Raw genomic sequence first — 225,426 nt, 5'->3', positions numbered from 1 at the left:
TGGTCTCGTCCTCGTCCAGGGCCATGCATTCGTCGGGTATCGCCATTTCCACGCCGAATTTCTGTGCCTGGTTGAAGGCACGGCCCATCAGTGCCATGCCGGAAATGCCCGTCGGGAACCCGAGATAATTCTCGATTCGCGCCGAAGCGCCGGCCTGGCCGCCGAAGGCGCGGCAATCGAGCACCACCGTCGACAGCCCCTCCGATCCGGCATAGACCGCGGTGGCGAGCCCGGCCGGCCCCGCGCCGACCACGGCGACATCGAACAGGTGATCCGGATCGATCGGCCGGACCAGCCCGATGCAGCGGCCAAGCGCCGCTTCCGTCGGATTGCGCAACAATTTCCCGTCGGGGCAGAGCACGATCGGCAATTGCTCCTCGGTCACTTCGAATCGCTCGACCAGTGTCGCCGCGCAGCTGTCGGTCGCGGGATCGAGCGTGGAGTGGGGATGCCCATTACGCCCGAGGAAGTTGGACAGGCGCAGCACGTCCGCGCTGCCGGCCCGGCCGACGATGACCGGACCGCCGGCGCCGACTTCGATCAGCCCCATCCTTCGCAGGATCAGCGCCCGCATGATCCGCTCGCCGAGCGTCGCCTCGGCGATCAGCACGTCGCGTAGTCGCTCCGGCGGGATCGCGAGCAGCTCGACCTCGTTGACGGCATAGGCATCGACGAGAGACGCTCGGCCCGAAAGCTGGGCGAGTTCGCCGATGAAGCCGCCCGGCAAATGGGTGACGATCGGGGTGCGCACGCCGCGGTCGAACTGACTGATCTCGACCGCGCCGGAGAGCAGGACGGAGAGGCCGTGCCCGGTCTCGCCGACCTGCACGATCGCATCGCCGGCTCCGAAGTGGCGGACGCTGCCGAACCGCCGCAGCCGATCCATCTCGGCTGCGGTCAGGGTCGGGAACATCTGCGCTCCGCGGGTGTCGATCAGCGTCTGCCGGCTTGCTTGCGTCATGATATCCTCAGGCGTTGACCGGCGTCGCCAGAATGAACGGCCGGCTCTGCGCTTCGCCTTCCTCGATAAACTGAAGCAGGTCCGCATTGAAGATACCCGAATGGGTTTGCGGGAAACCATGGCCGCCGCCGGGATATTCCTTCAGCCGCGCACCCGGCACCAGCTGCACCGCGGCACGCGCCGCGGCGCCGATCGGCACGATCTGATCGTCGTCGCCGTGCAGGAACAAGGTCGGAACGTCGATCCGCTTCAGATCCTCGGTATAATCCACTTCGGAGAATTCGTGGATGCAGTCGTAGAGGCCCTTGATGCCGCCGATCATGCCCTGCAGCCAGAAGGATTGACGCACGCCTTCCGAGATTTCCGAACCCGGTCGATTGTAGCCGTAGAAGGGATCGGTGAGATCGAGGAAGAATTTGGAGCGATCGTCGCGCGTGCCCTGACGGATGCCGTCGAACACCGCGCGCGGCAGCCCGCCGGGATTGGCCTCGGTCTGCAGCATTAGCGGCGGCACCGCGCCGACCAGCACGATCCTGGCGATCCTGTCGGTGCCGTGGCGGCCGACATAATGAACCACTTCGCCGCCTCCGGTCGAGTGGCCGACCAGGATGAGGTCACGCAGGTCGAGCGCCTCGATCAGCTCGGCGAGGTCGTCGGCATAATGATCCATGTCGTTGCCGTCCCAGGTCTGCGACGAGCGGCCGTGGCTGCGACGATCATGCGCGATCACCCGAAAGCCGCGCTCGCCGAAGAACAGCATCTGATTGTCCCACGCATCGGCGCTGAGCGGCCAGCCGTGGGAGAAGAGGATCGGCTGCCCGCTGCCCCAATCCTTGTAGAAGATCTCGGCATTGTCTCGAGTGGTGATCGTCGGCATGTCACTCTCCTTCTTGGGTGGGTCAGGCAGCGAGCGGTTGCTCGGTTCGTTGTGGGCGGGCGTGCCGCAGCGCCCAGTCGAGGGCGTAATCCGCGACCGCTTCCCAGCCCTCGTCCATGCAGGTCCAGTGGGATCGGTCCGGGAAGGTCTTGAGTTCGGTCGTGGACGGCGCTCTGCGCTGTTTGCGGAAGATCGCGCGAGTCATGCTCGCATCGGCGATCAGGTCCTTGCCGCCGGCGATCAGCAGCAGCGGTGCACGCTTCGGATTGTCCCAGCGTATCTTGATCGGCTTAAAGATGCCGTCCCAATAGACCTTGCCCGGCGTCGGCACGATGTAGCGGTCGTAGAGCATGTCGACCCGATCCTTCCGCGCGGTCTGCGCGAAGCGCGTGGCGAAGAATTTGCGCGACATCGTTTTCGCCCGCTTCCAGCTGCCGAGATCGAGAAACACGGGCAGCGCCGAAACGATCGCGTGGACGCCAAGCGGCACGCCCGGCGTCGGCGCCGGATCGATCGCGACCCCGGACAATCCGAGACCGCGGTCGAGCAGATGCTGCACGATCACGCCCCCGAACGAATGTCCGATCAGGATCGGCGGTTCGGGCAGCGCCCGCACCGCCCGCTCGTAATGGTCGACGATCTCGCGCTGGCCGAGCGTCGCCAGTTCGACGCGCGGCTCCGCGCGCAGCTCGGCCGGGCTGCGATCGTCATACGGCCAGTCCGGCGTCACCACCTTGTAGCCGAGACCCTCGTAGCGGCGCCGAAATCCTTCCCAGCTCGCGCTGTTGAGCCAGGCGCCGTGAATCAGCATGATCGTGGTCGACATCGGTCCGTCTCCCTCGACGGCGGCGGCGTCCCTGTGCGCCTGCCCGCTCCGTCCGGTGCAGAATGCGTCGGACCGGAAGGAGGCGATAGTCTACATCCGGCTAGCGCCGTCATACGTTGGTATGGGGATGGCGCCTCGCGGATCGGTTGCGGCCGGCAGCGTCACGACGAAGGTCGCGCCCGGCCCATCGCTGCGCCGCACCGCATCGATCGTCCCGCCATGCGCCTCGGCGATCGAACGGCAGATGCGCAGCCCCATGCCCATACCCGAGGCCTTGGTCGTGAAGAAGCTGTCGAACAGCCGCTGCTCGGTACCCTCTGCGAAGCCCGGCCCTTGGTCCTCTATGCTGATGCGCACCGCGTCACCCGCCACGGCGGTGCGGATGCCAAGGCTTCGCCGCTCCACCGGCAGCTCCGCCATCGCCTGGACGGCATTGACGGCGAGATTGACCAGGATCTGCTGGATCTGGGTGCCGTCACCCGCGATCGACGGCAGCCTCGGAGCGAGGTCGAGCGACACGGCGATCGCCTGCGCTCTGAGGTCGTGCCGCAGGAACAGCAGCACCTCCTCGACCAGCGCATTGACGTCGAGCACCGTCCGCTCCGGCGCGCGCTGCTCGGCCATTGCCCGAACCCTGCCGATGATCTCGGCCGCGCGCCGCGCGTCGGCGATGACGCGGCCGGACAAGGCCCGCACCTCCTCGATGTCCGGTTCGGGGCGGTTCAGCCACCGCAGCCCCGCCTCGACATTGGTGGCGATCGCCGCCAGCGGCTGGTTGACCTCGTGCGCGATCGAGGCGGTGAATTCCCCGAGCATCGAAATGCGCGCCGCCCGGGCAAGATCGGCCTGCAGCCGGCCCAGCGCCTCCTCCGCCCGCTTGCGCTCGCTAATATCGATCACGCCCAGCAGGATCACGCCTTCCTTGCGACTCTCGGGCGACCAGGAAACGGTGAACAGGACGTCGATCAAGTCGCCGCCGACCGTCAGCAGCCGTGTCTCGGTGAGATAATGAGGCCGCTTTTCCGCGGAAGCGACCACCGCCTCGACGAACACCGGCTCGCTTTCCACCGGCCAGAAGCGCTCGACCGAGCCGCCGACGAGCTCCTCGCTCGATTGTGCACCGAACAAGGCAACCGCCTTCGCATTGACGTCGCGCACGCGCGATCGTGCCATCGCCTCGCGGATCAGCGCGCGATTGCCCAGCATGTGCGCGCGCAGGTCGGTGACGCCTGCGGCGAACGCCGTGCGCAGCATGTCGCCGACGCCCGTGAAGTCGATCTCCCAAAAGGCGACTGCCATGGCCTGGAACAGATTGCGGTAGCGATATTCGGTGAGCTGCGCCTCCGCCTGGGTCCGGCGGCGCTCCGCAATGTCGCGACTGGTCTCGACGATATGCAACGGCCGGCCCTCGGCGTCGCGGCCGAGTGACCAGCGCGCCTCGACGCTCACCGCCTGCCCCTCTCGGCCGCGCCGCTCCACCTCTCCCTGCCAACGACCGGTTTCAAGCAATTCCAGCTCGGCGGCCTCAAGCGACCTGGCTTCCGCGCCGTGCAGCAAGGCGCCGAACTTCCGGCCGATCGCCTCCCCGCGCGGCCAGCCGTAACAATGCTCGGCAGCGAGGTTCCACTGGATGATCCGTCCGGAAAGATCCCGGACGATTATCGCGTCGTGCACGAGATCCAGAATTTCGGAGGCATCCGCACGGTCGAGCCTGGCCATGTTCGCTCCCGGACAATCGGAAACCTCATCCTGCCGCGAGTGCACGCGCCACACAATCGAGCAATTGGTCCGCCTCGAACGGCTTGGTCAGTACGCACAGGACGCCTTGCGCCCGTGCGGCATCGGCGATGGTCGGGTCGGCACCGGCCGTGATCACGATCACCGGTCTCTGGTAGCCGAGCTTCCGCAATCGCCCGATCATGTCGAGGCCGCTCTCGCCCGGAAGCCGAACGTCGGTGATCACACAGGCGCAGGCACCGTCCTGCACCGCAAGGAATTCCTCGGCGGAGGCGAAGCCGCGCCCGGAATAGCCGGCGGCGCGCAACAAACCGATCAGCGCGGTACGCAGAGATTCGTCGTCTTCGACGATCGAGATCACGGGCTCGGCGTGCACAGCTCATCCCCTTGGGCCGCAACGGCCGGTCGTCCGGCCATTGCAGCTGGCTTCGCCACGCCCGCGTAACCTTCTCGTCTTCTTGCGGAAAAATCCGCCGGATCGAAATCATACATGGGTATGACGGCGATCTATCAGACGCCCTTTCAGCAGGCCGGCGGCTGCTCCGCCTGCAGGCCGAGCGCCTCGGCCATCCGGACGAGATCGGCGAGCGTCCGCGCACCCATCTTGCGCATCGCCGAGCCGCGATGGATCTTGATCGTGATCTCGCTGAGACCAAGCGCACCGGCAACCTGCTTGTTCATCTTGCCGGCGGTCACCGCGGCCATCACTTCGCGCTCGCGCGGAGTCAATGCGTCGTAGCGGGCGCGCAGCCCCGCCGACCGCGCCGCGCCCTCCCGCTGCGTCCGATCGCGCGCCAGCGCCTCCGCAACTGCGTCGAGCACGTCCTGATCGCGGAACGGCTTGGCGAGGAAATCGACGGCGCCCGCCTTCATCGCGCGCACCGTCATCTGGATGTCGCCATGACCCGTCATCAGGATCACCGGCAGCGTGATCGCATGCTCCGCAAGCCGGGCCTGGAAATCGAGCCCGCTCGTTCCAGGCAGGCGGACGTCGAGCAACAGGCATCCCGGCCCGGGCTGCGCCGGCGTGTCCAGAAACTCGGCGACCGATCCATAACCGTGGGTGCGCAGACCCACCGACCGGAACAGACTGTCGAGCGCCGTCCGCAACGACTCGTCGTCGTCGAGAATGTGGATCGTCGCCGCGTCGGTGTTGGGATCGGACACGCACTCGCCTCGTTCGTTCCGCAAAAGGCTGACATTGGTCCGCGCGGTCGTCAACGGGCGGATCGCTTTCCACTTCCGGCAGCGCCCCCGCGTCGACTAAGCTTGCGCCATGCACCAGCGAGAGATCCACAACGTCGTCATCCTTACCGGGGCGGGCATTTCCGCCGAAAGCGGTCTCGCCACCTTCCGCGGTCCGGACGGTCTGTGGGAGGGCCATCGCATCGAAGACGTGGCGACTCCTGAGGCGTTTGCGCGCGATCCCGACCTCGTCCAGGCCTTCTACGATGCCCGTCGCGCACGGCTGAAGGCGGTGGAGCCGAACTCGGCTCACCAGGCCCTCGCCAGGCTCGAAGCCGAGTGGCCGGGCAAGCTGCTTCTCGTCACCCAGAATGTCGACGATCTCCACGAACGCGCCGGCGCTGCGGGAGTGCTCCACATGCACGGCCAGCTCACCTCCGCCTGGTGCCTCGCCTGCGACCATCGTGTGCCGTGGACGAAGGATCTGGCGGACAATCCGCCCTGCCCCGTCTGCAACGTGTCGGGTTCCCTGCGCCCGGACATCGTCTGGTTCGGCGAGATGCCCTATCAGATGGACCGGATCGACGCCGCTCTGCGCGACGCCGATTTGTTCGTCTCGATCGGTACCTCGGGCGCCGTCTACCCGGCCGCCGGCTTCGTCCAGACCGCCCGCTACTGCGGCGCCCAGACTCTGGAAATCAATCTCGAGCCAAGCCTCGGCAGCGTCTACTTCCAAAAAAGCCGAACCGGACCGGCAAGCGCGCTCGTGCCGGCCTGGGTCGAGGAGATGCTCGCGGGAAATTGAACCGCCCTCGCCGTGCCGGGACTGGCCGGACTCACCCCGAGGAATGGGAAGGTGAGTGCGGGTCTAATCGACGGAGTTGCGCGCTCTAATCAGAAATACCGATTTCGGCCGATCTCCTCCCCGGTGTAGCGTGAGTCACCCCACAAGGAGAGGTGCAGGAACATGGACGCAAAAACCGGTGATATGGGCTGCCCGGTCGGAAAACCGACGACGGTGCGCTCGCTGCTCGGCCGCACGAACCGCGACTGGTGGCCGGAGCAGCTGCCGCTCGACATCCTTCACCAGGGCGGGCTCTCGCCCGATCCGATGGGCGCCGACTTCGATTATGCCTCGGCCTTCAAGGCGCTCGATTACGACGCGATCAAGGCGGATTTGCGCGCGCTGATGACCGACAGCAAATCCTGGTGGCCGGCCGATTACGGCCATTACGGGCCCTTGTTCATCCGCATGGCCTGGCACGCCGCCGGCACCTACCGCACCGCCGATGGACGCGGCGGCGCGAATAGCGGCCAGCAGCGCTTCGCCCCGCTCAACAGCTGGCCGGACAACGGCAACCTCGACAAGGCGCGGCGCCTGTTGTGGCCGATCAAGCAGAAATACGGGAAGAATATCAGCTGGGCCGACCTGTTCATCCTCACCGGCAACGTCGCCATCGAATCGATGGGCGGCCCGGTGTTCGGCTTCGGCGGCGGCCGCAAGGACGTGTTCGAGGCCGAGCGGGACATCTATTGGGGCTCCGAGGAGCAGTTCGTCGGCCACCCGGACAACAAGACCCGGATCATCCCCGAGGAGCAGCTGGAGCTTGAGCATCCGCTCGCTGCGATCCAGATGGGTCTCATCTACGTCAATCCCGAAGGCCCCGGCGGCGATCCCGATCCGCTCGGCTCCGCCCGCGACATCAAGATCACGTTCGAGCGGATGGCGATGAACCACGAGGAGACGGTGGCGCTGACCGCCGGCGGCCATACCTTCGGCAAGGCGCACGGTGCCGGCGATCCGAGCCTCGTCGACGCCGCGCCGGAAGCCGCCGACATCACGCTCCAAGGCCTGGGCTGGGCGAGCGCGCACGAGAGCGGCTATGGCGAACATACCATCACCAGCGGCATCGAGGGCGCCTGGGTGAACACGCCCACCGAGTGGTCCGAGAATTACTTCCGGCTGCTGCTCGACTATGAATATGAGCTGGTGCGGAGCCCGGCCGGCGCCAAGCAGTGGCAGCCGATCAACCAGAAGCCCGAGGACATGGCGCCGGCGGCGCACGATCCGTCCAAGCGCGTGCCGACGATGATGACGACGGCCGACATGGCGCTGAAGGTCGATCCGGAATTCCGCAAGATCTCGGAGAAGTTCCGCAACGACCATGAAGCGTTCAAGGACGCCTTCGCTCGCGCCTGGTTCAAGCTCACCCACCGCGACATGGGACCAAAGGTCCGCTATCTCGGGCCCGAAGTTCCGGAGGAGGATCTGATCTGGCAGGATCCGGTGCCCGCCGGCACCAAGCCGTCCGATGCCGATGTCGCGGCGTTCAAGGCGAAGATCCTCGACGCCGGTTTCAGCGTCGGCCAGCTGGTCAAGACCGCCTGGGCCTCCGCCTCGACCTATCGCCGCTCCGATCATCGCGGCGGCGCCAACGGTGCCCGCATCCGCCTTGCGCCGCAGAAGGACTGGGCGGTCAACGAGCCGGAAGAGCTTTCGCGCATCCTCGCCACGATCGACGACCTGCGCGGGTCGCTCTCCGTCGCCGACGCAATCGTGCTCGCCGGCACCGCGGCGGTCGAGAAGGCGGCGCGCGATGCCGGCTTCCAGGTCGAGGTACCGTTTACCGGCGGCCGCGGCGATGCGACCCAGGAGTGGACCGATGCCGACAGCTTCGCGGTGATGGAGCCGGTGGCCGAGGGCTTCCGCAACTACCTCAAGACCAAGCATTCGGTCCGCACCGAAGAGCTGCTGATCGACCGCGCCTCTCTGCTAGGCCTGTCGGTGCCTGAAGCGGCGGTCCTGCTCGGCGGTCTGCGCGTCCTCGGCGCCAACCACAAGGATGCGCCGGAAGGCGTGTTCACCCAGCGCAAGGGACAGCTGACCAACGACTTCTTCGTCAACCTGCTCGACAACGACACCTTCTGGCAGGTGATCGACGAGTCGGCGGACGAAGAGTTTATCGGCTACGACCGGGGCGGCCGGCAGGAGAAGTGGCGGGCCACCCGCACCGATCTCATCTTCGGCGCCAACAGCCAGCTTCGCGCCACCGCCGAAGTTTATGCCGAGCGCGGCAACGAGGAGAAGTTCGTCCGCGACTTCGTCGCCGCCTGGACCAAGGTGATGAACGCCGATCGATTCGACGTGCCCCAAAATCCGGACAGCGTCGAACCGATCGGAATCGCCGAACCGGCGGCGGTTTGATCAACCTTGCCCCGGCGTGCGCCCCTCGGGTGCGCACGCCGGAGTGCTGCTTGACCCGCGCAACGACGCGACGGGTTTGCCGCGTCTCTTGAGACTAACTTCCGCCAGCCCTACACTACCAAATATTGGTAACCTGCGGAGACGTTATGCCGAAGAACACGTCGGTAAGCCTCAGCGATCACTTTGATCGCTTCATTGCGGAACAGGTGAAGGCGGGTCACTACGGTTCAGCGAGCGAGGTCGTCCGCGACGGCCTCCGATTGTTGGAGGAGCGTCAGATCCGCATGCAGGCGCTGAGGGCTGAGCTCCAGGCCGGCTTGGACAGTGGAATCGCGGAAGAGTTCGACATCGACGAGTGGCTTGCGGAGAAGACCAGCGAGACCCCCAGACCAAGATCGCCTCAGGCTGTACCAGCCTGAGACGTAAATCTTGGTCTCAACCCTACGATAGAGCATGATCCACGTCATCGTCGGAAGCGCGACGCGCTTCCACCTCCGACGATCATGCTCTGGTGGCGCGGCGGCTTGAATTCACCCGCAAAGCCAGCGCGGACATTGAAGGAATCTGGGCATATACGAGCCGGCGATGGGGAGCCGAGCAGGCGCAACGTTACGTGAGCACGATCCGGGACCGCTGCCGTGCACTGGCAGGTGGCGAGTTCCCCGCTACGCAAGTGGACGTCGGCGGCAGGCTGTTCCTCAAGTTACGAGCGGGTTCACATGTCATCTTCGGTCTCGAGACAGAGGCCATGTTCCTCGTCGTGCGGATCCTTCACGTCCGGCAGGATCCGGACACCGGCTTCGCCTAGGGTCGGCCACCACCGCGCCACCGCCGTCACCCTCCCGAGCCTGACGACTTGCCCCCCATAAACGACCGCCAAGGTTCCCCGGAGGACGGAGTCAGGCCGCCCATCCCGGAACGGAAGAGGCATTAGAAGCCGCCTTTTCTCCCTCTCCCTTCAGGGAAGAGGGAGGGGCCCGCCGCGAAGCGGTGGGAGGGTGAGGGCCCGCCGGTGCCGCCGCGAAGCGGCGGGAGGGTGAGGGCCTCGGCGCCGGCGCGGAGCGACGCGACGGCCCGCCCTCACTCCACCCAGTCGAGCCCGATCTCGCGATAGAGGCCGCGATCCTCCTCCCACTTGGGGTGGACCTTGACGTGGAGGAAGAGGTGGACCTTGCGGCCGAGCAGCTCCGACAACTCTTTGCGGGCGGCCTCGCCGATCGCGCGGATTCGGGTGCCGCCCTTGCCGAGCACGATCGCCTTCTGGCTGTCGCGCGCGACCAGGATCTGCTGGTGGATCGCGGCCGATCCGTCCTTGCGCTCCTCGAACTTCTCGGTCTCGATCGCGCTCTCATAGGGCAGTTCGGCGTGGAGCTGCAGGTAGAGCTGCTCGCGGGTGACTTCGGCGGCGAGCATTCGGTCGGTGGCGTCGGACACCTGGTCCTCGGGGAAATGCCACGGCCCCTCCGGCATCCGTGACGCCAGCGCCGCCTTCAGGGCCGGCACGCCGTCGCCGGTGGTCGCCGAGACGAAGAAGATCTCCTCGAACGCCAGCCGCTCGTTGAGCTGTGCCGCGAGCGCCAGCAACGATTCCTTCTTGGTCACGTCGACCTTGTTCAGCACCAGGAATTTGGGCTCGCGCCGCTCCTTCAAGCGCTCGAGCATCTCTTCGAGCCGCTTGGAAAAGCCGCGCTCGGAATCGATCACCAGGGCGATCAGATCGGCATCCTGGGCGCCGTTCCAGGCGGCCGCGACCATCGCTCGGTCCAGCCGGCGCTTGGGCTCGAAGATCCCGGGCGTGTCGAGCAGCAGGATCTGGCTCTGCTCGTGGATGGCGATGCCCATCATCCTGACCCGCGTGGTCTGCGCCTTGGGGCTGACGATCGCCACCTTCTGGCCGACCAGGGCATTCACCAGGGTCGACTTGCCCGCATTGGGCGCGCCGACCACGGCGATCGCGCCGCATTTCTCGGTCACTTCAATTGCTCCATCAATTTCGCGGCGGCGGCCTTCTCCGCCTCCTGCTTGGACGTTCCTTCGGCGCTTGCGGTTCCGACGCCACGTATCTCGACCTCGACGACGAAGGTCGGCGCATGATGCGGCCCTTGGCGATCGGCGAGCTGGTAGACCGGCGGCTTGCGGTTGTTCGCCGCCGCCCATTCCTGCAGCGCCGACTTGGGATGCTTGGGCGCCTTGTCGCGGGTGCTGACCTTGTCGTCCCAGGCGCGGCGGACGAACGCCGCGGCACTTTCGTAGCCGGCCTCCAGATAGAGCGCGCCGATCAGGCTCTCGGTGATGTCGCCGAGCACGTTCTCGCTCTCGGACGCGCCGTCCTCGCGGGCCTGCTTGCCGAGGCGAAGCTGGCTGGCGACGCCGAGTTCGCGCGCCACTTCGGCGCAGCTGTCGCGGTCGACGAGGGCGTTCAGCCGCCGCGACAATTTGCCTTCCGGCTCGTTCGGAAACAGTTCGTAGAGCCAGCTCGCGATCGCCAGGCCGAGCACCCGGTCGCCGAGAAATTCGAGTCGCTCATAATGGTCCTCGCCGAGGCTCGAATGGGTCAGCGCCCGCTCGAACAAGGCCGGATCCCTGGCGTCGTGGCCGAGCACCCGTTTCACCCATTGCGCCACATTTTCCATCAGAAGGTGCCTCCGATCCGCTCCCAGCGGGCGGCGGTGAACCAGGTCCACGGCTTTGCCCACGAGGCGCTGCCGTCGGTCGAGAAGAAGACGATCAGCGCCCGGCCGATCAGATTGTCGCGCGGAAGGAAGCCGATCCCCTCGCGCGCCAGCGGGTAGCGGCTGTCGGCGCTGTCGTCGCGATTGTCGCCCATCATGAAATAATGGCCGGGCGGCACCGTATAGACGCCGGTGTCGTCGCCCTCGCCGCGCCACTGGTCGAGCACTTCGTAGGAGCGGCCGCCCGGCAGCGTCTCGCGGTAGCGCACATAGCGGCAATAGGTCCTGCCGTCCTCGGTGACGGTCGGCAGCTCCGCCTGCTGGACGACGTAGCGGCAAGGGCTGTTGGGGGTCCGCTCCATCAGATAATCGGCGATCCGCACCTTCGGCACCGCCTTGCCGTTGAGAATCACCTGGCCGGCGCGCATCTGAATGGTGTCGCCGGGCAGACCGATCAGCCTCTTCACCCAATCGTCGTCGCTGCCGGGATAGCGGAAGACGATCACGTCGCCCCTCTCGGGCTCGCCGCCGAGAAACCGCCCCTTGAGATCGGGGGCGACGAAGGGCAGCGCGTAGCGTGAGAAGCCGTACGGCCATTTCGCCACGAACAGATATTCGCCGATCATCACCCGCGGCAGCATCGATCCCGACGGGATGACGAACGGAGTCACCACGAAGGTTCGCAGCAGCAATGCGAAGAGGAACAGCAACAGGAGAAAGCGGGTGGTCTCGCCGACGCCGCCGTTTTTCCCGTTCGCTGACTTGGACTTGGTCGCCATTGCGGCGCTTTCGCTTGGGCGACCCGGCGGGTCAAGGACGCGATTGCCGCCGTCGCGGCGCGCGCGTCCCACTATCCATCGTCCTGCCTCGCTCCTAGATAGGCGCCGCGTATCCAAAAGGGAGATCGAGTTATGAGTGCGTGGACGTCCGTGGAGCAGCTCGAAGCGAAGACGCTGAAGGCGCTGTTCGCTGCCGAGGACGATCGCCTGCAGCGTTTCACGCTCGAGGAAGCCGGCATCCGCTTCGATTTCTCCAAGACCCATCTCTCCACTCAGGCGATCGCCGCCTTCGAGCGGCTCGCCGAAGCCCGGGATCTCGCCGGCGCCCGCGAAGCGCTGTTTTTCGGCGCCGAGGTCAACCCGACCGAGGGCCGCGCCGCCGAGCATAGCGCCGAGCGGGGCCAGGGCGCGCCGGAGAGCGTCGCGCGGTCGGCCTCGTTCCACGCCCGCATGCGCGCGCTGATCGATGCGATCGAGGCGGACGCGTTCGGCCCCATTCGGCACATCCTCCACATCGGCATCGGCGGCTCGGCGCTCGGGCCCGATTTCCTGATCGACGCTTTGGGCCGCGATGCCGACCGTTACGAGGCGAAGATCGTCTCCAACGTCGACGGCAGCGCGCTCGAGGAAGCGGTCGCCGGCTTCGATCCGCACGCGACCGTGATCGCCGTCGCGTCCAAGACCTTCACCACCATGGAGACCCTGCTCAACACCCGCTCGGCGCTCGCCTGGATGGAGCAAGGCGGCGTGTCCGATCCCTACGGCCGGGTGATCGCGCTCACCGCCGCCCCGGAGAAGGCGGTCGAGTTCGGCGTCGACGAGACCCGGATCCTGCCGTTTTCCGAGACGGTCGGCGGCCGCTATTCGCTCTGGTCCTCGATCGGTTTTCCGGCCGCGCTCGCGCTCGGCTGGGAAGCGTTCGAGCAATTGCTCGAAGGCGCGGCGGCGATGGACCGCCACTTCCGGCTCGCGCCGCTGCACCGCAACGCGCCCGTCCTCGCCGCCTTCCACGACCGCTATTACGCCAACGTCCGCAAGGCCCAGACCCGCGCCGTCTTCGCCTATGACGAGCGCCTTCGCCTGCTCCCCTCCTACCTCCAGCAGCTGGAAATGGAATCGAACGGCAAGTCGGTGACGCTCGACGGCGCACCCGTGGGCCGCGAGACCTCGCTGATCACCTGGGGCGGGGTCGGCACCGATGCCCAGCACGCCGTCTTCCAGCTTCTCCACCAGGGCACCCATCTCGTGCCGGTCGAGTTCGTCGCCGCGGTCGAGCCGGGCCACGCGCTCGACGACGAGCATCACCGCCAGCTGCTGATCAACTGCTTCGCGCAAGGGGCGGCTCTGATGGCCGGCAAGGGCAGCGACGATCCGCACCGCAATTATCCCGGCGACCGCCCGTCGACGACGATCCTGCTCGACCGCGTCGATCCGTTCACCGTCGGCGCCCTGCTCGCTTTCTACGAGCAGCGCACCTTCGTGAACGCGGTGCTGCTCGGCATCAATCCGTTCGACCAGTTCGGTGTCGAGCTCGGCAAGGCGATGGCCAAGGCGATCGACAATGGCGAGGATCTCGGCTTCGATCCGTCGACCAAGGCGCTGATGGCCCGCGCCTTCGACGAGTGAGCCGAAACGCATTCCCGATTCCGATCAACGCCGCCCGCGGCCGGAGCTGTATGACATGACCTACGATTATGATCTCTTCGTCATCGGCGCCGGCTCGGGCGGCGTCCGCGCCGCGCGCGTCTCCGCGGCTTATGGCGCGCGCGTCGCCGTCGCCGAGGAGCACAAGGTCGGCGGCACCTGCGTGATCCGGGGCTGCGTCCCCAAGAAGCTGCTCGTCTACGGCGCCCACTTCGCCGAGGATCTCGCCGACGCCCGCCGCTTCGGCTGGGACGTGCCCAAATGCGATTTCCATTGGCCGACCTTGCGCGACAACGTCCTCGCCGAGGTCGACCGCATCGGCGGCCTTTATGCCGAGACTCTCGAGCGCCACAAGGTCGAGATCCTGCGCCAGCGCGCCACCGTCTCCGGCCCCAACCAGGTGACGCTGGCCGACGGCCGCACGGTCACCGCCAGGACGATCCTGATCGCGGTCGGCGCCACCCCGGTGATCCCGAACTTCCCCGGCGCCGAGCACGGCATCACCTCCAACGACGCCTTTCACCTGGAGGCGTTGCCGAAACGGGTGGTGATTGCCGGCGCCGGCTACATCGCCAATGAATTCGCCGGCATCTTCCACGAATTCGGCGCCCACGTCACCCTGGTCAATCGGAGCGACGTGATCCTGCGCGGCTATGACGAGACGATCCGCGATCGCCTGCTCACCATCTCGATGATGAAGGGCATCGAATTCAAGTTCCACGCCGCCTTCGAGCAGGTCGAGAAGCAGGAGGACGGCAGCTTGCGCATCCAGATGACCAATTGCGAGCCGGTCGAAGCCGATCTCCTGATGTTCGCCGTCGGCCGCCGCCCCAACACCGACGGGCTCGGCCTGGAGAGCGCCGGGGTCAAGCTCGACGATCATGGCGCGATCGTCGTCGATGCCGACAATCGCTCGACCGTCGACAGCATCTACGCGGTCGGCGACGTCACCAACCGGGTCCAGCTCACCCCGGTCGCGATCCGCGAGGGCCAGGCCTTTGCCGACACATTGTTCGGCAACAAGCCGACCCGGGTCGATTACGAGAATATCCCCTCGGCCGTGTTCAGCCACCCGCCGATGGCCGGAGTCGGCCTGACCGAGGGGCAGGCGCGCAACAAGATCGGCTCGATCAAGACCTACACCGCCGATTTCCGCCCGATGAAGAACGTCCTCGCCGGCCGCAACGAGCGCGCGCTCTACAAGATGATCGTCGACGCCCAGACCGACGAGGTCGTCGGCCTCCACATGATCGGTCCCGACGCCCCCGAAATCCTCCAGGCCGCCGCGATCGCAGTCAAGGCGAAGCTGAAGAAGAGCCAGTTCGACGAGGTCGTCGCCCTCCACCCGACCATGGCCGAAGAACTGGTGCTGATGAAATAGGGGCGGGTGCCGACACAGCCCAGCCTTCTCCTAATTTCGTCATCCCAGCGAAAGCTGGGATCTCAGGACGGAAACGCGCCGCCGTTCATGAAAGCCTCGGCGACTTTTCTCCACGAGATCCTCGCTTCCGCGAGGATGACGGCAGGGAACCGAAACTCTAAGGTCCAGCACGCGCCCCTGACTGCCCATTTGCACGCGAAAGCCACATTGTCCCCACCCCGCGCACCCTTCGCGTCCTTCGCGTCAAGATACGGTCAGGTTGCCACACCGAGCCTTCGCGAAAGGACGTATGCTATGGCTCCCGAAAGCTAGGGCTTCGCCCGTCACGCGCTGCCCGCTATGAGCGTCCCGACGCACGTCAACGGACGGCGGCGCGAGCAGCGAGAGGATCGATGAGCAGTCACCCCGGCTACATGAGCGGCTTCGGCAACCATTTCGCCTCCGAGGCGGTGCCCGGCGCCTTGCCGGTCGGGCGCAATTCGCCGCAGAAACCCGCCTTCGGCCTCTATGCCGAGCAGCTCTCCGGCACCGCCTTTACCGCCCCGCGCGCCGAGAACCGCCGCTCCTGGCTTTATCGCCTGCGCCCGTCCGCCGAGCATCCGCCCTATCGCCGCTACGAGGGCGCAGCCCTCTTCGCCCCCGGCACCGCCGACGAACCGATCGCGCCCAACCGCCTGCGCTGGAACCCGCTCGACTGGCCCGAGCAGCCGCAGGATCTGCTCGACTCGCTGGTGACGATGGTCGCCAACAAGGATCCGGCCGATCTCTCCGGAGTCGCCGTTCACATCTACCGCGCCGCCCGCGACATGGACCGCTATTTCTTCGACGCCGACGGCGAATTGCTGTTCATCCCACAGGAAGGCCGGCTGAGCCTCCTCACCGAAATGGGGCGCCTCGACATCGCGCCCGGCGAGATCGCCTTGGTCCCCCGCGGCGTCCGTTTCCGCGCCCGCCTCCCCGACGGCCAGGCGCGCGGCTATGTCGCCGAGAACCACGGCGCCCTGTTCCGCCTGCCCGATCTCGGCCCGATCGGCTCCAACGGCCTCGCCAACCCGCGCGATTTCCTCACCCCCGTCGCCGCCTTCGAGGACCAGGATGGCGAGATCGAGCTCGTCCAGAAGCATATGGGCAGCCTGTGGACGACCACGCTCGATCACAGCCCGCTCGACGTCGTCGCCTGGCACGGCAATCTCGCGCCGTGGAAATATGATCTCTCCCGCTTCAACACGATCGGCACGGTCAGCTTCGACCATCCCGATCCGTCGATCTTCACCGTTCTCACCAGCCCGTCCGAAACACCGGGCCGCGCCAATGCCGATTTCGTCATCTTCCCGCCGCGCTGGATGGTTGCCGAGGACACGTTCCGGCCGCCCTGGTTCCACCGGAACGTGATGAGCGAATGCATGGGCCTGATCCACGGCGCCTACGATGCCAAGGCGGACGGCTTCGCGCCGGGCGCCTTGTCGCTGCACAACCTTATGGCCGGCCACGGCCCCGACGTCGCCAGCTGGCGCGGCGCGTCGGAGGCGGACCTCAAGCCGCACAAGATCGAAGGCACGATGGCGTTCATGGTCGAAAGCTGCTGGCCCTTCCGCCCCACCCGCTTCGCCCTCGACACCCCCGCCCTCCAGCGCGACTACGACCAGGCCTGGGGCGGCTTTCCAAAAGCCCAGCTTCCCCCCTCTCCCCTTTAGGGGATGCGGCACGCATCTGGGCTCAGCGCGGGGCGCTGAGCCGCGTGCCGCATGCAGGGAGAGGGGCAAACTCTGGAACGGGTGCCGCTTAGTCGAATCCTAGCCGACCTCATCTCGCTCTAGCCCTCCTCTCCCCTTCATGGGAGGCGGCACGCATCTGGGCTCAGCGCCGAGCGCTGAGCCGCGTACCCACGCGGGGAGAGGGGCAGAGCCTGCACCAGTTGAGGGGTCCGCCGACAAACCGCTTGCATTCCCGCGCTGCCCGCCCCTCCTTTTCTGCCCTCCCTAACAGGGAGGATTTGGCGGTGGGTGCGGCTGAGGTCCTTCGATGCCTGTCCTGAGCGGCGTCGAAGGCCTGTCCTGAGCGACGTCGAAGGAGGGCCGCAGCCGAGCGTCGGAGCGCTCCGCCCGCCGGGTGAACGTTCCGGCCGCGCCACCCGCCCCGTCAGCGATACACACGCGGCTCCGGCCGCACCGGCTCGGGCGCTGCGCGTACCGGGCCGCGCCCCTCGCCATAGCGGATGACCAGAGGATCGAGGCAGCCGTCGGGCGTCATTCGGTGCACCGCCAGCAATGTGTCGCCGTCGGGAAGCTCGCCCAGCCGCTGCGACGGCGGCGTTTTGAGACCGTCCGCCGGCGTCACCCGGAACGGATCACGGCAAGCCGGGCTGACCAGCCCGGGCTCGGTTCGCGCGCCGGGCGCGGGACCCGGAACCCCTGGCGGCGCTGCGGCGCTGCCGGTGGCCAGAAGGAGGGCGGTGACGACCACGATGCGCATGTCCATTCTCCCGACGCTGAGACATTCGAGTGTACCACCGCTCGGCGGCACCTGCCAACGCCTCACCGCCCCCGCAGCCCCGCCTCGGCCTCCGCCATGTAGTCGCGCGTGATCGGCAGCGCCCGCCGGTCGCCCACATATTGGATCTGGTAGTTGCAGAGTTCCCCGTGGCGGAACATCGCGATCGCGCCGGCGAGGTAGAAGGTCCACATCCGGAAGAAGCGGGTATCGTAGAGCGCCTCGATCTCGGCCCGGTGCGCCTCGGCGCGCGCCAGCCAGTGTTCGATGGTCAGCGCATAATGGAGCCGCAGCGTCTCGACGTCGCTGACCATCAGCCGCGCCGCCTCGCTCGCCCGGACGATCTCCGACAAAGCCGGCAGGTGGCCGCCGGGGAAGATGTATTTGCGAAGCCAGGCATCGGTCGGTTCCGGGCTGCCGAAGAGGCCGATCGTGTGCAGCAGCATCACCCCGTCCTCGGCCAGCAAAGTGCGGCACGTGTCGAAGAAGCGCCGGTAGCAAGGCGGCCCGACATGCTCGAACATGCCGACCGAGACGATCCGATCGAACCGCCCCTCGACCGCGCGGTAATCGAGGAGTTCGAACCGCACCCGCTCGCCCACCGCCGCCGCCGCCGCCCGCGCCCGTGCGATCGCCAGCTGGCGCTCGGAGAGAGTGATGCCGGTCACGTCGACACCGGCGACGCGGTGCAGATAGAGTGCGAGCCCGCCCCAGCCGCAGCCGATGTCGAGCACCCGCATGCCCGGCTTCAGGGCGAGCTTGGCGGCGATATGCGCCATCTTGTCCGCCTGCGCCCGTTCGAGGCGCGCTTCGGGCTCGCGGAAATAAGCGCAGCTGTAAGTGAGGTCCGGATCGAGGAAGAGTTCGTACAATCGGTCGGAGAGGTCATAATGGTGGGCGACGTTGCGCCGCGCCCGCCGCGCCCAATTGACCCGGTCGAGCCGGAGCGCCCGCCGCCGCCCGAAGCGCCGCCCCGCCTCCCACGGCGTGTTGCCGCGCACCAGGGTGAGCAGATCGAGCATCGTGCCGCGCTCCAGCATCAGCCGCCCGTCCATCCACGCCTCGCCCACGCCCATCACCGGATCGCGCAGGATCGCGCGCGCGATGCGCCCGTCGGCGAAGCGCATCGTCACCTCGGGCCACCCGTCCGCCGCCGTGCCGAAACGGTGGGTCCGTCCGCGCGCATCGACGATCGTGAGCGCGCCCTGACGGATCATGCCCCGCAGGATCCGCGCCAGCACCGGCATCGCCAAGCGTCCCGCCATCCGCACCTCCGCCAACAGCATAACATGCGTCGGCGAAATCCTTGCCCCTCTCCCAGTTTAGGGAAGGGCGGCCTGGTTCCGCCCCCCGGGCGGGACCTTGGCGGCCGCCCATGGAGTGGCCCGCCGCGAAGCGGTGGGAGGGTGAAGGCTATCCGACCGGCGCCGGCTGCCCGTCCTCGCGCGGCAGCGCCGGGTCGAAACAGGCCCAGGCCGGCGCGCTCTTCGCCCAGATCACGCCGGCGGGTGCGCCGAGCGCCGGATCGTCGAGCGTGCCGGCGCGCACCACGACGAGGTTCGGCCGCGTATCGGCCGCGCTGAACACGTGGGTGCCGCAGCTCGGGCAGAAGCGCCGCGTCATTCGGCTGCCGCTGTCGGCGACGCTGCGATAGTCGGAGAGCGCACCTTCCACCCTGAGGTCCGCGGTCGGCACGATCACGTTGATCGAGGCGCTGCCGCAGGCGAGATACTGGCAGACCCGGCACCAGCAGGCGCGCGCCGCGACGATCGGCCCGGCGGCATCGTAGCGCACCGCCCCGCACAAGCAGCCCCCGGTGATCCGCGCGTCCATCCCGTCCTCTTCACGTCTTAGGCCGTCCCATCGCACGCGCGCACGGCCGGCGGAAGCCGGATGGACAGAGGCTGCGCTTTCCCCCAATTCCGCCGGCGCGCCGACGCGGCCGCGCGGCACGGAAGGACAGACGGATGCGCGACGAAGAGTATTTCTATGACGAAGCCACCGGCGAATGGATCGCCGCGGCCCCGGCCGAGGCGGGTGCTGCGGATGACAGGGGCGCTGCCGACGCGGCGGGCGGTGTGGAGGTGCGCGACGCCGTCGGCAACCGTCTTGCCGATGGCGACAGCGTGACTCTCGTCAAGGATCTGAAGGTCAAGGGCACCAGCCAGACCTTGAAGCGCGGCACCGTGATCAAAAGCATCCGCCTCACCGGCGATCCCCAGGAAATCGACTGCCGCCACGACGCGATCAAGGGCCTCGTCCTCCGCGCCGAATTCGTCCGCAAACGCTGAATCCCCTCCCCTTTAGGGGAGGGGTTCGGGGCGGGGCAGAGTCCTCACTCGCATAGGCATCTGCGATGCTTCTCCTTCAGGGGCATGCGACCGTTCAGGCTGGACGCGGGGCGTCCAGCCTGTCGCGCGCGAAAAGCGGCGCAGGCCTCTTGAACCCATCGAGCGCCGCCCCCTCCCGTCATCCCAGCAGGGGCCCCATCGAAATGCCATTTCGATGGGACCCGATGGCTGGGTCTCAGGCCCGAAACGCACCGAATCCGCGGCGCCTCGGCTTCGCCGCCGCCGCGAAGCGCTGCGACGGCGAGCGCCCCCATTTTCCACGCTCCGCCCGCCCGCTTACCACGCCGGTTCACACGCTTGGCCTGTAGCCCCGCGCCGACAAGGAGATTCGGCGCATGAACCACCACCCCCAAGATTTCCCCTCCGCCGCAGCAGGCGTCGACGCACAAACTGCCACCGGCCACCGCGTCGACGCACCCACGGTCTCCGCCCGTCGCGCCGCCCATATCGACGCCCTCCGCGCGCTCGCCCTGCTCGGCGTGATCGTGATGAACATCGGGTCGATGGTGATGGCGGTGAACGGCCGCGCCACTTTCGCCGCGGCCGGCCCGGCCGACATCGCCGCCGCCGCATTCGATCTCATCGTCTTCCAGGGCAAGGCGCGCTCCTGCTTCGCCTTTCTGTTCGGCGCCGGCTTCGCCATCCTCATGCTGCGCAGCGAAGCACGCGGCGGCTCCTTCGCGGCTTTCTATGCCCGGCGCATGCTCGCTCTGCTCGGCTTCGGCGTCGTCAACCAGATCTTCCTGTTCTGGGGCGACATTCTCGTCACCTACGCGATCCTCGGCCTGCTGCTGATCTTCGCCCGGCACTGGACCCACGACACCCTGCTCCGCGCCGGCCTCGCCCTCGTCCTGCTGCCGCCGCTCGCCGCCTCCGCCTTCGAGCTGGTCACCGGCGCGCCGATCCCCAATCTGATCCAGAGCAGCCCGCCCACCGAGGCCGCCGCCAGCCTCGCCGCCTATACGAGCCCGTCCTACGCCGACGCGGTCGCCCGCAACATCGCCGTCGGCCTTCGCGAGCACGGCCTCGCCACCGGTCACATGCTCGTCTACGATCTCGGCGTGCTCGGCCTGTTCCTGCTCGGCGCCTATGCGGTCCGCAGCGGCCTGCTCACCGGTCCGCAGGCCCACCGCCGCACCCTCCGCCGCCTCGCCGCGACCGCGCTCCCGCTCGGCCTCGCGCTCAGCGTGGTCAACAGCCTGCCCTTCCTCGGCATCCGCAGCACCGGCGCCGCCCACGCCGCGGTGACCGCCGCCTATGTCGGCGTGCCGATCCTCGCTTTCGGCTACCTCGCCGCCTTCGCCTTGCTGTTCACCCGCCGCCCCCGCCCCGGCCGCATCCATGCCTTCCTCGCCGCAACCGGGCGGATGACCCTCACCAACTACCTCGTCTCCGGCGCGCTCGGCTGCTGGCTCTTCTACGGCTACGGCCTCGCCCAGCTCGATCGCTTCAACCTCGCCGCCCTCTCCGCTTTGTCGATCGCCCTCTTCCTCGCCCTCGCCACCCTCAGCAACCTCTGGCTCACCCGCTTCCGCCAGGGGCCCGCCGAATGGCTCTCGCGCGTCGTCTCCCCTCCCCTTCAGGGGGCGTGAGACCATTCAGGCTGAACGCGGGGCGTCCAGCCGGTCTCGCGCTCAGGGGCGGGGCAGACTCCTCATCCGCTGAAGCGTTCCCCGCTGAGTCTCCCCTTCAGGGGGCGTGAGACCATTCAGGCTGGACGCGGGGCGTCCAGCCTGTCTCGCGCGAAGGGGCGGGGCAGACTCGTCGTCCGCCAAAGCGTCTCCGGCTAAATCCCCGAGCCGCGCAAACACCCCCGAACCATCCTCCCCAAAGCCAGCCTAGCCCGTCCGCGCCTCCATTGGCCCTTCTCCCCTACCCGTCATCCTCGTGCAAACGAGGATCTCAGGCCGGAAAAAGCGCAGACGCCACTGGAGGACACGACCCGAACCCGGCCGCATCCCCACGCTGATCCTCCCCTGCGCCCCTTGATTCCCGCCCCGCCCCACGTCACCCTCGCGAGAAAATCGCCCCGCCATGTCACATCCGCTTGGGCCCGCCTCGTCATGTCACCGGAACTCACAGGAAAGGACCCGATCATGACCCCGACGCTCAATCCCTTCGCCGCCGCTCCCGCCGCGATGAAGGCGTGGATGGACGCTTCCGTCCACATCGCCGCCGGCCTTGAGCCGAGCCTCACCGAGCTGGTCAAGATCCGCAGCTCGCAGATCAACCAGTGCGCCAATTGCCTCAACATGCACACGGCGGAGGCGCGCGCCGCCGGCGAGACCGAGCAGCGCCTCCACCTCCTCGCCGCCTGGCGCGAGGCGCCGGTCTATTCGGACCGCGAGCGCGCCGCGCTCGGCTGGACGGAGGCCCTCACCCGCCTCTCCGAAGGCGCCGATCTCGCCGCCGCCCGCGCCGCGCTCGAGGCCGAGTTCACGCCCGAGGAGCAGGTCAAGCTCACCCTGATGATCAACGTCATCAACGGCTGGAACCGCCTCGCCGTCGGCTTCCACCTCTGGTACGAGACCGGCAAGGCGCCCGCCGCCGCCGCCGCCAAGGCGGGCCAGGCCCCCGCCGCGCCGGCTCCCAACCCCCAGCCGGCCCTCGCCTGATGGACGCCCCGGCCCCCATCCCCTGCGAGCTTCCGGAAGATGCGGTCTCCAGTTTCGCGCCTTTGCGCCCGAAGCTCACCCGTCTCGCCTACCGCATGCTCGGCTCGGTCGCCGATGCCGAGGATGTGGTGCAGGAAGCCTTCTTGCGCTGGATGGGGGCCGATCGTGCCGCGGTCGCGGTGCCGGAGGCGTTCCTCCGCCGCACGATCACCCGCCTCTGCCTCGATCAGCTCAAGTCCGCCCGCCACCGCCGCGAAACCTACATAGGCCCCTGGCTGCCCGAGCCGGTGGTCGCAGCCGAGCCCGAGCCTGACGACGACGTCACCCTCCCCCTGATGCTCGCGCTCGAACGACTCTCCCCGCTCGAGCGCGCCGCCTTCCTGCTCCACGACGTCTTCGGCCTCCCCTTCGACGAGGTCGCGGCGACGATCGGCCGCGACGCCGCCGCCTGCCGCCAGCTCGCCGCCCGCGCCCGCACCCACGTCCGCGCCGAACGCCCGCGCTTCAAGGTCGAGCAGCAGCGCGGCCTCGCCCTCGCCGAGGCCTTCTTCCACGCCTCCCGGAGCGGCGACATGGAGACATTGGGCGCGATGCTCGCCGAGGACGTCACCAGCCACGCCGACGGCGGCGGCAAGCGCCCCGCCGCCCCCGCCCCGATCCTCGGCCGCGACCATGTCCTGAAGATCCACAAGGCGCTCGGCATCCTGTTCCGCAAATACGGTTCGACCCTGCTGCGCACCGCCTACATCAACGGCCTCCCCGGCTTCGTCACCCGCGAAGCCGACGGGGTGATCCAGACGACGGCGCTGGAGGTGGAGGAGGGTCGGGTGACGGCGATCTACGTGGTGCGCAACCCGGACAAACTCGGGCATCTGGACGGCTGAGCCGCGGCGCCCGCGTCACCCGTCAAACCCAGCGTCGACAACGCTTCCGTCCCCCTCCCCGTCATCCCAGCTCTCCCCTCTCGTCATCCAACCGGGTCCCCATCGAAATGCCATTTCGATGGGATGGCGCAGGCTGGGATCTCAGCGAGACTTGGCTCGGCGCCCATGGAGCACTTCGCCTCCCCCTCATGCCAGCCCCTCGCCAGTCCGGCTCCTCCCCGTCATGCCAGCGAAAGCTGGCATCCCAAGGAGACTTGGCTCGGCGCCCATTGGAGCGCTTTGCCTCCCTCCTCTCACGATCAACCCTTTTCGATCTGGCGCACGCCCGGATTTCCGGCACAATGGCGCACCAGCACCACACCGAGACCCAGCGTGAACGACACTCCCTCCCAAGCCGCCGCCATTGCCAACCCGCTGCAGCGCCAGATCGCCGAAGCCCTGGACAGCGCCTACATCGACTATGCTTGCGAACCCGGTACCGGCGACGCACCCCACCTCCGCCTCGCCAATGGCGTCCGGATCGCGCTTGCGCCCGCAACCGCAGGCAGCGGCGACGAGGAATCGGCAACGCCGTCCGCCGCCACCCTCGCCGTCCACGGCGAGGCCGCGGCCACCTTCCTCGCCGGCCTCATCGCCCGCCAGGCCAAACTCGAGGAGATCATCGCCGAAGCCTACCAGGTGGTCGGCTCCCTCGCCGTCGAGGCCGGCCTCTCCGACACTGCGGATGTCGAACGCGCACTCGACATCCTCTGCATGGACGAGGAGAAGCAACATGCCTCGATGCTCCCCTTCGCGCCGGAGCTGCAGCGGGAAGGCGGGAACGCGGAGCAGAGCGGCAAGCAGCGAGATCGCGCCGAATGACGGGCGAGGAGCTCAAGGCGCAGCGCAAGGCGATGGCGATGAGCCAAGGCGGGCTCGCCGAGGCGCTCGGCCTGACCGGCACATTCATCGGCATGATGGAGCGCGGCGTAAAGCCGATCGAGCGTCGCACGATCCTCGCCGTCCGCTATCTCGCCGGCGCTGCCGGCACGGACACCGCGCCCACCCGGCCGCACGATCGCAACACGGACGTGCAGGAAGAGCAGGATGTGCTCGAAGCCCTCGCGGCAGCAAAGGACGCACTCGCCCGCATGCGCGAAGGTGGACCGCAAGGGCCGGAGCAAACGGCAAAGCTAAGGCGCCACTGCATCGCCGTGCTCGGCGAAATCACCGCGTTCCTCGCCGATCAGGAGGCCGCCGCAGGGTAGCGGACGCTCTCCTCGTCGCGCTCGCCGCCTCAGGGAGGGGCCGCCCATCTGTTGGGGTACCTCAAAGGACGTATCGCCGATCGAGAGAGGCTCTCGAAAGAGTACCCGCGCTGCCCTTTTGGCCAAATGCCACGCCCGCTGGCTTTCCCTACACTCTCCCGCAGGCTGACGCGCCGCCTGAACCCGCCACGTCCGCCTCGAACATCGAAGCAGAGGGAGAGAGCCCATGCCCACCAAGGACGAGTTCCGCGCCGAACTGGAGGCCCAGCTTTGCCGAGCCGCCCTGCGCGGCGACGCCTATCTCGACGTGAACGCCGGAGACCTCCACCGTCCGCTCGGCGGCTATCCCGGCGCGAGACAATCAGATGCCGCTCTGCTGCGCGGCGATGTGAGACGCGCAACGCGCGGGCGACGAGATCCTCTCGGCGCCGATTGAGGGCAAGGGAGCCTCGCTTACGATCCGCTATCGGCTGCCGCGGTGATCAGGCTGCCACCTGCGCTCGCTCCAGCAACGCCACAATCGTAGGCAGCCGCGCTAGCTCCGCCGACACATCTTTCTGGCGCAGCCCCATGTTAAGCGTAGCCGTTACCAACTCATCGGCGCAGCCCGTGACGCGGTAGCGGCCACTCTCTCCGGCCTGCCCAAGCCCCCCATGGTGCGGATAAAGCAACATCAGCTTCGGACAGCCGTAGATCCTGCCATAGGCCATCATCTGGTACACGTCGGCCTGGCTCACGCCCTGCTTGGGATCGTCGATGCGCGCGCTCAGCCGCTTCCACTTGGTGTCGATCAGCAGGGCGATGTCCTGCCCCTTCATCACCAAGATGTCCGGCTTGGTCTGGAAGCGGCGCGCGATCACCTCCTCGCCGGCAAGTTCGTCGAGACAGAAGCGCCGGCCACCCTGTGCCACCACCCGATAAGCGGTTCCGGCGAACAGCGTCGCGAGCATGCGCGCCGCATAGGTCTCGAACAACGCGTTCATCTCGAACAGCAGCGAGAAGCCTTCGGACGCACCGCCGGAGCTGCTCTGATATTGCCCGCCGAGCAGCAGCCGGGCGAGCGCCACCAATTGCTTCCAGCGTGCATTCGTGCGGTCGAGCTGCACCGCGTCCCAGCGCAACGCACGTGGCGCAACGGAGGCAATGTCCGCATAGGCGAAGGCGAGTTCAGCGAGCGTCCGCTGGGTGTCGGCGCGCACGGCCACTCGCGACAAGCGTGTCACCGCCGCCTTCATGATCTGGTTGAGCGCAATGTCCGGTGAGAGCGCGTCGAAACGGCAGGCGAGACGCTGCGGGCTTGCCGCCAGCGTGGTGAACTGGCGCACGACATCGAGCCGCCCGCGCAGCGCCGGCAGATCCTCTTCGTGCGGAACGTAGCGCCGCGGCATGCCGCGCCGAACGGCATCGGCGAGCATGCCGGCAAACCGTGCGATCAGGACCTCGAGAAGGGTCTCGTTCTGCAGGCCGAGTGCAGTGAGATCGGCGCTAGCGATATCGAGATCATAGGCAACGCCGAGCATGTGGATCAGCCGGTCGCGAATGGATGTCCGGCTCGCCTCGTCCTCACCTTCGCCGAGCCCCTCGATCTTCGGCAAAATTTCGAGCGCACAGCCCTGCGCCGCAATGACGCCGACAACGCCACGCGCCCGCAGCGCCTTGCGGCCATGCTCGATCACCCCGGAGCCTCCGCGCCCGGCAAGCGGGGAAGCCGCTGCCGCGGCGGCGATCCGGTCGGCGACGCTCTCCGGTATCGTCTTGTCGTCATCGCCATAGGCGATGCTCTGCCACTCGAGGATGGTCCGGCGGATCATTGCAGCTTGGCGTAGTCGAACCCGTCATCGCGCACGCTCCAGCGGAAACGGAGGCCGGACGCCGCGAAGCCGCCGATGCCGGCGGGCGGCTGCAGTGCCCTGCGCACTAGGAACCCGCCGGTGCGGTCGCCCTCGCCTTCGTCCGCATCGCCGAGCACAGCGGCGACCTTGTTCCAGTCCTCGTAGAAATATTCGGCGAGCAGCGGGATGACCTTGTGGCGCATCACTTTATCAAGGTCGTCCTTCGATCCGCAGCCGAGAAAATAAGCGTGTCCGATTTGGTGCTCGCGGTCGAACAGATACTCGATCCGCTCGTTGAGGAGAGTCAGCAGCTTAGCCAGATCGATCCCATCCACTGGGTCGAGAAGGTCGGGTCTTGGCATCAGCTCGCGGAACTCGAACCGGCGCCGCAGCGCGGTGTCCAGCAACGCGATCGAACGGTCGGTCGTGTTCATCGTGCCAATGATGTGCAGGTTCGACGGCACACCGAACGTAGCGCCGGAATAAGGCAGCTTCACCGTAAGCGCATTTGGCTGGCCCAGCCTCTTATCGGGTTCAAGTAACGTTATCAGCTCGCCAAAGATCTTGGAAATGTCACCACGATTGATCTCGTCGATTATGAGGACGTAGGGTTCGGATGTTTCGCTCCGTTCGGCAACAATCGCAAATCGTTTGAAAACACCGTCATTGGGCTCAAGATGAAACCCGATGGCACCCGAACTTATCTCGCCACTGTGGCCAGACACCTCGCTAGTTCCACCATCTGGTTTCGCCTTGTGCTGGGTGACTGGGTGAAGGCCTTCTACGAACTGCTCATACGAATAGCTCTGATGGAAGGTAATCATTTCTATCCGACCTGCGTCGACGAGCTGGTCATAACGATCACGTAGCTCCCTCCGTCGTATCCCGTGCTGAGATAGTGGGTCCGATTTGTCGAGCCGATCGCAGAGCCGAACTGCCTCCAATGCTGTTCGGTATGTCTTACCCGTGCCTGGTGGACCGTAGAGGATAAGGTTAGTCGAAAGGGGCGCTGAGGGAAATTTCCTCAAATTAGAAGATTGCGGCTGTGCAAGGATCGGTGCAGCGGGTGCATCTTCAGTGGTTACTCCAGCAAGCGCTGCAAGTTCACCAAGATCCATTCCAAAGAACGGTTTGAGTAACGTTTCTTCGAATTCTGGAAGATCGTGCTCACCCACCCGCCAGAAGGTGGAGTTCCCTTGCGGAGACCAAAGCTTCGAATTCGCCGTGTATCGATCAGTTCGCTGGGCGCTTTTAAGGATCCTGTAGCTGCGTTGCAGCCAACCCTCGCCCTTATCGGAAGGGCTGGTCTCAGAGGTGAACTGGCCAATGAGCTGCGGACTGTTACCGTGACAAAGAAAGAATAACTCGCCAGCGTGTTTCTCCGAGAACTTCTCGCCTTGCCCCTTGCCTGTGTCTTGATGCATCAAAGCAATCCGTGAAGCCAGAAAGCCTTGGCGCTCCTCCTCCGTAAAGTTGCCTTGGCCGCCATGCGAAAGCTTCCAGATCTTCAAGCTTTTTGCACTCCATTCGGTCCAGATTTTTTGACCAAACTCGATTATACCTGTGCTGCTCGGGCGAAGTGCAAGAGCGGACGCTTGAAGCTTTGCCATGCCGTCATCAGTGCCACTACCGCTAAAAACCGCGAGCGGTGCCCGCTTGAATATGTTTACAATCGTCGGATTGTTTCGGTCTTGATAGTGAAAAGCAATCTTCCATTTGACTGCTTCGCCAAAATGCGGATAGCGCTCGATTCCGCGCAGATCGCCTTGCGCTGCAAGGTTTGCTATTTGGACAACGTGCGCCCGTACATTCTCAAAAGCCTCTTCTGGGGTAGCACCTAGCGAAGCGTACCAACCGTAGGAGTCGCTGTAGCGGAGTTTGTCACCAGAATCTCTAGCCTCTGCAGCCCTGCGCGAAAATACACCAAACTTAAACGCAGACCCACCCCATATACTACCGATTTTGTCGAGGCGAGACTCAATCCAGTAGGTAAAGCTATCCTTGGAGCCCGCCTGTGTGTACTCATCGAGAGACATTCTGTGCAGCCGCTCGAGCGGCCAAGCTGCTAAGAATTCGCTCCAAAGATCGTACTGTTCTCTAGATTCAATCATCGGACTCACCTCGAACCGCCAGAAGCCACATCGTTCGTACGTCGTTTCATAGCTGATTGATGCCCCTCAGCAAAGTAAGCTCGCGGACTAGGACAGGCATTGACGCATCAAACGAGCGTGAGACTTACGAGCTCTCGGAACTAAATTTCCGAAAAGAACTCTGGCACCACGACCACATGCTCCGTGATCACCGGCCTCACGACGACTCCGAGCCCCTTCTCCTTAAGCAACTCACAAAGGGCTTCCCCGTCGATCAGATCGATCGCCGGCGCCCCGTCACGCGTCGCCTCCTTCCGCGCTTCGGAGGTGAACGTCCCGGTCGTGATAATCAGCCCCTTGTCCGCCCGCCCCTGCATGGCGCCGCGGAAGTTGCGGACCACCTCCGACGCGACAGAGCCCTTGTAGCGTTTGCACTGAAATAGAACCTGGAACGAAATCAGGTTCATCCGCAGCACGCCTGAGCCGTCGATGCCACCGTCGCCCGACTTGCCGGTCACCTCGACCTTCACGAATCCGCTCTCCCGCAGCAGCCGTTGCGCAAGCCGCTCAAACGCATCGGGCTTCATTGCTTTGAGCTGCTCGAGAAGGAGTTCGTTCCATTCCGGTTCGGCAGTATCGCCCTGGTCTTCTTCCGAAATGCCAGCGGCGCGCGCCTGCTCGCGTTTGGCGACAATCTTTGCGTGGTGCGACGCGCTACGTTTCTTCACCTCGGCCTTCAACTGCGCCGGCGTAAGGTTGGCTGCGTCTCGTCCCGCGTCCGTGAGGACCCAGATGCCCTTTCCCCCGCTCGTGAGGAGGCCTGCGATTTTGAGATGGCTCCGCGCCCAAGACATGCGATCCGGCGCGATAAGGGCGCCGCTCTTCGAATATGCGGCGTCGAGCTGTACCTGCGTCAGCCCCATGGCTTCCGTTAGTGCGTCCTCAATCTCCTTAATTGATGCGGATCCTCCCAGATGCTGAACGGCATGAAGGGTGGGTAGCATAAAGTCATCATATTTTGGAAGATTAACGGTCATTCCTGATCCCTCACTTCAGAACTGTCTCTCCGACACGTTGCGTGCCGTCAAGCTAAGCGAAGCCAACCGAGCAGCTCGTCGTCGGCTCGGACCGCTAGCGGTGACAAGTGAGGCCCACCGCGCAAACGCCTATATGGATCAAGAAGCAATCGGCTCTCACCGCCCCCCCCCCAACCACCTCCTGAGGTGAGTTCAGGTAAAGGAGCTGCCAAACTTTGCTCCCCAGACGGCCGTAAGCGATCGAGGGGGGCGATCGGCGCCCAGACGAGTACGTTTGGGTACGACGTGCCGAAGCTCAACCGAAGAGGTCGCACCTCACAGGCGATGCCCACAAGAAAGTGCCACGCCCTGCGTGCCGATTTGTAATGACAAGCCGCCTTTGATCCCCCATTGTCCCGCGGCCGGGCCGACCGAAGGACGAAACCCAACGATTGGCTCATCCCGCCCGATTCAAAATTCTAAGAGATATGGCGTACCGTTATCTAGGCAACAAAGCTCGCATTGCGGATTGGATCGGATCCATTGTAGCGGAGAGGCTTCCCCCGGGCACCTCGATCGCTGATCCCATGTGCGGCACTGCGACAATGTCCGCCACGTTCGCCGAGCACGGGCTGCGGGTGATCGCGTCGGATGAGCTGAGGTTCCCTACGCTGCATGCTCGCGCAAGGTTGCTACACGATGGCACCGCGTTCGGCTCGCGACTAGAATACGGTCGTGCGATCGAGGTGTTAAACGCTCTTGCTCCGGAGCGCGGCTTCTTCTGGAGAGAGTACAGCGACGAGGGGAAGCCGCAGAACGGATGCAAGCCGCGGATGTACTTCACCGGCCACAACGCAGCCCGAATTGATGCTATCCGGCGAAAGCTACGAGAATGGCGCGAAAGCGGCGTGGCTGACGATGACATTGACCTTCTTCTCCACGATCTTATTTTAGCTGTAAATCGGGTAGCCAATATCGCTGGAACATACGGTTACTATCGATCGTCCTGGAACCCTGCTAGCTTGGCGCCGCTTTGGATCGCACCAAGCGAACCCTCCCGATATCGCTATAAGCACGAGGTAATGCAAGGAAGGGTCGAAGATCTTTCGGCGAGGACAGAAGCAGCAGCAGTATACCTTGACCCGCCATATACCAAACGCCAGTACGGCGGGAATTACCATATTCTTGAGACGATTGCTCAAGAAGACGAACCGGACCCCGTCGGCGACGGCGGCCTCCGTGACTGGTACCCTCAAGCCTCTGACTTCTGCTATCGCCGTCGTGCCAAGGCAGCTTTTGAGACGACGATGTCGAACGTAAAGTCTGATTGGGTGTTTATCAGCTACAGTGAAGATGGACATATTTCTGGCACGGAGCTTATGTCTTTGCTTGAGAAATACGGTTCGGTGAAGCGCCTTCATACGCCAATTGAAAGATTTCGAAGCAACGCGCGAGTTGCGAAATCTGGCGCTGTGCACGAGCACCTTTACATCGTGGAGACATCATCAAATGCACGGACAGATGGAGATCGACGAACTCTGGTCGCTAAGGCTCAATCCAAGCGATCTGTACAACATAGAACGATCAATTGCTGACAAGCCAGCAAGTGGAGGGGGGCACCTATACATCCAAGTTCCCGCCACGTTAGTCGAACCTCTCTTGACGTTCCTTGCATCTAACTTCCCGCCAAACGGCACACCACTGATCATGAACGTCAGCAACAGAGCTCACCCGGAACAATCGCCAGAGAGGCTGGAATTCTGGGCCAAATCCGCGAAGCGCATGCGGATCGCCCGTCAGAATCGACATCGACATGCACGCCTCCGAGCATGGAGCCCGGCCGCTGGCTTTCCAACGCTCAACAGCGGCGAGACCACAAGCGACGCAAAGCGCCTATTGGAAAGCGTTGGCGGCTTACATATATATCTTGCCCGAGCTGAAGACGGAACTGTTTGGGCGGGCTTTACGACAGGAGAACCAAGCGAAAGGGAGCGGAAGCTCCCGTTTGCAAAAATCTTGTGGGGGCCTTCACGCGGAGGCTATTGGAAATACGAGGCGCCTAAGGGATGAGCATCGATCTCGTTCAGCAGATAATCTCGGCGTTGGCGATTGATAAGAACGTACTTCTTTCTGGCCCTCCCGGCACGGGCAAGACTTGGGTTGTTTCGGAGGTCATTGCCCGGCTGGCCGCGCGCGGCGCAGCCGGCGGACGCCCAACGCTACGCCTCGGTTCGACTGATCAACAGTTTGGGACGGCGGCATCCCAGACGTCAGACGAGATACCGATCAATATCGCTGTGGAATGGGTGACATTCCACCAAAGTTATTCTTATGAAGAGTTCATTTTAGGAAGGCGACCAAAGCCGGAGGGAAGCGGCATTGTCCTTGAACCTCACTTTGGCCTCCTCATGACGCTGGCAGTTCGTGTACATGAGCCGAATGGTCCGGATGGCTGCCTGCTAATCATCGATGAATTAAATCGCGCTAACACAAGCCAGGTCTTTGGAGAGTTTATAACTCTACTTGATCCGGAATATCGCGCCACCAGATCTGGCACAATAAATAGCCGCGCTTTAAAAGTAAGCTTGCCAGGAGTTGAGTATACTAATGGCAGATCGGAACAGATTAGAATGCTGAGAGGCGGAGATGCGCATTCTTTGCCTGATGATTGGACTTTTCCTGAGCACGTATACTTACTTGCAACGATGAACTCGGTGGATAAGGCGGCACTTCCGCTGGACTCAGCTTTGACAAGAAGGTTCCACCGCATCGAAATGCGACCTAATGTAGAGCTGCTTGCGTCACGCCTTTCGGTTGACCTAGGCACTCTGAGTGAAAAGGCTTCTGCTGTCAGGAAGGGAGCCGAAGAGCTAGGCACGCTCAGTCCAGAAGAGACCACGATCCTCATGCTGGACCGGATAAATAGCCACATCGCCGCGGATTTGGGTGATGATTTCGAGATCGGGCATTCCCTTGTGTGGCCGATAGTGAGGGCCGCTCCTGAAGCCAGATGGAGCGCGTTGGCCATGGCTTGGGATACCGCCATCCTTCCCCAGATCATCGATCGGTATACTGGTCGGCTGGATGCGCTACGAGATATCTTGAAGATCGAGCCCGGCTCCGAGACCCAACCTGCATTCCGCGATCGGCAACGTCTCGGGGACGATGCCCCAGTTCGGGGCGCGCTAGACCTGGTGCCACTTCGACACTTGGGAGAAGCTCACGCAGTTCGAGTATTACAAAGCCTTGCGCTATAATGGAGTTAACAGAGAACGGCGAGCCCGTCACGCTAAGACTCTCGAGCTCGGAGACAGTCGCTATTGCAGAGGCAAGCGCCTTTTGGCGGAAGTCGCTGAAGCTGCGAGAGGAGCCTCTTCGGCTACTGCCCTCACCAGCAGGCAATTACCTCCTGTCGGCTCGGGGAGTTGCCGGCTTTGTGAAGATCGGGAAGCTAAGCGTCGAGATCGCTCCAAAATTCATAAACCGTGCCTCGCGTGGAGCGGGCTGGCGGTCCGCCATGTGGCGCTTCCTAGCTTATGGGCATGGCATAGAAACCTTGTCTGACGCGAGCGGGACATCTGCCGACGAGGAAGGCATTGCAGACGTTATCGCGGAGCTATTTCTTGGCGCATTGAGAGGAGCCAGCGCTCGTGGCTATCCGCTGGGGTACAGCGAGCGGCGGTTCCGCAGCCCCTTCCTACGTGGTCGATTGGACCCAAGGGACTACAAGCGGCTACTTCCGGTCACGGGACAGCTCGGTGTAATGGCATCTCAGCTGACGCGCGATGTGCCTACCAACAGGCTTCTCAAGTGGGCGGGCAACCAATTAGAGCTGACCGTCGAGGATCCTGGTAGAAGACAACAACTTAGATCTTGGGCTGGCGAGCTACCAAACGTACAATCATCTTGGACTCGGAGAGCCGTCGTGCCGTCAGCTCGTCGCCACCATCCGCACCTAGCTCACGCCGTTGAGATCGCGAAGATGCTCGCTGACGATCGCCAAGTGGCTTACGAATCGGGTGAGCTGACATTGCCGGGGTTCTTATGGGATTCTGAGAATCTCTTTGAGCGTGCTGTCCGCCGTCTCTTTGCAGAGGCTGCTCGGCCTCTCGGACTATCGGTAACAAAGGAGAGTTTGCCACTTGCAACCACGGTATTCTCCGGCACTATACAGACAACCCGCACGACGCCAGACATAACAGTTCGGCGCGGAAAGCATCATGTACTGCATGCGGACGCCAAATACAAAACGCTGGGTGAGCACCCCAAGAATATCGACTTCTATCAGGTGCTATCGGCAGGCCTTGTAAGTAGCGTGCGGCATGTAGCTCTCATGTATCCGACGTCAGATGACGGCATATCGCATCGGGCTTACACGCCGGTCGCTGAAGGCAACCCGCAAGTCGTCTCAATTGCGAAGGTAGGCCTAGGATCGTTCTCCACGAAGAAAGGAATTGAGATGCTACGGAGCGAGATGCAGTCATTCCTGAGGAACTGCCTTACACAATGACTTCGAATTGACGTCCAAGGGCCCAGTTGTACTTCTCGCTTACGCCTCCTGGGTCGCGGCCTTCAACAACCATTTTGAGCCTTGGCAGCGTAAACTCGAAGAAGGTTTTTTCCTCTCGCTCCGAGGTCAACCACCGACGGCTCATCTTCTCCGCCACCGCAGCTGTCGTTCCAGATCCGCCATAAACGTCGATTACCAGGTCGCCCGGATCTGTTGCGATATGAAGTATCCGCGCCGTAAGCTCTTCAGGCTTGGGTGTTTCGAACGGAACTAGCTTCGGAAACAGCGACTTCAAATGACGCTTCGCACTATCTGCCGTGCCAACCGTCACACCCTCCCACCATGTATCCGGCACGAGACCCGGGTCAATTTCGCTTAGGAACCTTTTAAGTCGCGGCATCTTGTTCCCCGTGCCAAAGTCAATCCTGCCATCAGCAATGAGCTCGTCTAGACGCTCCCGTGTGAACCGCCAGCAGGTACCGGTCGCTGGGGATACGACACGGCCAGAGGGCGTTTCGATACTATAGAATTGCTCCTTGCGCCGGCCCGGACCCGCTTTGGCAGTAAGGTCGCCTGATGTCCATGGGCCTCTCGGGTCTCCATCAAGGTTCCTGTACCTTGATCGTTGCTCCTCTGTTGCCGGCAGCTTATGACGACTCTTAGACCATAACTTCTTATCAAATGCATAGACGAGAATGTACTCGTGAGTCGTAGAGATTGCCGTTCTATTATCACGACTTACAGTCTTTTGCCAAACTATCGTGGCCACAAAGTTCTTGTTACCAAATATCTCGTCGAGCATCACTCTCGCCGCAGGCATCTCTGCATCGTCAATATGCATCCAGAGGCTGCCGTCGACTGCTAGACAATGCTTGAGCCGTACGCAGTTCTCTCTCAGCTCCTGAAGCCATACCTCACTATGGCTGCTGTCATCGTAATGGTGGAATCTCGTGCGTCTGTTATACGGTGGATCAATTAGCACCAAGCGGGCCAACCCGGGTGACCAATGCACCGCTTGAAGAAGATCCTCCGCCCTTCCGTGAGCGAGCACTGAGCGTCCAGCCTCCAGGAGACTCGGGACTGCATGGAAGTCATTTCTGAGATTCAGCACGTTATCGAAGATCCATTGGAGACCCGAACAAAGCATCGTATATAGCCGCGACCAGTCGACTTTGGCGAGGGCCAATCTACCATCCCCCGTCTACATGTAGAGCTAGCCAGATCCACACGGATTGGTCACTATCAAGCTCTAGTGCTCTTGAGGCAACTTGCCCCTAGTTGCAAGAGTGAAACAGCGCTTGACTCGCAGCGCCGGCTTCCGGATCGAGGCCACAGAGCGTCGGGGAGCCACGCGAGAGTTTGCGGCGAGGCCTCAGCGGCGCTTACTATACCGTTGAGCGGGCCCCATGTTCAGCTCGAAGCACCTCCTGTCCTGACTCAGTTCGAGACTGCGTCGCCACCCACCTTACCAGATGTTCATGCCCTGTTCCACCGGTTTGCGGTGCGCCCCTTCCCTAGAACAGCTTCAAGGAAACGCGCCCCCCAGCATCATCCAGCCGAGCCGGTCCGGGAGCATCTCCGGCGGTCGCAGCGGCGTCAGCTCCGGCATGGTCAGTTCCGGATCGATCCCGAACGCCAACGCCAGTTCCTCCTGCTTCGCCGTCATCCTGAACCGATTGCACATGATCCATCCCCCTTTCCGTGCGCAGGAAAGGCGATTTTGCCGAGCGCCGCAACTCGGCAGACACAAAGGGTGGGCTGAGGCTTTACCTAGCCTCAACCGTGCACCCGCGATTACCCGCTACCGCGAAAGAGACCCTCGTGCTCGAAATGGTCAAGGCGCTGCCGGCATGGCCCGCTCTCACTGCTACCAGATTCCCGCCCTTGCACCCTAGCGAGACTACTCGTTCAGCAGCCTCGGCATGTCCCTTCAAGTTTTTACTCTTGGCTTTGGCTTCGTTGCCGGCTTTGACTTCGCTTTTGAGGTTGCCGCGGGTTTGACGAGCTTGATTTTAGGCGGCTTCTTTTTTCCGACGACTCGGTCACCCGACCGCTTCCATCGACCGCTGTCAATCAGGTGCGAGCGGCTGACGCTAAGCCCTTCACAGCCCGGTATACTCTGAAAGATTCCGGTCAGGCTATCAGCAATCGACGCTGGGAGCCAAGGATTGAGATAGATCTTGTTGATAAGCTCAATCGGGAATTCGACAGCAAGCGCTGGAGTTTGAGCATCGCTAGTCTCGGCAATGATACGGTACTCGGTTTCTGGCTTAAACCCCGCTCGCTTTATGAATGGCAATCTGACGCGATCTGCCGGACCGAGTTGCTCCACGTCGTCAAGGAGTAGATACTCGATCTTGCCAAAGCGCACTCCGGGGAGCGCTGACAAAGCGGTTTCTAGCGGCCCTCGCTTGATCTCGATGCAGGCACCATCTGCGGCGGCGGTGAAGACGCGCCAGTGATGGTAGGTCTCTGAGCAGGTCGCCGCGCACAGTGCGTAAAGCCCGTTGATCTCCTGCGCTTCTTTGTAGAGGCTCATGAAGTAGCGATCATTCCGATCATCCCAACTCTGCGGATCCAGCAGCGGAAGCTCTTTCCGTCTTAGGATATCAATCGTTGCGGCGATTGACGTATAACGTCGAATAAACCTGTTGAGCTTGGTCATGCCCTCTCCTCGTTAGCGAGTTCGTCCTCGTTGGACGCGGTCTTGCACAGAAATGTCCGGCAATCTCCCCCCGGGCCGCTTGCGAAACCCAACCGCAGGACGGTGTCGATCCCATGCAACGGCTAGGCAAACTTCGGAAGAAAACCGGAAGCCGAAGCGAAACCCAATGCTCGCGTTTGGCGCCTTTCTCCCCCTCCCACTCGCAAAAGCCGGTGACCGGCACCAGGCACCGCCGCGCCGGATCCTTCAGCGACGATCGCCAGAAAGGCGAGGTCAGGTTGCGGACATTGGTGACCTTCCTGTCGAGCAGCTTTCCACTCGCTGCGCGCGGGAGAAGTGGAAACCGGTCCGGCGCTACAGCCATGCGACTACAAGAAATTGTCGCGGACCTTGCTTGGGATGCCGGATGGCCTTCCTGCGCAGAACGCGATGGAGCCCGTTCACCATCATCCAGCGCCCCGCGCAACCAACTCGCCACGCCCTCACGAAGCATGCTCGGGCACGCCGTCCCGGACACCCGGCCACGACCGTGAGTCGACACTTCGTGCTCCAGCCGTCGCATCCGCCGGAAAGAAGATTATCGCCCGCGCGGAGAGCCAGGCTGCGGCGCGATCCGAGAACATGCCGGCGAGGATGCTGACCGCGCAGAATGTCATGTAATTGGCCTTTGCGACCTCGAATCCGCTTCCGGTGCCCAGCACGGCGGTGCCTGCCTGCAGGAGGACGTAGACGCAGACTGCGATCAGGGCGCCCAGCAGCATGCGCGGCGCATATTTGTTCCGCGAAACCAAGGTGAAGTTGGTCTTGGGATAGACGATGAGCACCAGGGTCACCAGCAAGGCCCCGAACGCACCCGCCGCGGCCGACAGGATCAGCTGCACCAGCGCGGGTGGCAGAGCGACGAAGGTCCGGCCGCCGAGCAGCCAATTGCCGAGCAAGGCGTCCACTTCCTGGAAGCTTTTCTCGAGATCGGCGTCCTTGGGCTCGCTCTTGAGCCCGTCCAGCTTGGCCGTCAGATCGGCCATGGCTTTCGTCGCCGTCATCACATCATCGTTGGCAGCAAGCGCGCGGCGATACGTCGCCGGGAAACTGATCTTCTCCTGCGCAAGCGTCGCGAACTGATCGCGGAGCGCCTGAGGCAGGGTCTCGTCCCTGACGCATTGCTCGACGGCCCGCCAGACCGCGAGTCTCGGGGCGTATTCGTCGAGCCGCGGGTCGTCGAGAGAGACGTCGCACGCGGCGATCCCATCGGCCCGCTGGGCAAGGGGGAGGAACTGCGCCCAGGCGGAATGATATTCCTCCTCGCGCGCGCGGAGAGCCTGCTGGCTCTTTGCCAGATTGTCGGCGAGCGGGCCTTGCTGGCCCTTCAACGCCGTCCTCTCCTCCCGATCGGCCTGAATCTCGCCCACCCGCCTCCATCCCGAACTGTAGCTCGCCGCCTGATCGACGGCGCTCAGCCTGATCATGACGTTCTGCTGGGAAATGGCGGCCATCAGCACGACGATGAAGACGTAGAATATCAGCACCCCGGCAAGGATGCGGAACGCTCCGATCAAGCCCTTCTTCATGGTCACGGTCATGATGGCCTCCCAAATTGCTCGACGTCGATATCGTCCAGGTCGCGCGGCGACGCTCTCGCCGCCGAGATTGCCGGTGAAGATCGCCATTCTATCCAGGGTGCGGCGATCGGCGCGTGATCGCCGTCACGGCTCCTGGCGACGCGAAGCAACTCTGCCTCCGAGTGCCGGCCCCGTCTCCGGCGCATTCACCGCACGGGGTCCGTCGCGGTCTCGAGGCACGGCGTCGTCCGGTTTCGCTTGCCTCGTCACTGTGCCCGGTGAAAGATCACCGGCGCCGGCCCGCACGAGGAGACACGAAGCTGACGCGCCTGTTCCTCCTTGCCCTCCTCGCCGCCGCCGCGAGCGGGTGCCACGACCGCGATCTCCCGTCCGGCGTCGAACGCGCGCCGGCCGACGCTTTCCCGACCGCCGGCCAGATCGAACTCGCCTGCGCGCAGCACGAAGTTCAGGAGCATATCGCGTTCGAAAAGACGCCCGGAAACTATTGGGATGCGGAGCTCGGCTGGAACCCGGTGCGACGCGCTTCGTGCCGATGGGGAGCCGGCACGACCGCCACCGCATCATGCCGATTCCAGCAGAGCCTCATCCCGAGCACCGTCGAGCGCGAAGAACTCCTCCGCCAGCTCACCGATCGTGACTGGACCTGGATGTCGGCGCGCATGATCCACGTCGACAGCCAAAGCAACAACAATGGCGGCTGGCTCGCGCCGCGTGGTTGCCACCCGGAACCGCGCTCCCGCGACATCCACGCACGACAGGAAGATACCAGCGCTCTATGGGCCAAAGCGTTGCTGAAGGATCGGTTTCACCCGCTTATTCTTCCTCTTCTTCGCGATCTTCGTGCTCTTCGCGCCTTCGCGACAAAATAGGAAGGCCTGGCAGCCTTCGGCCATCATAGCTTGCTTCGGCGCAAGCGCCACGCGACCTCGCGGCTCCGACTCTACCCGTCGCCTGAGACCTCCTCTTCCCCCTCCGGCAATCTGGTCCCGCACCAGGGGCAGAAGGCGATCGCCATGACGCTGCTGCCGCCGTCATGGATGATGAGGCCGTAGCTGCCATCGCCCAGCCGTGCGATAAGCGCATCCGGACAGTCGCTCCGGTCCGAATGCCGGTCGCAGGTCCGGTTCAGATCACCGGCCATCTGTTCGCAGCAGAAATCCGTCATCGCCACCTCTCAACCACAATCCAGGTCCCCGCGTTCGGCGCCAGCCGAACGCGATGGATTTAGTCCCACCAGAAATACCACCAGTCGTTCGCCATCAGCTCGGCCGCCAGCGGCGCCAGCGTGGCCGTGCCCTGATCGAAGATATCAGGACAGTAACGATAGAAATCCCGCGCCAGCGTTAGCGCCTCGGCGCGCTTGGTCGGCCGTCGGGCCACCCGCAGGTTGAGCTGGTCGCCGGTGAGACCGGCCAGCTCGGCGCCATAGGCTTCGTGCCAAGTCTTCAGCACGGCGACATGCACTTCGGGCGGCGGACATGCGTTCCAGCCGCCCCAGCGCAGATAAGCCGGAACCTCCCAGCTCTTGTCGGTCGGGATCAGCAGGATGTGCACCCGCGCCAGCGGTGCGCCGCTGGTCAGGTCGGCGGCCACCATCAGCCCCGGCAGGACCCCGCCGGCTGGCATGTTCCCGGGCCAGGCGCCCTCCTCCGCGCGCAGATCCGCCGCTACAGGCGCGCCCGGCCACGATCCGAGCGCGTCCGGAAAGCGCAAGGCCGCCGCTGTCTTCAGGATCTCCGCCGGTGCCGAGGCCTCGTTCGCGCCGAGCATCTCGGCAATCTGCGCGAGCGTCTCGTCGCCGCCGATCACCACCGGCCAACCGCGCCCCGCGTCGCGCAGCCGCCGCCATTCCGCCTCGGCCTCCGCGCCCGGCACCGTCACCACTTCATACGGCAATCTCGGCCGCGCGGCCGGCCCGACTGGCGATCCGCCGCGGCCCGCTTCCGGCGCGCCAGCCCGCGCCGCGCCGAAGCGCCCCGCAACGCCGGCGGCAGCCAGCCCCACCAACATCGTTCGCCGTTCCATCCTCATCCCCTTCCCGCCCGATCTGCCACTTCCGCCGCCGCCCGGCAAATGGGCTGGGCCCGGCGGCACTCTCGCCTTCCGTTTCGGCGAGATGGGTCATCCATGCCACCCCACATGCGCCGCCCACAGTCCGTGCGCGCTAAGGCTCTCCTGAGCGAAATCGTCCCCGCGCACCGACCACAGTTTCTTCGAGCTGAGTCTCTCCTGAGCAAAGTTGAAGCCTGTCCCGAGCTTGCCGGAGGAGGCCCGTCGAAGCCCTACCCTCTTTCGTTGGCTTCGGCCGCGGAAGAGGAGGCGTCGACACGCTCGGACCGAATGACCATGGCGCTACACGCCTCGCCTGCTCGCTCCGACCACAATCGTCACACCGCCATGGTGCCTTCAAACCGACGCCGGCGAGGAGCCCGAGCCCGTTTCCCTGCGCAGTACAACCGCTCACGGTTGACGATCCCACACGCAGCACAGCTGGCCTTGCCGCCCGTTTGCAATGCTCACGGGACACAGGCAGGATTGGCCCGCCGGCGCCGGGGGGAGAGATTGGCAATGACAGACGCAGCGGAGACGACAGCAAGCGCCTATGTCGGGGAGGCGCATGAATGCCTCACCCATTACCGCCACATGGAGCAATTACGGCTCCAGTATATGAACTTCCTCTTCACGGTCGACGTCGCATCGGCCGGGTTCGTCGTCACGATCCTTAAAGACGGCAAGCTGACCACCGCGACGCTCTTCGCATTGCTCCCGTTCGTCGGCCTGGTCTATTTGGTGAACCGCTATCTCACGCGCGCGATCAGCGGCGCGGGCCGGGTCCTCGCCACCTATGAAGACATCATCTCCGATCTCCGGCGCGCGGCCTATTCCGGAGACGGCCGGCTGCTCGACATTCTCGACGTGCGGCAGCGCCTTCCCGAAGTCTCACGCGAATCCACCCGTCCGACCCGGAACGCGCTGCAGGCGATGCTGCCGATCCTTGATGGCGTATTCCTGATCGGGCTCAGCGCGCTGACGGCGGGGCTGGCCTCGCGGCCGGAAGCGGCGGTTTGGCAGATCGCAATCGCCGCGGCCGCAACGACCGCCGTCGCCGCGGACATCGCGATCAGCCTCTATCCGTCGGCCAAGGCTTGGGTCGTTCGGCGCCTGGCCAGCGCATAGGCCGCAAAGACTGCGGAGAGGCGGGCGTCACAAGCTCCTGCCCGAAAGTCCGCTGACGGGCTCGGCGGTGCTCGACCGCCTCTCGTAGATCAAGCTATCCGGACCGCTTCAGCTCTCGACCGCCAGCGGTTCAGGTAGCGCCGAAGCACTCAGTCTCTCCTTTGCAGCTCCCTCAATATTCCGGATAGCGCGGCCCCGCCTCGAGCAGGCGCTGGTTCTCCGGCGACAGCCCCTCCTCCTTCTTCTTGCCCTCGAGCTGGAGGATGCGCCGCTCGAGCTCGCTCGAATCGAGGATGGTGGCGTGGCCGACCAGCACCGTCATCACCCGCGCCGCCTCCAGCGGCGTAACCTCGCCGTCGGCCATCGCCGCGACCAGAGCCGCCGAGGCGCGCTCGACGTCCTGGGCGCTGGCCATCGGCGGCAGCTCGAACGCCAGCGGCCCGTCCTTGGGCCGCGGCGCCAGCCGGTCGAGGCAGAGCCGCATCGCCGGCCACTCGCCGGCGAGCGCGCCCTCGATCGTGCGCCGGGTCAGGGTCTCGTGCTCGTCCTCCATCAGCTTCAGCACCGCCCGCGTCGTCCGGTGCCGCGCGCCGTGCGGCTTGCCGGGATTGCCCGGCTTGAACTGGGTCGCCGCCCGCCCGGGCCGCGTGCCGCCGGGGGCGTCCACGGCGCCGCGCTCGTTCATCGCCATAGCGCCATCACCCATCGGCCGGCCGCCGCGGATAGGGATCGTCGGAGCAGGGCGGCGGATCGACGATCGTCCAACGGATCAGGATATCGCGCGAGTCGTCGAATTCCTCGGGGATCGGCTCGTCGTCGATGACCATGAAGGACTTCCGCCAGCCGGTGAAAACTTTGGTCTCGAGCGCCTTCACCCGCGCCCGCCTTTGCGCTTTCGTCATCTGCCCGTCTCCTGCATAGCCGCCCGCAGCCTGCGGGCAGCCTGGTGCGGCGCCTCCGAGCGAGACCGCCGGAGGACGCGGCCGCTCGAAGACACCTTGACGCTGCACAAGAAAGAACATAAGTAGAACATTTGGACAGATCTGTCAAGCGGAGAATGCATTATGCACTCCCACTTTCGCGGTCGCTCCCAGTGTTTGGAGCCGTGATTTCGATGCTGTCACTGCGAAACCGGGCAAAACCGCGGGCGATCGGCCGTGGACGCAGACCATGATGAACGCCGACTCGGATGCGGCTGGAAGGGAGGAGAAGAGCCGTTCGGGGCTCTCGGAAATCGACCGTATTTTCGGTCATTACGGTCGCGCACCCGCAGCCAGGAGAGTGGCGGCGATGCCGAACAGTGACCGTGGCAATGGTGAATAGGGCGGCGACCCCGCGTGTCACAGAAGCCGCGGCGGGACCTGAAAATCGGCGGTGATATCGGTCAATACGGTCGCGACCCGGCGGCAAGGAGTGTCCGGGTGGGTGCGTGAAAATCGACCGTAATAACGGTCGATACGGTCGCGGCGACCCGGTAAGCGAGGCGCCACGGAAGGATTGACGAAGACACATGTTCCTGCTACGTTCCGCTTCCAGCACCAGCCGAACCAACGGGCCATCGGCGATCGTGCGAACTCCCATTCCATGCAGCCGCTCCCGGCCACCGGTGGCGCGGCGTCCTTGAAGGAACGGGTCCAGCCTCTCCCGCCGCCCTTCGAGGCGGCCACCGCCGGGGCAGGCAGACGCCTGCCCCGCGCGTTCCGACCGCGCCTGCCCTCCCATCCGCCCCGCCCCGCGCCTGGTTCAACCGCGCTTGCTCGCCTCCCAACACCGTCATCCCGGCGAAAGCCGGGATCTCAGGTCGAAAGTGCGCAAAGGCCAATAGAGGGCTCTCCCTTCTCCTCCCCGGCCTGAGACCAGACCAGGCCGGGTCGCGCAGGCGCCGCACCTGTATTTCGCCTGTTTTTAACAGGACCAACGCCGCCGTCGTGCCGCCCGGCCACCGTTCGCCCCGCCATCGCCTCAAACCGACCGCCGCTGGGGCCGACCGACCAGGAGTGAGCGCGTGCGTCCGTCACACGGGGCCTCTCACCTCCCGCTGAGCATCCGAGATCCCGATCCACGCCACCGCTTGCCGCCCACGCCCGGCGACTGCCGCCCATCCCGGAAACCTGGTGCAGGGTCACGAAGCTGCAACCGTTCCTTGCCACCCTTGCCCCGCCATGCCGCGCGTGCCGCTCTTCCACACCTGGCCGGTGCTGACCCGCACCCTGCTCGCTTTCGCCCTGCTCGGCGGCATCGCCCTTCCCAACCGTCACGCCGGCCTGTTCAGCAACCACCCCGATCCCGCCGCCGCCCGCGCCGAGCATCAGGCGGCGTGGAGCCGCACGCTCGGCCTGCGTCCCAGCATCGGCGACATCGCCCGGGCGGTCGCGGCGGCGGGTGGCCGCTGCCGTCCGCAGGATCGCGGCCGCTGGACGTGCAGCGTCGATCGGCCCGGCCGGCCGATCCATCCGTTCGCGCGCACCGTCTGGACCTGCACGATCCTCGCCGGCGACCGGCCCTGGGCGGCGGCCGCCGACTGCCGCCGCAGCGCTCGCCCGACCTCGTATTAAGCCGGTAGCGCCCGCCGCACCGCAGGCGCCGAAAGCCTCCTATAAGATGCTGAAACGGCTCCATTCCGGGCCGCAGCGCCGCGGCCGCGGACAGACGGGACGAACGATCATGACCGATCATACGCAGCAGAATGACGCCACCCCCAATCGCAGCCCGCGCCAGCCCGGCCGCACCGCCGCCGCCGGGCGCAGCGCGCAGGCCGTCGCCGCGGCGGCGGCCGCCGAAGCGGCGACCGCGATGGCCGACGCGCTCGACGACGGCGCCGATCTGTGCGCGCTCGGAGTTGCGCTCGATCGCAGCCAGGCGGTGATCGAATATTCGCCGGAAGGCCGTATCGTCCGCGCCAACCGCCTGTTCCTCGCGCTGATGAACTACAGCGCCGAGGAGGTCACCGGCCGCCACCACCGCTTCTTCTCGCCCGAAGACTATGCCGCCTCGCCCGACTACGAGACCTTCTGGGGCGATCTCCAGGCCGGCTGCCCGCAAGAGGACACCTACAAGCGGATCGCCAAAAACGGCCGCGAGCTCTGGCTGCGCAGCAAATATTTCCCGGTGGTCGCCGAGACCGGTGAAGTGCTCAAGATCGTCGAGCTCGCCATGGACGTGACCGACGTCAAGCTGAAGAGCCTGCGCGACAAGAGCCTGGTCGATGCGATCGGCCGCGGCTCGGCGGTGATCGAGTTCGATCTGGCCGGCCACGTCATCGCGGTCAATGCCAACTTCCTCGCCCTCACCGGCTATGGGGAAGACGAGGTGATCGGCCAGCATCACCGGCTGTTCTGCACCCCCGAGCAGGTCCGCGGCGCCGCCTACCGGCAATTCTGGGATAAGCTCGGCGCCGGCGATTACGTGTCGGGCGAGTTCAAGCGGCTCGGCAAGGGCGGCAAGGAAATCTGGATCCAGGCCACCTACAATCCGATCCTCGATCTCCAGGGCCGTCCGGTCAGCATCGTCAAGTTCGCCGTCGACGTCACCGACGCCAAGCGCGCCGCGGCCGAGGCCGAGGGCAAGGTCCAGGCGGTCGACCGCTCGCACGCGGTGATCGAGTTCGATCTCGACGGCAATATCCTCGCCGCCAACGACGCCTTCTGCCAGCGCATGGGCTACGCCTTCGACGAGATTTGCGGCAAGCATCACCGCCTGTTCTGCGACAAGGACTATGCGGCCTCCGAGGAGTATCGCCAATTCTGGCACAAGATGGCCCGCGGCGAGCATGAATCGGGCGAATATCGCCGGGTCTCCAAGTCCGGCGAGAGCGTCTGGATCCAGGCCAGCTACAGCCCGATCATGGATCTCGACGGCAATCCCTGGAAGGTCGTCAAATATGCGCTCGACGTCACCGAGCAGAAGAAGCGCAACATGGATTACGAGGGCAAGGTGCGCGCGATCCGCCGCGCCCAGGCGGTGGTCGAGTTCGATCTCGACGGCCAATTGCTCGATGCCAACGACAATTTCCTCGCCCTGCTCGGCTATTCGCTCGACGAGGTCCGCGGCAAGCATCACCGCCTGTTCTGCGAGGACGATCTCGTCGCCAGCGCGTCCTACCAGGATTTCTGGCACCGCCTGTCGCGCGGCGAATATTTCGGCGGCGAATATAAGCGCGTCGCCAAGGGCGGCCGCGAGATCTGGATCCAGGCGACCTACAATCCGATCCTCGGCCTCGACGGCACGCCGGTCAAGATCGTCAAGTTCGCGATGGACGTGACCGAGGCCAAGATGCGCAACGCCGAGTTCGAGAGCCGGGTCGCCGCGGTCGATCGCAGCCAGGCGACGATCGAGTTCGATCTCGAAGGCAACATCCTCGCCGCCAACGAGAATTTCCTGAGCACGATGGGCTACACCCTCCGCGAGATCAAGGGCCAGCACCATTCGATGTTCTGCCAGGCCGACTATCTGAAGACCCAGGAATATGGCGATTTCTGGCTGCGCCTGAACAAGGGCGAGACCCACAGCGGCCGCTTCCACCGGATCGGCAAGTACGGCCGCGACGTCTACATCCAGGCGAGCTACAGCCCGGTCTACGATCTCGCCGGCAATCCGGTGCGGGTGATCAAGCACGCCTTCAACGTCACCCGCCAGGTCGAGCTCGAACAGCAGATCGCGACCAAGAGCGAGCAGATGCAGGGTATGGTCGCCCGCCTCTGCAAGGCGATCAACGCCATTTCCGAAGGGGCGAGCGGCGCCACCGATCTCGCCGGCGAGACCGAGCGCGCCGCCGGTCGCGGCAGCGAGGCGATCGCCGGCGCGATCGAATCGATCGACCTCATCAATCGCTCGTCCAAGCAGATCGCGAGCATCGTCGGCGTGATCGGCGAGCTCGCCAGCCAGACCAACCTGCTCGCCTTCAACGCCGCGATCGAGGCTGCACGGGCCGGCGAGCACGGCGTCGGCTTCTCGGTCGTCGCCGAGGAGGTGCGCAAGCTGGCCGAGCGCAGCGCCGACGCCGCCGGCCAGATCAGCCGCCTGATCGAGGAGTCGACCGACCGCGTCGAGCACGGCACCGAGCGTTCGCGCGGCGCCCGCGACGCCTTCGAGGGCATCGTCGCCAGCGTCGAGAAGACCGCCCGCGCCATCGTCGGCATCGCCGACTCCGCCCGGGTCCAGGAAGAGGTCTCGGCCCAAGTCGTCGGCATGATCGAGGAACTCGCCGCCTCGACCCGCGCCGTCGCGGCATGAACGCCCTCGCCGGCACCCTCCGGCCCGATGCCGCCGCGCCCGTGCCGGAAGACGCGGCGGCAGGTCTGGCGGCGGCCGCGGACGGTGCCGTGGTTGCCGCCGCGGCACCGGCGCCGGCGACGCTCGACGTCGGCCTGATGCGGCTGTGCGGCCGCGACGTCGCCTTGCCCGCCGACACCGTGCGCGAAGTGGTGCCGCGGCCGGCGACCTTGCAGCCGGTCTTCGCCGCCGGCGGCGCGATCGGCTCGATCGTGATCCGCGGCCGGGTGATCCCGGTAATCGATCTGGAGCCCCTGCTCGGCTTCCAGTCCGCCGGCTGGGACGCCGCGGCCGGCACCGGCGGGGTGATCGTGGTGCTGCGCTACGGCGACGCCTTGCTCGGCCTGGCGATGGACTCGGTGTCGGGGCTCGCGCGGCTGCGCCGCGACAGCCTGCAGGCCTGCGCCATCCCCGGCGTCGCCGGTCAGCTCGTCACCCGCAACTTCCTCCACGGCGACGCAGTCGTCGGCCTGATCGATCCGGAGGCGGTGTTCGCTCTGCCCGGAATCCCCCACGCCCGAGAGACCGCGTTTGCCGACCGGGCGGCGGCGGGTGCCCGGCGCCCGATCGTTCTGCTCTCGGCCGCCGGCGCGGAGCTCGCGATCGACGCCGCCCTTGTCGTCGCCACCGTTCCCAACGGCGCGCTGCGGCCGGGGCCGGTGCCGTCGGCGACGTGGATCGGCGTGGTCGACTATCTCGGCCGCGAAGTGCCGGTGGTCGACGATCTCTCCCTGTTCGGCCTCACCGGCCGCGCCGGCGACGGCGGCGCCGAGCCGATCGTCATCCTGCGCGCCGACGGCGAACGGCTGCTCGGTCTCAGGATCGACCGGGTGCACCGCATCCTGCAGGTGCCGGTTGCCGACGTCCGGCCGCTCCCCGCCGCCACCGCAGCCCGCCTTGATCTGTTCTGCGGGGCGATCGTCGACGGCGACGGCCGCGAGAGCCTGCTGCTCGCCGCCGACGCGCTCGCGCGCAGCGACGCGCTGCGGACGATCGCCGCGCTCAGCCGGATCGCCGGCACGGCGGCCGCCCCGGGTGACGGGGCGACTTGCGGTACGGGCGGCGCTGCGAAACACCCGTTCCTGGTCTTCCGCCTCGGCGACCGGCACCGGGCGGTGCCGCTCACCTCGGTCACCCAGATCATCGGCTTCCCGGCCAATGTCAGCCGGCTCGACGTTCCGGGATCGTCGCTGTTCGGACTCGCCAGCCACACCGGACGGCCGCTGCCTTTGGTCGATCTCGGCAGCGAGGGCAGCCCACGCAATCTCGATTTCGCCGCCCTGGGCGCCGCCGTGCTGGTCGTCGAAGTGGACGGCGCGGTCACCGGCTGCATCGTCGATGCGCTCGAGATGGTCGTCGACGCGGCACCGCAGCGCCGCCCGGCGCACTCGGCCGCGGAGCCCGGCCACTTCCTCGACGTCCGCATCGGCGGCACCGCCAAGGCGGTCACGATCTGCGACCTTGCCGAGGAAGCACGGAAACGCGCCTGACGCTGCCGCAGCGGCGGAACGGAATACGACCCTGCCGGGTACGTTCGGGCTGAGGCTCTCCTGAGCGCGTCGAAGCCTGTCCTGAGCTTGCCGAAGGGGGCCTGTCGAAGCCACTTCCTTGCCCCTGAAGAAGCCCCGAGAGCGCCCCAGGCCGGCCCGGCCTCAGGCCGTGCCGAAGTCGACGGTGAGCAGGCGCGGGTCGATGCCGGCGCTTTTGAAGCCGGCGCTCCAGCGGTTGTCGACGTCGCAATCGTAGAGAAGGTCGTCGCTGCCGGCGGTCGAGAACCAGCCGTTGCCGCACAATTCCTGCTCGAGCTGGCCGGCGCCCCAGCCGGCATAGCCGAGCGCGGCGATCCAGCGCTTCGGACCCTTGCCCTCGGCGATCGCCTTGAGGATGTCGAGCGTCGCGGTCAGCGCCCAGCGGTGGCCGACCTGGATGCTCTCCTGCCCGCCCCAGTCGAGCGAGTGAAGCAGGAAGCCGCGCTGCGGCTCGACGGGGCCGCCGAGATGGATGGCGACGTCGGGCGCGGCGCCGGGCGCGATGTCGAGCTGCTTCAAGAGCCCGTGAAAGGTGATCCGCGGGACGATCCGGCCGAGGCCGATGCCGAGCGCCCCATTCTCGTCATGAACGCACATCGCGATCACCGCTTTCTCGAAGCGCGGATCGCCGATGCCGGGCATGGCGAGAAGAAGCTGTCCGGTGAGAAAGGGCGCCTGGTCCATGCGCCCGCCATAGCGAGACACGTCCTGCGATGCCAACCACTTGCGCGGCGGAGCGACGCCCGAACAAGGCGCCTCACCGGGCTGCTGTTCGACACGCCCCGCCCTCGCGACTGTCACCCAAGCCCTTGGCCGTCATCCCAGCGCAGGGCACCCATCGAAATGCCATTTCGATGTGACCGGATGGCTGCGATCTCCGGACGAGAAGTCGCCGTCGGCTGCCACAGGCGCCTGCGCACGCTTACGACGAGATCCCAGCTTTCGCTGGGATGACGACGGGGCACGAAGTGGCCGCCGCTACCAGACCACCAGTCGCCGCGTTCCCATTCCCCCCGCCCCCCGCCCCGCCCAACAAAGCCCCGGTTCCCTCGCCGCCTCCATTCGATTACAGCGCGGCGATCCGAAGCACGGGCCCGCGCTTCACCCAAGGGAGAGACGAATGACCATTCAGATCGGCGACCGCATTCCGGAGACCAACCTCGTCAAGGCTACGGCCGACGGCCCGCAGCCGATCAGCAGCACCGATTATTTTGCCGGCCGCCGCATCGCCCTCTTCTCGGTGCCGGGCGCGTTCACGCCGACCTGCTCGGCGCGCCATCTGCCGGGCTTCGTCGAGCAGGCCGACGCGCTCAAGGCCAAGGGCATCGACGAGATCGCCTGCACCGCGGTCAACGACGCCTTCGTGCTGCAGGCATGGAAGGACAGCGCCGGTGCCGAGGGCAAGGTGACCATGCTCGCCGACGGCAATGGCGATTTCGCCCGCGCGCTTGGCCTCACCATGGATGGTGCGAAGTTCGGCCTCGGCCAGCGCGGCCAGCGTTTCTCGATGGTGATCAACGACGGCGAGGTCGAAAGCCTCAACGTCGAAGAGCCCGGCGCATTCACGGTGAGCTCGGCCGACTATCTGCTCGAGCGGCTCTGATCCTAATCGGATCGGGCCTGCCCGATCCGGACAAGCAGGGGCTCCGGCGCCTGGCCCCGGAGCCCCTGCCCTCCACAATTCTCATCCCGAGCGGGAACCGTGCCCCCGTCTGCCGGTCGTCCCGCTCAGAGCCGCGGAAGGCCGGCGACACCGCGCCCGCAATCGCCTTCTTGCCGCCCAATTCGCGTGCTTTTCCTGCAACGCAGCCGCGCCGAGCGCGTTAGAGTGGATTCAGCGGGAGAGTTGAGTTGCCTGATCAGTCCAAGTCGAACGAGCGTAAATCCGCCGCCCTGCGCCTTGCCGAGGAGATGCGCGAGCGTCCCTTCGCCGCCGCCGCGATCGGCGTCGGCGCCGCGGCCGCCACCGCAGGGGCCGTGCTCGGCGCCCGTGCCCTCGCCCGCCGCGCCTGCGACGGCAAACCGGTCAACCAGGTCCTCAAGACCGCGATCACTGCCCAGGAAGCCGCGGACGCGGCCCGCCAGCGTGACACCGGGAAGGATGATCTCGAAGACTGATTTCAGCGGTTCCTCGGCCGCCGTACCGCTTGCCGACAAGCCCGCACATCGCCTCAAAACAAAGAGGGCCGGCCGCGCCGGCGCCCCTTCCATCACCTAAGAGGACCCGGCTCAAAGTACCACTTTGAGCCGAGCGGCTAGGCGGTCCAGCCGCATTGCTTGCCCTTGTTCTGCTGCTCGAGCCAGCCCATCAGCGGCCGGAAATATTCGAGCATCGGCTGGCCCGACATCTCGCGCGTGCCGGTGAACGCCTCCAGCGCTTCCGGCCACGGCCGCGAGGCGCCCATCGCCAGCATCGCGTTCAGTTTCCGGCCGACTTCCTTGTTGCCGTAGAAGGAGCAGCGGTGGAGCGGTCCGGTCCACCCCGCCTGCTTGCACGCCGCCTGGTAGAATTGGAACTGAAGGATGCGGGCGAGGAAATAGCGGGTGTAGGGCACGCTTGCCGGCACGTGGTATTTTGCGCCGGGATCGAAGTCCGTCTCGCTCCGTGCCACCGGCGGCACGACGCCCTGGTACTGGAGGCGAAGGTCGTTCCAGCCGGCCTCGAGCGCGGTCGGCGCGATCTCCCCGCTGAACACCTTCCAGCGATATTTGTCGACCATCAGCCCGAACGGCAGGAAGGCGACCTTGTCCATCGCCTGGCGCAGCAGCAGCCCGACATCCTTGTCGGCCGACGGCACCTGGTTGCGCGGCAACAGCCCGATCTGGACGAGATATTCCGGAGTCACCGACAGCGCGATGGTGTCGCCGATCGCTTCATGGAATCCGTCATTGGCGCTGTCGAGATAGAGGAAGGGCTGCTTGTTGTAGGCACGCTGATAGAAATTGTGGCCGAGCTCGTGGTGGACGGTGACGAAATCATCGCCATTGACCTTGGTGCACATCTTGATGCGCAGGTCCTCGACATTGTCGAGATCCCAGGCCGAGGCGTGGCAGATGACGTCCCGGTCCCTGGGCGCGGTGATCATCGAGCGGGTCCAGAAGCTCGCCGGCAGCGGCGCGAAACCGAGCGAGGTGAAGAAACTCTCGCCGGTCCTGACGATCTTCTCGGGCGTGTACTTCGCCTTGACCAGCAGATCGGTGAGATCGTAGCCGACGTCGCCGGCGCCCTTGGGCGCAACCACGTCGTAGATGTTGCCCCATTCCTGCGCCCACATGTTGCCGAGCAGATCGGCACGGATCGGCCCGGTCTTCGGCTGCACCTTGTCGCCATATTTCTCGTTGAGCTTGGTGCGCGTGTAGCAATGGACCTGGTCGTAGAGCGGCTTGACCTCGCCCCACAGGCGATCGGTCATCGCCGCGAACTCGTCCGGCTTCATGTCGTAGCGCGAACGCCACATCGCGCCGGTGTCGGGATAGCCGAGATCCTTGGCACCCTGATTGGCGATCTCGGTCAGCCGGTTATAGTCGGCGCGCATCGGTCGGCCGACATTGGAGTGCCAGCTCGTCCACATCTCCTGCAGCTGGGCCGGGTTGCGGACCTTGCCCATCTGCTCCTCGAGATCGTTGCCCGTCATCTCCTTGCCGTTCAGGGTCCCGCGACCCTTGCCGTAGGTGGACGAGAGGCGGGTGGAGAGGGTGTTGAGCTCGGCCGCCGCACCCGGGGTTGTCGGTGCCGGCAGCACGAGCGCGCTGCGCAAGGTGTTGAGCTTGCGCGCAGTGTCGTAATCGAGACCCTCGAGGCCCGCATATTTGGCCGCCTCATTGGCATATTTGACCTGCATCTCGGTGCCGATCGTGCCGAAATAGGCGGCGAGCGAGTCGGTATCGTCGGTGATGTAGGTAGCATTCACCCATTGCGCCTTGGCGTTCACCACCGAGAACTCGGCAAGCTCCTTCTCGACCCGCGCGACGAAGGCACGGGCGTCCTCGAGCGTCGGCGCGGCCGCGGCGGCCGGCGCCGCGGCGCTCTCGGCTGCCGCAGTGGGCGCGGCGGAAGCAGTGTCGACCGTGTCGGCCGAGGCGGTGGCACAGCCCGCCAGACAAACAGCGAGCGCAAGGGTAGAGACTTGAATTTTCATGCGAAGCGATCCTCTCCGGGGTCGATGCGATGCGCGGTTCTTGCGCCCGCCCCCGGAGCGACGTCAAGGCTCCCTCGCCCGCTCGCAGAGGATCGCGCGAGAACGGGGAAGCACCCTGGCGAATGTCCCTCCCATTCCGTTCGGGCTGAGCTTGTCGAAGCCCTTTTCTAGCCTTCAGGCAGGAGGGAAAGAGAGGGCTTCGACAGGCTCAGCCCGAACGGGGATCGGAGGAGTTGTTTCCTGCCTCAGCCCCCCAGAAACGCCGCGATCGCGCGGCCGAGCTCGGGCTTGGTGACCGCGCTCATGTGGTTGCCGGGCACTTCGACGAAGCTCGCGTTCGGCAGCGCCTCCGCGAGTTCTTGGGCATGGCCGTTGTCCTGGTCGTCGACGCCGGACAGCACCAGAGTCGGCAGTGTAATCGCCCGCACCTCCGCCTCGGTCGAGTCGACGAACGAGCCGAGCAACGGCAGCAACGCCTGCGGGTCGCCGCCGGTGGTCTTGAGAAAGGCTTCGGCGAGCCATTCGGGCGAGCCGCGCTCGAATGTGCCGAGGCCGGTCAGGATCTTCCGGAAATGATGGGCGCGGCCGCCGGTGTTGAGCAGGCCGCGAAGTCCCATGCCGCTGACGATCAGCCGCTTGGGGCTCGCTCCGCCGATCACCATCCTGACGGCGGTGCGCGCACCGAGCGAATAGCCGCCGAGATCGTAATCGGTGAGGCCGAGATGCGCGATCAGGGCGAAGCCGTCATTGGCCAGCACGTCGGGAGGGTAAGCGGCAGCGTCGTGCGGCTTCGCACTGAGACCGTGGGCGCGCAGATCCGGCATGATCACGCGGTAGCCCTCCGCGGCAATCTTCTCCGCATGGCCGAACTTCAGCCAGTTGGTCTCCGCGTCGGAAAACAGGCCGTGGAGGAGGATCAGCGGCCGCGCGCCGGCCTCGCCGAGCTGGGCATAGTTGAGCCGCACCCCATCGGCGGCGGTAAAATCATGTCTGGTCGCGTTCAATATCCTGTCCTTCAGTCCGGCATTCCGCCCGTCGCCGCCTTCCAACGCCTGGCGACGTTGGGGTTCTCCTCGGACCGCATTTCCGGCAGCCCTTCGGTGTCGAGCCAGGCGCGGTGCATGCTTTCGACACCGAAATGGCGCGTTGGCACGAAGCGCGAAGGATCGTCGAATGCGGCGACGGTGAGATCCATCGTGTCGCTGTCCGGGAAAGCGAATCCGAGCGACGTGCCGCACGCCGCGCAAAATGGCCGCACCGCGATCGGCGACGAACGGTACCAGTCCGGCTCCGCGTCCCAGCGGACGTCCGCCTTGCCGATCGCCTTGTAGGCGATCGAGACGCTGCCGGTGGCGCGCTGGCACATCCGACAATGGCAGAGATAGGCATCGTCATCGCCGACCTGCGCAACGAAGCGGATCCGTTCGCACGCACAGCCGCCCGTCATCGTCTCCGGCATCGGCACTCTCCCGTGGCTGCGGTGCTTGTCGCCAACTGCGCGGCGGAAGGGAAGACGTGTTCGACGCTTGCCGACCCGGTCGGCCGCCGCTACCGCGCCGCGACCCCGCGCCAGACGGGGCGAGAGGGTGCCGGTCACCACCGGAGCTTCGATGTCCCCCGCCGCACCTCATGTCACCGCCGGCAAGCCGCACAGCCTCGTCGAGGACGTCTACGCCTTCGCGATCGGCTGCTCGTTCGTCGTGCTCGGCCTCGTCTGGCTGAAGAGCGCCGGTCTGGTCACCGGCGGCATGGCCGGGGTGGCACTCCTGCTCTCCTACCTGGTGCCGCTGTCGCCGGGCATGCTGTTCACTCTGCTCAACCTGCCCTTCCTGTGGCTGGCGCAGCGCAGCATGGGAACGGCGTTCATGGTGCGCACAGCACTCGCCAATTTCGCGATCACCGGCCTCGCCTTGCTCGCCCCGTCCGCTTTCCGGCTCACCGAGGTGAACGGCCCGTTTGCGGCTTTGTTCGGCGGCACGATCATTGGCATGGGCATCCTCGCGCTCGCCCGCCATCATGCCGGCGTCGGCGGACTCGGCATCGTCGCCCTGACCCTGCAGCGCAAGCGCGGCTGGAATGCCGGGCGGACCTCGCTCATCGGCGACGCCTTCATCCTCGCCGCGTCGCTGCCGGTGCTGGCGCCGCGGCAGTTCCTGCTCTCGGTGCTGAGCGCGGCGGCGATCAGCGGGGTGCTGATCGCCTACCACAAGCCCGGGCGCTATACGGGCTATTGAGATACCGAGCTCCACACGTCATCCCAGCCCTTCGGCACGCTCAGGGTGAACTTCAGCTGGGATCTCAGAACGAGAGGTCGCCGGCGCCTGTCATAAACGCGGGTGCGCAATGTCGAGGAGATCCCAGCTTTCGCTGGGATGACGAGATAAGATAACCGCCTCGAAGTACCACTTCGAGGCGAACTCCTTACGCCGCCTTCTGCAGGTGGCGGCGGCCGAGCAGTTCGGCGATCTGGACGGCGTTGAGCGCGGCACCCTTGCGGAGATTGTCGGAGACGCACCACAGGCTGAGGCCGTTATCGACGGTCGGATCCTCACGGACGCGGCTGATATAGGTGGCATATTCGCCGACCGCTTCGACCGGGGTGACGTATCCGCCGTCCTCGCGCTTGTCGACGAGCATCACACCAGGCGCTTCACGCAGGATGTTCTGGGCTTCCTCGGCCGAGATCTCGTCCTCGAACTCGATGTTGACCGCCTCCGAATGGCCGACGAAAACCGGCACGCGCACGCAGGTCGCGGTCAGCTTGATCTTGGGATCGAGGATCTTCTTGGTCTCGACCACCATCTTCCACTCTTCCTTGGTTGAGCCGTCGTCCAGGAAGACGTCGATGTGCGGGATGACGTTGAACGCGATCTGCTTGGTGAAGAAGGTCGGCTCGTTCGCGTCGCCGACGAAGATGTTCCGGCTCTGCTCGAACAGTTCGTCCATGCCGCTCTTGCCGGCGCCGGAGACCGACTGATAGGTCGCGACGACGACGCGCTTGATCTTCGCGCGGTCATGAAGCGGCTTCAGCGCCACCACCAACTGCGCGGTCGAGCAGTTGGGATTGGCGATGATGTTGCGCTTAGTATAGCCGTCGATGGCGTGGGCGTTGACCTCGGGTACGATCAGCGGGACGTCCGGATCCATGCGGTAGAGCGAGCTGTTGTCGATCACCGTGCAGCCGGCCGCAGCCGCCTTGGGCGCATATTCCTTCGACACCGCCGAGCCCGCCGCGAACAGGGCGATGTCCCATCCGGCCCAATCGAAATGCTCGATATTCTTGACCTTGAGCTCGCGGCCGCTGTCGCCGAAATCGATGACGTTTCCGGTCGAGCGCGGCGAGGCCACGGCGGCGATGTCGTCCAGCGGAAACTGCCGCTCGTGGAGGATATTGAGCATCTCGCGCCCGACATTGCCGGTCGCGCCGACGACCACCACCCGATAACCCATCTCGAACCATCTCCTGAAACTGCAGCGCCCCAGTTAGGCATTTTCGCGCATTTTACAATCGCCATCTGAGAGGGCGGAAGCAGGTTTGGGATCCCATAACCGTCCTCATCTCCCAATCTTCCGCGAAGATGTGGCTTTTCGGGATCCGGAGTGCACGATTTTGACGACTGGAGAGGGAGAGCTATCATCGGTGCGCGGCAAGGGGATCGAGGATGAAGCGTGGACTGATCGCGGCACTGATCCTGGGACTGGCGCTGCTCGCGCTTGCGTTCAAGGGAGCCCTCCTCGCGCCGCCGCCCGTCAGAGCGCCCGCCGCCGGACAGTTCGACACCGCTCGAGCGATGGGCCGGCTCACCCGCATCCTCGGCGACGAGCGTCCGCATCCGGTCGACAGCGCGGCCAACGACGCGGTGCGGGAACGGCTGCTCACCGAACTGCGCACGCTTGGCCTGACGCCGGTCGTCACCGACGGCATCGCCTGCGGCGGACTGGGAGCGTTCCGCGTCGTCACCTGTGCCCGGGTGCGCAACGTTCGCGCGACGATCAATCCGAACCAGAGCGGCAGCCATCTCCTGATCGCCTCGCATTATGATTCCACCCCGGCTGGGCCCGGCGCGGGCGACGACGGGATCGGCGTCGCCGCGGCGCTGGAGATCGCCGCTCTGGTGCGGGCGAGGAATCTGCAGCGCCCGGTCACCTTGCTGTTCACGGATGGCGAAGAAGCAGGCCTGCTCGGCGCCCGCTTCTTCGTGGACCGCGACCCGCTCGCGGCTCGGGTCGGCGCCGTAGTGAACATGGAAGCGCGCGGCGTGACCGGGCCGGCGATCATGTTCGAGACCAGCCGCCCGAATGCTCCGGCCATCACCGCCTTCGCCCGCAGCACCGTGCGTCCGGTTGCGAGTTCTATGACCGCCGACGCTTATGCCCTGATCCCCAACGCCACCGACGTGACGGTGTTCGCGGGCAAGCCGTGGACGATGCTCAACTTCGCGCTGATCGGCAACGAGAGCCGCTACCACAGCGCCGACGACAGCATCGCCGGGCTGGACCGCCGCAGCGTTCAGCATATGGGCGACCAGGCGCTGGCGGCGACGCTGTCGCTGGCAGACGGCACGGCACCGGCCGCGTCCGGCACCGTCCTTTATGCCGATCTGCTCGGGCGCCTGCTGGTGCACTTCCCGCTCTGGGTGGGAATGGCGGCACTCGCCGGACTGACCGCCGTCTTCGCGCTGCTCACCTGGCGGCGGCGCGCCGGCATCGGACGGGCCGTCGCGGCGATCCTCCTGTCGCTCGTTGGCAGCGTCGTGGTGACCTTGCTCGGCGCCATTCTCGTCGGCACGATCAAGGGCGGATACTTCTGGCGTGCCCACCCGGAAGTGATGTCGAGCGCCATCGACATATCGGCGGCAGCAACCGCCGCGGCGCTGTTGCTATGGCTGAAGCCGGCGGCCACGCGCCCGCTGCGCGCGGCCTTCTGGCTCCTCTTTCTCCTGATCGGCGGTCTGATTGCGTTGCGCGCTCCCGGCGGCGCGATCTTCTTCCTCGCGCCGCCCGCCGTCGCTGCGGCCGGCATGGCCCTACATCGCTACCCCCACGCCGAGCGGATCGGAGCTCTGCTCGCCTGGCTGCTCCTGCTTCTTACCTGGGGGCCGATCCTTCACCTCGCGGAGGTGCTGCTCGACTTCCGCATGGCCTGGGCGTTCGCCCCGGTGGCGGCGATCATCCTCCTGCCCCTGCTGATCGAGCTGTGGCCGCTGCTGAGAGATGCGCGAAGAGGACCGGCATTGCTGGTCTGCGCCGCCGCGGCAGGGATCGGCTGGGCGATGATCGCGCTGGCCCCTGCTTATGGTCCCGAGCGCAAACAGCAATTCCGGATCGACTATGCATGGAATGCGGACGCGCGAAAGGGCCAGTGGCTCGTCTCACATGACGGCGGACCTCTTCCTGCGCGTGTCGCTGCCCGGACCCGGGACGACAAACTGCCTTGGTCCCCGGCGCATGTGCGCACGGCCGATGCCCCCGCGGTCCAACTTGGCGCTCCGTCGCTCGAAAAGCTTGCCGAGCACATGACCGCCGAGGGCAGACGCGTGAGGCTACGCCTTCATTCCGGCGGCGCGGAGAGCCTCTTCCTGCGCGCCGACCCGGATGCCGGCCTTCACGCCATCGCCGTGGCCGGAACAACGAGCCGGTTCGGAACCGGCGGCAAGGAGGAACATTATCTGTTGACCTGCAATGGGCGCAGCTGCGACGGGCTGGTGTTCGAACTCACGATCGGCGGCCGCAAACAGGTGGACGTCCTCGCCGTCTCAACCCGCAGCGGGTTGCCGGCCGGGGCGGCATGGCTGGTCGATGCCCGCCCCGCCGACGCCGCCCCGCAATATGCGCCCGATCGCAGCCTCGCCTTCCGCAAGCTCCGGGTGTGACCAGATTTACCTGGCCTCTTCGCCCTTCACCCGGCGATCGAGGAAGCCGGTGATCGTCTGCCAGACGTGGGTCTGCGGACCTTCGCCGGCGATGGCGTGGGTCGCGCCGGGATAGACCATCAGCTCGAAAGGCTTCTTCTCGCGCTGAAGCTTGGCGATGATCGCCGTGCTGTTCTCGAACACCACGTTGTCGTCGGCCATGCCGTGGATGATCAGCAACGGATCGGCGATCCGGCTCGATTGCTCGAGCGCACCGGAGGTTTCGTACGGCTTGGCATCGATGGCGGGATTGCCGAGGTAGCGCTCGGTGTAGAAGGTATCGTACAGCTCCCAGCGGGTCACCGGCGCCACGGCGACACCGGCGGCGAAAGTGCCCGGCGCCTGCTCGAGCAGCTTCAGCGTCATGTAGCCGCCATAGGACCACCCCATCACCGAGATCTTCGCCGGATCGACGAAGTCCTGCCGCTTCAGCCAGTCGACACCGGCAAGCTGGTCCGCGACCTCGGCACCGCCCATCGCGTGATGGATGGCGTTCTCGAACCTGGTGCCGCGACGGTTGGTGCCGCGATTGTCCAGGGTGAACACCACCCAACCCTGATCGACCAGATATTGCTCGAGTGGAAGATCGCGATACCAGGCGCGGGTGACGAGCTGGCCGTGCGGGCCGCCATAGACATGGACGAAGACGGGGTATCGCTTGCCCGGCTCGGGCGGCGGCGACAGCATGCGATAGTGGAGGTCCGATCCGTCCGCCCCCCTAATCGTGCCGAATTGCGGCGCGACATGACTCGCAAGATAGGGTGCGTAGGGGTGATCCGCGTCGAGCTTGTTCTGTTCGACCCAGGCCAGCCGCTTGCCGTTTGCGTCGGCGAGATAGACCTGACCCGGCTGGGTCGGATTGGAGCGGCTGACCAGCGCACGCGTCGCTTTGTCGTCCATTTCGACGCCGTTCCACCAGCCGGCTTCGGTCACCCGCTCCGCCTTGCCGGGCTTGTCGTAGCGCACCCGGTAGAGCTGCTGCTCGATCGGCGTCTCGGCCGTGCCGGTGAAGTAGACGAGGTGCTTCTTCTCGTCGATACCGGCAACCTCTTCCACCGCCCACTCGCCGCTGGTGAGCTGGATCCATTCGCCCGCCTTCCAGCGATAGAGATGGGAGAAGCCGGACCGTTCCGAGGACCAGATCAGACTGCCGTCGGGAAGCGGGCGGAGATTGTCGTGCAGGTTCACCCAGGTCGGCGAGGTTTCGCTGAACACGATCTCGGACGCGCCGGAGGCCGGATCGACGCGCAGAACGTCGAGCCGTTTCTGGTCGCGGCTCATCCGCTGAACGAACAGACTCTTGCCGTCGCGTGCCCAGTCGACCCGGGTGAGGTAGACGTCGGGATCGGTGCCGAGGTCGACCTTCAGGCGGCCGCTGCCGTCGGGTTTGAAGATGTAGAGATCGACCAGCGCATTGCTGGTGCCTGCGGCCGGGTAACGCTGTTCGACGAGCTTGGTCCCCTCGGCACCGATCGCGGCGCGGGTGACGACCGCAACCGGGCTTTCGTCGACGCGTGCGACCGCGAGGTAACGATCGTCGGGCGACCACCAGTAACCGGTGTAGCGCCGCATCTCTTCTTGGGCGACGAACTCGGCCGCGCCCCAGCTCAGAGTGCCGCCGCCATCGCTGGTCAGCGCCTTTTCCGTACCGGAGGCGAGCTCGAGCACATAGAGATTCTGGTCGCGCAGGAAAGAGAGGCTGCGTCCCTTCGGCGAGACCTTCGCGTCGATCTCCGTTGCCGCACTTTCGGTCATCCGGCGAACCTTGCCGTCGAGGGCTGCGAGATAGAGATCGCCATCGATCGGCACGAGGATGGACTTGCCGTCCGGCGCCCAGGCATAATCGGTGATGCCCTTGGTGCCGGCGATGCGCAGTCGCTCGCGACGCATCTTCTCCTCTTCGGAGACTTCGGCACCGCTGCCGATCCTCGCCGAATCGACCAGCATCCGCGCCGCACCGGTTGCAGCGTCGATCGCCCACAGATCGAAACGATCCTTCTCGTCGGCACGATTGCGCAGCAAGGTGACGAGACGACCATCGGGCGACAGGGTCGGTTTGCGCGGCGTCGGCCCGGCAAGCGCCGGGCTCTGGAACAGCCGCTCCAGGGTCAGCTCGGCGGCCTGCCCTGGAGTGGAAAGTGCGGGCATCGCGGCGGCAGCAATCATCGGCATCAAGATCTTACGCATGTGCGCCGTCGTAGAGGCGGAGCCTCGCCGGTGAAAGCGCATAACGCTGCCGCATCACCTCGGTGCGGGACGGGACGGGAACGAAAAAGGCGGGAAGGTTGCCCTCCCCGCCTCGTTTCCTTTTCGGCCGTGTGCCGCGAGAGCTCAGCTCTCGGCGGTGTCCGTCGCCGGCGCCGGGGTCGGCGCGGCAGCGGCGGCAGCGGCAGCCGCTGCAGCGGCCTTTGCTTCGGCGAGCGGGCGCGGATCGCGGCGCTCGGCGATGCGGGCGGCCTTACCGGTGCGGCCACGCAGATAGTAGAGCTTGGCACGACGAACGGCGCCGCGGCGGACGACGTCGATCGAATCGATGTTCGGCGAGTAGAGCGGGAAAACCCGCTCGACACCTTCGCCGAAGCTGATCTTGCGAACGGTGAAGCTGCTGCCGAGGCCGCGATTGGCGCGGGCGATGCAGACGCCTTCGTAATTCTGAATACGGGTACGGTCGCCTTCGACGACGCGGACGCCGACGCGGAGCGTATCGCCCGGGCGGAATTCCGGAATCGGGCGGGCAGCGCTGAGCTGCTCGATCTGCTCGGCCTCGAGCTGCTGAATGAGGTTCATCGTCTTCAACTCTCTTCTTCGCGCTGCGCACCAGAGGGCGACCGCCTTCGAACGTCCCCGTGACGTTCGATCAGGTCCGGCCGCCTTAGCCGTGTATCCTCGACCGCTCTGGCTTTGCGCCAAGCGGCGATCTTCGCATGATCCCCCGATCGCAGCACTTCGGGGATCCTGCGCCCTTCCCATTCAAGAGGTCGGGTATAATGAGGGTATTCGAGAAGGCCGCCTTCGAAGCTTTCCTCCTCACCGCTCAGAGCCGCGCCCATTACGCCGGGAAGCAGCCGAATGCAAGCATCGAGAAGGGACAGGGCGCCCATCTCGCCGCCGGAAAGCACGTAATCTCCGATCGATACCGGCAGAATGGGTCGTGCCTCGAACACGCGTTCGTCAAACCCTTCGAAGCGGCCGCACAAGATCGACACGCCAGGGCCTTTCGCAAGGCCACGAACCAGATTCTGGGTCAGCGGCTCGCCGCGCGGAGTCATCGCCAGCAAAGGTGCGTCGGGACGGCGCGCGAGAACATCGTCGATCGCACGACCGAGCACGTCGGCACGCATCACCATCCCAGCACCGCCACCGGCAGGCGTATCGTCGACCGAGCGATGCCTGTCGCTTGCGAAGTCCCGGATCTGAACGGCGTCGAGGGACCAGATCCCCTCCCCCAGCGCCCTTCCCGCCAGGCTGTGGCCGAGCGGACCCGGAAACATCTCGGGATACAGAGTGAGGATGGTTGCTGCCCAGGTCATGCCGCTCCCGTAGCGGCGGGCGGGCTGGTTAGCGAGAGGGGTGCGTCCGCGCTGCCTCTTGGCGCACCCTCTTTCTTCATCCCCTCCCTTCCAGGGAGGGGAGCAATCGACGCTAGTGGATGATCGTGTAGCGGAAGGCCTGGATCGTCGCCGGGTTGGTCGGCGCGAGCAGCAGCTGGCCTTCGACGCTGCCCCGCGCGCAGCTCCAGCGGAAAGTGCCGGAGAGCGCGCCGGTCGGCGTCACGGCGCTGTCGGTGCGACAGTCGCCGACTTGGCGTTTGACCTCCGCCAGTTCCTTCTCCCAATTGGCCGGCGAGCGATCCATCAGGAAATTCATCGCAAGCTGCGCGCGGGCGGCTTCGATACTGCCGGCGGCGAACATCGCGCCGGCGGCGCGGTAGCCCTCCGCGAGGGCGGCACTTATCGGCAAAGTCCGCTTCGGAATCGCGCCAGCGCGGTGGAGCGCCATCGCGGCGTCCCACGCAGCGCCGGAGCCGCCATTGTAGGTGCGGTTGCTGAACACGAAAATGCCGACGCCCTGATCGGTGAGCAGCAGCATGTGCGATCCGTAGCCGGGATAGCCGCCACCGTGACTCAACGTGTTACCCAGTTCCGGATCCTCGGCCTGGATCAGGCCCATGCCATAGGCCGCCGCCTGGGTCGCCGATGTGGAGCCGAAGCGCTGCCGCAGCCGGGCAAAGTTGGAGCCGAGCGCCATCTCGCGCACGGTCGAGCGCCGCACCGGGCCGCTGTCCCTGTCGTCGCGCGGCGGCCAGGCCGAGAGCAGGAATGCCAACCAGCGGGCATAATCATTGGCGCTGGTCTGGACGCCGCCCATCGCGCCGAACACGCCGTGGCGCATGGTCGGCTCCTCGGACCAGGCCTCATTTTCCCAGCGGTAGCCGATCGCCCGCCGCACCATGGGGGAGGCGGGAACGTCGTAGCTGGTGGAGGCCATGCCGAGCGGCCGCTGGATCCTCCGCGAAATATACTCATCATAGGGCGTGCCGGAGACATTGGTGACGATCCGGCCAAGCAGGGCGTAGCCGAAGTTCGAATATTCGAATGCCGTCTGCGGTGCGCGGGTGAACGGCACGCCCGTCTTCAGCATCGCCGTGAACTCGGCCTCGGTGATCACCTGCTGGCGATCGCCCCAGGGATCGTCGGTGACGAAGCCGCCCGCATGGCTGAGCAGGTCTCGCACCCGGATGCGCGGCGAATCTGCGGTCGGATATTTCCAGGCCTTGAGCTCGGGCACGTAAGTTTCGGCGAGGGCATCGAGCGAGAGCTTGCCCTCGTCGCGCAGTTTCAGGATCGCAAGCGCGGTAAACGCCTTCGACATCGAGGCGATGCGGAACAGGCTGTCCGGAGTCACGGGCCGCTTTGCCCCGAGATCCTGGACCCCGAAGGCCTTCACACGGACGAGTTGCCCGTCCGCCACGATGCCGTAGACGAGGCCGGGGGCATGCGAGTCCTTCTGGAACGTTTCGAAGATCCGGTCGATCTCCGGCACGGCCGCCGCGATCTTGGCGCGATCGGCGGCACCGGCCGGGACGCTGAAGAGCGCGAGTAGGCCCGCAACAACAAACCTTGTAACTTGCACTGCGTCCACCCTCTCATGCCATTCAGATCCAGATCCTTAAACCGAAGCTCTCGTTAGAGTCTCGCACCGATGCTGACCGGCAATGCAACGACGGAACCCGCTTCTCCGCGATGCGCTCAAGCGGCCATGAGCGAAGAACCCTGTTACGACTGCCTGGTGATCGGCGGCGGCCCCGCCGGGCTCACCGCCGCCATCTATCTGACCCGTTTTCACCTGTCGCTGAAGGTGGTGGACGCCGGCAACAGCCGCGCCGGCTGGATCCCCTGCACCCACAATCATGCCGGCTATCCGGAAGGCATTTCCGGCAAGGAGCTGGTGGCGCGGATGAAGGAGCAGGCGCAGAAATACGGCGCCTCCGTCGTCAGCGGCCGGGTGACCCGGATCGACCGGATCGAAGGCGGCTTTCGCGCGGAATGGGGCGAGGGATCGGTGATCACCCGCACGATCCTGCTCGCCACCGGAGTCACCAACCGCAAGCCGCCGATGGACGAGGAATTGCATGACGAAGCGCTGCAGCGCGGGCTGATCCGCTATTGCCCGATCTGCGACGGCTACGAAGTCACCGACAAGAAACTGGGCGTGATCGGCAGCGGCAGCCACGGCGTTGCCGAAGCGGTGTTCCTGCGCGGCTTCACGGAAGACGTCACCCTGATCGCGCCGGACATGGCGCACTGCCTCTCGGAAGAGGATCAAGCGCGGCTTGCCGAGTTCGACATCGTCACCGTCGACGGCCCGTGTCAGGCCGTCGCCGCGCACGACGATTGCATCGTCGTCGACACGGCGGAAGGCCATTACACGTTCGACAGCGTCTATCCAGCGCTGGGATCCGACACCCATGTCGAACTGGCGCTGCAGCTCGGCGCGGCGCTGCACGAGGGCGTCCTCGTCGTCGACAGCCACCAGCGCACCAGCGTCCCCGGCCTCTACGCCGCAGGCGACGTCGTACTCGGTCTCGACCAGATCAGCCATGCCATGGGCGAAGGCGGCGTCGCGGCGACAACGATCCGCAACGACATGGCGAAAGTGCGACCGATCAAGCGCGAGACGTTGAAGGCGTCCTGAGCGGCCTCAAGGCGCCTGCAATCGGGACACTCCGCGCGCCAGCGCATCGATTGCCTCGTCGACATGCTCGATATGGGTGCGGAAGCTGACGATCGCGCAGCGTAGGGTGAAGCGCCCGTCGATGCGCGTGCCGCTGAGCATGACTCTGCCCTCCTCCTGCACGGCGTGCAGCAAGCGTTCGTTGAACGCGTCCGCATCACCCTTTTCGGGCAAGAAGCGGAAAGCGACCACCGACAGGTCCGGGGGCGGACCGGCGTCGAAGCCCGCCAACATACTCAGCCGCGCGTGGAAGTAACGCGCCAAAGCGAGCTTCTCGCTCTGGGCCGCGCGGAACGCGTCCACACCGGCAAGCTGCAACGGCAGCCAGAGCCGAAGCGCACGGAAGTGACGGGTCAATTCGGGGGACAGGTCGGCCGGCGACGGTCCGACATCGAAGTCACCGAGCGGGCGGATGTAGTCGGCGCTGGCGCTGAACGCGTCGAGCAGATGTTGCCCCTCCCGCAGCAGCACCGCGCCCGTGCCGTAGGGCAGGAACAGGGTCTTGTGCGGATCGACGACGACGCTGTCTGCGAGGGAGAGACCGCGCAGTCGCTCCCGCCCCTCGTCGCACAAGGCGAACAGCCCGCCATAGGCGCCGTCGACGTGGAACCAGGCGCCGAAGCGTCGGCAGATCCCGGCGATGTCGGAGAGCGGGTCGACCGCACCGGTGTCGACGGTCCCGGCGGAAGCGATCACCAGCCAGGGCCGGATCCCCGCCGCTTGGTCGGCAGCGAGCGCCTGCTCCAGCGCGGCCGGCGACATGCGGTGCCGTTCGTCGGTCGCGACCGTCCGTCGCGGCGCGCGAGCGCGCCCGGCGATGTGCAGCGCCTTGTCGACGCAATGATGCGCGAAGCGTGTCGCGTAGACGGCGCCGCCACCGTCCGGATCACGCGCCTCGCGTGCCGCGACGACCGCACTGAGATTGGCGATGCTGCCGCCCGAGGTCAGCGTTCCGGCGGCGCCGGTGGGGTAACCGATCGCTTCGGCAAGCCAGGCGGCGGTTGCATTTTCCAGCCGGGTTGCACCGGGCGCGGCCGAGGCGAAGCCGGAATATTTGTTCGACACGGCCGCAAGGAAATCGCCGATCGCGGCGTGAAAGACGCCGCCACCCGGAATATAGGCCATGAAACGCGGCGATGTCGTTGCAAAGCCCGGCGCCTCGACGCAGGTGCCCAGATAGTCGAGCACGGCAGCAGGGTCCCGTCCGGCGTCCGGAAATTCCGGTTCGAGACGATGGAGGAAGACGTCCGCGGCCGGCTGCCTGCTCGGCGCATCGGGAATGGCTTCGAGGAAGGCCTGCGCATGGGCGAGTGCCCGCTGCGCCAATGCCTCACGCTCCTCAAGGCCGGGCTCGAGCGGGGCGGTGCGCGCGCGCAAGGCGGCGATCTGCGCTTTCAAATCGTCGATCATGGCTGCGACCAATCCCACACATTGGCGGCGGCAGAAAGCGCCCTCAGGCGAGGAAGACCGGATCGACGACGATGCGGCCATCCTTCAGATCGGCGACTCCGTCGCGGAACGGCACCATCGTGCGACGGCCGCCCGGCTGTTCGATCTCGAGGATATCGCCAGCGCCGAAATTCTCGACGGCGACGACGCTGCCGAGTGGTGCTCCGGCGTCGCTCTCGCAGGGCAGTCCGATCAGGTCGGCGTGATAATATTCGCCGTCTTCGAGCGGCGGCAGCGCCGACCGCTTCACCGTGAGCAATTGGCTGCGAAGGGCCTCGGCCTGATTGCGATCGACGATCTCCGCAAAGCGGACGATCGGATTGGGGCCGGGTTTGATCGAGGTGATAGTGAGCATGCGCTCGCCGACCAGCACCCTGTCGTTGCGCTTGAGGCTGTCGATGCCCTCGGCGAACAGCTTCAGGCGAACGTCGCCGGCAATGCCATGCGCGCCGGCGATTGCGGCGAGGGTGACCTGGGGATCGGTATCGGTGGTCACGTACACTTGCCCTTGTTCCTCTCCCCATAAAGGGGAGAGGCTGGGAGAGAGGCAGAGGGGGGCCAGAGTTCACGCAAGCAGGCTTGCGCTCGGCCGGACTCCCCCTCTCCCCGGCCCTCTCCCCCGAAGGGGAGAGGGAGGTAACAGCTTACTCCGCCTTTTCGGCGCCGTCGGCCGGAGCGGCTTCGTCCGCGCCTTCGGCCGGCTCGCTGGTCGACTGGCCCTCGTTGGAAGCCTCGTCGGCCGGGGTCGGCTCTTCGGCCGGAGTCGGCTCGGGTGCCGGTGCGTTGGCTTCGGCCTCCGCAGCCGCTGCAGCCTCGGCGAGTTCGGCCTCGCGAGCCGCACGCTCTTCGGCGCGCTCCGTCGCCTTCTCGCCCGGCTTGCCCTTGTTCGGGTTGCTACGCGCGGCGCGCTCACGGACACCGGCGGCGTCGAGGAAGCGGGCAACGCGGTCGGTCGGCTGCGCGCCGACGGACAGCCAGTGGCGGGCACGATCAGCGTCGAGCTTCACACGCTCTTCGCTGTCCTTCGGGAGCATCGGATTGTAGCTGCCGATGCGCTCGATGAACTTGCCGTCACGGCCGGTGCGCGCGTCGGCGACGACGATCTTGTAATAAGGACGCTTCTTCGCGCCGCCACGGGAAAGCCGAATGGAAACTGCCATGCTATATTCCTTTCTGAGAGTATCGCTTATTTCTTCATGAACTTGTCAAAACCGGGCGGGAGACCGAAGGGCGCGCCGCCCGCGCCGCCGCCGCCGCCGGGAAGTCCAGGCAAGCCGCCAGCCGGGCCGGCGCCACCGGGGCCGCCGAGCCCTCCAAGGCCACCCATCCCGCCGCCACCGCCGAACAGAGCGCCCAATTTGCCGAGGCCGCCCATCTTGCGGATCTTCTTCATCGCGTTCGCCATTTCCTGATGCATCTTCAGGAGCTTGTTGACGTCCTGCACGGTCGTGCCGGAGCCCTTCGCGACGCGAATCTTGCGCTTGGCGTTGAGCAATTCGGGCTTGATCCGCTCCTTTGCGGTCATCGATCCGATCATCGCGTCCATGTGGACGAGGATCTTGTTGTCCATGCCGCTCTGCGCCATCGCGCCCTGCACCTTCTTCATGCCCGGAAGCATGCCGGCAAGGCCGGTGAGGCCGCCCATGCGCTGCATCTGCTGAAGCTGCGCGCGAAGATCGTTCATGTCGAACTGGCCCTTCGCCATCTTCCTGGCGAGCGCTTCGGCCTCTTCGACCTTGATCGTCTCCTGCGCTCTCTCGACCAGGCTAACGACGTCGCCCATGCCGAGGATACGGCCGGCGACCCGGCTCGGGTGGAAGGCTTCGAGCGCATCAATGCCCTCGCCGACGCCGGCGAACTTGATCGGCTTGCCGGTCACCGCACGCATCGACAAGGCGGCGCCGCCACGGGCATCGCCGTCGAGACGGGTGAGCACGACGCCGCTGAGCGCCACCTGCTCGGAGAAGTTCTTGGCGACGTTCACCGCATCCTGGCCGGTGAGCGCGTCGACCACGAGCAGAATCTCGTTGGGGGTCGAGACCTCGGCCACCGCCTTCATCTCATCCATCAGCGCCTGATCGACGTGGAGACGACCGGCCGTATCGAGCAGCAGGACATCATAGCCCTGCAGACGCGCGGCCTGGAGCGCGCGGCGGGCAATCTCGACCGGCTGCTGGCCCGGCACGATCGGCAAGGTGGCGACGTCGGCCTGGGTGCCGAGCACGGCAAGCTGCTCCTGCGCCGCCGGGCGGGCGACGTCGAGCGACGCCATCATCACCTTCTTGCGATCGCGCTCGCTAAGCCGGCGCGCGATCTTTGCCGTCGTGGTCGTCTTGCCCGAGCCCTGAAGGCCGACCATCATCACGACAGCCGGCGGCGTGACGTCCACGTGGAGATCGGACGCGTCGGCGCCGAGCATGTCGACTAGCGCATCATGCACGATCTTGACGACCTGCTGGCCCGGCGTGACTGATTTCAGAACCTGCTGCCCGACCGCCTGCTCGGTGACCTTGTCGACGAACTCGCGCACGACCGGCAGCGCGACGTCGGCCTCGAGCAAGGCGATACGAACCTCTCGCATCGCCGCGCGCACGTCGGCCTCGACCAGAGCGCCGCGGCCGCGGAGGCGATCGAAGACACCGGTAAGGCGATCGCTGAGGCTGTCGAACATCCAATATTCCTCTGTGCTGACGCCGCCAAACGAAAAACGCCGGCGGGCGAAACTCGCCGGCCAGCGTGCATCCATCGGACGCGCGTCACCCGACTCCTGAGCCGGGATGTGGGCGCGGATAGAGGATGGGGCAAGGGAAAGCAAGGCGGTACGCGGTACGGACGCGAAGTTCCGTTTCTCCTGATACTCTTCCAACGCCGTCATCCCGGCGAAAGCGGGAATCCATGGAGGTATCCAAGGCCGTTCGGGCTGAGCCTGTCGAAGCCCTCTTCCGCCGTTCGGGCGTAAGAGCAAGAGAGGACTTCGACGAGCTCAGCCCGAACGCGGTTCAGCAAATCGAGCCCCGCTCCGATCGCGTGCCCCTCTTCCCCTTCCCCGCAGAGGCAGGCAGAGGAGCCGCCATGAACCCAACGATCCTGGTCGATGCCGACGCCTGCCCCGTCAAGGATGAAATCTACAAGGTTGCCTGGCGGCACGAAGTGCCGGTCAAGGTGGTCAGCAACAGTCCATTCCGGGTTCCCGCCCACCCGGCGATCGAACGGGTGATCGTCGACGGCGGCTTCGACGCGGCGGACGATTGGATCGCGGAGGCCGCCGATGGGGCGACGATCGTGATTACCGCCGACATCCTGCTCGCCGACCGGGCATTGAAGAAGGGTGCGACCGTGATCGGATCGAACGGCAAGCCGTTCAGCGCCAACTCGATCGGTGCGGCCATCGCAACCCGCGCGATCATGGCGGACCTCCGCGCCGGCATGGACGGGCCCGGGGGCGGCCCTGCTCCGTTCTCCAAGGCGGACCGATCGCGCTTCCTGCAGGTGCTCGACGAGGCGGTGGTGCGACTGAAGCGGCAGTGACGCATGGTCGTGACGCCTCTGCAACCACTCGGCGACTGCGTCGTTTCTGATCCAAAATCATCATCGTCGGCCACGGCGTACTTTCGCCGACGACGATGGCGACGACGAGGATAGAGACGTGAACATCGAAGACGAGGCGCCCGACGTCGAAGGCGGCGGGCAGAGCTGGGGCATACCCGCGCAAGGCAGCGCGGACATCGGCGCGCGCGAGCCGATCGAAAGCCCGGGCCGGCATCACTGGCGCGAAAGCACGATCACACGGCCCGGGCTGGACGATCGAGGCAACGTCTTCTTTGCCGCGATCGAAATGACCCGGATGCCGATGGTGCTGACCGATCCCAATCAGCCCGACGACCCGATCGTCTTCGCCAACAAGGCCTTCCTCGATCTCACCCTCTACGAGGAAGATGAGGTGCTCGGCCGCAACTGCCGGTTCCTGCAGGGAGCGCAGACGGATCGTGACGCTGCCGCCGAGCTCGGGCGCGCAGTCAAAGCGGGCGAGTCGGTGGCGCTCGAACTGCTCAACTACAAGCGCGACGGCACGCCCTTCTGGAACGCGGTGTTCATCGGCCCCGTCCACGACGTGTCGGGCAAGCTGCTCTATCATTTCGCGAGTCAGCTCGACGTCACGCGCCGGCGCGAGACCGAGCAGGCCTATCACCAGGCCCAGAAGATGGAGGCGATCGGCCAGCTCACCGCCGGTCTCGCCCACGACTTCAACAATTTGCTGCAGGTGGTGAACGGAAATCTCGAGCTGCTTGCCACCCGTACCACCGATGATCGCAGCCTCGGCTATGTCGAACGGGCGCGCACCGCGGCGGAACGTGGCGCCAAGCTGACCGGGCAGTTGCTCGCCTTCGCCCGCAAATCGCGCCTCTCGCCCCGCCCGGTGGACGTCAGCGAGTGTATCGGCGGCTTTGCCGACGTCGTCGAGAGCGCGCTCGACAGCCACGCCGAGCTCCATCTCAGCCTTCGCCGAGGATTGCCCAAGGCGATGCTCGATCCGGCGCAGTTCGAGATGGCGATCCTCAACATCGCGCTCAACGCACGCGACGCAATGCCGCAGGGCGGCGTCGTCACCCTCTCCACCGCAAAGCTGCACCTGAACGGCAACGCTCCCGCCCGTGGCCTCCCGTCCGGCGACTATGTGCTGGTGGAAGTCCGGGACGAGGGCGAAGGCATGACCGCCGAGGTGGCGGCGCGCGCGGTGGAGCCGTTCTTCACCACCAAGAAGACCGGCAAGGGCACCGGTCTCGGCCTCGCCATGGCCAGCGGCTTTGTCCAGCAATCGCGGGGGCGCCTGGAGATCGACAGCGCGCCGGGACACGGCACCACGATCCGCATGCTCTTCCCGGTCGCGAGCGACGACAGTCAGCGGCCCGAGGAGCATCCGTTCCGTCCGGCGCGGGCGACGACCACGAAGGACGGACCCCGTCCGCACATCCTCGTGGTGGAAGACAGCCCCGAAGTGCTGGCGCTCGCGCGCGAGAATCTGGAGGATGCCGGTTATCGCGTCACCACCGCGCCATCGGGCGATGCCGGCCTCGAGACGTTCAAGACGGCGATGACGGAGGATCCGATCGATCTTCTCTTCACCGACCTCGTCATGCCAGGCGGCATGAACGGGATCGTCCTCGCGGAAGCCGTGACTGCGCTCGATCCGGACATCGCGGTGCTGATGACGACGGGCTACAATGAGGAGCTGGTGATCGAAGGGCCGGAGCGGGTCGGCCACGACGTTCTCGGCAAGCCGTACCGCAAAACCGATCTGCTCGACCGCATTCGCCAGGCGTTGAACCAGCGCGGCGCATCGGCCGAACGCCGGCGCGCATCGGACTTCGGCGCGGTGGAGGCCTGAGCTCCGGACAGCAGCGCCGCCACCGCTGTCCGGACACCCTCAGCGTCAGGCGCGCTTGGCTGCGATCCAGGCGTCGATCTTGCTGTCGAGGACGGTCAGCGGCAATGCGCCGGTCCCGAGAACCTGCTCGTGGAATTCGCGAAGGTCGAACTTCGGTCCGAGTGCCTTTTCGGCGCGGGCACGAAGCTCCAGGATCTTCAATTGGCCGAGTTTGTAGGCGAGCGCCTGGCCGGGAATGGCGATGTAGCGTTCCACTTCGGCAGTCGCGTCCGTCTTGCCCATGGAACTGTTGTCGAGCATGTATTTGATCGCCTGATCGCGGGTCCAGCCCTTGGCGTGGATGCCGCTGTCGACGACCAGCCGCATCGCGCGCAGCATCTCGTCGTTCAATCCGCCGAAGCGCTGATAGGGATCGGTCTCCATGCCGAGCTCGTCCCACAAAGTCTCGGCATAGAGGGCCCAACCCTCGACATAAGCTGTGTTGCCGCCGAACCGCATGAAGTTCGGCAGCGCCTCATTCTCCTGCGCGAGGCTGATCTGGAAATGATGGCCGGGTGCGCCCTCGTGGAGGTAAAGCGTCTCCATGCCCCAGGTCTTGCGGGACGGCAGATCGTAGCTGTTATAGTAGAAGACGCCCGGCCTCGAACCGTCGGGCGTGCCGCTATTGTAGCTGCCGCCGGCATCAGTCTTCTCCCGATAATCCGGCACCGGGCGGATCTCGAGCGGCGCCTTGGGCAATGTCGAGAAGATCTGGCCGACCCGTGCGTCCACCCGCTTGCCGATCGCGTAATAGCCATCGCGAAGCGCCTCCTTCGAGGCGGGCTCGAAACGCTTGTTGGTCCGCAGGTCTTCGAAGAATTGGGCGAGTGTGCCCTTGAAGCCGACCTGGTTCTTGACCGTTTCCATCTCGCGATGAATGCGAGCCACTTCGCGCAGGCCGAGCGCGTGCACCTCCTCGGCGGAGAGCGGGAGCGTGGTATTCTGCTCGATCAGGAAGGCGTAAAGCGTGGCGCCTCCCTTCATGTCGGAGAGGCCGACGCCTTCGCGCGCCACCGGCAGATATTCGTTCTTCAGAAAGTCGCGAAGGCGCACGTAGGCCGGCCGGATCTCGTCGCGGATCACGGCCGCAGTCTCGGCGCGGAGCCGCTGCTGGTCGGCCGCGGAGATCCCGTCGGGGAACTTGCGCGCCGGGCCGTAGAAGGTCGAGCCCTCAACGCCCTGTGCCAGCTGCAGATCGATCTGATCGATTACGTTGCGGACCACGAGCTTGGGCTGGACGACACCGGTCTTCATGCCTTCGCGGAAGCGGGCGATCGCGCCATCGAGCAGCACCGGATATTGATGGTGCCGCTTCAGGTTGTTCTCGTAATCCTCGAGCGTCTTGAAGGGAGCCACGCCTTCGCCGGAGGCAAGATCGGGATAGAAACTGTGGAACCCGGAGAAATGGTCGATCGGGCGAACGGCCGTCAGCGCCAGGATCTCGGGCGACGTGCCGCGCAACTGCAGCTCCTGCTGGCGCTTGAACACGTCGTAGGCAATGCGATCGGTGGGCGAGAGCGCATTGCGATCGATCGCGCGTAGAGCCGCCAATTCCTGCTCGGCCGCCTTCCGCTCCGCCGCGAAATAGGCATCGCTGATATAGTCGCCGAGCTGATCGGCGTAGCGCATGTCGCCGCGGAACAGAGCGTTGATCGGATTGCGGCGCAGATTGTCCTCGTCGCTTTGCCTGAACAGGGCGTGCAGGCGCTGGGATGCCTGGGTCGATGCAGCGGCGTTGGCGGCCGGCGGCGCACCGCCTGCCTGTCCCGCCGTGGCGGCCGCACCGCCGGTGAGGAGAAGGGCGCCGAGGGCGGTCGCCAGCAGTGCCGATTTCGAGATCATGATCGTCTTTCCCCGCATGTTCAATCGCGGCTTGGCTAGCGCATCGGCGGCGCGCGGGAAATGGTGCACGTCGCCGCCGTCGCAACGGGGCAATACGGGAACACGCCCCCTCTCCTTCCGTCGCGGACGCGATGAGGCTAGACGGAGCGTGAGAGGATCATACGCCATGCGCTTGACGCCGATTGTCGCCGCCTGCCTTTTGGTTGCCGCATGTGAAGGGGGCAACGGGCAGCCCAGTGCAGCTCCAGCCAGCAACGCACGCTCCGCCCCGTCGCCGCACAGTCCGGTTGAAAGGACCAAGGCACCGACGGCAGTCGCCGAACCTCCCGTTGACGGCGCAGTCGCGAAGGCCAGCGCGCCCCCGGCGGACAATCCCTGCCGGATGCAGGACGATGCGCCTCTTGAGGTACGGCCGATCCGGGCGGTCGGCACCGAGCCGTTCTGGAACGTGCAGGTGGACGGACGCTGCGTGACCTACACCGATCCCGAGAATCAAAGCGGCACTCGCATCTGGGCGCGCTACCAAAAGAACGGCAAGAGCGAGACCTGGACCGGGGCGTTCCAGGGCAAGCCGTTTGAACTCCGCAGCAATGTGCAGCCCGGATGCTCGGACGGCATGTCGGACAAGGTCTATCCGATCGCCGTGCAGCTGCTCGTTTCGGGCGAAGTCCGCAACGGCTGCGCCGAACCCACCTGAACGGACCCTATTTGGACAGCGTCCAGGCGCCGGATTCCGCCGTCCAGCGCCCGTTCGCGATCGGTTCGAAGACGAGGCCGACGTCGTTCTCACCCCAAAGCATGAGCTTGAGGTCTTCGAGAGACCAGCGTTCGAGCCGTGCCGGCACGCTGCCCCTGGCGCAGGTGGAGGTGACGTTCCCCAGCGAGCCGCCGTCCGCGTCCGGCGCTTGCCGAAGTGTGATCGTGCACGGGCTTTTGCCGCGCCGGGCGATCTTCCACGTGCCTGCCCATTCGGCCGGTTGGAGCCGATGGCTGTACCCGGCGACCGTGGGCATCAGATAATGTTCCGGATTGATCAGATCGGGGCTGGTCGGCACCGCGGTCTCGTCCTCCACGAAGGTCATGAGGGCCTTTCCCTTGGCGTCGAGGAGAACCGTGCCGTCGGCAAGTCGCCACCCCGTGACGCCGGCGGACGCGGGAACAGCGGCAGCGCAGGTCGGATCCGGGCGCGCCCGCCAGCGCTCGGGACCGAGCCGTTCCGCGCTGAGGACGATGGTGCAGGCAGGTCTTCCGTCGACGGGAACGATCTGCCAGCTTCCCGCCGTGTCGCGGATGATCTCCTCGCTCACCTGGGCGCCGGCGGGAACGCTGACCAGCGACGCGACCAACGCGCATCGGATCATGGCGCGCCGACAAATTCTCGGCACATCTCCGCCTGCCGGCACAGGAGGCGAAGCGAAAACGGGCGGCGCGTCATGCATCATCTGCCTCCTTAGCGCACCGACGGGGTCGCGCAGATCGTGCTTAGCACGTGGACGAAAGGAACTGCCAGCCGGCGGCGCGGACCAGCGACAGCTTCTGGACCGACCAACAGCAGGTAGAACGCTGCCCTGACCTCCGTTCGTCCCCGATCAGCGACGTGGTGATCGCTGCATCTCGCCGACGGGGATCGCGGACGCGAGATAAGGCATCGTGACATAGCGTTCCCGGGACATTTCGAACGTCGGAATCAGCTGCTGTCCCGGCATCAACGCCTCGCTCGCCTCCACCAGCGGAACGGCAAGGCGGGTCTTGAGCCGGCGAGGATGTCGGACTGGCAATCGACGACCACCTCGCTCGCACCCCTTGGAGACGTGCTTCCGACTTGTTCATCATGCCCAACAATCATGCGCATCAAAAATGCGCAAGGCGTCGTTCTTCTGGATCGCGTGCCGGAGCCTGCGGTGGACTAACCTGCACATGCTCCCTAGATGCGCTGTCGCGATGAAGCGGCAGTTCCGGAAGATGCATGGTCTCGGCAACGACTTCGTCATCTTCGACGCGCGCGAGGCGCCGCTCGAGATGGACGGAGCGACGGCGCGCGCCCTCGGTGATCGGCAGACCGGCATCGGCTTCGATCAGTTGATCGTGCTCGACCGTTCGGCGGTCGCCGACCTCAAGATGCGGATCTGGAATTCGGACGGCGGCGAGGTCGAGGCGTGCGGCAACGCCACCCGCTGCGTCGCGCTGATCGCCGGCGGCCGCAGCCGGATCGAGACCGTCGCCGGCATCCTGGAGGGCGAGGCCGGCGAGGGCGAGGCGGAGGTCGACATGGGTGCGCCCCGGTTCGGCTGGGATGAAATCCCGCTCGCCTATCCGCTGGACACGGCGGCGATGCCGACGGGCTGGGAGGAGCTACGCGATCCGACGGCGATCAATATCGGCAATCCACACGTCATCTTCTTCGTGGAGGATGTCGATGGCATCGATCTCGAACGCCTTGGGCCGTTGATCGAGCAGGACCCGCTCTTCCCGGAGCGGATCAACGTCAACGTCGCGGCGGTAGAAGACGGTTCGATCCGCCTTCGGGTGTGGGAGCGTGGCGCCGGGCTCACGCGTGCCTGCGGTACCGGCGCCTGCGCCACGGCCGTCGCAGCGATCCGCTGCAAGCTGGTGAGGAGCCCCGTTGCCGTTCATTTGCCGGGCGGCACCTTGACCATTTCGTGGTCGCCGGGCGGGACGATCCGGATGCGCGGCGGTGCGACCGACGTCTTCACCGGTGAGATCGACCTGTGAGCGGCCCCGAAATCGTCACCCTGGGCTGCCGCCTCAATGCCGCCGAGAGCGAAGCCATGCGGGCGCTCGCCGCGGGCGCACACGATCTGATCATCGTCAACAGCTGCGCAGTGACCAACGAGGCGGTGAAGCAGACCCGGCAAGCGATCCGGCGCGCAAAACGCGCCCGTCCCGACGCGCGGCTGTTCGTGACCGGCTGCGCCGCCCAGGTCGAACCGCAGCGCTTCGCGGCTATGGCCGAAGTGGATCGCGTGCTCGGCAACCGGGAGAAGTTCGAGGCGGCCTCGTTCGCCCGTTCGGGGGCGGCAGACATCCGCGTGTCGGACATCATGGCGGTGCGCGAGACCGCGCCGCACCTCGTGGCCGGCTTCGCCGAACGATCGCGAGCCTTCGTCGAGGTGCAGAATGGGTGCGACCACCGCTGTACCTTCTGCATCATTCCTTTCGGCCGGGGCAACAGCCGGTCCGTCCCCGCCGGTCTTGTCGTCGATCGGGTGAAAGCGCTGGTCGACGACGGGATCGAGGAAGTGGTGCTGACCGGGGTCGACGTCACCAGCTACGGCCCCGATCTTCCCGGCGCGCCGTCGCTCGGGCTGCTGATCGAGCGGATCCTGCGCCATGTTCCGGCGCTGCCGCGGCTGCGCCTGTCGTCGTTAGACTGCATCGAGATCGACGCACGCCTGTTCGAAATCATCACCGGTGAGCCACGCTTCATGCCGCACCTGCACATGAGCTTTCAGGCGGGCGACGATCTGGTGCTGAAGCGGATGAAGCGCCGGCACAGCCGCGCCGCAGCGATCGAGATCGTCCAGCGGCTGAAGGCCGTGCGGCCGGAGATCGCGATCGGCGCCGATCTCATCGCCGGCTTCCCGACCGAGAGCGACGCCATGGCCGAGAACAGCCTGCGGCTGATCGACGAATGCGACATCGTGATGGCGCACGTCTTCCCCTATTCCCCCAAGCAGGGCACACCGGCGGCGCGGATGCCGCAAGTGCCGCCGCCGGTGGCGCGGGAGCGCGCTCGGCGCTTGCGGGAGGCGGGCGGACGCCGCAAGGCAGCATGGCTCAGGAGCCTGATCGGAAGCCGGCAGCGGGTTCTGGTCGAGCGGCCCGGCGACTGCGGCCATGGCGAGAGTTTCGCGCCGGTGCGGCTGGACCGCACCTGCGCGGTGGGAAAGACGGTGGAGGCAGTGATCACGAGCGTGGATGGCGAAGTGCTGGTCGGAGAGAAGATTTGAGCGATGCAGGCTGGCTCGATCGGCTCCAGGCGGGGTTCCGGAAGACCTCGGAGCGGCTGGGCGACAATCTGGGTGGGCTGTTCGCGCGCGCTGCGCTCGACGAACAGACGCTGGACGAGATCGAAGAGGCGCTGATCGCCACCGATCTCGGCCCGGCAACCGCCGCCCGCATCCGTGAAAGGCTCGCCGGCGAGCGCTTCGAGCGCGGGCTGACCGAGCAGGGTCTGCGCGAAACCGTCGCCGACGAGATCGAGAAAGTGCTGGCACCGGTGGCGAAGCCGCTGGAGATCGATGCCTTCCCGCGGCCGCAGGTGATCCTGATCGTCGGAGTCAACGGATCGGGCAAGACGACCACCATCGCCAAGCTCGCGCATCTCTTCCTGGAACAGGATTATGGCGTGCTGCTCGCCGCCGGCGACACCTTCCGCGCGGCCGCTATCGGCCAGCTCAAGGTCTGGGCCGATCGGATCGGGGTGCCGATCATCGCCGGTCCGGAAGGCGGCGACAGTTCGGCGATCGTCTTCGACGGGGTCAAGAAGGCGACGGCGGAAGGCATCGACACGCTGATCGTCGACACTGCTGGGCGGCTGCAGAACAAGAAGGGTTTGATGGACGAGCTCGCCAAGATTCGGCGGGTGCTCGGCCGGCTCAACCCGGCGGCACCGCACAATGTCGTGCTCGTTCTCGACGCTACGACCGGGCAGAATGCGCTCAACCAGATCGAAGTGTTCCAGCAGGTCGCCGGAGTTTCAGGACTGATCATGACCAAGCTCGACGGCACCGCGCGCGGCGGCGTCCTCGTCGCCGCTGCCGAGCAATTCGGCCTGCCTATTCACGCCATCGGCGTCGGCGAGGGCATGAACGATCTGCGTCCTTTCGATCCTCGGGTGATCGCGCGGGCGATTGCGGGGCTGACCTCGTGAGCAGCGCGGGACCGGACATGCCGGAGCCGAAGCCAGGCCGCAAGGAACCCAGCGCAGGCGTGCGCCTGCTGATCGATCTCGGGCCGCTGCTCGTCTTCTTCGTCGTCAACCTGACGCTAGGCATCTTCCCGGCGACCGCCGCCTTCATGATCGCGATCGTCGCGGCGATCGCGGTGTCGCTGGTCCGCTACCGGCACGTCTCGCCCCTGCTCTGGTTCTCGGCGGCGATGGTGCTGGTGCTCGGCGGCGCCACTTTGTGGTTCCACAGCGAAGTCTTCATCAAGATCAAGCCGACCATTTATTATCTGATCGTGGCCGCCCTGCTCGCCTTCGGTCTGGCCACCGGCCGCAACCTGCTGAAGATGGTGCTGGGCACCGCCTATCCGGGTCTCTCCGAGCGCGGCTGGCAGCTGCTGGCACGCAATTGGGCGATCTTCTTCCTGGTGATGGCGATCGCCAACGAACTGGTCTGGCGCAACAGCAGCACCACCTTCTGGGCCGGCTTCAAATTGTGGGGGTTCATCCCGGCAACCTTCCTGTTCGCCGCCGCCAACGTGCCGATGCTGGTTCGTCACGGGCTCCAGCTTGGCGACGACAAGGAAGACCCGCCGATACCGCCGACGCAGTGACCACAATATTCCAAGGGGAGACGCGGCGATGGAGCCGGTGATATCGATCCGCAACCTGTCCAAGCGCTATGCAGGCGGGCATGAAGCGCTGAAGAACGTCAGCCTCGACATCAGGCGCGGCGAAATCTTCGCGCTGCTCGGACCCAACGGCGCCGGCAAGACCACGCTGATCAGCATCGTGTGCGGCATCGTCAACGCAAGCGAAGGCACCGTCCTTGCCGATGGCCACGACATCGTCCGCGATTATCGTGCGGCGCGGACCAAGATCGGGCTTGTGCCGCAGGAATTGCACACCGACGCCTTCGAGCCGGTCTGGTCGACCGTTGCGCTCAGTCGTGGCCTGTTCGGCAAACCGCCCAATCCGGCGCTGATCGAGAAGATCCTCCGCGACCTCTCGCTGTGGGACAAGCGCAAGGCCAAGATCCTGGAGCTTTCCGGGGGCATGAAGCGCCGGGTTATGATCGCCAAGGCGCTGAGCCACGAGCCCGACATCCTGTTCCTCGACGAGCCCACTGCGGGTGTCGACGTCGAGCTGCGCCGCGACATGTGGGAGCTGGTCCGCCAGCTTCGCGAGAGCGGCGTCACCATCATCCTCACCACCCATTATATCGAGGAGGCCGAGGAGATGGCCGACCGCGTCGGCGTCATCTCCCGGGGCGAGCTGATCCTCGTCGAGGAGAAGACCGAGCTGATGAAGAAGCTCGGCCGCAAACGGCTGACGCTCAACCTCAGCGAGGCGCTGTCCGTCATCCCTGCCGAGCTCTCCGAATGGGATCTCAGTCTCGGCGGCGACGGCCTGGAGCTTCATTACGACTTCGACGCCAATGCCGAGCGCACCGGGGTGCCCTCGCTGCTCCGGCGGATGAGCGACATCGGCCTCGGCTTCAAGGATCTGGCGACTCATCAAAGCTCGCTCGAGGACATCTTCGTCAGCCTGACCAGCGAGCGGGGCGGTGACGGGCACGGCAGCAACGGCGCGAACAGGCGCGGGGGAGAAGCGGCATGAGCGTGGGGGCATTCAACCGCCATGGCGTCTGGGCGATCTATCGTTTCGAGATGCACCGCTTCCTGAGGACGATATGGACCGGCCTGGCGACGCCGGTGATCACAACTTCGCTCTACTTCGTCGTGTTCGGATCGGCGATCGGATCGCGGATGAGCGACATTGGCGGCGTCGATTACGGCGCGTTCATCGTGCCGGGGCTGATGATGCTGTCATTGTTCAACGAGAGCATCTTCAACGCCTCGTTCGGGATCCACATGCCCCGCTTCCTGGGCACGATCTACGAGCCGCTGTCGGCGCCCCTGTCGGCGTTCGAGCTGGTGCTTGCTTATGTCGGCGCCGCGGTGACCAAGGCGACCGCGATCTCGATGGTGATCCTCGTCACCGCCAATCTGTTCGTGCCGGTCAGCATCCTCCATCCCGGATGGATGATCCTGTTCCTGCTGCTGGTGGCGACGACCTTCTGCCTGTTCGGCTTCATCGTCGGCATCTGGGCGAAGGGCTTCGAACAGCTCCAGATCATCCCGATGCTGATCGTGACCCCCCTCACCTTTCTCGGCGGCGCCTTCTACTCGATCGAGGTGCTGCCGGAGCCGTGGCGGACGATCACCCTGTTCAACCCGGTCGTGTATCTGATCAGCGGCTTCCGCTGGACCTTCTACGGCAGCGCGGACTTTCCGATCGAGGTCAGCGTGGCGGCGACCTTCGCCTTCCTGCTGCTGTGCCTCGGCGTGATCTGGTGGATCTTCCGGACGGGATACCGGCTGAAGGCGTAGGAACGGCGACGCATATCCCTCCCTGTCAAGGGAGGGGATCAAGGGGTGGGTCGCGACTGACGCTCCTCGATGGGCCGAAGGGCCCATCAGCCACTCGGCGGCATCGAGCCGCCTCGCGGCCACCCACCCCCAATCCCCTCCCTTGCAGGGAGGGGTGTATTCGTTCCTCCCCGAGCCTGCTCGGGGAGGGGGACCGCCGCCGCAGGCGGTGGTGGAGGGGGGCACGAGGCCCACTCGGCGTGTTTCAATCACATATTCGGAGGGGGTCTCGAGACCCCCTCCACCGCGCTTCGCGCGGTCCCCCTCCCCGTTTCGGGGAGGATCTACCCACACACCTACGCGATCAGCTCTGCTGGTCGGCCCGGGCGATGCCGTTGCCGTCGAGATTCTCGGCGACGAATTCCCAGTTGATCAGATTGTTGAGCACCGCGTCGACGAAGACCGGGCGCTGGTTGCGGTAATCGATGTAATAAGCGTGCTCCCAGACGTCGACGGTGAGCAGAGGCTTCATGCCGTCATGCGCGACCGGGTTGTCGCCGTCGTGGAGCGACGTGATCTTGAGCTTGTCCTGATCGAGCACCAGCCACGCCCAGCCGCTGGCGAAATGGCCGACCGCTTCGTCCTTGAGCTGCGAGAGCATCGTCTCGGTGGAGCCGAAGCCCTCCTCGATCAGCGCGGCGAGCTTGCCGGTCGGGCGCTGGCCCTGCGGGGGTGCCAGGCACTGCCAGAAGAAATTGTGGTTCCAGATCTGGCCGGAATTGTTGAACAGGCCCTTGTCGCCGCGCTCGGTGGCGGTGCGGATCACCTGGCTCAGCGAAGCGCCTTCGAGGCCTTTCTCGCCCAGCCAGCCATTGACCTTGTCGACATACGCCTTGTGATGCTTGCCGTGGTGGAATTCGAGCGTCTCGGCGGACATGAAGTCGCCGAGCGCCTCCTTGTCGAAGGGAAGCTCGGGAAGGATGAACGCCATGGATTTCTTCTCCTCCGGACCGCGAGCGTCCCGCCGGGACGCGATCGGGGTCGCACTCTCTTGGACCGCGACAACGCGCGTCCAAGAGAGTCGGATGCGGCTGCCGTCCACCGCGGGGGTGGAGCGGCTCCTATGGCTGACGGACGGTGAAGCGGGCAAGCTCCGTCTTCGGCTCCGACCATTTCGGCGCGAGTACGCTGGCCTGGCGATAGTCGAGATAGGCCGCCTTGACCCGGCCGCCCATCTCGTTGGCGACCGCGCGCCCGTAGAAGGCGAGCTCCGGCCGGCTGGTCTGTTTGGCGAGCGCCGTGTCGAACAAGGCCAGCGCCTGCTCCCAGCCACCCTCTTGCCGCAGCGCCGCCATGCCCTTGTTGAGATAGGCTTCGGCCTGATCGGGATCACGGGCGATCGCAGCGTCGAAATCGGCAACCGCTGCGTCCAGCCGCCCGAGGCGGAGCTGGAGAATGCCGCGATTGACGTGGGTAGCCACTCGATCGGTCTCGGTAAGCCCTTCCGTGGCGAGCGCGACGTTGCAATCGTCCAGGCTGGCGGGCGAGGTGTGCACGCCGTTTTCGGCATTGAGGTAGCACATCCGCGCCGAACTGCTGCCGAGCACGGTGACCGCGGCAGCGGCAGCGGCCGGGCACGCGAAAGCGGCGAGCGCGGCGGTGAAGAGGAATTTGCGAACGATCATGGTCCAGCTCCTCCTGGACCCTGCGCCGGCAACGTATTTTGCACCGACACGAGCGCAGAGTCGGTTCTCCCTTCAAGGGAGCCTCGTCATAGCAGATGTTCGCCGAAAAAGGCAGTATTCGCTGCGATCAGGCCGAAGCGCGCTGCGACGAAGAGGCGGGCGCTAACCGGCCAGCTGGTGCCGTTTCATCGCGTGGCGCAGTTGATCGTAGGTGAGGCTGAGCGCGGTCGCGGCGGCGCGCTGGTTCCAGCGGCAACGTTCGAGCGCCGCCGCCAGAATCGCCTTTTCATATTCGGCCACCGCAAGCCGGAAATCGGCGCAGCCGTCCGGATCGTGCGCCGACGACGCGCTCGGCGCCGGCAAAGCGGGCTGTTGTTCCTGCGCCCCCGGCGATGCCGATCCGGCGGCCGCCTGCGCGGCGGTGCGGCCGAGCAGCGACCGCTGCGGCCGCCACGGCGACTCGAACGGATCGAACTGGATCATGTCGACCGGCTGTTCAGGCTCTTCCCAGCGATAGACCGCCCGTTCAACGACGTTGCGGAGCTCGCGAACGTTGCCCGGCCAATCATAGGCCAGCAGCCGGTCCTGCGCGCGGCTCGAAAAGCCCGGCCAGCGCGCCCATTCGAGCTCGAGCGCCATGCGCCGCGCGAAATGATCGGCGAGGATCGGAATGTCGCTGGTCCGGTGGCGGAGCGGCGGCAGGGTGACGACTTCGAACGAAAGCCGATCGAGCAGATCGGCGCGGAAGCGATTTTCGTCGGCGAGCCGCGGCAGATCCTCGTTGGTCGCTGCGACGATGCGGACGTCGACCCGCAAGGGCCGCGACGCGCCGATGCGCGTCACCTCGCCATATTCAACCACCCTGAGCAGCCGCTCCTGCGCCGCCTGGCTGAGCGTCGCCAGCTCGTCGAGGAACAAGGTGCCGCCGTCCGCCTCCTCGAACCGCCCGGGCCGCGCCTTGACCGCGCCGGTGAACGCACCCGCCTCGTGGCCGAACAACTCCGCCTCGATCAGCGTCTCGGGCAAGGCCGCGCAATTCATCGTCACGAGCGGCCCGTCCCAGCGACTCGACAGATGGTGAAGGCGCTCGGCGATCAGTTCCTTGCCGGTGCCACGCTCGCCGATCACCAGGACCGGCCGGTCAAGCGGCGCGGCGCGGCTCGCACGCTCGACCGCATCGAGAAAGGAGGATGACTGGCCGACCAGTTGGGTTGTGCGCTCCATTGCTGAATGTTGGCCAATTTTCCCACCTCTTGGCAAGAGAAAACATGGTCTGGAGCATAGCGGCGGCGGCGAATTCGGCAGTTTTGCGCCGTTTACGAGCTTTGGCACGGCCCTTGTAAAGGATCGGGCATAACGCCCCGGGGATGAGGGGCACGAACGATGTCAGGGAGACACGAGATGAAGTTGAGCGGAGTTGGCGAGAGCGTGCTGGCAACCTTTGCGGCGATGCTCATGACGGCGACGGCTCTGGGCGCGGCAGTGGGGCCGGCCCGTGCCGTCGAAACAACTCCGGTCAGCCTTGTCGCAGCCAAGATTTCGGTTCAGGCTCTTGCCTGACCCGATCGCGGACGGACGGGCGGGGCCTCGCCCCCAGTGCCCTGCCCGCCCGTTCGCCGGTGAGACACATAAGGAGTTTCGAATGGGTATTTTCTCGCGGACCCGCGACATCATCGCTGCGAATTTCACCGACCTGCTCGACAAGGCGGAAGATCCGGCGAAGATGATTCGCATGATCATCCTCGAGATGGAGGAGACCCTGGTCGAGGTCCGCGCCTCCGCGGCGCGCACGATCGCCGACCAGAAGGAAATGCGGCGCCAGATCGGACGGCTCGACAAGCTCCAGGAGAGCTGGGTGGAGAAAGCCGAACTTGCTCTGTCCAAGGGCCGCGAGGACCTCGCCAAGGCCGCTCTGGTCGAAAAGCAGAAGGCGGGCGACATGGCCGACAGCCTCCGCACCGAAATCGAGTTGCTCGACGAAGGTCTGCGCGCGTCGGAAGCGGACATCGCCAAGCTGCAGGGCAAGATCCGCGAAGCGCGCACCCGCCAGAATGCGATCCAGAGCCGCCTCGAAAGCGCTGAGAACCGCGTGCGGCTGCGTGAAATGTATTCGGGCGGCAAGGTCGACGATGCCTTCTCCCGCTTCGACGTGCTCGAACGCCGGGCCGACATGGCCGAGGGCCGCGCCGATGCGCTGGCGCTCGGTGCGCCGCCGAAGACGCTCGAGGAAGAAATCGCCGAGCTGCGCAACGCCGAAAAGGTCGATGCCGAGCTCGAGGCGCTGAAGGCGCGCCTCGGCGGCCGGCCGCAGGAGGGTTGAGACGATGGAGGACATCATCGTTCCGATCGTCGTGGTGCCGATCCTGTTCATCGGCCTGCCTTGGCTGATCTTTCACTACATCACGCGCTGGAAGAGCCAGGCGACACTCACCCGCGAGGACGAGCAATTGCTCGACGAACTGCATGAGATGGCGCGCCGCCTCGACGACCGGATGTGCTCGATCGAACGCATCATGACGGCCGAGAATCCGAACTGGCGCTCGGTCGGCTGCGACCCGATCACCGATGCGCTGGAAGAGCGTCGTCCCTCCTCCTTTTCCGACGCCGGAACCTCCGGATCGTCGTTCGGCGAAAGCCAGTCCGTCAGCAACCAGCCGAGAAGGATCGGCCAATGACCCCGCGTCACACCAAATTCTACCTCGATCGGCACAACAAGAAGTGGATGGGCGTCTGCGCCGGGATCGCCGATTATACCGGCATCGACGTGACCCTGGTCAGGATCGGCATGGTGGTTCTCACCCTGCTCGGCTCGGGCATGACCGTCCTCGCCTATCTCGCCGCCGCCTGGCTCGCGCCCAACAAGCCGCAGGAGCTCAAATACGAAACTCCGGAGCAGGCCAAGTTCTGGCAGGGCGTGCGCGCCTCGCCGGCGCGCACCGTCCGCGACGTCCGCTCGCGCTTCCGGGAGCTCGACCGCCGGCTCGCCGACGTCGAAACCTACGTCACCAGCTCGCATGGGCGGCTCGCCCGTGAGATCGAACAGCTTCGCTGAAGTCGCTTCGGCAGGGCAAACAAGGGGAAAGCTGAAGATGGACGAAAATCTCGCCATTTTCCTGATCATCACCATCGCCATCGGATCGGCCGTCATCCTGATCACGCTGACGACCTGGATCCGGGCGCGGTACCGCGCCGTGGGAAACGAGAGCGCCGGCACCGTGCGCACGCTCGTCGACGAAAACGAGACGCTGCGCGGTCAGGTCGGGCGCCTCGAGGAGCGGCTTGCCGTGCTCGAGCGGATCGCGACCGACCCCGCCGAACGCACCGCCCGCGAAATCGAACTGCTTCGCCAGGCCTGAGCGCCGGCTGAAAGGAGATTGAACATGTCTGCAGAGAAGGTGGCAATCGTCAGTCAGCTCTTCCCGATGATCGCGATCATCGTCAGCGTGGCGATCGGCGGCTGGGTGTTCACCACCTGGCTCCGGATCAAGAACGGCTACCCCCTCGACGGCGCCTGGGGCCAGGCGGTTTACCCGAAGAAGAATGGCGAGGAAGCGATCGAGCGCATCAAGCTGCTGAGCAGCGAGAACGCCCAGCTGCGCGCGGAGCTCGGCTCGATCAAGGACCGGCTCGCCACCGTCGAGCGGATCGTCACCGACGACAGCCATCGCCTCACCCAGGAAATCGAAGCCCTGCGCGTTCCGCGCAACTGATCGGAGTTCACCATGCCTAGTTCGATGCTGATCTTCTTCATGATCGTGGTCGGGATACCGGTGATCGCCGGCGTGCTCGGCGACATCTACAAGCGTCAATTGAAGTTCAAGGAACGGCAGCTGGAGCTGCTCGGCAACCGCACCGCGGAGAGTGCCGCCCAATATGCCGCGCATACCGAGCGGCTAGAGCAGCGCGTCCGCGTGCTGGAGCGGATCGTCACCGACAAGGGGCTGACCATCTCGGACGAGATCGAGAAGCTCCGCGACCGTCCGCTGAACTGAGACGAGACGATGTTACCTTTGCTGACGCTCGTCCTGCTCTGCATCATGGGGCTCGGCCTGGCCGCCGTTGTCGCCGAGGCTCAGAGGCGGAAGAACCACCTCCGGCAGACGCAGCTCGAAGCCTTCGGCCTCGCCACTGCGGAACGGGCGGCGCTCTATGCCGCCCAGGTCGAACGGCTCCAGCAAAGAATGCGGGTGCTGGAAGGCTTCGCCGCCGACCGCGGCATTGCCGCGGCGGACGAGATCGAAGCGTTGAAGAATCGGCCGCTGCACTGAGCGGCCTTCGCCCGACCGGCAGCGGCGCAGGGCTGCGCCCACCGAAGGGGCGCCAGGAGTGAAGACATGAATCAATACAGCATGGTCGTCCTGATCGTTCTGATCGTGATGATTTCGACCGTGATTAAGGCGCGCTATCGCCACGGCGGCAATCTCGCTGCGCGCGGGGATGATCCCGACACGCTGCGGATGAGGGAAGAGCTCAAGACCTTGCGCGACCGCGTCGCCGTGCTCGAACGCATCGCCACCGACCGCGAGAACAGCCTCTCCCGCCAGATCGAAGAATTGCGGGATCGGTGACGGTGGCCGAACCCGTCCTTCTCCTCGCTTTCGCCGCGGCCTTTCTCGGCGGGGCCGCTCTGACCAGCCTTGCGCTGCTGCGCGGCTGGCGCGGATGGCTGGCGCTGAAGCGGCTGGAATTGGACGGGCCGGCCGCAGGCACCCACGGCCGGATCGAACTCGCCGGGCTGCGCGAGCGGGTCCGGCGGCTGGAGGCGATCGCCGACGGCCGATCCTGACACGGCTTCTCGGACCGGCGCCGCTCTGATAGCGGAGCGGCCATGACCGCGCTCCAGGACCTCCATTCCGATTATGAACTGCTCGATCCGGACGATCGCTATCGCTTGCTGATCGATCTCGGCCGCGACCTCGAGCCGATGCCCGACCCGCTCAAAACCGATGCGACCCTGGTCCGCGGCTGCTCGGCCTCGGTCTGGGTCTATCCGGTGCCGCGCGACGACGGCACCCTGCACTTCCTGGCCGACAGCAATGCCGCGATCACCAAAGGGATCGTCGCGCTGGTGCTGCTTGCCGTGCAGGACAAGAGCCCGCGGCAGATCGTCGACACCGACATCGAGGCGGCGCTCGCCCCGTTCGACCTCAAGTCCCAGCTCAGCTCCAACCGCACTCAGGGCATCCCCAACATGATCGCTCTGGTCCGCGATACCGCAGAGCGGCTGGCGGCGTGACTAGCGCGACCGATCTGTCCCGGATGCAAGGCTTCGATCCGAAGTTGTTCACGGATTTCGCCGGACGGGTCGGCCATGGCGGGTCACTCGGCATCACCTATGAGGATCATGGCGAGGACTGGGTCGAACTCGGCCTCGATTATTCCGAAAGCCTGATCGGGGTGCTCGAGACCGGCGTGATCGCGTCCGGCCCGATCATCAGCCTGATGGACATGGCGACGAGCATGGCGATTTGGGTGAGGCTCGGCCGCTTCCGCCATCAGGCGACGCTCGATCTGCGCGTCGACTATCTCCGCCCCGCCACACCCGGCCACCGCATCGTCGGCCGCGGCGAATGCTACCGCGTCACCAGCAGCGTCGCTTTCGTCCGCGGCGTTGCCCATGACGGCGATGCCGCAGATCCGGTGGCGCACGTCACCGGTACTTTCATGTTCACGAAATAGCTTCGCTCGGACCCGCGCGGCGGCTCATTTGCTGCCGGGCTGCAACTTGTCCTGAGTTCTTGTCTCGAAATCGCCGGCGTCGTGGCGCTCGTGAAGCTGACTGGAGGGATCGCCGGTCACGCGATTGACCATGCGTCCGCGCCGCACGGCCGGGCGGGCGCCGACCTGCTCGGCCCAGCGCTGAACGTTGGCATAATCCTGGACTTGCAGGAAGGTGCCGGCGTCGTCGTAGATCTCACCCTTGGCAAGCACGCCGTACCAGGGCCAGATCGCCATGTCCGCGATGCTGTATTCGGCTCCCGCAATGTACTCGCTCTCTGCCAGCCTGCGATCCAGCACGTCGAGCTGGCGCTTGGCCTCCATCGCATAGCGATTGATCGCATATTCGATCTTGATCGGCGCGTAGGCGTAGAAATGGCCGAAGCCGCCACCGAGGAACGGCGCACTGCCCATTTGCCAGAACAGCCAGGACAAGGTCTCGGCTCGCGCCGGACCCGACGCGGGCAGGAAAGCGCCGAACTTCTCGGCGAGGTAGGTCAGGATCGCACCGGATTCGAACACGCGCACCGGCTCGGCACCGCTACGATCGAGCAAGGCCGGGATCTTGGAATTGGGGTTCAGCTCGACGAAGCCGCTGCCGAACTGGTCGCCATCCTGGATGCGGATCAGCCAGGCATCGTACTCCGCGCCCTGGTGACCCGCCGCGAGCAGCTCCTCGAGCATGATCGTGACCTTGACGCCGTTCGGCGTGCCCAGCGAATAGAGCTGCAGCGGATGCTTGCCGACCGGCAGTTCCTTGTCGTGGGTCGGGCCGGCAACCGGACGGTTGATGTTGGCGAAACGTCCTCCGCTTTCCGTGTCCCAGGTCCAGATCTTCGGCGGCGTGTATTCGGTGCTGTCGGTCATGGCCGGTAAATTGGAAGCGCGCGATCGTTACGCAAGGGCAAGGAGCCCCGGCAGCCGCGCACGCGGTTCAGGCGTTGCGCCGCTCGTCCGCCTTGCGAAGCACCTCATAGGCGGCCTGGATCGCCTGAAAGCGGGCTGCCGCCTCGCCGTCGCCCGGGGTCACGTCGGGATGGTTCAACTTGGCCAGCCGACGATAGGCCGCCTTGATGTCGTCGAAACTGGCGTCGGTCTCGACCTCCAGAACGTCGAGGGCCCGCATCTCCTCACGGCTGCGGGTGCCATCGCCCGGTCCGCTCCAGGCATAATGGCTCGATTGCTTGTAGCCGTTGGCGCCGCGGCGCTCGTCGGCCTCGCGGCGGGCAGCGTCCTCGGCCGAGAGCCCCTGAAAGTAGTTCCAATTCTTGTTGTACTCGGCCGCGTGGGTCTCGCAGAAATACCAGCGCTCGGGGCTGTTGGGCGATTTCGGTGCGGGCCGATCACCGGGCGCTTCGCAGCCTTCGCGATCGCACAGCCGTACCTGCTGCGCGGCGCGCTCGGAGCCGTAGCTCCGCCAGCGCGGGAAACCCCAGTCGTTCGATCGCGTCTGCCGAGCCATATCTTCTCGCTACCACGCCCCCCGGACGTGGAGGGAAAAACAAAATGCCAGAGGGCCTATAAGCCGGGTTCTGTCCAGCGGGTTCCCCCGCCTGTGCGACCATTCCTCTAGGGGACGGATTGCTCCGCCCCTCAAGCAACCAACCCGGACGGCATTGGGCGGAACGAGCCCACGGAGTTGCCCCCACGCCATCCCTATTCGGTCTTGCTCCCGGTGGGGTTTACCGTGCCGGCTGCCGTTGCCGGAGCCGCGGTGCGCTCTTACCGCACCCTTTCACTGTCACGTCGCCGAAGCGGTCGCGACCTGCTTTCTGTTGCACTGTCCCTGGGGTTACCCCCGCCGGGCGTTACCCGGCACCGTCGTTCCGTGGAGCCCGGACTTTCCTCGCTCCGGCAAAGCCGGACCGCGGCCGCCCGGCCCTCTGGCAAGGGCTATCTAGTCATCCCCGCGCGGCTTGGGAAGGAGGAGCGCGAGCAGAAGCGCCCGGCATTCGCCGTCGATCTCGCCATCGATCAGCTCCGGGCGGAAGCGGCGCTGAAACGCGACCACGGCCGCGAGCGGATCCGAGACGTCGTAGCCGAACCGTTCGAGCGCGAGCAGGAAGCCGGCATCCGTCCAGTTGGGATCCATCAAATTGCGGGTCGGCCGGGGCAGCGCAAGCCGCAACTTGGCGAGCCGCGCCCAGGGGAAGAGCTCTCCCGGGTCCTGCTTCCGCTTCGGTGCCACGTCGGAATGGCCCACGACGTTGCCGCGGGTGATGCGATGGCGGTCCAGAATATCGGCAACAAGCGGGATCAGCGCATCGATCTGAGGCTCCGGAAACGGTCGGTAGCCATGCTCGTGGCCAGGATTGACGATCTCGATGCCGATGGAGGCCGAATTGATGTCGGTCACCCCGCGCCAGAACGAATTGCCCGCGTGCCAGGCACGCTTCTCCTCATCGACCATCCTCAGCACCTGGCCGTCCTCTGAGACGAGGTAATGGCACGACACCTTGGCCGCGGGATCGCGCAGCCGCGCGATCGCCGAGGAGGCATCCTCCATTCCGGTATAATGGAGGACGAGAATGGAAATCGGCAGTTCCCGCTCGTCGAAATTGGGCGAGGGGCAGTCGATGTGGTCGCTCATCGCCTCTTCCGGCCCGATTGCGACCGTTTCGTCAAGGCCTAGTCGCCGGAACGGAGCGCTCTCAGCAGGCGGCGCGATAGGCCGGCACCGCATCGGCGCGGCGCCGATAGAGGCCACGGCACTCCGGATCGGAGACGAAAGCCGGCGTTTGGCCGATCACCGTCTCGCCCGCACCCAGCATCAGAAAAGCATCCGGAGCGGCGGCTTCCGCCAGTCGGGCGAAAACGATCCGCCGCACCTGATCGGAGAAATAGAGGAGCACGTTTCGGCACAGCACGACGTCGAAGCGCGCGGGCGATGGTGCCGGGTTCATCAGGCTGTGCACTTCGAAGCGCACGGCGCGGCGGAGTTCCGGAAGAATCCGCCAATTGGCGCCCGGGCTCTCCTCGAACCAGCGGATCATCTGCGTCACGGGTAGGCCTCGCTGCACTTCGAACTGCGAGTAGAGACCGCTCCGCGCCTGCTCGATGGCGGTGCGCGACACGTCGGTCGCGAGGATGTCGATCGTCCAGCCGGCCCAGCGCGCCTTGCGCTCGGCGAACCACATCGCGATCGAATAGGCTTCCTGGCCGGTCGAGCAGCCCGCCGACCAGATCGAGAGTCGCCGTTCCCGGCTCCGCGCCTCTTCGAGGCGGGCCATTGCCGGCCCGAGCAGCAGTTCGAAGCTCAAGCGATCCCGGTAGAAGCTGGTCTCGTTGTTGAGCAAGGCGTCGACCACGGCGTCGGCAAGCGCCGGCTCGCCGCCGGCCGCGACCGCATGGACCAATCGGTCGAGCGAGCCGAGGCCCCGCTCGCGCACCAGCGACTGCAGGACAGTCTCGATCCGCCATTGTCGGCTCATCGCCAGTTGCTGGCCGGTGCGCTGTTCGAGCAGGCTGCTCAACACCCGGGACGACGCTGCACTTACTTCCACGTCGCACCTTCGATCCTGGCTGTGATTCTGCGGGCGAGATCGGCGGGCGGAAGCACCGCCGAGGCGAGTCCCGCTTCGGCGACGGCGCGGGGCATTCCCCACACCGCCGAAGTGGCGCGATCCTGAGCGAAGATCGTCCCCGATCTCTCGACCAGCCGGCGCGCGCCTTCGAGCCCGTCGCGACCCATGCCACTCAGCACGACGCCGAGCGCGCCGCGTCCGAATATTTCTCCCGCAGCCGCGAGCATGACGTCGACGGACGGCAGGCATCCGCTCGGCATCGCAGCCGTTTCGAGCCGCACCAGCACGCGGCTGCCCTGCTGCTCCAGCCCGAGATGGGCATTGCCTGGGGCAAGCACGACTTCCTCCGGCTGGAGCACCAGACCTTGCTCGGCAACGCGGGTCGTGCGGCCGCAGGCGCTTTCGATCTGGCGCGCGAAGAACGGCATGAACACCGCCGGCAGATGCTGCGTGACCAGGATCGGCGCGCCGATCATCGCCGGCAGCGCCTTCAGGATACCCGTCACCGCGTGGAGGCCCCCGGTCGATGCGCCGAGCGCCAGGCAGGCAAGTCGCCCTTCCGAGGCAGGCCGCAGCCGCAGACTGTCGACGGGCTGCAATTGACCGGCGCGGGTGGCTGGGCCGATGCGGCGAAGCCGTTCGGCGAGCTCTTCCGAGAAGCGGCCGGCGAAGCGGCCGGTACCAGGTTTCGGCAGCGTATCGGCGGCGCCGAGCGCGAGTGCCTTCACCGCCGCCTCGGCGCCCTCGTCGCACGCGGAGGAGACGACCAGGACTCGCGCGCCTTTGCCGCGCGACAGGATCTCTGGCAGCGCATCGAGGCCGGTCACGCCCGGCATCTCGACGTCGAGCAGGACGATGTCGACGGGGATCGTCGCCAGGGCGTCCAGCGCCTCTTGCGCGTTTCCGGCGAGGTGCACGACCTCGAATTCGCTATGAGCGCCAAGCATCCGCGACAGCACCTGGCGGGCGACCGGTGAATCGTCTACGATCATCAGACGTATCGCAGGCGACCGGTCCACATGTCCGATCGGTGGAGTGGGCGCCGCGGGAGCGGCGCTGGTCACGCGACGCCGACGATCTGCAGCTTGCTCTCGAGCGTCTCGCGATCGAAAGGCTTCATCACATATTCGTCCGCGCCGGCATCGATGGCAGCCCGGATGTGCGCCGCATCATTCTCGGTCGTGCAGAAGACGACCTTGGGCTGGCTGTCGAAGCTGCGCTGACGAAGCGTTCGCAGGAACTCCATGCCGCCCATGACAGGCATGTTCCAGTCGAGCAGCACGACGTCGGGCATATGCTCCTCGCACCGGGTAAGCGCTTCACGGCCGTCACCCGCTTCCTGCACAGAGAAATTCAGCGTCTCGAGGATATGGCGGGCGACCTTGCGGATCACCTTCGAATCATCGACGACCAGGCAGCTCTTCATGTCCTCAACTCACTATTCGGGCGCTTGGCCGACCTTAGGCGGGAAAGTGTAAGCACGGGATTAAAGCGGCTCATGCGGCGACCGCCAACGGACCGGCGATCAGCGCATGAACATCGGCGAGCAGGAACAGACGCCCTTCCGCGGGTACGTATCCGGTCGCCACGCGCGCCCAGCCCGCAGAGAGCGAGGCCGGCACCGGCGCGATCTCGCCGGCCGACTCGACCACATCCTCGACGCGGTCGACGAGCAGCGCATAAGGGTGGCCATCGGCGACGACCACCATTGCGTCACGCGGTGCCTCGATCCTGTGGCCGGGTTCGAGCGCGGCCATACAGTCGATCACGGTCAGCACGCGGCTGCGGAGCGCGGTCAGGCCGGCGACGTGACCGCCGGCGCGCGGCACCGGCGTCAGACCCTCGATCTCGACAACCGATTCGACTTCGGAGGCACGTACCGCGACCTGCTCTCCGGCAAGACTGACGATGAGGAGCAACTCGGCCATGTCAGGCTCCCTTGCGCGCAGCGCGTCTGGTGGTCGCGGCGCTACCGAGTGCGCCGAGCAGGGCGGCGCGATCGTAGCGGTGAATGCTGTCGTCCTTGGCGCCGCCGGGCTCAGGGCTGGCGCGCAATTTGAGTATCCGCGCTGCAGTGACCGCAGGCGCGTCGGCGGCCTCGTCGACGATCACGAGATCGGCCGAGGCTGCCTCTCCGACGCGCGCCACACGGTAGCCGGCGCTCTCGATCAGCGGCCGCAGGAAGGTGTCCATCCAGGGATCCTCCTGCGGCAGCAGGCAGAGCGGACGATCGGCCTGGGGCGGAGCGGTCCCATGCCTGGCGAAGATCCAGAACAGGTCGATGAGCTCAATCTGCTCGCCGGCGATGAGGGCAACCCCCTGCACTTCCCCCGCCTCCAGGCACGGTATTGGAGCCGCCTCGAGCGTGACGGTGTCCATCACTTCCGCGACGGCATAGGCGATCTCGCGGGCGCCATCGGTGAGGCGCAGGACATGGACCTTGTCGCGGTCGGGCACCGTATCACAGCCGGCGAGCGGCAGGATCTGCTCGCCGAGCGTGATATGAAGTCGTCCGCCGCTGGCCTGAATGGCGGCGGCGGGGACTTCCTCGATCCGGTGCACCGCCGGCAAGCTGACCGCACGGCGCGCCCCACAGAAGGCGGTGAAGAGCAGGACCGGTCGGCGCTCGCTCTCTGCCGACAGCGCCTCGGCATCGTTATCGGCCTCGACCCGGTCCAGCGACACTCCGGAACGGGCTGCAACCCCGGCCGGATCGAGCAGCAGCACCGGCTTGCCGTCGCCGTCGAGCGTGGTCCCGGCGTAAAGACCGGTGGCCATCACCGCCGGAGACGCCGGCTTGACGACCAGCTCTTCGTGATCGTGCACCTGGTCCACCGCCAGCGCATAAGCGCCGCCGCCGGTCGTCTTCAGCAGGACGAGAAGCTCGTCGCCGGCTTCGCTGCGCTGTTCGGTTCCGAGCACGTCGGCCAACCCGATGACCGGAAAGCGATCGCCCCTCAGCGTCGCGACGCGAGTTCCGGCGAGGGTCTCGACCCGGACACCGGCAGCACGGAGACGGACGATCTCGTCGATCGCGCTGCGCGGGATTGCGAAGCTCTGGCCGCCGGCTTCGACGATCAGGCCGGGAATGATGGTGAGCGTCAACGGCACCCGCAGGGTGAACCGAACGCCCTGACCGACGACGCTGTCGACGTCGACGAGGCCGCCGATCCGCTCGACGTTCGCGCGGACGACATCCATGCCGACCCCCCGCCCCGAAATCGAGGTCACTGCCTTCGCGGTCGACAGGCCCGCCTCGAAGATCAGGGAGAGCTTGCGCTCGTGGGGCATGCGGCCCGCTTGATCGAGGCTGATGATGCCGTGACCGAGCGCCTTGGCGACGAGCGCTTCGGCATCGATGCCCCGCCCGTCATCGGCGATCTCGATCAGGATCTGGTTGCCCGATTGCCGCGCGCTGACCCGGAGCAGGCCGGCTTCGGCCTTGCCGACACGGCGCCGCTCGGCCGGCAATTCGAGACCATGATCGATGGCGTTGCGGACGATGTGGGTCAAGGGATCGCGGATCATCTCGATCATCTCGCGATCCAGCTCGACATCGCCGCCGTCGATCTCGAGCGTCACCTTCTTGGCGGTTGCGGAACCGAGATCGCGAACCATCCGCGGCAGCGGCGAGAACAGAGTCTCGATCCGCTGCATTCGGGTGCGGGTGATCGCTTCGCGTACCTCGGCGATCGAGGCGGAGACCCGCTCGAACGCTTCCTCGGTCTCCACTTCCATGGCGCAGTCGCGCAAACGCCTTGCCAGCTCGTTGCGGGCGAGCACAAGATCGGAGACTCCGTTCATCATTCGATCGAGCAGATCGACGGACAGACGGATGCTGCGGGCCGGGGCGCGCGCCTTGCTGCCGGCGGAGGCGACAGCGGTGACGACCTCTTCCTCGTCGACTGCGGACAGTGCCGCGATCAGCGCCGAATCGTCGTCCTCCGGCGGCGCCTCCTTGCTCTCCATGGCCTCGACGAGCTCGCCGATCCTGTCGAGGATGGCGAGAACGGCGCTGACCAGGCGACCATTGGCGGCGCGCTTGCCGGAACGCACCTCGGCGAGTGCATCCTCGGCGGCATGGCTGAGGCCGTTTAGGCGCGGCAGATCGAAGAAGCCGCAATTGCCCTTCACCGTGTGGACGAAACGGAAGATGGCGTCGAGGCGCGCACGATCCTGCGGCTGGGCCTCCCAGGCGACGACTTCGCCGCCAAGGGCCGCCAGCATTTCCCTTGTTTCTGCGATGAAATCGCCGATCAGATCGTCCATGGTCCCTGCGCTCGGTTACTGCGCTGCTATGGGCCAGGAGAAGTAAAGAAGCCGTTTACTGTGCCTGTTCAGAGGCCGCAATTCGGCGCACGGCCGTGCGCCGGCCGCTCAAGTAGCGGACGGAACCGCAGCACCGATGAGGAGCACGTTCGGCTCCTGATCGGCAACCTGGATCTCGCCGGCGGCCTCGACGACGAGCGAGTGGACCAGCCAGGCGGCCGCCGCCCGGGGCGCGATCGACTGCTCGTCGCTCTCCCCAAGCAGCGCGCGCTTCAGTTCCGGATCGAGGACGATCCGCGGCCCTTCGGCGCGGACGACGATGTCGAGGCCGGACGGATGCCGTTCGGCGCCGACGTCCAGCCGCCCGCCGCGCACCAGCGCGTCGCCAGCGATGAGGACGAGATTGAGCAGGATCTTGAGCGCCGACTTGGACATGGTGGGCTCATCGACCATCCAGCCGAGCTGGACCCGGCCCTCGCCGCCGAACAATCCTTCGATCGCCACCCGCGCCTCGCGCGTGTCGACCTCGTCGCCGAAGCCCCCGGCCGCGCCGAAAGCGAGGCGGAAGAACTTGAGCTTGTTGGCCGAGGCGCGGGCGCTTTCGCCGAGCAGATCGAGACAGCGGGCGCGCATTTCGGGATCATGCTCGTCGGCAAGCAATTCGATGCCGTTGTTCAGCGCGCCGACCGGCGACAGCAGGTCATGGCAGAGGCGCGAACAAAGAAGGCTCGCAAATTCGTGAGATTTCATGTCCGTATCGTGCCCCAGTCCCTGGCTTCCACTGCCTATTGGCCCTCCGCACGCTTCCTTGCAAGGCCATGACGTCACCGGCGTCGCGCAGGGACTGCCGAATGGCCGGCGCGCCGTAATGTTGCCGGCCCACGGCACGCAATCGCCATTGTCGTTGCCGGGGAGCCCGGTTGCGCCCCGCTCCGCACCGTTTCCCTGCGCCTGCCTCTTGAAATCGCGCTGCAGTGCACCACATCGGTACCCTATGACCCGGGGGGGAAACACGATCACCGCGACGCTCGCGACCGACGCCATCGGATGGCGCCTGGACCGGGCACTTGCGGCGGCGGTGCCCACTCTGTCGCGGGAGCGCCTGAAGGCGCTGATCAGCAGCGGCCGGGTACTGGATCCGAATGGCCAACTCGTCCGGGATCCGGCATCCAAAGCCGTTCCGGGCGGCGATTACGAAGTCACGATCCCCGAACCGGAGCCCGCGCACAATCAACCGCAGGCGATCGCGCTGGAGATCGTTCACGAGGACGAGCACCTGCTCGTCGTCGATAAACCGGCCGGGATGGTCGTCCACCCCGCTGCCGGCAATTACGACGGCACCCTGGTGAACGCCCTCCTCCACCATTGTGCCGGACGCTTGTCCGGCATCGGCGGCGTGGCGCGCCCGGGAATCGTCCACCGCATCGACAAGGATACGTCTGGACTGCTGGTCGTTGCAAAGACGGACGTTGCGCATGAAGGGCTGGCGTCGCAATTCGCGCGGCACAGCATCGATCGCCGCTATCAGGCGATCGTCGCCGGCGTGCCCAACCCGACAGCGGGCAAGGTCGATGCGCCGCTCGCCCGATCTTCGGCCAATCGCCAGAAGATGGCGATCGTCGAGGGTGATCGCGGCAAGCGGGCCGTGACTCACTATGCGATGGTCCGGACGTTGCGCGAGGCGGCCCTGGTCGAGTGCCGACTCGAAACCGGCCGTACGCACCAGGTTCGCGTGCACATGACGTCGCTCGGCCATCCTTTGATCGGCGATCCGGTTTATGGGCGGACCCGTTCGGCCCATCGTGAGTTATTGAAAAGATTGAATTTCGAGAGGCAGGCTTTGCACGCGGCAGAGCTCGGGTTCATCCATCCCGTCTCGCGTGAAAACTTGTCGTTCAAAAGCGCCATTCCGTCCGATATGCAGGAACTGTTAAGCGGGCTCTCGGTATGAGCCCCCACGGACCGGCGCAGAGCAGAACAGCGTAGCTGGTAGGGAGTAAGTAGATATGGCTAGCGGAAGAAACGTGGCGACGATCCCCGCCATGGGCGGCGAAGCGGGCCTCAACCGCTACCTCGCCGAGATCAAGAAATTTCCGATCCTCGCCCCCGAGGAGGAATATATGCTGGCGAAGCGGTGGACGGAGCATCAGGACACTGAGGCTGCCGCCAAGCTCGTCAACTCGCACCTTCGCCTCGTCGCCAAGATCGCGATGGGCTATCGCGGCTACGGCCTGCCGACCGCGGAGCTGATTTCCGAGGGCAATATCGGCCTGATGCAGGGTGTGAAGAAGTTCGAGCCGGAGCGTGGCTTCCGCCTCGCCACCTATGCGATGTGGTGGATCCGCGCCTCGATCCAGGAATATATCCTGCGTTCGTGGAGCCTGGTGAAAATGGGCACCACCGCCGCGCAGAAGAAGCTGTTTTTCAACCTGCGTCGCATGAAGAACCAGATCGAGGCGTTCGAAGACGGCGACCTGAAGCCGGAAGACGTCACCAAGATCGCCACCGATCTCGGCGTCTCGGAAGAGGACGTGGTGTCGATGAACCGTCGCATGGCGATGGGCGGCGACACCTCGCTCAACGTCTCGCTGCGCGAGGAAGGCGAAGGCCAGTGGCAGGATTGGCTGGTCGACACCGATCCGCTGCAGGACGAGCGAGTCGCCGAAGCGCAGGAATCCAAGGTCCGGCACGAGCTGCTGGTCGAGGCGATGCAGGCGCTCAACGATCGTGAGAAGCACATTCTCACTGAGCGCCGCCTGACCGACGAGCCCAAGACCCTGGAAGAGCTCAGCCAGGTGTACGACGTCAGCCGCGAGCGCATCCGCCAGATCGAGGTGCGGGCGTTCGAGAAGCTGCAGAAGGCGCTGATGAACCTGGCCGGCGAACGCCGCCTGCTCACCGCCGGCTGATCCGACCACGAGATGCCCCTTCCTGCTCTGCAGGGAGGGGCATTTCTCTATTCGCGACATCGATGGCCCGCGCTGCCTCCCGCCCTTCGCCGCGTCCTCGTTCGGGAGGACGCCGTGCTTCGTCCGGCCGCGGCTGGTTCGGCCGAATCATCGGCTGGATCCTGAAGCTCGCCTTCCTGTTCCTGCTTGTCTCGATCCTCTGGGTCCTGCTTTATCGCTTCGTGAACCCGCCGATCACGATCACCATGATCGGGGACATGGTTTCGGGTCGCTCGGCGGAGCGCCAGTGGATGGGGATCGACGAGATCGATCGCGACATGGTGCGCGCGGTCGTCGCCGCCGAGGACAGCAAGTTCTGCAGCCATTCCGGCTTCGACCAGGATGCGATCGCCGCCGCCATGCGCCGGAACGCCCGCGGCGGATCGGTCATTCGCGGCGGATCGACGATCAGCCAGCAGACCGCCAAGAACGCCTTCCTATGGCAGGGCGGCGGCTATTTCCGCAAAGGAGTCGAAGCCTATTTCACCCTGCTGATCGAAAATCTGTGGGGCAAGAGGCGGATCATGGAGGTGTATCTCAACCTCGCGGAGACCGGCATCGGCACCTATGGCGTCAATGCCGGCGCCCAGCGCTACTTCCATCACGACGCTTCGACGATGAGCCGCACCGAGGCCGCCCGGATCGCCGCCGTCCTGCCGCTGCCCAAGAAGCGCGGCGCCACCGCTCCGAAGGGTTTCACCCGCCGCTACGGCAATTCGATCACCAGCCGCATCGGCGTGGTGGCGCGCGACGGCCTGGACGCCTGCGTTTACGAAGGGACAAAGGCACCGGCGAACCGTGACGCGGAACCTGTGGCGCCGAAGAAGAAGGCGCGAACCGCACCCAAGCCGGCGCCTGCGGCCGAGCCGGCGGAGCTGCCCGGCGAAGAATATGAGCGGCTGCCGGCGGATCCGCCCGCCGCGGACGAGGCAGCGTCAGCGCCCGAAGCGAACGAGCTCTAAGATCCTCCCCGCTTGCGGGGAGGCCCCATCCCATCGAAGTACCACTTCGATGGGATGATCAGAACGGCATCTTAAAGCCGGGGGGAAGCTGGAGGCCGCCGGTGACGTCGGCCATTGCGCCCTTCGCGGCTTCGTCGGCCTTGGCACGGGCGTCGTTGATCGCGGCGGCGACGAGGTCTTCCACCATGTTCTTCTCGCTCGGCTGGAGCAGGCTCTCGTCGATGTCGATGCCGAGGATCTGGCCCTTGGCCGAGGCACGGACCTTGACCAGCCCGCCACCCGAGGCACCCTCGACCTCGACCTTGTCGAGACCTTCATGGGCCTGCATCAGCTTGGCCTGGGCCTCTTGCGCCATCTTCATCAGTTCATCGAGATTGGGCATCACGCACTCCGTTGTTGGTCGAGACTGTAATCGGCCAGCTCGGCGCCGGGAAAGGCGTCGAACGCGGCCCTGACCAGCGGCGAATCGAGCACGCTCTGGCGCTCGGCCTCCGCCGCCATCTTCTCCTGCTCGAGCAGGGTCGGCTCTGCCGCGCCGTCTTCCGCGGTCACTTGCCAGGTGTCGCCGGTCAGCCCCTTCAGCGCCGCACCGAGATCGCGGACGAGGTCGCTCGACATCGGCTTGACCGGCTTGATCGCGATCTCCGGTGGTGCGTAGCGAACGACGCCGCAGAAATCGTGCAATTGCTGGGCGAGATGCGGCTTGCCTTTGAGCGCCAGCGTCTCGACGAGGTCCCTGTACGTAGCCGGAGCCGACGGCGGTGCGGGCTCTGCAATCGCTGCGGGCGGCGCCGCGGGAGCCACCGGTTCGGGCGCCTGCTCGACGACCGATGCCGCTACCGAGGGCGCTGCGACTGCCGGGGCAATGGCAGCAGCCGGCGCACTTGCCGGCGTCGCGGCTGCCGGCGCGGCTGCGCCACGCGCGGGAATGGCTTCGCCATTTGCCAGTCGCTGGAGCAATTCGCCCGGATCCGGCATCTCCGAGGCATGGATCACGCGCAGCAGCGCCATTTCGGCGGCCTCGAGCGGCATCGGCGCGCTGTGCACTTCCGAGAGTCCCTTCAGCAGCAACTGCCAGAGACGATGGACCAAGGCGTAAGAGAGGCGGCCGGACCAGTCGGCATAGGCTTCGCGCTCTTCAGCCGATTGCGCGCGGTCGTCGGCACCCCCGACCTTGGCGCGGGTGATGCCGTGAACGCTTTCGAGGAGGCCGCGCAACACCGCCGAGGGCTCGACCCCAAGATCATATTGCGCGCGCAAGGAGTCGAGCGCGGCTTTGGCATCGCCGGCCAGAAGCAGCCCGAGCAGGCCGCGGATCGCGCCGCGATCGGACAGGCCGAGCATCGCCCGCACCTGCTCGGCAGTGACGCCGCCGGAGCCATGGGCAATCGCCTGGTCGAGGATCGACAGGCCGTCGCGCGCCGAACCCTCCGCAGCCCGGGCGATCAGGGCAAGCGCTTCCGGGTCCACCTCGACGCCTTCGAGGCGCGACACTTCGGCAAAATGCTCGGCGAGCTTCTCCGCTGGGATACGCCGCAAGTCGAAGCGCTGGCAGCGCGACAGGACGGTAATCGGAACCTTGTTCACCTCGGTGGTGGCGAACAGGAACTTGACGTGGGCCGGCGGCTCTTCGAGCGTCTTCAGAAGCGCATTGAACGCATTCTTCGACAGCATGTGGACTTCGTCGATGATGTAGATCTTGTAGCGCGCCGAGACCGCGGCATAGCGGACTGCTTCGATGATCTCGCGGACATCGTCGACCCCGGTGTGACTGGCGGCGTCCATTTCGACGACGTCGATATGACGTCCTTCGGCGATCGCGCGGCATGGCTCGCAGACGTTGCACGGGCTGATCGTCGGCCCGCCGCTCCCGTCGGGACCAATGCAATTCAGCGCCTTCGCGATCAGCCTGGCAGTCGAGGTCTTGCCGACTCCGCGCACGCCGGTCATCAGAAAGGCATGGGCGAGCCGATCGCGCTTGATCGCATTGCCGAGCGTCTGGACCATCGCGTCCTGCCCGATCAGTTCCTCGAAGCTCTGTGGCCGATATTTGCGCGCCAGCACACGGTAAGGCTGCGCTGCGGCCGCCACGACGGGCTTGGCGGGCTGCGGTGGCTCGTCCAGGCCGAGGCCGAAGGAGAGCGTGTCGGGGGAATCGGTTTCGGTTGCCATCACAAGGAACAGTAGACGAACATGTCGGCGGTGTCGAAGGCCGTGCCGCTGCCCCGGCGCATCATCGAACGGGGCGAGGTGGGAGCCGGGACGACCCGGAGCTTGAACTCGTTACGGCTGCTTCCTTCCGGATCTGACCGGGTTGGCGAGAGCGCCGTCCGCCCGACTCCCGCGGCGCATATGGCGGCAGGAGCGCGCCGATGCAAGCCGGCCCGCGCCTCACCGTCCCTGCATGTTGTGCGCGCCTCCAGGGATCCGGACGGTCAACGTCTCCAGATCATCGGTCAGCCAGATCTGGCAGGACAGACGCGACGTGCGGGTGACATGCGCGGCAAGATCGAGAAGATCCTCTTCCTCCTCGCTGGCGCGCGGCAATCTGGCGAAATCCTCCGGCGCGACGATCACGTGACAGGTGGAGCAGGCCATCTGCCCTTCGCACGTACCCTCCAGCGGCTGCCCATGAAGCTGACCGATGTCGAGCAGGCGTTCGCCGGCAGGGGCCTCGATTTCCTGGATGCGGCCGCCATCGGCCGAAACGAAGCGAACCCTTGTCATGCTGCAAAGGCCTGCTGACGGTTGGCGGCGTCGGCGATCAGGGAAAGCGCGCGGACCAGATCTTCCTCCTTGGTGTAGCGGCCGAAGCCGATGCGGATACTCGAGCGCGCCTCTCTCTCCGAGAGGCCAAGTGCGGACAGAACATGGCTCGGCCGGCCGGAGCCGCTGGCGCAGGCGGATCCGGCCGAAATCGCGACCTCGCGCACCTCCGAAAGCAGCCGGGCAGAGTCCAGGCCCTCGCGGCGAAGGTTGAGATTGCCACGGTAGCGCCGTTCGCCGGAGCCGTTCAGCGACCAGTCGCAGAGCGCTGCTCGAGCCACCGACCAGAGGCGGCCGACATGGATTTCGTCTTCCCCTGCCCGCGCGGCCAGCAGCCGCGCCGCCTCGCCGAAGCCGACGCACAGCGCCGGCGACAAGGTGCCGGAGCGCAGTCCGCCCTCCTGGCCGCCGCCGTGGAGCAGCGGGTCGATGGCTGTTCCTTCGCGCAGCCACAAGGCGCCGATGCCCTTCGGCCCGTGCACCTTGTGCGCTGAGACGGCGACCATGTCGCAGACCGGGAGCGGGATCGGCACGCGGCCGAGCGCCTGGACGGCGTCGCAGAAGAACAGGGCGCCGACGCCGCGCGCGAGCGCGGCAAGGTCGGCGACCGGCTGGATCACGCCGATCTCATTGTTGACGAGCATGGCCGCGACGAGGCCCGTTTCGCCCGTGATCCGCGCCGCAGCGACGTCGAGGTCGACCAGCCCGTCGGATCGGACGGGGAGAATGTCGACCTCGAAACCTTGTGCCGCCAGCCATCCCATGGTGTCGAGCACGCAGGCATGCTCGGTCGCCAGCGTGACGATCCGTCGCCGGCTTGCGGGAAGCCGCGCGGCCGCGCCCTTCAGCGCCCAATTGGCAGCTTCGGTCGCGCCCGAGGTGAAGAAGATCCGGCCGGCCGGCGACGCCTCGGCAGCTCCGAGCGCGAGCGCCGAGAGGATCTTCTCGCGGGCGACCTCGACTGCGGCGGCGGCTTCGCGGCCGGGGCGATGCGCGCTGTGCGGATTGCCGAAACCTTCCTCGATCCACGGCCGCATCGCCGCCGCAACTTCGGGCGCAACCGGAGTCGTCGCCTGATAATCGAGATAGATCATGCCGCCCGCCGCCGATCGAACAGCCGGCGCCATTCGGCCACGAAGGTATCGATGTCCGCCTGCGCGGTCTCCGGCCCGAAGCTGACGCGCACGACTTCACGCGCCGCCGCTTCCGACATGCCCATCGCGGTCAGGACGTGGCTGGTCTTGAGGCTGCCCGAGGAGCAGGCACTGCCCGACGACACCGAGAGGCCGGCAAGATCGAACTGCATGATCTGCGCGGCACCGGGCACGCCGGGCATCCGGTAGGATGCGATGGTGGCAAGACGCGGCGCGCGGGCGGCGACGATCTCGCCGCCGGCCTCCGTAATGGCAGCGTCGAGCCGGGCACGCAGCGCCTCGGCCTGGCCGAGCCAGCCATGATCGGCCTCGGCAGCCGCCGCAAAGGCCATGATCGACGGCACCGCGACGGTGCCGGGCCGGAAGCCGCCTTCCTGGCCGCCGATCGCGGCAAGGAAGGTTTCGTCCTTGATCAGCAGGGCACCGATGCCCGGCGGTCCGCCGAATTTGTGGGCGGAGACGACAACGAAATCGGCAACTGGGAGCGGCAGCTTGCCGGCGCTCTGCGCGCAGTCGGCGAGCAGCAGCCCCCCGGCCGCACGCACACGCTCGGCGACCGGCTCGAGCGGATTGATCACGCCGGTTTCGTTGTTGACCGCCTGGACCGCGATCAGCGGGCGCTCGGCAGTCTGGAGGGCGTCGTCGAGATCGGCGAGATCGAGGGTTCCGTCGCTGCGAAGCCACACCTGCCGTGCACTCGGCGCGGCGCGAAGGACGGCAGGGTGCTCGCCCGCGGAGACGATCGCATCCTGAGCCTTGGCCCGTGCGAACACGAGAGCGATCGCCTCGGTCGCACCCGAGGTAAAGACGAGCGTGCCACGCCAGCCCAGCGCGGAGGCGATCCGCCGACGGGCGTCTTCCAGCTGCGCGCGCGCAGCGCGGCCTTCGGCATGGGCCGACGACGGGTTCGCCCAATTGGCCGCGGCCGTCTGCAGCGCCGCCAGCGCCTGCGGCAGCATCGGCGTCGTCGCGGCATGATCGAGGTAGATGCGGCGCGGCAAATGCTTTCCTTCCACCGGCCCGGGCTGGCCTTCCGCCCGCCCGCGCCCTTTCAAATTGCGCGAAAGCGTCCGACGCCTATATAGCGGGCACGCATCGGGGGCAGCCCCGATATTCCTATCACGCAAGCCCAAGCGCAGGTGCAATGCCCGAAGTCATTTTTCCCGGTCCGGAAGGCCGCCTCGAAGGCCGTTTCAGCCCTGGTCCGCGCCCGCGCGCGCCTGTCGCCCTGATCCTGCATCCGCACCCCCAGGGCGGCGGCACGATGAACAATGCGATGGTCCAGGCTTTGTACAAGACCTTTGTTCGCCGCGGCTTCGCCACCCTGCGCTTCAACTTCCGCGGCGTCGGCAAGAGCCAGGGCGTGTTCGACAACGGCATCGGTGAACTTTCCGATGCCGCCTCGGCGCTGGACTGGGTGCAGCAGGTCCATCCGGAAGCGGAGACGACCTGGATCGCCGGGGTGAGCTTCGGCGCCTGGATCGGCATGCAATTGCTGATGCGTCGGCCGGAGGTGCGCGGCTTCATCTCGATCGCGCCGCCCGCCAACATGTACGATTTCACCTTTCTCGCCCCTTGCCCCGCGTCGGGCATCATCATCCAGGGTGAAGGCGATGAGGTGGTCACGCCCTCGGCGGTGCAGAAGCTGGTCGACAAGCTTCGCACCCAGAAGCACATCACCATCCACTACGACACCATCCCGGGTGCGAACCATTTCTTTGCCAACGAGATGCCGCAGCTGATGAAGTCGGTCGAGGACTATCTCGACTTCCGCCTCGACCCGAGCTGCCCGATCCGCTGATCGTCGCGGCATTCGCCTGACCCGAGATCCTCCCTTGGGGAGGATCTCGCGCCGGCTCACCCGGGCGTCGGCAACGTCCAGATTAGAACGTTGACGAAGAAGACTGCTGCGCAGAGCAGCATCAGCAGGCCCTGCTTGCGCTCCTTGCGCTTGACCAGCAGATAGGCGCCACCGATCGCAAGTGCGAAGGCGGCAATCACGGCAACCGAGAGGGCGACGGAGAAGAGACCGGACATGGGCTCCTCCTGCCACGCCGGGCTGCGCAAAAAAAGCGGTTACGCTTTACGAAGGGTTAAAGCGCCGCATCTACAAGACTCCCATGATCAGCGCTGACACGTCCCGCAGCCTCGATGCTGCCTTCGTCCGGATCGAGGGATCGATCCTGCCCAGCGTCACGATGATGCTCGATGCCCTGCTCGACGCCGCGGCGATGGCGCGCCCGGGCACGGACGCGCTTCATTATGCCGCGGAGATCGGCACCCTCGCCGCCCAGCTCGAGACGGTGACACGCCAGGTCGAGACGCTTGCGCCGGTCGAATTCACCTTTCAGGGTCAACGCGTGGCCGGCGCCGCCTGATTGGCCGCGAGGATCTCGGCATAGAGAGCCGGATCGACGTTCCCGCCCGACACCACCACAACCGTCCGGTCGCTGATCGGGCCCGCCTTGCCGGCAAGCACTGCGGCCAGGGCTACGCTTCCGCCCGGTTCGGCGACGATGCGCAACTGGCGCATGGCAAATGCCATTGCCGTCTCGATCTCCCCTTCGGTGACGGCGATGCCGCGCGCGCCCCGATCCCGCAAGGCGTCGAGCGTCAGCGGAGAGACGAGCTTGGTCTGCAGCGCATCGCACCGGGTCGGGGGCGCAGGCTCGATCACGGGCACAGGTTCGCCGGCGGCGATCGAACGCGCCATGTCGTCCCAGCCGCAAGGTTCGACGGTCATGATCTGCGCATCGGGCAAGGCAAGGGCAATCCCGGCCGAAAGCCCGCCGCCGCCGCAGGGCACCAGCACCGTATCCGGCGAGGCGCCGAGTTGCTCTGCGATCTCGATTCCGGCGCTGCCCTGGCCTTCGATCACGTCGACATCGTCGAACGAGGGCACCAGCGCGGAACCCTGTTCGCGTGCAATGCGGGCGCCGATCTCCTCGCGGCTCTCGGTCGCGCGATCGTAGGGTACGATTCGGGCCCCGGCCGCCAGCGTCGCGTCGCGCTTCACCGCCGGCGCATCGGCCGGCATCACGATCGTCGCCGCGATCCCCAGGCGTTTGGCGGCGATTGCCACGCCCTGGGCGTGATTGCCCGAAGAGAAGGCGACGACGCCGCGGGCGCGCTCGGCCTCACTCAGCAGCAGCAAACGGTTCATGGCGCCCCGAAGCTTGAAGCTGCCGCCCTGCTGAAGGCACTCCGCCTTGATCCAGATCCGTGCGTCGCCCAACTCGAGCGGCAACAAAGGCGTGCGAGTCACGTGACTCGCCAAACGTCTCGCCGCAGCTGCGACACCCTCTGCCGACGGCCTTCTCTCTGCCACACCAAACCCCTGTATTTTTACGGAAAAAAGCAACTCTTTACACGGGGGAAGCGCGCCAATATATCGGCGCCGCTGCCCCATGGGGACTTCCAACAACCGCAAGGCAGCCATGTCGTCAACTACCGCCTTTGGAGGTCCCTTGAGTTGCACACGCACCATAATGCGCTGGGGCTAGCTGCCGCCCTTCGTCCGGTTCAGCCGGTCACGCTCCTCCGCCCGCACGCCGCACGCCGCGCGGCCCGATTCTTCATCGAGAAGTTTCCGGGTCGGTCGCTCTATGCGGTGAAGGCAAATCCGTCTCCCGACCTGCTCCGCATCCTGTGGGAGGCCGGCGTCACGCATTACGACGTCGCGTCGATCGCCGAAGTGCGCCTGGTCAACGAGACGCTGCCGGAGGCGACGCTCTGCTTCATGCACCCGGTCAAGGCCGAGGAAGCGATCACCGAGGCCTATGAACTCGGCGTCCGCACCTTCTCGCTCGACACGATGGAAGAGCTGGAAAAGATCGTTCGCGCCACCGACGGTGCCGAAGATCTGAATCTGTGCGTCCGAATCCGGGTCTCGTCGGACCATTCGAAGCTCAGCCTGGCGTCGAAGTTCGGCGCGGATCCCGCCGAAATGCGCGAATTGCTCTTCGCCACCCGCCAGGCGGCCGATGCCCTCGGCATCTGCTTCCATGTCGGCAGCCAGGCGATGACTCCGAAGGCCTATGCGGAGGCGATGGAGCGCGTCCGTGCGGCGATCGTCGCGGCCGCGGTGACGGTCGACATCGTCGATGTCGGCGGCGGCTTTCCGTCGGTCTATCCGGGCATGGAGCCGCCGCAGCTCGAAGGCTATTTCGACGTGATCGGAAAGGCGTTCGAAAGCCTGCCGGTGAGCTATTCGGCCGAATTGTGGTGCGAGCCCGGCCGGGCGCTGTCCGCGGAATATGCGAGCGTGCTGGTGCGGGTCGAAAAGCGCCGCGGCGACCAGCTCTACATCAATGACGGGGCCTATGGCGCCCTGTTCGATGCGGCGCATGTCGGCTGGCGCTTCCCGGTCAAGCTCGTCCGCGCCGAGGAGTCTGATGCCAAGCTGATGGCGTTCAGCTTCTACGGGCCGACCTGCGACGATCTCGATCACATGACGGGGCCGTTCAACCTCCCCGCCGACGTCGCTCCGGGCGACTATATCGAGATCGGGATGCTCGGCGCCTATGGCTGCGCGATGCGGACGGCGTTCAACGGCTTCGGCGTTGCCGCGAAGGTGATCGTGGACGACGAGCCGATGGCGAGCCTCTACGGCGACATCCTCGAGGATGCGCGTGAAAAGGCCGCCTGGCACCGGCCCTGATCGAAAAAGAGGCGTAGCCTCAATCGATTAAGGTCCGAGCAAGGCGCCGATATGTATAGGGGACGGGACCTGAGCGAGGCTCGGTCTCGTCCCCGTAACAGACATTGACTATCGAGATGCCGCCTACCCCCGGCATGACGATTGCTATGAGGATTGAAGAATGAACGATCTGAGCCGCAACGACACCCGCAAGGCCGAGCTCCTCTCGTCCGTCGTCGAGCATATCGACATCAAGAGCTTCGATGCGCGTCCGATCGTCGACGCGATGAAGAAGATGAGCTTCACCAGCCGCGATCTCGGCCGCGCTGCGGACATCTACAACCAGATGCTCGCCGACAAGGATTGCTCGATCTTCCTGGTCATCGCCGGATCGACCTCGGCCGGCGGCTGCATGGATCTCTATGCCGAGCTGATCCGCAACAACATGGTCGATGCGGTCGTCGCCACCGGCGCCAGCATCGTCGACATGGATTTCTTCGAGGCGCTCGGCCACAAGCATTACCAGGCGCTCGAGATCCCCGACGACGACACCCTGCGCTCGCTCTACATCGATCGTATCTACGACACGTATATCGACGAGGAGAAGCTGCAGGAAACCGATCACACGATCGGCGAGATCGCCAATTCGCTCGAAGCCCGTCCCTATTCCTCGCGCGAGTTCATCCGCGAAATGGGCAAGTGGCTGACGGTGAACGGCAAGAAGGAGAACAGCCTGGTCAAGCTCGCCTACGAGCATGACGTGCCGATCTTCTGCCCGGCTTTCACCGACAGCTCGGCCGGTTTCGGCCTCGTCAAGCACCAGGTCGATCGCATGAAGGAAGGCAAGCCCTATCTGACGCTGGATTCGATTGCGGACTTCCGCGAGCTCACCGACATCAAGATCGAGGCCGGCGTCTCGGGCCTGCTGATGGTCGGCGGCGGCGTGCCGAAGAACTTCGTCCAGGATACGGTCGTTTGCGCCGAAATCCTCGGCAAGGAAGTCGAGGTCCACAAATATGCGGTCCAGATCACCGTCGCCGACGTCCGCGACGGCGCCTGCTCCTCGTCGACCCTTCAGGAAGCCGCCAGTTGGGGCAAGGTTTCGACCGCGCTCGAACAGATGGTGTTTGCCGAAGCGACCAGCGTCATGCCGCTGCTCGCATCCGATGCCTATCACCGCGGCCACTGGCGCGAGCGCGCGCAGCGTCGCTTCGCCAAGCTGTTCGACAAATAGGCCCTGAACGGCTTTCCGCAATCAGGAACCCCCGTCGTCACCGGCGGGGGTTCTTTTTTGTCCAAACCGGGGCCGATACGGGCACGAGGCGTTGACCCAATCCCTGCAACGGATAGTCGGACTTGCATGACGTTCGTGCGCCGTTACGCCGCGCCCCTGCTTGCGCTAATCGTCGGGCTCACCGGCACGGCCATTGCCGCCATGCTGACCGCCCAAGCGGAAGCGGGACGTCGACAAGCGCGCTTCGACGCCCTTGCCGACAGTGCCGTGGCTGCGATCGAGAGTCGAATGCTGGGGCAGCTCACGTTGCTGCGGGGCACGGCCGGATTCCTCCAGGCCTCCGAAGACGTAAACGCCGAAGATTTTCACGATTATATTTCTAGGCTGCGGCTGGAGGAAAACTATCCGGGCGTTCTTGGCATCGGCTATTCCATCTACGCGTCCGATGCCGAAGCGCTTGCCCGCAAGACGGCGACCGCCAGCACCCGAACGCTGCGCCTTTGGCCGAACGGCGCACGGCCCGATTATTCCGCGGTGGTCTATCTCGAACCGCTTAATCGGCAGAATCAGGCGGCGCTCGGTTTCGACATGCTGAGCGAAGCCACCCGCCGCGAGGCGATGATCGCGGCGGCGAAGGCGGGGCACAGCCGGGCGACCGGCAAGGTCCGGCTCGTCCAGGAGATCAACCCGGTGAAGCAGCCGGGTTTTCTGATCTACACCCCGCTGTTTCGCGGCTCGCATCATGATCAGGCGGGAACCCCGAAGACCCCACTCTTCGGCTGGGTCTACAGCCCGCTGCGGGCCTACGACCTGTTCGGAGCGATCTTCGCCGAACGTGATCTCGGAAACCTGGTGGTAGAGGTTTTCGACAGGTCCGTCGATGATGATCATCTGCTTTACCGAAGCCAAGCGCAGCCCCTCGCCCCGGATCATAGGGTCGTCCGACACATGGAGGTCGCGGGCCGTCCCTGGCGCGTCAGGCTTTCGTCCACCGAGCATTTCGACGCCGGGTCGCCGCTGTTCCTGGCTTTGCTCGTCGGCGGTGCCGGGACCCTGATCAGCCTCCTGATCGCGGCGGTGATGTTGCAGCAGGTGCGCGCACGTGCGGAGATCGAGCGCGAAGTGCGCGTTCGCACGGCCGAACTCGAAGACGCCAACGCCCGGCTGCGTGCCGAGGGCGAGGCGCGAGAGATGGCCGAAGCGCAGGTCCGTCAGATGCAGAAGATGGAGGCGGTTGGCCAATTGACCGGCGGGATCGCACACGATTTCAACAACATGCTCGCCGTGATCGTCGGCAATCTCGACATGGCGGTGCGCCGGGCCGGCGATCCGGAGCGGGTCGCGCGCGCGATCGACAATGCGCGGCAGGGTGCCGACCGTGCCGCCGAATTGACCCGGCGGCTGCTCGCGTTCGGCCGGCGGCAATCGCTGTCGCCGCAGGTGATCGACGTCAACGCGTTGATCGCCGGCATGTCGGAGATCCTGCGGCGGTCGCTCAGCGAAGCTATCAGGTTCGAGCCGCGTCTTGGAGAAAGCCTTTGGCGGGTCCGCGTGGATCGCGCCCAGCTCGAAAATGCGGTCCTCAATCTCGCGATCAACGCCCGGGACGCGATGCCGAACGGCGGTACGCTGGCGATCGAGACATCCAATCGGCACTCGGATGAAGCGGCCGGCGATACCGCCGGGGACGTGACCGGCGGCGACTTCGTCCGTATCGCCGTGATCGACACCGGCTGCGGCATGCCTGCCGACGTCGTCGCCCGTGCCGCCGAGCCCTTCTTCACGACGAAGGAAGTCGGCCGCGGCACGGGCCTCGGGCTCAGCCAGGTCTATGGCTTCGTCCGGCAATCGGGAGGGCACCTCTCGATCGACTCGCTGCCGGGCGTCGGGACGACGATCGGGATTTTCCTGCCCCGTTACCTTGGCGACGAAGAGATTGCCGATGTCGATCCGATCGCGAAGAACGATCATCTCCCCCGCGCCCGACCGGGAGAAACCATCCTGCTCGCCGAGGACGAGCCGCGGGTGCGCGAGATGGGGGCCGAGACGCTGCGCGAACTCGGCTATCGCGTACTCGACGCCTCGAACGGCATCGAAGCGCTCGCGCTGCTCGACTCCGAGCCGAACATCACCTTGCTATTCACGGACATCGTCATGCCGGAGATGGACGGCCGCCGTCTCGCCGAAGCCGCCAGGGCCCAGCGGCCCGGACTGAACCTGCTCTTTACCACCGGCTATGCGCCGGAGGGGCTCGTTCCCGGCAATGGCATCGATGCCGGCAGGGCTCTTCTCCAGAAACCCTATAGCGCGCAGCAACTCGCGCGCCGTGTGCGCCACGCCATCGACTCCACGCCGTGAGCGCGCGTAACCCGCCTCACGGCGCGGCGAACGGCAAGGTGAACGACACCCGGCCGCCGCCCTCGCTGCGGTTTTCGGCCCAGATCCGGCCACCATGGGCCTCGATGATGGTGCGGGAGATCGAGAGGCCCAGCCCGAGGCCATCCGACTTGCCGGTGACGAACGGCGAAAACAGCTGATCGGCGTCGCCGGGGAAGCCCGGTCCGTTATCCTCGATCGAAATGCAGACGAACCCGTCCTCGGCGCGGTTGCTGGCAATGGTGACTTGCGGATGAATTGCCTCGGCAGCGGCCTCACAGGCGTTCCGAGCGAGGTTCATCACCACCTGTTGCACCTGGATCCTGTCGGCGAGGACGCATGAAGCCTCGGGGCTGAGCGCTCGGCGCAGCTGGATTCCGCCAAGCTTCTCTCCCGCCGCGAGCAATGTGATCGCATCGTCGACAATCTCGGCGATCGACACCGGCGCCATTTTCGTCGGCTCCTTGGCCACCATCGCCCGCGCCCGCCGAATGATCTCGGCAGCGAGACCGATTTGCTCCCGCGCCGCTTCGAGGCCGCCGATCGCATCGGCGCGAGGTGCGTCCGGCTTGAGCAGCATACGACGACTGCCGAACAGATAATTCGACGCAGCGGTCAGCGGCTGATTCAGCTCGTGGGCGAGCGTTGCCGCCATGGCATTCATCGCTTCGACGCGGCCGAGATGGGCCACTTCGGCCTGAAGCGACTCCAGCTTCTTGCGTTCGGTGACGTCCTGGGTGGTGCCGTGAAGCCCGGTGATCCGGCCCTGCTCGTCACGCGTCGGCACCGCCGAGATCAGATGGTTGCGCAGGCCGCCGCTGGGCAGGCGCACCATGACTTCCCATGAGCCGGCTTCCCCTGTTTCCAGGGTCCGCGCGACCGCGTCCCAATGCGCCTTCGCCGAAGCCGGATGCAGCCACTGCTCGAAATCCTGGGCGCTCGGCGCACCGAGCTGCGGATCCCGTTCGTAGAGTCTGAACAGCTCCGGCGACCAACGTGCCTCAGTGCTGTTGAGGCGGAAGGCCCAGTCGCCGATCTGGCCGACCCGCTGCGCCTCCTCCAACTGCGCCTTTGCGGCAGCCAGCACGCTTGCGCGCTGCTCGCGCCGTCGCAGCACGACGATCAGGATCACCGCAAGCAGAGCATCGAGCAGCGTGACGAGCCCGGCGGCGAGCAGGAACAGGCGTCCGCGATGCCGCGCCGGTTCGAGCACCTCGTCCTGACGCACGCTGTAGCTGACGAACAGCGGGTAGCCCGCGATGTGGCGCTCGCTGACGTAGCGGGGCTGCCCGTCGAAGGCGCCGGGGCCGAGATACGTCGTGTTCGGCGACTGCGCCTCGACTGCAAACGCACGGCTCTTGCTGATATCCTCCCCCGAACTGATCCCGTTCCGGGTTCGTCGCGACCGGATGATTCCGTCCAGGCCAACCACCGAGGCGACGTCGGAGGTGGAGATCGCCGCCTGGTCGTAGATGCCGGTGAGCTGCGCCGGGTCCATGTTGATCGCGACGACACCGTCGAAGGCGCCGTCGGAACGGTTCAGCCGTCGCGACAGCCAGACGCTGTTGCGCCCAAGAATTCGCGAGAAGCCGGGCTTGCTGACGAACAGGCTGTCGGTGTCGCGCGCGACATGCGGCATGAATGCCGGGTGCCCGCGCACGTTGATCGCGGGGCCTGCACCGGGCACCGTCGTTGCGACGATTTCGCCACGTGCATCGGCGACACTGAGCCCCAGAAAGGATGGGTTGCGTGCGATCGGCCCGCTGATCCGAGCCGGACGGCCAGCGCTGCCCCGCAGTGCTGCACCACGCCCATCCTCCTCGATTTCGGCTACGTGCAGCGTTGCAATATTGGCGGCGTCGAGGGTGCGCGTGACATATTGCTGCAGCATGATCGCCCGAAACGTGACCTGCGCCATCGCGCCGCGTTCCGCCGTGCGTCGCTCGAAATCGCTCTGATACAAGGCCGCCGCCCAGACGAAAGCCGCCAGCAGGAGCGCGGCAAGGGCAATGATCGCAGTCGTCCCTCGGCTGCTTCCCAGATGTCGCGCGCCTTCCCGAAGGCCAGACCTGGTAGACCCGTGCATTGCTCCCTCATCCCAGAGCAACCGAGCCGCCGCAACCGCTTTGAGCCCAGCGGTGCGGCTGGTCACGGGATCTGCGAGCGCGCGACCATGGGCAAGGATTTCACGGATTCCAGGGATCGATCCGTGGCGCCTGGACCGGAATCTCCAGAGCTTCTCGGATCATGTGTTCGCCGGCGCGTATCGAGGCAACGCGGTGCTCGACGACGCTACCGTCTTCGAGCTCCAGCACCACCTTGTAAGGCATTGCCCCGTCGCCGTTCTTGACCACGCGTCCGATGATCGCAGCCATGACGCCTCTCCTTCGAGGCGTGAACGTCGGACCGGCGGGAGGTTTCCCGCAAATGGATCAGCGCGCGAAGCTTGCGACGAGCTCGACGTGGGTCGACCAGCGGAACTGGCCGACGGGCTTCACCCACTCCAGCCGATAGCCGCCATCGACCAGCGCCTTGGCATCCCGCGCGAACGTACCCGGATTGCACGAGACGTAGGCAATGCGGGGGACCTTCGCTGCCGCAAGCAACGGCACCTGATCCTTCGCGCCCGCGCGCGGCGGATCGAGTATGATCGCCTCGAAACGATTGGCTTCATCGGTGGTGAGTGGGCGCCGAAACAGATCGCGATGATCGACGAACAGCTGGCGCTGGCTCCGATTGGCCGCTGCCTTGAGCGCCAGTGCCGCGTCCCGCGCGCCCTCGACGGCCAGGACGCGGCCATCAAGCGACAGCGCGAAGGTGCCGAGACCGGCAAACAGATCGGCGACGATCCGGGCGCCGCCGATCGCGTCCCGGACGGCAGCGACCAGGCTTGCCTCACCTTCAAGCGTCGCCTGCAGAAAGGCGTTGTGCGGCAGCGGCACCGGCGCACCGCCGAGGGTGACGGTCACCGGATCCGGCTCCCACCGTGTCTGTGGGCCGTAGCCGTCGTCGATGCTGAGCCGCGCCAGGCGATGCGCCTGCGCAAACGCAGTCAGCGCTTCGGAGGATGAAAGGTCGTCCGCCTCGACCTTCTCGAGCAGCAGATCCACACCCTGATCGGTCAAACTCATGCGCACCCCGCCCTGCCCCCGCGCAGGCAGCATCCGGGCAAGCAACGGGCGCAGGGCCGGCACGAGCGCAAACAATTCGGGCCGCAGAATGTGGCATTCGTGCATGTCGACGATGCGGTGGCTCTGCTCGGCATTGAAGCCGATCAGCACCTGCTTGCCCCTCCGCTCGGCACGAAGGGACGCGCGGCGACGGCTGTTCGGTGGCGAGATGTGGGCGGGCAGAATGTCGATGCCGGCAAGCCCCTGCGCGCCAAGCGCCCCGGCGATGCGATCGCGAAGAAAGGCGCCGAAGCTCTCGTCGTCCAGATGCTGCAGCTGGCATCCCCCGCATTCCGGGAAATGCCGGCAGGGCGGCTTCACGTGGTGCGGTCCGGGCAGCACGGAGCCATCGGCGGTCACGCCGTCTCCCGGCGCGGCCAGCGGGACGAAGCGCCCGCTCTCGGTCACGCCGTCACCGCGGCCGGCGAGACGGACGATGGTTTCGACTTGGCTCAAAGACATTGCGCGAACGCCTCTGGAAGGTGGTCGAGCAGATCGTCGGCGATCAGGCCTGGCCCGGCGATCTCGGCGGCGCGGCCATGCAGCCATACGCCGGCGCAGGCCGCTTCGAAGGCTTCGAGGCCCCAGGCGCGCATCGCGGCGATCACGCCGGTCAGGACATCGCCGGTGCCGGCCGTTGCGAGCCAGTGCGGGGCACTTACCGCAATCGCAACACGGCCATCGGGCGCCGCAACGACCGTGTCGGGGCCCTTGTAGACGATCACCGACCGCGCCTGCTCGGCGGCACGGCGTGCCTGATCGACCTTGCTGCCGCGGCGATCCGCGAACAGGCGCGCGAACTCGCCGGCATGCGGAGTCAGCACCGGCGGCATGCGCGCCCGATGCAGGAAGCCGAAGCCTTCCTCGGCAGCAAGGGTCAGGGCATCGGCATCGAGCACCAGCTTCGCCTCGGCGCCGAGCGCGCGGTCGAGCAGGGTCCGCGCCGCAGCGTCCCTGCCCAATCCGGGACCGATCGCGATCGCGCTCACCCGCGGATCGGCAAGCACCGCTTCGGCGTCGGCACCGCCCTGGACCACGGCCCTCGGCACCCCTTCCACCACCGCCGGCGCCACCAGCCGCACATAGCCTGCCCCGCAGCGTAGCGAGGCAGACGCGGTGAGCGCTGCCGCCCCCGGCATCTCTCCGGCGAGCACCGCCACATAGCCGCGGCTATATTTGTGATCGGCGGGGCCCGGCCCGACCAGCAGCGGCCGCTCGACCGTTTCCAGTCGGCTGTCCGCGTCGAGGCCGATATCGGCGACGACCAGACGCCCCATATGCCGCGCCGCCGGTTGCAGCAGATGCGCCGGCTTCAGTGTCGCGAACGAAATGGTGAGATCGAAATCCGGAACGGGCGACAGCAGCGCGCCGTCGTCCGTGGCAACGCCGCTCGGCAGATCGACTGCGACTGCAAGACGTGCGGCGTTCGCCAGCCTGAACAAGATTTGCGAGAGCGGCTCGTCGAGCCCGCGCGTCAGCCCGGTGCCGAACAGCGCATCGATCAGCACCGGCGCGGGCGAGGCCTCGTCGAGCGCTTCCACCGGCCCGGACCAGCGTGCACGCGCCTGCCGCGCAGCCGCAGTCGCCGGTTCTGCGAGCGCTGCCACCCTGACCTTGGCGCCGCGCTCTGCAAGCCTGCGCGCGATCACATAGCCATCGCCGCCATTGTTGCCGGGGCCGCAAAGTATGAGGGCCGGAAGCCACCCCGCATAAGCGAGGATCGCATCGGCGGCAGCGATGCCCGCACGCTCCATCAGCTCCGTGTCCGGAGTGCCGGCCGCGACTGCCGCCGCTTCGGCCGCGCGCATCTCGGCGGCGGTCAGGATCGTCTTGAAGGTCACTGGCGGACGGTAGCCGGGAGACGGTAACGATCGCCGCCGATCGTCACCTCGATTCGGTTGGCGGCAATCGGGCTGACCTTCGCCGGAACCGCGCCATCGGCTGCGACCACGCCGCGGCCGTCCCTGGTGACGAGCAGCCGGCGGAAGCCGCCGTTCGGCGCTCGCACGATCAGCGTCAGCCCTTCGCCGGTCATCCGCCGTTCGACGGCGCAGACCGGCGCGAACGCCTCCGCACCCGCGACCGCGCATTCGATCCGTTCGGCACCGTCCTCAAGGCCGACCGGCTCCGGTGCTCTGAGCAAAGCGGACTCATTGGCATTCGCCGAGTCATCGCCGCCACTGCAGGCGGAGAGCAGGACCAGCGTGAGAAGGAGCGCAAACCGCATCATTGCGCGCTTCTGAGCCAATGGCGCCTCGCTGACAAGCAGTGCTCAGCGGCCATTGCGAAGCGCGCGGAGGCGAACGGCCATTTCGTCACTGGCGATCAGAGCGTCGAATTCCGCATCCTGCTCAACATCCCGATGGATGCCGCCGGCCGCCAGCACGATGCCGCGCTTCAGCGCAGCGAGACTGGCCGCGCTGTTCGCGATGATCGCGTCGAACATCGCTCCGCCGCCATCTTCGCTCACGGCGTCGACCAGACCGATCCGATGCGCCTCGGCAGCGTCGATGGTGGCGGCTGTGAACAGCAGCCGCGCCGCCTGGCCGCGTCCGACCAGCGAGACCAGCCGGTGGATGTCGCCTTGCGGGTAGGCGATGCCCAGTTTGGCCGGCGTGATTCCGAACTTAGCGGACGGGGCGGCGATGCGCATGTCGCAGGCCATGGCGAGCGCCACCCCCGCCCCGAAACAGGCACCGTCGATCGACGCAACGATCGGGATCGGCAGCTGCGCGAGCCGATCGAACGTCTCGCACATCGCTTCTCGAAAGCCGCGGAGAGCATCGGGGTCGCCGCGCAGCCGTGCGAATTCGCTAAGGTCGGCGCCGGCGCAGAAAGCTCCGCCGCGCCCGGCAAGGACGACCAGCCGCGCCCCATCGGCAAGCGCTCGCTCGGCCAGAGCGGCAATCGGCCGCCATCCTTCCGGCGGCACGGCATTGCGCGCTTCCGGGCGATCGAGGGTCAGGCGGGCGATGCCTCCGCTCAGTTGAAGATCGAGCACGCCCCCGCCTTGCAGGGGAACGCGCGCCGTGTCGCGCCAAAAAAGAGCCGGTGCACGCGGCACCGGCTCCGAGATGTTGGCATGGTGCCTTCCTCCATGGGAGGAGCAAGGGGCCGTGCGCGAATGTCGGCAGCACCGAAGCGCTGCGTCGACTCGTCGTGCTTCGCTTAGCAAGGGTCATGCCAGAACGGCGAAGTGCGGCTTACGATGGTTAATGACCGGCGCACGCCGTCCCACCGCGGGAATGGTGGATCAACGGAGACGAGTCGCCATTCGCCACCACTCCGGCTGAACAGCCGCGATAGCCTGCGCAGCGGCGTCACGATACTCCGAGACGTCGAACAGCGCGAAGCAGGTAGCGCCCGAGCCCGACATGCGGACGAGGGTCGCGCCCGGCGCCGCGGCAAGCAGCCCAAGTACCTCCGCAATTACCGGGGCCACCGAGGCCGCCGGCGCCTGCAGATCGTTTCGGCCCTGCCGGAAATCCTCCGGCAAGGCGCCGCCGTCGACGCCGCTCCACGCCCGGAACACCGGTCCGGTCGCAACCGGCACGCCGGGATTGACGAGCAGCACCGGCATTCCGGCAAGCTCCGGCACTGCCACCTCCCGCAGATCATCGCCGCGCCCGCCGCCCCGGCAGGTTCGCGACAGCAGGCAGGCGGGTACGTCGGCGCCGAGCGGCCGGGCGAGGTCGAGCAGATCCCGCTCCTCGGCCCCGATGTCCCACCAGCGGTTCAGCAGCCGCAGCGCCGCGGCCGCGTCGGCCGAGCCGCCGCCGATCCCGGAAGCCACCGGCAGCCGCTTGTCCAGCGTCAAACTGGCGCGCGGATCGACGTCGAAGCGGTCGGCAAGAGCACGGGCGGCGCGAAGCACGAGATTGTCGGGCTCCGCGGCGAGACTGAGGCCGAACGGCCCCGCCAGGCGCAGGCTCAGCCCCTCGCCTTCTTCGACGCGCAGCCGATCGCCGTCGGCGCAGAAGGCGAACAGCGTCTCTATGCTGTGGTAGCCATCGGCCTGCCGGCCTCGCACGTGAAGCGCGAGGTTGAGCTTGGCCCGCGCGAGTTCCTCCATCAGGGCGCAGCGAGCTCGGGTTTCAGGCCGAGGTCGAGCTTCGACCGGATCCGTTTCGAGGCGTCGTCGTCCTCGGCATAGACCAAGGCGGCCTGCCAGGCATAGCGCGCCTCGAAGCGACGGCCGGCGCTGTAATAGGCGTCGCCGAGATGTTCGTTGATCGCCGCATCGGACGGCTCTCCGCGCGCGGCCCGCTCGAGCAGTTCGATCGCCTTCGGGTAATCGCCGCGGACATAATGGGCCCAGCCGAGCGAATCGGTGATCGAGGCATTGTCCGGATCGAGCTTGCTCGCCTGCCGGATCATCTGCTCGGCCTGCTCGATATTCTCGCGCCGTTCGAGCTGCGAATAGCCGAGGAAGTTGAGCACCACCGGATGCTGCGGCGCCAGCGCGTAGGCGCGCTCGGCAGCGAACTTCCCGCCGGCCCAGTCGCCCGCCCGAGTGAGCGCGGAGCCGCGCAGCAGCCACAGGGTCCAGGCGGGGGTGGACGATGACGGCGCCGCGGCGGCAGCCTTCAGTGCCTCGCCATAGGCCTCGGCCGCTTCCTTGTTGCGGTTGAGGCCGCCGAGCAGATCGCCGAGCCTCGCCCAGGCCGTTACCGAGCCAGGGTCGGCCTGCGTCGCACGTCGGGCATCGTCCAACGCTTCTTCGCCGCCGCCGCTCTCGACCAGCAAGGTCAGCCGGCGGTCCATTGCCGCCGGACCGAGCAGGCCATTAGGCGCGATGTGATCGAGCGCGGCGAGCGCCGCCTTTTGATCGCGGCCCGCGAGCAACTCGCTGGCCGAGAGCCAGGTTTCGCTGCTCTGCGGTGCCACGAAGGTCGCGATCCGCGCGATCGACAAGGCAAGCGCCGGCACTTCCTGGCCGCGCAGATCATTCGAAATGCGGACGAGCAGCGAAGCGATGCCGGCGGCTGCGATGTCGCCCTCGAACAGCGGCTGCTTGCGCTCCAGGAACGTCCGCGGCCGTGCATAAGCCGGATTGTCGCCGGCGACCAACGCCAGCGCCTCCTTGCGCCCATTCTTGCGTGCGAGCAGCGCGGCCGCGGCGAGGCGGAGACGATCGGAGCGACCGTCGGCGCGGGCGAGAAACGGCGCCAGCGCGGCGAGCCCGTCCTTCTTGTTGCCCTGTGCGATCAGCAACAATGGCGTGAGATCGCCGCCATAGGCGGTGGCGAGCGGATCGTCCTTGGCCGCGGCAAGGGGCGCAAGCGGATCGCCCTTGCCCGAGCCGACCGCGATCCACGCATGGAACAAGGGCGCGGTGAAGGCGAAGACCTTGTCCTCGGCCATGCGGTCCGCCTGCAGCCCTGCCCGCTTCCAGTCCTTGCGGCGAACGGCGTCTGCCAAGAGCACGAGCCGACCGTCGGGACCGATCGCACCGGCGCGATCGAGGATCGTCGCGGCACGTACCGCCAGCGGATGATTGCCCGCGACGATCGCCTCCTCCAGCGCACGCGCGGCGAGCATATCGTTGTCCGGCGCAAGATCGAGCGCGGCGGAATAGCCGTCGATCGCCTGCTGCTCGGCGCCGAAGCTGTCGGCGGCGAGCGCACGCGCATAGGCGGCGAGCGCCGACTGATCCTCGACCCGCGCGGAAGCCGCGGAGAAGGGATGAATGAGAGCGCCTGCGAGAAGGACGCCGAGCGCACGCCTACATGTTGGGATAGTTAGGGCCTCCTCCGCCTTCCGGCACGACCCAGTTGATGTTCTGGGTCGGATCCTTGATGTCGCACGTCTTGCAGTGGACGCAATTCTGCGCGTTGATCTGCAGCCGCGGACGACCGCCTTCCTCGACGTATTCGTAAACGCCCGCGGGGCAGTATCTTTGCTCTGGCCCGTCATATTGAGCGAGATTGACGTCGACCGGTATGCTTGCGTCCTTGAGCGTCAGGTGAACCGGCTGATCCTCTTCGTGGTTGGTGTTCGACAGGAACACCGAGGACAGGCGATCGAAGCTGATCACGTTGTCGGGCTTGGGGTACGCGATCTTGGGCGCCAGATCCTTGCGCCACATGCCCTCATTGTCGCGATGGTGCCCCATGGTGAACGGCAAGCCGATCTTCAGATAGCGCATCCACATGTCGACGCCGGCGAACAGGGTGCCGACCGTGCCGCCGAACTTCGCCACCATCGGCTCCACGTTGCGGACCATCTTGAGCTCGTCGGCGACCCAGCTTGCGTGCAGCGCGGTATCGTAGGCGTCCAGGGCATCGCCCGTCCGCTCCGCAGCAATCGCCTCGAATGCGGCTTCGGCTGCGAGCATTCCGGATTTCATCGCGGTATGACTGCCCTTGATCCGCGGCACGTTGACGAAGCCGGCCGAGCAGCCGATCAGCGCGCCGCCGGGGAAGACCAGTTTCGGGATCGCTTGATAGCCACCCTCGTTGATCGCGCGCGCGCCGTAGCTGACGCGGCGGCCGCCTTCCAGGATCGCACGGATCTCCGGATGCTGTTTCCAGCGCTGGAATTCCTCGAACGGCGACAGATGCGGATTGCGGTAGCTGAGCGCGACCACGAAACCCAAAGCGACCTGGTTGTTGTCCTGATGGTAGAGGAAGCCGCCGCCCCAGGCCTCGTCGAGCGGCCAGCCCTGGGTGTGGATCACTCGGCCGGGCACGTGCTTGGCGGGATCGATGTCCCACAATTCCTTGAGACCGATGCCGTAGACCTGCGGTTCGCTGTCGCTGTCGAGGTCGAAGATCCGCTTCAATTCCTTGGTGAGATGGCCGCGCGCGCCTTCGGCGAAGAAGGTGTAGCGGCCGTGCAGCTCCATGCCGGGCTGGTAATCGGGCTTGCGGGTACCGTCGCGGGCGACGCCCATGTCGCCCGTGGCGACGCCTTTAACCGAGCCGTCGTCGTTGAACAGCACTTCCGCCGCGGCGAAGCCGGGGAAGATCTCGACCCCGAGCGCTTCCGCCTGTCCGGCGAGCCAGCGGCACAGGTTGCCGAGGCTGAGCGTGTACGTGCCCTTGTTGTTCATAAACGGGGGCATCAGCGCATGCGGCATTTCGCGCTTCTTCGTGCTGGTCAGCACCCAATGATGATTTTCGGTCACCGGCACCGTCATCGGGCTGTCGAGTTCGCGCCAGTTCGGCAGCAATTCGTCCATTGCCCGCGGATCGATCACGGCGCCGGAGAGGATGTGGGCGCCGACTTCCGAGCCCTTCTCCAGGATGCAGACGGAGAGTTCGCGCCCCGCCGCCTCGGCGAGCTGCTTCAGACGGATGCTCGCGGCGAGACCGGCCGGCCCCGCACCGACGATCACCACGTCATACGCCATAGACTCGCGTTCGGACATTCAAGCTCTCCTTGCGGGCTGCCGGACTCTCCTCATCGCAGGCAGCTAACGCCTCGCAGATAGGTGCCAATTTTCCGGTTGACCAGCCCGCCCGCTATAGCGCTTTGCTGGACCGGGATGGAGCGGGGTAATGAACACTGGACCCCTGCGGCCGCTGCAAGCGTGCTGCAGTGGTGGTCCGACGCGGGCGTCGATGTCCTGATCGACGAAGAACCGCGCGACTGGTTGCGCCCGCAGCCGGTCCCCTCGGCGCGCGCCGCCGAGCCTGCGCCGCTCGACGCGAGACGCCAATCGGCCCCACCCGCTGCGCGCGTGCCCGCCGCTCCGGCCGCGCCTGCGGAGGATCTTCCGGGCCAGCTCGACATGTTCCAGGCCTATCTGCGAACCAGCGAAAGCCTGAGCTTCGCCGCGCCGGCGGCATCGCGGGTCTGTCCGGCGGGCGATCCGGCGTCGGGTCTGATGATCGTTGCCGACATGCCGTCGACCGAGGATTGCGGCACCGGCACCCTGCTTTCCGGCGAACCGGGCCGCCTGTTCGACCGCATGCTTGCGGCGATCGGGCGCGATCGAAACTCCATCTATCTCGCCGCTTTGTCGTGCCTGCGCTCGCCGGACGGTCGCTTTTCGACCGACAGCGCGCGCAACTGCGCCACTCTCGCCCGCCACCATGTCGGGCTGGTCGCACCGAAGGCGGTGCTGCTGCTCGGCGATGCCTGTGCCAAGGCGTTGACCGGGCTGTCGATGGCGCAGGCGCGCGGCCGCTGGCATGAAATCCAGACGCAATCCGGGCCGGTTAAGGCGCTCGTCTCGATTCCGCCCGCAACCCTGCTCAATCTGCCCGCCGCCAAGGCGCATGCCTGGGCGGATCTCCAGATGCTGATCGAAGAGGTGAACGCATGAAGCTCAAGACGCTCCTGCTTGCCGCCGCCCTCGCTCTTCCCGGGGCGCCGGCGCTTGCCGACGACGCCGGCACCCGTGCCGTCGTCCCGACGATGCTGAACGCGGACCAGCGCAGCGCCTATCGCGAGATCTTCGCAGCGATCCGCGCCCAGGATTGGGTGGGCGCGACCGCCAAGCTTTCCGCGATGCCCGAGGGGCCGCTCCACCCCGCCGCCTGGGCCGAGCTTTACCTCGCCAAGGGCTCGCCCAAGGTCGAGCTGTTCCAGATCCTGCCGCTGCTCGAGCGCGCCCCCGAAATGCCGAAGGCGGAGCAGCTCGCCCGGCTCGCCGCGACGCGCGGCGCGACGTCGCTGCCCGTCGTCCCGGTGCCGCAGCGGCTGATCTGGCAAGGCAGCCAGCCGCGGCGCGAGCGGATCGCGGGCAACAAGAACGATCCCGTCGCCGTCGAACTCGAAACATTGGTGCAGCCCCTGATCGTCGGCGATCGCCCCGCCGAGGCCGAAGCGTTGCTTATCGAGAAGCAGCCGTTGCTGACCCCTGCCGCTCTGACCGAATATCAGCAGCGTATCGGCTGGTCTTATTACCTGATCGGCAACGATGCCGACGCGCGCCGGATCTCCGATCAGGCGCGGGCCGGGATCGGCGAGTTCGCGCTGCAGGCAACCTGGACGTCGGGTCTCGCCGCCTGGCGCATGAAGGATTGCCGCGCCGCTGCCGATGCCTTCGCGACGGTCGCCGGCCGCGCCACCGATGTCGAATTCTCCGCCGCCGGAAGTTACTGGGGTGCCCGTGCCGAGATGATGTGCGGACGTCCCGAGCGCGTACAGCAACAATTGCGGAGCGCCGCGCGCCTCAAGGAAACCTTCTACGGCATGCTCTCCGCCACCGCGCTCGGCATCCGCGATCCGGGCTTTGCCGGCCTGCACGATTATCGCGACGCCGAATGGCGGCCGATCGCCGACAAGCCCAACGTCAAGGCCGCCATTGCTTTGGCTGAGATCGGTGAGAACGAACTCGCCGACCAGTTCATTCGCCAGCAGGCTCGGATCGGCAGCACCACAGATCACAATTGCCTGCTGCACCTCGCCGCCGACCTCAATCTCGCGGGCACGCAATATTGGCTGGCCCACAACGCCCCTCGCGGCGCCACGATCAATGTCGCCGCCCGCTATCCCCGGCCCGATTGGCGCCCGACCAAGGGCTGGCGAGTCGACCAGGCGCTGGTCTTCGGCCACGCGCTGCAGGAATCGAACTTCCGGACCGCGGTGATCAGCCCGGCCGGTGCCCAGGGCCTGCTCCAGGTCCGTCCGGGCACGGCCGGCGACATCGCCCGCGCGCGCGGCGAGGCGTTCACCGCCGACCAGCTCAGCCAGCCCGCCCCCAATCTCGAATATGGCCAGAGCTACATCGAATATCTGCGCGACCTGCAGGCCACCGGCGGCCTCCTTCCCAAGGTGATCGCCGCCTACAATGCAGGCCCGAAGCCGATCGGCGAATGGAATTTCCGTCAGATGGATAAGGGCGATCCCCTGCTCTACATCGAATCGATCCCTTATTGGGAAACACGGGGCTACGTGCCGATCGTGCTTCGCAATTACTGGGTCTACGACCAGGTCAACGGCAAGACCTCGCCCAGCCGCCACGCCCTCGCCCAGGGCATGTGGCCGCGCTTCCCGGGCCTTCCCGGCGCCGCCGCGGTCCGTCTGCAGAAGAACGAGAAGGCGCTGGCGCTGGGCACGGAGTGAGTTCCACCATTTGATCTCGGCCCCACCGTTCGGGCTGAGCTTGTCGAGGCCCTCTCCTTCCCTCTTCCGAAAGAAAAAGAGGGGCTCCGACAGCCTCAGCCCGAACGGGGGTGACGGGTACTTGCAGCAGGTTCGTTCTTGCTATGTTCCGCGCAAGCGCGCATGCTTCCCCGCATGAGTCGCCCCGACGTGCAACATGGCCGCGGCGCGCCCGAGAACCGGACGCCGACGCGTTTCAATCTTCCCGTGCGGGAGGCGGACGGCGATTGGCTCGATGCGCGCGAGGATCTCGACGGCGGCCCGCCGCCGCTGCGCACCACCGTGACGGTGGAGAAGCCGAAGACGATCATCGCCCGAAACACGTCGCCCGACATCGGCTTCGACCGCTCGATCAATCCCTATCGGGGCTGCGAGCATGGCTGCATCTACTGTTTCGCGCGGCCGACCCATGCCTTTCACGATCTCTCGCCCGGGCTCGACTTCGAATCGAAGCTGTTCGCCAAGCCGGACGCCGCCGCCTTGCTGCGCGCCGAGCTGTCCAAGCGCGGCTATGTTCCAAGGCCGATGGCGCTCGGTACCAACACCGATCCCTACCAGCCGATCGAGGCGCGCTGGAAGATCACCCGCAGCGTGCTACAGGTCCTCGCCGAGACCAGGCATCCGCTGACGATCACCACCAAGTCGGATCGGGTGACGAGAGATATCGACATCCTCGCACCGATGGCGGCGGATGGGCTCGCCTCCGTCGCAATCTCGGTCACATCGCTGACGCCCGCTATCTCCCGCACGCTCGAACCGCGCGCGCCGGCCGCACGCAAGCGTCTGGCGGCGGTGCGGATGCTGACCGAGGCGGGCATTCCCGCCCATGTCGCGATCGCGCCGGTCATTCCCGGCATCACCGATCATGAAGTCGAACAGATCGTCGAGGCTGCAGCAGAGGCCGGCGCCGTGGGAGTCTTCTACCTCCCGGTCCGGCTGCCGCACGAGGTCGCGCCCTTGTTCCGGGCGTGGCTGGACGAACATTTCGGCGACCGCGCCGGCAAGGTGATGAACATCATCCGGGAGTTGCGCGGCGGCCGCGACAACGATCCCGATTTCTTCACCCGGATGCGGGGCTCCGGCCCCTGGGCCGACCTGATCGCGACCCGCTTCAAGATCGCCATGACCAAGCACGGACTTACCCGCGAGAAAGCGAGCCTTCGCACGGATCTGTTCGTGCCGCCGCAAGGTGCCCAGTTGCGGCTTCTCTAGGCGCTCGCGCGCTGCTCCTCGTCGAAACGAACCGCAGCGAGATCCTTGAACCGGCAAACGATCAGGTCGCCATCCGCCGCAGCGCGCATCTGGATGAAACTGCCGCCTCGGCTGCGGGCGATGCTCGTCACCCGATGCCATTCGCCGGGAACGTGATCGATGCTGACCCAGAGCGGCCGGCCCTCGCCAAGCCCGGCTTCGGCCAGTTCGAACAATTGCTGTTGTACGCTCTTCACAGGCTGGTCCGTCCCCTCACGCCGCAGTGCGCAGGCGGTAATCGCGATACTGTTCGCGCAGTGCCGTTTTCAACAATTTGCCGGTCGCGGTGTGCGGAAGGCTGTCGACGAAGACGATTTCGTCGGGAAGCCACCATTTGGCGACATGATCGGCAAGGTGGGCCAGGATCTCCTCCGCGCCGATCTGCGCCCCGGGCTTGCGGACGACCAGCAGCAGCGGCCGCTCGTCCCATTTCGGATGCGCGACGGCGACGGCGGCGGCCTCGGCCACTCCGGGACAGCCGACGGCCGCATTTTCGAGCTCGATCGAGCTGATCCATTCGCCGCCGGACTTGATCACGTCCTTCGAACGATCGGTGATCTGCATCACGCCGTCGGCATGCAGAATGGCGACGTCGCCGGTGTCGAACCAGCCCTCTGCATCGATCACCGGACCGCGCTCGTCCTGGAAATACTGGCGGAGCACCCAGGGTCCTCGCGCCTGCAGCCGGCCGGAGGCCTTGCCGTCGCGCGGCAGAACCGCGCCCGCGTCGTCGACGGTGCGCAGTTCCACCCCGAACGGCACCCGTCCTTGCCGACACAGATAATCGAGCTGGGCGCCGTCATCGAGTTCGTCCCAATTGCCGAGCGGCGCCCCGCAGGTGCCGAGCGGCGACATCTCGGTCATCCCCCACGCATGACCAACCCGGATGCCGCGATCGCGGAACCACTCGATCATCGATCGCGGCGCCGCGGCGCCGCCGATGTGGACGACGCGCAGGCTTGCCAGATCGCCGTCGGTCGCCTCGACATGGGCGATCAGCGCGAGCCAGACGGTCGGCACGCCGGCAGTGTGGCTGACCTTCTCGGCCCGCATCAGATCGCACATCACACTCGGATTATAGTCGGCCGAAAAGACCATCTTGCCGCCGGCAATCGCGGTCGCGAACGGCAGGCCCCAGGCGGCCGCGTGGAACATCGGCACGACCGGCAGCACCACGGCCCGGGCGGTCAGCTCGAACAGATCGCCCGAGGTCAACGTCATCGCCTGCAACACGGTCGAGCGATGCTCGTACAATACGCCCTTGGGATCGCCGGTGGTGCCGCTGGTGTAGCAGAGCATCGCCGGTTCGCGCTCGTCGCCCTCGCGCCACTGATAATCGCCGGCTTCTTCGTCGATCAGATTCTCGAACCCGGGCTCGCCCGGTGCGGGGTCGAAGCAGATGAATTTCTCGATCGTCGTCCAGCGCGGCTTCAGCCGCTCGACCAGGGGCGCGAAGGCGCGATCGTAGAACAGGATCCTGTCCTCGGCATGGTTGGCGATGTAGGCGAGCTGATCGTCGAACAGGCGCGGGTTGATGGTGTGGATGATCCCGCCCATGCCGATCGTCCCGTACCAGGCGACGACGTGCCGGCTGTGGTTCATCGCCAGCGTTGCGACGCGATCGCCCGGACGGACGCCGAGCCGCTCGAGCGCCGCCGCGAGCTTGCGGCTGTCGCGCTGGATTCCCGCCCAATCGGTGCGCGTCACCGTCCCGTCGGCATAGAGGGAAACGAGTTCACGCGTGCCGTGCTCGCGCGCCGCGTGATCGAGGATCCGCATGATGCGGAGCGGCCAATCCTGCATTCCACCAAGCATAAACTCTCCCGTTTGCGGGGGAGTGTATGCCCTCAGGAGACCAGCGCAAGCCGCGGCGCGGGGGCGGCCGAGAGATTGACGGCGACGATGCCCGGCAGACGCTCGATGCGCGCCGCGAGATCGGCGTCCAGCTTGAAGTCGCGGCCGAGCAGCACCTCGGCCTGACCACCATCGAACCTGGCGCGCAGGCGAAGATCGCCGACGCCGCCGCGCTCGCTTGCCAATGCCTCGGCAAGGCGGCGCAGCGCCGCTTCGTCGGCAACCTCGACTTCGAGCTGCAGACGAGCGCGCTTCGACAGGGTTTCGAACAGCTGGATCTGCTTGATCGTCACACGCGGGGTCTCGTCGCCGGGGCGGCGATCGAGCTCGACGGTGAGCAGCGCGCAGGCGCCGGACTTGGCCGCTTCCTCCAGCCGTTCTGCGACATCGTCTTCGAAGCAGGTCGCGACGAACTGCCCCGACGCATCCGACATCGTCGCCATCAGATAGCGGCGGCCGCGTGCCGACGTCCGCCAGCGCGCATCTTCGACCATGCCCGCCATCACGCCGTTGGAGCGGCCGCCGTCCGGCGGCGCCGGCATCGCGCAATAGGCGCCGAAGCTGCGTGCGCCATGCGCCTCGGCAAGGTGGCGGAAGCGATCGACAGGATGCGCGGAAAAATAGAAGCCGAACGCTTCCTTTTCCGCCGCCATGCTCTCGGCCATCGACCATGCGGCGGCGACCGGCATCCGGATCGGCACGACATTGCTCTCGCCGCCGAACAGCCCGCCCTGCCCGCTGGTCCGCGCCTCGGCTGCGCTCGACGCGTGCGCCAGGATCGTCTCGGCAGCAGCAAACACTGCGGCGCGGTTCGGTGCCAGCGCGTCGAACGCTCCGCCCGCGGCGAGACTCTCGATCTGACGGCGGTTGAGCAGGCGCGGATCGACCCGTTCGGCGAAATCATCGAGCGACTTGAAGCGCCCGTTGATCTTCCGTTCGTCGACGAGCTGCTCCATAGCCTTTTCGCCGACGCCCTTGAGCGCGCCAAGCGCATAGCGAACGGCGTGACCTTCGCCATGCGGCTCGACATCGAACTCGGCCTCGCTGGCGTTGACGCAGGGCGGCAGGCACTCGATCTCGAGCCGGCGCATGTCGTCGACGAAGATCGCGAGCTTGTCGGTCTGGTGCATGTCGAAGCACATCGACGCCGCGTAGAATTCGACCGGATAATGCGCCTTCAGCCACGCCGTCTGATAGGCGACCAGGGCGTAGGCCGCCGCGTGGCTCTTGTTGAAGCCGTAGCCGGCGAACTTGTCGATCAAATCGAACAATTCGTTGGCCTTGGCCTTGTCGATCTGGTTCGCCTTGCAGCCGGTGACGAAGCGTTCGCGCTGCGCGTCCATCTCCGCCTTGATCTTCTTGCCCATGGCACGCCGAAGAAGATCGGCTTCGCCGAGGCTGTAGCCGGCGAGGACCTTGGCGGCTTCCATCACCTGTTCCTGGTAGACGAAGATGCCATAGGTCTCGCGCAGCACGTTCTCGAGCAAAGCGTGCGGATATTCGATCGGCTCGCGGCCGTTCTTGCGGGCGCCGAAGGTCGGAATGTTGTCCATCGGGCCCGGCCGATAGAGCGAGACGAGCGCGATGATGTCCTCGAAATTGGTCGGCTTCACCGCCGCCAGGGTGCGCCTCATGCCTTCGGATTCGAGCTGGAACACGCCCACCGTCTCGCCGCGCTGAAGCAGCTTGTAGACCTCTTCGTCATCCCACGCCAACGTGTCGAACGCGACATCGATTCCGCGCTTGCGCAGCAGATGTGCCGCCTTCTGCAGCACCGACAGCGTCTTGAGGCCGAGAAAGTCGAACTTCACGAGGCCCGCGCCTTCGACATATTTCATGTCGAATTGGGTGACCGGCATGTCCGAGCGCGGATCGCGATAGAGCGGCACCAGAGCATCGAGCCGGCGATCGCCGATCACCACGCCGGCGGCGTGGGTGGAGCTGTGCCGCGGCAAGCCTTCGAGCTTCATCGCCAGGTCGAAGAGGCGGCGGACCTGCGCGTCGCCCTTATACTCGGCGGCAAGCTCCGACACGCCGTTCAGCGCACGGTCGAGCGTCCACGGGTCGGTGGGATGATTCGGGATCAGCTTGGCCAGGCGATCCACCTGCCCATAGGACATCTGCAGCACGCGGCCGGTGTCCTTGAGCACGGCGCGCGCCTTCAGCTTTCCGAAGGTGATGATCTGCGCGACCTTGTCAGCGCCGTAGCGCTGCTGGACGTAACGTATGACCTCGCCGCGCCGGGTTTCGCAGAAGTCGATGTCGAAGTCGGGCATCGACACGCGTTCCGGATTGAGGAAGCGTTCGAACAGCAGGCCGAGCCGGAGCGGATCGAGATCGGTGATGGTGAGCGCCCAGGCGACGGCGGACCCGGCGCCCGAGCCGCGCCCCGGGCCGACCGGAATGTCGTTGTCCTTGGCCCATTTGATGAAGTCGGCAACGATCAGGAAGTAGCCGGGGAAGCCCATCCCGACGATGATCTTGATCTCGAACTCCAGCCGATCGAGGTAGACCTGGCGCTGCTCGGCGGTGAGATCGGGATAGACGGCGAGCCGTTTCTCGAGCCCGGCATAAGCGTCCTCGCGCAGCTGCCGCGCCTCGCCTTCGAGATCGCCGGCGACGCTCGGCAGGATCGGCTTGCGCTTCGGCGCGCCGACCGCGCAGCGGCGCGCGACCACCGCCGTATTCTCGATCGCTTCGGGAAGATCCTCGAACAGACGGCGCATCTCGGCAGCCGGCTTCATCCAGGCCTCGGGCGAGGATTTGCGGCGATCATCGCGGTCGATCTGGCTCGATTGCGCGATGCAGAGCATGGCGTCATGCGCTTGGTGGAAATGCGGCTCGACGAACCGCGCCGGATTGGTCGCGACCAGCGGCAGATTGCGCGCATAAGCGAGGTCGATCAGCCGCGCTTCGGCTTTCTCCTCGACCGCGTCGCCGCGGCGGCTGAGCTCGATGTAGAGCCGGTTGGGAAACAGCGACTCCAGCCGACCGAGCACGTCGTCGGCGAGTGAATCCTGCCCTTCCGCGATCAGCCGGGCCAGCGCGCCCTCGGCACCGGCGGTCAGCGCAATCAGCCCTTCGGTGCGCCCCTCGAGAAAGTCGAAGCGGACATGCGCTTCCTCTTCGACGGGACGATCGAGATGCGCGGCCGAGACCAGCGCGCAGAGATTGTCGTAGCCGGCGCTGGTCTGCGCGTAGAGGGCAAGCCAATCGATGATCGGCGGTTTGCCGTCGGGCGTTCCGGGCCGGGCGAGGCCGAGCATCGTGCCGACCACCGGCTGGACGCCCTCACCTTTGCACGCATCGGTAAAGGCCATCGCGGCATAGAGGCCGTTCCGGTCGGTAAGCGCCGCCGCGGGAAGATCGAGCTTTTTCGCCTGCTTGGCGATCGCCTTCGGCTCGATCGCGCCTTCCAGCATCGTGTAGCAGGAGAAGATTCGGAGCGGAACGTAGGGCGCGGACATGGATTCGTTATGGGCAGCCGCGTCCCGATTGGAAAGTGAAACGGGATCTTTTCCACAGGAAATCCGCGACTTCAGCGGCCTTCCCGAACGCTCCTGATCTCGGAAATCCGCGCGGCATAGACGCCGTCGACGCACGCCGCCGAGCCGCATCGTTCACGGCGGGCCAAGAAGGCATCGCGGCTCCTTCGCAGATGACGCTGAGTCGCCGCATCGCTGTTCGCCATCGCTTCATAATAGACCGAGGCCATCTGCCGGTCGCGGCCGGCCAGAGTGGGCGACGCGCAGATCATCCGCTCCGTCCGTGTTCCTGCATGACGGCAGTTGAAACTCGGCTTGGCGACCGGCTGTCCGGCGGGGATCTTCGGAGCGGCAACCGGCGCGGCAGATCTCTCATCCTTCTGATCCAAGACGGCGACTTGCGGAGGCGCGGCCGAAGGCCCGCTTGGCTGCGGCACCGTCACCACCTGCGGCAGCTTACCGCCGGCGAGACCGAAGGTCGCAAGGCGGTAAACGATCGGTTCTGCGCCATCCATCTGGTAGACGAGGCCGCTGTCGTCCGCCGCCTGCTGGGCCGAATATTCGACATCGGCCGAAACCCGGCGCATGCCGTCGAAGGCATTTTCGGCACCTGGCGGAAGCTCGAGAATGAAGCGGCCGCTGCAAACGGTGACGTCGAGCGCCTCGTCCCGGCTCTTCACCAACGGCTTTTCCATCCGCACCACCGAGGCGGCGGCGATCGGATCCAGGTTGCGCGCATCCGAATTGCGGATCCGCGCCGCTTCCTCGAAAACCAGGGACTTCAGGCGATCGTAGGTCTCCGCGGAGGCGCATGCCTCGCGCAGCCGTTTGCTTGTCGCCCCAGCACGTTCCTTGTCCGTCTCAGCGCCCGGTGCGCCCTTGGCCTTCATCCAGTCGCAACCGCCGGCGAGAAACATCGAACAAAGCATCGAAGCCGCCAAGACTCTGCGCATGCGGACCTCCGATCCGGGTAAACATCGCCGCGCCAACGCACGAAACCCGGAAACCGGCTCCAAGAGCGAAAGGACTATTCGAGGACGCCCTCGTGCAACCTCAGCACCCGATCCATCTTCGCCGCGATCCGCTCGTTATGGGTGGCGACGAGGGCGGCGCTGCCTTCGTCGCGAACGAGGCGGAGGAATTCGGCGAAGACGATGTCGGCAGTGCTCTCGTCGAGGTTGCCGGTCGGCTCGTCCGCGAGCACCAGCGCCGGCCTGTTGGCGAGCGCCCTTGCCACCGCAACCCGCTGCTGCTCGCCGCCCGAGAGCTGGCTCGGCCGGTGGGTCAGCCGCTGACCGAGGCCAAGCGAGGAGAGCAAGGATTCCGCGCGTGTGGCCGCAGCAGTCGGTTCGGCGCCGTGGATCAGCTGCGGCAGGATCACGTTCTCCGCGGCGGTGAAATCGGGCAGCAGATGGTGGAACTGGTAGACGAAGCCGAGCGCGTCGCGCCGGAGGCGGGTGCGACCGTCATTGTCGAGTGCCGCCGCTTCCTCGCCGCCGATGCGGATCGAACCTTCGAAGCCGCCCTCGAGCAGGCCCACCGCCTGCAGCAGGGTGGATTTGCCGGAGCCTGAGGGTCCGAGCAGGGCCACGATCTCGCCCTTGCGGATCTCGAGATCGATGCCGCGCAGGACGTGGATGGTGACTCCGCCCTGCTCGAAATTGCGTTTCAGGCCGCGGACGAAAAGAACGTCATTCATATCGAAGCACCTGAACGGGATCGGTGCTCGCCGCCTTCCAGGCCGGATAGAGAGTGGCAAGGAAGCTGAACAGCAATGCCATCAGAACGATCGCCGTCACTTCGAACGGATCGGTCTTGGACGGCAACTCGGTCAGAAAGCGGATCGAGGGATCCCACAGATTCTGGCCGGTGACGAGCTGGATGAAATTCACCACCGACTGGCGGAAGAACAGGAAGATCGCGCCGAGCACCAGCCCGGCGAGGATGCCGAGGGCGCCGATCGACACGCCGACGGTCATGAACACCTTCATCATCGCGCGGCGCGAAGCCCCCATGGTGCGCAGGATCGCGATGTCGCGAGTCTTCGCTCGCACCAGCATGATCAGCGACGACAGGATGTTGAACACGGCGACCAGAATGATGATCGAGAGCACCACGAACATCGCGACCCGCTCCACCTGCAGCGCCTCGAACAGCGAGGAGTTGAGCGACCGCCAGTCGGCAATCACCGCGCGCCCGCTGATCAGCGGGCGAAGCGGCTCGAGGATCTCCCCAACCCGGTCGGCATCGACCGTCTGGATTTCGACCATGCCCACCGCATCGCCGAGCATCAGCAATGTCTGCGCATCCTGGATCGGCATCACCACGAACGCCTTGTCGTAGTCGTAGACGCCGACCTCGAAGATCGCCGAGACGTTGTACGAGACGATTCGCGGCACCGTTCCGAAGGGAGTCGACCGCCCTTCCGGGCTGATCAGCGAGATCTGGCCGCCCACCGTCGCGCCGAGCGCCTCGGCAAGCCGGGCGCCGATCGCGACATTGTTCGACCCCGGCTGCAGCGACTCGAGCGACCCCGCCGAGACCTTGCCCTTCAAGGTCGGGTTGGCGAGAATGTCCTGGCGCTGCATGCCGCGCACGAGCACGCCTTCGACGCGGCCCGAATAGCTCGCCATCAGCGGCTGTTCGATCAGCGGCACCGCCGACGTCACACCTTGCGTGGCGCGAGTCTCGCGGACGATATCCTGCCAGTTGTCGAGCCTGTTGCCGTAGCCCTGGATCACCGCATGGCCGTTGAGCCCGACGATCTTGTCGAACAGTTCGGCGCGGAAGCCGTTCATCACGCTCATCACGATGATCAGAGCGGCAACCCCGAGCATCACCGCCACCAGACTGATCGCGGCCACCAGGAAGATGAACCCCTCCCCCTTGCCCGGCAGCAGGTAGCGCCGGGCGATCATCCGCTCGTAGCGGTTGAGGATCACAGGGTCAGTCTCGCCAATGCGCTTTCGATCGAGAGTTCCTCGCGTTCGCCGCTGGCGCGGTTCTTGAGCTCGACGACGCCCTTGGCCAGTCCCTTGGGGCCGACAATCAGCTGCCAGGGCAGGCCGATCACGTCCATCGTCGCGAACTTCGCGCCGCCGCGTTCGTCGCGGTCGTCGTAGAGCGTCTCGACGTCGGCTGCCTGCAGCTCGCGATAGAGCGTGTCGCAGGCATCGGTGCAGGCGGCATCGTCCGCCCGCATGTTGATCAGGCCCACCCGGAACGGCGCCACGCTTTCCGGCCAGATGATGCCGTTATCGTCATGGCTCGCCTCGATGATGGCGCCGATCAGGCGCGATACGCCGATGCCGTAGCTGCCCATGTGGGGCTGGACCTGGTTGCCGTCCTTGCCCTGAACCGACAGCCCCATGCTGGCGCTGTATTTGGTGCCGAACGCAAAGATATGGCCGACCTCGATGCCGCGACGGGTGCGCAGGCGGTCCGCAGGAACCGGGCAATCCGTGACCTTGGCATGTTCCTCTTCCTCCATCGCGTAGAGGCCGGTCAGGCGGGCGATGGTCGATGCGTCGGCGGAGAGCAGTTCCTCGCGGGTCACCTCCTCGATCGCGGCATCGTAGAAGACGGCGCTCTCGCCGGTATCGGCGAGGATGTGGAATTCGTGGCTGAGATTGCCGCCAATCGGCCCGGTCGGTGCGCGCACCGGCACCGCCTGCAGACCGAGCCGGGCGAAGGTGCGCAGATAGGCGACGAACATCGCTTCGTAGCTGGCCTTGAGGCCGTCTTCATCCATGTCGAAGCTGTAGGCGTCCTTCATCAGGAACTCGCGCCCGCGCATCACGCCGAAGCGCGGGCGGCGCTCGTCACGGAACTTCCACTGGATGTGATAGAGGGTGCGCGGCAGATCGCGATAGGAGCGCGCCGCTTCGGAGAAGAGCTGGGTGATCATCTCCTCGTTGGTCGGTCCATAGAGCATCTCGCGCTCGTGGCGGTCGACGAAGCGCAGCATCTCCGGACCATAAGCGTCATACCGTCCCGACTGGCGCCACAGATCGGCCGATTGCACGGTCGGCATCAGCAATTCGACTGCACCCGCCCGATCCTGCTCCTCGCGCACGATCTGCTCGATGTTGCGCAGGACCCTCAGCCCGAGCGGCAGCCAGGCGTAGATGCCGGCCGCGGTCTGGCGGACGAGCCCCGCCCGGAGCATCAGCTTGTGGCTGACGATCTGGGCATCGGAGGGCGTTTCCTTGGTGACGGGAAGCAGATAGCGGGAAAGACGCATCGGGTTGCAAAGATCCGTTGGAGAGAGCGGCCAGTCTCTACGGGCGGCGCTGTGGCAAGGCAACCGCTCTGCGACTCGTCGGGGCTGGGAGAGCGCTGTGTCTTTCTCGACACAGGCCGTCAGCATTTTACCACAAGCCTTTGATCACCCCGTGACAATACGGGGCATCGTCGACTAGCAGAAATCCACCGGACGATTGGCGAAGGCCTCGGTTCGGGGAGGCTTCGGCCCCGTAATCCTATGCGAGGTGGGATTGCGCGCGGGCCGTCATCTTCCAAGGGGGTTGACGAGCAATCGTCACGCAGGTGCCCGGGCAGCGATGCCCGGGCACTTGTTGTTTGGGCCTCGATCCAACGCCGACGTGTTCCCCCGACCGCCATCGATCGTCATCGAGCTGCAATACGATCTTGCTACATCCCGATCTGCGGAAGACGGGAGTCGAACGATGCTGAACGACAGGACGAATTCGGCGAAGATCGATCACTTTGCCGATCAACATATCGGCGGATGGATGCTGTTCGCCCGGTTGCTGGTCTGGGCAACGCGGAACAATCGGCCTGCCTGATCTGTGGCCGCCGGCATCTATAGCCAACATGTTCGAACAACCGCTCCATTTATCGGGAGAGTGTTTGTGCTGATCTCCGAAGACAAGGATTTCCACGTGGCGCGCGCCCGCGCGGAGCTCGACGCAGCCTATCGTGCCGACCGCTCCGAGGTTGCCAGTGCGCATCTGAAGCTCAGCGCATTGCACATGCGCCGCGCCCAGCAGCTCGCCGAATCGGGGCGCGAGATGGAGCTCGCCTGGATCGAGCGTTGTGCCCCGCTCCACCGCACGCGGGCGACGATCCTCGAAACCGCCTGATGGGCTCGACCCGACGCCGAGCTTGAGCTGAGCGGGTGGGGCAAAGCGGATCGTCGCCCTACCGTCCCTGATCCGGACCGAAACATCGATACGGTGATCGTCCTGTATGGAAGTGCCGGCCTGAATCGGCCAAGGGACGCGCAGCCGACCCGATCACCCCTGTTCGCTGGTCGGTCAGGGCCGAGGCAGCTCCCCCCATTAGCGCGCCTCGGTCCGCCCATGCGGGCACCCTGTTGCCGGCCATCCGGAATCGCTGCAGTGGACGCGATGTGCCGTCCTTCCTAGTGTCGGCCCAATTCCCGGCGCCCTCGCGGCGTCCCTGCCCGGAGCTGCCTGGTTGAGCCCACCTGCCGAACCCGTCGTTCGTCCCGACGTCCGCGCCTTTCTCGATTTCCTCAACGCTCTTCCCGGGCCGCGCAGCAACGAGGCCGGCCTTGCCACGGCGCGCGAGATGCTCCGCAAGTCGCGCGATGTCGCGGATGCGAAGGCCGAAAGGCTTGCGCTGATCCGCGACATGTCCTGCCCCGGCCCGGACGGCGACATCCCGCTCCGTCTGTACGACGCACGCGGGACTCGTCCGCCGGGTCCGATGCTGCTGTTCTTCCATGGCGGCGGCTTCGTGCTTGGCGATCTCTACACGCACGAGCCTTTCTGCACTTCGCTCGCCATCGCGCTCGATCTGCCGGTACTCGCTGTCGATTACCGCCTCGCACCCGAGCACCCCTTTCCCGCCGCCCCCGAGGATTGCATCGCGGCCGCGCGCTGGGCCGCGGCCAATCCGGATCAACTCGGCCGCAGCGTCACCAGCCTCATCCCCTGCGGCGACAGCGCCGGCGGCAATCTCGCGATCGTCGTCAGCATGGCACTGCGCGACGCGCCCGCACCCATTCCCGTGCTCGCGCAATGGGCGATCTATCCGGCCGCCGATCCGGCCGGCCATTATCCGAGCTTCCGCGAATTTTCGGAAGGCTATCTGCTGACCCGCAGCGACATGGACTGGTTCACGGACTGCTATCGCGCCGACACGAACGACTGGCGTTATGCGCCGTTGCTGAAGGATCAGGCCGGAATGCCGCCGAGCCTGATCCTGACCGCAGGCCTGGATCCGATCCGGGATCAGGGCCGCGCTTATGCGGCCGCCTTGGTCAAGGCCGGCGTGGAGACCGTGTTCCGGGAAGCAGCGGGGAACATCCACGGCTTCATCTCGCTTCGCAAGGCGATCCCCTCGTCGCAGGACGACGTCACGGAGGCGATCGCAGCGATGAAGCGGATCATCGAGGAGGCACAGGCACAATGAGCAGCGCAACACCGGACCGGGAGACGCTCCCTTATCGCCCCGGCGCAGGCGTGATGCTGATCAACCGCGAAAACCAGGTGTTCGTAGCGCAGCGTCTCGATTCGACGCTCGAGGCATGGCAGATGCCGCAGGGCGGCCTCGACGATGGCGAAGACGCCGAAGACGGCGCGCTGCGGGAACTCGAGGAGGAGACCGGGATCACACGCGACAAGGTGGAAGTGATCGCGCGCGCGCCCGAAGTCCTGCTCTACGATTTGCCCGAGGATCTGGTCGGCAAGCTGTGGAAGGGCAAATGGCGCGGCCAGCGCCAGCATTGGTTCCTTTGCCGCTTCCGGGGCGAAGATTCGGACATCGACATCGAGACCGAGCATCCCGAGTTCCGCGCCTGGCGCTGGGCCGACCCGGAAACGCTGCCGGCGATGATCGTGCCGTTCAAGCGCGACCTGTACGAAAAGGTGCTGCACGCCTTTCGCGAATGGCTGCGCTGAGCGTAGGGCACGGACGCCACCTGTACTCCGCCGCGCCGGTTGGCTAGAGCGGGGCGATGCGGGGGCTGACGACCATCGAGCGCGACGCGATTGCGCGCTGCGCCGCCGAGCCGATGCTCGACCAGGTGACGGCCTGGGCGGCGATCAACAGCGGCTCGCGCAATCTCGAGGGGCTACGCAGGATCGCCGAGACCCTCGCCGACGCCTTCTCCGCGCTGCCGGGCACTCTGTCTCTCCTGCCCCCTGCCCCGGCGGAAGCCGTCGATGCCGACGGCACCGCCCGCGCGATCGAGCACGGTCGCAACCTCCATCTGGTGGTGCGGCCGGATGCGCCGGTGCAGCTGCTGCTCACCGGTCATATGGACACGGTATTCGGCCCGGATCATCCGTTCCAGGCCGTCGCCTGGCGTGAAGAGGGCGTGCTCGGCGGCCCCGGCGTCGCCGACATGAAAGGCGGACTCGCGGTGATGCTAGCCGCGCTCAAGGCGATCGAGGACGCGCCGTCGGCGGCGAAGCTCGGCTACGAGATCGTGATCAATTCCGACGAAGAGGTCGGCTCGCCGGGTTCGGCGGCCCTGATCTCCGCCGCCGCGCGTGGCAAGCGCGCCGCCTTCACCTACGAACCGGCGGCGCTGCCCGACGGCACGCTCGCCGGCGCCCGTCCCGGCAGCGGCAACTTCTCGATCGTCGTCCGCGGTCGGAGCGCCCATGCCGGCCGCAATCCCGAAGAGGGACGCAATGCTCTGGTCGCGGCGGCCGATCTCGCCGTGCGATTGGCGGCGGCACGAGCGCCCGGCCTCTCGATCAACCCGGCGAAGATCGACGGCGGCAGCCCCAACAATGTCGTCCCCGATCTCGCCATCCTGCGGGTCAACATGCGGCCGGAAACCCGCGAGAAACAGGCCGCAGCGGAGGCGGCGCTGGCGGGTGCGGTCGATGCCATTGCCGCAGAACATGATGTCATCGTCCATGTTCATGGCGGCTTCGGCCGGCCGCCCAAGCCGCTCGACGCGGCCGCCGCGCGGCTGTTCGGGCTGGTCCGGATATGCGGTGCCGATCTCGGACAGGATATCGCCTGGCGCGCAACCGGCGGAGTATGCGACGGCAACAACATCGCCGCCTGCGGCGTGCCGGTGGTCGACACGATGGGTGTCCGCGGCGGCGCCATTCACTCGGCCGACGAATATCTGATCGTGAAGAGCCTGGAGGAGCGCGCCCAATTGTCTGCGCTGGCTCTGCTCAGGCTCGCAACAGGGGAGGAATTGTGAGCTTTCGCGTGCGCCCGGCGGGCAATGACGATTTCCAGGCCATTTACGAGATGGCGAAGCTGACCGGCGGCGGTTTTACCAATCTCCCGCCCGATCGCGGCGCACTCGTCGACAAGATCGTCCGCTCGCAGAAATCGTTCGAGCGCGAGGGCGACGAGCCGAGCGACGACATGTTCCTGTTCGTGCTCGAGAATGTCGAGACCGGGCAGATCCGGGGTACCTGCCAGGTGTTCGGCATGGTTGGAGTCCATGCGCCCTTCTACAGTTACCGGATCGGCACTCTGACCCAGACGTCGAAGGCGCTCGGCAAGACCTTCCGCGCCCAGTTGCTGAACCTCTCCACCGATCTCGAAGGCTCGTCGGAAGTGGGCGGATTGTTCCTCCACCCCGGCGAGCGCGCCGGCGGGCTCGGCCTGCTGCTCGCCCGCAGCCGCTATCTTTTCATCAAGCTGCATCGCGAGCGGTTCGGCCGCCGCGTGCTGGCTGAGCTTCGCGGCGTGATCGACGAGAGCGGCGGCTCCCCCTTCTGGGATGCGATCGCCGGCAAGTTCTTCGCGATGAACTTCCAGGAAGCGGATGAATTCAACGCCGCCCACGGCACCCAGTTCATTGCCGATCTGATGCCGAAGACACCGATCTACACGGCGATGCTGCCGGAAAGCGCGCGCAGCGTGATCGGCGTTCCCCATCCCAAGGGCCGGGCGGCGATGAAGATGCTGGAGAATGAGGGTTTCCACTTCGACTGCTACGTCGACATCTTCGACGGCGGTCCAACGATGCTGGCACCGACCGATCAGATCCGGACCATTCGCGAGTCACGCCTGCTGACGCTCGACGCCGTCGCGGACGAGGTCGAGGGTCATCCGGAAATGCTCGCGGCGGGGCGAATGGAGGATTTTCGCGCCTGCTGCGCCACCGTGCAGCTTTCGGCGGAAGGGAAGGCCTCGGTCAGCCGCAGGACTGCCGAGATGCTCGGCATCGCCCCCGGAGACAGCTTCCTGGCGATGAGCCGCTGAGCGATGCGCGAGATCAACTTCGACGGGATCATCGGGCCCAGTCACAATTATTCGGGCCTGAGCCTCGGCAACGTCGCCTCGGCCAGCAACAAGGGGCTGGTCTCGCACCCACGCGCCGCCGCGCTGCAGGGGGTGGCGAAGATGCGCCACAATCTCCGTCTCGGCCTCGCGCAGGGGATCTTGCTCCCGCATCGCCGGCCGGACCGGGCTTGGCTCGGCGAACTCGGAACCGATGTCGGCACGGTGCCGCCCTCGTTGCGCGCGGCCGCATTCTCCGCTTCGGCGATGTGGGCCGCCAATGCCGCCACCGTCTCGCCGGCGCCCGATTGTACCGATGGCTGCTGTCATCTCACCGTCGCGAACCTGCGAACGATGGCGCATCGCAGCCACGAATGGCCCGAAACGCTCGCCCAGTTGCGGCTCGCCTTTGCCGACGAGACCCGGTTCGCGGTCCATCCGCCGGTGCCGGCGACCTTTGGCGACGAGGGCGCGGCCAATCACATGCGGCTCTGCGCCAGCCACGATGCGCCGGGAATCGAGGTTTTCGTCTACGGCCAGCGCGGCGGCGCCTACCCGGTTCGCCAGCATGAAGAAGCCAGCCGCGCCGTCGCCCGGCTGCACGGTCTCGATCCGGAGCACACCTTGTTCGCCTGTCAGTCGGAAGCGGCCATCGCCGCCGGCGCTTTCCACAACGACGTCGTCGCCGTCGCCAACGAAAACGTTCTGTTCACCCACGAGCAGGCATTCGAGGACCGGCCGAGTCTGTATGCCGCGCTGAAGCGCCGCATACCGGAAATCGAGATTGTCGAGGTGCCGGCCAGCGCGGTCAGCCTCGAAGACGCGATCCGCTCCTATCTGTTCAATGCGCAACTCGTCACCCTGCCGACCGGCGGCATGGCGCTGATCGTGCCGGACGAGGTGCGCGAAACCCCGACGGTTTGGGCTTGGCTGGAGGCGCAAGTCGCCGGCAACGGCCCGATCCGCCGGATCTTCGTCGTCGATGTCCGCCAATCGATGGCCAATGGCGGGGGCCCGGCCTGCCTGCGCCTGCGGGTGGTGGCGGAGCCGGAGTGTATCGACCCCCGCTTCCTCGTCGACGAGGCAAAGCTGGACCGCATCGCGGGCGTGATCGCCCAGCATTGGCCGGAGGCAATGGCGCCCGATCAATTGCGGGAGCCCGCGATCTGGACGCAGATGGAGCGCGCCCGCGCGGCCCTTTACGAGGAGATAGGCCTGCGGGAGCTCATCTGAGCTCCCGCACGGCGCCTCACTCGGCGCTCCAGTAAATGTCGATCGGCACGTCCATGGCCGAGACGACGCGCCCGATCGGATGCGAAGACAGCGGCCCTTCCTTGAGCGCCTGTTCCAGAACCCGGCGCTTCTCGGCGCCCGAAATCACGATCATCACCGTGCGGGCCGAGGCGAGCGCAGGTGCGGTCAGCGTGACGCGCGGCACCGGTGCCGCCTCCGGCAAAGGATCGGGGCGAACGCCGATCGCACGCCGCGTGCGGGGTCCATTGACCGCGGCATCGAAGTCCGGTCCCGGAAAGATGCTGGCGGTGTGGCCGTCGGCACCCATGCCGAGGCAGGCGAGATCGAGCGGCCATTGCAGCAGCGACAGCCGCGCATCGGCGAGCCGCCCTGCTTCCTGCGGGTTGTCGAGCGCCGCTTCGTCGATCAGGCTTACGATGTCGGCCTTCTTGGCACCGAAGAAGCTGTCGAGCTTACGGTAGTTGCTGAGCCCGTCACCGAGCGGCACCAGCCGGTCGTCGGTCGGGATCAGGGTGACTTTGGTCCAGTCGATGTCCTTGCGCTTGAGCAATTCGGCGTAGATCAGGTCCGGGGTCGAGCCGCCCGGCACCGCCAGACGCGCGCCCTTGTGCGCTTCCAGCGCGCTTTCGATCACGAAGCCGATGTCGCCGGCGACCTGTTCGGCCATTTCCTTGGCGGAGTCGAACTCCCACCATTCGATCTCGTCCATTGTTCCTCCGCTGAAATCGTCTCCAAGGAACCGCGCGCCGGGCGCGTCGGTTCCGGTCGGGAGTGCCGTTAGAGGAGTCACCGATGCCTGCCAAATCGAAAGCGCAGCAGAAGGCCGCCGGAGCCGCACTTTCCGCCAAACGCGGCGACACCCCGAAGAGCAAGCTGCAAGGGGCGTCCAAAAGCATGGCCGAATCGATGAGCGAAAAGCAGCTCGAGGAACTCGCCGCGACCAAGCGCAAGGGCAAGCCCGAGCACGTCTGATCAGCGCTGTGCGAAACTGACGATCTTGACGTGCTCGCCGGGCCGGATCGGCTGATCGGCGGTGCGATTGTTGAGGAGAAGGAACAAGGGCAGCCGATCGGGATCGGCCATTCGGCCGGCGAGAGATGCGACGGTGTCCCCCGCACCCGCCACGATCACCTCGATACGGCGCGGCTTGAGGCTTCTTAGGTCTTCATCCGTCAGCAGGTGAAAGGAACGGAATAGCGGATGGAGTACAGCTGGCGCCGCGCCGGGGGCATTCGACACCATCGCGAAATGATAGGCGTTGCCGCCCGGCGCAGCGTAGACCGCGATCGAAATTGGGATTTCGCCATTCTGGGTCGCAACGGCGGCTGGTACGAACAAGGCAGCCAAGCCGTTTACCCTCTCTGCCCGTGCCGCTCCGGTCCGAAAGGGTGCATCGCCGAGGAGCTGGCGCAGCAGCACCTCGGCATAGGCTTGCAGCCCGCCTTCGGGAATCCGGCCGCCGCCGAACTCGCCGCGTATTCCATCGGGACCTTCGATCAGGATCGCCTGGGGGCTGTTGGTAAGGGTGAAGCCCGGCGGCGCTTCGAAGCCGATGCGCATGACCGGGTGGGCGAAGCGCCGCCCCAGGACGAAGCCCTGTTGCGGATCGTCGCCGTAGAGCAGGCCGTCGAGAGTCTGGAGATAGCGCTCCTCATATTCAGGCAGAGCATCGGGTGCGACGCCGGTGGCTTGCGCCGCTTGCCGCGCCCGCTCCACCCGATTGCCGGTCAGCGGATGGGTGCGGGCCCATTCCGGGATGCTCCTGGCCTCGTCGCGCCCCCGGGTGGCGGCCAGGAATTGCTCCTGGCGGGCGAGCGCACCGAGCATGTCGGAGGCCGCATAAGGATCGTAGCCGGCGCGGCGCAGGAAGCCGAGGCCGAGATCGTCCGCCTGATACTCCTGGCTGCGCGAGTAACGGAGGGTGAAGAAGGTGGCGGCCTCACCGGCGATCCGGGTCAGTCGCTCGGACCCGGTCAGCACCTGCACCGCGAGCACGCCGAGTCCGCGCCACAGAGACCGTTTCTGCTGGCGCTTGCTGTGCTGGCCGACGATGTGGCCGACCTCGTGCGCAAGCACCGAGGCGAGTTCGCCCTCGCTGCCGACGATGCCCATCAGCCCGCGGGTGACGTAGATGTAGCAGCCGGGCACCGCGAACGCGTTGACCACGTCCGTGTTGACCAGGGTGAAGGTACATTGTCCGTCGAGCCCTGCCGCGGCCGCGACCTTCCCGCCGAGCTTGGCCAGATAGGCGCTTTCATCGCCTTCGTAACGGCCGCCGAACTCGGCGAGCAATTGCTCGTGCTGCTCGGCCGCGGCGGCACGATCCTCGTCGGTCACGGCCGGAGCCGAGTTGGACCCGCCGCCGCAACCGGCGAGCAGGAGGGAGGCGGAAGCGAGCAGAAGGAGAGTATGACGCATGGGGCTACGGACGCTCCGCGACCGATCCGGTTGCGTCATGACTCTTCCGCTCAGGCGAAGATTGCCGCGAGTTCGTCCGTGCTCGCGCCTTCCTTGACCATGCGGAGTTCCAGATACAGGCTGGCGAGCATGGCTGCCCCGATCAGCGTGGTCACAGCGGCCGAAAACCCGTTCAGCAATGCGGTGGTGAGCGGCGACTGAAGATCTGCAGTGCCCATGCGCGCAACCATGGCCTCGAACGCAGCCGAGGCAAAGAGATAGAGGAGGAGCAGGGCAAAGATCATCCATCGCGAGCCCTTGGTCAGTTCGGCGCTTCGGCTGAGGCTTTCGACGATGCCCGTCCGCTCGTGCACGAGCACCGGAACCGCGACTGCCCAGGCGACGTAGAGCATGATGCCCGGAACGATGAGAAGGGCCAGACCCGCGACGATACCCAGTCCTGAGAGGATCGCGAGTCCGATCATCGGCAGCACCATGCGCAGCGAGGCGATGACGCTGCCACGGACGTCGGCCGGGCTGCCGCTCAGGGTCAGGATCGCGGATCGGGTCAACGCGGCCTGCAGCAAATAGGTACTGACGAAGGTTACGAAACCGGAGACCACCGCCAACGTGATCGCTGCGACACTGAACGATTCCACCCCCTGATCGACGAGAAAGTAGACCAGGAAGGTGGGGATGCCGGCGAGCAGGAGGGAGGCAAGGAAGTAGGCCGGCGCATTGGCTTCGATCGCGCTGACGCCGCCCTGGATGACCCTGCCGATGTCGATTTTCGTCGGCTGCGGAAGACTGGCCATGCAATACCCCATATCGTTGCCCGCGCGACCCTAAGCTGCGGCGCCGCTTTGTCCATCCGTCGACGATAGCGCGCCTTCCGCTTGCGCACCGCACCCGGAGCCGCGTACATCGCCCGCAGGGGGCGTGCATTGGCGGAGACGATTGCAGAGGAGTGGACCGCGACGGGCGAGCGCGCGCGCTTTGCCGAGGCGCACGAGAAACTGCGCGCCGACGGCTCGCTGCAGTTCGATCTGCCGGCCTTCGTTCCGCCCAAGCCGCCGGCATGGCTGCGCTGGCTTGGCGAGCTTCTCGAAAATGGCGGCCCCGTCTTCAAGCTGATCTTCTGGGTCGTGCTGGCGGTGGTGGTGCTTGCCATCCTCTACTGGCTGTTTCGCTGGATCGAGGGCGGCGGCCTCGCCTTCCTGAAACGTGATCGCAAGCAGGAACCCGACTCCACCGGCGAGACATGGCGGCCGGAGGAGGCTCCTGCCCGTGCCTTGCTCGCCGAAGCCGACAGGCTCGCCGCAGCGGGCCGTTTCGCCGAAGCCGCGCACCTGCTCCTCTTCCGCAGCATCGAAGAGATCGAGCGCAAGCGCCCCAAATTGGTGCGCCCGGCGCTGACCAGCCGCGACATCGCCGGCGCGCCGCAGATCCCGCCCGCGCCGCGCAGCGCCTTCGGGCGCATCGTTATGGCGGTGGAGCACAGCCTGTTCGGCGGCCGCCCGCTCGATGCGCAGGATTGGACGTCCTGCCGCGCCTCTTACGAGGAATTCGCCTTCGCGCCGGAGTGGAAGAGTTGAGCACCGCCCCTGCCCCGGAGCCCGTGTTCAATCCCAAAATCGTGATCGCAATGATCACGGCGGGCCTCGTCGCCTTCGCCTTGTTCATGGTGCTGATGGCCTATGCCGGCGATCTGCGTGGCGGCCGCGACGGACGCGCGCACGCCCTTTCCGGATCGGCGGTCGGCTTCAAGGGCCTGGTGCGCCTGATCACCCTCGGCGGCGGCGATGGGGAGCTCGCCCGCTCGGAGGAGTCGCTCGACACGGAAAACCTGGTCGTTGCCGCCGTCGAGCCTGCTACCAGCCACGACGCGCTCGAAGCCTTCATCAAGGCACGCGCCAATCGGCCGACCCTGATCATCTTGCCCAAATGGCAGGTCGTCCCCGACGCGACCCATCCCGGCTGGGTCAAGTCGGCAGGTTTCATGCCGGACTTTGTGCTCTCGCGGATTCTCGACGAAGATGGCCGGTACAAGGTTCGGCAGACGAAAGGCACGCCGATCGCTCGCGGCCAAGGCTTCATGCCCGGTTTCCAGGCTCCGGCCCCGGCGATGGTCCAGGTGATCGAGGGCGACGATCTGACCCCGCTGGTCACCGCCGGAACGGGCGCTACGCTTCTCGCCAAGATCGGGGACTCGCCGCTTTACGTCCTCGCCGAACCGGATTTGCTCAACAACCAGGCGATGCGCGATCCCGTCCGTGCCAAGGCGGCGCTGACGCTGCTCGACGAGCTCAACGCCACCGATGCCGACGGTGTCGTCTTCGATCTGACCCTCAACGGCTTCGCCCGCCAGCCGAGCGCATTGAAGCTCGCCTTCGAACGGCCGTTCCTGCCGCTGACGCTGGCGCTGGCGGTCGCGGCCTTGCTGGCGGGGCTGCACGGCGCCTTTCGCTTCGGGCCGGCCGCACGGGACCAGCGCGCCGTCGCCTTCGGCAAGAGCGCTCTCGTCGAGAACAGCGCGGCCTTGCTGCGGCTGGCGCGCCGTGAACACCGGACGGGCGAAGCCTATGCCGAGCTCATCCGCGAGGCGGCCGCGCACGACAGCGGCGCCCACCTTGCCCTCCGCGATGCCGAGCTCGACGCCTATCTCGACCGCCTTTCCCCGGCCGATCGGCCGAAATTCACCGCCCTCGTAGAAGACGCGCGAACCGCCGAGGATCGCCCGCGCCTGATCGCCGCAGCGCGCGCCTTGTTTCAGTGGAAGAAGGACCTGATCACGTGAAGCTAGAAGACGTCAGAAGCCTCGCCGACACCATCCGCGGCGAAATCGCCAAGGCGATCGTCGGTCAGGAGGAAGCGGTCGAGCTGCTGCTCGTGGCGCTCTTCTCGTCGGGACACGTCCTGCTCGAAGGCCCGCCGGGCACTGCCAAGACCTTCCTCGTCCAGTGCTTTGCGCGAGTGCTGGGGCTCGGTTACGGCCGGATCCAGTTCACCCCCGATCTGATGCCGGCCGATATCCTCGGTTCCAACCTGTTCAACTTCCAGACCAGCCAATTCACCCTCACCCGGGGGCCGATCTTCTGCGAATTGCTGCTTGCCGACGAGATCAACCGTACGCCGCCCAAGACACAGGCCGCCCTGCTCGAGGCAATGCAGGAGCGGGCGGTGACGATCGACGGGGACACCCACGCCCTCTCCGACCGGTTCATGGTGGTCGCGACGCAGAATCCGATCGAGCAGCAGGGCGTCTATCCTCTGCCCGAAGCGCAGCTCGATCGCTTCCTGTTCAAGCACCGGATGGACTATCCCTCCGCCGAGCAGGAGCGGAAGATCGTCGCCCAGCACGGCGCCCGCTTCGGCGCGCCGCGCGCGGAGGAATGGGGCATCGCACCACGCGTATCGCCCGAAAAGATCTCGGCGGCGACCGCGGCCGTCGCGGCGATCCCGATGGTCGACGAAGTCGCCGATTATGTCGTCAATCTGGTGCGGGCGACCCGCGAAGCGGCGGATCTCGAGACCGGTGCCTCGCCGCGCGCGGCGGCGATGCTCGCCGGTGCGGCGCGCGCCCGGGCCGCACTCGACGGCCGCGACTATGTCATCCCCGACGACGTCAAGGCACTGGCATCGGCGGTCCTTCGTCACCGCGTCACGCTCTCCCCGGCCGCCGAGATCGAGGGCCGACCGGTGGAGACGGTGATCGACCGGCTGCTCGACGCCGTTGAGGCGCCGCGTTGATCTACCCTGCGGCGCGCGCGATCGTGGTCGCCGGCGCGTCGGCGCCGGTTGCCTTGCTGATCGGCGTGATAGCGCCGGCTTATTGGGTCGCCGGCCTCGCCTTTCTCGGCTTCCTGGTGGTTCTCCTCATCCTCGATGCAGCCCTCGGCGCCTCGCCGAAGGACGTGGCGGTGACCGTCGGTGGACTCAAGAGCGCTGCTGCCGGATCCGAATTTTCGGTCGAGATCGCGCTCGCCTTTGCCCGGGCGGCGCCGGCTGCGTGCGAAGTCGCCATCGACAGCCACTACCTTCTCGAGGCGCCCGACGGGCTGCGGACTCGGGTCAGGATCGTCAACGGACGCGGCGAGGCGGCCATCCGGCTGATCGCAACCCGCCGCGGGGTGGCTCGCTTCGAGCAATTATGGGTTCGCTGGCAAGGTCCGCTGGGCCTCGTCTGGAAGCAGCGCGTGCTGGCAGTCGCCGATGAGATCGTGATCGTGCCCGACGTCCGGTCGCTGCGCGAGCGCTCGGCCGATTACAGCCACCGCGACATGCTGCACGGGCTTACCGCACGGATGCAGATCGGCGAAGGCGCCGAATTCGATTCCCTCGCCGATTTCCAGCAGGGCATGGATCGGCGCGCGATCGACTGGAAGCAGTCGGCGAGGCACCGCAAATTGCTCGCCAAGGAGTATCGGACGGAGCGCAACAACAACGTCATCATCGCGCTCGACAGCGGCCGGACGATGTGCGAGCCGCTCGCCGGCCTTCCCAAGATCGATCGCGCCGTCTCCGCCGCCTTGCTCACTGCTTTCGTGGCGCTGAAGGACGGCGATCGGGTCAGCCTGTTCGGCTTCGATTCCCATCCGCGGGTCTCGACCAAGCCGGTGTCGGGTGCGCGCTCCTTCGCCTTGCTCCAACGGGTCGCGGGTGCGGTCGAATATTCGGATCGCGAGACCAATTACACGCTGGCGCTGGCGACGCTGACCACCGGGCTGCAGCGGCGTTCGCTGATCGTCATCTTCACCGACTTTGCCGACACGATCAGCGCCGAGCTGATGCTCGCGGCCGTCGGCACCCTGCTCAAGCGTCACCTCGTCCTGTTCATCCTCTTCCGCGACGAGGAACTGGAGGGTTTCGCCGCGGCCGAGCCGAACGCACCGGAAGACGTCACCCGGGCGGTGACGGCGGCGGCGTTGCTCCGCCAGCGGCGTCTCGTGGTCAATCGGCTGAAGCGCCTCGGCGTTCATGTCATCGAAGCAGCGCACGACCGCGCCGGCCCGGCGCTGGTCAACGCCTATCTCGAGGTCAAGCAGAGGAATTTGCTGTGAATGCTCCCTCGTCCTTCCGTGGCCTGCGCGCCGAGCGCGAGGAGGAATGGCGCCGGCTGGATGCCCTGGTGTCGCTGTGCGAGAAGAAGTCGCCCCGGGCGCTGTCCGACGACGATCTGATGGCGTTGCCGATCCTGTATCGCAGCGCTCTGTCGTCGCTGTCGGTGGCGCGCGAGACATCGCTCGATCTGGAGCTCGTCACCTATCTCGAGCATCTCTGCGCCCGCGCTTACTTCTTCCTCTACGGGGTGCGCACCTCGCCCGGGGCACGGCTGCGCCAGTTCTTCGCGAACGATTGGCCCGCCGCCGTACGCGGGCTGGGCCGGGAGACCCTGATCGCGCTTGCCTTGCTGCTTGTCGGAACGATCGCCGGCTATCTGCTCGTCTCCAGCCAGCCGGAATATTTCAGCGCCTTCGTACCCGGCGAGCTCGCCAACGGCCGCGATTTCAGCGCCAGCCGCGAGACGCTGCTGAACAGCCTTTATTCTGGCAAGGAGCAGGACGGGCTGGCGGTATTCGCCACCTATCTGTTCACCCACAATGCCCAGGTCGCAATCTTCTGCTTCGCGCTCGGCTTTGCCTTCGGCATACCGACGGCCTTGCTGCTCGCCTATACCGGCGCGATGCTCGGCGCCTTCCTGGCGCTCTATGGCGGCCACGGCCTCGGCCTCCAGCTCGGCGGCTGGCTGATCATCCACGGCTCGACCGAATTGTTCGCGATCGTGCTCGCCGGTGCCGGCGGGCTCCGGATCGGCTGGAGCGTCGTTTTCCCTGGCGCGGCCTCCCGGCTGGCAGCCGCGAGCGTCGCCGGGCGCGGCGCTGCCACCGCCATGGTTGGGGTGGTGCTGATGCTGATCGCTGCCGGCCTGCTCGAAGGCTTCGGCCGCCAGCTGATCGTCGACGATGCTGTCCGCTACGCTATCGGCCTCACCATGATGCTTCTCTGGCTCGTCTATTTCTATGCACCGCGCAGGCGCCGCAATGGCTAGAACCGCCGGCCTCGCCCCGCGCGACGAAGCGGCCATGCGCCGCCGCCTGGTCACGCCCGAAGGCGTCGATCTTGGCCTGACCCTCGCCACCGCGAGCCAGCGCATGACCGCGTTCATGCTCGATGCGGTGATCATGATCGTCGTCCTGATCGCGATGACTCTGATCGCGGTGTTCGGACTGTTCGCCACTGGCGGCGGGGGCATGCAGATCGTTGCGATCACCTGGCTGCTCGGCTTCTTCCTGCTCCGCAATTTCTACTTCATCCTGATGGAGATGGGGCCGCGCGCGGCGACCTTCGGCAAGCGCGTGGCCGGCCTCCGAGTCGTCGCTCGCGACGGCGGCAGGCTCACCGCGGACGCGGTGATCGCGCGCAATCTGATGCGCGAGATCGAGGTCTATCTTCCCCTCTCCTTCCTCGGGTACGAAGCCGCCGGTGACGGGGTCGACACGCTGACGACCCTGCTTGGCCTCGGCTGGGCCGGCATCTTCCTGTTCTTCCCTGCCTTCAACCGCGATCGCCTGCGCATCGGCGATCTGCTCGCCGGAACCTGGGTGATCAACGCACCCAAGCGCAGCCTCAGCTTCGATCTGATGCGCGGAACTGCCGCAAGCGGCGGCTACCAGTTTACCGAGGAACAGCTCGACGCCTACGGAATCTACGAACTGCAGACGCTGGAACAGGTGCTCCGCACCGGCGACTATGACAGCATGGCCGCGGTCGCGATCACCATCCGCGACAAGTTCGGCATCGGCGAGGTCGACAGCAACGAAGCCTTCCTCAACGCGTATTACGAGGCGCTGCGGACGCGGCTGGAGCGCAAACTGCTGTTCGGCCGCAGACGCGTCGACAAGTTCGACCGATAAGAATTCAGACCCGGCTCGCCGTCCAGGCGATCAGCGTCGCCGCCGGCACGAACATTGCCTGGGCGAGCAGCGTTCCCGCCAGCCGGCTGAACGAGATCCAAACGATCGTCCGGCGGAACAGAGCTTCGCTGACCCGCCCTTCGACCACATCGTCGGTCATCACCGACAGTTGCGGATCGATCAGCGCGAACAGCAGGATGGTCGCGACGCCGTTGATCAGCGCCGACAGCTGTGACGCCGTCACTCGAAAATCGGGATTCAGATAGCCGGCGTAGAGGGACGCCAGCACGCCGACGGTGAGCAGCGCCTGCGCCAGGCAATTGGCGATCAGCACGCCCCAGCCGACCCCTCGCGCCTTGCCGATCGCGCGAAATTGATCCGCGCTCGGCAGCGCAATCGAGTCGCGTATCGTCCGCAGCCCGCCGGGGGTCGCCGTCCGCAATACCATGCGTGTCGTCGAGCGATGCTCCTGGAAGTAGCCGATCGCGCGGGCGAACAGCCGCTGCGCAGTCGGCACCAGCAGGATCCCGACGAAGACGGCGATCGAGGCAGCGAGCAGAACGATCCGAAAGTCGAACAGCAAAGCCTCGCCCCCGCTTGTGCCGAGCCGAACCTCAATCCTCTTTGCGAGAAACGGTCCAAGGAAGCTGTTCGAGGTTCGCGAGACGAGAACGAGAATGTTGAACAGCGCGAAGCTCATCGCGATTCGCCGGGTCCGGACGCCGGCGATGCGGGCCCCGTATGCGAGCGTACCGATGAGATTGATGCCCGCCGTAAGCAGGCAGATGACCAGCAGCTGGACGTCCATGATCCAGGTCTTTGGCCGTGCGTCACCGAGCTGGCAAGCGCAACGCGGGCGTCGACAAGAACGCCGCACTGGCAATCCCGATCATTGACAAGCACGCAATCTGCCACGACCAATAGACACCGGTGTCAGATGCGGATCAACCGCTCGGCGCGAGAGGAGGGAGATTGTGGCCGATCGCTCTGGCGCCTTGATCCGCGCCGTTCTGTGTCGCCTCCTGCCGCTGCTTCCAGTGCTGGTGCTCGCCGCTACTCCGGCCCCCGCGGAGACGCCGCGGGATCGTCTGATCGCCTATCTGACCGAACTTGCCGATCAGCAAACGTCGGCGCGGGCTGCTACCATCAGCGCAATCGCCACTAAGGACGCCGCCCGGCTTCGCCAGGCGCATGTTCGCGCCACCCTGGCCGATCTGACTGGCTTCGAACGCGCCCGCGGCCCGCTGCGATCGCAGGTGACGCGAATCAGCGAAGGCGATGGCTACCGCACCGAGTCGCTCTGGTATGAAAGTCTGCCCGGGTATCGCGTTTCGGCGATCGTCTATCGCCCGGTCAAAGGCGAAGGCCCGTTCCCGGCGATCATCCTCCAGCCCGGCCATGGCAGCGACGGTAAGCTCGGCAATCACGGCTTCGCCGCCGATTTCGCCCGCGCCGGCTTCATTGCCTTGTCGATCGACATCGTCGGCGAGGGCGAACGAATCCAGCATTACGATCCGGAGCTCGGCGCCTCGAAGGTCGGCCGTCCTACCGGGGAGCATTCGATGGCGTTCGGTCAGGCGCTGCCGAACGGCGGTCACATTGCCCGCTTCTTCATCCAGGACGCGGTCCGCGGCGTCGACTATCTGCTGAGCCGGGCGGACGTCGACGGCGGCCAAATCGGCGCCTTCGGCTGCTCGGGCGGCGGCACCATCACCGCCTATCTCGCAGCCTTCGATCCCCGGATCGCGGCCACCGCGGTCGACTGCTACGCGAACGACTTCGATCACCTGCTCGCGCGGGGCGGACCGGGGCCGCAGGATGCCGAGCAATCGATCCCCTTCTTTCTCGACCGCGGCCTCGATCTGCCCGATTGGATCGAGGCAGCGGCACCGCGCCCCTATGCGATCGTCTCCACCAGCGATGACATGTTCCCGATCGCCGGTGCTCGCGCGGCTTTTGCCGAAGCGCGCCGCTTTTATGGCCTGCTCGGCGCCGGCGACGCGATCACGATGATCGAGGGCCCGGGTGGACACGGCAATCTTGCGCCGATCGCACCGGCGATCCTGGAATTCTTCACCCGCTGGCTGAAGACCGGCCCGCCGCCGGCGCCGCGCCCGGCGCCGATCGGCGATCCCGCGCGCTTGCTGGTCTCGCCGACCGGCAACGTCGCCGCGCTCGGCAGCGCCACGCTCCAGCAGGTCATTGCGGCCCAGGCGCCCTCGCCGCCGCCGGCCACCGGAGAAAGCGGGGCACAGCGTCTCGCCCGGCTCCGGGCGGCGGTGCGCGATGTCGCCCGACTCACCGTCGCGCCGGGCAATCCGCCGCCGGAGGTTTGCGAAGGTCCGACGGAGGTGGATGAGGGCTTTACCTGCGTTCCGATCTCTTTCGATGCGGCGCCCGGCATGCGGGTCGATGGGGTGTTCGCGCGCGCCTCCGGCCCCGGACGCAAGCCGACCCTGCTGTTGCTGTCGAACGCGCCGCCGCGCACGCTCTCCGATCTGTTCGGACGCTGGGCGCGTGCCGGCTGGAACGTGCTGGCACTGGAGCCGCGCGGTGCCGGTGGCAGCGAGGAGGCGAAATCGCCATGGACCGGCGACTGGACTCTGCTGTCGCTCCGGGCATTGCTGGTCGGCAAGACGCCGCTGGGCCTCCGCGCCGATGATGCGCTCGCCGCTCTGAACTGGCTTGCCGGACGCCCGGAGGTCGGTCGCATTGCGCTCTACGGCATCGATGCGCTGGCTCCCGTCGCGCTCCACGTCGCCCTGCTCGACGATCGGGTGGGCTCCGTGACCGCCGATGGCGGTATCCTTCGCTACCGTGAATTCGCAACGCGGCCGATCAGCCGCGACATGGCCGAGATCAATCTGCCGGGCGTGCTTGCGCGCTACGATCTGCCCGACCTGGCCGCAGCACTCGGCGATCGGCTCACCCTGGTCAACCCGATCAATTCGGTCGGCGAGACCGGGCCGGCTGTCACGCCGCTCCTGCCACCGGATGTTCGCGTGCGCTTCCGCGCGCCCCGCGATCCGATCCCTTCCCCATCAGAGTGAGTGCGTCCATGCCTGCAAACCGCCGTGACTTCCTCGCCGGCGCCGGCGTTGCCAGCGTAGCGGCCGTGCTCGCCCCAGCGGTTGCGAACGCACGCACTGCCGCGCCCGCACGGCCGGCGCCGTTTCGTGCACCCGCAACCGGCCTCAGGCTCGATCCGCGCGATTTCGGCGCGCGGGGCGACGGCGTCACCAAGGACAGCGCGGCCCTGCAGCAGGCGCTCGACCGCTGTGCGGTCCTCGGCGGCGGCGAAGTCGTCGTCGATGGCGGCACCTATCTCACCGGCGCGCTTCGCATCTTCTCGAACACCATTCTCCGGATCGAAGCGGGCGCCACATTGCAGGGCTCGCCCGATCTCGCCGATTATCCGATCGCTGAGGTGCGCTGGGAGGGTCGTTGGGTGCAGGGCTATTCCGCCCTCATCTCCGCCCACGACGCGCGCAACGTCGCGCTCGCGGGCAAGGGGCGCATCCTTGCGGCGATGACCATCCGCCGCCGGCTCAGCGAAGCCGGGCTCCGCCACCCGGCCCTCCTCGAATTCGTCGGCGTCAGCGGGCTCTCGGTGACCGATCTCGTCACCGAGCAGAACGACATGTGGTCGATCCACCCCGTTTATTGCGAGGACGCGCTGTTCCGCGGCCTCACCGTCAAGGGCAATGCCGACGGCATCGATGTCGACAGCTGCCGCCGGGTCGCGATCGAGCGCTGCGACTTCGACACGGTCGACGATTGCATCTCGCTCAAATCGGGCCGCGGCTTGGAAGGACTGACGATCGGCCGACCTACCGAGGACGTGACGATCACCGATTGTGTGTTCCGCGACCAGCGCTGGGCCTGCATCGGTGTCGGCAGCGAGACTTCAGCGGGAATAAGACGGGTGCTGGTCGAACGCTGCCAGTGCCTTCGCGCCGGCACCTTCGCCATCTATCTGAAAAGCCGGCCGGGCCGCGGCGCCTTCATCCAGGACATCGTGATGCGCGATCTCGATATCTCCGGCGCCAAGGACGGCTTCCTCCGGCTCAACTTCCTCGACAGCGGCAAGCAGGACCAGTTTCCCGTCCCGGGCCGCGACGGCATTCCGACGGTGCGCAACTTCACCTTCGAACGGATCCGGATCCGGGATGTCCCCACCCTCGTCGAAGCGGTGAACGTCCATCCGGACAAGCCCCTCGAGGGCTTCGTCCTTCGCGATATTTCCGGAACCAGCATTCGCGGCATGCGGCTCGCCAACATGCGCGACGTGGTGCTCGACGGGATCCGGGTGAACGTCGCGGAAGGACCCAAGCTCGCCACCAGCAACGTTCGCGGCCGCGGAGTCGAAGGCGCGGCCGCCCTGCCGCCGACACCGCGGCCGGCACCCGTCGAAGCGGATCCGCGCTACAGGCTCGGAATGACCACGGGCACGCCGAACTGATCCGGTGCGCGCTGGCGACAGGATGCGGATCTCCCTAAGTCGCGCCGGCTGAACCAACGACAATCAACGGATTATTGAGGATCGATCGCGTGAACTCCTCTCGGACTCCGCGCACGTGGCAAGGATGGTCCCGTCCGCTTGCCGCATTCGCGATCATGGCGGCGGCGCCGGCCGCATTTCTGTTCGTGGTCACGAAGGCCGGAATCCTGAAGAACCAGTTGTGGGCTTATACCCCGCTGCTCGGCCTGATGTGGGCATCCGGCCTGCCGGGATTGCTGATTGCGCGCTGGTCCGGAACGCGGCTGGTGGTCGCATTGCTGATCTACTCGGTCTGGGCGCTGAAGGGCGCGCCGATTCTGACCTTGCTGTTGTGCCTCGTCGCCGACACGTGCTTGACTGGCGCCTGGCGCTGATCGTCCCGTCTGCAGCAGTGCCGCCAACGTCTTGATTTCACGCAAGCTCCGCCCGACTTGCGATCGGTAGCGCCGGCCTTCGAGGTATCATGACCATCTCCATTCCGTTCGACAACAGCTATGCCCGCTTGCCCGATCGCTTCTATGCGCCGGTGCGGCCGAGCGCCGCCTCGGCGCCGCAGCTTCTCCAGCTGAACCGCGCCCTCGCCGCTGAGCTCGGCCTCGATGCCGAGGCGCTCGCCGCGCCGGAGGGTATCGAGATCCTCAGCGGCCTGCGCATTGCCGAAGGCTCGCAGCCGATCGCGATGGCCTATGCGGGGCACCAATTCGCCCATTTCGTCCCGCAGCTGGGCGATGGTCGCGCGATCCTGCTCGGCGAGGTGGTTGATCGCAGCGGCCGGCGCCGCGACCTGCAGCTCAAGGGCTCGGGGCGGACTCCCTTCTCCCGCGGCGGCGACGGCAAGGCGGCGCTCGGGCCGGTGCTGCGCGAATATGTCGTCAGCGAGGCAATGGCCGCGCTCGGCATCCCGACCACGCGTGCACTCGCGGCGGTGACCACCGGCGAGCAGGTGGTCCGCGAGGATCTGCTGCCCGGCGCGGCGATCGTCCGGGTCGCCGCCAGCCACATCCGCGTCGGCACCTTCCAGTTCTTCGCCGCGCGCGAGGATGTCGAAGGCCTTCGCCTGCTCGCCGACCATGTCATCGCCCGCCACTATCCCGCGGCAGCCCAGGCGGAACGACCCTACCGCGCGCTGCTGGACGGCGTCATCGCCGCCCAGGCGGACCTCATTGCCCGCTGGCTGCTTGTCGGCTTCATCCACGGAGTCATGAACACCGACAACATGGCCGTCTCCGGCGAGACGATCGACTACGGGCCCTGCGCCTTCCTCGACGACTATGATCCGAACAAGGTGTTCAGCTCGATCGACCGGATGGGCCGCTATGCTTATGGACGCCAGCCGGAAATGGCCTTGTGGAACCTGACGCGTCTGGCCGAGACCCTGCTGCCCTTGCTCGCCGAGGACGAGGTCGAAGCGATCGCGGATGCCGAGGCGGCGCTTGCCGCCTTCGCCCCCGCGTTCGAGCGCGCCTATCTCGGCGGGCTCCGCCGCAAGCTCGGGCTCTTCACCGAAAAGGAGGACGATCTCGGCCTCGCCACCGCCTTGCTGCGGATCCTCGCCGCCAACCGGATCGACTTCACCAATTTCTTCCGCGGTCTCGTCGATGCCGATCAAAGCGGTTTGCGCGACATGTTTGAGGCGCCGACGGTGATCGACGACTGGCTGGCGCAATGGAAAGCGCGCCTCGCCGACGAACCGCAGGATGAACTTGCGCGACGCACCCTGATGCGCGCGGCCAATCCGGCATTCATCCCGCGCAACCATCGCATAGAGGCGATGATCCGGGCCGCTGTCGATCACGGCGACTTCGCGCCTTTCGAAGAGCTGCTGACCGTGCTTGCCCGACCCTACGAGGACCAGCCGGAATATGACGGGTACCGCAGCCCGCCGGCGGAGCAGGAACGGGTTACCGCAACGTTCTGCGGCACCTGACCAAAGGTCGAAACGCTCCAAAAGGGACGCGAAATCCTCGCCGGTCAGGGTAAACCCGCTTCAGCCCGGCCTGTGGCGGGTCTATGCTGAGCGGGATGACTCATCAGTCGACGATAGAAAGCTTCGTTGCCGAGCGCCGGCTCCGGCCGATCTGCGATGCGTGCGTCGGCGACTATCTCGGCCTGCGGCCGGAGCAGGTCGCCGCCGCCGCGAACCGGATGGCGCGGCAACACGCGCTGCGCCGCTTCGAAGGCCGCTGCTCCGGCTGCTGCACGACCCGGATCGTGGTCGAGGCGCCGCTTCCCTGAGCCTCGCTCAGCCGGAACGGGAGGCCGGCCGGTTGGCGCCGTAGGTCGGCCCCTGCCGGCGGTTCCGGGCATCGGCCGCCGCCGCAACGCTTGCATGCACTAGGCGGCCGCCGAGCCTGACCACCAGGGGTGCCGCCAGACCGGCAACCATCCCCGTCGACGGCGCATAGCCCCAGCGCTTTGCCAGATACCGCCCCGTGAGCGCTCGCGTGAGCTTCCCGATCATCCGCATCTCCATCCTGCCGGCAGCGGGACGCCATGGAGGGCGCCCGCGCCGAGCAGACGAACGATCATGCGCTGAGTTCCCCGCTTCGTCCCGGAGCGTGCGCTTACTCGAAGTCCAACCTCTTGCGCAGCACGACGAACTCCAGGTCCGTCCGCTTCGGAACTCCGAACCGGTCGTCGCCATAGGGGAAAGGCCGCGTCTCGCCACTGCAGCGATAGCCGCGGCGTTCATACCAGGCGATCAGCGCGTCGCGGATGTTGATCACGCTCATCTCGATCTCGCGGCCGCCGTGCGCCTGCACCCAATCCTCCGCGAGCGCCAGCAGAGCGCGGCCGAGGCCCTGATCCTGCCGAGCGGGGTCGACGGTCAAAGATCCAAGATACCATCCCCCCGCAGGCTTCGGCTCGAGCCAGACCGATCCGAGCAGCGCCCGATCCCCGCCCGCCCGCCAGACCAGCAACGCGGCAGCCGGATCCGCGGCGATCTGCTCGGCGAGCCAGCCGGCGCTGGTGCGGTCGCCCCCATGAAATCGGCTTCGCTGCACCAGCCGGCGTCGCCGCGATAGGCCGCGTTCATCAGCGCGGCGACGGCCGGCAGATCGATCTCTGCAGCGCGCGCGAGCGTCCCGCCCGGCTGTGCCAACTCTCCTGGTGCAGCTTCGGAGTCCATGGCGACCATCTACCCGCCGGCCGGATCGCCGGCAACGCGCTTGCTCCTTCAGGCGAGCGCCGGATCGCTGATGCCATGGTCGCCTGTTTCCACCCGCCCCGCGAACCGCTGACGGACTCCTTCGCCCTCGACCAGCAGATCGTACCAGCCGTGGCTCTGCTCGATCGGCCACGACAAGGTGCGGACCAAAGTCTTCGATGGCGCCGCATCATAGGCAAGCGCGCGGACCCGAAGGCCCCTGGGTGCGCCGGGCCGGGTCGACAGCAGCACGGCCTTGCGCCGGACATCGTAGCGAAGGCTTGCCAGCGGCAGCGACTGGGGGCGTTCGCCTGCGAAGCTGCGCACAAAGCCGTTCGGCCCCAGGATCCAGAGATCGTGACTGCCGTCGGCGTGGAAGCTCCAGCGGTCGGACAGGCTCTTTCCCGCCTCGACGGTGTAGCGTCGCGGGATCGCCGCGAGGTCCTTGCGATCGTAGACCTGGAACACCGCGCCGGCCTTGCCCTCGTTACGGAAGGTCAGTTCGATACCGTCGCCGCCGAGCGCCCGCGCCGCGTCGACGTGGAGGACGTAAGGAAGGGCCCGCGACCGGCGCAGACCACGCTCCTGGAAGAGCGGTTCCGGCTGCTCGGGCGGCTTGATCTTGGGCCGCTGCATGTGGGCGAGCACCACGCCCGACGCACCCTCGACCTTGGGCAGAGGCGGGAAGGCCGCATCGGGCGCCGCCGAGAAGTCGAACGCGGAGGTAAGATCTCCGCAGACTGCGCGGTGCCATGGGCTGATGGCCGGAATGGTGATGCCGAAGCGTTTCTCCAGGAACCGGCCGACGGATGTATGGTCGAACACTTCCGAGTTGACCCAGCCGCCCTTGCTCCACGGCGACACCACATACATCGGCACGCGCGGCCCTAGGCCCCACGGCCGCACGGCACCGCTGATCACGTCGTCGGCGACCCGGTATTTGTTGTCGGGATCGTGAAAGTAATGGCCGGCGAGATCGAGCGTAGCCTTGCCCATCGGGGTGCCGGCGGCGTCGAACGAGGGCGGTGCCGGCGGCGGCACGTGGTCGAACTGGCCGTCATTCTCGTCAAACGTCTGGAAGAACACCGTCCGGCTCCACACCTCCGGATTGGCGGTCAGCGCGGCCAGCACCCGCGCCGTGAATTCAGCGCCCTGCAGCGGTGTCGACGCGCTCGGATGCTCGGACCATTCCTTGGGCGGCAGCACCCACGATACCGCCGGCAGGGTCCCGTTCTTCACATCCTCGGCAAGCCGATCGAGAGTCAGATCGGCCATGCCCTTTTCGAACAAAGGCGATCCCGGTCTCGCATTGCGGAAGCTTTCGAAAGCGAGACCGCCGTGCATCGCGCCCGTCCAATTGTCGTTGGGATCCTGGTAGATCCGCCAGCTGATCCCGGCCTCCTCGAGCACGTCCGGAATCGTCTTCCACGTCAGTGCGGAGCCCGCATAGGTGTAGCCCGGCGTGGGCAGCGCGCCCTTGATCCAGCAGCGCAGATTGTTCGGTTCCGAATCCGCGTCCGTGCAGTTGATCCCCTGCGCTCGCTTCACCGGATCGAAATTGGATCCGGACCAGAAGACGATCCGGTTTGGATCGGTGCCGGTGGTCACCGAACAATGATAGGCGTCGCAGATCGTGAACGCTTCGGCGAGCGCGAACTGGAACGGGATGTCCTGACGGCGGTAGTGACCCATCGAATACGGGTTCTTGTACTTCGGCCAGGCGCCGAACTTGCCCTGGTTCCAGGCCGCCTGCGAGTCCGAGAAACTGTGCGGCGTCCCCGGCACCTTGAGCGCGTCGGTGGCGGCGGTGTCGAGATGGAAGGGCGGCAGGATCCGGGTGCCATCCGATTGCTGCCAGACATCTCGTCCGCCCTCCATCGGCACGGGATGGCGATCGCCGAAGCCGCGGACGCCGCGCATCGTCCCGAAATAATGGTCAAAGCTCCTATTCTCCTGCATCAGGATGACGACATGGCGGACGTCCTGGATGGTGCCGGTCTCGCGTGCCGCCGGAATGGCCAGCGCACGGGCGATGCTCGGCGGCATCGCCGCCGCCGCCGCGCCGGCGGTCGCAGCGCGAAGCAGGTTTCTGCGGGTGGTGTCGGTCAACTGCCCCTCCCTCGACTCAGAATTGGGTCATGTAGGAAAGATAATAGCTGCGCGGTTTGCCCTCGAACGGATAGCCGTAGAAGTAACCGGGTCCGTTGAGCTTGATCTGCCCCGTGACGAAAGCCTCGCTGAACCGCGTGTTTCCGTAGGCCCAGCGCTCGGCATAGTCGGCGTCGAACAGATTGGCGATGCGCAGCTGGAAACGATGCTGGCGCTCGGCACCCGCCCAGTACGCGATCGAGGCATTGGCGACGAAGTAATTGCCGAAATTGGTGCGCAGTGCCGCGTTGACGCCCCCGGTCGCATATTCCGGCCCCTGATAGCGCGGCATCAAATTGACGTGGAAGTGCCGGTCCGAGGAATGCCAGGCGAAATTGCCCTGGACGATATATTCCGGCGTTTCGTTGATCTGCAGCTTGCTGCCGTCGAGCCGCGCCTGCTGCTTGGTGTAGCTGACGTTCGCGGCGAACTGGCTGCCGATCGCGACGTCCAGTTCGGCAGTGAGGCCGCGTATCTGAGTGATGCGATCGTTGTTGAAAAAGGTATTGGGCGTGAGGCCCGACGTCGACTGGATGCGGTTGGTGATGTCGGTGTGGAAGCCGCCGATTTCGGCATTGACCCGGACGGCACCGAAGCCGGCGCCGTAGCCGATCCCGACATTGTAGGTCTCGGTCTCCTCGGTCTTGAGATCGGGGTTGCCGACCGTGGTCGCGCTCTCCGCGTGCAGCTCGTTATTCTTGGGCGTGCTGTAAGAGGTGCCGCCATTGGCGCGAAGGTAGAAGTCGCCGATCGGCTGGCGCAGGCCGAACTTCCAGATCGTCTTCGATCCGAAGCTGTCGGCGAAGTCGGTGCGGACGGCCAGCGAGATCCTGGTCGCGGGGCTGAACGGCAGCACCGGCCGGAAGTCCGCATAAAGCCCGGTGATCGTGGTCGCTTCGTTGCCGACCGGGAACACCGGATCGGAGTCATCCTTGTAGGAGACGATCTGGACGCCGCCGACCACCTCGATCGCGTTGGGGATGGTGAAGGTCGCGCGGGCATTGCCGCCGAGTTCGCGAAAGCCGCTCTTCTTCGAGTCGGGGCCGAAGCCCTGGTTCGGGAATGCGATGTTGCGGCCGGTATATTTGCCCCAGGCGATCGCCTGTCCCGTCGACGGGCTGACGCACCCGGTCTTGATCATGCACACTTCCGGGAAAGTCTCGGTGTTGGAAAGCTGCGGATTGCTCCAATAAGCCGAGACCTCGGTCGTCAGCCGCTCCGACCAGGTCCGCACGAAGCTCGCATCGACGATCGGATATTTCACCGTGTTCGGCGAATAGGTGTTGGTGTCCGGGAACGGATCATGGAACTGGATCTGGGTGAACTGACCGTTCACGCGGAATTCGGTGCGATCGTCGGGCTTCCACAGATATTTCACGCCGACATTGTCGCGATCGGTCGGGAATTCCTGAATTCCGCCGCCGGCCGCGACATTGTCGACGAAATCGGCCGGATTGAAGATGCGCGGATTGTCGGTGTGCTGGGCGGTGCCGTAGATCATGATCGAGTGGCGACCGTCGGTATCGAGCGGAAACGAGACGTTGCCCCAGATGTCGCGGGTGCCGAATGAGCCGACATTGGCACCGAACTCGAAGCGCTTGCCGCCGTCCGGCTTTTTGGTGACGACGCTGACTACGCCGATGCCGCCATTGCTGCCGAAGAAGAGGCTGTTGCCGCCGCGAAACACTTCGACCCGGTCGATCATGTGTGGGTCGATCGTGGTCGCGCCCCAAATCTCCTCGAGCGCAGGGCCCCGATCGTAAAGCGGTACGCCGTCGAGCACGACCAGGGTGTCGCGGTCGCCGCCGCCGTCCAGCCGGATCGTATATTCGCCCTCGTCCGGCGAGTAGCCGATGTTCGCGCCCTTGACGAGGAACTGCACCGCTTCGGCGAAATTGGTGGCGCCGCTCGCCTCGATCGCGGCGGAATCGACGATCTGGACGGCATTGCCATATTCGGCGACACCGGCCGCGAGCGGACTGCTGCGCACCGCCTTGCCGGTGACCAGGATCTCGGCCTCGCTCTGCTCGTCCGCAGCGGCGTCGTCCCCGCGCGCTTCGGCCGTCACATCGTCTTCGCCCGCCTTTGACGCCAGATCGGCCGCCATCGCCGGCACCGAGATGCAGCCGGCCATCAAGAAGCCGGCAAGGCTCCTCGTCGCAATGTTCGTCACTGTCCCAATTCCCCCTGATCACCGGAAAACGGGCATCCTCCGCGGCCGGCGTGTCTTGCGACGCCGTCCCGCTGCCTTGACGTTACGCTAGCGCCGCCCTGCGTCGGCAGCGTGATCGTTCGGCGGTGATGGCATGACGCCCCCGCGACATTATGGTGACATGCGCCGCCTGGTTGCGACCTCTGGACAGGCGTCCGCCGGACGCGCAATCATCGCCTTGGGGGAGGGCGAATGGCGGATGTGATCCAGAGATCCGACGGGACGGCGGCAGCCTCCCCTCGCCTGCGCCGGATCGTCCATCGCCAGTTCGATCCGTCCGCCTGGGCCGGCAAGGGCCTGTCACCCGCAAACCGGTTCCTCGTCGCCGCGATCATCGCCGCGACGATCCTGGCAATCCTGCGCACGGAGCCGCTGCTCGCCGACGGCCGCGATGCCCTGCTCAACGGGCTCGACATGCTGTTCGGGACGATCTTCGTCACCGAATATGCGCTTCGTCTCTGGGCAGCCGGCGAGGCGCCGCGCTTTGCGGGGCTGCGTGGCCGCCTCCGCTACGCCTTCACGCCTGGCGCGCTCATCGACGCCGCCGTCGTCATCGCCACCTTCGCGCCGATGATCGCCAGCGGTCTCGTTTCGCTGCGCCTGCTGCGCGTGGTCGCGATCCTGCGCTTCGCCCGGCTCGGCCGTTTCTCGACCGCGGTCCGCCATCTCACCCGGGCGGTGTCCGATCGGCGCGACGAACTTCTGCTCACCGTCCTGCTTGGTTTTGCTCTGATCATTGGCGGCGCCACCGCCATGTGGCTCGCCGAAGGCGACGCCCAGCCGGACAAGTTCGGAAGCATTCCGCGCGCGATGTGGTGGGCCGCGGTGACCCTGACCACGATCGGCTATGGCGACGTCTTTCCGGTCACCATCCTCGGCAAGTTCATCGCGGTGATCGTCGCGATTGCCGGCATCGGCCTGATTGCGATGCCCGCGGGCATCCTCGCCGCCGCGTTCAGCGACGCGATCCAGCGCAGCCGTAACGCCGAGAGGCCCTGTGACACGGCTTCGGATCCGCGCGATGGAAGCCAACCGGACGCATGATCGACCGGTGCACGCCGGATCTCACGCGCGTGCTTGGGGCAACGGTCGCAGCGGACGGGACAGCGGCCTATTCCGCGCCGAGGCTCCCGCCGAGACCCCAGACATCCGCTTCCGGACATTTCGGAAGGGAAAGCAAGGTATCGGGCGCTTCGTCGTCGCACTCGGCCTTCAGATATTTGCGGCCGTCGCGGGAGGCCACGACGACCTTGTGCCGTGTCTCGCCGACGAGCACGTAGAATTCCCAGGCGCCGCCCTCGACATGATCGATCGCGTCCTCGACGCTGATCTTCCAGCGGCGGTCGGTGAACCCGCCGATATCGCTGATCCGCCGGCACGGATGGGCGCGGCGGAAGGTCTGGATGCACTTGATCTGGACGGAAACGGGCATTCGATGTTCCTGGCCAAGGGTCCCTCCGCCGCGACGAGCTCCGGGCGCGTGCCCGGGCTCCTGGCGGGGCCGGTCATTCGCCGCGCTTCTGCCCCGCCGCGCGCGCAATCGCAATGCTCGTGCGAAACCCAGTGCTTCGGGGGGCAACCGGGTAACCACGATCCGCGCCAGCCCGCGAATGGTCCCTTGCCCCGATGCGGGCCTGCCCGTGCAAGGGACTATCGATCTGGCAGGTGTCGGCGCGCCATGTCGTCTGCACGGTGCGCCGTCCCGGTCAGATGCCGGCGGAAACCTGCAGCGGCTGGGCCGCCAGCGCACCGGCGACGCTCACATCCTCGTCGAGGAAGGCCTTGACCGGCGCACCGGTCGGGATCTGCGCGCTGGTGCCGGTGACGAAGAAGCCCGCGACCGGCACGAAGGCGATCGAGGCGACCACGCCCGCGGTTCCGGTGGTGCCCTTGTCGTCGACCGCACCGCTCAAACGGATCGCGGTCTCGGGTGCTGGCGGCACGGTCTGTGCGGACGCGGCAGCAGACGACAGCAGGATGAGCGCGCCCGAAAGCGCGTGAACGGACTTGAACAAGGTAACCCCCTCTGGCGCCGGTGGAGCCGATCGTGACGAATGCCTTCTGGCACCTCTACGCTGGAGCTAGTCGGCAAAGGAAAACAGAGCGTTACCGCGGTTCGACGGCCGCCACGGTGTCGGCCGTGCACCGGCCGAAGCCTTCCCTCACAAGGCCCTGCCGCCCGGCCGTGTGGGAGCGGAACGCGACGTCAGCGCTGGTCCGGATCGCCGTTCGCCGGGGACTGGCGCGCAAAGCCGCCAATCGTTTCGGCCAGCGCGCCGAGCACCAGCAGCGCGCCATATTGCACGACCGGGAAGGAGAGCAGCCAAAATCCGTTCTGAGCGTCCGGCGCGATCCATTTCAGATACACGAAGAGGGAAAGGGTCGACGCGGCAAACCCGGCTTCCAGAGCAAGGAAGGCTCCCGCACGCCTCTTTGATCGCGTCAGTATCGCGCCACATGCCGCCAGAGCCACCGGGCCGACGAGCCAGGGAGCTAGCAGCAAGGTCGCAAGCAGAACCTCCGGCCCATCGACCCCAGAGAGCAGAGCCAGGGTCACGGCCGCCCCGTGGACGAAGCCGAGCCATCCCGCGCCGGCGGCGAAATCTGTCCGTTTCACAGCAGGCATGTAGCATGTCCGCCGGACATCGCAGAAGCGGAACCGCAACGCTGGAAACACGACGTCCTCATAGGTGCGCCGTGGCGCGCTTGTTCACTCCCTGCGCGTCCTTGTGGCGCGGGTGCCGCGACGGCGCGCGTAGGGGCGCGCAGACCGAGCGCTACTGATCCCGCGAGCATCTCGCGCCGGAAGCGACCATGACGACCGGCCGTGAGCCGGAATCCTCATGCGCCCGCCGTCTTTCTCTTCGCGCGTCCGGTGAAGGTACACTGCATCCCATGCGACGCGAGGCAGCGGTCCTCGAGAGTTTCGATGACGCGGCCGTGGCGAACGAGCGTGATCGTGCAGACATCCTCTGTAAACTCGTCCGCTGTGGTCAGCACCAGCCGGTCCGAGGTCGGCGCCGGCGCATCGAGGGTGAGAGACCCCGAACAACCGGGCGCTCCGATAACGAGATTGACGGCGATCCTGTCGCCCTCGGCTGCGGAAATCTCGATCGTGCCCTTCGCCCCTTCGAAGCGCCCTTCATAGGTCCCGAGCCAGTCGCGCGCAGCCGACATGCCGGCCGGAGCGTCGCTGTCGACCGCCGAACCGGAGGGACCGCCCCTCGGCTTCGCGAAACCGATCTCTGCCGGAGTGCTGCCGATCAGGATCGCGACGAGGACGCCCAATCCCGCAGCCGCCACGCGCACCACCCACCGCTTCGCTCCAACCATCATTCCCTCACCGACAATCTTCCCCGGACGCCGCCCGCTTAAGGTCTTCCTCTCCCCTCGGCCAGAGCGAAGCCGGTCCGCCGGCACCGGCACCGGAGCCCGCCGAGCCGGCGGGCATGACCAGCTTTGGCACACCGCATCGGCAGCATGGTCGAAGGGCTTGCGCGCGCATTTGGCGTACGCTGTAGAGGGGCTTGCCGCACGTATCTTGGATTGAGTCTTCATCCATGGCGGCAAGTCATTAGAGTATCTGTGTTTATGATTGACTGGTCTGATTTCTATTCACCCGTGGACCATCGAATCGCGAAGCGGATCGGCCTCGGATGTTTCCTGATCCTGGCGGCCTTCTTGGGAACCTTCCTGCTCTGGCTGACGACCTGACCCCGGAAAATAGACGCCCGCGACACCGTCCGCTGGCAACACCGTCAAGACGCTCCGCTGCGCCCGATCCCGACGCCGCTCCGGCGCTACGAGCGCATCGGCCGCTCAGACGCTGGTGGACGCGAGTCAGGCGCGCATCGTGCCGTCCGGCGCGAGCCGTACCGTCGCTCCCGAAGCCGCCGACGCATAAATTGCCTCGATCAGACGCAGGTCTCGAAGGCCCATCTCGCCGGGCGTCCTGATCGGTGTGCCGTCGCGGATCGCGTCGGCGAAATGGTCGAGCTGGCCGGCGAACTGGACGTCGGGGTCGCCTGGGCTGATGGTGCGGGCGTCGCGGCCTTCGAGGCGCATCTTCTGGCCGGCATAGCCGGTCGCCGGGTCCATGATCAGAGCGCCGTCGGTCCCGCGCGCGTGGACGAGGTTGGTTCCTGCCGAATCGTAGGAGGTGACGAGCTGGGCCACAGCGCCGGACGGAAACCGCCATTGCGACGCGACATGGGCGAAGATTTCTGCAAAGCGCGGGTCGCCGGCCGGTCTGAAGGCCGTGGCGCTGATGCTCTCGGGCATTTCCCCGCTCAGATACAGCGCCGCCTGCAGCCCGTAGATCCCGTAATCCTCGAGCGGTCCGCCGCCGGCGAGCGCGCGGCTGACCCGCCAATTCTCGCTCGGCCGCGTCGGCCCCATCCGATAGGATTGCTCTGCGCGCACCAGCCGGAGCCGGCCGACGGCGTTCCGGGCCATCAGCGCCATCGCCTCCCGGTTGTGCGGCTCGAAATGCGAGCGATAGGCGATCATCAGCTTGCGCCCGGCCCGGCGCCCGGCCGCGATCATGCGCGCGCAGTCGGCGCTGGAGAGCGCCATCGGCTTCTCGCAGAGGACGTGCTTGCCGGCATCGAAGGCGCGAATGGTCCACTCCGCATGCAGGCCGCTCGGCAGCACGACGTAGACGGCGTCGATGCGATCGTCCGACGCGATCCTCGCGAATGTCTCATAGCTGTAGCGCGCAGCCTGCGGCACGCCATACGCATCGCCGACGCGGCGCAACTTCTCGGGATTGCCGGAGACGAGCGCCGCGACGTGGGCGCGCTCCGCATGTGCGAAACGCGGCAGCATCTGGTTGAGGGCATAGCCGCCCAGGCCGACGATGGCGAAGCCGACGCTGTCCGCCCGCTTCCGCCCCGCAGGCGTCTGCGGCAGTGCGACGCCATCGGGCAGTGGCCGTCCCGTCGCGCGCACCGCACCGCCGCTTTGGATCAGGGCCGCTCCAGGCTTTGCCGCAAGCGCCAGAGCGGCAGCCGCCGCACTGCCGCCGACCTGCAGCATTCCCCGCCGGGTCATAACATTGCCGAGCATGTTTTCCCTCCACGTTGCCGTCGCCGAACATGGCCACCGACGCACTCTCTGCCGGCGCTCGCTAGCTTATCCCGCTGCACGCACTTAGGAAGTGGTCCTTCGACCGTGTCGGGATCGGCAGCGTAAGCCGGTCACCGGCCAAACGCGAACCGCTTTCCCCTCGGCCCATCACGTTCTAGAGGACGCCGACGCTTTCGAAAGGGACGCCATGCCGCGCATTCTGCCTCTGCTCGCTCTGCTCCTTGCCGGCACCGCGACCGCCGCGCCGCAGGCCCCGCCCGCCGCCGGCGCTGGCCCGGCAAGCGCGGTGAAGCCGGATCGTGCGGGCACGCAAGCGGAGGATGCCCGGCTGCTTGCGTTCCTGGACGCGGCGTTCGACGAGGCAGCGGCGCGTTCGCCCGAAACGCTTACCGGTCTCGGTATCAAGACCGGTTATGACAGGCTCGACGACTATACCGATGCCGAAGCGGAGCGGCAGCGTGCACTGGCCGAGGCCAAGCTTGCCGAGATGAAGGCGAAATTCGATCCCGCTCGGCTCAGCCCGGCCGCTCAGCTCAGCTACCGCCTGTTCGAATATTCGGTGGTCCAGGGCCGCGAGCAATATAAGTGGCGCGACTACGGCTTCCCCTTTTCGACCAACGGCAGCCCCGCGGGCGACATCCCGGTCTTCCTGATCAATCAGCATCGCATCGACACCGTCGCCGATGCCGACGCCTATGTTGCGCGTCTGCGCGACAGCGAACGGGTGATGCGCGAAATCTCTGATCGTGCGCTGCGCCAGGCGGAGAAGGGCATCGTCCCGCCCAAGTTTAATTTCGCGCCGGTGCGCGCAGACGCCAAGCGCGTCATCACCGGCGCGCCTTTCGATCAAGGCGCCGACAGCACTCTGCTCGCCGATTTCCGCAAGAAGGTCGCGGCGCTGGATGCGCCTGCCGAGACCAAGACCCGGCTGATCGCAGAAGCGAATGCGGCGCTTTCAGGCCCATTCCGCCGCGGCATCGACACGATGCTGAAGACGCTGGACGCGATCGAGCCGAAGGCCACGGGCAATCAGGGTGCATGGAGTCTGCCCGAGGGCGCCGATTACTACACGGCGCGCCTGCGTGCCTCGACCACCACCGATCTCTCCGCCGACCGAATACATCAGATCGGCCTGTCGGAGGTCGCCCGCATCCACAAGGAAATGTCGGCAATCAAGGACCGGGTCGGCTTCAAGGGCGATCTCAAGGCCTTCTTCCAGCACATCAAGAACGGCAGCGAGTTCAAATATCCGAACACCGAGGCTGGCCGGCAGGCGTATCTCGCCAACGCGAAAGGGCTGATCGCGCAGGTGATGGCGAAGGCGCCGACCCTTTTCCGCCGCCTACCGAAGGCGCCGCTCGAGGTGCGCGCGGTCGAAACCTGGCGCCAGGAAACGGCCTCGGTCGCCTTCTACAATCCGCCCACCCCCGACGGATCCCGGCCCGGCATCTACTACGTCAACCTTGCCGACATGAACCAGGTGCTCAAGCCGCAGATCGAGAGCATATCCTATCATGAAGGAGCGCCCGGCCATCATTTCCAGATCGCCCTGCAGCAGGAACTGACCGGCATACCCAAGTTCCGGCGCTTCGGCTTCTATGGCGCCTATGTCGAAGGCTGGGGCCTCTATGCCGAACGCCTCGGCCGCGAGATGGGCTTCTATCAGGATCCCTATTCCGAATTCGGTCACCTATCCTTGGAATTGTGGCGGGCGGTGCGGCTCGTCACCGACACCGGGATCCACTCCAAAAGATGGACCCGGGAGCAGGCGATCCGCTATTTCCAGGAAAATTCGCTTCTCTCCGAGCGCGATATCGTCAAGGAGGTGGAGCGTTACTTCAACTGGCCGGGGCAGGCGACGAGCTACAAGATCGGACAGCTGAAGATCGTCGAGCTGCGCCAGCGCGCCGAGCGTGAACTCGGCCCGAAGTTCGACGTACGCGACTTCCACGCGGCCGTGCTCGAAAACGGGGCGCTGCCGCTCGACATCCTCGATCAACAGGTTGCGGCCTACATCGCCGCCAAGAAGCAAGAAGGTTGAACATCATGGCTGACACGCCTCCGGACCGGCTCTCGCTCAATCCGAAGAGCCCGTTTTTCGACGCCACCCTGCTTCGGCGCGGCGTCGGCATCCGCTTCAAGGGCAAGGAGCGCACGGACGTCGAGGAATATAGCGTTTCCGAAGGCTGGATCCGGGTCGCCGCTGGCCGGAGCCTCGACCGCTTCGGCCAGCCGATGACGGTGAAGCTCAAGGGCGAGGTCGAACCCTTCTTCCAGGATGCGCAAGGCGGCGGCGAAGAGACTACGGACGAAGAGCCGGGCGCAGGCGAACAAGACTGATCCGACCGCGGGTGCGGGTCCGCACCTGCTGTGCCGTCAGACTGTCATGGATTTGTTGAAGCTTTCTCGGCACAGCCACGCCCCGCGATCGGGTGGCGCGGCGAAATGATGGGCTGTGCCGGTTTGCGTGAATTTGGGGGAATTCGATGTTTGCTGCCGTGGTTACCTTGCTTTCGCTCATCATGGTGTTGAGCGCGATCTTCGAAGATTGGGCTACCCGCAACGGGTAATTCCCGCGGGTGGTGGGCACCCCTTCTTGTTCCTGTCATCTTCCTGGGTCGTCGGCAGCCGCCTTGCCGCGGCGGGCGATCGGAATCCGCTGCGCTGACCGACCCGGTTGACAATCGTTACGGGTACGACTAATTGCCACCGCCCTGCGACAATCCTGCCGCAGCTGGTCAGATGGAGCGCGCGATGCTGAATCGCATGGACAATGGAAATCTTGTCTCCGCCTCCGTTCGGATTCCGCCCCAGCGCTAACGCGCCGGCCGGGCGTGGACCCGGCGAATGGCATATCAAGGAATTAAACCTTTCTGGGAAGCGGTTGCGGCCGCGCGCATGGTCGTGCGCGCCTGCCCGCCGCGATGGATGACCATGGGCGAAAAACTTTTGGCGCAGCGCATTCTTTGCCTGCTGCGCGCTACCAAGAGCCGCGGCGGCAAGGCCGCGGCGGCGACACTCGACTGGGCCGCCGATCAGCGTGATTGGCTGTGGCCTGACCGCGTCTGGCGCGATCCCAAGAAGAAGAAGGACAAGAGCGACAGCCTGGACTGGGACAGCCTTCCCCGGCTCGCCGATGAGATCGTCGGGGACGAAGAGGAGGATCTCTTGGCTGCGGCCGTTGCCGCCGTCGCCGATCTGCTCGATCTCGACGGCTTCGATCGCGCGCTGCTCGGCGTCGCAACCGCCCTGGATCGGCTGCCGCATGTCGCCGTGCTGCGGGATCGTCTGGCCTGCGCAGGCGAGGATGTTCCCGCGCTGGCCGCGCTGCTCGCCGGCGCCGAGCCGGCCGGGGCAGCGCTGCGGGTACGTCGATCTCCGCTGGTCAAGCTGGGACTGATCGAGACCTCTGCCGATTCCTACTCGGGCGGCGTCGATCTCACGCTCGACTGGCGTCTTGCAGACATCCTCGACGACGGTTGCCGGGACGAGGAACGGCTGATTGCGGTGCTCGCCGGAGCCCGCCAGCCGGCGACGCTGATACCGGACGACTTCGCCGAACATGCGAACGATCTCGATTTCCTCGTCCGCCTCCTCCGCGGTGCGGTCGCGCAAGGCGCATCCGGCGTGAACGTGCTGATCCACGGCCCGCCGGGAACCGGCAAGACGGAGTTCGCGCGCACACTGGCGGCAGCTGCGGGCTTGGGCCTCCACGCCGTTGGAGAAAGCGATTCGGACGGCGACGAGCCCAACCGGCGCTACCGCGTGCACGCGCTCACCCGGGCGCAACGGCTGCTCGCCCGGCGCGGCCGGAGCCTGATCCTGTTCGACGAAATGGAGGATCTGTTCGCCGACGGTGTGGCATCCAGCCAGAAGCTCGGCTCGAAAGTCTTCGTCAATCGGCTGTTGGAAACCAACCTCGTGCCGATCCTGTGGACGTCCAACGCGATCTGCGAAGTCGATCCGGCCCATCTGCGCCGCATGAGCTACGTGCTCCGGATGGACTATCCCGGCCCGCGCGCGCGGGCGCGGATCGTCACGCGCATCGCCGCGACCGAAGGCGTCCGCGCCGAGTCCCTCGACACGCTCGTCGCACGCGAACCGGAAACGGCGGCGATCGCGCGAGTCGCGCTGCGCTCGGCGGCGCTCGCCGGCGGCGACGGTGCCGACGTCGTAGCCCGTTCGCTTCTCCTTGGTCTTCGCGGCGGCCGCTGCCTGCCGCCGTCCGTCTCGGGGGATGCGCCGGATCTCGATCTCTACGAAGCCGATCAGGGTATCCGGGCACTGGTTGCGCAGCTCTCGAGCGCGGACGCTCCGTCCGACTTCTCGCTGCTGCTCACCGGACCGCCCGGAACCGGCAAGACTGCGCTGGCCGCGCACATCGCCGAGCGGCTCGACAGGCCCCTTGCGGTCAAGCGCGGATCGGATCTGCTGTCCAAATGGGTCGGCGGCACCGAAGCGAACATCGCGGACGCGTTCGCCGCCGCACGTGAGGACGGGTCGGTGCTGCTGTTCGACGAAGTCGACTCGCTGCTTCGCGACCGACAGGATGCCCATCAATCGTGGGAGGTGACGCAGGTCAACGAATTGCTGACGTGGCTTGATTCGCACCCGCTGCCGTTCATCGCCGCAACCAATTTCGCGCAAAGGCTCGATCCGGCGGCGCTCCGGCGATTCGTGTTCAAGATCGACTTGAAGCCGATGTCGCGGGCGGCAGCAGAAAGAGCCTTCTGCCGCTTCTTCGGGCTCGCGGCACCTTCTGTCTTGTGCGACATCGGCGGCCTCACGCCGGGCGACTTCGCCGTGGTCAAGCGGCAGCTACGTTACCGTCCCGGGGCTTCCGCAACCGAGATCGCGACCCTGCTGCGGGCCGAGGCGCGCGCCAAACCCGAGCGACCGGTCCGTATCGGCTTCTGACGAGCGGTGCGGGGCGGCCGAATTCGACCGCCCCGCACCGTCACATTTCCGTAACACGCGGCCCTTATTTTCGTCAGCAGATGAACGGGAACCTGCGCGCTGCTGCGGATCCGACGGGCCTCTGGGCCACTCTCTCCAATTTTCCGATCGGTTCGCGACCGTCGGCCTTCGAGCGGAGGCTCGCCGACGCCAACGGGTGGTCGGACGCCTTCGCGGTGCGGGTGATCGGCGAATATCGCCGCTTCCTCTATCTGGCGACGATCGCATCGTTCGAGGTGACCCCGTCAAAGGCCGTGGACGAGGCCTGGCACCTCCATCTCGAAGACGAGGATGATTACCACCGCAAGCTGTGTGCAAACCTGCTCGGGCGGACGCTGCGGCATCTGCCCGGATCCGGCGACGCAGACGAAGAGGCGCGCTTCGCGGATCAATATCGTCGGACGCTGACCCTCTACCAGGAGGTGTTCGGATCGCCCCCGGACGACATCTGGCGGCGCCCACAAGCCGACGACGATCAGGGCAACGACGAAGCGGAGCGTCGAAACCGTCTTGTCTTCGGTACAATCTGCGCCGTTCTTGCCGCAACCTCATCGGCTGCCATCGCCGGGCCCGCTGCTGCGTTCCTCGTCATCGTCCTGGTGATCGGGCTGGTGATCGGGATTGCGGTCTTCGCCCCTCCGATGGCGGAGAGGCGCAAGAAGAAGGACGACGGCGGATCATGCGGCGGCAGCGGCTGCTCCACGTCGGACTCCGGCGGCAGCGACGGAGACTGCGCCAGTTGCGGCGGAAGTTGCGGCGGTGGCTGCGGAGGCGGCGACTAGATCAGTCCGGCGAGCGGGCTCGACGGATCGGCATAACGACGCTTTCCCATCCGTCCCGCCCGATAAGCGAGCCGTCCCGAGTCGACCGCCAGCCGCATCGCGGTCGCCATCATCACCGGATCCTTGGCTTCGGCAATGGCGGTGTTCATCAACACGCCATCGCAGCCGAGTTCCATCGCAACGGCAGCATCCGACGCGGTGCCGACGCCGGCATCGACCAGCACCGGAACCGACGCATTCTCCACCATGATCCGAATCATGACCTCGTTCTGGAGGCCGAGGCCGGAGCCGATCGGTGCGCCCAGCGGCATGATTGCGACTGCGCCGGCATTCTCGAGCCGCTTGGCGGCGATCGGATCGTCGGCGCAATAGACCATCGGCTGAAAACCCTCCTTGGCGAGGATTTCGGTCGCCCGCAGGGTCTCGATCATGTCGGGATAGAGCGTCTTGGCTTCGCCAAGCACCTCGAGCTTCACCAGGGTCCAGCCTCCCGCTTCGCGCGCCAGCCGCAAGGTCCGGATCGCCTCGTCGGCGGTAAAGCAGCCGGCGGTGTTGGGCAGGTAGACGATCTGCTTCGGATCGATGAAGTCAGTGAGCATCGGTTGCTTGGGATCGGCGATGTTCACCCGCCGCACCGCCACGGTGACGATCTCGGCGCCCGAGGCCGCAACCGCCGCCGCATTCTGCTCGAAGCTCTTATACTTGCCGGTGCCGACGATCAGGCGCGAACGAAACGTCCGCCCCGCCACCGTCCATGTGTCGTCACCGATCGAGGTCATCACATTCACTGTCGTCATCCCGTCTGTATCGTCATTCGCCCAACGCTCAGCCGCCGCCGACGAAGGTGACGATCTCGAAATCGTCGCCGTCCTGGATCACGACCTCGGCGAGGGTGGAACGCGGCACGATTTCGAGATTGCGCTCCACCGCCACCCGGGTCGGCTCGAGCCCGAGTTCCAACGCGAGTTCCGCCACCGTCATGCCCTGGCGCACCCGGCGGTGGCTGCCGTTGACCCGGATCGAAGCTGTACCGTCGTAAACCATAAGCCGCCTTTGCGCTTGTCGTCCCGCCGCCATATAGGGTTTCTCCATGGCGACGCTACCGACGATCTACGTGCTCAACGGCCCGAACCTCAACCTCCTCGGCACGCGCGAGCCGGATATCTACGGATCCGACACGCTGGACGACATCGCCGACCGGCTGGAGGACCGTGCACGCGAAATCGGCGTTCGCATCGACATGCGCCAATCCAATCACGAAGGGCATCTCGTCGATTGGCTGCACGAAGCGCAAGCGGAGGGCGCGAGGGCGGTGATCCTCAATGCGGGCGCGTTCACCCACACCTCGATCGCGATACATGATGCGATCAAATCGGTCGCCACGCCGGTGATCGAAGTCCATCTTTCCAACCCCCACGCCCGCGAAAGCTTCCGCCACCGGAGCTTCGTCGCAAAGGCGGCGCGGGGAACCATCGCGGGCTTCGGCGCGCTCAGTTATCAGCTTGCTCTGGACGCGGCGGCCGGTCTCTGACAAGGCGCGCCAAAATACCGCAAGAAGCGGAACTGCTGGGGAAAAAGAGGGTCCAATGACCGACGAGAACGGCTCCCGCGGGAGCATGCGGATTGACGCAGATCTGGTGCGTCTCCTTGCCGAATTGCTGAACAAGAACGATCTGACCGAGATCGAGGTCGAAGATGACGAGCGTCGCATCGTCGTCAAGCGGCAGATCACTTATGCCGCCCCGGCGTCGGTCCACGTCGCCGCGCCCGCTCCGGCCGCCGGCGCCCCTGCCGCACCGGCTCCGAGCCTTGCAGCCGACACGCCTCCCGCCGCCCACCCCGGCGCGGTAAAATCGCCGATGGTCGGAACCGTCTATCTGGCCGGCGAACCGGGCGCCAAGCCGTTCGTCAGCCCCGGCCAGAGCGTCAAGGAAGGCGACACTCTGCTCATCGTCGAAGCGATGAAGGTGATGAACCCGATTACCGCGCCACGTTCGGGGACCGTGACTCAGGTCTTCGTTCAGGACGCCCAGCCGGTCGAATATGACCAGCCGCTGGTGATCATCGAGTGATCGGCGCCGCGCCGGACCGTGCCCGGATATCCAGGGCGGAGAAAGTCCGGACGCACGCCGCTTGTATCGCCACCAGCCCCGGCATCGCGCCGGGCCGATGAGAGCTGACATGAAGATTCAAAAGGTCCTGATCGCCAATCGCGGCGAGATCGCACTCCGTATCCACCGCGCCTGCCACGAGATGGGCATCAAGACGGTGGCCGTGCACTCCACCGCAGATGCGGACGCGATGCACGTCCGCCTCGCCGATGAGGCGATCTGCATCGGACCGCCGGCGGCCGCGGATTCCTATCTGAATATCCCGAACATCATCTCGGCGGCCGAGCTCAGCCATGCCGATGCGATCCATCCCGGCTACGGCTTCCTGTCGGAAAATGCCCGGTTCGCCGAAATCGTCGAGAGCCATGGCATTCTCTGGATCGGGCCGAAGCCCGAGCATATCCGGGTGATGGGCGACAAGATCGAGGCGAAGCGCACCGCCGCCAAGCTCGGCCTGCCGCTGGTTCCGGGCTCCGACGGCCCGATCGAGACGATCGAGGAAGGCCGCCGCATCGCCGGCGAGATCGGCTATCCGGTGATCGTCAAGGCGGCCTCCGGCGGCGGCGGCCGCGGCATGAAGGTGGTCGAGTCGGAGGATCAGCTCGAAGCGTTGATCGTCCAGGCCGGATCCGAAGCCAAGGCGGCGTTCGGCGATGCCACCGTCTACATCGAGAAATATCTTGGCGACCCGCGCCACATCGAATTTCAGGTGTTCGGAGACGGCCGAGGCAATGCCGTCCACCTCGGCGAGCGCGACTGCTCGCTGCAGCGCCGTCACCAGAAGGTGCTAGAGGAAGCGCCTTCCCCCGTGATCACGCCTGAGCAGCGCGCCCGGATGGGCGGCATCGTTGCCAAGGCGATGGCGGAGATGGGCTATCGCGGCGCCGGCACGATCGAATTCCTCTACGAGAATGAGGAATTCTACTTCATCGAGATGAACACGCGCCTGCAGGTCGAGCATCCGGTGACCGAGATGATCACCGGCCTCGATCTCGTCCGCGAGCAGATCCGGATTGCCGCCGGCGAGGATCTTTCCTGCACCCAGGAGCAGCTCACCTTCCGCGGGCATGCGATCGAATGCCGGATCAACGCCGAGGATCCGCGGACATTCGCCCCCTCCCCGGGCACGGTGAAGGCCTATGTCGCCCCCGGGGGCATGCACGTGCGGATCGATAGCGGCCTCTATGGCGGCTACAAGGTGCCGCCTTATTACGACAGCATGATCGCCAAGCTGATCGTCTACGGCACCACCCGCGAACGCTGCATCATGCGCCTCAAGCGCGCGCTCGAGGAATATGTGATCGAGGGCATGAAGACCACGATCCCGCTTCATCAGAAGCTGGTCGAGGATCCTGAATTCCTCGCCGGCGACTACACCATCAAATGGCTGGAGCAGTGGCTGGCGCGCGACGAGGCGGACTCCTGATTGGAACCTGGCGGTGGTCTCCGGATCACCGCCAGGCGGACGATCCGTCTTCCCGTATTTCCTTCCGCCAGAACGGCGCGCGGCGGCCCAGCGCCGCGATCGCGAACGCGCAGCCATCGAGCGCAGCCTGCGGATCGTCCGCACAGGTGGCGGCAAAGGCGATCCTTTCCCCGGGCACCAACACGCCGTGGCGATGGATGAGGATGATCCCGGTCAGGCCGAACCTCGCCTCCGCTTCGGACGCGATCGCCGCGAGCACGTTCCTGGCGAGCGCAGGATAATGATCGATCAGCAATTCCTGCACCGCGGGATCGGTGCGCGCCGCGATGATCGCGCTGGCCAATCCGACTGCGCCGAGCTCCTCGAGCCGCTGAAGCTGGCGGCCCGGATCGAAGTCGGCGGCCTGGACGCGGGCGTCGATCACAGCGCCCCCGGCGACGGAAACAGCGCCACTTCGCGCGCGCCGAAGATATTGCCCTCTGGCGCTACCGGCTCCGCTTCGACAGCAGCGAACACGCCCGCCCGATCGGCGAAGGCGGCATCATAAGGGTCGCCGCGGTCGGCGAGCCAGGTGATCAGATCGGCAACCGTGACGACGTGGCCGGGCGGATCGACGCGCTCGCCGTCGCGGCCGAAGGCATCGCGAAAGGCACCGAAATAGAGCAGGTCTATCGCCACGCTCAATCCATATGCTTTAGGCCGGTGCGCAGATAATCCCAGCCGGTGACCAGTGTGAGCGCCGCGGCCGCCCAGAGAAAGACGAGCGCGCCGAGGTGGACCAGCGGCCATTGCGGCAGAGCTCCGGCCAGGATCAGGCCGCCGAGGGAGACGAGCTGGAACGTCGTCTTCCACTTGGCGAGCTGGCTCACCGGGATCGACACCTGCAAGCCGGCGAGGAACTCGCGCAGACCCGAGACGATGATTTCCCGAAGCAGGATGATCAGCGCCGGGATGATGTGGAAACCATGGATGATCGGCTCGCCGCTCGATGCCCGCGAGGAGACCAGCATCACGATCACGGCGGCGACCATGATCTTGTCGGCGATCGGATCCAGAAAGACGCCGAGCCGCGACACGGTGCCCTGCGCCCGGGCGAGATAGCCGTCGAAATAATCGGTGATGCCGACGATGCAGTAGAGGATGAAGGTGATGCCGTAATCCCACCAGCTCGGCTTCCACAGCAGGAACACCAGCAGCGGCACCGCAAGGATGCGGGAGAGCGTGAGAAGGTTGGGCAGCGTCAGCATCGGCTCGCCACCCCCTTAAAGCATCGTACGAAAATGTGGAGGGGCGCTTTTCTTTCGAGAGCGCCGCCGCCGCCTTCTCGAAATCCGCCAAGTTCCCGATCCGCAGCTTCCAGGGAGCCTTGGCTCGTTGAACTCGTGCCCCTGCCCTCCTCTGGGACGCGCCGCTCGCGGATCGCCTTTGACGAAGGCGCGTTAGCGGCTATGCCACCCCTCCATGTGCGACAACTCGTCCGCCGGCGCCTGCGCCCGCCCCGACACAGTGTAACCGGTACCGTGCAAGCGTCCCTCAATCTCCTCGGCAAGCGCCGCTTCCTGCCGCTGTTCGTCACCCAGTTCCTGGGGGCGTTCAACGACAATCTCTACAAGTCGGCGATGGTCATCCTGGTGACCTACACCGTCTACAGCGACGCCACCAAGGAAGCGACCTTCAACGCCATTGCCGGCGGCCTGTTCATCCTGCCCTTCTTCCTGTTCTCGGCGCTGGCCGGCCAGCTGGCGGATTCGACCGACAAGGCGCGGATCGTCCGGATCGTGAAGAGCGCGGAAATCGGCATCATGGCGTTCGGCGCCGCCGGCCTGCTGCTCGGCAACGTCACCCTGCTGCTGCTCGCTCTGTTCGCGATGGGCGTGCATTCAAGCTTCTTCGGCCCGATCAAATATGCGATTCTGCCCCAGCATCTCGAGCGTGACGAGGTGCTTGGCGGCACCGGTTTGGTCGAGGCCGGAACCTATGGCGCGATCCTGCTGGGCACGATCGCCGGCGGCCTGCTCGGCACCAACCACGCCTGGGTGGCGGCGATCGGCGTGATGATCATCGCGCTGCTGGGCTGGGTCAGCGGGCGACAGGTGCCGCCGGCGCCGCCGGAGACGGACGCGCCGCCGCTCCAGATGGACTGGCACATCGTCCGGGCTTCCATTCGCCTCGTCAACGCGACGATGCACATTCCCCGGCTGTTCCTCGCCATCGCCTCGATCAGCTTCTTCTGGATGATGGGTGCGATCCTCGCCGCGCAGTTTCCGCCCTTGGTCAAGAACGTGCTCCACGCCAACGAACAGGTGGCGACGCTCTTCCTTGCGATCTTCTCCGTGGGTGTCGGCGTCGGGTCGGTGCTGATCAATCGCCTGCTCAAGGGCCGCGTGCTCGCCGTCTATTCACCGGCCGCGGCGATCGCGATGGGGCTGTTCATCGTCCACCTCTACTGGAACGTGATTCATTGGCCTGCCGTCGGCGGCGAACTGATGGATTTCGCCACCTTCGTCCGCATTTCGCAGGCCGAATGGGTGATGTTCGATCTGTTCGGAGTGGCCGTGTCCGGCGGCATGTTTGTGGTGCCGCTTTATGCCTTCCTCACCACCACCGTGGCCAAGTCCGAGACGGCGCGCACCGTGGCCGCCAACAACATCGTCAATTCGGGCGCGATGGTGCTTGCCGCCGTCCTGCTGACCGGGCTCGTGCTGCTCGGCGTGTCGGTTGCCGAGACCCTGTTGATGGTGGCGGTGGCAAGCCTCGGCGCCGCCTGGCTCGCCTGGCGGCTGCACAAGGCGTGCGACTGAACCGCGCGCCGCGAGACCGGTCTCAGGCCAGCAGGGTCCCAAAGAAGACGACGCCGCCGAGCCAGGCGTTCAGGAAGAAACGCGCACTTTCCGCCCATTCCGTTGCCTGATCGATCGGCATCGCCTGAAGTGCGACGCCGCCCAGCGCCGCGCGCAGCGGGTGGGAGCGAAAGGAGGCGCGAATGCGGGCGGGCACGATCGGTCTCATCACCGATGCTTAACGCTTTTTTTACCATTTCGCCTAGCCGCTCGCGGGGGATTCTTTCACCTGTGCCACTGCGGAACAGCTCCTCTCCCCCCGGCGTGGCGCCGTCTCGCTTGCCTCCCCATCGGCCGGCCCTAAGCTGCCGCACATGGCAAGCGACGTGCAGGCAAGAATGGCGACGATCGAACAGGCGCTGAGCGAGGGCCGGCGCCTGCTCCGCCCCCGGCCCGACCTCGCCGCCGCGCAATCCCGCGAGGTGCTGCGTGTGGATCTCGCGAACGCCGATGCGTGGCGGCTGCTCGCTCTGGCGCTGCGGACGCAGGACGACGCCCATGGCGCGGAGGAAGCGGAGCTGGAGGCGATCGCGGCCTCTGTCCACGACCCGCGGCTGATCGCGGCCGCAACCGCGCTCAATCAGGGCCAGCTCGCCATCGCCGAGCGCCAGCTCCGCCCGCACCTCAAGGAGAAGCCGACCGACGTCGCCGCGATCCGGATGATGGCGGAACTCGCCGCCCGGCTCGGCCGCCTCGGCGACGCCGAGTCGCTGCTGCGGCGGGCGCTGGAGCTTGCCCCGGCTTTCACACCCGCCCGGTCGAACCTCGCCACCATCCTCTATCGCCAGAATCGCGCCGCCGAGGCGATCGAAACCCTGGATCTGCTGCTCGGGAAGGATCCGGCCAATCCCGCCCACCAGAATCTCAAGGCAGCGGCGCTCGGACGGATCGGCAGCTACCAGGAGGCGCTTGCACTCTACGAGCAGGTGCTTGCCCGAATGCCGGCCCAGCCGAAGCTGTGGATGAGCTACGGCCACTTGCTCAAGACCGTTGGGCGGCAGGAGGACGGGATCGCGGCCTATCGCCAGGCTTTGACGCTTGCACCGACACTCGGCGAAGTGTGGTGGAGCCTTGCCAACCTCAAGACCGTGCGGTTCGACGAGGCCGACATCCATGCGATGACGCGGGCGCTCGACGCGCCCGAGCTCGCCGACGAAGACCGGCTTCACCTCCACTTCGCGCTCGGCAAGGCGCTGGAGGATCGAGGCGACCCTGCCCGCGCCTTCGCCCATTATGACGCCGGCAATCGGATCCGGCACGCACAGATCCCCTACGATCCCGATCGAACGCACGATCAGGTGCGGCGCGCTGCCGCCCTGTTTACCGCCGGATTCTACGACGCCCGTGCCGGCCAGGGCTGCGATGCGCCGGATCCGATCTTCATCCTCGGCATGCCGCGGGCGGGCTCGACCTTGATCGAGCAGATCCTCGCCAGCCATCCCGCCGTTGAGGGAACGATGGAACTTCCCGACATTCCGGCCCTGGTCGCTCGGGCCGGCGGCCGCGAGGGGCGCTACCCGGAGCATCTTGCCGAGCTCTCGGCGGACGCGATCCGCGCGCTCGGGGAGGAGTATCTCGCGCGAACCCGCGTCCAGCGGAAGAGCGATCGGCCCTTCTTCATCGACAAGCTGCCCAACAATTGGCTGCACGTCGGCTTCATCCGATTGATCCTGCCGAAGGCGAGGATCATCGATGCCCGGCGGCATCCGCTGGCCTGCTGCTTTTCCAACTACAAACAGCATTTCGCCCGCGGCCAGGCCTTCGCCTACGATCAGACCGCACTGGGCCTTTATTATCGCGCCTATGTGCGGATGATGGCGCATTTCGACGCGGTGCAGCCCGGCCGCATCCACCGGCTGATCCATGAGCATCTGCTCGACGATCCGGAAGCCGAAATACGCCGCCTCCTCGATCATCTCGAGCTGCCGTTCGACGATGCGTGCCTGCGCTTTCACGACAATGCCCGCGCGGTGCGTACCGCCTCCTCGGAACAGGTCCGTCGCCCGATCAACCGCGACGGCATCGATCAGTGGAAGCCGTTCGCGCCGTTTCTCGGCCCACTGAGGCGGGCACTCGGCCCGGTGCTCGACGCCTATCCCGAGGCGCCGGCGCAAGCGTGACAATTTGAACACAGCGATACGGCAAGATCGTTACGGTTAATAAATCAAATTGACCGGTGTCGGGGCGAGGAACAGTCTTCGGGGACTGCCCTGCTTCCGAGGAGACACGATGCTTCGCTTCGTCGCCAACCCCCGCACCGGCGTCCGCGCCGTCGGCCTCTCGCTCCTCGCGTCGACCATGTTGCTGACCGGCGGGGCCGCTCTCGCCGAAGAGGCTCAGGATGTTCCGGCCGGCGGCGATCCGAGCGGCACGGCCGATCAGGGAAGTTCGGACGGGCGGATCGGCGACGAGGATGAGATCATCGTCACCGCGCAGAAGCGTGAGGAAAATCTGCAGGACGTGCCGATCGCGATCACGGCGCTCGGCACCGCCAAGCTGGAGCAGCTCCAGGTCAACGATTTTCAGGATTATGCCCGCAACATCCCGAGCATCTCGGTGCAAAGTGGCGGCCCCGGCTTCAACAACGTCTATTTCCGCGGCGTCGCATCCGGCGAGAACGCCAACCATTCGGGACCGTTGCCGAGCGTCGGCACCTATCTCGACGAACAGCCTATCACCACCACCACCGGCGCGCTCGACATCCACGTCTTCGACATTGCGCGCGTGGAGGCGCTGGCGGGTCCCCAGGGCACGCTCTACGGCGCGTCCAGCCAGGCCGGCACCGTCCGCATCATCACCAACAAGCCCGATACGAGCGGCTTCTACGGTGAAGCTAATGCCGAGGTGAACACGGTTGCCCACGGCGAACAGGGTTATATCGGCGAAGCCTTCATCAACGCGCCGATCTCCGATCGCGCCGCCGTGCGCGTGGTCGGCTGGTACCGCAAGGATGCCGGCTATATCGACAACATTCCGGGCACGCTGACCTTCCCGAGTTCCGGCATCAGTTTCGACAACGATGCTTTGGTCGAGGACGATTATAACGACGTCGAGACCTATGGCGCACGCGCCGCGCTCAAGATCGAACTGGACGACGAATGGACGATCCTGCCCCAGGTGATGGCGCAGAAACAGGTCTCGCACGGCTTCTTTGCTCAGGAACGCGGTTTGGACGAGCTTCAGGTCCAGCAATTCAATCCCGAGCGCAACGAAGACAAGTGGTACCAGGCGGCTTTGACCGTGACGGGCAAGATCGGCAATTTCGATCTGACCTATGCCGGCGCCTACATGCAGCGCCAGATCGACGGCCAGTCCGACTATGTCGACTATGCCTATTTCTACGACGCACTCGCCGGCTACGGCACCTACTTCTACGACAATGACGGCAATCTGGTGAACCCGAACCAGTATATTCAATCGGATGACAGCTTCACCAAGCAGAGCCACGAGCTTCGCTTTTCGTCGCCGGCCGACAAGCCGGTGCGGCTGATTGCCGGCCTGTTCTACCAGCGCCAGGAACATAACATCGAGCAGAATTACATCATCGACAACATCGCCGATTCAATCACGGTGCCGGGCACCGAAAGCGATATCTGGCTGACCAAGCAGATCCGCGTCGACCGCGATTATGCCGCCTTCGGCGAAGTCACCGCCGACATGACGAGCAAATTGAGCTTCACCCTCGGCACCCGGATCTATCGCTACCGCAACTCGCTAAAGGGCTTTTTCGGCTATAGCAGCGGCTATAGCAGCAAGACCGGCGTCGCCGCCTGCTTCGCGCCGGCTTCGGTTTCGGGATCGCCCTGCACCAATCTCGACAATACGACGTCCGATACGGATTTCATCCACCGCCTGAACGTCACCTACAAGGTCACCGACGATGCCCTGGTCTATGCGACGGTCTCCCGCGGGTTCCGCCCGGGCGGGATCAATCGCCGCACCGGCCCCGGCTTCGGACCCTACCAGGCCGATTTCATCGACAATTATGAAGCAGGCTTCAAAACCAGTTGGTGGAACAACCGGATCCGCTTCAACGCCGCAATCTATCAGCTGAACTGGAGCGACATTCAGCTGTCCTTCCTCGGCGCCAACGGCCTCACCGTGATCCGCAACGCCGGCGACGCCCGCATCCGCGGCGCGGAACTGGACTTCTTCGTCCGGCCGGCAACCGGGTTCACGATCAGCGCCGGCGCGGCCTATAACGACGCGCAGAGCAAGAATGATTTCTGCCGCTACGCGAACAGTCAGAGCGACTGCACGATCCCTGGCCCTGGCGGCGAGGATAACGAGATTTTGGCGCCCGAGGGTACACGGCTTCCGCTGACGTCCAGGTTCAAGGCCAACGCGCTCGCACGCTACGAATTCCCAGTCGGTGCTAATCGAGGTCATTTTCAGATCAACGTCGTCCACGAGGGACGCCGCACCAGCGACCTGCGCCTCGTCGAACGCGCCATCCAGGGTGATCTCGATGAATATACCACGGTCGATCTCAGCACCGGCATCAAGGCCGGACGCTGGAATGCCGAACTCTACGTCAAGAATCTGTTCGACGTGAACGGCGCGCTCGGCAACTCGATCCAGTGCGCGGAAGGCATTTGCGGCGACCCCGAAGGTCTGACCGCGATCGGCCCCAAGGTCTACACCTATGTGACCCGGCCGCGAACGATCGGGTTGCGGGTCGGCACACGCTTTTGATCGTCCAGCGCCGCGGATCGATCGAGGGGCCGGCGCAGCGTTTCGGTCTCTGACGGCCGGCGAATGCCTCCAAGTGCCGGATTCTGCACCGGAAGCCGGGCGTGTGGCGCGCCCCCTGGCTCCGGGCGTTGATCGCGGCCGAGACGCTAAGCTGTTGACCCACCTATTAGATGACACTTTTGTTTCATGATAATCTCACAAGTAAGACACGGATCTTCTGAGTTATCGCCAAGTCGTTTCACATGTAACACAAGTATCACAGACTCCCTTTAGCCAGAGTCGCAAGGGCAGACCCGCCGCAGCGGGCTTCCTTCGTTCGACCACTCCTAGGGGGTTTCCATGTCTCGCAGCCGCTCGCTCCTGCTTCTGTCCACCTTGATACCGCTGACGACCCTGCTCGCCGCCTGCGGCGCCGACGATATCGCGTCGCCCGGAACCGGCGGCGACGTGATCATCAACCCGCCGGCGCCGACCCCGCCCGCGCCGCCGCCGCCGCCGCCCTCGCCCACCAAGGTGACCGCGGCCGCGGGCTGCCCGACCATCGCCGATCCGCAGGGCCTGACCGATTCGGGTACGATCGAGGGTCCGACCGGCACCTGGCGTGTCTGCACCCTACCGGCGCGGATCAACAAGAGCATCCAGCTGACCAAGGTTGCCGGCCTCGTCTACCGCCTCGGCGGCCGGGTCGACGTCGGCACCGACGGCGGCCCGACCGCCAGCGCCGCCGATACCAATGTGACGCTGACCATCGATCCGGGCGTGATCGTGTTCGGCGGCACCGGCGTGTCGTGGCTCGCGGTCAATCGCGGCAACAAGATCCAGGCGGTCGGCACCGCCACGCAGCCGATCATTTTCACCAGCCGCGACAACATTCTCGGCCTCACCACCGACAATTCGTCGGGCCAGTGGGGCGGCGTCGTGCTGCTCGGCCGCGCGCCGATCACCGATTGTGAAAATCCGGGCGCGGCCCCCGGCACCGTCGCCTGCGAACGGCAGACCGAAGGTGCGGCCGACCCGGCCAAATATGGCGGCGCCACCGCCAACGACAGCAGCGGCCGGATCAGCTATGCCCAGATCCGCTATTCGGGCTTCGTCCTGTCGAACAACAGCGAGCTGCAGTCGCTGACCACCTCGGGCACCGGCAGCGGCACCCAGCTCGATCACATCATGTCGTTCAACAGCTCGGATGACGGCGCCGAATTCTTCGGCGGCGTGGTCAACATGAAGTATTTCGTGTCGATCGGTGCGGAGGACGACAATCTCGACACCGACACCGGCGTCAAGGGCAACTTCCAGTACGTCCTCGCCGTCCAGCGCAACGGCCTCGGCGACGCGATGATCGAAGCGGATTCGGACAATGCCGTCGACGGCAACACGCCGCGCCAGAACGTGCGAGTCTCGAACGCGACCTTCATCCAGCGTTCCAGCACCGGCTCGGATCTCGCCGCGATCCTGCTGCGCGGCGGCACCGACTATACTTTGGTCAACAGCGTGCTGGTGAGCTCGGGCCTTTCGTGCCTGCGCATCAGCCGCGCCAACACCATCCAGGCCGCCGATCCGGCGCAGGACGAAGCCGGCCCGCCGGTGTTCCGCTCGGTGCAGATGACCTGCGGCACGCCGAAATATCTCGGCGCCAACAGCGTCACCGATGCGCAGGTCGCCTCGATCTTCGGCAGCGGAAGCAACAACAACAACGACGCCTACGTCTCCACCCTGACAAGCATCTTCGTCAACGGCGCGACGGAGACGGCGGTGCCCGCGTTCGACGCGAGCTCGATCGCCAGCTTCTTCGACAAGACGACCTACATCGGCGCGGTCAAGGATGCGTCGGACACTTGGTACAAGGGCTGGACCTGCAACAGCGCCACCGCCGACCTCGGCGGCGGCGGGCTCTGCACCACCATCCCGACGACCTGAGCCGAATGATCTGAACTCGAACGGGCGGGGCGCGGCATCGAAGCCGCTGCCCCGCTCTTCTCACACTTTATGGGGCTGAACATGTCCAACACGTTGGCGGCGACCACCATGCTGCTGCTTTCCACCGCTCTCGTCGCCCCGGCGGCGGCCCTGGCGCAGGACGCAGGCGCCCCGAACCAGGCGGGTCCGAGCGTTCCCGACAGCAATGCCGTCGCCACGCCGGACGACCCTTCCGTCCCCGGTGCCCCGACCGAGGCTGGAGCCGGCGAGGCTGAAGCCCCCGACGAAGCGGCGCCCGAGGTCTCGATCCCGGGCGCGGACGCGGAAATCGTCGTGGTCGGCACGCGGTCGCGCGACATCACGCGGATCACGCCCCAGGTGGTCTCGGTGCTGTCGTCCGCCGACATCGCGCGGACCGGCGAGGGCGACATCGCCGGCGCGCTCAGCCGCGTCACCGGCCTCAGCGTGGTCGGCAGCGGTTTCGTCTACGTGCGCGGTCTCGGCGATCGCTATTCGCTGGCCTTGCTCAACGGCTCCCCGTTGCCGAGCCCCGAACCGCTGCGGCGCGTCGTTCCGCTCGATCTGTTCCCGACCAGCGTGATCGCCTCGTCGCTCGTTCAGAAGAGCTATTCGGTGAACTTCCCCGGCGAATTCGGCGGCGGCGTGATCAACCTCACCACTCGTTCGGTGCCGACCGAGAGCTTTCTCACCATCGGCGGCGCGATCGAAGCCGACAGCGAGGCAACCGGCCAGCTCGGCTACACTTATTACGGCAGCAAGAGCGACTGGACCGGCTTCGACAACGGCAGCCGCGACATGCCGCCTGCCCTCGCCGCATTTCTGAACAGCGGCGACCGGATCAGCGAGGGCAATGTCGACACCCAGGCGATCGCCGGGGAGTTGATCAATTCGCGCAATTCCATTTTGCAACGTTGGAAGCACCTTCCGCCCAATTTCTCCGGCCAGATCACCGGCGGCACCTCCTTCGATCTCGGCGGCGACACGCGGCTCGGCCTCATCGCCACCGCCGGCTACAAGAACGATTGGCGCAGCCGCGACACGATCCAGCAGACGGCCGCCAATGCCGACCTGAGCGAGAAGGAACTGGATTTCCGCAGGGTCATCACCGACAACCGGATCGTGGTGAACGGCCTGCTCGGCCTCGGTCTCGAGTTCGGCCGGAACCAGATCCGCTGGACCAACCTCTACATACGCGACACGATTAAGCAGAGCCGTCTCGGCGAGGGCTCGCGGCAGACGACGTCGCCGACCGCGACCCTGCAACAGCAGGACACGGCATGGTTCGAACGCCAGCTGATCGACAGCCAGCTCGTCGGCGAGTTCAAGCTGAGCCGGGATCTCAGCCTCGACCTGCGCGGCGGATACGCCAACTCGCAGCGCGAAGCGCCGTTCGAGATCAGCTACGAATATTTCCGCAGCAACCGCGCCGACGATCCCTATGGCCAATATTACATCAACCGGCTGAACAATGGTCAGCAGGGCAATGCCGAGATCAGCTTCTCCGATCTCAACGAGGATTTGTGGTCCGCCGGCGCCGACCTCACCTACAAGGCGACTCAAGGGCTGACGCTCACCGCAGGCTATGCTTTCTCCGATACCAGCCGTCGGACGGAACGGCGCGACTTCCTGTTCATCGCGCCGAGCACCTTCCCGAGCGGCGTCGCGATGTTCCGACCGGATTATCTGCTGCAGCCGTCGGTGATCGATTTCTACGACATCGGGCTGGTCGACACCAACGAGGGCAACCCGGTATTCGACGCCAAGCTGCGCAACCACGCTGCCTACGGCCAGATCCAGGCGCAGTTCAGCGACGAGCTCAGCCTCAATTACGGCATCCGCTGGGAAAAAGCGGACCAGACCGTCGATCCGGTGCAGGTCTTCACCACCCCGACGGCATCGCTTGCCGGCACCAGCCTCCACCGCGACTACTTCCTGCCGGCGGCGACGCTCACCTGGCAGTTCCGGCCCGACATGCAGATCCGGGTCAGCGGCTCGAAGACGATTGCGCGTCCGCAATTCCGCGAGCTCATCTACCAGCTCTATTTCGATCCCGACAACAATCGCCAGTTCCGCGGCAATCCCTTGCTGGTCGACAGCCAGCTCTACAATGCCGAAGCACGCTACGAATATTATTTCGGGCGGGACCAGCGCTTCTCGCTGTCGGGCTTCTACAAGCGGATCGACAATCCGATCGAGACCTTCGCCAGCTTCAGCGACAATGCCGTGCTGTCGAGCTTCGCCAACGCGCCCAAGGCAAACCTGTATGGCGCCGAGGTCGAGTCCCAGAAATATTTCGATCTGAGCGGCCTCTCCAGCGGCGCCTTCTGGCAATCGCGACGGGCGGTGCTGATCGCCAACTACACCTACAGCAAATCGAAGGTGAAGGTGAACGAAAACGACACGGTGGCGCTGTTCGCGTCCTCGTCGACCAAGGCAACCGACCTGTTCCGCGACGGCACGCCGCTCACCGGCCAGTCCGATCACCTCGTCAATCTCCAGCTCGGGCTCGAGGATACGGACCGGCTGTCACAGCAGACCCTGCTGCTCACTTACGCCAGCAAACGGGTTACCAACCGCGGCGCAGCGCAGCAGCCGGACATCATCGAATATCCGGGCTTCCGCCTCGATTTCGTCGCGCGCCAGGGGATCAATATCGGCGGAGTCGACCTCGAAGCCAAGTTCGAGGTCCGCAACATCACCGGAACCAAATACAAGGAATATCAGCAGAGCGGCGACAACCGCATCTACTACAATCTCTACAAGATCGGCACGACCGCGAGCTTCGGGCTCAGCGCGACCTTCTAGGCAGGGCCATTCGTTGACGCTCCTCCTCGCCCGCGAGGAGGAGCGCTTCGTACCACATAGGACAAGGTCCCCCACCTGGTGGCGGAGCGCTCGGCGCTGCCGCCACCCTTTGTTTCAGCCGCCGCAGCGGCGACGAAACAATTCCGTCACAAAAGTACAAAGGTGCCGTCATCTTGCGGCTGTAGCCCCACGGCATGAACTCGATTCCCCGTTCGAAATCTCGCCTGCTGCGCCTCACCGCCGCCGTCTGCCTGTTCGCCCTGGTTCCGGCGGCGCCGGCCCTGGCGCAGTACAGCGTCAACTTCCGCGAGGCCGACATTCGCGCCTTCGTAGAGGACGCGGCGCGCGTCACGGGTCGAACCTTCATCGTCGATCCGGCCGTGCAGGGGAAAGTCTCGGTGGTCACCCAGCGGCCGTTGTCCAAATCGGAATATTTCGAACTGTTCCTCTCCACCTTGCGCTCGAGCGGCCTGATCGCGGTGCCGACCGCCGGCGGCGGCCTGCGCATCCAGCCGGCGGCGAACGGCGCCACTGCGCCAAGCCGGATCGGCGGGCGCGGCAGCCCCAACAGCTTCGTCACGGAAATCTTCCGCCCACGCCACATCGAGGGCAGTGCGGCGCTCGAGACCCTGCGGCCGCTGGTCAGCCGCGAAGGCTCCATCACCGCCACCCGCAACTCGATCGTGGTTGCCGATTATCGCGACAACGTCTCCCGGATCCGCCAGGTGCTCGCCGGCATCGATCGCGACACCAGCAATGCCCGGATCGTCGCGCTGCAGAATGCCGGCGCGCGAGAGATCGCAGCATCGCTCAACACGCTGATGGGCAATGGCCAGGCGAATGGCGGCGGTGCGGCCATCGTCCCGATCGACAGCTCGAATTCGATCGCCATCCGCGGCGATTCCGCGACCGTCGCTCGCCTCGCCGCGATGGCGACCGAACTCGATCAGCGCGCTGCCGCGGGCACCGAAGTGCGGGTGATCTTCCTCGAACATGCCGATGCGGCGCAGTTGCTGCCGGTGCTGCAGCAATTGCTCGGCCAGCCCGCCAGCGCAGCGCCGCAGCCGACCGGCCTTAGCGCATCGCAGAGCATCATGGACGCGCGCGCGCCGCAGCAATCGCAGGCCAGGCCCGCCGTGCAGAGCACGCCGATTCCCGCCGCAGAGGTGACCCAGAGCGGCGCCGGGGTGTTCGGTGGTCGCAACGCCGTCGTCACCCGCTTCGAGGGTGCGAATGCGATCATCATCGCCGCGCCCCAGGACATCCAGCGCAGCCTCGGCGAAGTCGTGCGCCAGCTCGACACGCGCCGCGAGCAGGTGCTGGTCGAAGCGATCATCGTCGAGATTTCCGACCAGGCGGCCAGGCAGCTCGGCGTCCAGCTGCTGATGGCCGGGCTCAAGGGCAGCAACGTCCCCTTCGCCGTCACCAATTACTCGAATGCCAATCCCAACATCCTCACCGTGGCTGGCGCGGTCGCCGCAGAGAAGCTTCGCACCACGACAACGACGGTGAACGGCGAGGTGGTGACCACGACCCAGAGCTCCACCGTGGCCGACACCCTGCAGGAAGCGGCGGTCAATTCACTGCTCGGCGCGAACGGCGGCCTCACCGGTTTCGCGATCAAGAGCGGCAACGCGATTTTCGGCGCGATCGTCAATGCGGTGAAGGCCGACACACGCTCCAACATCCTGTCGACGCCGTCGATCATGACCCTCGACAATCAGGAAGCGCGGATCCTCGTCGGCCAGGAAGTGCCGGTAACCACCGGCGAGACGCTGAGCCAGAATTTCGACAATCAGTTCCGCACCGTCCAGCGGCAGAATGTCGGCATCAGCCTGGAGGTGAAGCCGCAGATCAACGCTGGCGGCTCGATCAAGATGATGCTCCGCCAGGAGGTCAGCTCGATCGCCGGCCCGGTCGCCCGCAATTCCACCGATCTCATCCTCAACAAGCGTCAGCTCGAAACCACCATCACCGTCGACGACGGCGAGATCGTCGGCATCGGCGGCCTGCTCGACGACAATGATCGCAAGACGATCGAGGCGATCCCGTTCCTCTCCGACCTGCCGGTGCTCGGCGCGCTGTTCCGGTCGAAGAGCCGCTCGCGCACCAAGACCAATCTGATGGTGTTCATTCGCCCGACCATCCTCCGCTCCGCCGAGGACGCCCGCGCGGTCTCCGCCCAGCGTTACGGCTACATCCGTGACCGCCAGGCGCAATTTCATCCCAACGAGGAACCGACCATCGACGAGCTCGTCCGCGATTATCTCGGCGCCGCGCCGCCCCAGGCTCCGGAGCCGCCCGCCGCGCTGCCCGCGCCAGTGCCGGGAGAGGCACGATGAGCGGTGAAGCCGACACGTCCGCTCCGCCGGCGCTGCCGCTCAACATCCCGTTCGCTTTCGCCCGCAGGTTCGGCGTCGCCCTGCTCGGCGCGGAGGACGGTCATCTCGCGGTGGCGATGCGCCAGGGCGCGGACCCGCGCGTGCTGATCGAGATGCGGCGCTTTCTGGCGCGGCCATTCGATGTCCGCTTCACCCCCGCCGATCAGTTCGAGCGGCTGCTCGCCGAGCGTTACTCGCTCGATGGACAGGGCACCGCCGACGTTGCCGACAGCCTCGGCTTCGGCGACGAACTGAGCCACCTCGCCGGCGACATCCCGACCGCCGAGGACCTGCTCGACAGTGCCGACGATGCCCCTGCGATCCGGCTGATCAACGGCATCATCGCCGACGCGGCGCGCCAGGGCGTCTCGGACATCCATGTCGAGCCCTATGAGAGCGGCCTCACCATCCGCATGCGGGTCGATGGCGTGCTGCGCGAGACCCTGCGCATGCCCGCCCATGTCGCGCCCGTGGTGGTCAGCCGGATCAAGGTCATGGCGCGGCTCGACATCGCAGAGCGGCGGGTGCCCCAGGACGGACGCATCGGCCTCACCCTCGCCGGCAAGTTGCTCGACGTGCGTGTCTCCACCCTGCCGAGCCGCGCCGGCGAACGGGTCGTGCTCCGCATCCTCGACAAGACGACCGCCGGGATCGATCTCGGCGTTCTCGGAATGCCCCCGGCGGTCGAGAAGATCTACCGTGAGGCGCTGGCCGAGCCGAACGGCATCGTCCTCGTCACCGGGCCGACCGGTTCGGGAAAGACGACAACCCTCTATTCCGGGCTTCGCCTGCTCAACGACGGCACCCGCAACGTGCTGACGGTCGAGGATCCGGTCGAATATGCGGTCGACGGCATCGGCCAGACCCAGGTCAATCCCAAGGTCGGCTTAAGCTTCGCGGCCGGACTGCGCGCGATTCTGCGCCAGGATCCGGATGTCGTCATGGTCGGGGAGATACGCGACCGCGAGACGGCCGACATCGCCGTGCAGGCCTCGCTCACGGGGCATCTCGTCCTCTCCACCGTTCACACCAACGATGCGGTCGGCGCGATCACCCGCATGCGCGACATGAAGATCGAGCCGTTCCTGCTCGCCTCCACCCTGCGCGCCGTCATAGCCCAGCGGCTGGTGCGCCGGCTGTGCCCCGACTGCCGCGAGCCGGTGCAGGCGGACAAGTCGCTCGCCGCCCTGCTCGGCTTCGAACCCGGAACGATCGTCTATCGCGCGGTCGGCTGCCACGCCTGCGGAAATGCCGGCTTCAAGGGCCGGATCGGCGTGTTCGAAGCGGTACGGATCGACGATGCCCTCCGCCGGCTGATCAATGCTTCGGGCGACGAGGCGGTGATCGCAAGCCATGCCTTCCGCAATTTCCAGAATCTCGCCTCGGCGGCGCGCACCCTGGTCCTCCAGGGCGTCACCACCGCCGAAGAGGCCATTCGCATCTCGAGGACCACAGTCGATGAGGATTGAAACGTCGCGCCGGCGCCGTCCGGCGCCATCGGAAGCAGGCTTCACCCTGGTCGAGCTGATGGTGGTGATCGTCATCATCGGGCTGCTGGCGACGGTGGTGATCATCAACGTCATGCCCGCCACCGACAAGGCGGCGGTGACCAAGGCAAAAGCCGACATTTCGACGCTGGAGCAGGGTGTCGAGATGTTCCGGCTGAACAATCTCCAATATCCCAGCCCGCAACAGGGGCTGAAGGCGGTCGTCGACCAGGGCTACGTGAAGCGCCTGCCCAACGATCCATGGGGCAACGCCTATCAATATAGCGCGCCAGGCAGGAATGGCCGCGCCTTCGAGATCACCAGCCTCGGCGGTGATGGCAAGCCAGGGGGCGAAGACCAGAATGCCGATATCAGCAGCGCAGACCTCTGACGCTGCCGAGCCTCCCGTCCGGGGCGCTTCGAATGCGCCGGACGGAGGAGCGAGCGAACCGGTGCGCCTCGCGCCACGCCTGATCGCCTTCCTCCAAGGCGATGCCGTGGTGCGTTGGGCGACCACCGATGAGACCGGGCGCTTCGCTGCGGTCGAGCGGCCGGACGATGCGCGCGATTGCGTTGCGGTGGTGCCCGGCGATCGGATAGCACTGCATTGGGTTGACCTCCCGCAGGGGCTCGCGCCTGCCCAGGCGGCCGCTGCGGCACGGCTGATGGTCGCCGATCTGTCCGCAGAGCCGATCGGCGGCATGCACCTTGCGCTCGGCGCGACCACGCAGAACGGATCAACCTGCGTCGCCCTGGTTTCGCCGTCGGCGATGGACGCGTGGCTCGCGGTCCTGACGCAGGAGGGGCTCGACCCGGGGCTGATCGTGCCCGAAACCGCCCTCCTCATGCCTGCGAGCGAAAGCCTGGTTCGCCTCGACCGGTCGGGAATGGCGCTGTGCCGCGGTCCCGCCGAGGCGTTCGCGCTGGAAACGCCGCTCGCCGATCTCGTGCTCGGCGACCGTCCCGTTCTTCCGCTGTCCGATCAGGCCTGGACGGCCGGTATTGCCGCAGCGCTCGCGACCCCGCTCGTCAATCTCCGCCAGGGCTCGTTCGGACGGCAACGCCTAAGCGTGCAGGCGAGCTTGGTGCGAAGGGCTGCCTGGCTGTTGTTCGCGATCCTCGTCGTCACCATCGCCGCACAGCTCGTCGCCGCCTATCGCGACAGCGCGGCTGCGGGGCGGATGGAAGAGGAAGCCCGCACGATCGCTGCGCAGGCTTTGCCGCGCGGACGCGGTATCGTCGATCCCGCCGCACAATTGAAGGAGCGGCTGTCCGAACTCGGCGGCGGCCCCGGCGCCTTCTCCGCCGAAAGCGCTGTCGTCTTTGCGGCGGTTCGCGACACGCCGATGGCATCGCTCACCGGGCTTTCCTACCAGGCCGGCGTGCTCTCGATCGGAGTGAAGGCAGATAGCCCGGCGACGCTCGCAGCCCTGCGCACCCGGATCGAAGCGACCGGCTATGCCGTGGCCGGGCCGCCGCCGAGCGCCGCCGAAGGAGAAAGCAGAAGCCAATGGCTGGTCAAACCTCAATGACGGGCGTCCTGGAACGGGCTTGGAGCAGCCGATCGCAGCGCGAGCAGATCCTGCTCGTCGTCATGGCGCTGCTGCTTGGCGCGACATTGCTCTGGCTGCTCATCCTCCGGCCGATCGGGGACGCGCAGCGTTCGGCGGCAGAGACTCGGGACGCCGCCGTGCAAGCCCTTGGCGAGACCCGCTATTACGCACGGCAGATCTCTGCTCTTGGCGCCGCTCGCCCTGCGAAGCGGCACACTGCACAAGCGCTCACCGCCACCGCCGGCGCCGTGGCCCTGACTGCACGCAGCAGCGAGTCGCGGGATGGCACGATCCGCCTCGCCTTCGACGATGCGCAGCCCAAGGTCCTGTTCGGCTGGCTGGCAGCAATGGAGGCCGAAGGGCTGCCGGTTCGGGGCCTGTCGGCGGCGCCGAACGGCGCTGCCGGTCTCAAAGCCGAAGTGACGTTCCAGCGTCCGCAGCCCTGACCTGTGCCGCAGGCGCGGCGCCCGCCGGCAACGTAGCCAGCTGCCGCATCCTCTCCCGGAAGGTTGCGAGATCCTCTCCGGTCAGGCGTGTAAGCGGTAGGGCAACGATACTGAGCGGATCGACCGGAACGCCGCCGCGCAGCAACTCGAAGTGGAGGTGCGGGCCCGTCGAGAGGCCGCTCGATCCGACATAGCCGAGCAGCTGCCCCTGACGGACCAAGGTTCCCGGCGTCACCGCGATCTCCCGCATGTGCGAATAAGAGCTGGCGAGACCGCCAGGATGATCGACCCGAACCTGGCGTCCATAGCCGCCGTGCCAGCCGGCGGCCGAGACCCGCCCGTCCATCGTGGCGACGATCGGCGTGCCGGCAGCGGCGCGGAAATCCATGCCCTTGTGCATCCGCCAGAAGCCCAGGATCGGGTGAAGGCGGCTGCCGAAACCTGACGACACGGGACCGGGCACCGGCCGCTGGCTTTTGCTCGGCGTCCCGGCCCCGTTCGCATCGAGCCAGATCGTTCGGCCGTCGGAGAAGGTCCACGGCATCAACGCGATGCCGCGGCCATCCGCGCGATCGATCCTGGCCAGCAGCAAGGCGCCGGAGTAGTCGGTGACGGCGAGAAAGCGATCATCGTTACCAAAGCCGTCCGCGCTGCGCCGGCTGCGCAGCGCGGCGAGGAAGGCGGTCGCTGCCCGCGGCGTCACCCCGGCGGCGCAGAGCGCGCGCACCAGGTCTCCGCCTATCGGACCTTCGAAGCGGCGCGGCAGCTCGGATGCGGTCGGACCGTCCGCCCGCAGCCGGAAGCCCGAGCCTGCGCGTTCGAGCGTCAGCCGGGCCCCGGTGGCCGTCACGAAACGCGCGGTCCGGAGCGGGCGCGAGGCCAGGAAGCTTGGTTGTTCGCCCAGCTGGAGGCGCAGTTCGGTTCCCGCGGCGGGCATCGTCGTGAAGATCGCCTGCTCCAGGGTGCGCTCGGCGGCGGCCGCCTCGCTTGCCGCGACGCCGGCTCGGCCCAACGCCCGCGCTATCCGTTCGCCCGGCACGAGCCCGACGAGAAGGGTCGTTCCTTGCGCTTCCAAAGCATCTGGCACTTCGGGAAGTGCAGCGACATGAGGGAGAATCGGAGCGGTCGCGACGGCCGGACCATCGAAAGAAGCGGCAAGGGCAACGGCCAGCACCGTGCCGAACAGCGCCGCCGTGCCCCAACAAGTAGCCCGCTTGTACGAACGCCCGGGTGTCTGCTGCGGGAACGAAATTGCTGCGACGGCCGGCCATTTGGCGGGCGCGAAAGCTGCCACGCCGCCTCCCTCCGCATAGTCCATGTTTTGATACAAATCGGAGTCCCCGGCTGCGCCGGCGCATCGCCCGGCAACATGATTCCCGTGCGCCTATCCAAGCCGAACTTTGTGACAGACTGACGACAGAAGACGCGGCGGTCTTGTCGCAAAAGTGCAACAAAACCGGCACCGGCCTGTCATCCCCGGCTTCTAGCCTTCGCGCATGTTGGCCGACGATTCGACTGCCGCCGCGTGACGGAGTTCACCTATCTTGCGCTCGACACCGCGGGCCGGGAGCAGACCGGATCCCTGCGCGCGCCGACGGCGGAGGGCGCGCGCGCCGCGCTGCAGGCGAAGCGCCTCTACGTCGTTCGCCTCGAATCCGGTGCGCCGGTCACGGCTCAGCCATTCTGGGCACGGCCGCTGTTCGTGCGCGACACTCTGCCCTCCAACCAGCTCGCGATCTTCACCCGCCAGCTTTCCACCCTCGTGCAGGTGACGCCGCTCGAAGAAGCGCTGCGCACGCTCATCCGGCAAAGCGAGCGTCCGCGCATCCGTCGGGTGATCGAGGTGGTGCATGGCGGCGTCGTCGAGGGACGGCAGCTCTCCGAAGCGATGGCGCGGGAGCCGCGCAGTTTCCCGCCGCTCTACCGCGCGATGATCTCGGCCGGCGAGCGTTCCGGCAGCCTGCCGACGATCCTCGAACGACTCGCCATGTTGCTCGAGCGCCAGGCGCAGGTGCGTTCGAAGGTGATCAGCGCCCTCGCTTACCCGATCATCCTCGCCGTCGTCGCGAGCTTCGTCGTGCTTGCCCTGATGGTGTTCGTCGTACCCCGCGTCGTCGAGCAGTTCGAGGATATCGGTCAGCAACTTCCCCTGCTCACCCGCATCGTGATCGGCGTCTCGCACCTGCTCGCCGGCTATTGGTGGGCGATCGCGCTTGCTGCCCTCGCGGCCTGGGGTCTCGCCGCCGTTTCGATGCGGAGCGAGGTGCGGCGCCTCCGCCGCGACGCACTGCTGCTGCGAACCCCTTTTGCCGGACGGCTGCTTCGCGATCTTCACGCGGCGCGGATGGCGCGCACGCTGGCGACGATGCTGGAATCGCGGTTGCCGTTGGTCGATGGCCTGAAGCTCACCGCGCAGACCGTGCACAATCGGGCGTTGCGCGCGGCAACACAGCGCACCGCGGAGACGGTGCGCACCGGCGGCAGCCTCTCGGGTGCGCTGCGCAATGCCGCGGTGTTTCCGCCGCTGCTGGTCTCGCTGGCATCGAGCGGCGAAGCGAGCGGCCAGCTCGATACGATGCTGGAGCGGGCCGCTGACTATCTCGAGCGCGAGTTCGACATGTTCACCACCACGATGCTTGCCTTGCTCGAGCCGGCGATCATCGTGGTGATGGGCGTCGTGGTGGCGGTGATCGTGCTTTCGGTGCTGTTGCCGATCCTGCAGATCGACGCGCTGGCGGGCGGTCTGTGATGCAGGGGCGCGAGCACGGCTTCACCCTCGTCGAACTGCTCGTCGTCATGACCATCCTGGCGCTCGCCTGTTCCGTCGCTGCGCTTGCGCTGCCGCGCCCCGGCCATCGCGTCCGCGACGAGGCGGAGCGCTTCGCCGCGCGCATTCACGCCGCCCGTCAGAAGGCCGTGCTCTCGAACCGGCCGCTCGCCCTTACCGTAGATACGCACGGCTATGCCTTCGAGAACCGGGAGGACGGGCGCTGGCAGACCATCGCCGAACCGCCGCTCGCGCCGGCAGCGTGGCAGCAGGGCACCGCAATCGCATCGGCGCAGGCACGGATCCGCTTCGATCCGACCGGAATCGCCGATCCGATCGCGATCGAGCTTCGCCGCAACGGCGAACGGGCGCTCGTGCGCACCGATGACCGGGGCGAGATCGATGTCGCGCGCTGAGCGGGAAGCGGGCTTCACCCTGGTGGAGATGCTCGTCGCGCTCACCGTGTTCAGCATCGCGGCACTGGCGCTGGTCCGGCTCCAATCCGTCAGCCTCTCCGGCACGGCGACGCTTCAGGACCATGCCGTCGCCCAACTCGTCGCCCGCAACGTCGCCATCGAGGCCGTCACCGATCCGCGCCCGCCCGCGCTCGGCGTCGCGCGTGGCCAGGAAGTGAATGGCGGCCGCACCTGGGCCTTTGTGCGGCGCACCTCCTACTCGCCGGAGCCCCGCATCCTGCGCATCGACGTGGTCGTCGCCGGCGCCTCGGCCCGCCCCGCGGCGCGGCTGACCATGTTCCGGAAGGCCGGCGCGTGACTCGCAACGGCTTCACTCTGGTCGAATTGATGGTCGCTTTGATCATCTTCGCCTTGCTCTCCGCGGCGGGCGCCATGCTGCTGTCGGGCAGCGCCCGGGTTCAGGAGGGGGTGAAGGACAAGCTCTCCGACACCGCGGCCCTGCAGCGGACCAGCACGATCATCGCCGCCGATTTCGCCCAGGCTCTGCCCCGTCCCCACCGCGACGCCGCCGGACGCACGCTGCCGGCGTTGAGCGCCGCCGGCGGCACGATCGATCTGGTCCGTGCCGGCTGGGACAATGAGGACAATGCCGCACGCCCCTCGATCCAGCGGGTGGAATATCGGGTCGTCGATGGCGCCTTGGAGCGGGTCGCCTGGCCACTGGTCGACGGCGCCGCGCCGTTGCCGGCACAGCGGCTGCTCGGCCCGGTTGCCGGCCTCAGATTGCGCTTCCGCGGGCCGGACGGCGCCTGGCGGGACCGATGGGACCCGGTGCAGCCGCAACAGCTTCCGCGCGCCATCGAAATGACGATCGACGCGAAGCAGCCGCTGCGCATGGTCTTCCTGGTCGGAAGCGGCCGCGGATGACCCCGGCACCGCGCGAAAAAGGGGCGGCGCTGATCACCGTGCTCGTGCTCGTCGCCGTGATCGGCGCGGTGGCCGCGTCGGCGCTGGAGCGGCTTCGTTTCGCCACCGCCCTCGCCGCCAATGCCTCGGCGGTCGGCCAGGCACGTGCCTATGCCGACGGCGTCGAGATGCTGGTGACCTTGCAGATCGACGATCTGCTTGGCCGAGATACGGGCTCGGCGCCGCTCGAGATGAAACCGTCCGGCCAGACCCGGACGATCACCCTGCCGGAAGGGGGCACCGTCACCGCCCGCATTCGCGACGGCGGCAATTGCTTCAACCTGAACTCGCTCGTGCAGGGCAATGCAGCGGTCGGCCTGCGTGCCCGCCCGGTCGGCATCGCCCAGTTCACCGGCCTGATGCGGGTGCTCGGAATCCCCGAGGCAAAGGCGCGGCAGGTTGCCGCCGCCGCAACCGACTGGATCGACAGCGACACCGCAGCATTGCCCGCGGGCGGCGAGGACGAGGCCTATCGGCAGTATCGCACCGCCAACAGCCTGTTCGTCGATCGCAGCGAACTTCGCGCGGTCTCTGGCGTGACCCCAGAAGTGTATGAAGCCGTGCGTCCCCTGATCTGCGCTTTGCCGGTTACCGATCTCTCCCCGGTCAACGTCAACGGCCTCGCTCCGGATCAGGCGCCGCTACTGGCGATGCTCTCGCCCGAGCAGATCCCGGCCGATGTCGCGCGCGCTGCGATCGCCGCACGGCCGCCGGGCGGTTGGCAGAGCGTGCAAGCCTTCTGGAACAGCCCCGCCCTTGCCGACCGTTTTCCGACTACCGAGACGGCCTCGCAATTTGCGGTGCGGCCGCATTGGGTGCGTGTCGACATCGAAGGCGATTTCGCCGGCAGCGACATGTTCGAAACCAGTCTGATCGATGCGCGGCAGGCGCCGAGCCGGCTGGTGCAGCGCAGCTGGACGCGCGAGTCATGATCGTCGGCCTTCCCCTCGCCGGCGCGATCGTCGGCAGCTTCCTCGCCGTCCTGCTGATCCGCTGGCCCGCGGGGGAGACCGCAATTGCCGGGCGCTCGCGTTGCGACGACTGCCGCCGCACGCTGACACCAGCGGAGATGGTGCCGATCCTCTCGTGGATCGCCTTGCGTGGCCGATGCGGCGGCTGCCGGGTTCGGATCGATCCGCGCCATGTCGCGATGGAGGTTGCGGCAGTGGCGATCGGTCTCGCCGCCGCCCTGGCCCATGGTAACCCGCTCGGCCTCGCCTCCGCCCTGTTCGGCTGGTGGTTGCTGATCCTGGCCGCGCTCGATGCCGAACATCATTGGCTTCCGGACAGGCTGACCCTGCCGCTCGTCCCCGCAGGCCTCGCGGTCGCCGCGCTTGGGCTCGGCCCCGCGCTCGTCGACCGGCTCGCCGGCGCGGTCACCGGCTATGCAAGCCTGGCGCTGATCGCCCTCGCCTATCGAGCACTACGCCGTCGGGAAGGGCTGGGCGGCGGCGATCCTAAACTGCTCGCCGCGATCGGTGCCTGGCTCGGCTGGCAGCAATTGCCGTTGGTTCTGCTCGCAGCGGGGCTGATCGGCCTTGCCCACGTCGCCGTGCGGCGGTTTTCGGGCCATCCGGTTTCCGGAAGCGACGCTTTGCCCCTCGGAACATTGATGGCGATCGCCGCATGGCCGCTCTGGCTGATTGCGGCTTCATGAGATTTGCGGAGCGGACATGGCGATTTCGATGAATTTGGCAGCATTCCCGTTTGCCGGCGCGCGTGCGCGGCTGCGCGCCGGATCGTGGCAGAGATGGATCGAGGCGGCCCTGCTCGCGGCGCTCGCCTTTCAGTGCGCGGCTCTAATCTGGGCGCTGCTCGTGCCGGTGGGCGCGATCGGCGCATGGGAGCCGCAGATGCGGCAGCCGGCCGCCCCGGCGCTCTCCGTGCTGCGCGAGACCGACCCTTTCTTCCCCACCGGGGCGCGTGGCGGGACCATCGTGGTGACGTCGCTCAACCTCAGCCTGCACGGCGTGCGGCAGGATCAGGGATCGTCGCGCGGGTCCGCGATCATTGCCACCCCCGACGGCGTCCAGCACAGTTTCGGGGTCGGCGAGGAGGTGGTGCACGGGGTGACGCTCGCCGCCGTTGGCTTCGACAACATCACCCTGCTGCGCAATGGCGTTCGGGAGCAATTGTTCATGGACCAATCCGGTCCGGCCAAGGTCGTCGGTGCGCCGCCGGCGCCTGCGACCGGAACCGCCCCGCTTCCCCCGGCCGCACCCGCTTCCGCTCCGCCGGTGCGGCCATGAGCGCGGGTTTTCCGGTGAAGCAGGCCGCCTGGTTCGGGCTCGCGCTTCTGCTTAGCCTGGGCGCGACCGTGCCGATGAAGGTTGCGGCCAGTCATGTCGCGGGCGCGGTGACGGCGCGGGGCGCGGAGGGAAGCATCTGGCGCGGACGCCTCGTCGATCTCGGCATCGGCGGTCTCCGCCTCGGCTCCCCGGACGCGGTGGCGTTGCCAGTATCGCTCCCCGGCGGAGAGCCGATCCTTTCGCTCAAATGGTCTGGAGCAGGCAGCCTTCGCGGACGCGCGGCCTTTTCGACGCGCGGCGCGAGCGTCCGCGGCCTGACCGGAACCGTCGACCTGGTCGGCTCCGGGCCGTTGCCGCGCACCGCGCTCGCGCTCCACGATTTCAGCTTCGCGGCTCGCGACGGCCGTTGCGCCATGGCTCGCGGCCGGGTCAAGGCAGCGCTCTCCGATCTGCCGTTGCCGGTTCTCGAAGGCACCCCGCGCTGCGTCGGCGACCGGTTGTTGCTGCCGCTCACCGGCGACGGTCGCACCCTGACCCTGCGCTTCGACGGGGTCCGCGCGACGGCCGAGCTGCGCGGCCCCGGCGGCGTGATCCTGCCGGAGCGAGGGCTTTAGCTCAGCCTTCGCCGAGCGCTGCCGAGAGCGCCCGACCTTCCCGCTCGAGCACGGCGCGTGCATCGTCGGCAACCCGATACCGATGGATCAGCTCGGCAAAATCCTGCGCCGTGACGTCGCGGAATCGCATCGACCGGATTTCGATCTTGCGCTGCTTTGCCTTGAACCGCGCCCGTCGCCCTCTTGCCCGCCTCGGAAATGCTGCGTCCGGCTTCAGGAACACACTGAAGCGCAGCCCCCGGGTCTTCGCGGGGGGCCCGACGACATGATAGCCGACCTGCTCGATCTCGTTCCACGCCAGCGGGCGATCGATTCCGTCGAGGATGATCGCGTCCGGCGACAGGGTGACGAACGGCCTTGCCCCCCGCCGCACCAGCCACAGGCCTGCCGCGATGAACAGCAGGGCGAAGATCGCGATGATGCCGGCGAACAGATCGGCGCCTTCGGGAAAGGCATCGCTTGCCTTCACCCCGATCGCCATCGCGGCAAAGACGAGGCCAACCGGCATCAGGATCCAGCCACCCGCGGCGCCGCTGTCCCGCACGACGATCGTCTCCTCGCCGATTGCGCCCGCTGCGGCTTGGAGCTCGTCCCGGTAGGCCCGGTGTGCCGCGCGCGCGCCGCCGACGAGGTCCGCGCTCAATTCCCGGAACAGCCCGTCGGGATCGGCGAACAGCGCCGACACGCGGCCCAGTGCATCGTCCGCGGGCGCCGCCATCACGTCCTGCAACAAAGCCGGTGCCGGCGCGATGCCGAGTGCGGCGAGACGCTGATGTCGCGGCGGGTGGGTGTCGGTCGGATGTGCGTCCCTCTCCTCCTGCTCCTCGGCGGGATTGTCGAGCCCGCGCTGCCGCGCATGCGCGAAGGCGGCGGCGACCAGATCGTCGGGGGCGGTGTGCGGTTCTCGAAAGGCGCTGCCGAGCACCTCGCCGACGCGGCCCATCACCGCATCGTAGCGAAGCAGGGCGCGGGCGGCCGCCTCGGCGGACGTGATCCGCGCTCCGGCCTCGTCGGCCGCAAACTCTCGCAGGCGGCTCCAATGCATCACCGCGCGATCGAATCTGTTCATGACGAACAGGCCGAGCTCTACCGCCGGACGCGTGATCACGCCTTCCGAACCATCGGCGCCCCGCCCGGCCAGCACCATGGCGGCGAGCGAGCGGTTGACGCCGGCATAAATGGGCAGAAAGCGGAGGCTGTATTCCGTGTCGCCGCCCGTGAAATGGCCGAGCTCATGGCCGACGATCGCCTCCGCTTCGTCCTGACGCAGCAACGGGAGATAGGGCAACGGCAGGTACAATGTCCGTCCCTCAAACGTCTCGCCGCCCGGCGACAGGTACTTCGGGCCCGAGGTCACGAAGAACCCGCCGGTAAGTCCGACGACGATCTGATCCGGCCGCAGCGCGCCGAGCCGGTCTGCCAGACCCTCGACCCATTGCCATAGGCCCGGCGCCTGAGCACGCGAGAGGCTGCGCCCGTCGATCTCGAGCGGATCGGGTTGGAACAGGGCAAGTGTGGCGCGAAGGTTGAAGACGGCCTTGCCTGCCGTCCAGAGCGACAGGCCCATCACGATCACGGCAATCGCCATCATCTTGAATTCGCGGCCGTTTGGATTGTCGAGTTCGAGCAGCGGCTCGGCTTCGAAGGCGACCGCTGCAACGATGCCGAGTGCCGTCAGGACGACTTGCATGCCGAGCAATATCGGCAGGATCCGCCGCACCAGATCGAAACCGCGTTCGAGCGCATCCCGCGAACGCCGCCCCGCGCGTCCGAGCAGGTTTGCGCCGAGCAGCGTCACCAGCGAGATCGTCAGCACGATGGCGGCGCAGAGGACGACCGCCGTCGGCAGATGATTTCGGACGCTCGACACCAGCAGCGCCCGATCGAGCCGCTTCAGCTCCGCCTCAGCGACGCTCAGCGCTGCGGGTCCGACATAGACCATGCCGTTGGTGCGGAGCTGAGGCATGTCCGCGATGCTCGATCGCACCTCACCGGCGCCTGAAGCTTCGAGATCGGCGAGGACCCGAGCAACGTCCTGGTGCTGCGCGACGATCTCGGCATGGTGCTCCGGCGCGCGCTGCTGCTGCCACAGGCCAAGCGCGACAAAGGCGGCCGGAAGAATCAAGGTCGTCAGAAAGAGGAAAAAGCCCCCACGCAAACGGCTCGACATCATCACCCCCTTGTCGCGACTGCGCCGGGAAGAACGGCCGCAATCTCCCGAGGTCCGCAATAACGATCCGCGAACGAAGGTGGCAAGCCGTGAGCAGGAGAAGCACCGCCCGATCAATGCCGGTCGCCGGGACCAGGTTGGCCAAGCTACACCACGTCAGGGGCCCCGATCAGCGCGTTCTGAAACGGTCTCGGTGAACACCGCCAATTCCGCCTCCGCGCCGCGCAGACCTCAAAGTATGAAGTCGCTCGCCACCAGCGGGATCTGGCCGTGAAGCACGATTTGAAGGTCCGCCACGCCGTTGCCGTCCACGTCGCCGTAGATAATCGTGTTGCCACCGGATGTCTCCACGCGAAGCTGACCCGGCGTGGAGGTGAACGACTGCCCGCCGATGAACTTGAATGCCTGGTCGCCGGACAGCTTCGTGTTGGCGTCGATGCTGCCGAGGTGGATCCGGTCCCCTTGGGAACGCACGAAGTCGGTGATCATGTCGGCCGACCCGAGGCGAGACTCGCCGATCGACTGGAACACGAACAGATCCGCGCCGAGCCCTCCACTGAGCCGGTCTACACCGGCGCCGCCGATCAGCACATCGTCGCCACCCTCGCCGTAGAGGAGGTCGTCGCCGCCGACGCCATAGATCGTGTCCTGCCCTTCGCGGGCGTAAACCGTATCGGCGCCTTCCGTGGTGCGACGCGAGGCCGACGGCGAGAAGGTCTCGCTGGCGCTCGTGCCGTAAATCACGCCGCCACCTTCCGCCACATCCTTCACTTGGATCGACAGGGTCTGGAAATCCTCGAACGCGCCGTCGGTGGCAACCACGGCTAGGCGATAGACATTGTCGCCATTCGAATCGCGCGGCGTCTCGAAATCGGGCGCCGCGACGAACTGCAGGACGCCGGTGTTGACGTCGATGGTGAAGCGTGAGGCATCGGCGCCGCCGGCAATATAGTAGCGGGCCGGTTCGCCGTCCTCGTCCTTGGCCTGGACGGTCGTGACGATGCGGCTATTCTCGGCGACGCTGAGCTGGGCCTCTTCGCCGCCCCCATCCGAGAAGATCGCGAGGCCTTCGTTGACGTTTGTGATGGTCAGGGAGAGCTCCTGGAACGCTGTCGAATTGCCCGCGGAAGCGACTACGGTGAGGCGATAGACATTGTCGAAATCATGATCGGCGGGCGCCTCGAAATCGAGCGTCGAAGAGCCGGGTGCTCCGCGTAAATGGATCGAGCCCGTGGCAGAGTCGATGTCGAACAGGACGGCATCCTTGCCGCCGAGCGAATAGGTGATCGGTCCGTCTCCGCCCGCGGCGGTCGAGCTCACCTCGATCAGGCCGTTCTCAGGCAGATAATAGGTCAACTGGGCGGATTCGAAGACGACGGGCTCCAACGCGTTTGCCACGGTGACGCTGACGGCCTGAGTGTCGCTCGAACTGCCGTCGCTGGCGAGTACGATAACGTCAAAGACATTGTCGCCGTCGGCATCGGCCGGGTTCTCGAAGTCCGGCGCAGAAATGAACCTCAGCGCACCCGAGGTGCGATCGATCGCGAACAGCCCCGCATCGGCGCCACCGGCAATCTCGTAGCGGGCCTCTCGCGGGGTGGCCGGGCCGACCTGAACATAGCCGATCGCGACGTCGTTCTCCGCAACATCGAAGGTGCGCTCCGCCGTCTCGAACGCGACCCCGTCGTCGACATCTTCGACCGTGATCGACAGCGTCTGATAGTCGAACAGGAAGCCGTCGGTCACTCCGACGCGCACCTCATAGACCCCGTCACCATCGGCGTCGGCCGGCTGCTCGAAGTCGGGCAGCTCCCGGAAGCGCAAGGTCCGGGTGGCGGCGTCATATTCGAACAAGTGCGCGTCGGCGCCGCCGTCGATCCCGAATTGCAACCCGTCAGAGTCCGAGTCCTCGGCCGCAAGGATCGTCACGTTGCCGCTATTCTCCGCGATTGAGATCACGGCATGATCGCCGCCGCCATTCGAAGTGAACGTCGGCACTCCCTCATTCTCGTCGCTCACCTCGATCTGAAGCGACTCGCTCGTCACAATGGCACCGTCGCTGGCGCGGACCTCGATATTGTAGACTCGGTTCGCACCGAAGTCGTTCGGCGCTTCATAGTCCGGCGCGGCGACGAAGCTCAGCACACCGCTCGCAGCGTCGATCGTAAACCTCGCCGCATCCGTGCCGGCCAGCGAATAGGTCACCGCTCGACCCTCCGGATCGACTGCGTTCAAGGTCGCAACCGCAAGGCTGTTCTCGGCGACCATGATGGTCGGGGCGGGGACCGTGTTGAAATTTGTGAACACGGGCCGCTCGTTGACATTGGCGACCGTGACGGCAAGCGCCTGCGTGTCGATCAGCGAGCCGTCGCTCGCCGCCACCACGACATGGTAGACGTTATCGCCATCCGAACCCGAAGGCACCTCGAAATTCGGTCCCGCAATGAAGGCGAGCCCGCCGGTGCTGGCGTTGATCGTGAACAAGGCCGCGTCGGCGCCGCCGACGATCGAATAGGTGAGCGCGTTCCTCTCGGGATCGGTCGCGTAGAGGGTCATGAACGACCAGCTTTGATTCTCGGCGACCGTCACGGCCGCGGACTCGGCGCCGTTGTTGCTCCAGATCGCCGGCGCTTCGTTGACGTCGGCGATGGAGATCGCAAGCGTCTGGCTGTCCGTGACCGTGCCGTCGGTCGCCGAAACGACGACGTCATAGACGCCGTTGCGGCCGAAATCGGCCGGCGACTCGTGGTCGGGTGCAGTCACGAAGCTGAGCACACCGGTGGCGGCGTCGATCGTGAACCTCGATGCGTCGTAGCCGCCGGTGATGCTGTAGGTTACCGAAGGCCCGGTAAAATCGCGCGCAACCACCGTTGTCGCGACCGTCTGGCCTTCCGCGATTGAGAAGGAGGCGCTGGCGGCGCCGCCGTTCGAGGCGATGAACAGGCCTTCGTTTACGTTGCCGACGGTAATGGTGATCAGCTGGAACGCCGTCTCGGCACCGTCCGTAATCTTGATCATCAGGTCGTAGGTGCCGTCACGGCCGTAATCGTCCGGCGCTTCGAAATTCGGCGCCTTGTTGAAGGTGATGACGCCGGTGCGCGGGTCGATATAGAATTTCGAAGCGTCGTAATAAGCGGCGATGGAGACGTTCACGACTTCGCTGAAGTTTGCGAAGCTGTAGGTGATCGGATCGCCTTCGGCGTCTGTGGCGGTGATGCGCGCCGCAATCAGGTTGTTCTCGTCAACGGTATAGGCCGTCCCGGACGTGAATGAAGGCATGGATCACCCCTCCTGAATTTTTCAGAGGTGTCATGAGCCGTCGGCGGATTAGATTTGGTCAAGACGCGTGGCTAACACGCTGTTCACGAAACGACTGCCCCCGCTCAACGGCCGTCGGCATGCGCGTAAAGACGCTCGGCTTCGTACCGGCCTACGGCCTTCTCGATCCTTTTGAAAACTTCGAGACGAATATCCGTGAGCGCTGATACGCGGATCAATCATTGTTCAGGGAGCGCCCGAGCAGGGATCGTTGCAGCACGCTCCGCCAAGACCCGATCGGAATGTGGAACGGAGACGTGGAAGCGCCGGCGCCGGCCTTGGCAAGGCGCCTGCATCTGCACGTCATCTTTTCTTGAATGGTGGAGCCGAGGGGGATCGAACCCCTGACCTTCGCAATGCCATTGCGACGCTCTCCCAGCTGAGCTACGGCCCCAAACCTTTTCGAAGCGCCGGCGTCTGGACCGCCGGGCTGGTGGCGCCGCCTTTAGAAGAGGCCGGCGGCGCCCGTCAAGCCGGTTAAAACGAGATCTTCAAACCTCGTCTTCGTCGTCGCCCGCGCCGGGCACGCCGATGTCGTCATCGCCGCCGAGATCGACCTCGTCGTCCGGATTCTCCTCGGCATCGTCATCGATCTCGAGATCTTCGGCCGCGAGATCCACGTCCTCCTTCTCGTCCAGATCGACCGCCTTCTTCGGCGCATCGAACGGCAGCGGCTGCTTGGATTTCAGCACCGGTTCCGGATCCCATGCGACGCCGCACTGGATGCAGGTCACCGGGTCTTCCTTGCCGAGATCGTAGAAGCGGGTGCCGCATTTCGGACAAGTCCGCTTCGTGCCCCATTCAGCCTTCACCATCGGTGAGAAGTCTCCACTGAAAATTGAAAAAGCGGCCCTCGCGCGAGTGGCGCTGGCCGTGTTGTGCTGCGCCTTGCCACATGGGTAGGCCGCTGTCAAAAGCCAACCCGCCATGCACCATGAAGATCCCCAGCCGATGGAATTCGGCCCCCGCGGCCCGCTCAAGGGCGTCGCCACCGTCCCCGGCGACAAGTCGATTTCGCACCGCGCCCTGATGTTCTCGGCGCTCGCCCGCGGCCGCAGCCGCATCGAAGGGCTGTCGGGCGGCGGCGACGTCATGTCGACGGCCGCCGCGATGCGGGCAATGGGCGCGACCATCAACCGCACTGCGGATGGCGCCTGGGAGGTCGACGGCGTCGGTACGGGCTGCCTGCTTCAGCCCGAGACCGCGCTCGACATGGGCAATAGCGGCACGTCGACGCGTCTGCTTATGGGGCTCGTCGCGAGCCATCCGATCACCGCCACCTTCGTCGGCGACGCCTCCCTGTCTAAGCGGCCGATGAACCGGGTGATCGATCCCCTGCGCAAGATCGGCGCCGAATTCACGGGCGCGCCCGGCGGACGCCTTCCGCTCACCGTGCGCGGGCTGTCGCCGGCCGCGCCTGCCAGCCACGTCCTTCAGGTCGCGTCCGCGCAGGTGAAATCCGCCCTGCTCCTCGCCGGTCTCAACACGCCGGGCGTCACCCGGGTGTTCGAGCCGATCCCGACCCGCGATCACAGCGAACGCATGCTTCGCCATTTCGGAGTCAACATCCGCGTCGAGGAACGAGATGGCGGCCGCGACATATCGCTGAGCGGCCAGGCCGAGCTTCAGGCGCGCCCGGTCACCGTTCCCGGCGACCCGTCCTCCGCCGCCTTTCTCGCGGCGGCGGCGCTGATCGTCCCCGGCTCGGACGTGCTGATCAGGGGCGTCTCGGTCAATCCGCTCCGCGCCGGTCTGTTCGAGCTGCTGCAGCTGATGGGCGGCGATCTCGTCCTCGAAAATCCTCGCGACGCGGATGGCGAACCGGTCGCCGATCTTCGTGTCCGCCATTCGCGGCTCCGTGCGGTCACCGTGCCCGATCGCCTGGTGCCCTCGATGATCGATGAATTCCCAATCTGGTTCGTCACCGCCGCCTTCGCCGAAGGCACCAGCCGCGCCGACGGCCTCGGCGAGTTGCGGGTCAAGGAATCCGACAGGATCAGCGCCATGGCCTCCGGCCTAACGGCGATCGGCGTCCGCGCCGAGGAGAGCCCTGAAGGGCTCGCCATCGAGGGCAATGGCGGCGCGCCGGTGCGCGGCGGCGGCACCATTCTGTCGCAGCTTGATCACCGCATCGCGATGAGCTTCGCCATCGCCGGCCTACATGCCGAGCGGCCGATCGGCGTCGACGACATGGCGCCGGTCGCGACCAGCTTCCCGCCCTTCCTCGACACGATCGAAAGCCTCGCCGCATGATCGTCGCGGTCGACGGGCCGGCGGCCAGCGGCAAGGGTACGATCGCCCGCGCCATCGCCCGCCACTACGGCCTGCCCCACCTCGACACCGGCCTGCTCTACCGGGCCGCCGCCCTCGCCTTGCTCCGTGCCGGCGGCGACCCGGCGGACGCGGCGCAGGCGGCTAAGGCATGCGCGCTGTCCGGCATCGATTTCGACGACCCGGAGCTCAAGAGCGAGGCGACGGGCGGAATCGCATCGCGCATCTCGGCCTATCCCGGCGTCCGCGCCGCATTGATCGCGCGCCAGCGCGACTTTGCGGCGCAGCCCGGCGGCGCGGTGCTCGACGGACGCGACATCGGCACCGTGATCGCGCCGCAGGCGGACGCCAAATTGTTCGTCACCGCATCGGCCGAGGTCCGGGCGCGCCGCCGCTTCGACGAACTCGCCCGGCTCGGCATTCCGATCCCGTTCCCGGATGTGCTTGCCGACATCGAGACCCGCGACGCCCGCGACCGCAACCGCGCCGCAGCGCCGCTGGTGATGGCCGAAGATGCCCATCGGCTCGATACCAGCATGCTCGGCATTGAAGAGGCGATCGCGCAGGCGATCGCCGCGGTCGAGAGGCGCGCCCGCGCCTGACCAGTCGCCGGTCGCTCCAGGCCTTTCCTCCCGCACGTAGATCATTCCTCATGAGGCGTCGTTTACGCCTCTGAAACGCTCCGCCGTTTAGAAGCGGCTCCGAGTCCGGCTTGGTAGGGAGTCGGTAAGGATTGGATGCGAAACTGCCCGGTGCGACCGCATCTGGCAGCCGCGGCCGCGATTACGCCGCGGAGGAGCGACTGGGATGAAACGGATGGGTTTGAACCGCCTGCTGCCGCGCCTGAAGCAGGATCGTGGCAACGCGCTGCCGATCATGGCGGCGGCGATGCTGCCGATCATCGCCGCGATCGGTTCGGGTGTCGACACCGCCCGCATCTACATGACCAAGAGCAAGCTGCAGGAAGCCGTCGATTCCGCGGCCCTCGCCGGCCGCCGTGCGATGACGAACGACGACATCGAGACCGCCAAGCCGGCGGCCCGCTCCTACATCACCTTCAATTTCCCGGCCGGCTACAATGAGACGACGCCGGTGGTCACCACGATCACGAAGCCCGATGTCGGCACCGTCAGCGTCAAGGCGGAGACCACCATCCCGGCGACCTTCATGCGCCTGTTCGGGATTAGATCCTATCCGATCACGGCAACCAGCGAAGCGAAGCAGAATTTCGATAATCTCGACATCATGCTCGTCCTCGACACCACCGGGTCGATGGCTGGCACCAGGATCCAGGGACTTCGCTCTGCCGTGCTGGCGCTGTACGATCAGCTCGCCGAAGCGCAGACGACGCTGAAGAGCCAGGGACTGCGCCTCCGCTACGGCATCGTGCCCTACTCGCAGACGGTCAATGTCGGCAAACTGCTGAACTCGAATTACATTCAGACCAGCCAGGTTCCCTATTACGCGACGGTATACAGCCAGAACAAGGTTGTTCCGGTCGATCTTCCGGACTTCGTCGCGGGAACAGGCGACTTCCCGTACACGACCGAGAAATGGGCGGGATGCATCGAAGAACGCAAGACTTCGAACGGCATCACGGCCAACGATACGCGCGACGGGGCGCCGGCCGATGCCTACGATCTCGACATCGACATGATTCCGAGCGCGGACAACCAGACGAAGTGGAAGCCTTATTCGGGCTTTCCGACGAGAGGCCAGAGCGGCTCGACCTTCAACGTCAATTGGCAGTGCCCGACTCAGGCGACGCTGCTCGCCGAGCTGACTCGCAGCCAGATGAACGACAAGGTCAATGCGCTGAACCCGGCGGGTACGACCTATATCGACATCGGCATGATCTGGGGCACACGGATGATTTCGCGCAATGGCGTGTTCGGTGGCGACAATCCGACGGTCTTCAACCGGCGGCCGGTGCAGCGGTTCATCATCTTCATGACCGACGGTGAGATGAACACGCCGCGCGGCGAGTATTCCGCCTATGGCTACGAGGTGAAGGACGGCCGGGTCGGCGGCACTTCGGACGGCGACAACAATGGGCGCCACCTCAAACGCTTCAGCATGGCATGTAACGCCGCCAAGGCGCGCGACGTCTCGATCTGGACGATCCAGTTCGGCACCTCAGGCGACACGGCAGCGCTGAGAAACTGCGCGTCCAACCCCGATCAATTCTCCATGGCGACAAGCTCCGATGCGCTGATCAGGCGCTTCGTCGAGATCGGCAAGAACATCGGTCCGCTGAGGCTTTCGAGATGACCTTCTTCAAGAAGCTCCGCAGCGATGAGCGCGGCGTCACGATCGTCGAATTCGCGCTGATTTCGATCCCGATGCTGACCCTGGTGCTGGGCAGCATCGAGTTCGGGCTCAGCATGTTCGTCAAGGCATCGATGGACGGCGCGCTCAAGCAGGCTGCGCGCATGGCAACAACCGGCGACGTCGCGATCACCGGAATCAACGGAACCAAGATCGACGCGATGGTGCGACGGCAAGTCTCCATCGTCAGCGGTTCGAACATCGTCATCAACAAGATGTCTTATGATAAGGCGAGTCAGATCCGTAAGCCGGAACGCAAGACCAGCGGCGGCGCAAGCCCGCCTTATTGCTTCGACGACGAGAACCAGAACCGGACCTGGGATACGGATCCCGGAACCGAGGGCCTTGGCGGCGCGGACGACATCATCAACTATCGGGTGAGCGTTACGTACAATACGTTGTTCCCGTTCATCACCAAGTTCGTGACCAAGAGCCGCACGGTCTCGCTCTCGTCCGAGGTCACGCTGCAGAACGAGCCGTTCGCAGCGGGTACCGACAAGGCGATCAAGAATTGCTGCGTCGACGCCGCCGCCGGAAACCCGGTGACGTGCTCGTGACGAGCGCCGGCTTTCGGCTGACCACCCTGCTGCGCAAGCTCCGCAGCTCGGAGTCGGGCCTTGCCTTCGTAGAATTCGCGATGTCGCTGCCGATCGTGCTGATGATTTCGATGTACGGTCTGGAAATCGCGTGGGTGGCCGTTCAGCAGCAAAAGGTGAACCAGCTTGCCGCGGTCAGCGCCGATGCGGCCGCGCGCGTGCGCAGCACCATCGACGAAACCGATCTCGTCGAGATCCTTACCGCCGCCAAGGTCACCGGTCAGCAGATGAAATTCGCCGAAAACGGTCGACTGATCCTGTCGTCCGTCCAGCTGAACGCCGGCGGCACAGGCCAGTGGATCCGCTGGCAGCGCTGCATCGGCGATCTCAAGGTGAACGGCACCTATGTCCCATCCAAATATGGTGCGCAGGACGCCGGAAAGACGGATGCGACTCTTCAGGGGGTCGGGAGGACCAGATCCCTGGTAGCCCCCAGCGGTAACGCGATCATCGTCGCCGAGCTGACCTACAATTACCAGCCGCTGATCTCCAACGCCTTCTTCGGCGCGCGCGTGCTCAAGGCGGAAACAGCCTATCTGGTCCGCGACCGGACGGATCTGAGCATCTCCAACAACGCGCCGCTGGCCGCGACCGATGTTCGCACCTGTGCGGTCAGCTGATCGGGCGGCAACGAAGGGCTCCTGCGGAAACGCGCTCAATCTGCGTTGGTGAGCAGCTCGTTGACCCGCCGCTCGGCATCGGCAAGCGCCTGGTCGACCGGCTTGGTGCCGGCGACGGCGGCCGCGATCTCCTCGCCCACCAGTCCTTCGATCGCCCCCTGCCGCCTGACGTAAGCGGGAAGCGGCGCCCCGATGCGGGCCAGCGGCGCGATGTCGCCGCGGTGGGGAAGCGCGGCGAAAGCGGGGCTTTCGACCACTGCCTTGAACGCCGGGATATGCCCCGTACGCGCCCAGTCGAAATTGTGCGCAGCCATGAACCGGAACAGGCGGACCAAGGCCCGATGCTGCTCCGGGCTGCGCTTGCGCTTCGGCATCACCCAGGCATGGCCGTCGACGAAGGCGGCGGCGTGACCCCACAGGCGCGGATAGGGCACCACTGCATAGGCACCGGAGAGCGGGCGTCCCTTGGCCTCCGCTTCCTGCTCGAACGGACCGATCATCCAGGTCCCGGTGAGGAACACGCCGCCATCCCCGTTGATGAAGCTCGCGATCGCGGCGGGGTTGTCCTGGTTGCGGGTGGTGAGCCCTTCCCTCTCCAGTGTCCGGAACAGCTCCACCACCCGTTTCGCTTCCGGCGTGCGGAGCCGGATATGGTGCCCGTCCGGGTAGAAGTTCGCGTCTTGGGCTAGCAGGAAGGAGTAGAGATTGCGAACATGGGTGGCGGGATCGTTGACCTGCGACTGGACGAAATACGGCTTGCCCGTCGCCTCCTTGAAGCGCCGGGCTTGGTCGAGCAGCTCCGCCGCCGAACCCGGAATAACCGGCTTGCCCCCGTTCATCAGACCCGCCGCTGCAAACAGCTTCGTATTGACGTGATAGAGCCCGCCGACCGTGTCCCAGGGCAGCCCGTAGACAATCCCGTTCTTTGTCACTCCGCGCCGGGCCGCGTCGGTGAAATCCTCGGGGCGAATGCCCGCTTCGCGCAAAATGGAGTCCATCGGCTCGAGCAGGCCGCGCGACTGATAGTCGGAGATGACGCCCTGGTGCATGGTGACGAGATCGGGCGGATCGCCGGCGGCCATTTGCGCCGCGAGCTGCGCATAACCAGGCCAGGCGACGACGTTGACGTCCAGCCCGATGTCGCGATTCTGGGCCCCGAAGCGGTTGAAAAGGGCGGTAACGATCCCGCATTCGCCTTCCGCCGATCCGATCTGGATGGTGCGCCCGTAAAGCGCGCCGCATTCCCCGAAGAAGCGCTGAACGTAGATGTCCGGCCGTCCCTCGCCGCGACCCTCGCCCTCTTCCCTGCTGCAGCCGGCGAGCGCGGCGGCGAGCGCAAGCGCAGAAAGCGTTCGCCGCATCATCGCGCCGCGGTGCCCGCCATTGCCCGCACGATCTGCTTCTGGAACACGATGTAGACGATCAGGATCGGGATCGACGCGAACACCGCCTGCGCCATCAGGAAGCCGAGCCCGCTCGTCTGCGCATAGTTCATCTGCGACGAGGCAAGGCCGATGGTCAGGGTGAAGCGCTCGCTGCGGGTCGCCGAGATCAACGGCCACCAATAATCGTTCCAGGAGCCGAGGAAGGTGAACACTCCCAAGGTCGCTTGCGCCGGCCAGGTCAGCGGCAGCAGCACCCGCCAGAAGATCGTCAGCCGAGAGGCGCCGTCGAGCAGCGCCGCCTCATCCAGCTCCTTTGGGATCGCCCGGAAATATTGGGTCATGAAGAAGACGCCGAACGGGCCGACCAGGCCGGGCAGGATCAGCCCGGTGTAGCTGTTGTGGAGGCCGAGCGTTGCGAACAGCTGGTGTCGGGGCAGGATCACCGCCTGTTCGGGAACCGCGAGCCCGAGCAGCACGAATACGAACAGCGTACGCCGAAAGGGAAAATCGATCCGCGCGAAACCGTAGCCGGCGAGCGAGGCGAGAACCAGCATCCCGGCCGTGGTGCCGAGCGACACGATCAGGCTGTTCGCCAGCCAGCGCAGAAGCGACGATCCCTGCAGGATCGCCCGGTAGTTTTCGAGCGTATAAGGCGCGGAGAATGCGGCCGCACTGTCGCGCATCAATTCCCCATTGGCCTTGAACGAGAGCAACAAGGTCCAGAGCAGGGGCGCGGCCATGATCGCCGCGCCGAGCAGGACCAGGATCCAGGCGACCGGGGACAGACGGTGCGCGCTCATCCCTCCTCCCGCGGCCGCACCGCCCAATATTGCAGCAGGGTCGCCGCGAGCACGAGCAGGAACAGCATCTCTGCCGCAGCCGAAGCATAGCCGAGTTCCCAGCGGACGAATGCCACCTCGTAGATGAAGAGGACGACCGGGCGGGAGGCGCCGCTCGGCCCGCCCGCGGTCAGCAATTGCGCCTGGCCGAACAGCTGAAGCTGCGCTGCGGTCTGCAGCATCACCACCAGGATCAGGGTTCGGCGCAGCGACGGCAGGGTGATCCGGCGAAAGCGAGTCCAGGGTCCGGCGCGGTCCAGCGCGGCTGCTTCGTAGATGTCGGCCGGGATCTGCTGCAGCCCGGCGAGGAAGAGCATCATCGGCAGGCCGATCGACCACCAGATGGTGGTGATGGCGAGCGCCGGGATGGTAAGCTCGGGATCGCTGAGGAACGGGATTGGCGGGCGCCCTGCCGCTTCCAGTATCTCCGCGACCAGGCCGGCGTCGGGAGTGAGGATGAAGCGCCAGATCAAGGTGACGATCGTCACCGACAGCACCGAAGAGGAGAAGAACAGGCCGCGCAGCCAGGCCGCCGAACGGGTCGGCCGGTTGAGCGCCAGCGCCAGGCCGAGCGCGATCGCCGTCAGCGGCGGCACGATCATCAGCGTCAGCAGCAAGGTGTTGCCCAGCGCCTGATGAAAGATCGGATCGCCGAACAGCCGCACATAATTGTCGAAGCCGACGAAGGTGCGGGCACCGAACAGGTCTGCGCGATGGAGGCTGATGCCCATCCCCATCAGCAACGGGTAGAAGAGGATCACGACGTAGAGGATCAGGAACGGCGCGACGAATGCGAGCCCGGTCCACCGCGCGCTCCGCCCCATCAGCCGGCCGCCTCCGCATGATGTCCGACGCCGTCGGCATCGAACAGATGGGCAGCGGCACCGTCGATCCGCAGCCCGATCGCGTCGCCGATCCGTACCCGGCTGTCTCCCCGATCCTCCGCGGTAATCGGCAGGTGGTCGTCCGCACGCGCATAGACGAAGGTGCGGTCGCCGAGCCGCTCGACCAGCTCCACCTTCGCGGCGAGCGTGCCGGGCTCGTCAGGGGAAACCCGGACGTGCTCCGGGCGCAGGCCGAGTTGATACGCGCCTTCCGCCGGAAGCCCGCCGCGCGGAACGCGGGTGTCGACTTCGAAGCCTCCGGCCAGCCGTACGCGGGCATAGGATCCGGTGCCGTCGATCAGGGCCGCGGGCGCGAGCGTCATCACCGGTGCGCCGACGAAGCGCGCGACGAAGCTGTTCGCCGGGCGCGCGTATATCTCCATTGGCGCGCCGACCTGCTGGATTTGCCGATCCGCCATCACCACGATCCTGTCGGCGAGGGTCATCGCCTCGGCCTGATCGTGAGTGACCATGATCACTGCCGCATCGACCCGCTGGCGCAGCTGGGCGAGCTCGACGCGGGTGCGCATTCTCAGCGCCGCATCGAGGTTCGACAATGGCTCGTCGAGCAGGAACAGGCGCGGCTGCTTGACGATAGCTCGGCCGATCGCGACCCGCTGGCGCTGGCCGCCGGAAAGCTGGCCCGGCTTCTTGTCGAGCTGGCTCTCGATCTCGAGGATCCGAGCTGCCTCGGCGACCCGGACGGCGATCTCCGGGCGCGGCACGCCGGCATTCCTCAGCCCGAATGCCATATTCTCGAATACGGTCATGTGCGGATAGAGCGCATAATGCTGGAACACCATCGCCACGCCCCGATCGCCGGGCGGCAAGGTGTCGATGCGCCTGCCCTCCAGCCACACCTCGCCGCGGTCGGCAGTTTCGAGACCGGCGATGATCCGCAGCAGAGTCGATTTGCCGCTACCCGAGGGACCCAGGAAAGCGATGAACTCGCGCCCGTCCATCGCCAGCGAGACGCCGTCGAGCACCGGCACGGCGCCATAGGCCTTGCCTACATCGTTCAATAACAGGCTGGCCAAGAAGCCTCCCTCTCCTGCCGGGGACTGTCGACGAGCGATGCTGCGACGTCAAGTTCGGCGGCCCACCGCAGCCGCTTTTTCCGCCCAAGAAGAAGAGCTTGCGCTTCCGGCGAGAAGGTCCCTTGCCCCTTTGCCGGCACTCCTCTATATGCGCCCCGTCCAGCGGGCCTAAGCGCCTGCGGAGTCTCGGTTTTGGATAAGCGCGTGGGGTGCGGCGAGAGGCCCGCCCTGATCGCGCTGTTTTTGCTTATCCACCCGCCGCTTCGCAAGCGCCTTTTCGCCCGCCAGGACAGCCGCATCGGCATGGGGTCGTTGCGGCAGTCGGGTCAAAAGACCGTCGGAGACAACCGGCGGCCGGCAAAACAAACACGAAGGAAGACTGAAAACATGGCCACTACGGCAATGCCCAGCCGCGACGATTTCGCGGCCCTCCTAAACGAAACGCTCGGCGGCGAGAACGAAGGCTTCGAAGGCCGCGTCGTCACCGGCACCGTCACCGCGATCGAGAATGATCATGCGGTGATCGACGTCGGCCTCAAGTCCGAAGGCCGCGTTCCCCTGCGCGAGTTCGCCGCGCCCGGCCAGAAGGCCGAGCTCAACGTCGGCGACAAGGTCGAAGTCTATGTCGACCGCGTCGAGAACCACCAGGGCGAAGCCATGCTCAGCCGCGATCGCGCCCGCCGCGAAGCCGCCTGGGACAAGCTCGAAACCGAATTCACCGCCGGCAACCGCGTCGAAGGCGTCATCTTCGGCCGCGTCAAGGGCGGCTTCACCGTCGATCTCGGCGGCGCCGTGGCCTTCCTGCCGGGCAGCCAGGTCGACATCCGGCCGGTCCGCGACGTCACCCCGCTGATGGACATCCCGCAGCCCTTCCAGATCCTCAAGATGGATCGCCGCCGCGGCAACATCGTCGTGTCGCGCCGCGCCATTCTGGAAGAGACCCGCGCCGAGCAGCGTTCCGGCCTCATCCAGTCCCTCGCCGAGGGCCAGGTGGTCGAAGGCGTGGTCAAGAACATCACCGATTACGGTGCGTTCGTCGACCTCGGCGGCATCGATGGCCTGCTCCACGTTACCGACATCAGCTACAAGCGCGTCAACCATCCGTCGGAAGTCATCAACATCGGTGACACCGTCCGCGTCCAGATCATCCGCATCAATCGCGACACCCAGCGCATCAGCCTGGGCATGAAGCAGCTCGAGGCGGATCCCTGGGAAGGCGCCGGCGCCAAGTACCCGGTCGGCGGCGTGTTCCGCGGCCGCGTGACCAACATCACCGAATATGGTGCGTTCGTCGAGCTGGAAGCCGGCATCGAGGGCCTCGTCCACGTTTCGGAAATGAGCTGGACCAAGAAGAACGTCCACCCGGGCAAGATCGTCTCCACCTCGCAGGAAGTGGACGTCGCGGTGCTCGAAGTCGACGAGGACAAGCGCCGCATCAGCCTCGGCCTCAAGCAGGCCCAGGCCAATCCGTGGTCTGCCTTCTTCGAGCAGAACCCGGTCGGCACCGAAGTCGAGGGTGAAGTCAAGAACGCCACCGAGTTCGGCCTGTTCATCGGCCTCGACGGCGACGTCGACGGCATGGTCCACATGTCCGACATTGCCTGGGGCGTCACCGGCGAGGAAGCGCTCAACCTGCACCGCAAGGGCGAGACCGTCCGCGCCGTGGTTCTCGACGTCGATGTCGAGAAGGAGCGCATCAGCCTCGGCATGAAGCAGCTCGAGCGCGGCGGCGTTGCCAAGGGCGGCGCGTCCGGCGGCGTCAACAAGAACGAGACCGTCACCGTTACCGTTCTCGAAGTCCGCGACGGCGGCCTCGAGGTCCAGGTCGGCGACGACGGTGCGACCGGCTTCATCAAGCGCACCGATCTCGGCCGTGACCGCGACGAGCAGCGTCCGGAGCGTTTCCAGGTCGGCCAGAAGTTCGATGCCTTGGTCATCGGCTTCGATCGTTCCAAGAAGCCGAACTTCTCGATCAAGGCGCTTCAGCTGCACGAAGAGAAGCAGGCGGTTGCGCAGTACGGCTCGTCCGACTCGGGTGCGTCGCTCGGCGACATCCTCGGCGAAGCGCTGAAGCTCAAGGGCGACCGCTAAGGCCACATCCGGTTCCGGATCGGGCGCCGCCCGATCCCGGCCCGGCACCGAAGCGAATGGGGCAGGTGGTTCTCGGACCGCCTGCCCTTTTTGTATCCCGACCCGAATCTGGGCGATCGCGCCAGTCGGGGGCGAAAGCGCGACTTTTCGAGAGCTTACGCGGTTGCGGATATTGCGTTTGCGAAAGAATTCCTGTTTAACTTCGATCAGCGGTTCCGGAAGGGGTCCCGACGCCGCCCGACGACAACCGCGTGTAAAACTTATTTGGGGGAAGCCCGTGATCCGTTCCGAGCTGGTCCAGAAACTCTGCGACGACCATCCCGATCTGACGGGCAAGGAAATAGAGCGTGTGGTTTCGGCGTTCTTCGATGCCGTGATCGACCAGCTGCAACATGGCGGCCGCGTCGAACTGCGCGGCTTCGGTGCGTTCTCGACCCGCGAGCGCGACGCCCGCAAGGGCCGCAACCCGCGCACCGGCGACACCGTCGATGTCGACGCCAAGCGGGTGCCCTATTTCAAGCCCGGCAAGGAAATGCGCGAGCGCTTGAACCTGGGCGCCGTCCAGGCCGCCGAGTAAGCTGCGCGCCGGCGGTTCGCCGGTTGGCCCCTGTTCGTCCGAAACCTCTTGCCTCTCCGTGCCGCCGCGCGGCACAGGGGGCCCGTGCGGGCGTGGCGGAACCGGTAGACGCCGGAGACTTAAAATCTTCTGCCCTTCGGGGCGTGCGGGTTCGAGTCCCGCCGTCCGCACCAGATCAGACGCCCACTTGGTTTGCTGGCAGGTGCCACCGCCGGCGGAAGCCCTCGCCCCGATGGGCGCGCTGCAGCACCGACGCGAATCCGGGGCTAATCCGCTGTTGAAGATCGCCGCAGACCAATATGAGGCCGTATGTCCCGTGCCGGCAGGCGCATTCGCACAGAGGGACTAACGGCCCAGCCTCCAGCCGCCGTAACGTCAGAAGAACAGGCCGGCGGGGATCAACATCACTCCGAGCAGCACCGGCAGGCAGCCCCAACCGAACTTCAGGCAGCCACCGCGTGCCGGATCGGGCGTTCCCGATCGGCTTCCCTCATTGGCGAGTGCGCCCGGCGGCGCCTGCAGATCGGGCGACACGCTCTCCGTGATCTTGTCGGGTCCGGTGCCGCGCGTCGGATCGGCGGGCTCATTGATAGCCACGTTCGCTGCTCCTTTCCTCGGCCGCCTCTCGCTGGGCGCGCTCCATCGCCTCGCGTTCGGCGTCGGGCTGCGGCACGGCGGTCTGATCGTCGGGATCGGGTTCCGTCTGCGTCTCATCGTTCATGGCATCGTCCTCCGTGCGGCCCCAACCGCGGCCGGCGGCGATCCGTTCCTACCGTCTTAAGATCAGGGGCGCGCGCTCTCATAAGCAGCGCTGCCGCTGGTTGCCGCCGACGCGCTGCCGCCGTACGAGCCCAGCCATTCGGACAGAGCCTGGAAGCTCAGCGGCTGAAGAAAGTGGATCCCGGCGAAATCGCCATCGATGCGGGTGATCGCGCCGGGGATCAGACCGTGCCAGCCGCGCAGCCCGACGATCAGCTCGTCGCCTTCCATCACCATGTCCTGCGTTTCGACACCAAGCCCCTCCTGCGAGATGTCGCGGGCGCGAACGAACAGCAACTGGCTGCCGATCTGAAGGCGAGCGCGCGCATCGATGGCGATGCGCGGTGCCGTCCGCCGGTGCTGCGTTCCTTCTGCGCCGAGCCACGCCTGGACGTCGATCGTTTCGTCGAAGGCTGCGGCGATGCCGCGGGCTTCCAAGGCGTTAATCGTCGCGGCAATCATCCGGTCGTCGAGCTCGATCCGAACCCGCTCGCCCGGGGCGACCCGCGCATGGCTCTCGGCAACGAAGCCGCGCGACGAGATGCTCTTCACCACGCACAGATGTTCCCCGCGCCCCGACGCGAGCTTGGCCGCGCGGTAGACGGAGATCGGTCGGCGCTGTCGCAGTTCCTCCTCGGTGACGACAACCGCATCGGCATTTGCCGCGCCGCGCGGCGCACGTTTGGCCTTGGTGCTCATATCTTCCCCCACACGGCGGTCCGCGGCTCGGGCCGAGTCCGGTTCCGTCGTTACGGAGGAGATATAAAGCGACATGGTTGATGAAATGTTAGCCATGATCCGGGTGCACGAGGCCTCTAATAATCGCGCGCAGGCTGCGCTATCGGTCCGGCGATGAGGGTAGACCGGAGAGCGTGCAGCGCGGCATTGGCCGTGATCCTGGCCTTGGCCGGCTGCCGGGCTGAGGAGACCGGCCCGCTTTCGGCGGTCGGCATCGGCGGCCCGCCGCGGCTGCTCGATCCCAATTCGGAGCCGCTCGACGCGCCCTCCGCCTTCCTGCTGCAAAGCGTCGCCCAGGGGCTGGTGCGTTTCGATGCTGCCGGCGAGATCGAGCCGGCCCTGGCCGAACGCTGGATCGTCTCGGATGACGGCCTTCGTTACACTTTTCGCTTGGCGCGGCTGCAATGGCATGATGGCAGCAGGATCACTGCCGAGCAGGTCGCCGCACGCTTGCGCGCCGCCGGTGCCCGCGGCAGCGAAAATCCGCTGAAGCCGATTCTCGGCGCGATCGACGAGATCGAGGCGATGACGGACGAGGTCATCGAGATCAGCCTCAAATCGCCGCGCCCGAACTTCCTGCAATTGCTGGCACAGCCGGAGATGGCGGTGCTCCGCAAGCGCGAGGGCTCCGGCCCCTATGTCGCCGCGCCGCGCCCCGACGGCGGCACCTTGCTCACTCTGCCGCGCAACGACGAGGAGGAAGATGGCGGCGGCCCGGTTCGGCACACGCCGATCATCCTCTCGGGCACGCGCGCCGCGATGGCGATCACCCGGTTCGTCGCCGGCGATGCCGATGTCGTCCTCGGCGGAACGCTCGGCGAGCTTCCGCTTGCGCGTCAGGCAGGCGTCGCCTCCAATGCACTCGTCTTCGATCCGACCAACGGCCTGTTCGGCCTCGAGGTCGTCTCGATCGAAGGTCCGCTTTCGACTGCCGAAGTCCGGCAGGCGTTGAGCATGGCGATCGATCGCCAGGCCCTCGTCGGTGGTCTCGCCATCCAGGGTCTGTCCCCCCGCGAGACGATGCTGCCGGCCGGAGTGGAAGGCCTGGCACCGGCCGCACCGGCCTGGACAGCCCTGCCCCTGGGCGAGCGGCGGGCACTGGCCGCGCGAACGATCGCGGCCGCCGCCCTGCCGCGACCGCTGCGGATCCGCGTCGCCTTGCCGGATCGCCCTGGTTACCGCCTGCTGTTCGCCCATCTGCGGCGCGACTGGGCGGCCATCGGCGTGGCCGCGGAGCGGGTCGATGCCGAGACGAAGGATGCCGATTTGCGCCTGATCGACGAAGTCGCGCCGGTCGGCCTCGCCAGCTGGTATCTTCGCCATTTCGAATGTGCGGCGAGCCCAATCTGCGATTCCGAAGCCGATGGCGCGATGGCCGGCGCTCGCCTCGCCCCCACCGCGGAAAGCCGGCGAAGCTTTCTTGCCGCTGCCGATCGGATCCTTGCCGACGATGCGCCGTTCATTCCGCTGGCGTCACCGATCCGCTGGTCGCTCGTGTCGCCGCGACTGACCGGCTTTCGCGCCAATCCATTCGCGCGCCACCATGCGCTCGATTTGATCCGCGATCAGCCCTGACGGAAGGAAGATCGATGCGCCAGGACCAGTTCGAAACCCTCGCTGCACAGCTGCCGATCGGCCGCGACGCGGCCTCCGTGCGCAAAAGGGTCGAGGCGATGGAGCTGTTGCTGGAGCGCGCCTTCGTCCTCCCCGGCACCAATTATCGGATCGGCCTCGATGCCGTGGTCGGTCTGGTGCCCGTCGTCGGGGACCTCGTCACCACGGCGATGGGCGCATGGATCGTCTGGGAGGCCCGCAACCTGGGCATGCCGAAATGGCATCTCGTCCGGATGGGCAGCAATGTCGGCTTCGACGCCCTGGTCGGTGCCGTGCCGCTGGTCGGCGATCTGTTCGACTTCGCCTTTCGATCGAACTCGCGCAATCTCAGGATCGTCAAGCGCTGGCTCGACAAGCATCATCCCGAAACAGGGGTGATCGAGGGCGAAATCGTCGATCGACGCTGACCTGCGCCGTCAAAGCGTGTCGAAATCCAGTCCGATGTCCGCTGCCGGGGCGGACTGGGTGATCCGGCCGACAGAGATAAAGGTGACGCCGGTCTCCGCCTTGGCACGGATCGTGTCGAGGGTGACGCCGCCGCTCGCTTCCGTCGGCACCCGCCCCGCCACCAGGCCGACCGCCTCGCGCAAGATCTCGGGCGCCATGTTGTCGAGCAGCAAATGGGTTGCGCCGGCGGCAAGCGCCGGCGCGATCTGATCGATCCGATCGACCTCTACGATGATCCTGGCAATGCCGGCTGCCGCCGCGCGTCGCACCGCCTCCGCGACTCCATCGGCGACCGCAACATGGTTGTCCTTGATCATCGCTGCGTCCCACAGCCCCATGCGGTGATTCTCGGCGCCGCCGACCTTCGTTGCATATTTCTCGAGACGCCGAAGCCCGGGAATGGTCTTGCGGGTGTCGAGCAGGATGGCGCCGGTGCCGGCGATCGCATCGACATAGGCGCGGGTCAGCGTCGCAATGCCCGAGAGATGCTGGATCGTGTTCAGCGCCGATCGCTCGGCCGTCAGCATCGCCCGCCCCCTGCCCGTCAGCCTCAGCAGATCGGTTCCGGC

Annotated in this window: 215 protein-coding genes, 2 tRNA genes, 2 other RNA genes and 2 pseudogenes (2 of these 221 running past the window's edge); 113 read left to right on the top strand and 108 right to left on the bottom strand. The window is 66.2% G+C overall.

Translation table 11 applies throughout. The features are described from left to right. From ETR14_RS20825 to ETR14_RS20800, 6 genes are all read right to left on the bottom strand, one after another. Window positions 1–961: the 5' portion of an FAD-dependent oxidoreductase gene (locus ETR14_RS20825; RefSeq protein WP_129388419.1), read on the bottom strand. Its footprint begins 725 nt before the window's first position; only the first 961 of its 1,686 coding nucleotides appear in the window; the start codon lies at window positions 959–961; its stop codon lies beyond the left edge, outside the window. 7 nt (window positions 962–968) lie between these two features. Continuing rightward, entirely contained in the window at window positions 969–1,838 is an 870-nt protein-coding gene (locus ETR14_RS20820) for an alpha/beta fold hydrolase (protein WP_129388416.1), read from the bottom strand. A gap of 22 nt (window positions 1,839–1,860) precedes the next feature. Further along, window positions 1,861–2,664, bottom strand: coding sequence for an alpha/beta hydrolase (locus ETR14_RS20815; RefSeq protein WP_129388413.1), 804 nt, complete (start codon window positions 2,662–2,664; stop codon window positions 1,861–1,863). Window positions 2,665–2,754: 90 nt separating this feature from the next. Next, entirely contained in the window at window positions 2,755–4,383 is a 1,629-nt protein-coding gene (locus ETR14_RS20810; protein WP_129388410.1) for a PAS domain S-box protein, read from the bottom strand. Window positions 4,384–4,408: 25 nt separating this feature from the next. Next, complete coding sequence (locus tag ETR14_RS20805; protein WP_129388407.1) at window positions 4,409–4,777, bottom strand: response regulator transcription factor; 369 nt, start codon at window positions 4,775–4,777, stop codon at window positions 4,409–4,411. 146 nt (window positions 4,778–4,923) lie between these two features. Then, entirely contained in the window at window positions 4,924–5,568 is a 645-nt protein-coding gene (locus tag ETR14_RS20800; RefSeq protein ID WP_129388405.1) for a response regulator transcription factor, read from the bottom strand. A gap of 109 nt (window positions 5,569–5,677) precedes the next feature. Here ETR14_RS20800 and ETR14_RS20795 point away from each other — a divergent pair, with 109 nt between their 5' ends. The 4 genes from ETR14_RS20795 to ETR14_RS20780 all read left to right on the top strand — a co-directional run bounded on the left by ETR14_RS20795 (window position 5,678) and on the right by ETR14_RS20780 (window position 9,599). Further along, window positions 5,678–6,391: an NAD-dependent deacylase gene (locus ETR14_RS20795; protein ID WP_129388402.1), complete on the top strand. Its 714-nt coding sequence runs from the start codon at window positions 5,678–5,680 to the stop codon at window positions 6,389–6,391. A 162-nt stretch (window positions 6,392–6,553) separates the two neighbouring features. Next, window positions 6,554–8,791: a catalase/peroxidase HPI gene (gene katG / locus ETR14_RS20790; RefSeq protein WP_129388399.1), complete on the top strand. Its 2,238-nt coding sequence runs from the start codon at window positions 6,554–6,556 to the stop codon at window positions 8,789–8,791. 146 nt (window positions 8,792–8,937) lie between these two features. After that, the gene (locus ETR14_RS20785) at window positions 8,938–9,210 is read left to right on the top strand and encodes a type II toxin-antitoxin system ParD family antitoxin (protein WP_129388396.1); all 273 of its coding nucleotides are present in this window, start codon (window positions 8,938–8,940) and stop codon (window positions 9,208–9,210) included. A 92-nt stretch (window positions 9,211–9,302) separates the two neighbouring features. After that, window positions 9,303–9,599 (top strand): type II toxin-antitoxin system RelE/ParE family toxin, encoded by a 297-nt coding sequence (locus tag ETR14_RS20780; protein ID WP_165356554.1) that lies wholly within the window; start codon window positions 9,303–9,305, stop codon window positions 9,597–9,599. Between the two features lie 272 nt (window positions 9,600–9,871). Here ETR14_RS20780 and era read toward each other — a convergent pair whose 3' ends face one another. From era to lepB, 3 genes are read right to left on the bottom strand one after another with little or no spacing between them, the layout of a single operon-like run. Further along, window positions 9,872–10,765 carry a GTPase Era gene (gene era, locus ETR14_RS20775; protein WP_243455610.1) on the bottom strand — a complete coding sequence of 298 codons (894 nt, stop codon included), beginning with the start codon at window positions 10,763–10,765 and terminating at the stop codon, window positions 9,872–9,874. Next, on the bottom strand, window positions 10,762–11,424 hold the full coding sequence (gene rnc, locus ETR14_RS29360; RefSeq protein ID WP_129388387.1) for a ribonuclease III: 663 nt from the start codon (window positions 11,422–11,424) through the stop codon (window positions 10,762–10,764). Before rnc ends, era begins: the two co-directional genes overlap by 4 nt. Then, window positions 11,424–12,242, bottom strand: a complete 819-nt coding sequence (gene lepB, locus ETR14_RS20765) for a signal peptidase I (protein WP_129388384.1) — start codon at window positions 12,240–12,242, stop codon at window positions 11,424–11,426. The genes rnc and lepB overlap by 1 nt, the downstream gene beginning before the upstream one ends. Window positions 12,243–12,374: 132 nt before the next feature. Here lepB and pgi point away from each other — a divergent pair, with 132 nt between their 5' ends. The 3 genes from pgi (at window position 12,375) to hmgA (ending at window position 16,961) form a co-directional block, all read left to right on the top strand. After that, window positions 12,375–13,868, top strand: a complete 1,494-nt coding sequence (pgi, locus tag ETR14_RS20760) for a glucose-6-phosphate isomerase (protein ID WP_129388381.1) — start codon at window positions 12,375–12,377, stop codon at window positions 13,866–13,868. A gap of 55 nt (window positions 13,869–13,923) precedes the next feature. After that, window positions 13,924–15,267 carry a glutathione-disulfide reductase gene (gene gorA / locus ETR14_RS20755; protein ID WP_129388378.1) on the top strand — a complete coding sequence of 448 codons (1,344 nt, stop codon included), beginning with the start codon at window positions 13,924–13,926 and terminating at the stop codon, window positions 15,265–15,267. A gap of 392 nt (window positions 15,268–15,659) precedes the next feature. Further along, window positions 15,660–16,961: a homogentisate 1,2-dioxygenase gene (gene hmgA / locus ETR14_RS20750; protein ID WP_129388375.1), complete on the top strand. Its 1,302-nt coding sequence runs from the start codon at window positions 15,660–15,662 to the stop codon at window positions 16,959–16,961. 445 nt (window positions 16,962–17,406) lie between these two features. On the opposite strand, the gene ETR14_RS20745 is transcribed toward hmgA, so the two are convergent. The 3 genes from ETR14_RS20745 to ETR14_RS20735 form a co-directional block, all read right to left on the bottom strand. Beyond that, window positions 17,407–17,739 (bottom strand): hypothetical protein, encoded by a 333-nt coding sequence (locus tag ETR14_RS20745; protein WP_129388372.1) that lies wholly within the window; start codon window positions 17,737–17,739, stop codon window positions 17,407–17,409. Window positions 17,740–17,801: 62 nt separating this feature from the next. Beyond that, window positions 17,802–19,004, bottom strand: coding sequence for a cyclopropane-fatty-acyl-phospholipid synthase family protein (locus ETR14_RS20740; RefSeq protein WP_129392193.1), 1,203 nt, complete (start codon window positions 19,002–19,004; stop codon window positions 17,802–17,804). 166 nt (window positions 19,005–19,170) lie between these two features. After that, complete coding sequence (locus tag ETR14_RS20735) at window positions 19,171–19,590, bottom strand: GFA family protein (RefSeq protein ID WP_129388369.1); 420 nt, start codon at window positions 19,588–19,590, stop codon at window positions 19,171–19,173. A 134-nt stretch (window positions 19,591–19,724) separates the two neighbouring features. On the opposite strand from ETR14_RS20735, the gene ETR14_RS20730 reads away from it, so the two are divergent. From ETR14_RS20730 to ETR14_RS20700, 7 genes are all read left to right on the top strand, one after another. After that, complete coding sequence (locus tag ETR14_RS20730) at window positions 19,725–20,048, top strand: alkylphosphonate utilization protein (RefSeq protein ID WP_129388366.1); 324 nt, start codon at window positions 19,725–19,727, stop codon at window positions 20,046–20,048. A 395-nt stretch (window positions 20,049–20,443) separates the two neighbouring features. Next, window positions 20,444–21,700, top strand: a complete 1,257-nt coding sequence (locus ETR14_RS20725) for a DUF418 domain-containing protein (RefSeq protein WP_129388363.1) — start codon at window positions 20,444–20,446, stop codon at window positions 21,698–21,700. Window positions 21,701–22,204: 504 nt separating this feature from the next. After that, on the top strand, window positions 22,205–22,723 hold the full coding sequence (locus ETR14_RS20720) for a carboxymuconolactone decarboxylase family protein (RefSeq protein ID WP_129388360.1): 519 nt from the start codon (window positions 22,205–22,207) through the stop codon (window positions 22,721–22,723). Then, window positions 22,723–23,607, top strand: coding sequence for a sigma-70 family RNA polymerase sigma factor (locus ETR14_RS20715; protein WP_129388357.1), 885 nt, complete (start codon window positions 22,723–22,725; stop codon window positions 23,605–23,607). Before ETR14_RS20720 ends, ETR14_RS20715 begins: the two co-directional genes overlap by 1 nt. 372 nt (window positions 23,608–23,979) lie before the next feature. Then, window positions 23,980–24,468 (top strand): hypothetical protein, encoded by a 489-nt coding sequence (locus ETR14_RS20710; protein WP_129388354.1) that lies wholly within the window; start codon window positions 23,980–23,982, stop codon window positions 24,466–24,468. Further along, on the top strand, window positions 24,465–24,854 hold the full coding sequence (locus ETR14_RS20705; RefSeq protein ID WP_129388351.1) for a helix-turn-helix domain-containing protein: 390 nt from the start codon (window positions 24,465–24,467) through the stop codon (window positions 24,852–24,854). The genes ETR14_RS20710 and ETR14_RS20705 overlap by 4 nt, the downstream gene beginning before the upstream one ends. Before the next feature lie 226 nt (window positions 24,855–25,080). After that, entirely contained in the window at window positions 25,081–25,290 is a 210-nt protein-coding gene (locus ETR14_RS20700; RefSeq protein WP_129388348.1) for a hypothetical protein, read from the top strand. 46 nt (window positions 25,291–25,336) lie between these two features. On the opposite strand, the gene ETR14_RS20695 is transcribed toward ETR14_RS20700, so the two are convergent. From ETR14_RS20695 to ETR14_RS20685, 3 genes are all read right to left on the bottom strand, one after another. Continuing rightward, window positions 25,337–26,665 carry an McrC family protein gene (locus tag ETR14_RS20695; RefSeq protein WP_129388345.1) on the bottom strand — a complete coding sequence of 443 codons (1,329 nt, stop codon included), beginning with the start codon at window positions 26,663–26,665 and terminating at the stop codon, window positions 25,337–25,339. Beyond that, entirely contained in the window at window positions 26,662–28,797 is a 2,136-nt protein-coding gene (locus ETR14_RS20690) for an McrB family protein (RefSeq protein ID WP_206185882.1), read from the bottom strand. The genes ETR14_RS20695 and ETR14_RS20690 overlap by 4 nt, the downstream gene beginning before the upstream one ends. 140 nt (window positions 28,798–28,937) lie before the next feature. Then, on the bottom strand, window positions 28,938–29,813 hold the full coding sequence (locus ETR14_RS20685) for a restriction endonuclease (protein WP_129388342.1): 876 nt from the start codon (window positions 29,811–29,813) through the stop codon (window positions 28,938–28,940). A gap of 467 nt (window positions 29,814–30,280) precedes the next feature. Between ETR14_RS20685 and ETR14_RS20680 the strand changes: the two genes are divergently transcribed. The 3 genes from ETR14_RS20680 to ETR14_RS20670 all read left to right on the top strand — a co-directional run bounded on the left by ETR14_RS20680 (window position 30,281) and on the right by ETR14_RS20670 (window position 34,302). Then, on the top strand, window positions 30,281–31,387 hold the full coding sequence (locus ETR14_RS20680; protein ID WP_129388339.1) for a DNA adenine methylase: 1,107 nt from the start codon (window positions 30,281–30,283) through the stop codon (window positions 31,385–31,387). A 471-nt stretch (window positions 31,388–31,858) separates the two neighbouring features. After that, window positions 31,859–33,049, top strand: a complete 1,191-nt coding sequence (locus ETR14_RS20675; protein WP_129388336.1) for an AAA family ATPase — start codon at window positions 31,859–31,861, stop codon at window positions 33,047–33,049. Between the two features lie 179 nt (window positions 33,050–33,228). Next, window positions 33,229–34,302 (top strand): hypothetical protein, encoded by a 1,074-nt coding sequence (locus ETR14_RS20670; RefSeq protein ID WP_165356553.1) that lies wholly within the window; start codon window positions 33,229–33,231, stop codon window positions 34,300–34,302. Here the strand turns inward: ETR14_RS20670 and ETR14_RS20665 are convergent. The 6 genes from ETR14_RS20665 to ETR14_RS20645 form a co-directional block, all read right to left on the bottom strand. Then, window positions 34,292–35,449 (bottom strand): site-specific DNA-methyltransferase, encoded by a 1,158-nt coding sequence (locus ETR14_RS20665; protein WP_243455941.1) that lies wholly within the window; start codon window positions 35,447–35,449, stop codon window positions 34,292–34,294. The two genes, ETR14_RS20670 and ETR14_RS20665, sit on opposite strands and share 11 nt — an antisense overlap. A 378-nt stretch (window positions 35,450–35,827) precedes the next feature. Next, window positions 35,828–35,986, bottom strand: coding sequence for a hypothetical protein (locus tag ETR14_RS28535; protein WP_165356552.1), 159 nt, complete (start codon window positions 35,984–35,986; stop codon window positions 35,828–35,830). A gap of 246 nt (window positions 35,987–36,232) precedes the next feature. Next, window positions 36,233–36,967: a DUF2971 domain-containing protein gene (locus ETR14_RS20660; RefSeq protein ID WP_129388328.1), complete on the bottom strand. Its 735-nt coding sequence runs from the start codon at window positions 36,965–36,967 to the stop codon at window positions 36,233–36,235. Next, window positions 36,912–37,331, bottom strand: coding sequence for an SOS response-associated peptidase family protein (locus tag ETR14_RS20655; RefSeq protein WP_243455609.1), 420 nt, complete (start codon window positions 37,329–37,331; stop codon window positions 36,912–36,914). Before ETR14_RS20655 ends, ETR14_RS20660 begins: the two co-directional genes overlap by 56 nt. 118 nt (window positions 37,332–37,449) lie before the next feature. Continuing rightward, window positions 37,450–38,547 (bottom strand): hypothetical protein, encoded by a 1,098-nt coding sequence (locus ETR14_RS20650; protein WP_129388323.1) that lies wholly within the window; start codon window positions 38,545–38,547, stop codon window positions 37,450–37,452. A 245-nt stretch (window positions 38,548–38,792) separates the two neighbouring features. Continuing rightward, window positions 38,793–39,002 carry a hypothetical protein gene (locus ETR14_RS20645; RefSeq protein WP_129388321.1) on the bottom strand — a complete coding sequence of 70 codons (210 nt, stop codon included), beginning with the start codon at window positions 39,000–39,002 and terminating at the stop codon, window positions 38,793–38,795. Between the two features lie 204 nt (window positions 39,003–39,206). Here ETR14_RS20645 and ETR14_RS20640 point away from each other — a divergent pair, with 204 nt between their 5' ends. Then, window positions 39,207–39,416 carry a hypothetical protein gene (locus ETR14_RS20640; protein WP_129388318.1) on the top strand — a complete coding sequence of 70 codons (210 nt, stop codon included), beginning with the start codon at window positions 39,207–39,209 and terminating at the stop codon, window positions 39,414–39,416. A 71-nt stretch (window positions 39,417–39,487) separates the two neighbouring features. Here ETR14_RS20640 and ETR14_RS20635 read toward each other — a convergent pair whose 3' ends face one another. Beyond that, window positions 39,488–39,688, bottom strand: a complete 201-nt coding sequence (locus ETR14_RS20635; RefSeq protein ID WP_206185881.1) for a hypothetical protein — start codon at window positions 39,686–39,688, stop codon at window positions 39,488–39,490. 83 nt (window positions 39,689–39,771) lie between these two features. Beyond that, window positions 39,772–40,572, bottom strand: a complete 801-nt coding sequence (locus ETR14_RS20630) for a DUF4253 domain-containing protein (RefSeq protein ID WP_165356551.1) — start codon at window positions 40,570–40,572, stop codon at window positions 39,772–39,774. Between the two features lie 543 nt (window positions 40,573–41,115). On the opposite strand from ETR14_RS20630, the gene ETR14_RS20625 reads away from it, so the two are divergent. After that, window positions 41,116–41,724 (top strand): hypothetical protein, encoded by a 609-nt coding sequence (locus tag ETR14_RS20625; protein ID WP_129388310.1) that lies wholly within the window; start codon window positions 41,116–41,118, stop codon window positions 41,722–41,724. A 172-nt stretch (window positions 41,725–41,896) separates the two neighbouring features. Here ETR14_RS20625 and ETR14_RS28965 read toward each other — a convergent pair whose 3' ends face one another. Beyond that, a complete protein-coding gene (locus tag ETR14_RS28965; RefSeq protein WP_206185880.1) occupies window positions 41,897–42,430 on the bottom strand; it encodes a DUF5681 domain-containing protein in 534 nt (177 codons plus the stop codon). Next, on the bottom strand, window positions 42,423–42,626 hold the full coding sequence (locus ETR14_RS20615; RefSeq protein ID WP_129388307.1) for a hypothetical protein: 204 nt from the start codon (window positions 42,624–42,626) through the stop codon (window positions 42,423–42,425). The genes ETR14_RS28965 and ETR14_RS20615 overlap by 8 nt, the downstream gene beginning before the upstream one ends. A gap of 1,260 nt (window positions 42,627–43,886) precedes the next feature. Between ETR14_RS20615 and ETR14_RS20610 the strand changes: the two genes are divergently transcribed. The 3 genes from ETR14_RS20610 to ETR14_RS20600 all read left to right on the top strand — a co-directional run bounded on the left by ETR14_RS20610 (window position 43,887) and on the right by ETR14_RS20600 (window position 48,485). Next, on the top strand, window positions 43,887–44,279 hold the full coding sequence (locus ETR14_RS20610) for a hypothetical protein (protein ID WP_129388304.1): 393 nt from the start codon (window positions 43,887–43,889) through the stop codon (window positions 44,277–44,279). A 109-nt stretch (window positions 44,280–44,388) separates the two neighbouring features. Then, the gene (locus ETR14_RS20605; protein ID WP_206185879.1) at window positions 44,389–46,956 is read left to right on the top strand and encodes a PAS domain-containing methyl-accepting chemotaxis protein; all 2,568 of its coding nucleotides are present in this window, start codon (window positions 44,389–44,391) and stop codon (window positions 46,954–46,956) included. Then, on the top strand, window positions 46,953–48,485 hold the full coding sequence (locus tag ETR14_RS20600; protein ID WP_129388301.1) for a chemotaxis protein CheW: 1,533 nt from the start codon (window positions 46,953–46,955) through the stop codon (window positions 48,483–48,485). The genes ETR14_RS20605 and ETR14_RS20600 overlap by 4 nt, the downstream gene beginning before the upstream one ends. A gap of 162 nt (window positions 48,486–48,647) precedes the next feature. Here the strand turns inward: ETR14_RS20600 and ETR14_RS20595 are convergent, their stop codons facing one another. Then, window positions 48,648–49,208, bottom strand: coding sequence for a YqgE/AlgH family protein (locus tag ETR14_RS20595; protein WP_129388298.1), 561 nt, complete (start codon window positions 49,206–49,208; stop codon window positions 48,648–48,650). 436 nt (window positions 49,209–49,644) lie between these two features. On the opposite strand from ETR14_RS20595, the gene ETR14_RS20590 reads away from it, so the two are divergent. Beyond that, complete coding sequence (locus ETR14_RS20590) at window positions 49,645–50,127, top strand: peroxiredoxin (RefSeq protein WP_129388295.1); 483 nt, start codon at window positions 49,645–49,647, stop codon at window positions 50,125–50,127. A gap of 248 nt (window positions 50,128–50,375) precedes the next feature. Beyond that, entirely contained in the window at window positions 50,376–50,642 is a 267-nt protein-coding gene (locus ETR14_RS20585; RefSeq protein WP_129388292.1) for a hypothetical protein, read from the top strand. A gap of 137 nt (window positions 50,643–50,779) precedes the next feature. On the opposite strand, the gene ETR14_RS20580 is transcribed toward ETR14_RS20585, so the two are convergent. The 3 genes from ETR14_RS20580 to ETR14_RS20570 all read right to left on the bottom strand — a co-directional run bounded on the left by ETR14_RS20580 (window position 50,780) and on the right by ETR14_RS20570 (window position 54,122). Continuing rightward, the gene (locus tag ETR14_RS20580; protein WP_129388289.1) at window positions 50,780–52,663 is read right to left on the bottom strand and encodes a M2 family metallopeptidase; all 1,884 of its coding nucleotides are present in this window, start codon (window positions 52,661–52,663) and stop codon (window positions 50,780–50,782) included. A 245-nt stretch (window positions 52,664–52,908) separates the two neighbouring features. Then, entirely contained in the window at window positions 52,909–53,667 is a 759-nt protein-coding gene (locus ETR14_RS20575; protein WP_243455608.1) for an alpha/beta fold hydrolase, read from the bottom strand. Between the two features lie 11 nt (window positions 53,668–53,678). After that, window positions 53,679–54,122, bottom strand: a complete 444-nt coding sequence (locus ETR14_RS20570) for a GFA family protein (protein WP_129392185.1) — start codon at window positions 54,120–54,122, stop codon at window positions 53,679–53,681. Window positions 54,123–54,273: 151 nt separating this feature from the next. Between ETR14_RS20570 and ETR14_RS20565 the strand changes: the two genes are divergently transcribed. Further along, window positions 54,274–54,897, top strand: a complete 624-nt coding sequence (locus ETR14_RS20565) for a YitT family protein (RefSeq protein ID WP_129388286.1) — start codon at window positions 54,274–54,276, stop codon at window positions 54,895–54,897. A gap of 187 nt (window positions 54,898–55,084) precedes the next feature. Here ETR14_RS20565 and ETR14_RS20560 read toward each other — a convergent pair whose 3' ends face one another. Further along, window positions 55,085–56,113 carry an aspartate-semialdehyde dehydrogenase gene (locus ETR14_RS20560; RefSeq protein ID WP_129388283.1) on the bottom strand — a complete coding sequence of 343 codons (1,029 nt, stop codon included), beginning with the start codon at window positions 56,111–56,113 and terminating at the stop codon, window positions 55,085–55,087. A 212-nt stretch (window positions 56,114–56,325) separates the two neighbouring features. Between ETR14_RS20560 and ETR14_RS20555 the strand changes: the two genes are divergently transcribed. Then, window positions 56,326–58,536, top strand: coding sequence for a M20/M25/M40 family metallo-hydrolase (locus ETR14_RS20555; protein WP_129388280.1), 2,211 nt, complete (start codon window positions 56,326–56,328; stop codon window positions 58,534–58,536). A 6-nt stretch (window positions 58,537–58,542) separates the two neighbouring features. Here the strand turns inward: ETR14_RS20555 and ETR14_RS20550 are convergent, their stop codons facing one another. The 4 genes from ETR14_RS20550 to ETR14_RS20535 all read right to left on the bottom strand — a co-directional run bounded on the left by ETR14_RS20550 (window position 58,543) and on the right by ETR14_RS20535 (window position 63,708). Further along, a complete protein-coding gene (locus tag ETR14_RS20550) occupies window positions 58,543–60,762 on the bottom strand; it encodes a S9 family peptidase (RefSeq protein WP_243455607.1) in 2,220 nt (739 codons plus the stop codon). Between the two features lie 144 nt (window positions 60,763–60,906). Next, window positions 60,907–61,362 (bottom strand): 50S ribosomal protein L19, encoded by a 456-nt coding sequence (rplS, locus tag ETR14_RS20545; protein WP_129388277.1) that lies wholly within the window; start codon window positions 61,360–61,362, stop codon window positions 60,907–60,909. Between the two features lie 5 nt (window positions 61,363–61,367). Further along, on the bottom strand, window positions 61,368–62,105 hold the full coding sequence (trmD, locus tag ETR14_RS20540) for a tRNA (guanosine(37)-N1)-methyltransferase TrmD (RefSeq protein WP_129388275.1): 738 nt from the start codon (window positions 62,103–62,105) through the stop codon (window positions 61,368–61,370). Window positions 62,106–62,217: 112 nt separating this feature from the next. Continuing rightward, entirely contained in the window at window positions 62,218–63,708 is a 1,491-nt protein-coding gene (locus tag ETR14_RS20535) for a serine hydrolase (protein ID WP_243455606.1), read from the bottom strand. Between the two features lie 126 nt (window positions 63,709–63,834). Between ETR14_RS20535 and ETR14_RS20530 the strand changes: the two genes are divergently transcribed. Then, on the top strand, window positions 63,835–64,770 hold the full coding sequence (locus tag ETR14_RS20530) for an NAD(P)/FAD-dependent oxidoreductase (protein WP_129388269.1): 936 nt from the start codon (window positions 63,835–63,837) through the stop codon (window positions 64,768–64,770). A 6-nt stretch (window positions 64,771–64,776) separates the two neighbouring features. On the opposite strand, the gene ETR14_RS20525 is transcribed toward ETR14_RS20530, so the two are convergent. From ETR14_RS20525 to ffh, 4 genes are all read right to left on the bottom strand, one after another. After that, complete coding sequence (locus tag ETR14_RS20525; RefSeq protein WP_165356550.1) at window positions 64,777–66,219, bottom strand: pyridoxal-dependent decarboxylase; 1,443 nt, start codon at window positions 66,217–66,219, stop codon at window positions 64,777–64,779. 43 nt (window positions 66,220–66,262) lie between these two features. Beyond that, entirely contained in the window at window positions 66,263–66,760 is a 498-nt protein-coding gene (gene rimM / locus ETR14_RS20520) for a ribosome maturation factor RimM (protein ID WP_243455605.1), read from the bottom strand. A gap of 142 nt (window positions 66,761–66,902) precedes the next feature. After that, window positions 66,903–67,418 carry a 30S ribosomal protein S16 gene (rpsP, locus tag ETR14_RS20515; protein WP_129388260.1) on the bottom strand — a complete coding sequence of 172 codons (516 nt, stop codon included), beginning with the start codon at window positions 67,416–67,418 and terminating at the stop codon, window positions 66,903–66,905. Between the two features lie 26 nt (window positions 67,419–67,444). Beyond that, window positions 67,445–68,929, bottom strand: coding sequence for a signal recognition particle protein (ffh, locus tag ETR14_RS20510; protein ID WP_129388257.1), 1,485 nt, complete (start codon window positions 68,927–68,929; stop codon window positions 67,445–67,447). Window positions 68,930–69,330: 401 nt separating this feature from the next. On the opposite strand from ffh, the gene ETR14_RS20505 reads away from it, so the two are divergent. Then, window positions 69,331–69,786 (top strand): YaiI/YqxD family protein, encoded by a 456-nt coding sequence (locus ETR14_RS20505; RefSeq protein WP_129388254.1) that lies wholly within the window; start codon window positions 69,331–69,333, stop codon window positions 69,784–69,786. A gap of 118 nt (window positions 69,787–69,904) precedes the next feature. Further along, window positions 69,905–71,644 (top strand): PAS domain-containing protein, encoded by a 1,740-nt coding sequence (locus ETR14_RS20500; RefSeq protein WP_243455604.1) that lies wholly within the window; start codon window positions 69,905–69,907, stop codon window positions 71,642–71,644. 45 nt (window positions 71,645–71,689) lie between these two features. On the opposite strand, the gene ETR14_RS20495 is transcribed toward ETR14_RS20500, so the two are convergent. After that, the gene (locus ETR14_RS20495) at window positions 71,690–73,525 is read right to left on the bottom strand and encodes a DUF885 family protein (protein ID WP_129388251.1); all 1,836 of its coding nucleotides are present in this window, start codon (window positions 73,523–73,525) and stop codon (window positions 71,690–71,692) included. Between the two features lie 382 nt (window positions 73,526–73,907). Here ETR14_RS20495 and ETR14_RS20490 point away from each other — a divergent pair, with 382 nt between their 5' ends. Next, window positions 73,908–74,222 carry a hypothetical protein gene (locus tag ETR14_RS20490; protein ID WP_129388248.1) on the top strand — a complete coding sequence of 105 codons (315 nt, stop codon included), beginning with the start codon at window positions 73,908–73,910 and terminating at the stop codon, window positions 74,220–74,222. Window positions 74,223–74,229: 7 nt separating this feature from the next. Here ETR14_RS20490 and ETR14_RS20485 read toward each other — a convergent pair whose 3' ends face one another. Beyond that, window positions 74,230–74,886, bottom strand: a complete 657-nt coding sequence (locus tag ETR14_RS20485) for an AprI/Inh family metalloprotease inhibitor (RefSeq protein WP_165356549.1) — start codon at window positions 74,884–74,886, stop codon at window positions 74,230–74,232. 580 nt (window positions 74,887–75,466) lie between these two features. Between ETR14_RS20485 and dapF the strand changes: the two genes are divergently transcribed. The 6 genes from dapF to ETR14_RS20455 are packed head-to-tail and all read left to right on the top strand — an operon-like array spanning window position 75,467 to window position 80,827. After that, window positions 75,467–76,258, top strand: a complete 792-nt coding sequence (dapF, locus tag ETR14_RS20480; protein WP_129388242.1) for a diaminopimelate epimerase — start codon at window positions 75,467–75,469, stop codon at window positions 76,256–76,258. Then, window positions 76,255–77,496, top strand: coding sequence for a tRNA (N(6)-L-threonylcarbamoyladenosine(37)-C(2))-methylthiotransferase MtaB (mtaB, locus tag ETR14_RS20475; RefSeq protein WP_129388239.1), 1,242 nt, complete (start codon window positions 76,255–76,257; stop codon window positions 77,494–77,496). Before dapF ends, mtaB begins: the two co-directional genes overlap by 4 nt. Continuing rightward, window positions 77,493–78,419, top strand: coding sequence for a signal recognition particle-docking protein FtsY (gene ftsY / locus ETR14_RS20470; protein WP_129388236.1), 927 nt, complete (start codon window positions 77,493–77,495; stop codon window positions 78,417–78,419). The genes mtaB and ftsY overlap by 4 nt, the downstream gene beginning before the upstream one ends. Window positions 78,420–78,436: 17 nt before the next feature. After that, window positions 78,437–79,048: an inner membrane-spanning protein YciB gene (locus tag ETR14_RS20465; RefSeq protein ID WP_129388234.1), complete on the top strand. Its 612-nt coding sequence runs from the start codon at window positions 78,437–78,439 to the stop codon at window positions 79,046–79,048. A 28-nt stretch (window positions 79,049–79,076) separates the two neighbouring features. Next, window positions 79,077–80,054 carry an ABC transporter ATP-binding protein gene (locus ETR14_RS20460; RefSeq protein WP_129388231.1) on the top strand — a complete coding sequence of 326 codons (978 nt, stop codon included), beginning with the start codon at window positions 79,077–79,079 and terminating at the stop codon, window positions 80,052–80,054. After that, on the top strand, window positions 80,051–80,827 hold the full coding sequence (locus tag ETR14_RS20455) for an ABC transporter permease (RefSeq protein ID WP_129388228.1): 777 nt from the start codon (window positions 80,051–80,053) through the stop codon (window positions 80,825–80,827). Before ETR14_RS20460 ends, ETR14_RS20455 begins: the two co-directional genes overlap by 4 nt. A gap of 343 nt (window positions 80,828–81,170) precedes the next feature. On the opposite strand, the gene ETR14_RS20450 is transcribed toward ETR14_RS20455, so the two are convergent. The 3 genes from ETR14_RS20450 to pspF all read right to left on the bottom strand — a co-directional run bounded on the left by ETR14_RS20450 (window position 81,171) and on the right by pspF (window position 83,715). Then, complete coding sequence (locus ETR14_RS20450; protein ID WP_129388226.1) at window positions 81,171–81,797, bottom strand: superoxide dismutase; 627 nt, start codon at window positions 81,795–81,797, stop codon at window positions 81,171–81,173. A 130-nt stretch (window positions 81,798–81,927) separates the two neighbouring features. Continuing rightward, a complete protein-coding gene (locus ETR14_RS20445; RefSeq protein ID WP_129388223.1) occupies window positions 81,928–82,491 on the bottom strand; it encodes a tetratricopeptide repeat protein in 564 nt (187 codons plus the stop codon). A gap of 162 nt (window positions 82,492–82,653) precedes the next feature. Next, the gene (gene pspF / locus ETR14_RS20440; protein ID WP_129388220.1) at window positions 82,654–83,715 is read right to left on the bottom strand and encodes a phage shock protein operon transcriptional activator; all 1,062 of its coding nucleotides are present in this window, start codon (window positions 83,713–83,715) and stop codon (window positions 82,654–82,656) included. A 177-nt stretch (window positions 83,716–83,892) separates the two neighbouring features. On the opposite strand from pspF, the gene ETR14_RS28530 reads away from it, so the two are divergent. From ETR14_RS28530 to ETR14_RS20385, 12 genes are all read left to right on the top strand, one after another. Then, on the top strand, window positions 83,893–84,051 hold the full coding sequence (locus ETR14_RS28530; protein ID WP_165356548.1) for a hypothetical protein: 159 nt from the start codon (window positions 83,893–83,895) through the stop codon (window positions 84,049–84,051). An 82-nt stretch (window positions 84,052–84,133) separates the two neighbouring features. Then, the gene (gene pspA, locus ETR14_RS20435) at window positions 84,134–84,811 is read left to right on the top strand and encodes a phage shock protein PspA (protein ID WP_129388217.1); all 678 of its coding nucleotides are present in this window, start codon (window positions 84,134–84,136) and stop codon (window positions 84,809–84,811) included. 4 nt (window positions 84,812–84,815) lie between these two features. Continuing rightward, entirely contained in the window at window positions 84,816–85,166 is a 351-nt protein-coding gene (pspB, locus tag ETR14_RS20430; RefSeq protein ID WP_129388214.1) for an envelope stress response membrane protein PspB, read from the top strand. Continuing rightward, entirely contained in the window at window positions 85,163–85,543 is a 381-nt protein-coding gene (gene pspC / locus ETR14_RS20425) for an envelope stress response membrane protein PspC (protein WP_129388212.1), read from the top strand. Before pspB ends, pspC begins: the two co-directional genes overlap by 4 nt. Before the next feature lie 37 nt (window positions 85,544–85,580). Next, complete coding sequence (locus ETR14_RS20420; RefSeq protein WP_129388209.1) at window positions 85,581–85,847, top strand: hypothetical protein; 267 nt, start codon at window positions 85,581–85,583, stop codon at window positions 85,845–85,847. A gap of 24 nt (window positions 85,848–85,871) precedes the next feature. Next, entirely contained in the window at window positions 85,872–86,201 is a 330-nt protein-coding gene (locus ETR14_RS20415) for a hypothetical protein (protein ID WP_129388206.1), read from the top strand. A 12-nt stretch (window positions 86,202–86,213) separates the two neighbouring features. Continuing rightward, complete coding sequence (locus ETR14_RS20410) at window positions 86,214–86,483, top strand: hypothetical protein (RefSeq protein ID WP_129388203.1); 270 nt, start codon at window positions 86,214–86,216, stop codon at window positions 86,481–86,483. Window positions 86,484–86,492: 9 nt separating this feature from the next. Beyond that, on the top strand, window positions 86,493–86,759 hold the full coding sequence (locus tag ETR14_RS20405; protein ID WP_129388200.1) for a hypothetical protein: 267 nt from the start codon (window positions 86,493–86,495) through the stop codon (window positions 86,757–86,759). Between the two features lie 66 nt (window positions 86,760–86,825). Next, window positions 86,826–87,059 (top strand): hypothetical protein, encoded by a 234-nt coding sequence (locus ETR14_RS20400; protein ID WP_129388197.1) that lies wholly within the window; start codon window positions 86,826–86,828, stop codon window positions 87,057–87,059. A gap of 2 nt (window positions 87,060–87,061) precedes the next feature. After that, a complete protein-coding gene (locus tag ETR14_RS20395; RefSeq protein ID WP_129388194.1) occupies window positions 87,062–87,277 on the top strand; it encodes a hypothetical protein in 216 nt (71 codons plus the stop codon). A gap of 42 nt (window positions 87,278–87,319) precedes the next feature. Beyond that, window positions 87,320–87,727 carry a SufE family protein gene (locus tag ETR14_RS20390; protein ID WP_129388191.1) on the top strand — a complete coding sequence of 136 codons (408 nt, stop codon included), beginning with the start codon at window positions 87,320–87,322 and terminating at the stop codon, window positions 87,725–87,727. A gap of 23 nt (window positions 87,728–87,750) precedes the next feature. Further along, on the top strand, window positions 87,751–88,170 hold the full coding sequence (locus tag ETR14_RS20385; RefSeq protein ID WP_129392176.1) for a PaaI family thioesterase: 420 nt from the start codon (window positions 87,751–87,753) through the stop codon (window positions 88,168–88,170). Between the two features lie 24 nt (window positions 88,171–88,194). Here ETR14_RS20385 and yghU read toward each other — a convergent pair whose 3' ends face one another. The 10 genes from yghU to ETR14_RS20335 form a co-directional block, all read right to left on the bottom strand. Beyond that, window positions 88,195–89,076, bottom strand: coding sequence for a glutathione-dependent disulfide-bond oxidoreductase (gene yghU, locus ETR14_RS20380; RefSeq protein ID WP_129388188.1), 882 nt, complete (start codon window positions 89,074–89,076; stop codon window positions 88,195–88,197). A 67-nt stretch (window positions 89,077–89,143) separates the two neighbouring features. Then, window positions 89,144–89,671: a J domain-containing protein gene (locus ETR14_RS20375; RefSeq protein WP_129388185.1), complete on the bottom strand. Its 528-nt coding sequence runs from the start codon at window positions 89,669–89,671 to the stop codon at window positions 89,144–89,146. A 43-nt stretch (window positions 89,672–89,714) separates the two neighbouring features. Further along, an RNA gene (rnpB, locus tag ETR14_RS20370) (RNase P RNA component class A) lies at window positions 89,715–90,096 on the bottom strand. Between the two features lie 10 nt (window positions 90,097–90,106). After that, entirely contained in the window at window positions 90,107–90,799 is a 693-nt protein-coding gene (locus ETR14_RS20365; protein ID WP_129388182.1) for an N-acetylmuramoyl-L-alanine amidase, read from the bottom strand. Window positions 90,800–90,860: 61 nt separating this feature from the next. Next, window positions 90,861–91,712, bottom strand: a complete 852-nt coding sequence (locus tag ETR14_RS20360) for a protein-glutamate O-methyltransferase CheR (protein WP_243455603.1) — start codon at window positions 91,710–91,712, stop codon at window positions 90,861–90,863. After that, window positions 91,703–92,725 (bottom strand): chemotaxis-specific protein-glutamate methyltransferase CheB, encoded by a 1,023-nt coding sequence (cheB, locus tag ETR14_RS20355; RefSeq protein WP_129388179.1) that lies wholly within the window; start codon window positions 92,723–92,725, stop codon window positions 91,703–91,705. Before cheB ends, ETR14_RS20360 begins: the two co-directional genes overlap by 10 nt. A 68-nt stretch (window positions 92,726–92,793) precedes the next feature. Next, the gene (locus tag ETR14_RS20350; protein WP_129388176.1) at window positions 92,794–93,159 is read right to left on the bottom strand and encodes a response regulator; all 366 of its coding nucleotides are present in this window, start codon (window positions 93,157–93,159) and stop codon (window positions 92,794–92,796) included. Between the two features lie 70 nt (window positions 93,160–93,229). After that, on the bottom strand, window positions 93,230–93,661 hold the full coding sequence (locus ETR14_RS20345) for a chemotaxis protein CheW (RefSeq protein WP_129388173.1): 432 nt from the start codon (window positions 93,659–93,661) through the stop codon (window positions 93,230–93,232). 1 nt (window position 93,662) lies between these two features. Continuing rightward, a complete protein-coding gene (locus tag ETR14_RS20340; RefSeq protein WP_129388170.1) occupies window positions 93,663–96,002 on the bottom strand; it encodes a chemotaxis protein CheA in 2,340 nt (779 codons plus the stop codon). Window positions 96,003–96,110: 108 nt separating this feature from the next. Further along, complete coding sequence (locus ETR14_RS20335) at window positions 96,111–96,752, bottom strand: histidine phosphotransferase family protein (protein WP_129388167.1); 642 nt, start codon at window positions 96,750–96,752, stop codon at window positions 96,111–96,113. A 244-nt stretch (window positions 96,753–96,996) separates the two neighbouring features. Here ETR14_RS20335 and ETR14_RS20330 point away from each other — a divergent pair, with 244 nt between their 5' ends. The 3 genes and pseudogenes from ETR14_RS20330 to mtgA all read left to right on the top strand — a co-directional run. Further along, window positions 96,997–97,953: an RluA family pseudouridine synthase gene (locus ETR14_RS20330; protein WP_129392170.1), complete on the top strand. Its 957-nt coding sequence runs from the start codon at window positions 96,997–96,999 to the stop codon at window positions 97,951–97,953. A gap of 55 nt (window positions 97,954–98,008) precedes the next feature. Further along, window positions 98,009–98,911, top strand: a complete 903-nt coding sequence (gene rpoH / locus ETR14_RS20325) for an RNA polymerase sigma factor RpoH (RefSeq protein ID WP_129388165.1) — start codon at window positions 98,009–98,011, stop codon at window positions 98,909–98,911. A gap of 62 nt (window positions 98,912–98,973) precedes the next feature. Beyond that, window positions 98,974–99,720 (top strand): annotated as a pseudogene (gene mtgA / locus ETR14_RS20320) (monofunctional biosynthetic peptidoglycan transglycosylase); the annotation flags it as partial. Window positions 99,721–99,970: 250 nt separating this feature from the next. Here the strand turns inward: mtgA and ETR14_RS20315 are convergent. From ETR14_RS20315 to ETR14_RS20290, 6 genes are all read right to left on the bottom strand, one after another. Then, entirely contained in the window at window positions 99,971–100,294 is a 324-nt protein-coding gene (locus tag ETR14_RS20315) for a YbaB/EbfC family nucleoid-associated protein (protein ID WP_106513299.1), read from the bottom strand. Next, a complete protein-coding gene (locus tag ETR14_RS20310; protein WP_206186112.1) occupies window positions 100,294–102,003 on the bottom strand; it encodes a DNA polymerase III subunit gamma/tau in 1,710 nt (569 codons plus the stop codon). The genes ETR14_RS20315 and ETR14_RS20310 overlap by 1 nt, the downstream gene beginning before the upstream one ends. 156 nt (window positions 102,004–102,159) lie before the next feature. Further along, window positions 102,160–102,257, bottom strand: an RNA gene (gene ffs, locus ETR14_RS20305) — signal recognition particle sRNA small type. Window positions 102,258–102,303: 46 nt separating this feature from the next. Next, entirely contained in the window at window positions 102,304–102,639 is a 336-nt protein-coding gene (locus tag ETR14_RS20300) for a 2Fe-2S iron-sulfur cluster-binding protein (protein WP_129388161.1), read from the bottom strand. Further along, window positions 102,636–103,772: a cysteine desulfurase family protein gene (locus tag ETR14_RS20295; protein ID WP_129388159.1), complete on the bottom strand. Its 1,137-nt coding sequence runs from the start codon at window positions 103,770–103,772 to the stop codon at window positions 102,636–102,638. The genes ETR14_RS20300 and ETR14_RS20295 overlap by 4 nt, the downstream gene beginning before the upstream one ends. After that, entirely contained in the window at window positions 103,769–104,791 is a 1,023-nt protein-coding gene (locus ETR14_RS20290) for a cysteine desulfurase family protein (RefSeq protein WP_243455939.1), read from the bottom strand. Before ETR14_RS20290 ends, ETR14_RS20295 begins: the two co-directional genes overlap by 4 nt. A 185-nt stretch (window positions 104,792–104,976) precedes the next feature. Here ETR14_RS20290 and ETR14_RS20285 point away from each other — a divergent pair, with 185 nt between their 5' ends. Further along, window positions 104,977–105,633 carry an alpha/beta hydrolase gene (locus ETR14_RS20285; protein ID WP_129388154.1) on the top strand — a complete coding sequence of 219 codons (657 nt, stop codon included), beginning with the start codon at window positions 104,977–104,979 and terminating at the stop codon, window positions 105,631–105,633. A 56-nt stretch (window positions 105,634–105,689) separates the two neighbouring features. Here ETR14_RS20285 and ETR14_RS20280 read toward each other — a convergent pair whose 3' ends face one another. After that, window positions 105,690–105,869 carry a hypothetical protein gene (locus ETR14_RS20280; RefSeq protein ID WP_129388151.1) on the bottom strand — a complete coding sequence of 60 codons (180 nt, stop codon included), beginning with the start codon at window positions 105,867–105,869 and terminating at the stop codon, window positions 105,690–105,692. 83 nt (window positions 105,870–105,952) lie between these two features. Here ETR14_RS20280 and ETR14_RS20275 point away from each other — a divergent pair, with 83 nt between their 5' ends. Further along, window positions 105,953–106,210, top strand: a complete 258-nt coding sequence (locus tag ETR14_RS20275) for a hypothetical protein (protein ID WP_129388148.1) — start codon at window positions 105,953–105,955, stop codon at window positions 106,208–106,210. Here ETR14_RS20275 and ETR14_RS20270 read toward each other — a convergent pair. After that, window positions 106,186–107,097 carry a threonine/serine dehydratase gene (locus ETR14_RS20270; protein ID WP_243455602.1) on the bottom strand — a complete coding sequence of 304 codons (912 nt, stop codon included), beginning with the start codon at window positions 107,095–107,097 and terminating at the stop codon, window positions 106,186–106,188. The genes ETR14_RS20275 and ETR14_RS20270 overlap by 25 nt on opposite strands. Before the next feature lie 207 nt (window positions 107,098–107,304). Here ETR14_RS20270 and ETR14_RS20265 point away from each other — a divergent pair, with 207 nt between their 5' ends. From ETR14_RS20265 to ETR14_RS20255, 3 genes are all read left to right on the top strand, one after another. Beyond that, the gene (locus ETR14_RS20265) at window positions 107,305–108,492 is read left to right on the top strand and encodes a type III PLP-dependent enzyme (protein WP_129388141.1); all 1,188 of its coding nucleotides are present in this window, start codon (window positions 107,305–107,307) and stop codon (window positions 108,490–108,492) included. A 160-nt stretch (window positions 108,493–108,652) separates the two neighbouring features. Then, complete coding sequence (locus tag ETR14_RS20260; RefSeq protein WP_129388138.1) at window positions 108,653–109,705, top strand: deoxyhypusine synthase; 1,053 nt, start codon at window positions 108,653–108,655, stop codon at window positions 109,703–109,705. Between the two features lie 126 nt (window positions 109,706–109,831). Then, window positions 109,832–112,063 carry a CHASE domain-containing protein gene (locus ETR14_RS20255; RefSeq protein WP_129388135.1) on the top strand — a complete coding sequence of 744 codons (2,232 nt, stop codon included), beginning with the start codon at window positions 109,832–109,834 and terminating at the stop codon, window positions 112,061–112,063. Window positions 112,064–112,079: 16 nt separating this feature from the next. Here ETR14_RS20255 and ETR14_RS20250 read toward each other — a convergent pair whose 3' ends face one another. From ETR14_RS20250 to ETR14_RS20210, 9 genes are all read right to left on the bottom strand, one after another. Beyond that, window positions 112,080–114,044, bottom strand: coding sequence for an ATP-binding protein (locus tag ETR14_RS20250; protein WP_165356547.1), 1,965 nt, complete (start codon window positions 114,042–114,044; stop codon window positions 112,080–112,082). 223 nt (window positions 114,045–114,267) lie between these two features. Then, the gene (locus tag ETR14_RS20245) at window positions 114,268–114,456 is read right to left on the bottom strand and encodes a hypothetical protein (RefSeq protein WP_129388129.1); all 189 of its coding nucleotides are present in this window, start codon (window positions 114,454–114,456) and stop codon (window positions 114,268–114,270) included. Between the two features lie 57 nt (window positions 114,457–114,513). Further along, on the bottom strand, window positions 114,514–115,713 hold the full coding sequence (locus tag ETR14_RS20240) for a class I SAM-dependent RNA methyltransferase (protein ID WP_129388126.1): 1,200 nt from the start codon (window positions 115,711–115,713) through the stop codon (window positions 114,514–114,516). After that, window positions 115,704–117,092 (bottom strand): NAD(P)H-hydrate dehydratase, encoded by a 1,389-nt coding sequence (locus ETR14_RS20235; RefSeq protein WP_129388123.1) that lies wholly within the window; start codon window positions 117,090–117,092, stop codon window positions 115,704–115,706. The genes ETR14_RS20240 and ETR14_RS20235 overlap by 10 nt, the downstream gene beginning before the upstream one ends. After that, window positions 117,089–117,481, bottom strand: coding sequence for a hypothetical protein (locus ETR14_RS20230; protein ID WP_129388121.1), 393 nt, complete (start codon window positions 117,479–117,481; stop codon window positions 117,089–117,091). Before ETR14_RS20230 ends, ETR14_RS20235 begins: the two co-directional genes overlap by 4 nt. Window positions 117,482–117,523: 42 nt before the next feature. Continuing rightward, window positions 117,524–118,252 carry an enoyl-CoA hydratase/isomerase family protein gene (locus ETR14_RS20225; RefSeq protein WP_165356546.1) on the bottom strand — a complete coding sequence of 243 codons (729 nt, stop codon included), beginning with the start codon at window positions 118,250–118,252 and terminating at the stop codon, window positions 117,524–117,526. Window positions 118,253–118,504: 252 nt separating this feature from the next. Next, on the bottom strand, window positions 118,505–119,323 hold the full coding sequence (locus ETR14_RS20220; RefSeq protein ID WP_206185877.1) for a 4-(cytidine 5'-diphospho)-2-C-methyl-D-erythritol kinase: 819 nt from the start codon (window positions 119,321–119,323) through the stop codon (window positions 118,505–118,507). After that, complete coding sequence (locus ETR14_RS20215; RefSeq protein ID WP_129388106.1) at window positions 119,323–120,792, bottom strand: tetratricopeptide repeat protein; 1,470 nt, start codon at window positions 120,790–120,792, stop codon at window positions 119,323–119,325. The genes ETR14_RS20220 and ETR14_RS20215 overlap by 1 nt, the downstream gene beginning before the upstream one ends. Window positions 120,793–120,976: 184 nt before the next feature. Next, on the bottom strand, window positions 120,977–122,623 hold the full coding sequence (locus tag ETR14_RS20210) for an electron transfer flavoprotein-ubiquinone oxidoreductase (protein WP_129388102.1): 1,647 nt from the start codon (window positions 122,621–122,623) through the stop codon (window positions 120,977–120,979). 117 nt (window positions 122,624–122,740) lie between these two features. Between ETR14_RS20210 and ETR14_RS20205 the strand changes: the two genes are divergently transcribed. The 3 genes from ETR14_RS20205 to ETR14_RS20195 all read left to right on the top strand — a co-directional run bounded on the left by ETR14_RS20205 (window position 122,741) and on the right by ETR14_RS20195 (window position 126,519). Further along, a complete protein-coding gene (locus ETR14_RS20205) occupies window positions 122,741–123,523 on the top strand; it encodes a uracil-DNA glycosylase (protein WP_129388099.1) in 783 nt (260 codons plus the stop codon). Continuing rightward, window positions 123,520–125,268 carry a lytic transglycosylase domain-containing protein gene (locus ETR14_RS20200; RefSeq protein ID WP_129388096.1) on the top strand — a complete coding sequence of 583 codons (1,749 nt, stop codon included), beginning with the start codon at window positions 123,520–123,522 and terminating at the stop codon, window positions 125,266–125,268. The genes ETR14_RS20205 and ETR14_RS20200 overlap by 4 nt, the downstream gene beginning before the upstream one ends. A 174-nt stretch (window positions 125,269–125,442) precedes the next feature. Continuing rightward, the gene (locus ETR14_RS20195; RefSeq protein ID WP_129388093.1) at window positions 125,443–126,519 is read left to right on the top strand and encodes a PA0069 family radical SAM protein; all 1,077 of its coding nucleotides are present in this window, start codon (window positions 125,443–125,445) and stop codon (window positions 126,517–126,519) included. Here the strand turns inward: ETR14_RS20195 and ETR14_RS20190 are convergent. The 7 genes from ETR14_RS20190 to proS form a co-directional block, all read right to left on the bottom strand. Beyond that, the gene (locus tag ETR14_RS20190; RefSeq protein WP_129388090.1) at window positions 126,516–126,755 is read right to left on the bottom strand and encodes a hypothetical protein; all 240 of its coding nucleotides are present in this window, start codon (window positions 126,753–126,755) and stop codon (window positions 126,516–126,518) included. The two genes, ETR14_RS20195 and ETR14_RS20190, sit on opposite strands and share 4 nt — an antisense overlap. 16 nt (window positions 126,756–126,771) lie before the next feature. Then, window positions 126,772–128,373, bottom strand: coding sequence for a long-chain fatty acid--CoA ligase (locus tag ETR14_RS20185; protein ID WP_129388087.1), 1,602 nt, complete (start codon window positions 128,371–128,373; stop codon window positions 126,772–126,774). A 32-nt stretch (window positions 128,374–128,405) separates the two neighbouring features. After that, window positions 128,406–131,879, bottom strand: a complete 3,474-nt coding sequence (gene dnaE, locus ETR14_RS20180; protein ID WP_129388084.1) for a DNA polymerase III subunit alpha — start codon at window positions 131,877–131,879, stop codon at window positions 128,406–128,408. Between the two features lie 71 nt (window positions 131,880–131,950). Beyond that, window positions 131,951–132,913, bottom strand: coding sequence for a lysozyme inhibitor LprI family protein (locus ETR14_RS20175; RefSeq protein ID WP_129388081.1), 963 nt, complete (start codon window positions 132,911–132,913; stop codon window positions 131,951–131,953). A gap of 11 nt (window positions 132,914–132,924) precedes the next feature. Next, window positions 132,925–133,596, bottom strand: a complete 672-nt coding sequence (locus tag ETR14_RS20170; protein WP_129388079.1) for an ABC transporter ATP-binding protein — start codon at window positions 133,594–133,596, stop codon at window positions 132,925–132,927. After that, a complete protein-coding gene (locus ETR14_RS20165; protein ID WP_129388076.1) occupies window positions 133,589–134,839 on the bottom strand; it encodes a lipoprotein-releasing ABC transporter permease subunit in 1,251 nt (416 codons plus the stop codon). The genes ETR14_RS20170 and ETR14_RS20165 overlap by 8 nt, the downstream gene beginning before the upstream one ends. Further along, window positions 134,836–136,140 carry a proline--tRNA ligase gene (proS, locus tag ETR14_RS20160; protein WP_129388073.1) on the bottom strand — a complete coding sequence of 435 codons (1,305 nt, stop codon included), beginning with the start codon at window positions 136,138–136,140 and terminating at the stop codon, window positions 134,836–134,838. The genes ETR14_RS20165 and proS overlap by 4 nt, the downstream gene beginning before the upstream one ends. Before the next feature lie 631 nt (window positions 136,141–136,771). Here proS and ETR14_RS20155 point away from each other — a divergent pair. The 6 genes from ETR14_RS20155 (at window position 136,772) to ETR14_RS20130 (ending at window position 142,322) form a co-directional block, all read left to right on the top strand. Continuing rightward, window positions 136,772–137,002 carry a hypothetical protein gene (locus ETR14_RS20155; RefSeq protein ID WP_129388070.1) on the top strand — a complete coding sequence of 77 codons (231 nt, stop codon included), beginning with the start codon at window positions 136,772–136,774 and terminating at the stop codon, window positions 137,000–137,002. A gap of 337 nt (window positions 137,003–137,339) precedes the next feature. Beyond that, window positions 137,340–138,299 carry an alpha/beta hydrolase gene (locus ETR14_RS20150; protein ID WP_243455601.1) on the top strand — a complete coding sequence of 320 codons (960 nt, stop codon included), beginning with the start codon at window positions 137,340–137,342 and terminating at the stop codon, window positions 138,297–138,299. Next, window positions 138,296–138,787 carry an RNA pyrophosphohydrolase gene (locus tag ETR14_RS20145; protein ID WP_129388065.1) on the top strand — a complete coding sequence of 164 codons (492 nt, stop codon included), beginning with the start codon at window positions 138,296–138,298 and terminating at the stop codon, window positions 138,785–138,787. The genes ETR14_RS20150 and ETR14_RS20145 overlap by 4 nt, the downstream gene beginning before the upstream one ends. Window positions 138,788–138,843: 56 nt before the next feature. Beyond that, window positions 138,844–140,055 carry a hydrolase gene (locus tag ETR14_RS20140; RefSeq protein ID WP_129388062.1) on the top strand — a complete coding sequence of 404 codons (1,212 nt, stop codon included), beginning with the start codon at window positions 138,844–138,846 and terminating at the stop codon, window positions 140,053–140,055. After that, on the top strand, window positions 140,052–141,071 hold the full coding sequence (locus ETR14_RS20135) for an arginine N-succinyltransferase (protein ID WP_129388059.1): 1,020 nt from the start codon (window positions 140,052–140,054) through the stop codon (window positions 141,069–141,071). Before ETR14_RS20140 ends, ETR14_RS20135 begins: the two co-directional genes overlap by 4 nt. A gap of 3 nt (window positions 141,072–141,074) precedes the next feature. Beyond that, complete coding sequence (locus ETR14_RS20130) at window positions 141,075–142,322, top strand: N-succinylarginine dihydrolase (protein WP_129388057.1); 1,248 nt, start codon at window positions 141,075–141,077, stop codon at window positions 142,320–142,322. Window positions 142,323–142,338: 16 nt separating this feature from the next. Here ETR14_RS20130 and pgl read toward each other — a convergent pair whose 3' ends face one another. Beyond that, a complete protein-coding gene (gene pgl / locus ETR14_RS20125) occupies window positions 142,339–143,052 on the bottom strand; it encodes a 6-phosphogluconolactonase (protein ID WP_129388055.1) in 714 nt (237 codons plus the stop codon). Window positions 143,053–143,135: 83 nt separating this feature from the next. Between pgl and ETR14_RS20120 the strand changes: the two genes are divergently transcribed. After that, on the top strand, window positions 143,136–143,315 hold the full coding sequence (locus tag ETR14_RS20120) for a DUF3008 family protein (RefSeq protein WP_129388052.1): 180 nt from the start codon (window positions 143,136–143,138) through the stop codon (window positions 143,313–143,315). Here ETR14_RS20120 and ETR14_RS28960 read toward each other — a convergent pair whose 3' ends face one another. Together ETR14_RS28960 and ETR14_RS28955 are read right to left on the bottom strand one after the other, a co-directional pair. Continuing rightward, the gene (locus tag ETR14_RS28960; RefSeq protein ID WP_206185876.1) at window positions 143,316–144,761 is read right to left on the bottom strand and encodes a M48 family metalloprotease; all 1,446 of its coding nucleotides are present in this window, start codon (window positions 144,759–144,761) and stop codon (window positions 143,316–143,318) included. 50 nt (window positions 144,762–144,811) lie between these two features. After that, a complete protein-coding gene (locus ETR14_RS28955; RefSeq protein WP_206185875.1) occupies window positions 144,812–145,555 on the bottom strand; it encodes a hypothetical protein in 744 nt (247 codons plus the stop codon). A gap of 129 nt (window positions 145,556–145,684) precedes the next feature. Between ETR14_RS28955 and ETR14_RS20110 the strand changes: the two genes are divergently transcribed. The 6 genes from ETR14_RS20110 to ETR14_RS20085 are packed head-to-tail and all read left to right on the top strand — an operon-like array spanning window position 145,685 to window position 151,654. After that, window positions 145,685–146,335, top strand: coding sequence for a DUF4129 domain-containing protein (locus ETR14_RS20110; protein WP_243455600.1), 651 nt, complete (start codon window positions 145,685–145,687; stop codon window positions 146,333–146,335). Between the two features lie 23 nt (window positions 146,336–146,358). Continuing rightward, window positions 146,359–147,537 (top strand): hypothetical protein, encoded by a 1,179-nt coding sequence (locus tag ETR14_RS20105; protein ID WP_129388049.1) that lies wholly within the window; start codon window positions 146,359–146,361, stop codon window positions 147,535–147,537. Next, the gene (locus tag ETR14_RS20100; protein WP_129388046.1) at window positions 147,534–148,490 is read left to right on the top strand and encodes a MoxR family ATPase; all 957 of its coding nucleotides are present in this window, start codon (window positions 147,534–147,536) and stop codon (window positions 148,488–148,490) included. The genes ETR14_RS20105 and ETR14_RS20100 overlap by 4 nt, the downstream gene beginning before the upstream one ends. Further along, window positions 148,487–149,800: a DUF58 domain-containing protein gene (locus tag ETR14_RS20095; protein WP_129388043.1), complete on the top strand. Its 1,314-nt coding sequence runs from the start codon at window positions 148,487–148,489 to the stop codon at window positions 149,798–149,800. The genes ETR14_RS20100 and ETR14_RS20095 overlap by 4 nt, the downstream gene beginning before the upstream one ends. Continuing rightward, on the top strand, window positions 149,797–150,789 hold the full coding sequence (locus tag ETR14_RS20090; protein ID WP_129388040.1) for a stage II sporulation protein M: 993 nt from the start codon (window positions 149,797–149,799) through the stop codon (window positions 150,787–150,789). Before ETR14_RS20095 ends, ETR14_RS20090 begins: the two co-directional genes overlap by 4 nt. Next, a complete protein-coding gene (locus ETR14_RS20085) occupies window positions 150,782–151,654 on the top strand; it encodes an RDD family protein (RefSeq protein WP_243455599.1) in 873 nt (290 codons plus the stop codon). The genes ETR14_RS20090 and ETR14_RS20085 overlap by 8 nt, the downstream gene beginning before the upstream one ends. 4 nt (window positions 151,655–151,658) lie before the next feature. Here the strand turns inward: ETR14_RS20085 and ETR14_RS20080 are convergent, their stop codons facing one another. Then, window positions 151,659–152,462: a lipid II flippase Amj family protein gene (locus ETR14_RS20080; RefSeq protein WP_129388037.1), complete on the bottom strand. Its 804-nt coding sequence runs from the start codon at window positions 152,460–152,462 to the stop codon at window positions 151,659–151,661. A gap of 166 nt (window positions 152,463–152,628) precedes the next feature. Between ETR14_RS20080 and ETR14_RS20075 the strand changes: the two genes are divergently transcribed. From ETR14_RS20075 to ETR14_RS20055, 5 genes are all read left to right on the top strand, one after another. Continuing rightward, window positions 152,629–154,704 carry an acetylxylan esterase gene (locus tag ETR14_RS20075; protein ID WP_165356545.1) on the top strand — a complete coding sequence of 692 codons (2,076 nt, stop codon included), beginning with the start codon at window positions 152,629–152,631 and terminating at the stop codon, window positions 154,702–154,704. A gap of 8 nt (window positions 154,705–154,712) precedes the next feature. Then, window positions 154,713–156,116 carry a glycoside hydrolase family 28 protein gene (locus tag ETR14_RS20070; protein ID WP_129388032.1) on the top strand — a complete coding sequence of 468 codons (1,404 nt, stop codon included), beginning with the start codon at window positions 154,713–154,715 and terminating at the stop codon, window positions 156,114–156,116. 155 nt (window positions 156,117–156,271) lie between these two features. Next, a complete protein-coding gene (locus tag ETR14_RS28525) occupies window positions 156,272–156,529 on the top strand; it encodes a hypothetical protein (RefSeq protein WP_165356544.1) in 258 nt (85 codons plus the stop codon). 89 nt (window positions 156,530–156,618) lie between these two features. After that, complete coding sequence (locus ETR14_RS20060; protein ID WP_129388029.1) at window positions 156,619–158,082, top strand: YdiU family protein; 1,464 nt, start codon at window positions 156,619–156,621, stop codon at window positions 158,080–158,082. 95 nt (window positions 158,083–158,177) lie between these two features. Further along, a complete protein-coding gene (locus tag ETR14_RS20055) occupies window positions 158,178–158,390 on the top strand; it encodes a hypothetical protein (protein ID WP_129388026.1) in 213 nt (70 codons plus the stop codon). Window positions 158,391–158,397: 7 nt separating this feature from the next. Here ETR14_RS20055 and ETR14_RS20050 read toward each other — a convergent pair whose 3' ends face one another. The 4 genes from ETR14_RS20050 to ETR14_RS20035 all read right to left on the bottom strand — a co-directional run bounded on the left by ETR14_RS20050 (window position 158,398) and on the right by ETR14_RS20035 (window position 163,624). After that, a complete protein-coding gene (locus ETR14_RS20050) occupies window positions 158,398–158,541 on the bottom strand; it encodes a hypothetical protein (protein ID WP_165356543.1) in 144 nt (47 codons plus the stop codon). Window positions 158,542–158,719: 178 nt separating this feature from the next. Continuing rightward, the gene (locus ETR14_RS20045) at window positions 158,720–159,160 is read right to left on the bottom strand and encodes an N-acetyltransferase (protein ID WP_243455598.1); all 441 of its coding nucleotides are present in this window, start codon (window positions 159,158–159,160) and stop codon (window positions 158,720–158,722) included. A gap of 173 nt (window positions 159,161–159,333) precedes the next feature. Continuing rightward, window positions 159,334–161,412 carry a phosphocholine-specific phospholipase C gene (locus ETR14_RS20040; protein WP_129388020.1) on the bottom strand — a complete coding sequence of 693 codons (2,079 nt, stop codon included), beginning with the start codon at window positions 161,410–161,412 and terminating at the stop codon, window positions 159,334–159,336. 16 nt (window positions 161,413–161,428) lie between these two features. Beyond that, the gene (locus tag ETR14_RS20035) at window positions 161,429–163,624 is read right to left on the bottom strand and encodes a TonB-dependent siderophore receptor (RefSeq protein ID WP_243455597.1); all 2,196 of its coding nucleotides are present in this window, start codon (window positions 163,622–163,624) and stop codon (window positions 161,429–161,431) included. Between the two features lie 231 nt (window positions 163,625–163,855). Here ETR14_RS20035 and ETR14_RS20030 point away from each other — a divergent pair, with 231 nt between their 5' ends. After that, the gene (locus tag ETR14_RS20030) at window positions 163,856–164,707 is read left to right on the top strand and encodes an ion transporter (protein ID WP_129388017.1); all 852 of its coding nucleotides are present in this window, start codon (window positions 163,856–163,858) and stop codon (window positions 164,705–164,707) included. A 67-nt stretch (window positions 164,708–164,774) separates the two neighbouring features. On the opposite strand, the gene ETR14_RS20025 is transcribed toward ETR14_RS20030, so the two are convergent. The 5 genes from ETR14_RS20025 to ETR14_RS20005 all read right to left on the bottom strand — a co-directional run bounded on the left by ETR14_RS20025 (window position 164,775) and on the right by ETR14_RS20005 (window position 168,730). Continuing rightward, window positions 164,775–165,095 (bottom strand): DUF3892 domain-containing protein, encoded by a 321-nt coding sequence (locus tag ETR14_RS20025; RefSeq protein ID WP_129388014.1) that lies wholly within the window; start codon window positions 165,093–165,095, stop codon window positions 164,775–164,777. 274 nt (window positions 165,096–165,369) lie between these two features. Then, window positions 165,370–165,678 (bottom strand): hypothetical protein, encoded by a 309-nt coding sequence (locus ETR14_RS20020; RefSeq protein WP_129388011.1) that lies wholly within the window; start codon window positions 165,676–165,678, stop codon window positions 165,370–165,372. Between the two features lie 191 nt (window positions 165,679–165,869). Then, window positions 165,870–166,289 (bottom strand): hypothetical protein, encoded by a 420-nt coding sequence (locus ETR14_RS20015; protein WP_129388008.1) that lies wholly within the window; start codon window positions 166,287–166,289, stop codon window positions 165,870–165,872. Between the two features lie 215 nt (window positions 166,290–166,504). Continuing rightward, the gene (locus tag ETR14_RS20010) at window positions 166,505–166,999 is read right to left on the bottom strand and encodes a hypothetical protein (RefSeq protein ID WP_129388005.1); all 495 of its coding nucleotides are present in this window, start codon (window positions 166,997–166,999) and stop codon (window positions 166,505–166,507) included. 504 nt (window positions 167,000–167,503) lie between these two features. After that, a complete protein-coding gene (locus ETR14_RS20005) occupies window positions 167,504–168,730 on the bottom strand; it encodes a Gfo/Idh/MocA family protein (RefSeq protein WP_129388002.1) in 1,227 nt (408 codons plus the stop codon). A gap of 208 nt (window positions 168,731–168,938) precedes the next feature. Between ETR14_RS20005 and ETR14_RS20000 the strand changes: the two genes are divergently transcribed. The 4 genes from ETR14_RS20000 (at window position 168,939) to ETR14_RS19985 (ending at window position 174,489) form a co-directional block, all read left to right on the top strand. Beyond that, on the top strand, window positions 168,939–170,792 hold the full coding sequence (locus tag ETR14_RS20000; protein WP_129387999.1) for a DUF885 family protein: 1,854 nt from the start codon (window positions 168,939–168,941) through the stop codon (window positions 170,790–170,792). Window positions 170,793–170,797: 5 nt separating this feature from the next. Further along, window positions 170,798–171,091 carry a DUF3297 family protein gene (locus ETR14_RS19995; protein WP_129387996.1) on the top strand — a complete coding sequence of 98 codons (294 nt, stop codon included), beginning with the start codon at window positions 170,798–170,800 and terminating at the stop codon, window positions 171,089–171,091. Between the two features lie 594 nt (window positions 171,092–171,685). Then, window positions 171,686–173,668, top strand: coding sequence for an AAA family ATPase (locus ETR14_RS19990; RefSeq protein ID WP_129387993.1), 1,983 nt, complete (start codon window positions 171,686–171,688; stop codon window positions 173,666–173,668). An 80-nt stretch (window positions 173,669–173,748) separates the two neighbouring features. Then, window positions 173,749–174,489: a hypothetical protein gene (locus tag ETR14_RS19985; RefSeq protein ID WP_129387990.1), complete on the top strand. Its 741-nt coding sequence runs from the start codon at window positions 173,749–173,751 to the stop codon at window positions 174,487–174,489. Here ETR14_RS19985 and thiS read toward each other — a convergent pair. Continuing rightward, a pseudogene (gene thiS, locus ETR14_RS19980) lies at window positions 174,486–175,533 on the bottom strand (sulfur carrier protein ThiS). The gene ETR14_RS19985 and the pseudogene thiS overlap by 4 nt on opposite strands. 46 nt (window positions 175,534–175,579) lie before the next feature. Between thiS and aroQ the strand changes: the two are divergent. From aroQ to accC, 3 genes are all read left to right on the top strand, one after another. Next, window positions 175,580–176,020, top strand: a complete 441-nt coding sequence (aroQ, locus tag ETR14_RS19970) for a type II 3-dehydroquinate dehydratase (protein WP_129387984.1) — start codon at window positions 175,580–175,582, stop codon at window positions 176,018–176,020. Between the two features lie 55 nt (window positions 176,021–176,075). Continuing rightward, complete coding sequence (accB, locus tag ETR14_RS19965; RefSeq protein WP_165356541.1) at window positions 176,076–176,561, top strand: acetyl-CoA carboxylase biotin carboxyl carrier protein; 486 nt, start codon at window positions 176,076–176,078, stop codon at window positions 176,559–176,561. 109 nt (window positions 176,562–176,670) lie between these two features. Then, window positions 176,671–178,026: an acetyl-CoA carboxylase biotin carboxylase subunit gene (gene accC / locus ETR14_RS19960; RefSeq protein ID WP_129387981.1), complete on the top strand. Its 1,356-nt coding sequence runs from the start codon at window positions 176,671–176,673 to the stop codon at window positions 178,024–178,026. Window positions 178,027–178,051: 25 nt separating this feature from the next. Here the strand turns inward: accC and ETR14_RS19955 are convergent, their stop codons facing one another. Genes ETR14_RS19955 through pgsA form a run of 3 tightly spaced genes read right to left on the bottom strand, consistent with a single transcriptional unit; the run spans window position 178,052 to window position 179,273 of the window. Next, entirely contained in the window at window positions 178,052–178,450 is a 399-nt protein-coding gene (locus ETR14_RS19955) for a molybdenum cofactor biosynthesis protein MoaE (protein ID WP_129387978.1), read from the bottom strand. Beyond that, complete coding sequence (locus ETR14_RS19950; protein ID WP_129387975.1) at window positions 178,447–178,704, bottom strand: MoaD/ThiS family protein; 258 nt, start codon at window positions 178,702–178,704, stop codon at window positions 178,447–178,449. The genes ETR14_RS19955 and ETR14_RS19950 overlap by 4 nt, the downstream gene beginning before the upstream one ends. Window positions 178,705–178,706: 2 nt before the next feature. Next, a complete protein-coding gene (gene pgsA, locus ETR14_RS19945; RefSeq protein WP_129387972.1) occupies window positions 178,707–179,273 on the bottom strand; it encodes a CDP-diacylglycerol--glycerol-3-phosphate 3-phosphatidyltransferase in 567 nt (188 codons plus the stop codon). A gap of 273 nt (window positions 179,274–179,546) precedes the next feature. Here pgsA and ETR14_RS19940 point away from each other — a divergent pair, with 273 nt between their 5' ends. Next, window positions 179,547–180,827, top strand: a complete 1,281-nt coding sequence (locus tag ETR14_RS19940; RefSeq protein ID WP_129387970.1) for an MFS transporter — start codon at window positions 179,547–179,549, stop codon at window positions 180,825–180,827. Between the two features lie 22 nt (window positions 180,828–180,849). On the opposite strand, the gene ETR14_RS19935 is transcribed toward ETR14_RS19940, so the two are convergent. After that, window positions 180,850–181,035, bottom strand: coding sequence for a hypothetical protein (locus ETR14_RS19935; RefSeq protein ID WP_129387967.1), 186 nt, complete (start codon window positions 181,033–181,035; stop codon window positions 180,850–180,852). Between the two features lie 145 nt (window positions 181,036–181,180). Between ETR14_RS19935 and ETR14_RS19930 the strand changes: the two genes are divergently transcribed. The 9 genes from ETR14_RS19930 (at window position 181,181) to gspM (ending at window position 196,171) form a co-directional block, all read left to right on the top strand. Continuing rightward, window positions 181,181–182,986, top strand: coding sequence for a tetratricopeptide repeat-containing sulfotransferase family protein (locus tag ETR14_RS19930; RefSeq protein ID WP_243455595.1), 1,806 nt, complete (start codon window positions 181,181–181,183; stop codon window positions 182,984–182,986). 109 nt (window positions 182,987–183,095) lie between these two features. Further along, a complete protein-coding gene (locus ETR14_RS19925; protein WP_243455594.1) occupies window positions 183,096–185,561 on the top strand; it encodes a TonB-dependent receptor in 2,466 nt (821 codons plus the stop codon). A gap of 339 nt (window positions 185,562–185,900) precedes the next feature. Continuing rightward, window positions 185,901–187,478 (top strand): hypothetical protein, encoded by a 1,578-nt coding sequence (locus ETR14_RS19920; RefSeq protein WP_129387964.1) that lies wholly within the window; start codon window positions 185,901–185,903, stop codon window positions 187,476–187,478. 81 nt (window positions 187,479–187,559) lie between these two features. Continuing rightward, window positions 187,560–190,304, top strand: a complete 2,745-nt coding sequence (locus ETR14_RS19915) for a TonB-dependent receptor domain-containing protein (protein ID WP_129387961.1) — start codon at window positions 187,560–187,562, stop codon at window positions 190,302–190,304. 194 nt (window positions 190,305–190,498) lie between these two features. Beyond that, complete coding sequence (gspD, locus tag ETR14_RS19910) at window positions 190,499–192,646, top strand: type II secretion system secretin GspD (RefSeq protein WP_129387959.1); 2,148 nt, start codon at window positions 190,499–190,501, stop codon at window positions 192,644–192,646. Continuing rightward, window positions 192,643–194,154 (top strand): GspE/PulE family protein, encoded by a 1,512-nt coding sequence (locus ETR14_RS19905; RefSeq protein ID WP_129387957.1) that lies wholly within the window; start codon window positions 192,643–192,645, stop codon window positions 194,152–194,154. The genes gspD and ETR14_RS19905 overlap by 4 nt, the downstream gene beginning before the upstream one ends. Further along, window positions 194,144–194,563, top strand: coding sequence for a type II secretion system major pseudopilin GspG (gene gspG / locus ETR14_RS19900; RefSeq protein WP_129387955.1), 420 nt, complete (start codon window positions 194,144–194,146; stop codon window positions 194,561–194,563). The genes ETR14_RS19905 and gspG overlap by 11 nt, the downstream gene beginning before the upstream one ends. A gap of 61 nt (window positions 194,564–194,624) precedes the next feature. Beyond that, window positions 194,625–195,704, top strand: coding sequence for a type II secretion system protein GspL (gspL, locus tag ETR14_RS19895; protein ID WP_165356540.1), 1,080 nt, complete (start codon window positions 194,625–194,627; stop codon window positions 195,702–195,704). Further along, window positions 195,701–196,171, top strand: a complete 471-nt coding sequence (gene gspM / locus ETR14_RS19890; protein WP_165356539.1) for a type II secretion system protein GspM — start codon at window positions 195,701–195,703, stop codon at window positions 196,169–196,171. Before gspL ends, gspM begins: the two co-directional genes overlap by 4 nt. Here gspM and ETR14_RS19885 read toward each other — a convergent pair. Next, window positions 196,134–197,465: a M23 family metallopeptidase gene (locus ETR14_RS19885; RefSeq protein ID WP_165356538.1), complete on the bottom strand. Its 1,332-nt coding sequence runs from the start codon at window positions 197,463–197,465 to the stop codon at window positions 196,134–196,136. The genes gspM and ETR14_RS19885 overlap by 38 nt on opposite strands. A 231-nt stretch (window positions 197,466–197,696) precedes the next feature. On the opposite strand from ETR14_RS19885, the gene gspF reads away from it, so the two are divergent. From gspF to gspN, 8 genes are read left to right on the top strand one after another with little or no spacing between them, the layout of a single operon-like run. Further along, the gene (gene gspF, locus ETR14_RS19880) at window positions 197,697–198,920 is read left to right on the top strand and encodes a type II secretion system inner membrane protein GspF (protein WP_129387947.1); all 1,224 of its coding nucleotides are present in this window, start codon (window positions 197,697–197,699) and stop codon (window positions 198,918–198,920) included. Next, window positions 198,920–199,354, top strand: coding sequence for a GspH/FimT family pseudopilin (locus tag ETR14_RS19875; protein ID WP_129387945.1), 435 nt, complete (start codon window positions 198,920–198,922; stop codon window positions 199,352–199,354). The genes gspF and ETR14_RS19875 overlap by 1 nt, the downstream gene beginning before the upstream one ends. Continuing rightward, window positions 199,341–199,712 carry a type II secretion system minor pseudopilin GspI gene (gene gspI, locus ETR14_RS19870; RefSeq protein WP_129387943.1) on the top strand — a complete coding sequence of 124 codons (372 nt, stop codon included), beginning with the start codon at window positions 199,341–199,343 and terminating at the stop codon, window positions 199,710–199,712. The genes ETR14_RS19875 and gspI overlap by 14 nt, the downstream gene beginning before the upstream one ends. Further along, window positions 199,709–200,281, top strand: a complete 573-nt coding sequence (gspJ, locus tag ETR14_RS19865) for a type II secretion system minor pseudopilin GspJ (protein WP_129387941.1) — start codon at window positions 199,709–199,711, stop codon at window positions 200,279–200,281. The genes gspI and gspJ overlap by 4 nt, the downstream gene beginning before the upstream one ends. Next, window positions 200,278–201,252, top strand: a complete 975-nt coding sequence (gene gspK, locus ETR14_RS19860; RefSeq protein WP_165356537.1) for a type II secretion system minor pseudopilin GspK — start codon at window positions 200,278–200,280, stop codon at window positions 201,250–201,252. Before gspJ ends, gspK begins: the two co-directional genes overlap by 4 nt. Further along, window positions 201,249–201,977, top strand: coding sequence for an A24 family peptidase (locus ETR14_RS19855; protein WP_129387937.1), 729 nt, complete (start codon window positions 201,249–201,251; stop codon window positions 201,975–201,977). The genes gspK and ETR14_RS19855 overlap by 4 nt, the downstream gene beginning before the upstream one ends. Before the next feature lie 16 nt (window positions 201,978–201,993). Then, window positions 201,994–202,569, top strand: coding sequence for a type II secretion system protein N (locus tag ETR14_RS19850; RefSeq protein ID WP_129387935.1), 576 nt, complete (start codon window positions 201,994–201,996; stop codon window positions 202,567–202,569). Next, window positions 202,566–203,183 carry a type II secretion system protein N gene (gene gspN, locus ETR14_RS19845; protein ID WP_129387933.1) on the top strand — a complete coding sequence of 206 codons (618 nt, stop codon included), beginning with the start codon at window positions 202,566–202,568 and terminating at the stop codon, window positions 203,181–203,183. Before ETR14_RS19850 ends, gspN begins: the two co-directional genes overlap by 4 nt. A 1-nt stretch (window position 203,184) precedes the next feature. On the opposite strand, the gene ETR14_RS19840 is transcribed toward gspN, so the two are convergent. From ETR14_RS19840 to ETR14_RS19825, 4 genes are all read right to left on the bottom strand, one after another. Next, on the bottom strand, window positions 203,185–205,356 hold the full coding sequence (locus tag ETR14_RS19840; RefSeq protein ID WP_129387931.1) for a M48 family metalloprotease: 2,172 nt from the start codon (window positions 205,354–205,356) through the stop codon (window positions 203,185–203,187). 228 nt (window positions 205,357–205,584) lie between these two features. Further along, window positions 205,585–208,632, bottom strand: a complete 3,048-nt coding sequence (locus tag ETR14_RS19835) for a M10 family metallopeptidase C-terminal domain-containing protein (RefSeq protein ID WP_129387929.1) — start codon at window positions 208,630–208,632, stop codon at window positions 205,585–205,587. A gap of 357 nt (window positions 208,633–208,989) precedes the next feature. Continuing rightward, window positions 208,990–209,065, bottom strand: a tRNA-Ala gene (locus tag ETR14_RS19830). 97 nt (window positions 209,066–209,162) lie between these two features. Continuing rightward, complete coding sequence (locus ETR14_RS19825) at window positions 209,163–209,486, bottom strand: TIGR02300 family protein (RefSeq protein WP_106512917.1); 324 nt, start codon at window positions 209,484–209,486, stop codon at window positions 209,163–209,165. A gap of 112 nt (window positions 209,487–209,598) precedes the next feature. Here ETR14_RS19825 and aroA point away from each other — a divergent pair, with 112 nt between their 5' ends. The 5 genes from aroA (at window position 209,599) to ETR14_RS19800 (ending at window position 214,486) form a co-directional block, all read left to right on the top strand. After that, a complete protein-coding gene (gene aroA / locus ETR14_RS19820; protein ID WP_129387928.1) occupies window positions 209,599–210,924 on the top strand; it encodes a 3-phosphoshikimate 1-carboxyvinyltransferase in 1,326 nt (441 codons plus the stop codon). Beyond that, window positions 210,921–211,544, top strand: coding sequence for a (d)CMP kinase (cmk, locus tag ETR14_RS19815; protein WP_129387926.1), 624 nt, complete (start codon window positions 210,921–210,923; stop codon window positions 211,542–211,544). Before aroA ends, cmk begins: the two co-directional genes overlap by 4 nt. 205 nt (window positions 211,545–211,749) lie before the next feature. Then, window positions 211,750–213,213 carry a pilus assembly protein gene (locus ETR14_RS19810; protein WP_129387924.1) on the top strand — a complete coding sequence of 488 codons (1,464 nt, stop codon included), beginning with the start codon at window positions 211,750–211,752 and terminating at the stop codon, window positions 213,211–213,213. After that, a complete protein-coding gene (locus ETR14_RS19805) occupies window positions 213,210–213,827 on the top strand; it encodes a TadE/TadG family type IV pilus assembly protein (RefSeq protein ID WP_129387922.1) in 618 nt (205 codons plus the stop codon). Before ETR14_RS19810 ends, ETR14_RS19805 begins: the two co-directional genes overlap by 4 nt. Then, entirely contained in the window at window positions 213,818–214,486 is a 669-nt protein-coding gene (locus tag ETR14_RS19800) for a TadE/TadG family type IV pilus assembly protein (RefSeq protein WP_129387920.1), read from the top strand. Before ETR14_RS19805 ends, ETR14_RS19800 begins: the two co-directional genes overlap by 10 nt. Before the next feature lie 35 nt (window positions 214,487–214,521). On the opposite strand, the gene ETR14_RS19795 is transcribed toward ETR14_RS19800, so the two are convergent. From ETR14_RS19795 to ETR14_RS19780, 4 genes are read right to left on the bottom strand one after another with little or no spacing between them, the layout of a single operon-like run. Then, window positions 214,522–215,850 (bottom strand): ABC transporter substrate-binding protein, encoded by a 1,329-nt coding sequence (locus ETR14_RS19795; RefSeq protein ID WP_129387918.1) that lies wholly within the window; start codon window positions 215,848–215,850, stop codon window positions 214,522–214,524. Beyond that, window positions 215,847–216,671: a carbohydrate ABC transporter permease gene (locus tag ETR14_RS19790; protein ID WP_129387917.1), complete on the bottom strand. Its 825-nt coding sequence runs from the start codon at window positions 216,669–216,671 to the stop codon at window positions 215,847–215,849. Before ETR14_RS19790 ends, ETR14_RS19795 begins: the two co-directional genes overlap by 4 nt. Further along, window positions 216,668–217,534: a carbohydrate ABC transporter permease gene (locus ETR14_RS19785; protein ID WP_129387916.1), complete on the bottom strand. Its 867-nt coding sequence runs from the start codon at window positions 217,532–217,534 to the stop codon at window positions 216,668–216,670. The genes ETR14_RS19790 and ETR14_RS19785 overlap by 4 nt, the downstream gene beginning before the upstream one ends. Next, on the bottom strand, window positions 217,534–218,631 hold the full coding sequence (locus ETR14_RS19780; protein WP_129387915.1) for an ABC transporter ATP-binding protein: 1,098 nt from the start codon (window positions 218,629–218,631) through the stop codon (window positions 217,534–217,536). The genes ETR14_RS19785 and ETR14_RS19780 overlap by 1 nt, the downstream gene beginning before the upstream one ends. A gap of 387 nt (window positions 218,632–219,018) precedes the next feature. Between ETR14_RS19780 and rpsA the strand changes: the two genes are divergently transcribed. The 3 genes from rpsA to ETR14_RS19765 all read left to right on the top strand — a co-directional run bounded on the left by rpsA (window position 219,019) and on the right by ETR14_RS19765 (window position 221,472). Further along, on the top strand, window positions 219,019–220,722 hold the full coding sequence (gene rpsA, locus ETR14_RS19775; protein WP_233222154.1) for a 30S ribosomal protein S1: 1,704 nt from the start codon (window positions 219,019–219,021) through the stop codon (window positions 220,720–220,722). A 277-nt stretch (window positions 220,723–220,999) separates the two neighbouring features. Beyond that, on the top strand, window positions 221,000–221,299 hold the full coding sequence (locus tag ETR14_RS19770; protein ID WP_106512911.1) for an integration host factor subunit beta: 300 nt from the start codon (window positions 221,000–221,002) through the stop codon (window positions 221,297–221,299). A gap of 86 nt (window positions 221,300–221,385) precedes the next feature. After that, a tRNA-Leu gene (locus ETR14_RS19765) sits at window positions 221,386–221,472 on the top strand. A 202-nt stretch (window positions 221,473–221,674) separates the two neighbouring features. Here the strand turns inward: ETR14_RS19765 and ETR14_RS19760 are convergent. The 3 genes from ETR14_RS19760 to ETR14_RS28515 form a co-directional block, all read right to left on the bottom strand. After that, complete coding sequence (locus ETR14_RS19760) at window positions 221,675–221,896, bottom strand: hypothetical protein (protein WP_129387914.1); 222 nt, start codon at window positions 221,894–221,896, stop codon at window positions 221,675–221,677. Further along, window positions 221,883–222,020, bottom strand: a complete 138-nt coding sequence (locus ETR14_RS28520) for a hypothetical protein (protein WP_165356536.1) — start codon at window positions 222,018–222,020, stop codon at window positions 221,883–221,885. The genes ETR14_RS19760 and ETR14_RS28520 overlap by 14 nt, the downstream gene beginning before the upstream one ends. 62 nt (window positions 222,021–222,082) lie before the next feature. Next, window positions 222,083–222,757, bottom strand: coding sequence for a PilZ domain-containing protein (locus ETR14_RS28515; protein ID WP_165356535.1), 675 nt, complete (start codon window positions 222,755–222,757; stop codon window positions 222,083–222,085). A gap of 192 nt (window positions 222,758–222,949) precedes the next feature. Between ETR14_RS28515 and ETR14_RS19750 the strand changes: the two genes are divergently transcribed. Both ETR14_RS19750 and ETR14_RS19745 read left to right on the top strand, forming a co-directional pair. Continuing rightward, window positions 222,950–224,371 carry an ABC transporter substrate-binding protein gene (locus ETR14_RS19750; RefSeq protein WP_165356534.1) on the top strand — a complete coding sequence of 474 codons (1,422 nt, stop codon included), beginning with the start codon at window positions 222,950–222,952 and terminating at the stop codon, window positions 224,369–224,371. 14 nt (window positions 224,372–224,385) lie between these two features. After that, a complete protein-coding gene (locus tag ETR14_RS19745; protein WP_129387911.1) occupies window positions 224,386–224,817 on the top strand; it encodes a DUF4112 domain-containing protein in 432 nt (143 codons plus the stop codon). 9 nt (window positions 224,818–224,826) lie between these two features. On the opposite strand, the gene nadC is transcribed toward ETR14_RS19745, so the two are convergent. Further along, a protein-coding gene (gene nadC / locus ETR14_RS19740) for a carboxylating nicotinate-nucleotide diphosphorylase (protein WP_129387909.1) crosses the window boundary here: on the bottom strand, window positions 224,827–225,426 show its 3' portion. The gene runs 246 nt beyond the window's last position; 600 of the gene's 846 nt are visible here — the last part of the coding sequence; its start codon lies off the right edge, out of view — the gene reads right to left on this strand; it ends in the stop codon at window positions 224,827–224,829.

It is taken from the genome of Sphingosinicella sp. BN140058, from assembly GCF_004135585.1.
In the GTDB taxonomy this organism is placed as follows: Bacteria; Pseudomonadota; Alphaproteobacteria; order Sphingomonadales; family Sphingomonadaceae; genus Allosphingosinicella.
The sequence above is the reverse complement of the archived record's forward strand: the minus strand, read 5'-3'. Positions and strand labels throughout refer to the sequence as shown.

What these genes read in the sequence shown, in the direction of transcription:
- ETR14_RS19920 (WP_129387964.1), top strand. Translation starts at nt 185,901, where the DNA reads ATGTCTCGCAGCCGCTCGCTCCTGCTTCTGTCCACCTTGATACCGCTG.
- trmD (WP_129388275.1), bottom strand. Translation starts at nt 62,105, where the DNA reads ATGACCTGGGCAGCAACCATCCTCACTCTGTATCCCGAGATGTTTCCG.
- rpsA (WP_233222154.1), top strand. Translation starts at nt 219,019, where the DNA reads ATGGCCACTACGGCAATGCCCAGCCGCGACGATTTCGCGGCCCTCCTA.
- ETR14_RS20785 (WP_129388396.1), top strand. Translation starts at nt 8,938, where the DNA reads ATGCCGAAGAACACGTCGGTAAGCCTCAGCGATCACTTTGATCGCTTC.
- ETR14_RS20570 (WP_129392185.1), bottom strand. Translation starts at nt 54,122, where the DNA reads ATGCCGGAGACGATGACGGGCGGCTGTGCGTGCGAACGGATCCGCTTC.
- ETR14_RS20130 (WP_129388057.1), top strand. Translation starts at nt 141,075, where the DNA reads ATGCGCGAGATCAACTTCGACGGGATCATCGGGCCCAGTCACAATTAT.
- cheB (WP_129388179.1), bottom strand. Translation starts at nt 92,725, where the DNA reads ATGATCGTAGACGATTCACCGGTCGCCCGCCAGGTGCTGTCGCGGATG.
- accC (WP_129387981.1), top strand. Translation starts at nt 176,671, where the DNA reads ATGAAGATTCAAAAGGTCCTGATCGCCAATCGCGGCGAGATCGCACTC.
- ETR14_RS20245 (WP_129388129.1), bottom strand. Translation starts at nt 114,456, where the DNA reads ATGGCTGCGATCATCGGACGCGTGGTCAAGAACGGCGACGGGGCAATG.
- ETR14_RS20525 (WP_165356550.1), bottom strand. Translation starts at nt 66,219, where the DNA reads ATGATCGACGATTTGAAAGCGCAGATCGCCGCCTTGCGCGCGCGCACC.
- ETR14_RS20795 (WP_129388402.1), top strand. Translation starts at nt 5,678, where the DNA reads ATGCACCAGCGAGAGATCCACAACGTCGTCATCCTTACCGGGGCGGGC.
- ETR14_RS20610 (WP_129388304.1), top strand. Translation starts at nt 43,887, where the DNA reads ATGCCGCGCGTGCCGCTCTTCCACACCTGGCCGGTGCTGACCCGCACC.
- ETR14_RS20505 (WP_129388254.1), top strand. Translation starts at nt 69,331, where the DNA reads ATGAACCCAACGATCCTGGTCGATGCCGACGCCTGCCCCGTCAAGGAT.
- ETR14_RS20615 (WP_129388307.1), bottom strand. Translation starts at nt 42,626, where the DNA reads ATGACGAAAGCGCAAAGGCGGGCGCGGGTGAAGGCGCTCGAGACCAAA.
- ETR14_RS20745 (WP_129388372.1), bottom strand. Translation starts at nt 17,739, where the DNA reads ATGCGCATCGTGGTCGTCACCGCCCTCCTTCTGGCCACCGGCAGCGCC.
- ETR14_RS19935 (WP_129387967.1), bottom strand. Translation starts at nt 181,035, where the DNA reads ATGAGACCGATCGTGCCCGCCCGCATTCGCGCCTCCTTTCGCTCCCAC.
- ETR14_RS20410 (WP_129388203.1), top strand. Translation starts at nt 86,214, where the DNA reads ATGCCTAGTTCGATGCTGATCTTCTTCATGATCGTGGTCGGGATACCG.
- ETR14_RS19930 (WP_243455595.1), top strand. Translation starts at nt 181,181, where the DNA reads ATGGCAAGCGACGTGCAGGCAAGAATGGCGACGATCGAACAGGCGCTG.
- ETR14_RS19855 (WP_129387937.1), top strand. Translation starts at nt 201,249, where the DNA reads ATGATCGTCGGCCTTCCCCTCGCCGGCGCGATCGTCGGCAGCTTCCTC.
- ETR14_RS20450 (WP_129388226.1), bottom strand. Translation starts at nt 81,797, where the DNA reads ATGGCGTTCATCCTTCCCGAGCTTCCCTTCGACAAGGAGGCGCTCGGC.
- pspB (WP_129388214.1), top strand. Translation starts at nt 84,816, where the DNA reads ATGGAGGACATCATCGTTCCGATCGTCGTGGTGCCGATCCTGTTCATC.
- ETR14_RS19840 (WP_129387931.1), bottom strand. Translation starts at nt 205,356, where the DNA reads ATGATGTCGAGCCGTTTGCGTGGGGGCTTTTTCCTCTTTCTGACGACC.
- ETR14_RS20820 (WP_129388416.1), bottom strand. Translation starts at nt 1,838, where the DNA reads ATGCCGACGATCACCACTCGAGACAATGCCGAGATCTTCTACAAGGAT.
- pspF (WP_129388220.1), bottom strand. Translation starts at nt 83,715, where the DNA reads ATGGAGCGCACAACCCAACTGGTCGGCCAGTCATCCTCCTTTCTCGAT.
- ETR14_RS19985 (WP_129387990.1), top strand. Translation starts at nt 173,749, where the DNA reads ATGAACGGGAACCTGCGCGCTGCTGCGGATCCGACGGGCCTCTGGGCC.
- ETR14_RS20385 (WP_129392176.1), top strand. Translation starts at nt 87,751, where the DNA reads ATGCAAGGCTTCGATCCGAAGTTGTTCACGGATTTCGCCGGACGGGTC.
- ETR14_RS20580 (WP_129388289.1), bottom strand. Translation starts at nt 52,663, where the DNA reads ATGAAAATTCAAGTCTCTACCCTTGCGCTCGCTGTTTGTCTGGCGGGC.
- aroA (WP_129387928.1), top strand. Translation starts at nt 209,599, where the DNA reads ATGCACCATGAAGATCCCCAGCCGATGGAATTCGGCCCCCGCGGCCCG.
- ETR14_RS19790 (WP_129387917.1), bottom strand. Translation starts at nt 216,671, where the DNA reads ATGAGCGCGCACCGTCTGTCCCCGGTCGCCTGGATCCTGGTCCTGCTC.
- ETR14_RS20295 (WP_129388159.1), bottom strand. Translation starts at nt 103,772, where the DNA reads ATGATCTATCTCGATTATCAGGCGACGACTCCGGTTGCGCCCGAAGTT.
- ETR14_RS20645 (WP_129388321.1), bottom strand. Translation starts at nt 39,002, where the DNA reads ATGCTCCTGAACTTCGTGCTGCGCGCAGGCGAGTTCGATCTGGCCGGC.
- ETR14_RS20060 (WP_129388029.1), top strand. Translation starts at nt 156,619, where the DNA reads ATGACCATCTCCATTCCGTTCGACAACAGCTATGCCCGCTTGCCCGAT.
- pgsA (WP_129387972.1), bottom strand. Translation starts at nt 179,273, where the DNA reads ATGCTGACGCTGCCCAACCTTCTCACGCTCTCCCGCATCCTTGCGGTG.
- ETR14_RS20600 (WP_129388301.1), top strand. Translation starts at nt 46,953, where the DNA reads ATGAACGCCCTCGCCGGCACCCTCCGGCCCGATGCCGCCGCGCCCGTG.
- ETR14_RS20290 (WP_243455939.1), bottom strand. Translation starts at nt 104,791, where the DNA reads ATGCTGCCGCAGGCGCTGGCGGCGCTGCAGACGGCCGCGGCCAATTGG.
- gorA (WP_129388378.1), top strand. Translation starts at nt 13,924, where the DNA reads ATGACCTACGATTATGATCTCTTCGTCATCGGCGCCGGCTCGGGCGGC.
- ETR14_RS20055 (WP_129388026.1), top strand. Translation starts at nt 158,178, where the DNA reads ATGACTCATCAGTCGACGATAGAAAGCTTCGTTGCCGAGCGCCGGCTC.
- ETR14_RS19990 (WP_129387993.1), top strand. Translation starts at nt 171,686, where the DNA reads ATGGGCGAAAAACTTTTGGCGCAGCGCATTCTTTGCCTGCTGCGCGCT.
- ETR14_RS20345 (WP_129388173.1), bottom strand. Translation starts at nt 93,661, where the DNA reads ATGGCCGAGTTGCTCCTCATCGTCAGTCTTGCCGGAGAGCAGGTCGCG.
- ETR14_RS20400 (WP_129388197.1), top strand. Translation starts at nt 86,826, where the DNA reads ATGAATCAATACAGCATGGTCGTCCTGATCGTTCTGATCGTGATGATT.
- ETR14_RS20390 (WP_129388191.1), top strand. Translation starts at nt 87,320, where the DNA reads ATGACCGCGCTCCAGGACCTCCATTCCGATTATGAACTGCTCGATCCG.
- ETR14_RS20485 (WP_165356549.1), bottom strand. Translation starts at nt 74,886, where the DNA reads ATGATCCGATGCGCGTTGGTCGCGTCGCTGGTCAGCGTTCCCGCCGGC.
- ETR14_RS20260 (WP_129388138.1), top strand. Translation starts at nt 108,653, where the DNA reads ATGAACGATCTGAGCCGCAACGACACCCGCAAGGCCGAGCTCCTCTCG.
- accB (WP_165356541.1), top strand. Translation starts at nt 176,076, where the DNA reads ATGACCGACGAGAACGGCTCCCGCGGGAGCATGCGGATTGACGCAGAT.
- ETR14_RS20340 (WP_129388170.1), bottom strand. Translation starts at nt 96,002, where the DNA reads ATGGACGATCTGATCGGCGATTTCATCGCAGAAACAAGGGAAATGCTG.
- gspK (WP_165356537.1), top strand. Translation starts at nt 200,278, where the DNA reads ATGACCCCGGCACCGCGCGAAAAAGGGGCGGCGCTGATCACCGTGCTC.
- ETR14_RS20530 (WP_129388269.1), top strand. Translation starts at nt 63,835, where the DNA reads ATGAGCGAAGAACCCTGTTACGACTGCCTGGTGATCGGCGGCGGCCCC.
- ffh (WP_129388257.1), bottom strand. Translation starts at nt 68,929, where the DNA reads ATGTTCGACAGCCTCAGCGATCGCCTTACCGGTGTCTTCGATCGCCTC.
- ETR14_RS20720 (WP_129388360.1), top strand. Translation starts at nt 22,205, where the DNA reads ATGACCCCGACGCTCAATCCCTTCGCCGCCGCTCCCGCCGCGATGAAG.
- ETR14_RS20550 (WP_243455607.1), bottom strand. Translation starts at nt 60,762, where the DNA reads ATGCGTAAGATCTTGATGCCGATGATTGCTGCCGCCGCGATGCCCGCA.
- ETR14_RS20215 (WP_129388106.1), bottom strand. Translation starts at nt 120,792, where the DNA reads ATGCTCGCCGCGCGTGCGCTGGAGGAGGCGATCGTCGCGGGCAATCAT.
- ETR14_RS20285 (WP_129388154.1), top strand. Translation starts at nt 104,977, where the DNA reads ATGCCCGAAGTCATTTTTCCCGGTCCGGAAGGCCGCCTCGAAGGCCGT.
- pspC (WP_129388212.1), top strand. Translation starts at nt 85,163, where the DNA reads ATGACCCCGCGTCACACCAAATTCTACCTCGATCGGCACAACAAGAAG.
- pgl (WP_129388055.1), bottom strand. Translation starts at nt 143,052, where the DNA reads ATGGACGAGATCGAATGGTGGGAGTTCGACTCCGCCAAGGAAATGGCC.
- rplS (WP_129388277.1), bottom strand. Translation starts at nt 61,362, where the DNA reads ATGAACCTCATTCAGCAGCTCGAGGCCGAGCAGATCGAGCAGCTCAGC.
- ETR14_RS20630 (WP_165356551.1), bottom strand. Translation starts at nt 40,572, where the DNA reads ATGGAACGGCGAACGATGTTGGTGGGGCTGGCTGCCGCCGGCGTTGCG.
- ETR14_RS20490 (WP_129388248.1), top strand. Translation starts at nt 73,908, where the DNA reads ATGCAGGACGATGCGCCTCTTGAGGTACGGCCGATCCGGGCGGTCGGC.
- ETR14_RS20220 (WP_206185877.1), bottom strand. Translation starts at nt 119,323, where the DNA reads ATGGAGGAACTCGCGCGGGCCAAGCTCAACCTCGCGCTTCACGTGCGA.
- ETR14_RS20565 (WP_129388286.1), top strand. Translation starts at nt 54,274, where the DNA reads ATGTCCCCCGCCGCACCTCATGTCACCGCCGGCAAGCCGCACAGCCTC.
- ETR14_RS20330 (WP_129392170.1), top strand. Translation starts at nt 96,997, where the DNA reads ATGACCCGGGGGGGAAACACGATCACCGCGACGCTCGCGACCGACGCC.
- ETR14_RS20195 (WP_129388093.1), top strand. Translation starts at nt 125,443, where the DNA reads ATGAGTCGCCCCGACGTGCAACATGGCCGCGGCGCGCCCGAGAACCGG.
- ETR14_RS19875 (WP_129387945.1), top strand. Translation starts at nt 198,920, where the DNA reads ATGCAGGGGCGCGAGCACGGCTTCACCCTCGTCGAACTGCTCGTCGTC.
- ETR14_RS28525 (WP_165356544.1), top strand. Translation starts at nt 156,272, where the DNA reads ATGGCGGCGGCGCCGGCCGCATTTCTGTTCGTGGTCACGAAGGCCGGA.
- ETR14_RS20000 (WP_129387999.1), top strand. Translation starts at nt 168,939, where the DNA reads ATGCCGCGCATTCTGCCTCTGCTCGCTCTGCTCCTTGCCGGCACCGCG.
- ETR14_RS20495 (WP_129388251.1), bottom strand. Translation starts at nt 73,525, where the DNA reads ATGATCTCGAAATCGGCACTGCTGGCGACCGCCCTCGGCGCCCTTCTC.
- ETR14_RS20255 (WP_129388135.1), top strand. Translation starts at nt 109,832, where the DNA reads ATGACGTTCGTGCGCCGTTACGCCGCGCCCCTGCTTGCGCTAATCGTC.
- ETR14_RS20085 (WP_243455599.1), top strand. Translation starts at nt 150,782, where the DNA reads ATGGCTAGAACCGCCGGCCTCGCCCCGCGCGACGAAGCGGCCATGCGC.
- rpsP (WP_129388260.1), bottom strand. Translation starts at nt 67,418, where the DNA reads ATGGCAGTTTCCATTCGGCTTTCCCGTGGCGGCGCGAAGAAGCGTCCT.
- rnc (WP_129388387.1), bottom strand. Translation starts at nt 11,424, where the DNA reads ATGGAAAATGTGGCGCAATGGGTGAAACGGGTGCTCGGCCACGACGCC.
- gspN (WP_129387933.1), top strand. Translation starts at nt 202,566, where the DNA reads ATGAGCGCGGGTTTTCCGGTGAAGCAGGCCGCCTGGTTCGGGCTCGCG.
- ETR14_RS20335 (WP_129388167.1), bottom strand. Translation starts at nt 96,752, where the DNA reads ATGAAATCTCACGAATTTGCGAGCCTTCTTTGTTCGCGCCTCTGCCAT.
- ETR14_RS20230 (WP_129388121.1), bottom strand. Translation starts at nt 117,481, where the DNA reads ATGATGCGGTTTGCGCTCCTTCTCACGCTGGTCCTGCTCTCCGCCTGC.
- ETR14_RS20280 (WP_129388151.1), bottom strand. Translation starts at nt 105,869, where the DNA reads ATGTCCGGTCTCTTCTCCGTCGCCCTCTCGGTTGCCGTGATTGCCGCC.
- dnaE (WP_129388084.1), bottom strand. Translation starts at nt 131,879, where the DNA reads ATGTCCGCGCCCTACGTTCCGCTCCGAATCTTCTCCTGCTACACGATG.
- ETR14_RS19810 (WP_129387924.1), top strand. Translation starts at nt 211,750, where the DNA reads ATGAAACGGATGGGTTTGAACCGCCTGCTGCCGCGCCTGAAGCAGGAT.
- ETR14_RS20025 (WP_129388014.1), bottom strand. Translation starts at nt 165,095, where the DNA reads ATGCCCGTTTCCGTCCAGATCAAGTGCATCCAGACCTTCCGCCGCGCC.
- gspM (WP_165356539.1), top strand. Translation starts at nt 195,701, where the DNA reads ATGACGGGCGTCCTGGAACGGGCTTGGAGCAGCCGATCGCAGCGCGAG.
- ETR14_RS20210 (WP_129388102.1), bottom strand. Translation starts at nt 122,623, where the DNA reads ATGTCCGAACGCGAGTCTATGGCGTATGACGTGGTGATCGTCGGTGCG.
- ETR14_RS20145 (WP_129388065.1), top strand. Translation starts at nt 138,296, where the DNA reads ATGAGCAGCGCAACACCGGACCGGGAGACGCTCCCTTATCGCCCCGGC.
- ETR14_RS20740 (WP_129392193.1), bottom strand. Translation starts at nt 19,004, where the DNA reads ATGCCGGTGCTGGCGCGGATCCTGCGGGGCATGATCCGTCAGGGCGCG.
- ETR14_RS20455 (WP_129388228.1), top strand. Translation starts at nt 80,051, where the DNA reads ATGAGCGTGGGGGCATTCAACCGCCATGGCGTCTGGGCGATCTATCGT.
- ETR14_RS20730 (WP_129388366.1), top strand. Translation starts at nt 19,725, where the DNA reads ATGCGCGACGAAGAGTATTTCTATGACGAAGCCACCGGCGAATGGATC.
- ETR14_RS19915 (WP_129387961.1), top strand. Translation starts at nt 187,560, where the DNA reads ATGTCCAACACGTTGGCGGCGACCACCATGCTGCTGCTTTCCACCGCT.
- ETR14_RS28520 (WP_165356536.1), bottom strand. Translation starts at nt 222,020, where the DNA reads ATGAACGATGAGACGCAGACGGAACCCGATCCCGACGATCAGACCGCC.
- ETR14_RS28965 (WP_206185880.1), bottom strand. Translation starts at nt 42,430, where the DNA reads ATGGGTGATGGCGCTATGGCGATGAACGAGCGCGGCGCCGTGGACGCC.
- ETR14_RS20650 (WP_129388323.1), bottom strand. Translation starts at nt 38,547, where the DNA reads ATGACCGTGACCATGAAGAAGGGCTTGATCGGAGCGTTCCGCATCCTT.
- ETR14_RS20735 (WP_129388369.1), bottom strand. Translation starts at nt 19,590, where the DNA reads ATGGACGCGCGGATCACCGGGGGCTGCTTGTGCGGGGCGGTGCGCTAC.
- ETR14_RS19795 (WP_129387918.1), bottom strand. Translation starts at nt 215,850, where the DNA reads ATGATGCGGCGAACGCTTTCTGCGCTTGCGCTCGCCGCCGCGCTCGCC.
- ETR14_RS20300 (WP_129388161.1), bottom strand. Translation starts at nt 102,639, where the DNA reads ATGACAAGGGTTCGCTTCGTTTCGGCCGATGGCGGCCGCATCCAGGAA.
- ETR14_RS20350 (WP_129388176.1), bottom strand. Translation starts at nt 93,159, where the DNA reads ATGAAGAGCTGCCTGGTCGTCGATGATTCGAAGGTGATCCGCAAGGTC.
- dapF (WP_129388242.1), top strand. Translation starts at nt 75,467, where the DNA reads ATGAAGCGGCAGTTCCGGAAGATGCATGGTCTCGGCAACGACTTCGTC.
- ETR14_RS20700 (WP_129388348.1), top strand. Translation starts at nt 25,081, where the DNA reads ATGCCCACCAAGGACGAGTTCCGCGCCGAACTGGAGGCCCAGCTTTGC.
- ETR14_RS19905 (WP_129387957.1), top strand. Translation starts at nt 192,643, where the DNA reads ATGAGCGGTGAAGCCGACACGTCCGCTCCGCCGGCGCTGCCGCTCAAC.
- ETR14_RS20120 (WP_129388052.1), top strand. Translation starts at nt 143,136, where the DNA reads ATGCCTGCCAAATCGAAAGCGCAGCAGAAGGCCGCCGGAGCCGCACTT.
- ETR14_RS28530 (WP_165356548.1), top strand. Translation starts at nt 83,893, where the DNA reads ATGAAGTTGAGCGGAGTTGGCGAGAGCGTGCTGGCAACCTTTGCGGCG.
- ETR14_RS20690 (WP_206185882.1), bottom strand. Translation starts at nt 28,797, where the DNA reads ATGATTGAATCTAGAGAACAGTACGATCTTTGGAGCGAATTCTTAGCA.
- ETR14_RS20200 (WP_129388096.1), top strand. Translation starts at nt 123,520, where the DNA reads ATGAAGCTCAAGACGCTCCTGCTTGCCGCCGCCCTCGCTCTTCCCGGG.
- ETR14_RS20275 (WP_129388148.1), top strand. Translation starts at nt 105,953, where the DNA reads ATGATCAGCGCTGACACGTCCCGCAGCCTCGATGCTGCCTTCGTCCGG.
- ETR14_RS20170 (WP_129388079.1), bottom strand. Translation starts at nt 133,596, where the DNA reads ATGAATGACGTTCTTTTCGTCCGCGGCCTGAAACGCAATTTCGAGCAG.
- ETR14_RS20030 (WP_129388017.1), top strand. Translation starts at nt 163,856, where the DNA reads ATGGCGGATGTGATCCAGAGATCCGACGGGACGGCGGCAGCCTCCCCT.
- ETR14_RS20460 (WP_129388231.1), top strand. Translation starts at nt 79,077, where the DNA reads ATGGAGCCGGTGATATCGATCCGCAACCTGTCCAAGCGCTATGCAGGC.
- ETR14_RS20010 (WP_129388005.1), bottom strand. Translation starts at nt 166,999, where the DNA reads ATGATGGTTGGAGCGAAGCGGTGGGTGGTGCGCGTGGCGGCTGCGGGA.
- ETR14_RS20445 (WP_129388223.1), bottom strand. Translation starts at nt 82,491, where the DNA reads ATGATCGTTCGCAAATTCCTCTTCACCGCCGCGCTCGCCGCTTTCGCG.
- ETR14_RS19825 (WP_106512917.1), bottom strand. Translation starts at nt 209,486, where the DNA reads ATGGTGAAGGCTGAATGGGGCACGAAGCGGACTTGTCCGAAATGCGGC.
- ETR14_RS20815 (WP_129388413.1), bottom strand. Translation starts at nt 2,664, where the DNA reads ATGTCGACCACGATCATGCTGATTCACGGCGCCTGGCTCAACAGCGCG.
- ETR14_RS20415 (WP_129388206.1), top strand. Translation starts at nt 85,872, where the DNA reads ATGTCTGCAGAGAAGGTGGCAATCGTCAGTCAGCTCTTCCCGATGATC.
- ETR14_RS20070 (WP_129388032.1), top strand. Translation starts at nt 154,713, where the DNA reads ATGCCTGCAAACCGCCGTGACTTCCTCGCCGGCGCCGGCGTTGCCAGC.
- ETR14_RS20140 (WP_129388062.1), top strand. Translation starts at nt 138,844, where the DNA reads ATGCGGGGGCTGACGACCATCGAGCGCGACGCGATTGCGCGCTGCGCC.
- proS (WP_129388073.1), bottom strand. Translation starts at nt 136,140, where the DNA reads ATGCGTCTTTCCCGCTATCTGCTTCCCGTCACCAAGGAAACGCCCTCC.
- ETR14_RS20240 (WP_129388126.1), bottom strand. Translation starts at nt 115,713, where the DNA reads ATGTCTTTGAGCCAAGTCGAAACCATCGTCCGTCTCGCCGGCCGCGGT.
- ETR14_RS20665 (WP_243455941.1), bottom strand. Translation starts at nt 35,449, where the DNA reads ATGCTTTGTTCGGGTCTCCAATGGATCTTCGATAACGTGCTGAATCTC.
- gspD (WP_129387959.1), top strand. Translation starts at nt 190,499, where the DNA reads ATGAACTCGATTCCCCGTTCGAAATCTCGCCTGCTGCGCCTCACCGCC.
- ETR14_RS20660 (WP_129388328.1), bottom strand. Translation starts at nt 36,967, where the DNA reads ATGACCAAGCTCAACAGGTTTATTCGACGTTATACGTCAATCGCCGCA.
- ETR14_RS20015 (WP_129388008.1), bottom strand. Translation starts at nt 166,289, where the DNA reads ATGCCTGCTGTGAAACGGACAGATTTCGCCGCCGGCGCGGGATGGCTC.
- ETR14_RS28515 (WP_165356535.1), bottom strand. Translation starts at nt 222,757, where the DNA reads ATGAGCACCAAGGCCAAACGTGCGCCGCGCGGCGCGGCAAATGCCGAT.
- ETR14_RS19835 (WP_129387929.1), bottom strand. Translation starts at nt 208,632, where the DNA reads ATGCCTTCATTCACGTCCGGGACGGCCTATACCGTTGACGAGAACAAC.
- ETR14_RS20365 (WP_129388182.1), bottom strand. Translation starts at nt 90,799, where the DNA reads ATGAGCGACCACATCGACTGCCCCTCGCCCAATTTCGACGAGCGGGAA.
- ETR14_RS19925 (WP_243455594.1), top strand. Translation starts at nt 183,096, where the DNA reads ATGCTTCGCTTCGTCGCCAACCCCCGCACCGGCGTCCGCGCCGTCGGC.
- ETR14_RS20315 (WP_106513299.1), bottom strand. Translation starts at nt 100,294, where the DNA reads ATGCCCAATCTCGATGAACTGATGAAGATGGCGCAAGAGGCCCAGGCC.
- aroQ (WP_129387984.1), top strand. Translation starts at nt 175,580, where the DNA reads ATGGCGACGCTACCGACGATCTACGTGCTCAACGGCCCGAACCTCAAC.
- pgi (WP_129388381.1), top strand. Translation starts at nt 12,375, where the DNA reads ATGAGTGCGTGGACGTCCGTGGAGCAGCTCGAAGCGAAGACGCTGAAG.
- rpoH (WP_129388165.1), top strand. Translation starts at nt 98,009, where the DNA reads ATGGCTAGCGGAAGAAACGTGGCGACGATCCCCGCCATGGGCGGCGAA.
- yghU (WP_129388188.1), bottom strand. Translation starts at nt 89,076, where the DNA reads ATGACCGACAGCACCGAATACACGCCGCCGAAGATCTGGACCTGGGAC.
- katG (WP_129388399.1), top strand. Translation starts at nt 6,554, where the DNA reads ATGGACGCAAAAACCGGTGATATGGGCTGCCCGGTCGGAAAACCGACG.
- ETR14_RS20640 (WP_129388318.1), top strand. Translation starts at nt 39,207, where the DNA reads ATGATCCACGTCGACAGCCAAAGCAACAACAATGGCGGCTGGCTCGCG.
- ETR14_RS28960 (WP_206185876.1), bottom strand. Translation starts at nt 144,761, where the DNA reads ATGCGTCATACTCTCCTTCTGCTCGCTTCCGCCTCCCTCCTGCTCGCC.
- ETR14_RS28535 (WP_165356552.1), bottom strand. Translation starts at nt 35,986, where the DNA reads ATGTGCAATCGGTTCAGGATGACGGCGAAGCAGGAGGAACTGGCGTTG.
- lepB (WP_129388384.1), bottom strand. Translation starts at nt 12,242, where the DNA reads ATGGCGACCAAGTCCAAGTCAGCGAACGGGAAAAACGGCGGCGTCGGC.
- ETR14_RS19785 (WP_129387916.1), bottom strand. Translation starts at nt 217,534, where the DNA reads ATGGGGCGGAGCGCGCGGTGGACCGGGCTCGCATTCGTCGCGCCGTTC.
- ETR14_RS19995 (WP_129387996.1), top strand. Translation starts at nt 170,798, where the DNA reads ATGGCTGACACGCCTCCGGACCGGCTCTCGCTCAATCCGAAGAGCCCG.
- ETR14_RS20625 (WP_129388310.1), top strand. Translation starts at nt 41,116, where the DNA reads ATGACAGACGCAGCGGAGACGACAGCAAGCGCCTATGTCGGGGAGGCG.
- ETR14_RS20810 (WP_129388410.1), bottom strand. Translation starts at nt 4,383, where the DNA reads ATGGCCAGGCTCGACCGTGCGGATGCCTCCGAAATTCTGGATCTCGTG.
- ETR14_RS19850 (WP_129387935.1), top strand. Translation starts at nt 201,994, where the DNA reads ATGGCGATTTCGATGAATTTGGCAGCATTCCCGTTTGCCGGCGCGCGT.
- ETR14_RS19805 (WP_129387922.1), top strand. Translation starts at nt 213,210, where the DNA reads ATGACCTTCTTCAAGAAGCTCCGCAGCGATGAGCGCGGCGTCACGATC.
- ETR14_RS20725 (WP_129388363.1), top strand. Translation starts at nt 20,444, where the DNA reads ATGAACCACCACCCCCAAGATTTCCCCTCCGCCGCAGCAGGCGTCGAC.
- ETR14_RS20050 (WP_165356543.1), bottom strand. Translation starts at nt 158,541, where the DNA reads ATGGTTGCCGGTCTGGCGGCACCCCTGGTGGTCAGGCTCGGCGGCCGC.
- ETR14_RS28955 (WP_206185875.1), bottom strand. Translation starts at nt 145,555, where the DNA reads ATGGCCAGTCTTCCGCAGCCGACGAAAATCGACATCGGCAGGGTCATC.
- cmk (WP_129387926.1), top strand. Translation starts at nt 210,921, where the DNA reads ATGATCGTCGCGGTCGACGGGCCGGCGGCCAGCGGCAAGGGTACGATC.
- ETR14_RS20715 (WP_129388357.1), top strand. Translation starts at nt 22,723, where the DNA reads ATGGACGCCCCGGCCCCCATCCCCTGCGAGCTTCCGGAAGATGCGGTC.
- ETR14_RS20635 (WP_206185881.1), bottom strand. Translation starts at nt 39,688, where the DNA reads ATGGCCGGTGATCTGAACCGGACCTGCGACCGGCATTCGGACCGGAGC.
- ETR14_RS20465 (WP_129388234.1), top strand. Translation starts at nt 78,437, where the DNA reads ATGCCGGAGCCGAAGCCAGGCCGCAAGGAACCCAGCGCAGGCGTGCGC.
- ETR14_RS20590 (WP_129388295.1), top strand. Translation starts at nt 49,645, where the DNA reads ATGACCATTCAGATCGGCGACCGCATTCCGGAGACCAACCTCGTCAAG.
- ETR14_RS20695 (WP_129388345.1), bottom strand. Translation starts at nt 26,665, where the DNA reads ATGATCCGCCGGACCATCCTCGAGTGGCAGAGCATCGCCTATGGCGAT.
- hmgA (WP_129388375.1), top strand. Translation starts at nt 15,660, where the DNA reads ATGAGCAGTCACCCCGGCTACATGAGCGGCTTCGGCAACCATTTCGCC.
- ETR14_RS19745 (WP_129387911.1), top strand. Translation starts at nt 224,386, where the DNA reads ATGCGCCAGGACCAGTTCGAAACCCTCGCTGCACAGCTGCCGATCGGC.
- ETR14_RS20375 (WP_129388185.1), bottom strand. Translation starts at nt 89,671, where the DNA reads ATGGCTCGGCAGACGCGATCGAACGACTGGGGTTTCCCGCGCTGGCGG.
- pspA (WP_129388217.1), top strand. Translation starts at nt 84,134, where the DNA reads ATGGGTATTTTCTCGCGGACCCGCGACATCATCGCTGCGAATTTCACC.
- gspG (WP_129387955.1), top strand. Translation starts at nt 194,144, where the DNA reads ATGAGGATTGAAACGTCGCGCCGGCGCCGTCCGGCGCCATCGGAAGCA.
- gspI (WP_129387943.1), top strand. Translation starts at nt 199,341, where the DNA reads ATGTCGCGCGCTGAGCGGGAAGCGGGCTTCACCCTGGTGGAGATGCTC.
- ETR14_RS20655 (WP_243455609.1), bottom strand. Translation starts at nt 37,331, where the DNA reads ATGGCTGTAGCGCCGGACCGGTTTCCACTTCTCCCGCGCGCAGCGAGT.
- ETR14_RS20080 (WP_129388037.1), bottom strand. Translation starts at nt 152,462, where the DNA reads ATGGACGTCCAGCTGCTGGTCATCTGCCTGCTTACGGCGGGCATCAAT.
- ETR14_RS20405 (WP_129388200.1), top strand. Translation starts at nt 86,493, where the DNA reads ATGTTACCTTTGCTGACGCTCGTCCTGCTCTGCATCATGGGGCTCGGC.
- ETR14_RS20675 (WP_129388336.1), top strand. Translation starts at nt 31,859, where the DNA reads ATGAGCATCGATCTCGTTCAGCAGATAATCTCGGCGTTGGCGATTGAT.
- ETR14_RS20605 (WP_206185879.1), top strand. Translation starts at nt 44,389, where the DNA reads ATGACCGATCATACGCAGCAGAATGACGCCACCCCCAATCGCAGCCCG.
- ETR14_RS20205 (WP_129388099.1), top strand. Translation starts at nt 122,741, where the DNA reads ATGGAGCGGGGTAATGAACACTGGACCCCTGCGGCCGCTGCAAGCGTG.
- ETR14_RS20560 (WP_129388283.1), bottom strand. Translation starts at nt 56,113, where the DNA reads ATGGGTTATCGGGTGGTGGTCGTCGGCGCGACCGGCAATGTCGGGCGC.
- ETR14_RS20595 (WP_129388298.1), bottom strand. Translation starts at nt 49,208, where the DNA reads ATGGACCAGGCGCCCTTTCTCACCGGACAGCTTCTTCTCGCCATGCCC.
- ETR14_RS20685 (WP_129388342.1), bottom strand. Translation starts at nt 29,813, where the DNA reads ATGACCGTTAATCTTCCAAAATATGATGACTTTATGCTACCCACCCTT.
- ETR14_RS20555 (WP_129388280.1), top strand. Translation starts at nt 56,326, where the DNA reads ATGAAGCGTGGACTGATCGCGGCACTGATCCTGGGACTGGCGCTGCTC.
- ETR14_RS20185 (WP_129388087.1), bottom strand. Translation starts at nt 128,373, where the DNA reads ATGCTTGGTGGAATGCAGGATTGGCCGCTCCGCATCATGCGGATCCTC.
- ETR14_RS20005 (WP_129388002.1), bottom strand. Translation starts at nt 168,730, where the DNA reads ATGCTCGGCAATGTTATGACCCGGCGGGGAATGCTGCAGGTCGGCGGC.
- ETR14_RS20705 (WP_129388351.1), top strand. Translation starts at nt 24,465, where the DNA reads ATGACGGGCGAGGAGCTCAAGGCGCAGCGCAAGGCGATGGCGATGAGC.
- ETR14_RS20420 (WP_129388209.1), top strand. Translation starts at nt 85,581, where the DNA reads ATGGACGAAAATCTCGCCATTTTCCTGATCATCACCATCGCCATCGGA.
- ETR14_RS20680 (WP_129388339.1), top strand. Translation starts at nt 30,281, where the DNA reads ATGGCGTACCGTTATCTAGGCAACAAAGCTCGCATTGCGGATTGGATC.